The following is a 229999-nucleotide window of genomic DNA, read 5'->3' on the forward strand; positions in this document are numbered from 1 at the left end:
TTCTGTCTGTGCTGGGCGAACGAAAACTGGAGCCGCCGCTGGGATGGCCAGGAACACGAAGTACTGATGGCGCAATCGCACTCCATCGAGGACGATATTGCGGTCATCAACGACCTGATCCGGTACTTCAAGGATGAGCGATACATCCGTATCGACGGCAAGCCGCTGCTGGTGGTCTACCGCGTCACGCTGTTCCCGAACTTTGCGGAAACCGCGGCGCGCTGGCGTGCCGTCTGCCGCGAACAGGGCATTGGCGAAATCTACATTGCCATGGTCGAATCGTTCGAGCTGGTGCATTCGGACTCGCATCCATCGGAGTTTGGCTGCGATGCCAGCGTCGAATTCCCGCCGCAAGGCATGGCGGTACCCAAACCACCGAGCGGGGAAATCCTGCGTCCCGACTTTGCCGGCGGCGTTGCCGATTACCGCGAGATCGCGGTGCACTATGCTACCCGCGAAGCGCCCGGCTACACGCGTTTCAAGGGCGTGATGCCAGGCTGGGACAACACCGCCCGCCGCGGCGGCAACAGTTTCTGCTTCGAACATGCCACGCCAGGCGCATTCCAGGCCTGGCTGGAAGAGTCGATCGAGGAAACCCGCAAGCAGAATTACGGCGACGAGCGCCTGGTCTTCGTCAACGCCTGGAACGAGTGGGCCGAGGGCGCCTACCTGGAACCGGACCGCCGCTTCGGCCATACCTACCTCGAGGCAGTGCGCAACGCGCTCGATGCCGGCCGTTTGCTGTCGAAATAATAAGCAATGAATATGACTACATCCAAACAAAACGAGGTATGCCTGGTCGGGCACCCTTACACGCCGATCGGCATGGGCGAGCATTTGCGCGCCAGTTTCCGTTCCTTCCGCGCAGCGGGGGAAGCGCCGCGCCTGCTCGACGTCTATAAGTTGACGCCGCCATCGGAGGCCGACAAGGCGGAGTTTGGGCCGTCGATGCAGAATTCATTGGGGCCGATCAACGTCTTCCACATTAACGGCGACGAGATCAAGCAGGCGTGGAAACACCTGGGCCACGCCGAACAAGTGCCTGGGTATAACGTCATTTACCCGTTGTGGGAACTGCCACGCTATCCGGAAGAATGGGCAAGCCAGCTCGATCGCTTTGACGAAATCTGGGCGCCATCGCGCTTCATCATGGAGAGCCTGGAGAAGGTGTGTTCCAAGCCGATCTACCACATGCCTTTGTCGTGCCAGGTTTCCCTGAGCGGCTTCATGGGGCGGCGCTACTTCGGCATTCCCGAAGCAGACTACACCTTCCTGTTCTTCTATGATTTGCGCTCTTTCTCGACGCGCAAGAATCCGGCCGGCGTACTGCGCGCCTTCCGCAGCCTGCTGGCCAAGCGCCCGTACTCCAAGGCGCACCTGGTCATCAAGGTAAACGGCGTCGAGACCAACCCGGCCGCGTTTGCCGCGTTGCAGAAGGAAGTGGCCAACCTGCATAACGGTGTCACCCTGATCCAGCGCGTGATGACCGGCAATGAAATCAAGAACCTGGTGCGCTGCTGCGATTGCTTCCTGTCGCTGCATCGCTCCGAAGGCTATGGCTTCGGCTGTGCCGAGGCGATGGCGCTGGGCCGGCCAGTCATCGCCACCGCTTACTCCGGCAATATGGATTTCATGGCGCCGGACGCATCGCTCGGCGTGGATTACAAGCTGATTCCGGTGCTGGAAGGCGAATATCCGCACCACGAAAACCAGGTCTGGGCCGATCCCGATTACGACCAGGCGGTCAGCTTCATGATCGACATGCTGGACTCGCCGGAGAAGGGCCGTGCGCTGGGAGCGGTGGCGCGCCGGCATATGCAGAACCGTTTCGCTTATCGTCCGACCGGACTGAATTACGTTAATCGTTTAGACGCCATTCGCCGCAGCCTGGGCAAATGAATGCCTCCGGCGGCCACACCAGGCCGCTGGCCGACATCCCAATAAAAGAAGAAAAGATGATCAGCTACAGTCGATTCACCCTGTCGATACCAACTGTAATACTCGTTGCATTCGCCTGCTTCGTGATATTCGCCGCCGGTGTGGGTGGACCGATTTTCGGGTCCGATGAATACGTGTATTTCATCAGCGGTAAATTCAATCACCAGCTCGAAACCTTGTACCAGCTCGATCCGGGCTTGCAGCGGGTTTCGAACTTCCTGTACTTCTCGCTGGTGCATGCTTGCACCGCGCTGGTTGGCGAGCATTTCCTGACTGTCTACCGCATCGTCCACGCCATTGAATTCGTGGCTGCGGTATGCCTGGTGTGCAGCGCGGTGCGTCCGCTGCTGGGTCAGCGGCGCATGCTGTTGAGCGTGGTTTGCTGCCTGATGTTCCCCGCGCACATCTATCTCTACGCGGTCATGCCGGAAGTGGACCTGATGCTGCTGGCTGCCATCCTGGGCTTTAGCCTGGTGCGCATCTATCCCGCACGATCGCTTTGCGCCAGCGCGTTCGCCGGCGCGGCGCTCGGTGCGGCCATCCTGATCAAACCGCATGCGATAGCACTGTTGCTCGCTGCTGTGGCGGCGCAAGGCCTGATGTGGATGACCGGTGTCGGACCGCGCCGGCTGTCGGCCGTGGTGGGCAACTGCCTGCTCATGCTGGCTTCGACCTATGTCACGCTGATTGTCCTTGCCTTTGCAGCCACCGGAAACTGGTCGCTCGACCCGACCGTGGCGCTGGGCTTGAAATTCTATGGCAAGTACCTGGATAATTCGGCAGTCCAAGTCTCGCTGCTTAGCAAAGTCATCAGCGCCTTGCACTATTTGCTCGCTAACCTGGTCGTGGTCGCCCTGGTTTTCGCGCCGGCGCTGGCATGGTCCGCCGGCCATTTGCTGCGACACCTGCGTGAAAGGCACAGCGATGCGCCGCTGGAAACGGCATTGGCGAGCTTCGTCCTCGCCATGCTGGCTTCCCACCTTGCCATGACCGCCTGGTTTACTGCCGGCGCCGCCGCAATCAACGAGGGCGAGGCCATGCGCTTGCACGGCCGCTACCTCAGCGCCGCGCTGATCTGGCTGCCGCCCGTGTATCTCTTCGCGCTGACGCAATGGTCGCCGCGCTTGCGGAAACTGTGCAACGCTGTGCTGGCCGGAGCAGTATTGCTGCTGTTGTTGCTGGTGGTGCCAAAATTCAAGATCTACCCCTGGGATCACCCCTTGCTGATGGCGTTCTTCAATCCGAAGAACTGGTATCAATGGACGCACGGTGGCGCGCTGCCATATCTCGGCATGGTAGTGACTGCCGCCGTGATCGCCGGTTTGCTGTTGTCGGTCTATAAGCGCGAGTGGCAATCCCGGATCCTGATCGCGCAGCTGCTGCTGATCCTGGGGGCGGGCCTCCTGCAGAATTACTCCTGGCTGTGGGTCCACCTGTCCGGTACCCGGGAAGCCAGCCAGGGCGGTCAGACCCTGGGCATGCTGTTGGGCGATAAGCAAATGGGCCGCGGCGTGCTGGTGACCGAAGAGCGTTATGGCCGTGCTTCCTATCTGTTGTTTGGGCTGGCTAATGCGCCTAAAGTCATTGCGCGTCCCGCGGGGGAGGTCGTGACTTCGCAGGATGTTGCCGGTGCCAATTGGGTCATCATCGACGGCAACTACAAGCTTCAGTTTGACTACAAGGCGTCGATGACGTTCAAGCAGCTGCGCCTGATTACGCTGCGCGGCTCTCCGGTGGCGGTCGTGCCGCACGCTGTCGAAGCAGCGCGTCTCGCTGCACCGAAGACGGTCATGGCCGAAGGCGAGGCATTGAGCCTGACACTAACCCAGTCCCCTGATAATGGCGTGCTGCTGACTGGCTTTAACGAACAGGAGGATTGGGGCGCGTGGACCAGCGAGCCCAAGGCGGAGGTTGTCTTGCCGCGCCTGCTCGAAGGTAAACTGCGCCTCACCCTGTTCGGCTGGAGCCTCCCGGAAAACCTGGGCGCGCCAATGCAATTGAAGGCTGGCGACAAGACCTACCCCTTGGCCCTGACAGGCGCCCCCCAGGACATCGTCCTGGAGGTCAGCCTAGCCAAGCCAACTGATCGTTTGGCCTTTGAATCCGGTGTGTTCAAGCCAGCCAATTCGGCCCGCACCCTCGGCGTAGCAATTGGCAGGATCAATATCGAACGGCTGAAGAAGTGACTTTTGTCGAAGAAAACTATGAAACGAATGTTTAGCGAGTCCAAACAAATCGCAGTGGTGATCCCTTGCTACAAGGTGACCAATCACGTCTTGGGAGTGATCGCCGCGATCGGTCCCGAGGTATGGCGTATATATGCGGTGGACGACAAATGCCCTGACGGCTCGGGCGACTTCATCGAGAAGAACAATGTCGATCCGCGCGTCGTGGTGCTGCGCAATGAAGTCAACCAGGGCGTGGGCGGCGCGGTGATGCACGGCTACCGCCAGGCGATTGCCGATGGCGCTGGCGTGATCGTCAAGATCGACGGTGATGGCCAGATGGATCCGTCCCTGGTCCCGGATTTCGTGGGTCCGATCCTGCGCGGCGAAGCCGACTACACCAAGGGCAATCGCTTCTACGATCTCGAGGAAATCCGCTCGATGCCGGCGATCCGGCTGTTCGGCAATGCCGTGCTGTCGTTCATGACCAAGATTTCGTCGGGTTATTGGGATCTGTTCGATCCGACCAACGGCTATACCGCAATCCACGTGGATGTGGCCAGCCACCTGCCATTCGAGAAGATCAGCAAACGCTATTTCTTCGAGACCGACATCCTGTTCCGCCTGAATACCTTGCGTGCGGTGGTGCAGGACGTGCCAATGGATGCCAGCTATGGCGATGAGGTCAGCAACCTGAAGATCTCCAAGATCGTTGGCGAGTTCCTGGCCAAGCATATCCGCAACTTCAGCAAACGCATTTTCTACAATTACTATTTGCGCGACCTGTCGATCGCTTCGGTCGAGTTGCCGCTCGGTTTGTTGCTGCTGGGCTTTGGCTCCATATATGGCTTGAGCCACTGGCTGTCCTCGGCGCGCGAAGGCACGCTGACCCCGGCCGGCACCGTCATGCTGTCGGCCTTGCCGGTCCTGATGGGCGTGCAACTGATCCTGGCCTTCCTGGCCTTTGACATCAGCTCGGTGCCGAAAACGCCGTGGCACCGTCGCGGCCGCGGCGCTGCGCTGAAACGAGACAAGACATGAATATGACCATGGCGCGCCTGCGCCATTTCTCCGTCTACGTCGGTGGCGGCGTGCTGTCGGCGGTGGTCGACATTGGCGTGCTGAAAGCCTTGCTGGTGGCTGGCTGTACTGCGGCGCTGGCTGTTGCGGGCGGCTTCATGGCAGGCCTGATGGTGAACTACCTATTCCATCAGAACCTGACGTTCAGATCGACGCCATCGCTGTGGAAGATGAGTCGTTTCCTGATTGTGGTAGCCATTAATTACCTGTTCACCATGGCCTGCATCTATGTTTCGGATAACATCATGGGGTTTGGCGTGATTTGGGGTAAGATTTTTTCCCTGCCACTGATTGCCGTCAACGGCTTCCTTCTCAGTAAATATTGGGTTTTCAAATGATTGCGCCGGCCGGAATGGGGGAATTCCGGTCACCGATGAAGGAAGTAAATTGTGTTCAGGCTGCCGATGATTCCCACCGTTGCTTGAGAATCATAATGGTATTGTAGGCTATAACGATGAGAAATAATTCAATAACCGCCATTGAGCACTTAGTGTACCGGCCATCGATAGATGGTTTGCGGGCGGTTGCTGTAGTAGCGGTATTGATTTCACATATCTTCCCCAAATATTTGCGCGGAGGCTTTGTAGGGGTCGATATTTTCTTCGTCATTTCCGGCTTTTTGATCGGGAAGATCATCTTTGACAAGCTCGAACGCGGTAATTTCAGCTTCTTCGACTTTTATTCACGCCGGGTCCGCCGCATCTTTCCGGTGTTGATCATCGTTCTGGCCTGCACCTATCTCGCGGGTTGGCAAGTGCTGCTGCCAGTGGAATTCGCCACGCTTGGCAAGCATATTGCTGGCGGATCATTGTTTGCATCAAACGTTGTTCTTTGGACTGAGGCCGGCTATTTCAGCACTGCGTCCGAATTTAAACCATTACTGCATTTGTGGTCGCTTGGGATTGAAGAGCAATTCTATCTGGTCTGGCCGCTGCTATTGTGGATGTTTTGGCGCAAGAAGAATTTCGTATTAGTCTCCCTGCTGCTGCTGGTTACAGCATCGTTTGCCTATAACGTCTATCTTGTCAAGAATAACCCGGTGACCGCATTCTTCCTTCCGCTGCCCCGCTTCTGGGAGCTGGGCTTGGGCAGCTTGATTGCTTTCGCATCGTCGGGGAATCGGTTTGCCGTTTTCAGTGACAACATTGGCATCGGTAGCGTGATCAGGAAACATAAGACGACTATCTTGCAGCTGACTGCGGCGGCCGGCCTGACTTTGATCCTGTGCGCGATTTTCCTGACCGACCCGGGGAAAAGATTCCCTGGTTATTGGGCCTTATTGCCGACAGCTGGCGCGGCATGCATCATCATTGGCGGCGAAAATACACTAATCAACAGTAAGATTTTCGCCAGCCGACCGTTTGTGTTGGTCGGCCTGATCAGTTACCCCCTGTATCTCTGGCATTGGCCAATCATCTCGTATTACAACATTGTTCATCCGTCCGTTTCGCCAGCAAGTGATCTCATGATCCGAGTGGGAATCATAGGGGCCAGCATCGCCTTGGCGTGGTTGAGCTACAGCGCTATCGAAAAGAAGCTGAAGGGTTTCACGCGGGAAGTACTGAAGTTTTGGATCTTGCTCTCTGCGATGTGCGTGCTGGGCGTGGTTGGCGCAACCACCTTGTACAAAGGCGGTTTTGTTTCTCGCTTCCCTGCTCAAGTTTCTGATCTGCTTCAAGTGCGGAACGTTTATGAACACTTCCACTTCGCAGAAATCATTCGGGACGGGCAATGCCATAGTAATCCGGTGGAAGTATCGATCGAGACGAGGATCAAGAATTGTGGGGGCGCGGCGCGACCATTGGTCTTTATCTGGGGCGACTCCTACGCGGCCTCCCTGTACCCAGGCTTGGCCAAACTGGCAGCGACCAAGCCGTTCGGCATTGCACAATTTACTGCGGGCAACGCACCGCCGTTCTTCTTGAGCGACAAGATTGCGGCGAACAATAAGAGCCTGGAAGCGGCGAACTCCGAAGCACTCGAGGCAGCAAGGATTCTGCAACCCGAAGTCATCGTCATCAGCTGGATGACTGGCGGCATGAACGCCTACGACACGCCACAAAAATCTATGGCTGGATTGGGTGAAACCGTTCGCAGGATTCGCAGCGCCACACCGAAGTCACGCATCGTGGTAGTGGGCCCTCTTCCCGAATGGAACAGGACCCTGCTTAACAGCATGATCGGCTACTCCCAAACGGCGCCAATGCATGCGCTGGCGCCTGAATATATGAGTTTTGGTTTACGCACTGAAACGCCCAAATGGGATGAGCATTTCAAGACTGAGATGCCCAAGATTGGAGTCAGCTACATTTCGGCGCTGGATGTCATGTGCAATACGCAAGGATGCTTGACGCAGGTCGGCCCTACTACGAATGACCTGACGGCTGTTGATTCGGGACACCTTACCAAGCCGAGTTCTGAATATTTTGTGGACCGGATCGGTGCCAGAATATTTTCAGACTAAGGCGAGCTAAGGCGGATAATTTTTATAGTATTTATTGGATATATTAAGATGAACAACGTTGATAAGAAGGCCTTGATCACTGGAATTACCGGCCAGGACGGCGCCTATCTGGCGCAGCTGCTGCTGGAAAAAGGCTATGAAGTAACCGGCACCTACCGCCGTACCAGCTCGGTGAATTTCTGGCGTATCGCGGAACTGGGCATCGAAAGCCATCCGAAACTGAAGCTGGTTGAATACGATCTGACCGACCTGGGTTCCAGCATCCGCCTGCTGCAAGCCGGCAATTTCGACGAGATCTACAACCTGGCGGCGCAAAGCTTCGTGGGCGTGTCCTTCGACCAGCCGGTCACGACTGCCGGCATCACCGGCATTGGCCCAGTGCACCTGCTGGAAGCGATCCGCATCGTGAACCCGAAAATCCGCTTCTACCAGGCGTCGACTTCGGAAATGTTCGGCAAGGTGCAGGCTATCCCGCAGGTTGAAGACACCCCGTTTTACCCGCGCAGCCCATACGGCGTTGCCAAGCTGTACGCGCACTGGATGACCGTGAACTATCGCGAGTCGTATGGCATCTTCGGTTCCAGCGGCATCCTGTTCAACCACGAGTCGCCGCTGCGCGGCCGTGAGTTTGTCACCCGCAAGATCACCGACTCGGTCGCCAAGATCAAGCTGGGCCAGCTGAATGTGCTCGAGCTGGGCAATATGGACGCCAAGCGCGACTGGGGCTTCGCCAAGGAATACGTGGAAGGCATGTGGCGCATGTTGCAGGCCAGCCAGCCAGACACCTTCGTGCTGGCGACCAACCGCACCGAAACCGTACGCGATTTCGTTTCTCTGGCGTTCAAGGCGATCGATGTGCAGATCGAATGGAAGGGCGAGGCCGAGAACGAAGTTGGTCGTTGCTCCGCCACCGGCAAAGAACTGGTGCGCGTCAACCCGCGCTTCTACCGTCCCGCCGAAGTCGAGCTGCTGATCGGCGACCCTGCCAAGGCGACCCGCGAACTGGGCTGGAAACCGCAGACTACGCTGGAAGAGCTGTGCCAGATGATGGTCGAGGCAGACCTGCGCCGCAACGCCACTGGCTTCTCGTTCTGAGTTGAACGGCATGAAACGCGCACTGATTACGGGCATTCACGGATTTACCGGCCACTATCTCGCGCAATCATTGCGCGCCGCAGGCTACCGCGTGTTCGGTACCGCCTTGTCGCCAAGCCCTGAAGAGCAGGACGTGATTGCGGTCGATCTCGGCGACCGCGAGGCGGTGCTGCGCATGGTCGAAAATGTACAGCCGGATGTCGTGCTGCACCTGGCAGCGATTGCGTTTGTCGCGCATTCGGACATCGAGGCGATGTATCGCGTCAACCTGATGGGTACCCGCAACTTGCTGGAGGCATTGGCTGGGCTGGCCAACAAGCCTTCAGCCGTGCTGCTGGCTTCGAGCGCCAATATCTACGGCAATACCGATGTGGAGCCGATCAGCGAAGCGGTGGCGCCGGCGCCCGCGAATGATTACGCGGTCAGCAAATTGTCGATGGAATACATGGCACGCCTGTGGATGGATCGCTTACCGATTACGATCGTGCGGCCGTTCAACTATACCGGTGTTGGGCAGCATGAGAATTTCCTGTTGCCGAAAATCGTCTCGCACTTCAGGCGTGGCGCGCGCGATATCGAACTTGGCAACCTGCATGTGTGGCGCGATTTCTCGGACGTGCGCATGGTGGTGGACAGTTACTCCAAGCTGGTGGAAGCAGGCAGCCAGATTGCTGGCGAGACCTATAACGTTTGTTCTGGAGTTGGACATTCGCTAGGCGAAGTGCTCGATATGATGGCGGAGATAGCCGGCTATCGAATCAATGTTTCTGTCAATCCGGCCTTCGTACGCAGCAACGAAGTCACCCGGCTGGTGGGGAGCAATCTCAAATTGCAGGCGGCGATTGGACCACTGGCGCAACGGCCACTGGCAGAGACTTTGCGCTGGATGTACGAAGGCTGAGGCGCTGATACTGAAAATACGGGGCAGCCGAGGCTCGGCGGCTGTCCATGAAGGGCTGGTGCCCCGCTTGCAATTCCGCTTCCGGCCTCGAACTCACATAAAAAATGACAGCACCAAATGTTCACCCTAAATATCGGCCTGATATTGATGGGCTACGCGCTCTTGCGATTATTTCCGTAGTTGTATTCCATGCAGTGCCAGGCTGGGCGTCAGGGGGCTTTGTCGGGGTGGATGTTTTCTTTGTTATCTCCGGATATCTTATATCGTTGATCGTTTTTAAGAGTCTGGAAAACAATGAGTTCTCGCTTGCCGAATTTTACTCGCACCGGGTAAGGCGGATTTTTCCGGCGCTCGTGCTGGTTGTGAGTACGGCCTATGCCGCCGGCTGGTTTATCTTATTGTCTGAAGAATTCAAGCAGCTCGGAAAACATATTGCGGCAGGCATGGGGTTTGCCGAGAACCTCATACTGTGGAAAGAAGCTGGCTATTTCGACGTTAAAACTGAACTGAAGCCGCTCATGCATTTGTGGTCGCTGGCAGTTGAGGAGCAGTTTTACCTTATTTATCCTTTTCTGGTCTGGATCTTATGGAAGATCAGGTTTAACGTGCTGGTCAGCATTGTGTTGCTTGGAATTGTCTCTTTTGGCCTGAATGCCAAAGGGGTGCATGAAGATGCAGTAAAGACATTCTTCGCGCCACACATGCGCTTCTGGGAACTGATGGTGGGTGCGGCGATTGCCTATGTAAATGGCTTCAAGGTGCAATGGCGGTCATTTGCCAACCGGCCATTAGTGGCCGACGTGTTGGCCGCCGCCGGACTGTTACTGGTGGGCGTTTCCATTGCTGCCTATGACCGAACGGTGCCATATCCAGGTGTGCATGCCCTCGCTCCAGTGTTTGGCGCCGCACTTCTCATCTTTGCTGGCCCACAAGCCTGGCTGAATCGCAATGTATTATCGTCCCGCGTCCTGGTCTGGGTTGGGCTGATCAGTTATCCCCTCTATCTGTGGCACTGGGTTCTGCTCGCGTTTCTTCGCATTATCCAGGGCGAGGAGGCGAGTCAGGCGGCACGCCTGGCAGCGGTCGCTTTATCGATACTGCTGTCATGGTTGACCTACCAGATCATCGAACGTCCCCTCAGATTTGGCGGGCAGCGCAGGGCGAAGACCGCTGTGCTGTTAATGCTTGCGCTTGTACTGGGATTAATCGGTTACGGGACTTACCTGAAAGATGGCTTAACTTTCAGGAGGGACGCCCAATTCCAGAACAGTCGGGACGGAGATACCGGACACCTGGAGTACCACAAATATATTGCGGAAAAGTACTTCCTGTGCACTCCCGGCGAGGTTGCGGCTGAAGCCCTCAAATGGGATATTTATACCCGCTGCATGCAATCCAAACCTGCCGATAAGATTGATGTTGCTCTTATCGGCGACAGTCATGCGGAACATCTCTTCATCGGTATGGCTGAGGCTTTGCCCGAGAAGAATGTCGTCTTTTATATCAAGGGCAGCCTTCCTTTCCTGGGGAATCCGGAGTTCAAGAACATTTATCGGACCGTTATTGAAAGCCCCAGCATCAAGACTGTCATACTGACGATGCACTGGGTGGCCAGATATTCAGAGGTTCCTAAAGAATCAGCATTGGACGTGGAACTGATCAAGGCGGTGGACGCACTCTCGGCTGCAGGTAAGACTGTCTATATTACGGACGATGTGCCGGTATTCCCATTTGATCCGGAAAAGTGTAAAGGAAGCCGTCGTTTCTCGAATAACAGTATCTGTAAGATGCCGCGGGCGACTGCAAAATCCCAAGAAGACGTATATTACGCTGCCCTGAGGAAGGTCGTCGGCGCTCGACCCGCTGTAAAGATTTTGCCGCTAGCCAAATACATTTGCGATGAGGCGAATTGCAGCATGACAAAAGACGACTCTGTTTTATATCGCGATCACAATCATCTCAATATTATTGGATCTACTTTGGTTGGCCGGAAGCTCGTGGAGGACAATTTCCAATTATTCAAGGTACCTGTAACTGAAACGCCAGGTGGGCGGTGACATCCGGACAAGCCAGCCCCTCGCCGCAAACGTTGCGCTCAATGCCGGTGTTGTGAAAAATGCGAAACGAAGGCGGCGAGCTGCCAAACCTGGGGGCAGCGTTTACCTGCTGTCTCTTAGACGATACAATAGTTTCGTTTATGGCATCAATCGTCGAGTGATGCTGCAAGGTTGCGATATCACGAGTGTTTCAATACCAAATTACTATAAATCACCAAATGAATTTATTTAGAAGTAAGCTAACATTTCTGTTTCTAATCCTTTTATCTATTTCATTTGGGATCTGCCTTTATCCTGAGAATCCAGCGCGACTGCTCACCAAACTTGACCCGACCACCTTGCTGGGCAGCGAAAAAAGCAAAGTTGCTGTTACAGATGTAGCGCATCAGCTTCGACAGCTCCGGCAATCCGTAACGGGTCCCGAAGCGTATTTCTACCGCAATTGGACGCCGGAAGCAGGAATGGGGCCGTTGAAGATACAGTCCAGTGTTTTCATTCCATCCAAGTACATGTCTGTGATTGTCACAGGCTCGACACGAACGGTACAAGGACTTGTGCGAACCTATATCCAGTGTGAAAGAAATGGGGCTCGCTTAGAGGTTTTCAATGGCAGCGTGAACTCGAATATCTCGGAAGCGATTGTTTCGACTCCCAAAAGCTGGTGTTCCGAAGGTGCCCGGTTAATATTGGAAACTTCTGAAACGCTGTCGTATGTAGGGATTGGAAGTGTTTATAAGATTTCCCCAATTTCTTACTGGAAATTGAGTTTTCTGGGGCAGTTTCCGTATTATTTTACCACACTGCTTGTTCTTTCATTTTTGATGTTTGCGGGTGCCGCCGCTGCCCTTCGTTATCGTGGGGGGGATGACCCATTGCCCGTAGCATTTGTTTCGTTGGGTATTGCATCATTGGGGGTGTTTTACCTGCCAATGATTCTCAGTGAGGAATTGCGGCGGTTCAGTCCGATTCTGGTCATTTCCTTCTTCATTTTCCTGTTTATGGTCGCCGGCGCTCAAGCCAGGAAAGCGGCCGCTGAAAGGCTTCTGCCTTACTTTAAAGTCTGGTCATTGATTAGCTTGGTTTGTTTTGCAATTTTATGCCTTGCTTATAATGGACTCGGACATTGGGAGCCAAATTATCGCTTTTGGCCTGCAGCATGGTCATCTGATGCGGAACTGCCTTGGCTGTTTGCCGAAGCAATTCGAAATGAGTGGAATTTGCGTGAGCTTTTTGGCGGGCAATGGATGCCTACCGACAGGCCGCCACTTATGACCGGAGCGTTGTTGTTGTTGGCTGATGTCTTTGGGCAGCTTCAGCTCAATAATGACGGCAACTACCTTCGAGGCACTGCCTTCAACGTGGCCTCAGTAGCGCTCAACACTTTGTGGGCACCGGCCATCTGGTGGTTGCTGAGCAAGTTGGCAGCCTTCTTGAATAAGAAGCAATTTGCTGGAGTATTGTTGTTTATTGCGTGTACTCCATTTGTCCTGTTCAATTCTGTCTACGGCTGGCCAAAGGCGTTTGGTGCTGCATTTGCAATGGTGGCATTCGGTTTGGTTTGGCAATTGCGTCCAGCCACATCAATCAAAATGACTAAGGATTCAGCCCTGATCCTGTTCCCGATTGTCTGTGCACTGTCGATGCTGGCACATATGTCTGGTGCCATATTCATCGCGCCTTTAGGCGTTCTCTATTTGCTATGGTGTATCCGGGGCGAAAATCTCAAGAAAATCGCCATCGGCGGCAGCATTGCACTGTCATTACTGGCAAGCTGGAGTATTTACAAATACCTCATACTGCCAAGCTCTGACCCGGTGACGAAATACGCCTTGACGGGGAGTTTCGGGTTCGGAAGCCAGTCTTCTACCTGGGACATGTTGCTCAATTGTTATCGAGCAATTAATATTCAGCAATGGCTTGAAGTTAAAAAGATCATGTTTGCACAAGCGTTTTATCCGGTCGATCATATGATCACCAACGTCCTTGTGAATGCTGATTATGGCGCAAATTCGATCGACAAACTAAGGGCATTGGATTTCATGTTTCTGTCGGTGGGCAATTCTGGAATTCTGGTCTGTTGTGCCGCGTCTGTTATTTGGCTGGTAATCAGCAGGACTCGGCGTGGCCGGGATGACGCTGTGGAACACCTGAAACCATTTTCTGCATTACTGCTTACATCGATACTGACCTGGCTGGTAATCGTAATGCTGTTCATTGCACCTACAATCCTGCATCACTGGCCACAGGCCGCCGTGTTCGGGCTGGCATTGGGGGGCAGCGTAATAACCCAATATCGTTTCCCGAAGTTTTACAAAGCTTTATTGCTGGTATTGCTTACTTACGCGGGAACAGTCTGGATTATTTCTCCACTGCAGCACGCATTGACTATTGATATGAGCGCCGCCATTTTCCTGATTATGCTTTTAGGTGCGGCTTTCATTTATCGGGAAGGCCCCCAGCCTTCCGAAGGACACGCCGATTCAAACGCGGATGTCGACGCTGAGCGTGGGCGCAAAGCCCAAGGCCTGCGTGCAGTGGCGGGCTTGACTAGCCGGCGTTGACCTGATGCCGAGCGGCCAATTGGGCACCGGGTTCGTTCACGAACCTGGTGCATCGTAGAGGGTGTTATTTAACTGCGGCTGTAGACGTCTTCAAGGCGGACGATATCGTCCTCGCCAAGATAGCTGCCGGATTGAACCTCAATCAGGTGCAAAGGCAGCTTGCCAGGATTCTCGAGGCGATGGACCATGCCAATCGGGATGTAAGTCGATTCGTTTTCAGTCAGCAGAATCTCCTTATCGCCGCAGGTCACCAGTGCGGTACCGGATACCACCACCCAGTGCTCGGCGCGGTGGTGGTGCATCTGCAGGGACAGCTTGCCGCCAGGGTTGACGGTAATGCGTTTGACCTGGAAGCGCTCGCCGATATCGATGCCTTCGTAGTAGCCCCATGGGCGGTACATCTTGGTATGGTGCAGGTGTTCGGTGCGGCCCTTGGTTTTCAGGTGATCGACAACCTGCTTCACGCGCTGGACTTGGTCCTTGTGCGCCACCAGCACTGCGTCGGCCGTTTCCACGATGACGAGATCCTGGACGCCGATAGCCGCAACGATGCGCCCTTCGGCGCGCACCAGGCAGTTGCTGACATCGTCGAGGTAGACGTCGCCACGCGTGACGTTGCGGTTGGCATCGGACTGCTGCACGTCGGCTAGGGCAGTCCATGAACCGACATCGTCCCAGCCGATGGACGCCGGTACCACCACGGCGCGCGTAGTCCGCTCCATGACGGCATAGTCGATCGAATCGGAAGGGCAGGCGGTAAAGGCCGCTTCATCCAGGCGGCAGAAGTCCAGGTCGCGGTAGCCCTTGGCCACTGCCTGTTCGCTGGACTCGGCCATGGCAGGCTGGAAGTGCGCCAGCTCCTTCAGGTAGGCGTCGGCGCGGAACAGGAACATGCCGCTATTCCAGAAGAAGTTGCCGGCATCGACAAAGCCCTGCGCGGTTTCGCGGTTCGGCTTTTCGACGAAGCGGGCGACCTTGAAGCATCCATCCGTCATCAAGGGCTCGCCGCTCTGGATATAGCCGTAGCCGGTTTCAGGCGCGTTTGGCACGATGCCGAAGGTGGCCAATGCGCCGCTTGCGACCTGGGTGGCGGCGCGCTGGACTGCGGCATGAAAGGCATCCACATCCTTGATCACGTGGTCGGCCGGCAGTACCAGCATGACCGCTTCGGGGTCGATCGCTGCCAGGTAATGGGCGGCCGCCGCCACGGCGGGCGCCGTGTTGCGTCCGACCGGTTCCAGCAGGATGCCCAGCGGATTAACGCCGATTTCGCGCAACTGCTCGGCAACCAGGAAACGGTGCTCATTGCCGCAAACCACCAGCGGCGCCATCATGCCGTCGCGGCCCGTCAGGCGCAGTGCGGTCTCCTGCAACATTGTCTTATCCGTCACCAAGGGCAGCAATTGCTTGGGCAATGCCGCGCGCGACAAGGGCCATAAGCGGGTACCGGCGCCGCCGGACAAGATGATCGGATAAATTTTCATGCTAATCGTTCTCGGTTGAAGACTAAGCTGCGGAGTTTACAACATTTTCCAGCGGGCGGAAGCGCCCGCCGCGCCGGCCGGCGGCCTGTGCCGGAGGTCCGGCTGCGCATATTGGTATGTTAGAATGTTCATTTAATTGCAAGCAAAAGTCCGTCTGCCTGATGGTGCTGGCCGCATGGATAATTCACGGTCGGCGCCCCTGCGTTGAGCGGGGCCCGCACATGCGAATTGCCCGGCGGTTCCGACGCCCCTGATTCTGCTCCCGCGCGGTGTTACGGAATAAAGGCAGTCCCAAACCAATTCTTTGTAAGCTGGAGAGCGCATGTCCACGCCATATTGGATGCCGCGACCATGAATTCGTTGCCGCTGATTATCGATCTCGATGGCACCCTGATTCACACCGACATGCTGCACGAGTCAGCGATCAGGACTTTCCGCGACAAGCCCGCGGAAGTATTGCGCATTCCGTTCTTGCTTGCCCGTGGGAAAGCGGTGCTGAAGCGCCGCCTGGCCCAGCATGGTGGATTTGACGCTACCTCGTTGCCCTACAACACGGCACTGCTGGACTGGCTGCGCCAGCAGCGCAGCGATGGCCGCAAGCTGATCCTGTGCACCGCTTCCGACCAGTCCATCGCCAACGCCATTGCTGCCCACCTGGGCGTGTTCGACGAGGTAATGGCCAGCGACGGCGTGGTTAACCTGGCCGGGAAGAATAAGGCCGCCGCGCTGGTCGAGCGCTTTGGCCAGGCCGGTTACGACTATGCGGGCAATTCGCAGGCTGACCTGCCGGTGTGGCGCAGCGCGCGCCGCGCCGTGGTGGTCAACGCGCCGCCCGACCTTGCCCGGCGCGCAGCGGACTGCTGCGAGGTGGAGCGTTCCTTCGCGGCGCCCGGCGCCGGCTTCAGTGCCTGGCGCCGTGTGCTGCGCGTGCACCAGTGGCTGAAGAACCTGCTGCTGTTCGTGCCCTTGTTAGCGGCGCATGAGTTCACCGACCCGGCGCACTGGTTGCCGCTGGTGCTGGCCTTTATTGCGTTCAGCCTGTGCGCCTCCTCGGTGTATATCGCCAACGACCTGCTGGATCTGGAAAGCGACCGCCAGCATCCGCGCAAGCGCCACCGCCCGTTTGCCAGCGGGCAGGTGCCGGCCTGGCAGGGCGTGCTTTGTGCCCCATTGCTGCTGCTAGCGAGCGCGCTCGTCGCCTGGCAGGTGGGCGGCAGTTTCTTCTTCTGGCTGGCAGGATATTTCCTGGTGACCTGTGCCTACTCCTGGCTCCTTAAACGCCTGATGCTGGTCGACTGCCTGGCGCTGGCGATGCTGTACACGCTGCGCATTGTGGCTGGCGCGGCAGCGCTGGCCATGCCGCTGTCGTTCTGGCTGCTGGCGTTCTCGGTCTTCCTGTTCCTCTCGCTGGCCTTCGTCAAACGCTACGCCGAATTGCAGGTGCAAATCCTGAACGGCAAGAAAAAGGCGCATGGCCGCGGCTATTACACGACGGACGCACCGCTGATCCAGATGCTGGGCATCAGTTCGGGCTATGCGGCGGTGGTGGTGCTGGCCTTGTACCTGAACAGTGAGTCCGTGCTGATGTTGTACAGCTCGCCGGAGTTCATGTGGGGCGCCGTGCCAGTCATGCTGTTCTGGGTCAGCTGGATGTGGATGCAGGCGCACCGCGGCAATATGCACGACGACCCGCTGGTGTATGCGGTGAAGGATAAGGCCAGTTTGTTTGCCGGTGCCTGCTTCGCGCTGGTGCTGGCGGCAGGCTCGGCGGGATGGCCGTGGTAATGGTGTCCTCCTGGGGACGGCTGGGCCAGTGGGAGCACCAGGTGCGGGCCCTGGCCGGGCGCGCGCAGCTGGGGCGCCAGCTGCAGTGCGCGGTGCCAGGGCTGGCGCACGGCATGGGGCGCAGCTACGGCGACGTCTGCCTCAATCCCGGCGGCGTGCTGTGGCGCACCAGCGGCCTCGACCACTTCATCAGCTTTGACCACGATAGCGGCTTGCTGCATTGCGAAGCCGGCGTCCTCCTGCGCGATATCCAGCGCCTGGCGATTCCGCGCGGCTGGATGTTGCCGGTCACACCCGGTACCCAGATGGTGACGGTTGGCGGCGCCATCGCCAACGACGTGCACGGCAAAAACCATCACGCGCTGGGCTCCTTCGGCGACCATGTGCGCCGTATCGAATTATGGCGCACCGATGGCAGCCGCATTGCGTGCGGGCCGGACGAAAACCAGTCCTGGTTTGCCGCCACGGTCGGCGGCCTCGGCCTGACCGGCGTGATCGGCACTGCCGAGATCCAGTTGCGCCGGGTAGCCGGCCCCTGGCTGGAAACGGAAACCCTGCCGTATTCCAGCCTCGACGAATTCTTCCGGCTGGCCGATGCTTCCGAGGCCGGCTGGGAGCACACGGTGTCGTGGATCGACTGCCTGTCCGGCAACGGACGCGGCATCTTCCTGCGCGCTAACCACTGCGCCATCGAAGACCGCGCTGCGCCGCGTGCGCGTACCCGCACCATGCCGTTCGTGCCGCCGGTGTCGCTGGTCAACGGTCTGTCGCTGGCACCGTTCAACTTTGCCTATTTCAACCTGCAAAAGAGCCGCGCTGGCAAAGGCGTGGCGCATTACGAGAGCTATTTCTATCCTCTCGATAATTTGCAGGAGTGGAACCGCATGTATGGCCCTAAGGGCTTTTACCAATACCAGAGCGTGGTGCCGCGCGCTGCCGGACGGGCTGCGGTGCAGGCCATGCTGCAGGCGATCGGCGACAGCGGCGAGGGCTCCTTCCTGGCCGTGCTGAAGACCTTTGGCGAACGCCAGGCGCTTGGCATGTTGAGCTTTCCGCAGCCGGGCGTGACCCTGGCGCTGGATTTCCCGAACCGCGGCGAGCGTACGCTGCGCCTGTTTGAGCGGCTCGATGCCATCGTCGCCGAAGCCGGCGGCCGCATTTACATGGCCAAGGATGCCCGCATGCCGCGCGCACTGTTCGAGGCCGGTTATCCGCGCCTCGCCGAATTTTTGCAATTCCGCGACCCGGGCATCAGTTCCGCGATGTCGCGCCGCTTGATGGGGAATTAAGTGTCTGAAAATAGAAAGAGCATCGTAATCGTTGGCGCCACCTCGGCGATGGCCGAGCATTGCGCCCGCCTGTGGCTGGCTGGCCAGGCGCTTGACCTGACCCTGGTTGGCCGCAACCGTGAGAAAACGGAAGCCGTGGCGGCCGACCTGCGCGTACGCAGCCCGCAATCCGCCATCAAGGTCGTGGAAGCGAACTTCAGCGATCCGCAACAGATTCGCGCCACGGTGGATAGCATCGCAGCGGGCGGCCTGCCGGACATTGTGCTGATTGCGCACGGCTCGCTGCCTGACCAGCAGGCCTGCCAGGACGACCTGGCGCTGGCAGCTGAGGCGATGCAAGTGAACGGTATTTCGCCGGCCCTGTTTGCCGAAGCATTCGCCGGTCACATGCAGCGCGCCAAGCGCGGCACCCTGACCATCATCGGTTCGGTGGCGGGGGAACGCGGGCGCAAATCGAACTACGTCTACGGCGCCGCCAAGGGGCTGGTGACGCGCTACGCGGAAGGCTTGCAGCACCGCCTGGCGGGCAGCGGGGTCAAGGTGGTGCTGGTCAAGCCTGGGCCGACCGCCACGCCGATGACGGCGCACATGCCGCAACGGGGCATGGCCAGCGTGGAATCGGTTGCGGCGCAGATCGTTGCGGCCACGGCCAAGGGCCAGCCGGTCCTGTATACGCCAGGAAAATGGGCACTGATCATGCTGGTGATTGCCAATTTGCCGCGCGCTATTTTCAACCGGATGGATATATGAGCAGCAGCGCCGCGCCGCTGCGCACCACCGCGCCGCGCCAGTTCTTCGCATGCGTGGCGGCGCTGATGGTCGCGCTGGCGCTGTTCGGGGCGTCCCGCAATTACTCGCCGGTGCCGTTCTGGGACATGTGGGGGCCCTACCTGCAGCTGCTGGACATGGCAGCCGGCGGCGATTGGCATGTCTGGTGGGCGCAGCACAATGAACACCGCATCGTGCTGGCACGCCTGCTGTTCTGGGCCGACCTGCGCTGGTTCGACGGCGCCGGCTGGTTCCTGATCGCAGCCAATTGCACCTTGGTGCTGATGGCCGGTCTGCTGTTCTGGCGTATCCTGTGCGAGGTCGAGGTGGCGCCCGAGCGGGCCGCCGACAAGCAGGCGCTGGCCCTGTTCATTGCCGGCGCGCTGTGCTTCTGGAGCCAGCAGGAGAACCTGACCTGGGGCTTCCAGAGCCAGTTCATCCTCGCCCAGCTGGTGCCGCTCGCCGCCCTGTACGCGCTATACCGCTCGATCCAGGACGGGGCAGGGACATTCGTCCTGGCCTGCCTGCTGGGCATCCTGAGCGCCGGCACGATGGCGAACGGCGTGCTGGCCCTGCCGCTGATGACTGGCTACGCCGTGCTGACGCGCCAAGGCTGGCGGCGTGCCGGGAGCCTCGCGCTGCTCACTGCGCTGGTGCTGTTTGCCTACTTCCACGATTATTCAACGCCGGCCGGGCATAGCTCCCCGTTGCAGTCGCTGCGCGAGCATCCGCTGCAACTTACCCGTTACGTGCTCTATTACCTGGGCAGTCCTTTCCATTTTGCGTTCGGCAACAAAGGCTTGGGCCGCGTTGCGGCCACGCTGGGCGGGCTGTTCCTGATTGCCAGCGCGCTCCGCTTCGCCTGCCAATCCTGGCGCCAGCCGCGCCAATTCGCCCTGCCGCTGGCGCTGCTGTTCTTCATCGCCTACATCGTTGGCACGGCATGCGGCACGGCCGGCGGGCGCCTGATTTTCGGCCTGAGCCAGGCGCTGTCGCAGCGTTACACCACGCCAGCTTTGATGGCCTGGGCCGCCTTGCTGGTATTGTATGCGCCTGCGCTGCTGGCGCTGCAAGAGCGGCGCCGTCGCCGCGCCTGGGGCGGGCTGGTCGTGCTGGCCTTGCTGATGATGGTGTACCAGGTGCGCGCGCTGCGGCCCGATGCCGACGAACTGTTTGGCCGCACGGTTGCCGCACTGGCCGTTGAATTGCGCATCAAGGACCAGGCGGAAATCGGCCGGGTAGCGCCGAATACCGATATCGTTGCTTCCTCCGCGCTGGCGGCTGACAGGCAGCGCTCGGTGTTCGGACTGTATCCTTATCGTGGTGCACGGGCCAGCATGGGCAAGCAATTTGCGCCGATGGCGCTGCCGGCATGCAGGGGTGGCATCGAACTGGCTGAAACGGTCAAGGGCGACGAAGGCTTCCTGCGCGTGAGCGGCTGGCTGTACGAGCCCCTTGGCGATACGGTGCCCCAGGTGGTCCGCTTCCTGGATGCCGATGGCAGGCAGGTTGGCTATGCCTTGGGCGGCTGGGCCTGGAATGACGCGGCGGCTGCGCTGCACAAGGCGGCGCGCCAGTCCGGCTACCGCGGCTACCTGTCGGCCGGCCAGGCGGGACGCCTGACCTTGCGCGGCGAGGGGCCGGCCGGAGCGGCCTGTGAATTACACGTAAGTGCGCCGGCGACGCGGCCGGGCAAGATTATTGAGAAAGACAAGACATGACCAAGAAAATTCTGCTCCCGGGCGGGGCCGGGCTGGTTGGCCAGAACCTGGTGGCACGCCTGAAGGCGAAGGGCTACACGGATATCGTGGTGCTGGACAAGCACCGTCCCAACCTGGAAGTGCTGAAGCAGGTGCAACCGGACATCACGGTCGAATATGCCGACCTGGCCAGGCCGGGCGAGTGGCAGCGCCACTTCGCCGGTGCCGACGTGGTGGTGATGCTGCAAGCCCAGATCGGCGGCATCGATTACCAGGAATTCGTCGACAACAACGTCACCACCACGCGCCTGATCCTGGACGCGGTCAAGGCCAACAATGTGCCGCAGCTGGTGCATATCAGTTCCTCGGTGGTGATGTCGGTGGCCGACGATTTCTACACCAACTCCAAGAAGGAGCAGGAGAAGATGGTGCTGGAAAGCGGCATTCCATGCCCAATCCTGCGCCCGACCCTGATGTTCGGCTGGTTCGACCGCAAGCACCTGGGCTGGCTGTCGCGCTTCATGAAGAAAGTGCCGGTGTTCCCGATCCCGGGCCATGGCCGCTACATGCGCCAGCCGCTGTATGTGGGCGACTTCTGCAATGTGATCATCAGCTGCATCGAGAACAAGATCGACCACGGTATCTACAATATTTCCGGCCACGAGGAAGTCGATTACATCGATATCATCCGCCAGATCAAACGCACCACCGGCGCGCGCGCCATCATCGCCAAGATCCCGTACAAGCTGTTCTACGCCCTGATCTGGACCTGGAGCCTGTTCGACAAGAATCCACCGTTTACCACGCAGCAGCTGGCGGCCCTGAGCGCCAAGGATTCGTTCGAGGTGATCGACTGGCCGGGCATGTTCGGTGTGCCGTGCACGCCGTTTGCGAAGGCCATCGACGAGACGTTCAATCATCCGCAATACAGCAAAGTGATTCTGGAGTTTTAACACATGGGACAACGCATTGCAGTGCTGGGCGCCGGGCCAATGGGATTGGCGGTCGCCTACCAGCTGGCGCGCGACGGCCACCATCCAGTCGTGTTCGAGGCCGACGACCGGGTCGGCGGCATGGCCGCCGCCTTCGATTTCTCCGGGCTGTCGATTGAGCGCTACTACCATTTCCACTGTATTTCCGATACCGCGTTCCTGCGGGTGCTGGACGAGCTGGGCCTGCAGTCGAAAATGCACTGGGTCGCCACCAGGATGGGCTACTGGTACCAGAATCGCCTGCAGCCATGGGGCAATCCGGTCGCGCTGCTGAAGTTCCGCGGCCTGAGCTTGACCGCCAAATTCCGTTATGGCCTGCACGCCTTCCTGTCCACCAGGCGCAAGCGTGAGGACTGGCGGCCGCTCGATCACGTGGAAGCGACCGGATGGATTCGCCGCTGGGTCGGGGAAGAAGCCTGGGAAGTGCTGTGGCGCCGCCTGTTCGACTACAAATTCTACGATTACAGCAGCAACCTGTCGGCAGCCTGGATCTGGAGCCGCATCCGCCGCATCGGCACTTCGCGCGCCAGCCTGTTCGAGGAAAAGCTGGGCTATCTCGATGGCGGATCCGAAACCCTGCTCAACGCCATGCGCGACGATATCGTCAAGCACGGCGGCGAAGTGCGCCTGGGTACTCCGGCCAGCAGGGTCGTCATGGAACAGGACCAGGTGCGCGGCATTGAAGCCGGCGGCCGGTTCGAAGCCTTCGACAAGGTGGTCAGCACGATCCCGTTGCCTTACGTGCCGCGCGTGATGCCTGACTTGCCGCCTGCGCTGCTGGAAAAGTTCAAGGCGGTCAAGAACATCGCCGTCGTATGCGTGATCGCCAAGCTGCGCAAGGCCGTCACGGAGAACTTCTGGCTCAATACCAACGACCCGGACATGGATATCCCGGGCCTGGTCGAATACTCCAACCTGCGCCCGCTCGACGAGCACATCACCTATGTGCCGTTTTACATGCCGGGCGAACATCCGAAGTTTGCCGACCCGGACCAGGTATTCCTCGACAAGGTGCGCGGCTACCTGAAGAAGATCAATCCTGCGCTGCGTGACGAAGACTTCCTCGACATGCGCGCCAGCCGCTACCGCTACGCACAGCCGATCTGCGACCCGGGCTACCTGGACAAGCTGCCACCCGTGGCGCTGCCGGTGAAGGGCTTGTGGGTAGCCGACACCTCTTACTACTACCCCGAGGATCGCGGCATCTCCGAAAGTATCGACTTTGGCCGGAATATGGCGAAAATGGCGGCCCATGCTGAATAAGGAATTCCTGCGCTTTCTCATGGCCGGCGGCATCGCTGCCGGAGCCAATTTTGGCTCGCGTTTTGTGTTCAGCACCTTCCTGGACTACGCGCCGGCGGTTTTCTTTGCCTACCTGGTCGGCATGCTGGTCGCCTTTATCCTGATGCGCGGCCATGTGTTCAACGCGCAGGGCGGAGCGCTCGCTTCCCAGGCCGGCAAGTTCGTCGGCGTGAACGTGCTGGCAGTGCTCCAGACGCTGGCCATCAGTTTGTTGCTGGCCCGCTGGCTGCTGCCTTCGCTTGGCATCATCGCGCATGCGGAGGCGCTGGCGCACCTGGCTGGCGTGCTCGTGCCAGTGGTGACCAGCTATTTTGGCCATAAGTTCCTGACTTTCCGATGAGCGGGGCTGTAGCGCGCATCCGCTCCGCCCTGGGTGATCCCCGCATCATCCGGGCTGTCGTGCTGTTTGTCAGCGCCGGGGTGCTGCTCTACCTGAGCGCGATATTCTGGTTCGGCTGGCAAGATACTGCCACGGCACTGGCATCCCTGGGCCTGAACGTCTTGCTGCTGGGTGCAGTGCTGTCGTCGTCTTCTTACCTGTGGCGTTTTGGGCGCTGGGAATCTGCGCTGCGTTGCTTCGGCTACCGGGTGCCTGCATGGCGCCACCTCGCCATCTACCTGTCGGGACTCGGGTTGACCGCAACGCCGGGCAAGACGGGGGAGACTTTCCGTTCCGCCCTGTTGCTGCAGCAGGGCGTAAGGATTGCACACAGCCTTGCCGCCTTTATCGTTGACCGCGCCAGCGATGTCCTGGGGATGTGTTTGCTGGGCTTCGTGGCCGCCGGGGTGCTGGGACATGCGCTGGCCTGGGCATGGCTGCTGGCGTTTGCAGTGCTGCTGTCGGGCAGCTGCGTATTCGCCTGGTTCCTGCGGCATCCCCGCGCCGGTGCATGGTGGGGCTGGCTGGGCCGCGCCTGGCAACGCCTGCCGGTCAAGGGCGGGCAGGCGATCCTGGAGCACTGGGCCAGCGTGTGGAAGTTGCCGCGCGTTACGGCGTATTCCACCTTGGCGACGGTGGCGTATGGGACGCAGGCGCTGGTGTTTGCCTGGTTCTGCGATGCGGCAGGGACCGGGGTGCCGGTAGCCGCCTGCGTCCTGATCTTTGTGCAGGCGACCTTGTTCGGCGCAGCCAGCATGTCGCCGGGCGGGCTAGGCGCTATGGAGGCGGCCCTGGTGATTCAATTGACCGAGCACAGCGTAGACGGCAGTGTTGCCGTGTCGATTGCGATTGCCATTCGCCTGGTGACGCTCTGGCTGGGCATGGCGATTGGCGCCATGTGCCTGCTCATTTCCTCGCGTAAGGCGGCTGCCTAGCGCAGAAACAAAAACGCCACCCGAGGGTGGCGTTTTCACTTCTTATTCTTGGTGGCCCGGGGCGGAATCGAACCACCGACACAAGGATTTTCAGTCCTCTGCTCTACCAACTGAGCTACCAGGCCAAGGCGCGCAATTATAGCAGACCGGATTTCCTTTTGCCAAGCCCTCGGCCGAGCTTACAGCTTGAGCTGTTCCGGCGTATAAATATAGCGGGTGTATTTGCCGTCTCCCAGGTCACATACGCCTGCAGCCCACAAGCTGCCATCAAGCTTCTTGATAAATGAGCAGGAGCTGCCGGCCCAGGCGCCGGCAATTCCGGTAGCGACCTGGCGGAAGGAACCTCCGCTGGAACTGCCATCCCCGAACTGGCCTTGGCTGTTGCTGCCGCCTGCCCATAAAGTGCCGTCGGACTTCAGGGCCATTGCGTGATACATGCCTGCCGAAATACTGACAAAGCCGTCCCCGACCTTGGCGGGCGCACTGGCAGTCGGGGCGACGTTTCCTGACCATTGGGGTGCATTCCGCCCCCAGTTCCAAAGAGAGCCGTCTGACTTCAGTCCATACGCGGCATCGTAACTGGTGGCGATCGCGACATAGCCTTCTGCGATCTTGACCGGTTCAAAGGGATGATCCGAGATATTGCGGTTCCAGGTCCACAGCGAGCCGTCGCTCTTGAGTCCAAAGGAAGACCCTCCCGAGCCGCGCGCAATATCGGAAAACCCGGTGCTGATCCAGTGCGGCGTCGCTTCGGGGCCATAGGCGTTTGGCTGCAATTGGCTGCGCGCGCCCCAGACCCATATGCTGCCGTCCTTCTTCAGTGCTTCCGCGCTTTCGCCGCCGGTTGTGTACTCTCCTTTGACGACCACTTTGGCGAAGCCGGTGCCGATCTGTTTGGGTTCGGTATTCGGAACGAAGTTGCTGCTACCCAGGATGCCTTCGGAGTTCAACACGCCCCAGCTCCACAGCGTGCCGTCCTTCTTGATGGCCAGGGTGGCAAACGTGCTCACGGCAACATCCATGAAGTCATCGCCCACCTTGACCGGCGCGGGTTGCTGCGGGTTCCAGGTCCAGAGCGAACCATCCGATTTGATGGCAACGTAGCGCCAGGAGACATTGGCGACAAACGTTACAACTGCCTCCTGGTAGTCAACCGGGAAGCTGAGAAGTGGGGACTGGCTGCCAGCAGGCGCGTACACCGCTCCCTGCCGCAATCCAGGCTTGCCGGAAGGGGTGCAACTGAATTGCCGCTGCGTGCCGTCGCCGTTCGAAAGTTCGGTGATGTCGGCGCAGTCGGGTAGCGCGAACCTCATACCGCTCACCAGGTTCTTGCCGGTAACGCTGAAGGTGCTTGCCTTGCCGATGAAGGCACTTGCAGGCGAAACCGCGCTGACCACCGGTGCGGGAACTGCCGGCGCCGGTGGCGGGGATGGTGGCACCGGGGTGGTACCGCCACCGCCGCCACAAGCGCTCAGGGCCAGGATTGCACAGAGTGCAGCAGCGTGTTGAAATTGGCGCATTTTCGGAGGGAAAATTGCCAATAATAACAATTAATTGCATAAGGTGCAATCGCCCGCCCGGGTGTGGATGGCGTCAAGCGGACTTCGCTTGCGGCTGGGCTGGTAGGGTCATCACGGCGCGCGCTGGCGCGACTTCAGCGTGGTGCCGCTGGCGTCGAACAGCAGCACATGCTCGCCCATGCGCGGGCGGCCGTCGGCGCCGGGTGCCAGATGGGCTGGCGCTGTCGACTGGTACAGCCAGACCTCAGGTCCGCTGTCGAAGCGCCTGCTGAGCTGGGGCGGCCCGAGTGTTGCCAGTGCCGCCGAGCGGTCGCGCGGTGCGGCCGGGCTGGCCGGCGGCGGGTCGTCCATGTATTCGAAGCTCAGCAGGGTGTCGTCCGGCCACGAGCGGTCCCACACCGGCGCAAAGTAGCTGCGGTCCAATAACACCTGGCAATCGCAATAGGGCATTTCGGCCGCTGGCGGGTTGCCGGCATACAGCGCGTGGAAGGGCAGGGTAGCGCGCCGTTCGCCGGACTGGAGCGTGATGGCGAACAACGGCTTTTCGGTGAAGAACAAATAATTGCCGTGCGGGTCGTTGCATACCTTATCCGGACTGCGCAGGAATTCGTCGAGCCAGGCGAACAGGTGGGCATTGTTCGATACCAGCCCGGCCTCCATCCCGACCAGGCATTCCAGGCGCAGGTCGCCCAGGCGCCGCATGCCCTCCGGCACGCCGGGGCTGCGCACCTCGGCGCGCCATGTCATGGACAAGGTCTTGCGGTTGGCCAGCACGGCGGCATCTTCGCGCCACAGCAGTTCGTTGTAATCCAGCGTGAAGCTGTTGTCGGGGCCGGTCGCTACCGCCATGCTGCTGGTATCGCCCACCACCTTCAGCTTGATGCCTTGCATCTTGGTGCCCGGCTGGCGCGGCAAGAGGCGAAAGCGCAAGGAGGCCTGCGGCGCCAGCGCGTGCTCGCGCTTGAAGCGTTCCGCGCCCTGCAGCATCTTGCGGTAGGATTTGTCCACCGGCGAGCGGATATTGGGAACTTCCACCGTGGGCACCGACAAGGCCAGGGCCAGCAACAAAGTCGTTTTCCACATAATTGCAGATTGTGGCATTCTCCTGAGATCCTCGCACAATGAATGCGCGCAGCAGTGCGCCCCAGCTACTAATGATCAATGAAGCCCCAGCGCTTGAGAGTCTGTCAACCAGGTATCAACTTCTGGTTTCCAGCATCAGCGACTACGCGATCTACATGATGGATACCGAGGGCCGCGTCAGCAGCTGGAACGCGGGCGCGCAGCGCTTCAACGGTTTCAGCGAAAAGGAGATATTGGGCACGCACTTCTCGCGGTTTCATACGGCCGAAGACCAGCAGGCCGGGTTGGCCAAGCGTGCGCTTTCCACGGCCCTGAAAGACGGGCGCTTCGAATGCGAGGGCTGGCGCATGCGCAAGGACGGCTCGCTGTTCTGGGCCAGTGTCGTGATCGATCCGATCTACACGCCGGAAGGCGAGCATGTCGGCTTCGCCAACGTCACGCGCGACATCACGGAGCGCAAGCGCGTCATGGAAGCGCTGCGCGAGAGCGAGCAGAGTTTCCGCCTGCTGGTGCAAGGGGTGATCGACTATGCGATTTACATGCTGTCGCCGCAAGGCCTGATCACCAACTGGAACCAGGGCGGCCAGCGCATCAAGGGCTATGCGCCAGAGGAGGTGCTCGGCACCCACTACCGCCGCTTCTTCACGGAAGACGACAAAGCAGCCGGCGTACCGGAACGGGCGCTGGAAGTTGCTGCGCGCGAGGGACGCTATGAAAGCGAGGGCTGGCGGGTACGCAAGGATGGCACGCGATTCTGGGCCCACGCTGTCATCGATGCGCTGTATGACGACGATGGCGAACTGCTGGGTTTTGCCAAAGTCACGCGCGACAACACCGAGCAGCGCCAGGCGCAGGAATCGCTGGAACAGGCGCAGGCAGCCCTGTTCCAGGCGCAGAAAATGGAATCGATCGGGCAACTGACCGGCGGCGTGGCGCACGACTTCAACAACCTGCTGGCCGTGGTCTCGAACGGCATCGACATCCTGCGTACGGCGCCGCCGGAAGGCGCCAGCGTGCGCGTGCTGGACAGCATGCGCCGTGCCGTCGACCGTGGCGCCGCGCTGACGCAGCAATTGCTGGCCTTTGCACGCCAGCAGCCGCTGGAGCCCAGCGTGCAGCAATTGAACCGGCTGGTGCTTGGCTTTGAAGGGGTGCTGCGGCGTGCCGCCGGACCGCTGATGCGTTTCGAGATGGACCTCGATCCAAAATTGCGCCAGGCCTCGATCGATGAGGCGCGCTTCGAGGCTGCCTTGCTCAACCTGGTGGTGAACGCGCGCGATGCCATGCCGGAAGGAGGCACACTGGAAGTCACCACGCGCAACGTCAGGCTCGAAGCCAATCAGGCCGGCGCGCTGCCTGCCGGCGACTATGTGCGCGTGAGCGTTGCCGACACCGGCACCGGCATGAGCGAAGAAGTGCGCCGGCGCGCCTTCGAACCGTTCTACACCACCAAGGAGGTCGGCAAGGGTTCCGGCCTGGGCTTGAGCCAGGTGTACGGCTTTATCGTGCAATCGGGCGGCGGCGTGTCCATCGATACCGAAGAAGGAAAAGGCACCGCCATCAACCTCTTCCTGCCAGCCCTGGAGGAATCGGTGCCGGAGGAGCCGCCAACGCGCCCGGCGCGCGAGGAACGCGTGCTCATCGTGGAAGACGATCCGCTGGTAATGGAATCGGCGCGCGAGCTGTTCCAGGCCATGGGCTATGCCACCTTGCATGCCAGCGATGCGGCGGCCGCCTTGCGCGCGCTGCAGCGCGATAGCGAAGTCGATGTCCTGTTCAGCGACGTGATGATGCCGAACGGGATGACAGGTCTCGAACTGGCGCGCGAGGTACGCCAGCGCTACCCGCGCGTCAAGATCATCCTGGCGTCCGGTTTCCCGCAGTCGGACCAGGAGTTTTCCATCATCGGCAAGCCATACCGCCTGGCCGACCTGGCCCGCCAGCTGCGCACGGGCTGAGTTACACTCTACGACTTTGGCACAAGCCGTAGAGGAGATGATGAAAAAAATCGTACTAGGAGGACTGGCCATGCTGATGGCAGGCAGCGCCATGGCGGCGTCGGTGCAGGACGTGGCGGAGCGTTACCGCAAGCTGGTGCTGGCCATCGGCCAGCATGACGCCAGTTATGTGGATGCCTACTACGGCCCGCCGGAGCTGGAGCAGCAGGCCGCCAGGGAAAAGCAAAGTCTGGCATCGATCAAGGCCGGCGTGGTGGCCGCCCAGCGCGACATCGCGCAGCAGAAGGCCGGCGGCGCCGACGAGGCGCTGCGCATTGAATTCCTGTCCAAGCAGCTCAGGGCCATGCAGGCCCGCGTTGAAATGATGGAAGGCCGCAAGTTCACGTTCGACGAAGAGACCGCGCTACTGTACGACGCCGTGACCCCGCATCACGAGCGCGCTTACTACATGGCACTGGTGGCCCAGGTCGACAAGCTGCTGCCGGGCGAAGGCACCCTGCCGGAACGCCTGAAAGCCTTCCGCGCCAGGTTCGCGATCCCGAAGGACAAGCTCAAGCCCGTGTTCGATGCTGCCATTGCCGCCTGCCGCGAGCGCACCGCCGCCTTCATGGCGTTGCCGCAAAAGGAAAGCTTTGTGCTGGAATTCGTCAGCAACAAGCCCTGGTCCGGCTATAACTGGTACAAGGGCAATGCGCATAGCCTGATCCAGATTAATACCGAATTCCCGATCTACATCGAGCGCGCTGTCGACCTGGGCTGCCATGAAGGTTACCCGGGCCACCACGTCTACAACGCCATGCTGGAGCAGTCGCTGGTCAAGCAGCGCAACTGGGTCGAGTTCAGCGTCTATCCGCTGTATTCGCCGATGTCGCTGATTGCCGAGGGCAGCGCCAACTACGGCATCGAAATGGCGTTCACCGATGAAGAGCGCCTGGCGTTCGAGCAGAAGGTGCTCTACCCATTGGCGGGCCTGGAGCCGGCATTAGCGCCGCAATACGCCAAACTGATGAAGCTGCTGGGCAAGCTGAGCTACGCCGACAACGATGCAGCCCAGGCTTACCTGGAAGGGAAGTGGACGCGCGAGCAGACCATTGAGTGGCTGGTGAATGTGGCCCTGTACCCGCCGGAGAAATCGGCGCAGCGCCTGGCCTTCTATGACGCCAACCGCGGCTACGTCATCAACTACAACCTGGGCAAGGACATGGTCAAAGCCTGGGTGGAAAAGCACGTGACGGCCACCGATCCGCTCGCCGCCCGCAAACAGCGCTGGGAAGCGTTCAAGACATTGCTCTCGTCGCCACGCCTGGCCAGCGGCCTGCGCTGATCAGGCAGCCTTTTTCGAGCTCAGGCATTCTTTCATGAATGCCTTGCGCTCGTCGCCTTTCTTGCCGGCTGCGTCCGCGTTGCAGGCCTTCATCTTGTCCTGCTGCGTTACCGGCGCGGCAGGCTTCGCGCTCAGGCATTCCTTCATGAAGGCCTTGCGTTCGTCGCCCTTCTTGCCCTCGGCTTCCTTGTTGCAGGTCGTCATTTTGGATTGTTGGGCGTTCTTTGCCGGCGCCGGGTCCGCGGCGAATGCGGCGGAACAAGACAGGGCCAGGGCGGCAATGATCAGTTTTTTCATGGGGCTTCCTTCTAACAGTTGAGTTGGTCTTGCGGTAATAACTATACATAGATTTTTTGTCGATGTGGCCTATTCTCAAAGGACGCCGATGAGTTCAAACGGTGGTTTCTACTGGGGGTGAACATGGACAATAAGATGGTTTTCAGATCCGGGACTGCCTATGCCGGCCTGGCGCTGTTGCTCTTGACCGCCTGTGCGGGCACGGATCCCAAACTGGGTGGTGCGCCGACCATGGCTACCGGTTCCGCGGGCGGTGCCACGGCATCGAATGCCAACACGCAGTTGGAAAAATGTGACAAGCCGCTAGGCACGCTCGGTGTGGTGGAAGATACGGCCGCACCGTGGTACCACCGTCTGTCGCAATACAAGCTCGGCTCGACTGTACCTGTGCTGCGCATGATGATCCAGCAATCGAATTGCTTTGTCGTGGTTGAGCGTGGTGCGGCAATGGGCAAGCTGATGCAGGAGCGTGCCCTGGCTGCGTCAGGCGAAATGCGATCCGGCAGCAATTACGGCAAGGGCCAGATGGTGGCTGCCGATTACACCATGAGCCCGAGCATTACGTTCAGCCAGAAAGGGACGCAAGGCGTGGGCGGTGCCCTGGGTGGCTTGGGCTTGCTGGGCAGTGTGGCCGGGGTTGTTGCCGGCGGGCTGAAGGCGAATGAGGCTTCCACCACCTTGCTGATGGTGGATAACCGCTCCGGCATTCAGTTGGCTGCCGCGGAAGGCAGCGCCAAGAATTATGACTTCAATGTTGGCGGTGCATTGTTCGGCGGTGGCGGCTTCGGCGCGGCGGGCGGTTATTCCAATACGCCGGAAGGCAAGATCCTGATTGCCTCCTTCATGGATTCGTATAACCAGCTGGTGAAGGCGGTGCGGAATTACAAGGCGCAGGAGGTAGCCGGCGGCATGGGCACCGGCGGCGCGCTGGGCGTGCAGGGTGGTTCGACGCCGGCCTCCAAAGAGCTCGAGAAGAAGCCGGCCAAGAAGAAAAACTGATCCATGGCAGCGCAGGGAAGCGCCGGCGGGGCTTCCCGCTACGGCGTCCGGGCGGCTGCCCGGGCCTGCGCCAGGCTGTCGCGCGCGCTGTCCGATTGCGGGAACAGGCGCGTGTTCAGTTCGAAGAGCTTGACGGCTGCGCTGTTGCCGCGCGTTTCCAGCATCGCATAAGCGGTTTCATCGATACGCCGTTCCAGGCTTGCGCCATCGCGCGCCGCCAGCGCTTGCCACTGCTGCTGCAGCGCCTGGGCCTGGGCCGGCGTTGCCGCCGGCCGGCTGGCGTAATCGATCAACTGCTCCGATACCGCCTCCATGGCAAAGCGGGCCGGGTCGGTTGCCGCCATCAGGCTCTCGACCAGGGTGCGCGACCAGACGTTGTGCGCGCTGCCATTGGTGAGGTAGATGATGGTATAGCTGTCGCCACCTTGGCCGCCGTTGCGGTCGGGCCAAAGCAAACGCACGCGCGTCTTGGCGCCGCCGTCGTGCCCGACGAATTCATGGCCGCCGCTGCGGCCGAATTCCCAGCCTGAGGCGAACCTGCCATCTTGCCCGTTGGCCAGTTTCTGCGGCTGCCACAGCTTGCGCAGCGCTTCCTTGCCGACCAGTCCGCCGCCTGCCACGGCCTGGAGGAAGGCCGCCAGGTCGTCCACCGTGGTGAACAGCTCGGCATGGACATGGGCATAGTCCGGCCACTGGACCATAGCTTCGGGCTGCAACGTGCCGCCCTTGCCGATAAAGCTGCGCACGATGCGATGGCCGCTGGCGACGGCGCTGGCGCGGCCAAGATAAGTGTGCTGCAAACCCAGCTTGCCGATGATGCGTTCGTTGGCGATTTGCGTGTACGGCTTGCCGTAGCGCGCTTCCAGCAGGGCGGCAAGGAGCAGGAAATTGGTCTGGGTGTAACGCATGTTGCTGCCGGGCTCGAATGCCAGCGGCTGGTCGGCAATTGCGGCAAAGGCCGCCTGCAGGGTGGGCGCGAAGGCCGGCCCGGATGGGCTGCTGAGGTCGAAGTATTCCGGCAGACCCGAGCTATGGTTCAGGAAGTGGCGCAGTGGAATCTGCTGCCAGCGCAGGGGCAGGGTGGGAAGGTAGGCGCCGGCGGGCTTGTCCAGGTCCAGCTGGCCTGTTTCCACCAATTGCATCACCAGCACGCTGGCCAGCAGCTTGCTGATCGAGTACACGGGAAACAGCTCGTCGCGCCGGGCGCCGGCGACGTTGCGGAAAACGGTCTCGCCGTTGCGCGCCACCAGCACCGCCTGGCTGGCGATCACATAGCGCTGGGCATTGGCGGCCATCTTTTGTTCCAGCGCGCGCTCGAGCGGCGCCGCCTGGAGATTGCTTGCGAACAGGACACAGGCCAGGACCGTTGAGCGTAACAGCATCGCGCCTCCATGCTTGTTTAACAGGCAGGCAATGTAGCATGGAATTGCCGGCCAAACGGCCTATAGTGTAAGTAGCTCTTCGGAAGGGAGGTCGCCATGACCCGCAAATATATCGACTGCCGCGAATTTCCCAGCGATGCGCAATGCAGCGTCGCCATTTCGGCAGACAGCGAAGACGAGCTGCTGGAAGTCGCCGTCCAGCACGCCGTCTCGGTCCACAAGCACACGGATAGCCCTGAACTGCGCAGTGCCATTCGCGGCCTGATCCATGAGGGCATGCCGCCTGAACATGCCATGCCGCCAGGCGCCAGCACCGGCGCAGCCGAGGGCATCAGGCCGCATTAGGCCGCTTGCGCAGCGGGCCGGGTTTCCAGGTAGCGCAGCAGGTCACGCCCCAGCACGCGCAGGCGCGCCGTGTCGACCTGGCGTTTCTTGTAGGCGTCGTGGCTGGCCGGACCTTCCAGCGTCCGGCCATGGCTGGCCTTGTCCATCAGCTGGATTTCGTACTCGAAGAAAAAGCCGACGTCGTAGTCGGGACCGCTGGCTGCCGGGTCGTCCGGCGGCAGGTGGATCATCTTGCGCACCGTGACCTGGATGCTGTTGAAGCCGGTACCGCTGTGCGGGTTGTCGGCCCGCGTCTGCGGCGCTGCAATCTCCATCAGCTGGGCGTCCATCTTTTCCAGCAAGGCGGCCGGATAGCCGTCGGCGGCTTCCAGCATGCAGCGGTACTGGGTGAACACTTCCTTTGCCGCCTCCATGTCGAGCAGGGTATTGCGCGTGCGCTGCGAGTCGACATTGGTGACGGAGATGAGGTGGGCGCGCTGCAGGGTGCGCAAGGCAAGCAGGCATTCGAAGCGGGTGTTGAAGACCAGGCGCACGCCGAGGTGGTCGAAGATGTCGGCTGCCAGGTAGGCCGCCTTTTGCAACAGCTTGAGCAGGATACTGCCTCGGCTTTTATTGTTCTTGCGGTCAAAGTGCAGCAAGGGCAGGCAAACTTCGCCATCGCTCAAATAGTACTGGCCATCCTCCTCGCGGATCACTTCATCCAGGCTGGCAAACACTTGCTGGCGGATGGTGTTGAAATAGCGCAGTTTGAGGTTGTTATCGATGTAGAAGATGCCATGCATGACTTTGAGCACGGCGCACGACCACATGCGGCGCAATTCGACCTGCTCATTGCCGTGCAGCGAAGCGAAGACCAGCAAGTCCAGCGGATCGTCGGGCAGGCGTACTTCGGGCGGGATCAGGGCTGCCTGGCCCGGCGTCAGGAAGCTGCTGCAGATGAAGTCGAGCGCTTCGCCGTGGGCGCGCGCGATCACGTCGCGGGCGTGCGGGTTGTCGATGTCGAAGCCGTACTCACGCACGAACTGGTGGGCATCGTGCTTGTTGCGCAGCGCCAGTCCGCCAAGGTCGATTGCCGACACGCCGGAGGCGATGGCATTCAGATAGGTCCAGTTCAGGGAAAACTTGCCCTGGCACTTGAGTGAGGGATGCATGGAGGTGTCTTGTCTATTGTGCAACCGTCCAGTCTTTAAAGAAAGTATCGCAGGCGCGGGGCCCAGCCGCAAGCCGGGTGTTGTATCGAAATCGGCCTTGTGCCTTAGTAAAAAAATAATGTAAGATTTTCTTGGTGGTAACTTTAATAACGAATCAATACCTTTTCAGGAGCAACCGTGAGTAATCCATATTCCATGCCGCAATCCAAGCTGACCGAACGGGTCAGCGACGATACCTATATGCCGAAGTTCCTTTCCCTCAACGGCCGAATTGGCCGTGTCCGCTATTTTGCCTACGGCTTCCTGGCCGGCTTGCTGATGTTGCCGGTAATGTTCCTGACCATCGGCATGGGCGCCTTGTCGGGCATGATGGCCGACGCCGGGGCTGGTGGCGGCATGCTGGGCATGGTGATCGGTTATGGCCTGTACTTTGCAGTCACCATTATCCTCGCGCGCCGCCGCTTGCATGACATGGGCAAGTCGGGCTGGCTGAGCATCCTGGCGATCATTCCGCTGGTCCAGATTATCGTTGGCCTGTGGCTGCTGTTTGGCCCTGGCGACGAGGGCGCCAACGAATACGGTCCGGCACCGGCCAAAAACACCACGGGCGTGCTGATCCTGGCCTGGTCCATGCCGGTGATCATTGTCGTGGGCGGTATCCTGGCGGCGATTTCGATCCCTGCATACAAGGATTACACCGAGCGGGCGCGCGCAGCGCAGATGCAGGACAGCCAGTAACGGATGCACAACCCCTACGCCGCGCCGCAGGCAGGACTGGAACTGCCGTTTTCCCCTGCTGAAGCGGTGCGGCTGTTTTGCTGGAATGGGCGCATCGGGCGCCTGCATTTCGTCGCGTACAGCATGCTGGGCATTCCCGCGGCAATCCTGTACGCCTTCGCCGTGGCCATGGCCTTCGGGATACCGAGGGTGCGCCAGTATATTCCTGCCGAATCCACGGCCAGCGATACGGTGATCTTTTCCATCCCCCTGGTTTGCGTGCTGGCGATCGTGCTTGCGACGCGCCGGCGGCTGCACGATATCGATGTCAGCAGCTGGTGGGCGCTATTGCTGCTGTTCCCCATCTTCCAGCTCATCTTCCTGATCTACCTGCTCGTTGCCCCCGGCACGCCGGAAGCCAACCGGTTCGGCGCATTGCCGGCGCCGGCCGGCCTTGGCGTGAAGCTTGGCGCCGCATCAGGCTGCGCCTTGCTGTCCGCTCTTACAGCGCTCCGCTTTCTTTGATATCGAGGTAGCGGTTGAGCAGGGCGCCGGCCAGCTGGTCCGGCGCCACATCGACCAGGTGGCCGGAGCGCAGGCCGAGGCGGCGGATGGCTTCCTGGCGCTGCTGCAGGTAGTGCTCGCTGGAGGCCAGCCGCAAGGCATCGTCGAAGCTTTGCACCGGCGCCGTGCTGGCAGCATCCAGCGCGCGTTCGCGCAGGCTGGCGCACATCACCAGGTGGCGTGAGGACAGCAGGTCGACAGCCTGGCGCAAGGCCACATCATCTTCATCGCGCACGTTCGTCACCAGCACCACGAAGGCGCGCCGGTTCAGGCGATTCAGCAGGTCGTTGGCTGCGCGCAGGTAGTCGGGGGCAGCTTCGCCCGGCTGCAGGTCGTACACCCCGGCCAGCATGCGGTCCAGGCCAATGCGGCCCTTGGCCGGCTGCAGCCAGCGGTTGTCCACGCCAAAACTCATCAAGCCAACCGCATCGCCCTGCTTGCCCGCCACGAAGGCCAGCGTCAGCACGGCGTACAGCGCATGGTCGAAGTGGCTGGTATCGTCGTCGCGCGCCAGCATGCGGCGGCCGGTATCGAGCAGGAATACCACCTGCTGGTCGCGTTCGAGCTGGTACTCGCGGCTGATCGGCTTGCGGTGGCGCGCGGTGGCCTTCCAGTCGATCGAGCGCAGGCTGTCGCCGCGGCGGTATTCGCGCAACTGACGGAAATCCGTGCCTTCGCCGCGCTGGCGCTTGACCAGGGAGCCGGCAGTCGGTGCCTGGCGATCGGTCGCGCGCAGGGCCTGGCCCAGCAGGCGCGCCACGTCGGGGAAGACCTTTGCCGTCTGTTGCGGGCCGACGCGGTGCGTCGCCTGCCACAGGCCGAGCGGACCGGCCACGCGCAACCATGGCGTACCGAAGTTGCCGTCGCCCCGTTCCAGCGGCCGCACGCGGTAAGTTACGCTGGCAAATGCGCCCGGCGCCAGCCGCGTTGCGTGCGGCATGCCTTCCAGCTCCCAGGCCGTGGGGTAATCGTCGAACACATCGAGCCGCAGCGCGGCCTTGCCTTCGTTGTGCAGGACCAGGCGCACCTCGTGCCAGGCGCCGACCGGCAGCACGCCGGCCATGCTGCGTTCCGCGCGCAGGGCAGGGCGGCGGCGCGCCAGCAGGGCGTCGGCGCCCGCGGCCAGCAGCAGGGCGCCGCCCAGCACCTGCCAGGGCGCCTGCAGCACCGGCCACACGCTGGCCGGCACCCCCAGCGCGGTCAGGCCCAGCAGGGCCTGGAACATGCGGCGGGTTGGCTTCATCAGTTGCGCGGCGCGGCGACGGAGTCGATCAGGGCGGCCAGCACATCGTCGGCGCCCAGGCCATCGAGTTCGCTTTCCGGCGACAGGGCGATGCGGTGGCGCAGCACCGGCAGGCTGGCCCGCTTGATGTCGTCCGGGGTGGCGTAGTCGCGGCCTGCCATCAAGGCCATGGCGCGCGCCAGGCGGATCAGGGCGATGCTGCCGCGCGGGCCTGCGCCGACCGCCACGCCGGGCCATTGGCGCGTTGCGCGCACCATGCGCACGGCATAGTTGGCGACGGCCTCGTCGACGCGGATGCGGGCCACCAGCTGTTGCAGCGTGACCAGGACTTCCGGCTTGATGAGGGTGCGCACCTGCGCCACTTCCAGCGCGTCGCCGACGCGGTCCTGTGTCACGGCCAGCAGCATCTCGGTTTCTTCCTTCTCGCTTGGATAGGCAATGCGCGCCTTGATCAGGAAGCGGTCAAGCTGCGCTTCCGGCAGCGGGTAGGTGCCTTCGCTTTCCAGCGGATTCTGTGTGGCCAGCACCATGAAGGGCGCTTCCAGCGTGTGCGCTTCGCCTTCGATGGTGACCTGGCGCTCCTGCATGGCTTCCAGCAGGGCGGACTGGGTCTTGGCTGGAGCGCGGTTGATTTCATCGGCCAGCAGCAGGTGGGTGAATACCGGGCCTTTGCGGATGCTGAAGGTTTGCTGGCGCTGGTCGAACACGGCGTGGCCCATCACGTCGGCCGGCATCAGGTCCGGCGTGAACTGGATGCGCGAGAATTCGCCGGCAAAGGTCTTGGCCAGCGCCTTGACCAGGAGCGTCTTGCCCAGGCCGGGTACGCCTTCCAGCAGCACGTGGCCGCCGGCCAGGCAGCAGGCCAGCACCTGTTCTACCACGGCTTGCTGGCCGACGATGGCGCGGCCGATTTCCTCGCGCAGGCGCTGCACGATGTCGATCGCCTGCGCCAGGCGGTCGGCCGGAATGGCGTTGTTGGTTGGGATGGGCATGCTATCGCTCATGATGGGTCCGCAATTGTTGGAGTATTGAAATCTGTCGTGTGAAATCAGCGGCGCGCCGGGCCGGCGCCCCAAGCAGGGCGTCGCTCACTTGCGCTTCCGGCAGCCCGGCCAGGCGCGCCAGGCGGCGCGCGCGCTGGGCGGGGTCCAGGGCATGCAATTCCGGCAGGCGGCGCAGCAGCTGTTTCTCCGTGCTCTTGCGCACGGCGTCCAGCAGCAAGGCGCGGCCCTGCGGCAAGCGCCACAGCCAGCGGCCGCTGGCCTCGATATGCTCGATCAGGGCGCGGCGCGCGGTGGCGGCTTCGGGCAGCATGGGGCCGAAGCGGCGCGAGGCGCTCCAGGTCCACAGCAGCAGCAGGGCGGCCAGGCCGATCACTACCAGGCGGCCATGCTGCCACAGCCAGGCGGCCCAGCTCACCGGTTCGCTGTGCTGCACCAGCATCACCGGCGCTTTCGGGCCGCTCTGGCCGGCCAGCAACAGCAGCAGTTCGCCGTGGTCGAACTGGCGCAGCGCCTCGTTGTCGAAATAGCTGTCGCCGGCGTCGACCGCCACCATCGCTACCTTGCCGCGGCCTTCGCCATACACCAGCACGGCCAGTCCATAGGTGTCGCCCCACAGCGGTGCCGCGCCCTTGCCCTCGATGCGTTGCAGGGTGTCGGAAGGGCGGGCCAGCTCGATGGTATTGGCGGCGCCGGGCGCATTCAGGCAGACCAGGCGGGGCGGGCCATCGGGCACGTTGCCATCTCCTTCGTCTTCCTCCTCGTCCTGTTGTTCCTGCCCGGACGCGCGCTTTTCGCGGCGCTTCGATTCCAGCGGGTCAATGCGGCAGGTGTCGTCCACGCGGGTGCTGCCCGACATGGCCACGCCAAAGTGCTTGCCCAGGGGATCGGTCGATTGTTCGAGGACGGCTTCTTCGCCGTCGCTGTCGTCGACCCAGTCCGGCGTCATGATCAGGGTGTTGCCGCGCCGGACCCAGTCCAGCAGCAGCCTGGCCTGGCGTTCGTCCGGCGGGCGCGCATAGCGCGACAGCAGCATGACGCCGTCCGGCAGTTGGTTCAGCAGCTGGTAGCTGAGCACCGGCTCGACGCGCACCTGGTGGCCGCGCGCTTCCAGCAGCCTCGTTGCCGCCAGCATCGGGTTCTTTGTCTGTGCTTCGGAGACGTGGTGCTGGCCGCGCCACACCTTGTGGAAGTACAGGTGCCACAGTTCATAGCCGGCGCCGGCCAGCAGCACGGCAACGATGGCGATCACGGCGAGGGTAAGGGAGTTGCGCTTCATGCTGCCTCGCGGTCGAAATGGGCTTGCCAGCGCGTGCACAGCGCTGCCACGTCTTCGCCGGCCGGCCAGCGTGCGCCATAGGCGGCATTCAGCCAAAGCGTGGTGGCCTGGTCGGCCAGCGCCAGGCTATTGCCATCGAGCGTGCCGGCGGCATTGGCGCTGCGCGCCTGGGCCAGGCATTCGCCTTCCGTGGCCCCGTGGTGCAGCTTGAGCGACTGGCGGCTGACCAGGCGCGACAGCGTGGCGCGATACAGCAGCGCAAGGGCGGCACGCTGCTGCCCTTGCTGCCACAGTGCGCGCACGGCGGCAGCGACGTCGGCCGGCAAGCTCTCCTCGCGGATATCGAGGCCGCCGACTTCGGTGGCCAGCCGCGGTTCAGGCGCTGCCGCAAAATTGAAGCGCAGCGGCGCGGCGTAGCGCCACAGCAGCCAGGCCACCAGCGCGATGGCGCCGCCGATCAGGGCCACCTTGAAGACGCCGGCCAGGATAGCCGCCATCCAGCGTGGCAGCAGCGGCGTGGCTTTCGGTTTTTCCTTTTCCTTTTCCTTTTCCGGCGGAATGCGCAGCTCCCACTGCTCGCCGCAGCGATAGCCGCGCAAATCTTCGTGCGCGAACACCTGGTCAAGCTGCTGGCGCAGTGCGGCCTGTTCGGCCGAACGGGCAGGTCCGCGGCCCGTGTCCTCTTTCTTGAGTCCTTCCGGCGGCTCGCACTCGGTGACTGCGGGCTTGGCGCCGGCCGCCTGCGTGGCGGCCTGCACCGGTTGCGGCATGCCTAGCAAGGCCATGGCCAGCAGCGGCGCAGCCATCAGCACGGCGGCAACGTGGCGTGCTGCCGCCGGCCGCGCCGGTGGACGCAGCTGGCGCAGCACGATTTCGATGTCCCACGCTTCCAGCGTGGCGCGGCGGTTCAGGTAGAGGGTGAAGGTGCAGGCAGTGTAGACCGGACCGATGACGGCGCAGGCCAGGCACCATGCGGCGGTGCACAGCGCCGCCTGCAAGGCATCCTGGCCGGTCAGGCCGAGCAGCGCAAAGGGATTGGGCGATTCTCCCGGCATGAACAGGCCGGCCAGGGCCAGCATGCCGAACATCAGCACGGCTTCGAAAGCGGCGCAGGTGTAGCCAAACAGCAGGGCCGCGCCGCCGGTGCCGTTGCGGGCGATGGTTGCGCGGCGCGCCGTGGCGATCTTGCCTCGAGCGCGTTCCAGTACCCATACCGGCTGGTGCAGGCCGCGCCCGGCCATGAAGGGACGCCACCAGGTCAGCATGCGGAACCAGCCGCCACCCAGCTCGCGCGGCCAGGCGCGCAAGGCATCGCGCCAGCTGGCCTGATCGCCGAACACCTGGCGCGCCAGGACGTGCAGCGGTGCGCGCTCCAGCAAAGGACGCAGCCACCAGGGCAGCAGCCAGCCCAGTGCCAGGTCGGGGTTGTACCAGCTGATCAGGACGGCCAGCGCCGACAGCGGCAGCCACAAGGCCAGCCAGGCCCGCCATACGTCGGCCCCGCCCGCATGCAGCAGGGCGAAACCAAGGTCCAGGCCTTGCGCATTGCTGCGCGGGCGCAAGTCAAGGCGCAGCTTATCGAGTTGCATGCTCGCCTTTCCCGCGCCCGGCGAAACCAAAGAACAGGAGCACGATGGCCCAGCATACGGCGCCCACGCCGTACTTGACGGCCGGCGCAAAGCCGCTGGCCGACCAGAAGGCTTCGAAGAATGCGGCCAGCACCGTCAGCAGGGCGGCGCCTGCCACCACCGGGTACATCTGGACGCTGGCCTCCTGCAGCGCACGCCGGCGGCGCAGGCGGCCCGGCTTGACCAGGGCCAGGCCGAGGCGCACGCCGGCTACACCGGACAGCACCAGGCCGGTCAGCTCAAAGCTGGAGTGGGTCACGACGAAGGACCAGAAATTCGTGCGGGTCGCCGGGTCGAGGCTGAGCCAGGCGGCCACCACGCCCATCTTCATGCCGTTGAACAGTACGCTCAGCAAGGCCGGCACGCCGCCGAAGATGCCGCTGGCAAAGGTACGGAAGCCGATCGAGACGTTGTTCCAGATATAGTGGCCGAACATCTGCAAGTCGCCTTCGCTGCCGCCGCGGCCAGTCTTGATGCTCGAGGGCGAATACATCTGGTGCATGCGCGTCAGCTCTTCCGGCGAGGCGAACATGAAAGCATTGTGCGAGTCGTGCCAGACCAGCGCGCCGATGGCAACGGCCGGCCCCAGCAGGCAAAGCAGCACCAGCAGCAACAACTTCCATTCGGCGCGCACGCGGCGCGGCAGGTCCAGGCGCAACCACTGCAGCAGCACGGTCGGGCGTTCGGCCGCCACGCCGTACAGGGCGTGGTGGCAGCGCGCCACCAGGCTGTGCAGGTAGGACACCAGTTGCGGCGAGTAACCGCGCTGGCTGGCCAGGGCCAGGCATTGGCACAGGCGGCGGTACTGTTCGGGCAGGGCTTCGCGGCCTTCGGCGCGCTTGGCCAGCAGGGTGTCGATCTCGTTCCACAGCGCCCCGTATGTCGCTTCGAATTGCGCCTGCTTCATCGCACCAGTCCTGCGGCCATGCCGCGCAAGCGCTCGAGCGAGGCGTCGCCGGCGCGGCCGGTCAATGGTTCGGCGATATCGGCCAGTTCCAGCATGCGCCCGTGCGGCAGCCGGCTTTCCCGCGCGAACAGGTCGGCCAGGGCGCGCTGCTGCTCCGGCGTCAGCGGGAAGGGCAATGGCAAGGGCGCCGCAGTGGGGACGTCGACGCGCTTGGGCGGCTTGTCGCGGTACACCACCTGGGTGCCGGCCACGATATCGCCCAGGCGGCGGAAGTGGCGGTCGCACAGCATGGCCAGCAGGCCGGAGGCATAACACAGCGGCAGGAAGTCGGCCACCATCAGCAGGTTGCGCAGCATCGATTCGCGCCAGCGCAGCGGCAGGCCGTCGGCGCGCAGCACTTGCAGGCCGACAATATGCTTGCCCAGCGTACGCCCGCCTGCGTAAACCTCGCACAACACCGGATAGGCCCAGTAGGCGAAGAAGAACAGCAGCGCCGTCATGCCGTTGAACAGCTTTTGGGAAGGGATGATTGCGCCAAGGAGCGAGATGAGGACGCTGGCGCCCATGCCCCAGGCGGCGAAATCGATGGCCCATGCGTAAGCGCGCACCACCGGACCGGCAGGAACAAGCTGCAAACGCACGCCTTCGGGGGTGGTCAGGGACAGGCGTCCATCGAGAAGGGAATTCATGCCATTTATTTAACCATAAAATTTCCTCAAAGGAAATATTAATGGAAATGTTTTATGCCTGCCGCCTCCTCGATTTGCCGGTAATCGCGCGACTGGCGCACGCTGCCGATGGCTTGCCAGATGGCTTCGATCCGCTGCGGATCGCGCTGGTAGACGCCGCGCGCCACCATCAGGTGCAGGTGGACGGTGGAATAGGGCCGCTCGGCCTCGCGGACTTTCCCCTTGAAGCGGGGATCTTCGTGCGCCAGCTTGCTCGCTTCCAGTCCCTGCAGGACGGCGACGTCGAAGCTGCCCTTGGTCAGCATGCGCAGCGCATCGGCCGCCGACTTCACGGTGTCATGGGGGATATAGCCCTTCTCGCGCAATTGCTGGCCCACCAGGTAGCCGGTCTGCACCACCACCACCTTGCCGGGCGCCCGCAATTCGTGGCCGTCCCAGCTGCCGTTGCCGCCCACGCGCAGGAATACCAGGGCCGCATCTTCAAATAAGGCGCGGCCGGGGTCTTCGCGCCCATCTGGCAATTGGGGAATGCGCGACCAGGCGCGGCGGTCAATTGCATCTGCCGCACCCACTATTCCATCCACCTGGCCAAGTTTTAATTCACTTAAGCAACGCTTCCAGGGTTTCGGGGAATAAATAAATTGTTCATTGAGGAGTAATTCAACTCTCTTCAATAATTCAAAATTGAGGCCTTTTCCATCCGGCGTGCTCCACGGTCGCTGGTCCACATCTTCAAAGCACAGGCGCAACGGGGGTTCTTTCGCGGCATGGGCAGCCATGCCGGTGAACAGGGCCAGCAGCACGCAGAGGCTTTTATAGCTCATGGCATAAAGATTATCACGAGGCATTTTATCTGCCGGGCGACTTCATAAAAAAGATCCATGCATGTTGTATTTACGCATGTATAACTGGAAATAATAGACGGATGAAAATGTTGCATATAAATTCTGCTTAGTCTTTTAAAAATCTGTATGGAAGAGAGAAATACATGAATAAACATTTTCCGATTGCAGCATTAATGTTGTCCGCCAGCCCCTTCGTGCTGCTGGGCCAGGCCCACGCACAGGATGCGGCTCCTATCCAGGCCCAGCAGCCTGCCGAGAGCACCACAGACGAGATCCAGAAGGTGGTCATCGTGTCGACCGGTAGCCGTGGGTCGCAGCGCACCATGGTCGATACCCCGGTCCCGGTTGACGTGCTGAGCTCGCGCGAACTGACCAAGACCGGCCAGGCCACCCTGGACAAGTCGATGCAGTTCCGCGTCCCATCCTTCAACACCGTGCAGACCCCGGTCAACGACGCCACCTCGCTGCTCGACCCATACGAAATCCGCAATATGGGCCCGAGCCGGGTGCTGATCCTGATCAACGGCAAGCGCAAGAACATGAGCTCGCTGGTCTATACCCAGACCTCGCCTGGCCGCGGTGAATCCGGTTCCGACATTTCCGCCATCCCTTCCGATGCGATCAAGCGCATCGAAGTGCTGCGCGACGGCGCTTCGGCGCAGTACGGTTCCGACGCGATTGCCGGCGTGGTCAACATCATCCTGAAGGACAATGCCGAAGGCGGTTCCGTGACCGCGCGCACCGGCATCACCCACAAGCACGATGGCGGCATGGGCGGCCTAAGTGTCAACCAGGGCTTCACGCTGGGCGGCGACCGCGGCTTCTTCAACTACACCATCGATGCTTCGCGCGTAAACCTGTCCAGCCGTTCCGGCGTGGTCAGCGCCGCTGGCGAAGCGAGCGACTTCGGCGCGTCGCTGGCGGACGTGCAGGCCTTCCTGTCCAAATATCCTGACGCGCGCAACATCAACGGCTCGCCCAAGACCAAGGCTTACAAGGGACTGTTCAATACCCGCTACGAGGTCGGCGAAGGCGTTGCGCTCTACGCCAACGCGGCTTACGTGAACAAGAAGATCAACTCCTACGCCAATTACCGTACCCCGTACTGGCGCCCGACCGACTACGGCCTGCTGCACCCGGCCGGCACGCCATATGAAGGCTACCAGCCGACCTTCGACGGCACGCTGGATGACTACAATGCCACCGGTGGCGTGAAGATGGACCTGGCCGGCTGGACCACCGACTTCAGCTTGACCTACGGCGGCAACAAGCAGAAGTACGATGTGGATCACTCCGTCAACCGAAGCATGGAAGACGATGTGCTGGCTGGGATCAGCACCGAGCGTTCGCCTACGCATTTCAATGCCGGTGGTGTGAAGTTCGAACATTATGTGTTCAATGGCGATATCTCCAAACAGCTTACCGACACCGTCAACTTCTATGCCGGCACCGAACTGCGCCACGAGAAATATGAAGTAATTGCAGGCGACCGCTTCTCCTGGCAGGGCACCGGCGCCGACTCTTTCGCCGGCAACCATCCGGACAATTCCTTCCCATCGTCGCGCTCCAACTACGGCCTGTACGCCGGGGCTACCTGGGACATCAGCAAGGAATGGCTGGTCGATGGCACTGGCCGCTGGGAAAAATATACCGACTTCGGCTCAGCGTTCGTATGGAAGCTCTCCACCCGTTGGAAGGCCAATGACTGGCTAACGTTGCGCGCGTCCGCGTCGAAGGGTTTCCGCGCGCCTTCGCTGGCGCAGATTTACACGCAAAAGGCGCAGTATTCCTTTGTGCCGGGTTCCGGCATCCAGGTCTCGGGCTTGGTGAACAACGTGTCGCCACAGGCGGCTGCCCTGGGCGTGCCAAAGCTCAAGGCTGAGAAATCCAACAATATCACCCTGGGCCTGGGCCTGAAGCCGGATGAAAACACCAGCATTACGCTGGACTACTACAATATCAAGGTCAAGGACCGTATCGTACTGGGCAAAGAAATCAAGCCGATCTGCGTACAGCCGACCGTTGAGCCGACCGATCCTGCTTATCCGGACCAGTTGGCCGCGTATAACACTTGCTTCAGCGCCAGCCAGCTGGACCAGGAACTGGCGAAGGCCAAGATCGTTTCGGTGAGCTTCTTCATCAACGCGATCACCAGCCGCACCGAAGGCTTGGATTACGTCCTGTCGCGCAAGAACATCCCGCTGGCTGACGGCAAGCTGACCCTGAACCTGTCCGGTAACTATACCCACAAGAACGAGCGCGATGGCGCGGTGAGCAATCCACCCCTGGTGGCCAATGCTGGCCAGTCCGTAATGGATGCCACCCAGGAAGCGCTGATGTTCACGTCGCGTCCGAAGTTCAAGACCATCCTCGGCGCGGACTGGGATTATAAGAAGCTGAACCTGTCGGTCAACAACACCGTATTCGGCCCGACCCGCTTCCGCCAGGCTGGCCTGGACAGCAACCTGGAGACCAAGTTCAAGACCAAGAACGTCACCGATTTCGCCATCAACTACAACCTGATGCCGAACATGACCCTGTCGTTCAACGTCAACAACGTGTTCAACACCACGCCCAAGTGGGAGTTCAAGGCTCTGAATGCCGACGGCCAGGCGATCATCGACGATCCAAACCTGAAGGCCATCCAGCGCAACCTGATCACCTTCAACGGCCGCTACGACATGGTGACCTACGACGGCTCCCATTTCAGCCAGCTTGGCCGCACCTACGCAGCGTCGCTGAACTACCGCTTCTGAACCGGTACCCGGATGCCGCGAAAACCGCCCCCTTGGGGCGGTTTTTTATTGTAAAGTGCATCATCAACCGATCAGGGGGAAACCATGCTCTCGATGCGGCGGGCCATCACCAGTGGCGCACAGCATGTACGGCCCGTTATTGACGATGCAGTACTTGCCCGCTACGTCGACATCGGCCTGGCGGTGCGCGAGGCGTTCCGTAGGCCGGAGCAGCGCGAAGTCTTTATCGAACGCCTGAAACCGCACAGGCGCCTGATTGCAGGCAGCGTACCGGCCGGCATCCAGCAGCATGGCATGCTGCCGGAGCAGGCTCCTTCGCGTGGATTGGCCGAGATCTCCGATGCGGAGCTGGCGCAATGGCTGGCCGACGATGGCCGCCTGATCTACGGCGAATTCACGCAGCAGGAACTCGATAACTACTTCGAAGCGGTGATGCCGTGGCTGCCCTTGCGCGGCCATTTCATTGATCTTGGCAGTGGCCTGGGCAAGGTTGTATTGAGCGCGGCAATAGCCTTGCCCGGCATGCGCTGCACAGGCGTTGAGCTGCTTGGCTATCGCAACGAGATGGCGCAGCTGCGGCTGGAGCAGATGCTGGCGGCCGGCGCGGCGGAAGAGCCTGCCGTTGCAGCTAGCGTCGCTGACCGGGTACGCCTGCTGCACCAGGACATGTTTGCCGCCGATGTCTCCGATGCCAGCATGGTCTATATCTACAGCACCTGTTTTGCGCCGATGATGGACCGGCTGGCCGAGAAGCTGGCAAGGGAGCTGCCGGAGGGCGCCTTGGTAACAACCGTCACCTTTCCCCTGCCGCATCCGGCCTTCGAACTGGTGAGGCAGTTCGCGCCGCCCAGCGTGGCCTGGACGACGGTTTTCCTGTATCGCCGGCGCAGCGCTCCGCAGGCGGCTACGCCGCCTGCGGCCAGCGCTCTTTACGAGCCGGATAGCGCTGCCTGGGAATCTTCCGTACGTGCGGCATTCACTGCCTATGATTCATCTATTGGAACCTGACATGGAAATTCGTGCGATGACACTGCCCGAGCTCGAAACGGTGCTCGATTGGGCTGCTGCGGAAGGATGGAATCCGGGCCTGCAGGATGCCGCCAGTTTTCACGCTGCCGACCCGGGCGGCTTCCTGCTCGGCACGATCGATGGCGAGCCGGTGGCCAGCATCTTCGCGGTGCGGTACGGCACCGGCTTCGGCTTCATCGGCGGCTATATCGTGCGGCGCGAGTTCCGCGGGAAAGGCCACGGCATGGCAATCTGGCGCGCTGGCATGGCGCGGCTGGAAGGACGCAACGTGGGACTGGATGGGGTGCCGGCCCAGCAGGCAAATTACGCCCGCTCGGGTTTCCTGCTGGCGCACCGCAACGTGCGCTTCGAAGGGCGGGGCAGCGACGTCCCGGCTGCCGACCGCGTGCTGCCCTTAGGCCCGCAGGATATCGGCGAGGTACTGCAGTATGATCGCGCCTTCTTCCCTGACGACCGCGGGCAATTCATGCGCTGCTGGTTGCAGCAGGATGGCAGCGTGGCACTCGGTGTGCGCGATACCAGTGGCGTGCTGCTTGGCTATGCGGTGTTGCGTCCGTGCCGCTCGGGCTTCAAGATTGGCCCGCTCTGCGCCGAGTTGCCCGAGGTGGCCGAAGAATTGTTGCAGGCCTTGCTTGGCCGCGTGCCGGCCGAAGTACCGGTGTACCTCGACGTGCCGGAACCGAATGCCGTTGCGCTGGCGCTGGCCGGGCGGCACGGCATGCGTGCCTGCTTCGAAACGGCGCGCATGTACACTGGCGCGGACCCTGGCTTGCCGCTGGCGCGGCAGTACGGCATCACAACTTTTGAACTGGGCTGAAAAATAGTGCTTGACCTTGACGCTGCGTCAACCTTGAGGATGGCTGCATGTACACCGTGAAACAGCTCTCCGACATGACCGGCGTCACCGGCCGCACGCTGCGCTACTACGACGGCATCGGCCTGCTCAAGCCTTCGCGCATTGGCGGCAACGGCTACCGCTATTACAACGAAGCGGACCTGCTGCGGTTGCAGCAAGTCCTGTTCTACCGGGAGATGGACGTGCCGCTGGCCGCTATCTGCGACATCATGTCGCGCCCCGGCTTCGACGTGCTGGCGGCGCTGCAAAGCCATATGCAGGCACTGGCCGGGCGGCTGCGGGAGCTGCAGGGACTGATTTCCACGGTGGACAAAACCATACTCCACCTGAAAGGAAACCAGACCATGAAAGCAGTTCAACTCTTCGACGGCCTGCGCGAGCGCCAGCACCAATACCAGCGGGACGCGGAACGGAAGTACGGCAAGGAAGTCGTGCAGGCATCGGCCCGGCAATGGCAGGGCTACAGCGCAGACAAGCAGCAAGGCTTGATCGACGAAGGCAACGCGCTTTACGCCGAACTGGCAGCAGCGATGGGACAGGGCGCCAGCAGCGCCGCCGTGCAGGCCATGGTCGCGCGCTGGCATGAACATATGCGGCACTTCTGGCCTGCCGAGCGCGAGCACCTGCCGCGCCTTGCCGCCACCTACCGCGACGACCCGCGCTTCCGCGCCACCTTCGACAATATCCACCCCGGCCTCGCGCCTTTCATGGTCGAAGCCGTCAGCGTCTACGCCGCCTGAACAATTCGTTTGCACCACCGCAAAACGCGCCGCCCCGTGCGGCGCTATTCTCCCTGTAACGCAGCCTGCCAGGGAGTGAATATGTCCAACTTCTACCAGTACTTCCGAGAAAATATGGAATCGCTTGGCCTGCCGGCTCCAGCGTCCCTATTTGGGAACCTGCAAATGGCGTTGGCGAACGCGGCGGTATTCATTGCACATGTCGATAAATTCGGGCAACGAATTACGGTAGGTGAAATGATCGGAGCGGGGCTGCGCGCGGAAAAACTCGGCACAGTAGCGACAATGGCTGCTGCATTTTATGTGGGCGCAGTGGTCGGGAGTATTGCTGTTGCGGCGGGGCGGACACTGAGCGCTGGCGTTTCCCTGGCCGACGTGATGTGGGACATCCGGTGCAATGGCTTATACCGGCCATGGCTGGCCGACACGATGCGTCGCCACCCGGTGATCTATGATAAAAGGATGATAGGTCGCAGCCTCTATCAGGCACGGATGATTCGATGATGAAAGACCAGATTCTTCTTCTCCTGTCTGCCACTGCATGTGCGCTTGGCGCGTGGGCGTTCTGGCGGTATCTGGATACTGATGCGGTAGTCGCGCTGATGATGCTGGCGCTGGTATCGGCTGTTGCTGACAACCTGCGTTTGCGCCGCAAGTTGCGCGAATCCAAGCGGCGCGGTTGACAGGGCCGCGCGGCGGCGCGGAGAATGGCTTCTTCACAACCCTGCTGGATAGGAGGACGCCATGAAGCTTCGTCGTGTCGCGCAGTACCTGGTTGTTGTTGCCGGATTTACCGTGGCCGGCGCTGCCGTAAGTGCCGCGCCGGAGAAGAAGAAGGCCGCCGCGCCGCCTGACGAGAAGGCGGCAATGGAGGCGATGAACAAGGCCGCCACGCCCAACGAGGCGCATAAGAAACTCGAAGCGCTGGCTGGCAAGTTCACGGTCAAGTCGAAGATGTGGATGGACCCGTCCAAGCCGCCTGAAGAAAGCGATGGTTCCGCCGAGCGCAAATGGATCATGGGCAACCGCTACCTGCAAGAAAGCTACCAGGGTAAGTTCATGGGCCAGCCTTTCGACGGCATGGGCGTCCAGGGATACGACAACGTCACGAAGAAGTACTTCGGCAGCTGGATCGATTCCTTCAGCACCGGCATGACGCTGGCGCGCGGCACCATGAACGGCAACACCATCAAATACAAGGGCATGATGTCCGACCCGATGATGGGCAAGGAAGTCCCTTATACGATGAGCATGGCCATCACCGACAACGATCACCACAAGCTGGAAATGTGGGGGCCGGGACCGAACGGCAAGGATATGAAGTGGATGGAAATGAACTACACCCGCGTCAAGTGATCGAGGGCACGCAAGACTGAACCGGCCCTGGTTCCCGACAGGACCGGTTCAGCACGGCATCAGCCGCGGCCAAGCCGTGGCGTGCGGCGCCCCGGCGCGGAGGATGAATTGTCGGCATCGACGCGGAACACGCCGACCGCCTGCAATAGCGCCGCCGACTGCTGCTGCATGCTGGCCGCGGCGGCGGCGGCCTGTTCGACCAGCGCGGCATTCTGCTGCGTTACCGCATCCATTTGCGAAATCGCCTCGTTGACCTGCGCGATGCCAGCGCTTTGTTCGTTGGAAGCCGTGCTGATCTCGTTGATGACCTGGCGCACGCGATGCACGCTCTCCACCACTTCCTGCATGGTGCTGCCGGCCTGCGCCACCAGCGAATTGCCGATGCCCACGGTTTCCACCGAAGCGCCGATCAGGTCCTTGATCTCCTTGGCCGCCGCCGCGCTGCGCTGTGCCAGGTTGCGCACTTCGGACGCCACCACCGCGAAGCCGCGCCCCTGTTCACCGGCACGCGCCGCTTCCACTGCCGCATTCAGCGCCAGGATATTGGTTTGGAACGCAATGCCGTCAATCACGCTGATGATGTCGACAATCTTGCGCGAAGAGCTGTCGATCGAGGCCATGGTCTCGACCACTTGCGACACCACGGCGCCGCCTTTCTGCGCCACTTCCGAGGCGTTGGCTGCCAGCTCGTTGGCGGTACGTGCGTTGTCGGCGTTCTGGCGTACGGTGGAAGTCAGTTCTTCCATCGATGCCGCTGTTTCTTCGAGCGAGCTGGCCTGGCTTTCGGTGCGTGCCGACAGGTCGCTATTGCCTGCTGCAATTTCGCTCGATGCGGTGGCGATGGTATCGGTGGCAGTGCGCACCGAGCTGACGATGCGCGCCAGGTCGTCGCGCATGCCCTTCAGGGCATTGACCATGCTGTTATTGTCGTCGCGCTTGACGTCGATCGGCACGGTCAGGTCGCCGCCGGCAATGCTGCGCGCAATCGAGGACGCGTAATCCGGCTCGCCGCCCAGTTGGCGCAGCATCCCGCGTGCGATGAACACGCCGATGCCAAGCAGCACCGCAGCCAGCAGGACTGCGCCGGCGGCAAAGGTGACAGCGCGGCCGCGCACGGTGGCATCGACGGTGTCGACGTAGACGCCGGAGCCGAGGATCCAGCCCCATGGCTCAAAGCCTTTGACGTAAGAAACTTTTTGCACCGGCTTGTCGCTGCCCGGTTTTGGCCACATGTAATCGACCGGGCCGGCGCCTGCTTTCTTGACCATGTTGACGAATTCGACAAACAGGAACTTGCCGGTCGGGTCCTTGTTGGTGCTGAGGTCTTTGTTGTCGAGTTCGGGCTTGATCGGATGCATGATCATCTTCGGCTGCATGTCGTTCAGCCAGAAATATTCGTTGTTGCCATATCGCAACACCTTGATCGCATCCATTGCTTTCTTCTGGGCTTCCGGGCGCGGCAGGGCGCCGCTGGCTTCCTGCTTCTGGTAGTAGTCAAGCACGCCATACGCCGTTTCAACGGCCTGCCGCACATTGCTGGTTCTTTCCTCAAGGATGAGGGTGCGTTCCGAGATAAGGAAGATGGCGGTAAGGATGATGATGCCGAGGATGGCGCCGGCATTCAGCACCGCGAGTTTCTTGGCAATGCTCATCGACTGCGTGAAGTTCATGGTTTGTCTCCAGCTGAAACGATCCTTTTTGTGAACCCAGCATGGCATGCCTCGCAAAAAAAGAAAAGGCCCTCTGTGGAGGGCCTTGAACTGGACTTGTGTTTTTATTTCGAACGTTTCGCTGCGCTTTGGTCACGAATCGTGCGGAACTCGGAGTCGCTCGACCAGTTCGGCCAATCCTTCAATTCAGCCAGGTCGCGGCCCAGGCTGTACAGAATGCCAAGGTCGCGCGCCATGCCGGTGAAGGGCCATTTGGCATCCCACTCGTCCGAAGGCTGATGGTAGTTGTTGGTGTTGTAGGCTTGCATCGCCGCTTTGCCTGCAGCCACGCCGCCTTCCTCCCAGTCTTCGCCGGAGTTGAGGGAGAAGGCAGGTACGCCACGCTTGGCCATCGGGAAGTGGTCGGAGCGGAAGAAGTAACCGGCTTCGGTGTGCGGGTCCGGCGTGAAGCTCACGTTGATGGCCTTGTACTTGGCCACCAGCATATCCAGCAGGTCCAGCTTGGCGCTGCCGGAGATGGTGAAATTGCGTGCCGGACCATATGGGCTCAGGGCGTCCATGTTGATCATGCCGACCGTGGTGGCCAGCGGGTACACCGGGTTGGCTGCGTAGAACTCGGAACCGAGCAGGCCCTTTTCTTCCGCCGTTACGGCCAGGAATACCACGCTGCGCCTAGGCGCAGGCGCCTTTGCGTAGGCGCGGCCCAGCTCCAGCAAGGCGGCGATGCCGGTGCCGTTGTCGATGGCGCCGTTGTAGATCTTGTCGCCTTTGGCGTCAGGCAGGCCGACGCCGAGGTGGTCCCAGTGGCCGCTGTAGATCACGGTTTCGTTCGGCGCCGCACTGCCTTCGCGCACGGCCACCACATTCTTCGACTTGATCACTTGCGCGTCCACCGCGTAGTGTGCCGACAGGCTCACGCCTTTCAGTTCCACCGGCTTGAACTCGCGCGCTTGCGCCTGCTTCTTGAGTGCGTCGAAGTCGAGGCCGGCGCGCTTGAACAGGTCAGCTGCCACGTCGCGCTGGATCCACGCTTCCATCGGCGCGTGCGACTTGCCTGGGTCCTTGCGCACGATGTCGTACATCACGTTGGTGTTGGAATTCTTCACCGTCGCCCAGCCGTAGGAGGCCGGTGCGGTCTCGTGCACGATCAAGGTGCCGATTGCGCCCTGGCGTGCCATCTCTTCGTACTTGTAGGTCCAGCGGCCGTAGTAGGTCATGGCCTTGCCGCCGAACTCACCCTGGCCGGTTTCGAAGTCCGGATCGTTGATCAGTACCACGGCCAGCTTGCCCTTCAGGTTGACGCCCTTGAAGTCGCTCCACTTGCGCTCCGGAGCGGTCACGCCGTAACCGACAAAGACCAGCGGAACCTTGTCGAAGTCGACGCGCTTGGCGCCATTCATCGCGGCGCGCACGGCCATCTGCTCGCCTTGTGCGAACGGAATATTGTCCTTGCCGGCGTGCGCGTTCAGCACCACCGGGCCTTTGATCTCGAAGCGGCCCAGCGGCACTTCCTGGTACCAGCTACGCTTGCCCTTCACCAGGTCACCGCCCGGCTTCAGGCCGGCTGCTTCGAACTGCTTGGCGATGAATTCAACGGTCTTTACTTCGCCGGCGGTGTTCGGGCCGCGGCCTTCGAATTCGTCGGATGCCAGAGTCTTGACGTCCTGCGACAGTCGTTGCGGGTCGATCTTCGGCACGTCCTGCGCTTGCGCTGCGGCTGCAGCCAGCAGCACGGTGGCCAGCATGGAATGTTTCACTGCTTACCTCCTGGTTGGGGTGAATGGATCTCAAACCCGGCAAGTATCGGGGTTGCCGGCCCCCAGGTCAAATGCCCGGCCCATATGTAACTTAATGTTGCCCGTTGCGCCCCTCGCAATTGAAAAGTCGGGGTCAGCTCCGGCAATCGGACACGGGCTCAGCCGCTAGCGGCTGAGCCCGTGTCCGATTGCCGGAGCTGACCCTGACCCTTCCCCTCATATTTCACTGACACGCACCATCGATATCAGTTCGACAAGTGCGTGTTTGAGATCTGTCAGGTGGATCGAAGGCGGCTGGGCCTCACTAATCCAATGCATCGCCAATGACAGGATTGACAGGGTGCTGGCGGCCTTCGCGCGACTGCCGTAGGCGACATTGAAACCTATCTTGCGAGCGGCGAGTCCGATAAGCCAGAGTGCGTACGCGAGCAACGCTCCCAGTAAAAGCAATACAGCCAGGCGTCGCAATGTGTAGGTTTGGCTAAAGCGTAGCCCCATACCCCACTGCGCGTTCTTGAGATCGCGGAAAGTCTGTTCAATCTGCATGCGGCCGGCATAGATGTTTGCCACTTGCTCGGCATTGAGGGAGGCGAGCTTGGGTGAAACGGCGAGCAACCATGGCTCGCGTTGTCCCTTACTATTCTTCTTGCTGCGGCAGCTGCGCGCCAGCTTGCCGATCTTGGTCAGCCGGTGCCGCCCCTTGGCCTGGCGTTTCAATAGGACGAGCCGACACAGGGCAGGATTGGCCCGCGTATAGAAGTATTGACCCAGGTCGCGCGCGTGGGCGCATGCCTGCGCATAGAGTGTTTTGCAGCCAGCCCAGTCAGAACTGTCGTGTGGGCGCACCATGTCCCGATTTCGGATTCTCCCTACCCAGGCAAATCCGAGCTGGTTAAGCAGCTTGAACCAACTGGCGCGAAAGCCGGCATCGGTGATGATGATAGCTCGGCTGCCAGGCGGCAGTATGCTACGCAACGATTGCATGAAGTTTCGGTGCACAATCGGTGAACCGAGCTTGGCACAGGGATGGACTTCTTCATATAACGTGAAAGCGCGGCCCTTGATGATGGCCGCTGCCCGCAGCAACTGAATACTGCTATCGTCGCGTACCGCCGACCAGTCCACAGCAATCTGCACGCCAGGGCGGCGAATCACGCGACGCGCCATCGCGCGGTACACCGCATGCTTTTCCTGCGCCAGATGGGGATTGCTCAAAAGTCGATCGCAGCATTTGATGCGATGACGCAATTGCGTCGCCGAGGCCAATTTCTTGCCCATGCGCACCAGGCTCAGGCCACCATGCAACGCCGCGATTGCCACCTTGGCCAGGCATGCTCGCCGCTTGGCATGCATGTTCGGACATTCCTGCTCCAATAACCCCTGTATGATTGCATGTGCATGCATGGCTTATTCCTTTCCCTCGCAGTTTGGACGCTACGAATGAAAGGGGTGACACAGCCATGCATGCGCCGTTTTTGGGATTGAAAGTTAACAGCTTCCTTAGACGTTTACAACAAAAATATGAGGGGAAGGGTCAGGAGCTGACCCCGACTTTTATCCTGCTACAGGTAGCGCGACAGCAATGCGCCGTCCAGCCCTTCATCGAGCTGGATGCGCACGATGTGACCGCTGCCTGGGGCAATCGTGATTTCGCTGCCATCGTCCGCCAGCATACGGGCGATGGTGATGTCACGGTTGCCGCCGGGGTGCATGACTTCGATCCTGTCGCCCACCGCGAAATGGTTTTTCACGTCGACGCGCGCCCAGCCGCCGTCGATCCCCAATACATCCCCCACGTACTGGCTGCGATCGGTTTCCGAGGCGCCGCGCATATAGTTCTGGTGCGCCTGCGTGTGGTGGCGCTGGTAGAAGCCGTCCGTGTAGCCGCGGTTGGCCAGACCTTGGAGCTGGCCGAGCAGGCTTTCGTCGAACGGACGGCCGGCCACCGCATCGTCGATGGCCTTGCGGTACACCTGGGCCGTGCGTGCCGCGTAATAAGCGGACTTGGTGCGGCCTTCCACCTTCAGCGAAGTGACGCCAATCTTCACCAGGCGCTCGACGTGCTCCACCGCACGCAAGTCTTTCGAATTCATGATGTAGGTGCCGTGTTCATCTTCGAAGATCGGCATCAGCTGGCCCGGCCGGCCGGCTTCTTCCAACAGGTAGGTCTGGTTGGCCAGCGGGTGGCGCGGCTGCTGGTGCAGCACCGAGATGTCGCCGGTGGCGTCCTGGCAGCCTTCGCCCACCTTGTAGTCCCAGCGGCAGGCATTGGTGCAGGTGCCCTGGTTGGCGTCGCGGTGGTTGAAGTAGCCTGACAGGAGGCAGCGGCCCGAATAGGCCATGCACAGCGCGCCGTGCACGAAGACTTCCAGCTCCATATCCGGGCAGCGCTGGCGGATTTCCTCGATTTCGTCGAGCGACAGTTCGCGCGACAGGATCACACGCGTGAGTCCCATGCGCTGCCAGAATTTCACATCGGCCCAGTTGACGGCGTTGGCCTGCACCGAAAGGTGGACCGGCATGTCCGGCCATTCTTCGCGCACCATCATGATCAGGCCCGGGTCGGCCATGATCAGCGCGTCGGGCTGCATGGCGATGACGGGCGCCATGTCGCGCAGGTAAGTCTTGAGCTTGGCGTTGTGGGCGAAGATATTGCTGGCGACGAAGAACTGCTTGCCGCGTGCGTGGGCGCCGTCGATACCTTCCTGCAGCGCCTGCAGAGTGGAAAAGTCGTTGTTGCGCACGCGCAGGCTGTAACGCGGCTGGCCGGCATAGACGGCGTCGGCGCCGTAGTCGAAAGCGGCATTCATCTTGGCCAGGGAGCCGGCGGGCAGGAGGAGTTCGGGGGCGGTCAGCATGGCAGGCAAAATTCGCCAGCGTAGCGCTGCCGCCGATGCCTGGCCATGACCTGGATCAAGTCTGGCGCATCAAGCCGGCTGCAGTTCGCCGTACAGTGCCAGGAATTCCTGGCTTAGCTTGTGGCTGCGGTCGAGGTGGATCATCGGCAGGTTGCGCTCATGGGATTCGCGGATGCGGATCGAACTTGAGAGCTTGTTCTCGAATACCGGCAAGCCTTCTTCCTTCAACTGGTCCACCATGCGCTGCGGCAGCAGGGCGCGCGGCTGGAACTGGTTGACCACGATGCCTTCGATCTGTAGGCCTGGATTATGGTCGGCCTTGATCTCCTTGACGTTGTTGACCAGGGTGTACAGGGCCTGGCGCGAGAAGTCGTCGCAGTCGAAGGGGATCAGGCAGCTATCGGCCGCGATCAGGGCCGACTGGGTGAAGAAGTTATAGGCCGGCGGCGTGTCGACGTAGATTTCGTCGTACTCCTTTTCCAGCTCGTTCAGCGTGTCGCGCAGCTTGTAGATTTTGTGGCGCGATTCCAGTTTCGATTGCAGGTCGCCGAGTTCGGGATGGGCGATCATGATGGACAGGTTGTCGAACGGCGTGGCGTGCACGTATTCGCCGGCCGGCCTGGCGAATATGCCGTAACTAAGCATTTGCTCGAAATAGGCGCCGAGGGTGGGCGCCAGTCCCGTTGTCGCCGCCCCGAGCAGGTAACGGCTGCTGTTGCACTGCGGGTCGATATCGATCAACAGCGTGCGTTTGCCATGGTGCGCCGCGATGGCCGCCAGGTTTACCGCAATGGTCGATTTACCGACGCCGCCCTTCTGGTTGAAGATTACGCGCTTCATTTGCTGGCCCCCGCTGTGGCTAAGATTGCAACGATTCTAGCATGATGCGGCGCAGCAAAAGCAAGCGTTTATGTCTTTATGCCTTCATGCAGGAATTCGAATCCATCAGGCCGCGCAGGTAGCCGCGGCGGACCTTGCCTGCCAGGATCGCGGTTTGGGCTTTCTTCGACTGGCGCTCTGCGCCGCTCAACTTGCGCAGCCAGCCGCGGAATGGGATGGCGCCTTCCACCGTACGTGCCAGGGCGCCGGTGGCCGCGTTGCCCAAGGCCTCTTTCGAAGCGTCCATATGACTGAGCTTTTCCTCGGGAACGTCCAGGTCCGGGCCCAGCTCCTCGTCGAGGTCCGCCACCTGTGCCAGCAAGGCCGGGCAGCTCCTGTCGGACGGCGCCTTGTAGGGATTGCCGATGGCGTCGCGCAGGACCTGGGGGATTTCAATTTTGGCGATATTCAGGTCCCGCAGCGGCGTGGCGCCGATCTCCTGGATGCGGTTTTGGTCCTTGGTGGCGCACGCGCTCAGGGCCAGCGCGGCAATGGCAAGTGTCAGTCGTTGCATAGTTCTTGTGCTTAAGAAAAATGCAAGTATAACTAAGCTGGCGACAATCGATCCAGAATTGTTTTGCGGTAGCGCCGGCTCATGCGCAGGCGCTGGCCTGCCTGCAGCACGACTTCATACTCGCCGTCCTCGCGCAATGCGAGCGCGCGCACCCGTTCCAGGTTGACGATGGCCGAGCGGTGGATGCGCTGGAAACCATGCGGTGTCAATTCCCCTTCAAGGTCGGACAGGCTGCGGCGCAGCATATGCGCCCGGCCGGCTGCATGCAGGGTGGCGTAGTAGTCGCTGGCCTCGACCCAGTCGATGTCCGCAAACTTCACCACCTCGAGCGCGCTGCCATTCCTGATGATGAAGCGGCGCGTTTCTTCCGGCAGGCGCAGGCGTTCTTTCACGCGTTCCAGCACACGCTCGAAACGCTGGCCGTCGAAGGGCTTGAGCAGGTAGTCGAGGGCGCCGACTTCGAAGGCGCGCAGGGCGAACTGGTGGTGGGCAGTGACGAAGACAATGGCAAAACGCGGCGCGGGACCGATGCGATCGAGCAGCTCGAAGCCGTCGCATTCCGGCATTTCAACGTCAAGGAAGACCAGGTCGGGCCGGGCTCCCGGCAGCAGCGTCAGCGCTTCTTCCGCCGAGCCGCATTGGCCGACCACGGACATTGCCGGGTCGCGTGCCAGCAGCAGGGCGATATTACTGCGCGCCAGCGGTTCATCGTCGACAATCAGCGCGCGCAGCATCACTGCTCCCGGTACGGCAGGGTGACCGTGGCCAGCACGCCGTGCGGCACGTCGCGCAACACCAGCGACTGGGCCTCGCCGTACAGTGCCTGCAGGCGCTGGCGGGTGTTGGCCAATCCGACGCCGTCCTGGGCGCCGTCCGCCAGCGCGGGACCCTCGTTGAAAATGCTGAACGTCAGCAGCTCGCCTTCGCGCGTGGCACCGATGCGCAATTCGCCGCCCTTGGTGCGCCTGGCGATGCCGTGCTTGACCGCGTTTTCCACCAGTGGCTGCAGGACGAAGTCCGGCACTTGGGCGCGCAGCAGGGCGGCCGGGATGTCGAGGCGGCAGCGCAGGCGTTCGGCGAAGCGCAGTTGCTGGATTTCCAAGTACTTGCGCAGGAAGTCCATTTCTTCCTCAAGCGTCACGTACTGGCGCTCCGAGCGGTTAGTCACGCGCCGCAGCAGGTCGCCCAGCGATGCAACGGCGGCAATGGCTTCCTCATCCCTTTGCTCCCGGATCAGGCCGGTGACTGCATTGAGGGCGTTGAAAATGAAATGCGGCTCGATCTGCAGCCGCAGCGCCGCCAGTTGCGCTTGCGCCAGCAATTCCCGCTGCTGCGACAGGCGGCGATGGCTGTCCAGGGCGATGCCGAATGAGGCCATGGTGCTGTACAGGATGACGCTGCCCACCAGGTTGTTCACCTGCCTGTTCTTCCACAATTGCAGGAAGGGATCCGGGCCGTGGGCGTAGGCGAAGGGATTGGTCGCGTGTTCAAGCAGCGCGGCCCAGAGTGCCCACACCGCGCTGATTGCCATGCATGCCGCGCCGTGCACCAGCCATGGGGTGGCTTTCCGAGCCGGCAGCGGAAAGCGCTGCAGCAGGGAGAGCGCGAAAGGCGTGGCGCCTGCCCATACGGCCCAGCCGGCAAGGGTGACGAAGAAAAGCGTCCACCAGGCATGCTGCATGCCCATTGCCTTCATGGAGACGACTACCTGCGTCGCCTCGAACAAGCCGATGGCCAGCCATGCGCCCGCAATATAGCGCCAGGGGTGTGTAGTGTCTGCTCTCATGGGTGGCAATCATAGGGGATTTCAGGGCGGCCGGCGACGCTTTGCAGCGAAACCACGCCAGGCTGCAGCCAGTCGCATCGCGTGGCAGGAATGGCAGTGGGAGACTGCAAGCAGCGCCACCAGCGTGGCTAACCACTGGGAGAAATCATGAAGAGAAGAGAGCTGTTCCGTATTTCCGCCGCCATGGGACTGGCTGCGGCGCTGCCGGCTTTGAGCCAGGCCAAGGCGCAAGCCGCGCTGGCCGGCCCGCTGCGGCCACCCGCCGCAGGTAAGATTCCGGTCGCTTTCCTGTTGTCCGACAATGCAGTCGTGATCGACTTTGCCGGCCCTTGGGAAGTGTTTTCCAATGCCTCGATCGCCGGCTGCAATTGCGATCCGGCGTTTGAGCTCTACACCGTCGCCGCGAGCGCGGCGCCGATCACGGCCAGTGGCGGCATGACCATTGTGCCGAACTATACGATCGCCAATGCACCTGCACCGAAAGTGATCGTGATCCCGGCACAGAGTACGCGCGACCCGGCGGTGCTGGACTGGATCCGCCAGGCCTCACGCAATGCCGACCTGACCATGTCCGTTTGTACCGGCGCAACCCTGCTGGCGAGCACCGGCCTCCTTGCCGGGAAATCGGCCACCACCCACCATGGCAGCTTCAACCAGTTCGCCATGGAATTCCCGGAAGTGAAGCTGAAGCGCGGCGCGCGCTTCGTGGAGGAGGGCAATCTGGCCAGCGCAGGCGGGCTGTCCTCCGGCATCGACCTGGCGCTGCGCGTGGTGGAGCGCTATTTCGGCCGCACGGTGGCGCTCAACACGGCCAACGCGCTGGAATACCAAGGCCAGGGCTGGCTCGACCCGATGTCCAACAATGTCTATGCGAAGCGCCGCGTCTCAACCGAAAAACAGCCGCTCTGCCCTGTATGCGACATGGACGTCGACAAGGCCAGCGCTGCATCGTCTGTCTACCGTAAGCGCACCTACTACTTCTGCATGGCCGGGCACAAACAGATGTTCGACGCGGCCCCGGCAAAATTCCTTGCCGCGCTCCCCTGAGCAGGCAGCCGGTTAAGGGCAGGGACTAAAGCGCCGTCACATCAAAGACGGCCTGCGCGAACTCGCGCGGTGCCTCTTGCGGCAGGTTATGCCCAATACCGCCCGTGAGCGTGCGATGCCGGTACTTGCCGGTGAACTTCCTGGCGTAGGCTGCAGGCGGCGCGTGCGGGGCGCCGTTGGCGTCGCCTTCCATGGTGATCGAAGGCACCCCGATCGCGGGGGCGCCAGCCAGCTTCGCTTCCAATGCGTCGTATCTGCGTTCGCCATCGGCCAGGCCGAGGCGCCAACGGTAGTTGTGGATCACGATGTCGACGTGGTCCGGGTTGTCGAAGGCCGCGGCGCTGCGGGCGAAGGTCGCTTCGTCGAAGGCCCATTTCGGCGAAGCGGTCTTCCAGATCAGGCGATTGAAATCCTTGCGGTTGGCTTCATATCCCAGCCGGCCACGCTCGGTGGCGAAGTAGTACTGGTACCACCACTCGTATTCGGCCTGCGGCGGCAGCGGTTTCCTGTTGCCGGCCGGCGTGCCGATCAGGTAGCCGCTGACCGAGACCAGTCCCTTGCAGCGTTCCGGGAACAGGGCGGCGATGATGCAGGCCGTGCGTGCTCCCCAGTCGAAGGCGCCGAGGATGGCGTTCTCGATGTTCAACGCATCCATCATGCCGACGATGTCGAGCGCCACGGCGGTCTGCTGGGCGTTGCGGAAGCTGTCTTTCGACAGGAAGCGCGTGTTGCCGTGGCCGCGCAGGTAAGGCATGAGCACCCGGTAGCCGGCGCCGGCCAGCAGCGGGGCAACCTCTTCGAAGCTGTGGATGTCGTAAGGCCAGCCGTGCAGCAGGATGACTGGCTGGCCGCTTGCCGGCCCCAGTTCTGCGTAGCCGATTTCCAGCTCGGCCGTGCGGACAGTACGGATCGTGCCGAGCGAACGGCCGGCACTGGCGGGCAAAGCGGCTGCCTGCGCCATGGGTGCCAGCGTGGCCAGGCCGGCCATTGCAAGCAATCCACCCAGCAGGGAACGGCGTTGCGTATCGATCGTTTTGTCCAAAGCTTCCTCCGCTGTGTTGTAGTTGGGCTCAGTATAGGAAGGAAACGTATCTGGATTGTGTCACGGTATATCATGTCTGTAGTTTCAAGAATTGGACTTCGCATGCTTATCGTGACTCACAGCGGCAAGTTCCACGCGGACGATGCGTGGGCAGTCGCTGTCCTGAATATTTTGTATCCCGGTGCCGGGATCGTCCGCACGCGCGACCAGGCCATCATCGACACGGCCGACTTTGCCGTCGATGTGGGTGGCGTGTGGGATCCGGCCGCCGGCCGCTTCGACCATCATCAGAAGGGCTTCGACGTTGCACGCCAGAGCGGCGTGCCATACGCCAGCGCGGGACTGGTCTGGCGCGAGTATGGCGCGCGCTGCGTGAGTGCCCTGGCACTGGCGCACACCGGGCACCAGCTCGCGGAAGGCCAGGCGCGCGAGATCGCCTACGGCATCGATGCCGACGTGGTGCAATATCTCGACCTGTCGGACGTTGGCGCGGCAAAGAGCGCACCGGGCGGCTATGGCCTGTCGGCGGTGATTTCCGGCTACAACACCAACTGGCTCGATGAGCAAAGGCTGGGTTACGGCGAGGCGGCGGACGCGTTCCGGCTATCGCAGTTCCGCCGCGCGATGGCCGTGCTGACCGATGTCATGGTGAATGCCGTCAAATACCGGGTCGGCGCCTTGCTGGCGGTGGAGCAAGTACGCCAGGCCGAAGTGCTGGAGGGCGGCAAGCTGCTATTCCTGAAAAACGGCGCGTTGCCGTGGAGCCAGGTGGTGCGCAAGGAAATGCCGAAAGTGCTGTTCGTGATCAGCTACAGCATTGCCGAGCAGCGCCACCTGCTGCACGCCGTCCCGGCCAGCCCCGACAGTTTCGATGCGCGGGCCGATTTGCCTGCGGCCTGGGCCGGCTTGCGCGATGCCGAACTGGCGGCAGTGACCGGCGTGCCGGACGCCGGCTTTTGCCACAACGGCAGGTTCATTGCCTCCGCCACGTCGTATGCGGGAATCCGGGCCATGGCATCCCTCGCGCTGAAAGACGTCGAGGGATAAGCCCGGGCGCGGTCAGCCGCGTTTAGTTGCCGCAGCCAAGATTGCGGATGCGCTCATACGCCGCCCTGGCCTGCACCAGGCCGTAACCGTAGTACGGGTCGCGGCCTGGCGCACCCAGGTCAAGCGCAGACTTGTTGAGCGAGCTGCGGATCTGGCTCGCGCTGCATTTCGGGAAGTAGCTCCACACCAGCGCTGCCACCGCCGATACGTGCGGCGTCGCCATCGAGGTGCCGTCGTACAGGGCGTAGTTGGTGGCGATCACCTTCAGGCTGGCTTGCTGGCCAAGTTGCGCCACCAGGCTGGCGCCATCGGTATCGGAGACGCCGACCGACGGGATATTCGTCACCATGCCGCCCAGCGTGCCGTTCAAGCCGCCCGCCACATTGTTGTAGACCACGGCACCCACGCCGCCGCTGGCCTGGCAGTTGGCGACCTTGGCGCCGAACGATATCGTGCCGCGCTGGATCAGGCAGATCTTGCCGGCCATGGCGTTGTCGGTTGCCGTGCCAAGGCCGAAGTCGGCCACTGGCGCGGTGACGGCGCCGGCCGGCGATCCATCCATCACGCGCGAAGCGTAGCGCGTTGCGCCCACCTTCAATTCGGTTTCGCGGCCGCCGCCCATGGGTACGGTCGACAGCACGCTGACACCCGGCGCCGACAGCTCGACTTTCGGCGTGAATTGCGAGAAGCCGGCAATCTTCATGTCCTGGTCCAGGGCGCCGATCGACATCACGCTGCTATAGCCGGCAGGATAGGACTGCGTATTGTTGCCGTCATTGCCGGCCGCCGCAATCGACAGCACGCCGCGTTTGGCCAGGCCGGCGAAGGCGCGCTCTTCCGCAATGCTGGGGTCCGCGCCGCCGAGCGACATGCTGATGACGTTGGCGCCCGCAGCGCCGCACTTGTTGGCTGCCGCGATCAGGGTCGAGGTGTAGGCCCAGCCATCGACGCCGAACACCTTGACGATGTGCAGCTTCAGCTGGCGGCCCGGATTGACGCCGACCACGCCGGTGCCGGCATTGTTGATGGCGGCAACCGTGCCTGCCACGTGGGTGCCGTGGTGGTTCTCGTCGGTGAACCAGTCGCCGGTGCCGGGATTGGTGTTGCCGGTGACGCGGTTGCCCTGCAAATCTTCATGCGCCAGGTCGATGCCGGAGTCGATGATGCAGAGCGTGCGGTTGCTGGCATAGCTGTCCGGCAGCTGGTCGGCCTGCACCATCGGAATGCCATAGGGTACTTGCTGGCCCAGCAGGTAGGGCGCGCCGGTGGACGGGGTGCTGCTGGCGAAGGGAACGCGCTTGCGGTCCTCTTCCACGAAGTCGATTTGTGCGTTGCCGCGCAGGGAGGCCACGGCATCGGCCGGGACTTCGGCGGCAGTGGCGTTAATATCGGGCATCTCCTGCACCACTTTACCGCGCGCTGCTGCGAGCGCAGCCTTGCCGTTGGCTGCGCCGCCGGCCTTGAAGCCGACAATCACGCGTACGGTGCCGTCTGCGGCACTGGCGATGGGAAAGTGGCTGCTGACGGCAGCGGCCAGCACGGTCATGGCGAATGTGATGCGGGTATTTCCGGTATGTTTTTTGAACATGATTAGTCCTGGGAATCGTGTGTGGATGAAAGGCCTTGGACACCAGAAGCGCGACAGCCGCGCGTAGCAGCTATCAAAACCGATGCTAGAGGGCTTCTGTCATTTTGGTCAATCGTGACGCTTAGTTAAGCTGATACGAGCGACCAGGAAACCACACATGTTCCGAGGTGCAATAAAAAACGCCACCCGCAGGTGGCGTTCCTTGTGGCCGCGGGGCTGGCTTAGAACTGGTTCATGGTGTTGTCTTTGCCGGCCGCCTTCAGCGCAGCTTCGCCGCTGAAGTATTCCTTGTGGTCGTCGCCGATATCGGAGCCGGACATGTTCTGGTGCTTGACGCAGGCGATGCCCTGGCGGATTTCCTTGCGCTGCACACCGGCCACGTAGCCCAGCATGCCCTGGTCGCCGAAGTATTCCTTGGCCAGGTTGTCGGTCGACAGGGCCGCGGTGTGGTAGGTCGGCAGGGTGATCAGGTGGTGGAAGATGCCGGCTTCGCGGGCTGCATCAGCCTGGAAGGTGCGGATCTTCTCGTCGGCCTCGATCGCCAGCGCGGTATTGTCGTACTCTGCGCTCATCAGTGCGGCGCGGTCGTAGGCCGACACGTCCTGGCCGGCTTCCTTCATGCGGTCGTAAGCTTGCTGGCGGAAGTTCAGGGTCCAGTTGAACGATGGGCTGTTGTTGTACACCAGCTTGGCGTTCGGGATGACCTTGCGGATTTCCTTGACCATGCCGCCGATCTGGCCGATGTGCGGCTTCTCGGTTTCGATCCACAGCAGGTCGGCGCCGTTCTGCAGCGAGGTGATGCAGTCCAGGACGCAGCGCGCTTCGCCGGTGCCGGAACGGAACTGGAACAGGTTGGAAGGCAGGCGCTTGGGACGCAGCAGCTTGCCGTCGCGCTTGATGATCACGTCGCCGTTGCCCAGTGCGTCGGCCGACACTTCGTCGCAATCGAGGAAAGAGTTGTACTGGTCGCCCAGGTCGCCTGGCTTGCTGGTGACGGCGATCTGCTTGGTCAGGCCGGCGCCCAGCGAGTCGGTACGGGCCACGATGATGCCGTCATCCACGCCCAGTTCCAGGAAGGCGTAGCGCACAGCGCGGATCTTGGCCAGGAAGTCTTCATGCGGCACGGTGACCTTGCCATCCTGGTGGCCGCACTGCTTCTCGTCGGATACCTGGTTCTCGATCTGGATGCAGCAGGCGCCGGCTTCGATGAACTGCTTGGCCAGCAGGTAGGTTGCTTCCGCATTGCCGAAACCGGCGTCGATGTCGGCGATGATCGGCACCACATGGGTCACGTGGTTGTCGATCTTTTCCTGGATGGCTTTCTTGGCGTCGCCGCTGGCGGCATCCAGTTGGCGGAACAGGCCGCCCAGCTCGCGTGCATCGGCCTGGCGCAGGAAGGTGTACAGCTCCTTGATCAGGGCCGACACGGCAGTCTTTTCGTGCATGGACTGGTCAGGCAGCGGGCCGAACTCGGAGCGCAGCGCAGCGACCATCCAGCCCGACAGGTAAAGGTAGCGGCGATCGGTGCTGTTGAAGTGCTTCTTGATCGAAATCATTTTTTGCTGGCCGATGAAACCGTGCCAGCAGCCCAGGGACTGGGTGTACTGGGACGGGTCGGCATCGTAGCGGGCCATGTCGGCGCGCATGATCTTGGCGGTGTAGCGGGCAATGTCCAGGCCGGTCTTGAACTTGTTCTGGGCGCGCATGCGGGCGGCCGCTTCAGGGCTGATGGCGTTCCAGGCGCTGCCGTTGCGTTCCTTCAAGGCTGCAATGGCTTGGATGTCGTCTTGATAGTGGGACATGGTCTATTCCTAGCAAAAAAGCGGATTAAAAAAGGCGAAGCACTGGAATAATGATAGGCCGTTCTTTTGCGATGCACCATGTCTTATATAAGACATATAAGCTATATTTTATTCTTTAAATTCAATGTGTTAATTTGCGCTTTCCATGATATAAAATGTCTTTTCGCGAAATGAACTGTTCGGTATGGTGCGGCGCCAAGCGATTTCCTGCGATGTGGAATCGAATTTCCGCAATGTGGAATAGCGCGAAAAGTGGTGTAGGCAAAAATAACGGAGCAGCCCGCCATGGCCGCCTTTGAAACCATGCGCGGGACTAAGGGCTTTACCGCAAGAGGCGTGCGATCCCGATGCGGGGCGCCCTGGATAAGCCGCAGAAGGAGCTGGTCGTTGACAGCAAGGCCGCGGCCAATTGACGCGGCGCGCCTGGCTAGGCTTATTGTGGCAGGACTGGCATGACGCCGCTTTGGCCGTCCTCGCTGTCGACGTTGCCGAAGTGGATTTCAAGGTCCTGTGTCGGACGGAAGTTCTGCAGGCGCACTTGGTAAGTGCGCGCGTCGATTTTCCTGAACGTGCCAGGGAAGCACAGGCTGATCAGCTCGTCCGGCTTGCGTTTGATGATGTTGAGCGTGAAGTCTTCGATGCCGCGCTTCCAGGTGTTCCCCGTGGTGAGGATATACGACACGTTGTGCGTGTTGACGTAACCGTTGTTGCGCGCTGCAACCTTGGCGCGTGCGTTCAGGTAGCTTTGGTCGGTGCAGTAGATTTTCGCGAAATCTTCGTGCATGCCCGATTCGCCAGGACCGCCGGCGACGAAGGGGCGGTAATCATGGTGAACGCGGACCACCTTGTTGGCGGGGAATTTCTGGCGCCAGACGTAATTGACTTCCACCATCCAGGTCGGCTCACGGGTTTCCTGATCCAGCAAGCCCAGTTCGATCATCTGCCGGGCTTGCTGTTCCTTGAAGGCGGCGACCTTGCCGGATTTGCTGGCGAAGGTGGGCGTGTAGGCGATCTCCCGGTTGCTGAAGCCGAGCTTTCGCAGTTGCGCAGTGACGTCCTTGCCTTCAGGCGAGCGGGCCACCAGCCTGCTCTGGAATGCAACCGGCTTGCCGTCTACCCGAATGGAAAAGCCGTCAGGCTGGCCATAGTAGGTGTCACTGTCCTGTTGCGCGGCCGGGTAGGGTGGCAGCGGGAACACGATGGTTTCCTCGACCTCGTTGGCTGACTCATTCAGGAATTCATAATCGACGCTGATCAGGTTGTGGCTGATGTTCAGCACTTCCTTTTTCATGGCAATGGCGTCGGTCTTGCCAAATACAATGCCGCCGACGCCAACTGCGGCAATACCGTCGTTGGCCAGGGCAGTGGTGGGGAGGGCGAGCGCCGCGATGGCGAGCTGCAGGAGTTTCTTCATGGCCAGAATTATATTGCCAACAATGGCATTGCTGCGCGCCCCGTGCTTGGCGATGGCGCTAGATTGGGGATTTCGACAGGGAGAGCGGCCATGACTATCAAAGGAAGTTGCCACTGCGGCGCCGTCGCATTCGAGATCGATGGCGAAATTCCCGCCCAGCTCACGCGCTGTACTTGCTCGTTCTGCGCCAAGCGCGGCGCCGTCACCGCCGCCTTCGCCCCGGAACGATTCCGCCTGGTGCCGCCGCCCAGCGGCGACAGCATTTATCGCTGGCAGACCCGTCAGGTGGCACATCATTTTTGCCCCATGTGCGGCTGCGCTACCTTTACCGATTCGCCGGCCTACCAGACCGACGGAAGCTGGGACGGGCACAGCCGGCGCATCGTGGTGAACGCGCGCCTGTTCGACGGTTTCGATGCCGCCACGGCGGCCGTCACCGTGATCGATGGAAAGCACCTCTGGTAAGCCGGGGATTGCAACAAAGAATTTTCACTGTGGCAAGTTCCTGGTTATATACTTGATAACCTCTATCTCTTTATAGGAACTACCAAGAGTGAAGCTAATTACCGCCATCATGCTCAGCGCAGGGATCCTGTCGCCAGCATTTGCCGCCGCGCCAGCCGTGCCGGCCAAGACCGCCCCTAGCAAGGCCCCGGCTACCAAGGCTGCCGCAGTCAAAGTTGCCTCGGTTGAAGGAATTACCGAATACCGCCTGGCCAACGGCCTGCGCGTGCTGCTGTTCCCGGACGCGAGCAAGCCGACCCTGACCACCAACATCGTCTACATGGTCGGTTCGCGCCACGAAAACTATGGCGAGACCGGCATGGCCCACTTGCTGGAACACTTGCTGTTCAAGCCGACCGCCAATTTCGGCATCAAGAAGGGCAGCAAGACGCCGGTGGAGGTGCTGAACCAGACCGGCGGCCGCTTCAACGGCACCACCTGGTATGACCGCACCAATTACTTCTCGACCTTCCCGGCCAACGACGACAACCTGAAGCTGATGCTGGAGCTGGAAGCGGACCGCATGGTCAATTCGCCGATCAGCCAGGACGACCTGTGGAACAACCAGACCCAGAAAGGGGAAATGACGGTCGTGCGCAACGAGTTCGAGCGGGGCGAGAGCGATCCTTTCCGCGTTACCCTCGAGCGCACGATGTCGGTCGCCTTCGACTGGCACAATTACGGCAAATCGACCATCGGCGCCCGCTCCGACATTGAAGGCGTGAGCATCGAGCGCCTGCGCGCGTTCTACCAGCGCTACTACCAGCCGGACAACGCGATCCTGATGGTCGCCGGCCGTTTCGACGAAGCCAGGGTGCTGGCCCAGATCAACGAACTGTTCGGCAAGATTCCAAAGCCGGCCCGCGTACTGGCCCCGACCTATACCGCGGAACCGACCCAGGACGGCGAACGTTCGGTCACCATCCGCCGCACCGGCGGCACCCAGATCGTGGCCGCCGGCTACCACGTGGCGCCGGCCAGCCATATCGATGCGTCAGCCTTGCAGGTGCTGGGCCGTATCCTGTCCGAAGCACCGGGTGGCCGCCTGCACAAGACCCTGGTCGATGCCAAGCTGGCGTCTTCCGTGATGGACCTGAATTTCAACCAGATGGAACCGGGCTACCACCTGTTCGCTGCAGTAGTGCCGAAAGACGGCCAGACCGCAGCCGTGGAAGAGGCGATGCTGAAGGCGCTGGAAGACATCAAGTCCCACCCGGTCACCGAAGCTGAAGTGGAGCGCGCCAAGGCTTCGATCGCCAAGGACATTGACCAGACCGTCAATGACACCGCCCGTTTCACCATCGCCCTGACATCGGCGCAAGCCGCCGGCGACTGGCGCCTGTTCTACCAGCGCCGCGACCAGGTCGAGAAAGTCGATGCGGCAGCAGTGCAGGCCGTGGCGCTGAAGTACCTGAAGCCGTCGAACCGCACGCTGGCGCGCTTCATCCCGACCGATGCAGCCGACCGTACCGAAGTGCCGAAAACGCCGGATGTCGCGGCAATGGTCAAGGACTATAAGGGCCGCGCAGCCATCGCCCAGGGCGAAGTGTTCGACCCGAGCCCCGACAATATCGAAAAGCGCACCCAGCGTTCGGTCCTGGCCAACGGCATGAAGCTCGCGCTGCTGTCAAAGAGCACCAAGGGCAACACGGTCAGCGCGTCGATTCAACTGCGCATGGGCACTGCCGAGAACCTGGCGGGCAAGGCCGTCATTGGCGACCTGACCGCCTCGTTGCTGTTGAGCGGCACGGAGCGCCTGTCGCGCCAGGAAGTCAAGGATGCACTCGACAAGCTGAAGGCAAGTGTTAACATCAACGGTGGCGCCGAAGGCGTGACGGTCAACGTCACCACCACGCGCGACAACCTGGCGGCAGTGCTGGACTTGCTGGGCGAATCGCTGACCAAACCGGCCTTCACGGCAAAGGACTTCTCCGAGCAGCAACGCGACATGATCTCGGGTACCGAGCAGCAACTGACCGAGCCGCAACCCCTGGCCAGCAATGCGATGCAGCGCCTGACCAATACTTTCCCGGCCGGCCATGTGCGCTACACCATGACCTTGCCGGAGCTCCTGGCGGAACAGAAAGCTGCGACCGTGGAACAAGTCAAGGCCTTCCACCAGGCCTACTATGGCGCCGGCGATGCCACCCTGTCCGTGGTGGGCGACTTCGACGCCGCCGCCGTGCAGGCGCAAGCGGCCAGGCTGTTCGGCAACTGGAAGGCGCAGCAGCCCTACGCCCGTATCGCCAGCGTCCTGAAGCCGGTCGCCGGCCAGAGCATTGCGCTGGAAACACCGGACAAGGCCAACTCGGTCCTGTTCGCGATCCAGCCGGTGCCGATGAAGGATGATGCGGCCGTCTACCCGGCCCTGTTGATGGGCAACTACATGCTCGGCGGCGGTGCATTACGCAGCCGGTTGGCCGACCGCATCCGCCAGAAAGAAGGCTTGTCCTACGGCGTGGGTTCGCAACTGTCGGTGCCAGCGCGCGACCCGGCCGGCTTGTGGCTGGCCTTTGCGATCAGCGCGCCGCAAAACACTGCCAAGGTGGAAGCTGCGCTGCGCGAAGAGCTGGGTAAGGCGCTCAAGGATGGCTTTACCGACGCTGAACTGGCCGATGCCAAGAAAGCCTGGCTGCAATCGCAGGAGGTGGGCCGTACCGGCGACGCGGGCCTGGCCGGCCGCCTGGCGGGCTACCTGAGCTTTGACCGCACCATGGCCTTCGACAAGGAGCTGGAAGCCAAAGTCAGCGCCCTGACGGTGGCCCAGGTCAACGAAGCATTGCGGGCCAACCTGAAGCCGGAAGCGGTTTCGGTGATCAAGGCCGGTGACTTCGCCAAGTCCGCTGCCGGCGCTGCCGGTGCGGCGCCGGCCTCGAGGCCGTAAGCGAGGCCTCCCCGCCGCCTGGCGCGGCGGGGCTTCTCCGCGGGTCCCGGCCCGAAAAAAAACGCCGATCGCAAGGATCGGCGTTTTCAGTTCAGGCCCAGCTTAAGACTTGCGTGGCTTGCGGCGCGCAACCGCGATGCCGGCCAGGCCCAGGGACAGCAGCAGCATGCTGGCCGGTTCCGGTACGTCGGAAGGCGTGGTGGTATTGGTGAAAGAGAAGCTCAGGTCGTTAAATTCGAAGGGACCGTTGTACAAGTCTTCAAAGCTTACCAAGGTGGTGTCGGGAAGCCAGTTGCCCTGTACTCGCGCGTGGAACGAGCCGTCCGGGTTGCGGCCGGCCAAGCCCGTGAAGTAGTCCGTATTGGTGTTGTTGACGTGCAGGCGGAAGACGAGTTCGGTACCAAGGGCAAAGCTGCCGAGGTCCACGGTCGCGCCAATGGCGGAGCTGTGGTTATTGAACAGGAAGATATCGTTACCCGCGATGCCATCGTTGGTAACCAGGTAAAGATCGTTGCTGTAGGCAGCGGAATTGCCCTCATAGCGCGCGACGATATTGGCGGTGCTGCCGACCAGCACCGGGTTGCCCTCGGTGCCGGCAGTAGCGATCGGGAAGGCCAAGGCGGACAGCGGGGCAAGCAGGGCAACGGCGGCCAGGAGCTGACGAACGGTTTTCATATTGAGTCCTAAAGAAAAAGAGACTCAGCAGCGTTAGCACAAATCATGCCATAGAAATAATATTGCCGGTTTTACTTGTAGTTACAAGTAGTTATGTATTGTTTTACTAGTGAAATTAATTGACTGAATGGCAATGTGTAAAAATTCCCGACAAAAACAAGAACGCCGATCGCAAGGATCGGCGTTCTCGCAAGCGGGGCGCGCTTAGAAGTAGAAGTTGCCCGAGACGCCGACGTGGTCGGCTTTCACTTCGCCCCAGCCGTATCCACGCTTGACTTCGAGCTTTTCGTTCACGTAGCGCACTTTGACGCTCAGTTGCGGCGTGAACAGGTACTCCGCTTCCACGACGCCGCTCAGGGTATTGTCGAACTTCACATCGTCGATTTCGCCAGCGCCGCTACCGCTCAGCTTGGCGCCGGTGACATAGCGCAGGCCGGTGCCGATCTTCCAGTTCTGGTTGATGTGGTAGAAGGCCAGGGCTTCGATCGGGAAGCGCTGGAACTTCATGCTGCCATTGCGCGCGGACTGGTCGTCCACATGGAAATTCACGCTGGTTTGTACGGAAAACTGTTCATCGATGCGGAAATCCACGCCGCCGGTGAAGTACACGCCGCCGCCGGCACGGATGTTGGCGGAGTCGCCATTGGTGTACTCGGCGGTGGCCAGCTTGTCGCCGCCGGCGGTGATGCCCAGGCCGACAAAGCCATGCACGGTTCTTGCCGGTTCGGCAGCGTTCTGGGCATAGGAGGAAGAGGCGATCGCCAGTGCCGCGAGGGCGAATACAGCTTTTTTCATGCTAATAACTTCTTGTTTAGAAAGTATTGAAAAGGACTTCACTTCGGAGGCTGCGGGGGCCGCAGCTGCGGCAGGGAAGGGGGAAGCGCGATAGTAGCATGTTGATACTTACTGAAAATGCGCTAATTCTCACAATCCAAAGACCAGCGCACAAACGAAAAACGCCGACCACAAAGATCGGCGTTTTCACTTTTTATTCTTGGTGGCCCGGGGCGGAATCGAACCACCGACACAAGGATTTTCAGTCCTCTGCTCTACCAACTGAGCTACCAGGCCAAGAGGCAGCATTATAGCAGGGAATCCTTGGTTTGCAATAGCCTTTTTTCATTGGGGGAAAGCTATAATGCGCGGATGAACAAGCCCACGCATCACCATATGCAGACTGCGGTCTGCATCGTTGGCAATGGCGCCATTGCCAAGACGGCAGCCCTCGCGTTTGCCCAGTCCGGATTGAGTGTGACCTTGCTGGGCCCGCCGCCGGCAGCCGCGCGCCCGGACGAGGCCAGCTGGGACGTCCGCGTGTTCGCCCTCAACCACACTGCCCACCGCTTGCTCGATTCCCTGAAGGTCTGGGGGGCCATGGACCAATCGCGCATTGCCCCGGTCGATGCCATGCTGGTCAACGGCGATGGCGCCAGGGCCGGTGCGCTGAACTTCGATGCTTACGGCGCCCACACAGGCAGCTTGTGCTGGATCGTGGAAGACCGCAACCTGAACCAGGCCCTGGATGCCGCGCTGCGCTTTGCCCAGAACGTGCATTTCGTGCACGGCAAGGCAGTCGCCCTGAAGCATGACGAACAAGGCGCCGTGATCACCATGGACGACGGTTCCCATCTCGGCGCAGCGCTGGTGGTGGGCGCCGATGGCGCCCAGTCCTGGGTACGCGGCCAGTGCGATATCGGGCTCGATTACCGCCCTTATAACCAGAGCGGAGTGGTGTCCAATTTTGCCTGCGAGTTGCCGCACCATGGTGTCGCGCACCAGTGGTTCACCGGCGAGCAGGGCATCGTGGCCCTGCTGCCGCTGCCGGGCGACCAGGTTTCGCTGGTGTGGTCGGCGCCGGACATGCTGGCCGATGCCCTGTGCCGCGAAGGCGCCGCTGCGCTGGCCGGGCGGCTGGCCGCCTTCGCCCAGGAAAAGCTGGGCAAGCTGAGCCCGCTGCAGCCGGAAGTGGTCAAGGCTTTCCCGCTGCGGCTGATGCGTCCCCATTCGATGGTGGCGCCGCGCGTGGCCCTGGTGGGTGATGCCGCCCATGTGGTGCACCCACTGGCCGGCCATGGCATGAACCTTGGCTTTGGCGATGTGCAGGAACTGGTGAAAGCCGTGGCGGAGCGGGAAGAGCACCGCTCCATCGGCGATGACCGCGTGCTGGCGCGCTATGCCCGCGCACGCAAGGAAGAAGTGAGCCTGATGCTGGCTGCTACGGATGGACTGGAGCGCCTGTTCGGCACCGATCTCGAACCGGTGCGCGCAGTGCGTAATTTCGGGCTAAACTTGCTGGACAAATTGCCGGGCGTAAAGCGCCGGCTGATTTCACATGCCCTCGGAAAGCTGTAAAGCGGAGACCCTATGAAGATGAGTAAGCTGGTATTGGCAATGGCTTCGGTCATGCTGATGTCCTGTGCGGATGCGCAGACTGCAAAAGAAGAAGCGCAACTGCGCAAAGCCCTGGCGGAACGCCTGAACGGCGTCAAGATCGACTCCGTCAGGAAGTCCCCGATCCCCGGGATGTATGAAGTCGCCATCGGCAACGAGGTGCGCTACGCCGACCCGACCGGCCGCTACCTGGTGGAAGGCCATATCCTGGACCTGCAGACCAGGACCGACCTGACCCAGGCCCGCATCGATGACCTGAACAAGATCAAGTTCGACGACCTGCCGCTTGAACTGGCGCTGAAGACCGTCAAGGGCAACGGCAAGCGCGTAATGGCCATTTTCGAAGATCCGAATTGCGGCTACTGCAAGCGCTTCCGCCAGACCACGCTGGCCGGCATTGACAACGTTACCGTGTACACCTTCATGTACAACATCCTGTCGCAGGATTCGTTCAGCAAGTCGCAGAATATCTGGTGCTCGGCCGACCGCAACAAGGCCTGGGACGACTGGATGTTGAACGGCAAGGCCGCACCGGCCGCGCCGAACGGTTGCACTTCGCCGAACGAAAAGGTACTGGCCCTGGGCCAGAAGATGAGCATCAATGGCACGCCGGCGATCTTCTTCGCCGACGGCAGCCGCATTGCAGGAGCCGTCGACCAGCGTACGCTGGAAGCAAAGTTCGCCACCATCAAATAGTCGTCATAACTAGGGAGCTGGCATGGTCACATTGAACATCAACGGGCGCGACGTGCAAGTCGACGCCGACCCTTCTACGCCCATACTGTGGGCCTTGCGCGACAACCTCAATATGACCGGCACCAAGTTTGGCTGCGGCATGGCGATGTGCGGTGCGTGCACGGTACACATGGAAGGGCAGGCAATCCGTTCCTGCGTGACGCCGATTTCGGCGGCGGTGGGCCAGAAGATCACCACCATCGAAGCCATGTCCTCGGACAAGGTGGGCAAGGCGGTGCAGGATGCCTGGGTCAAGCATGATGTTCCGCAATGTGGCTACTGCCAGAGTGGCCAGGTGATGAGCGCCACGGCCCTGCTGCGCACCAACAAGGCGCCGACCGACGCCGATATTGATAACGCCATGTCGGGCAATATCTGCCGCTGTGGTACCTATCAACGGATCCGCGCCGCCATCAAGGACGCCGCGAAATCCATCGCTTAGGGGAGGCCGCCATGCGCAAAGAATGGTTCATGGCAGCTCAAGCGGACGGCGTGGCAAGCGAAGGGGTGTCGCGCCGTACTTTCCTGAAGGCCGGCAGCGGCCTGATTCTCGGCTTCTATGTGGCCAGCGGCGGACGCTTTGCCCGCGCGCTGGCTGCCGACGCGCCGGCCAGGCCGCCGGTGGCGCCCAACGCCTTCCTGCATATCGCACCCGACAACACTGTGACCATCCAGGTCAACCGCCTCGAATTCGGCCAGGGCGTGCACACCGCCCTGCCGATGCTGATTGCAGAGGAGCTCGATGCGGACTGGTCGCAGGTGCGCTCCTCGCTGGCGCCCGCCGGCGAAGCATACAAAGACCCCAACTTCGGCATCCAGATGACGGGCGGCTCGACCGCCGTCAAGCACTCCTGGCAGCAGCACCGCGAAATCGGCGCCCGTGCGCGCGCCATGCTTGTCGCCGCCGCGGCGGAGCAGTGGAAGGTGCCAGTCTCGCAGGTGCGTGCTTCCAAGGGCATGCTGAGCGGCCCGTCCGGCCAGAGCGCGACTTACGGCGCCATGGCCGATGCGGCGATGAAGCAGCCGGTGCCGAAGGAAGTCAAACTGAAAGACCAGAAGGACTTCACCATAATCGGCAAGCCGACGCCGCGCCTTGACGCGCGTGCCAAGTCGACCGGCGCCCAGCAGTTCGGCATGGACTTCAAGCCGGAAGGCACCAAGGTGGCGCTGGTGGCGCGCCCGCCTGTTTTCGGTGGCAAGGTGAAGAAGTTCGATGCCTCAAGGGCCAAGGCGATTCCGGGCGTGATCGATGTCATCAAGGTCGATACCGACCGTGGCGGCAGCGGCCTGGCCGTGGTGGCGAACGGCTACTGGCCCGCCAAACAGGGCCGCGAGGCGCTGGCGGTCGAGTGGGATACCGACGGCCTGGAAAAGATCAGCAGCAAGAAGCAGATCGCCGAGTATAAGACATTGGCGAAAAAGGCCGGCAGGCCGGTGAAGAAGGCCGAAATCGCGGCCATCGCCAAGGCGCCGAAGAAGATCAGCGCCACCTATGAATTTCCTTACCTGGCGCATGCGCCGATGGAGCCGCTGAACTGCGTGGTGGATTTGAAGGGCGATTCCTGCACCATCTGGGCGGGCAGCCAGTTCCAGACCCTGGATGCCGCCGCTGCCGCCAAGGCGGCCGGCCTGACGCCGGACAAGGTCACCCTGCACACCATGATGGCAGGCGGCGGTTTCGGCCGCCGCGCGGTGCCGACTTCCGACTACATTGTGGAAGCGGTGAACGTGGCCAGGGCATGGGGCAAGGGCCCGCTCAAGCTGGTCTGGAGCCGCGAAGACGATATCAGGGGCGGCTACTACCGTCCGTCCCATGTGCACCAGGCCGATATCGGCTTCGATGCCAAGGGCAATATCGTTGGCTGGAACCACGTGATCGTTGGCCAGTCCATCATCACCGGTACGCCGTTCGAGCCAATGATGGTGAAGGAAGGCGTGGACGCGACCATGGTCGAGGGCATGGGCGATCCGTATTCGGTGCCGATGAACCTGAGCGTGCATAACGTGAAGGCCAATGTGCCGGTGCTGTGGTGGCGCTCGGTGGGCTCGACCCACACCGCCTTCGTAATGGAGACCCTGATCGATGAAGCGGCGCATGTCGCCAAAATGGATCCGGTGGAATACCGCCGCAAGCTGATCGATCCAAAGCATGCACGCCAGTTGGCGGCGCTGAACCTGGCGGTGGAAAAGTCGGGCTATGGCAAGACCAGGCTGCCCAAAGGCCAGGCTTGGGGCGTGGCGCTGCACGAATCGTTTGAAACTTCGGTAGCGTACGTGGTGGTGGCATCCATGAAGAATGGCCAGCCCAAGCTGCATAGGGTGACTGCCGGCGTGCACTGCAACCTGGCGGTGAACCCGATGACCATCGAAGCGCAGGTGCAGGGCGCTGCGTTGATGGGTCTGGGCACGACCTTGCCCGGCGCTGCGATCACGCTCAAGGACGGCGTGGTCGAGCAGTCGAACTTCAGCGACTACACGGTGGCGCGCATGACGGACATGCCTGTGGTGGAGGTGTTTACCGTGGCCTCGACCGACAATCCGACCGGCATGGGCGAGCCTGGCTTGCCGCCGCTGGCGCCGGCCCTTGCCAACGCAGTGTTCAGACTGACCGGCAAGCGTATGCGCAAGCTGCCGTTCGACCTGGCCAAGGCGTAAGGCGGGCTTCGCACGTGGCCGCCTCTGCCGCTGTCCTCGCATCCGCCGCCGCCATGGGCGCAGGCGCTGCTGATGGCGTCGTCGTGGGCGTCTTGCTGGCTGCGGGGCGCGGCAGCCGCTTCGACCCGACCGGCGAGCGCTATAAGCTGCTGCAGGCGCTGCCGCATGGCGAGCCGGTCGCCGTGGCCAGTGCCCGCGCCTTGCTGGCCGCCGTGCCGCGCGTCGTTGCGGTGGTTCGCGCGGAAGACGCGGCCACGGCGAGCCTGTTGCGCGGCCTGGGCTGCGACGTTGTCGTCTGCGCAAATGCAGGGGAGGGCATGGCCGCCTCGCTGGTGTGCGGCGTACAGCATGCGCAGGATGCGGGCGGCTGGCTTATATCGCTGGCCGATATGCCCTATGTACGTCCGGCCACCATGGCCGCGTTGGCGCGTGCGGTGCGGCCGGGCGACGGTGGCGCGCCCGGCGCGGCGATCGCGGCGCCGGTGCACGAGGGCCAGCGCGGCAACCCGGTCGCCTTTGGCCGCGTTCACCTGCATGCCCTGCTGGCGCTGGTCGGCGACCAGGGCGCCCGCAGCATTTTGAAGAACAACCCGGTTAACGAACTGACGGTGGACGATCCCGGCATCCTGCTGGACATCGACACGCCGTCTGACATCCAATGAAAAACAGGAAAATCAGCTACACCATCGCCGCCCAGGACCCGGCAACCCATATGTTCCAGGTCACGATGACCATTGAAGCGCCGGCCCCGGAAGGCCAGGTCCTGGTGCTGCCGGCCTGGATCCCGGGCAGCTACATGATCCGCGAATTCTCGCGCAACATCGTGCAGATCCGCGCCGAGTCGGGCGGCCAGGCGGTCGAACTGGCCAAGCTCGACAAGCACTCCTGGCAAGCCGCTCCGTGCAAAGGCAAGCTTACCGTGCACTACGAAGTCTATGCCTGGGACCTGTCGGTGCGCGCTGCCCACCTCGACCAGACCCACGGCTTCTTCAACGGTACCAGCGTCTTCCTGCGCGCCGTCGGCCTGGAAGACGAGCCGCACGTGGTCGATATCCAGCGCCCGGCGCTTGAGGCAGCGGCCAGGTGGCGCGTCGCCACGTCCCTGAAGGAACTGAAGGCCAGGCGCTACGGCTTCGGCACCTATATCGCGCAGGATTACGATGAGCTGATCGACAGCCCGGTCGAAATGGGCACGTTCGAAATGGCCAGCTTCAAGGCGCTTGGCGTGCAGCACGACGTGGTGTTCACCGGCCGCGTGCCCAACCTCGATATCGCCCGCGTTTGCGCCGACCTGAAACAGATCTGTGAGGCGCAAATCGCCTTCTTCGAGCCGCGCACGAAAAAAGCCCCGATGGAGCGCTACGTGTTCATGACGATGGTGGTGGGCGACGGCTACGGCGGCCTGGAACACCGCGCCTCCACGGCCCTGTTCTGCTCCCGCGCCGACTTGCCGACCACCGCGCACAAAGGCAAGGAAGCGAGCGAAGGCTATATGAAGTTCCTCGGGCTGTGCAGCCATGAGTACTTCCATACCTGGAACGTCAAACGCATCAAGCCGGCGGTGTTCGCGCCGTATGACTACCAGGTGGAGAACTACACCCCGCTGCTGTGGCTGTTCGAAGGCTTCACCAGCTATTACGACGACCTGATGCTGGTGCGCGCCGGCCTGCTGTCGGAAGAGGGCTACTTCAAGATGCTGGGCAAGACCGTCGGCGCCGTATTGCGCGGCAGCGGCCGCACCAAGCAGAGTGTGGCCGACTCCAGCTTCGACGCCTGGGGCAAGTACTACCGCCAGGACGAGAACTCGCCGAACGCCATCGTCAGCTATTACGCCAAGGGCTCGCTGATCGGCCTGGGCCTGGACTTGAGCATTCGCGCCAAGACCGGCGGCAAGCGCTCGCTGGACGACATCATGCGCGCGCTGTGGCAAAAATTCGGCCGCGATTTCTACAACGGCAAGCCGCGCGGCGTGACGCCGGAGGAAGTGGAAGCGCTGTTCGACAGCGTGGCCGGCTTCACGCTGAAACCCTTCTTCGACAAATACATCCGCGGCACCGACGATGTGCCACTGGCCAAGCTGCTGCCGCAGTTCGGCGTGAGCTACAAGGACGAACGCAAATCATCCAAGCCTGGCCTGGACGTCAACCTTGGCCGCGACGGCGCCGATTGCAAGCTGGGCGCCGTGCATGATGGCGGGGCCGCGCAAAAGGCCGGCTTGTCGGCCAACGACCTGCTGGTGGCAATCGACGGCCTGCGCGTCAGCGGCAACCCGTCCAATGTGGAAGCCCTGCTGTCGCGCTACAAGGTTGGCGACACGGTGCAGGTGCATGCCTTCCGGCGCGACGAGCTGATGGCCTTCGACGTGGTCCTGCAAGGCGACCGCGTGCCGGGGATCAGCATCGCAGTGGAACAGCAGAAGACCAGCTTGCGCCGCCCGACTGCTTGAGAAGCGCCCCCGCTATTGTGTGAATGGCAATGACGGGGCCGGCTCCCGCCCGCCGACGTTGCAGCCCTACACCTTTCGCGAGCGGGATGGCGCCGCGTTGGTGGCTGTCGTTTTCATGCTGCAAAGACTATTAATTTGCCCGCCGGTAATTTACCATCAGCCATTACGAGTTTGGCTACGTTTAATTTATGACTTATCTACTGCACATCGTCGCGCGCGAAGTTCCCGCCAACGATGCGGAAGTGCTCCCATTCCTGGAACAGATTGCCGGCGCCACCATCAGCATTGCGCCATCCCAGCAGTTGAAGAGTTTTCGCGATGCCATCCTGCAGCTGTTCCCCTGCCTGAGCAGTTATGCCGCCGGGGATCGTGGCATTGATCACTGCCCGTGGGCGGATGGCCCCCTGGCCGAGAACTTCAAGGGCGGTTACGGCAGTGTAGCAATCGCGCGCCGCCACGACGAAGTGATTCCTCACGTACTGCGCATCGCCAGCGACCTTGGGGTGACGGTGGTGGATGAGCAAAATGGCGCTGTGCATCGCCCGCAGGCATACCAGGTGGTGCTGGAGGGGCCGCTGGAAGGCGTGCAAGTCGATGTCGCCGCGACGCAGCTGGCGGAACTGATGAACCAGCCGCTGCCGCAGATGGTGCTGTTGCTGCATTCGCGCCGCCGCACCCTGGTCAAGAAGGGCCTGACGCGCGCACAGGCTGAAGTCTATGTCACGGCCTTGCGCGACCGCGCCAGCTGCCGTGCCTCGGTCTCGCCCGAACCGCGCAAAGCGACCGGCAAGAACCAGCCGAAGGCGCCGGGCGCGCCGGCGCCGGCGCCGGTTCGCATGGCGCAGGCGCAGGCCGCAACCGGCTTCGACCAGCCGGAAATTGTTGGCATCGTGGCTGACGAGCGGATGTTCAAGGCTGCCGAGGCGCAGCGCATGGCTTTCGCTGCGAGCGCGGTCAGCTTTGCACTGCTTTTGCTGCTGGTGGTGCTTCGGATCAAGTCGCCGTTCATGGTGTCGATCGCGCTTGCTGCGAACCTGCTGGGCGCTGTAGCTGTCATCCGCTTTGGCCAGGCCATGGGGTCCGGCCGGCTGCACACCTTGATGTTTGCGCTGCTGGCCGTGATTCCGTGGCTGGGCAACCTGCTTGTGGCCTGGACCTATTTCCGCGCAGCCGGCGTCTTGCGGGCGAACGGCCTTACCACGGGCAACGCCTTGCTGGACGCCGACGAAGTGCGGGAACTGGGTGGCCGGGCGGGGATGCTGCCGTCGACCATAATCGTGCTGGCGCTGCTGGTTCTCGGGGCAATCGGCGGTTACTTGCTGCCCCCAATGGGGCTGCTCAGGTAATTTTTGTTGTAATCATGCAATCTAAGTTTAATTATTTGCATGGTTTCAATTAGAATGATGGGATGACCTACCAGCTTCAACTGGCCGCAGTGGCCGCTCCCGAGTCCGATCTCGACGTTTTTCCCTTCATGAACAAGCTGCGGCAGGAGGCCGGCGACAAGCCGCCTTCTGCCCTGCTGCAGCGCTTCCACCAGGCGCTTGCCACGCTGTTCCCCGATTCTCCCTGGTCTGAAAGCCATTACTGCGGCGATGCCGGCCGCCTGACATTGGCCCGGCGCAGCAAGGAAGTCGTACCGCATGTGCTGTTTCTGGCCAGCGAACTTGGGCTGACCGTGGTGGATAACCAGTCCGGCGAAGTACATCGCCCGCCGCGCTACCAGGTTGTGCTGGAAGGCCCGGCGCCCGGTGTGGAGCTGGGTGATGCCGCCAGCCGCCTGGCGGCCCTGATGCGCAAGCCGGTGACCGAAATGCTGGCGCTGTTGTCTGGCGGCCGCCGGACGGTGGTCAAGAAAGGCGTGCTGCGCGCGCAGGCCCGGCAGTATGTCGCGGCACTGAAAGAGCACGCTGGCTGCCACGCTACGCTGGCGCTGGAAGCGGGACAGGCCGAGCGCCCCGCGCCGCCGCCGCCCACGCCGGCCGCTGCACCTGCCCCCTTGTCGCTGCAAAAGCCGGCCGCCGCGAAAGCCGCGCCCGCCGCCGCCGGTTTGGCGCTGGAACCAGTTGCTGCCGCGCCGGCTGCCGGCAGTGCCGCCGCCAGTCCGGCCATGGCGCCATTTTCCCGCCGTGAGCCGGACGCCGCGACGGTGGACCCCGGCGCCGACCCGCGGCTCTTCATGCTGGCCGACAGCCTGCGCCTGGCGGTGTATGCGACCGTGCTTTACCTGGTCACAGCCTACGTGTTCCGCCAGATGGCGGGTTGGCCGAAGGGCATCCTCGCATTGGGCGTTACCGCATTGGCCATGGCAGCCGTCTACCGCGTAGCGAAGGGGGCGGGTTCCAACATCGTGATGCGTATCCTGGCGATGGCCTGCATCATCATCCCGCTGATCAATGTCGTGGTGCTGTTCCTCATGATCCGCCGCGGCAAGGTGGCGCTGCGCGAGAATGCAGTAGGTGCCGGCTGGTTCGGCCCGTCGGAGGACGATATTGTCCGGCTGCGCGGCGGCAAAACCGGCCTGCTTCCGTCGACCATCATCGGCTGGGTTGCGGCGCTCAGCGTGTTTGGGCTTTTCAGCGCTGGCAAGCGGATGGGGGATCAAACCATCGACGCTGTGCTCGGCGGCCACCCGCAGCCTTGCGCCATTGTCGGCGTCTGGTCATCCAGCAAACTCGGCCCGGATGGCAAGGTGCTGATGCAAGATGACGGCACTTACTTTGTCGTGCCACTGGAAGGCAAGGAGGACAAGGTGAAGCAGGAGCAGGGCGAATGGGCGGTGCGCAACAGCAACTTCGTCTGGCAGGTGCCGCTGCCAGACCGGCCATGGATCATGGCTGAACACATCGAGACCTTCAAGCTTAGTCTCGACGGCCGAAGCATCACCATGTTTGACCGGCGGGCGGCGGGTCTGTTTACCGAATGGCGCCGGGTCGGCAACCTGAAGTCGGACCGTTGCCGGATCAACTAAACAGCTTGCGCAGCTCGGCCCCCGGGTCGGGGGCGCGCATGAAGGCTTCGCCGACGAGGAAGGCGTTTACGTCGCGTTCGCGCATGCGCTGCACGTCGGCCGGGCCCATGATGCCGGACTCGGTGATCACCATGCGCTCCGGCGGAATGCGCGACAGCAGGTCCAGCGTGGTGTCCAGTGTGACGTCGAAGGTGCGCAGGTTGCGGTTGTTGATGCCGATCAGGCGGCTCTTCAGCTTCAGCGCGGCGCCCAGCTCGTCGCCATCATGCGATTCGATCAGCACGTCCATGCCCAGTTCGTGGGCGCAGGCTTCCATTTCCGCCATCAGGCCGTGGTCCAGGGCGGACACGATCAGCAGGATGCAGTCGGCGCCCATCGCGCGGGCTTCGTAGATCTGGTAGATGTCGATCATGAAGTCCTTGCGCAGCACGGGTATGTCGCATGCGGCGCGCGCCTGCTGCAGGTATTCGTTGCAACCCTGGAAGAAGTTCACATCGGTCAGCACCGACAGGCAGGCGGCGCCGGCTTCGGCGTAGCTCTCGGCGATTTCAGCCGGGCGGAAGTCAGCACGCAGCACGCCTTTCGATGGCGAGGCTTTCTTCACTTCGGCGATCACGCCGGCATGGCCGGCCTCGATCTTCTTGCGCAGGCTTGCTTCAAAGCCGCGCAGGCCGGCGCGCAGCTCCTTGTCGCCTTCCACTTCGTCGCGCAGGGATTGCAGGCTGCGGTGCTTCCTGGCAGCGGCGACTTCATCGGCCTTCACGGCCAGGATTTTGTTCAGGATGTCGGACATGATGAATAGTTTTTGCGATGCTTAATGTTGTTCGGCCAGGGCCAGGCGTGCGCCGAGCGCGATGAACAGGCCGCCGGTCACGCGGTTCAGCCAAAGCGCCACCAGCGGTTTGACCTTCAGCTTTGCACTCGCGAAGGCAGTGAAGATGGCAAGGCCGTTACACCACAGCATGCCGTTGAAATTGAAAATGCAGCCAAGGATCAGGAAGGCCAGCGGCTTGTTGACCGCGTCGGCGTCGATGAACTGCGGCACGAAAGCCAGGAAGAACAGCGCGACTTTCGGGTTCAGCACATTGGTCAGGAAGCCTTGGGCGAAAATTTTGCGGTGGTGCAGTTTCGCCTGCGGCGCAAACCGGTAGGGAAGTGTCTGCCCCATTGGGTCAGGCACGGGTTTGCCGGTTTCACTGGCCGTAAGCCGCGCTCGCAGCATGCCGATGCCGCACCAGACGATATATGCCGCGCCGACCCATTTCACCACCGTGAAAGCGGTGGCGGAGGTGGCCAGTACCGCCGACAGGCCAAGGGCAGCCGCGCCGATATGCAGCATGGTCCCGGCGCCAATCCCGAGCGCCGCCGCGCAACCGGCGCGCCAGCCCTGGGTGGCGCTACGCGCCATGATCAGCAACGAGTCCGGTCCCGGCATGATGTTCAGCAGCAGACCGGAGATCACAAACAGCGTCAGGTCATGGATGCCGAACATCGCTTAGCCCTCCCGGCCGAGTTCCTGGGTCACGCGTACGAATTGTTCCAGCTTGGCGACGGCAGCGCCGGACGCCACAGCCGCCCGTGCCCGCGCCAGCCCGTCCTCGATGGACGATGCCACGCCGGCCGCATACAGGGCGGTGCCCGCGTTCAGTGCCACGATGTCAGACGCCGGTCCCGGCTCGCCGCGCAGCGATTCCATCACGCGCGCCTTCGATTCCACCGCATCGGCCACCTTGAGGTTGCGCGAAGCGATCATCGACAGGCCGAAATCTTCCGGGTGGATCTCGTACTCGCGGATCTCGCCGTTGACCAGTTCACCTACCATGGTGCCCGCGCCCAGCGACACTTCATCCATATTGTCGCGGCCATAGACCACCACCGCATGCTGCGCGCCCAGGCGCTGCAGCACGCGCACCTGGATACCGACCAGGTCCTGGTGGAATACGCCCATCAGGATATTCGGCGCGCCGGCCGGATTGGTCAGCGGGCCAAGGATATTGAAGATCGAACGCACGCCCAGCTCACGGCGCACCGGCGCCACGTGCTTCATCGCAGCGTGATGGTTCGGTGCGAACATGAAGCCGATGCCGGTCTGCGCGATCGATTGCGCGATTTGTTCAGGCTTCAGGTTGATATTGGCGCCCAGCGATTCGATCAGGTCCGCGCTGCCCGAAGAAGAGGACACGGAACGTCCGCCATGCTTGGCTACGCGCGCACCAGCGGCGGCGGCGACAAACATCGAGGCCGAAGAAATATTGAAGGTGTGGGCGCCATCGCCGCCGGTGCCGACGATATCCACCAGGTTGGTGGTGTCGGCCATCGGTACCTTGGTCGAGAATTCGCGCATGACTTGTGCCGCCGCGGTGATCTCGCCGATGGTTTCCTTTTTGACGCGCAGGCCCATGGTCAGGGCCGCCATCATCACAGGCGACATTTCGCCGGACATGATCTGGCGGAACAGGTGCAGCATCTCGTCGTGGAAAATCTCGCGGTGTTCGATGCAGCGAACCAGTGCTTCTTGATGCGTGATAGGCATGATGCTTCCTTCTCTTATTTGCGATCGAGGAAATTCTTCAGCAAGGCGTGGCCGTGCTCGGACAGGATGGACTCAGGGTGGAACTGCACACCCTCGATGTCGTATTCCTTGTGCCGCACGCCCATGATTTCGCCGTCGTCGGTCCAGGCTGTGACTTCCAGGCAGGAAGGCAGCGAGGATCGCTCGATTGCCAAAGAGTGGTAGCGGATTACCGTGAACGGGCTGGGTAAGCCCAGGAACACGCCGACACCCGTATGCGCGATAAGAGAAGTTTTGCCATGCATGACTTGCTTGGCTCGGATAACTTTGCCGCCAAAGGCTTCGCCGATGGCCTGGTGTCCCAGGCAGACGCCCAGGATAGGCTTCCTGCCCGCGAAGTGCTTCAGCACTTCCAGTGAGATGCCCGCCTGCGACGGGTCTTTCGGGCCCGGCGAGATGCAGATGCGGTCAGGATTCAATGCTTCGATTTCGGCGATGGTGATTTCATCGTTGCGGTGCACGCGCACGTCTTCGCCCAGTTCACCGAAATACTGCACGATGTTGTAGGTGAAGGAGTCGTAGTTGTCGATCATCAGCAGCATTTCAGAACTCCCCATCCAGGCCATCTTGCACTTGCTCGGCCGCGCGCAGCACGGCGCGCGCCTTGTTTTCAGTTTCCTGCCATTCCATTTCCGGTATCGAGTCGGCGACGATGCCGGCGGCGGCCTGCACGTACAGCATGCCGTTCTTGATCACGCCGGTGCGAATCGCAATAGCGACGTCCATTTCGCCGCCGAACGACAGGTAGCCGCAGGCGCCGCCGTAGATGCCGCGCTTGCTGATTTCCAGTTCGTCGATGATTTCCATGGCGCGCACTTTCGGTGCCCCGGTCAGTGTGCCGGCAGGGAAGGTGGCCCGCAGCACGTCCAGGTTGGACATGCCTTTCTTCAGCTTGCCCTCCACGTTGGAGACGATATGCTGTACGTGCGAGTATTTCTCGATCACCATCTTGTCGGTCAGCTTCACGCTGCCGGTCTCGGAAATGCGGCCCAGGTCATTGCGCGCCAGGTCGATCAGCATCACGTGTTCGGCGATCTCTTTCGGATCGTTCAGCAGTTCTTCGGCCAGTGCCGCATCGCGTTCAGGCGTATTGCCGCGCGGACGGGTGCCGGCGATCGGGCGCAGCGTGACTTTTTTCTCGCCGTCCGGCAGGGTCTCGTTGCGCACCAGGATTTCCGGCGACGCGCCTACGATCTGCATGTCGCCGAAATTGTAGAAGTACATGTACGGCGAAGGATTCAGCGAGCGCAGGGAACGATACAGCATGAGCGGCGAATCCACGTAAGGCTTGCGGATGCGCTGGCCGATCTGGACCTGCATCAGGTCCCCGGCCAGGATGTATTCGTGCGCTTTGGCGACCGCCTTCAGGTAATCCTCTTTGGCGAAGTCGCGGATGGTTTCAGTGCGTACGGAAGGCGTGGTCACGGGCGCATCGACGCCGCGGCGCAACAGGGCGCGCAGGTCTTTCAGGCGCTGGCGCGCTTTGGAGTACGCTTCCGCCTGTGTCGGATCGGTGTAGACGATCAGGTACAACTTGCCGGACAGGTTGTCGATCACGGCCAGTTCTTCGGTCACCATCAGCTGGATTTCAGGCAAGCCAAGGTCGTCCTTCGGCTGCGTCCTGGCCAGGGTCTTTTCAATATGGCGTACGGCGTCGTAGCCGAAGTAGCCGGCCAGGCCGCCGCAGAAACGCGGCATGCCGGGACGCACGGCTACCTTGAAGCGCGCCTGGTATTGCTCGATGAATTCGAGGGGATTGCCTTCGTGGGTCTCGATCACCTCGCCGTTCCTGACGATCTCGGTCAGCTTGCCGGTGCTGCGCAGGATGGTATTGGCCGGCAGGCCGATGAAGGAGTAGCGTCCGAAGCGCTCGCCGCCCACCACCGACTCCAGCAGGAAAGTGTTCTTGCCGTAGTTCTGGGTCTGGGCCAGCTTGAGGTACAGGGTGAGCGGGGTTTCCAGGTCGGCGAAAGCTTCCGCGATCAGGGGGATACGGTTGTAGCCTTCCGCGGCCAGGGATTTGAATTCGAGTTCGGTCATGTGTCTCTCCGTTCCGCCGTGGATGTGGTGGTGGCGGGTAGGTTACAAAAAACCTGCCGGAACACATGTGCGTGAGCCGACAGCAATCAGGACTAGGTCAGGATTGCCAGCGTCGCCACAGCCAGGCCTCAATCGAGCCCCGGTGGGTTACATTGTGTCTTTTGTTGAGAAACATTTGTCTAGTTTGCGCCTGAAATTAGTTCAGCTGCATGAAGAAGCGTGTCAACTATACCATCGGAATCTGTTTCGTGTATACCCACTCCGTGGTTATATCCATATGGCACGGTGAGCACAGGGCAGCCGGCCGCGCGGGCAGCTTCCGCATCGTTTGAAGAATCGCCTATCGCCACTACCTGCGCGGGAGGCAGGGCGAAAAATTCGCAGGCCTTCTGCAGCGGCATGGGGTGGGGTTTCTTCTTCTCGAAAGAGTCGCCGCCGAACAGCACCTCAAAATAGCCGTCCAGGCCTTTCAGTGCGAGCAGCGGTCTGGCGAAAGCGACCGGCTTGTTGGTGACGCAAGCCAGGCGCAAGCCATTGGACTTCATTGCCTGCAGTCCCGCCACCACGTCGGCATACACTTCGCTGTGGCGGCCGTTGATGGCCAGGTAATGGCGCTGGTAGGCTTCCATCGCCTGGGCGAACAGGCGTTCAACGCCTTCTTCATCGTAGTCCAGTGCGAGCACACGCCGCACCAGATTCTCGGAGCCTTTGCCAACCATCAGCTCGATCTGTGCCACCCCGATAGGGGCCAGGCCCAGTTCCTCGCGCATCAGGTTGATGGCCACCTCGAAATCCGGCATCGTGTCGAGCATGGTGCCGTCAAGGTCAATGATGGCGGCCCTTACGCCGCGCAGGACCGCCGCCATTCTTACAGCGAAGCCAGTTGAGCGCGCATGGCGTCGATCACGGCCTTGTAGTCAGGCTGGCCGAAGATCGCGGAACCTGCGACAAAGGTGTCGGCGCCGGCTTCCGCTGCCGCCTTGATGTTGTCGATCTTGATGCCGCCATCGACCTCCAGCATGATGTCGCGGCCGGATTCGTCGATGCGGCGGCGCGCTTCGGCAATCTTTTTCAGCGCCTGCGGGATGAAGGACTGGCCACCGAAGCCCGGGTTCACCGACATGATCAGGATCATGTCGATCTTGTCCATCACGTGATCCAGGTAGCTCAGTGGCGTGGCAGGATTGAATACCAGGCCGGCCTTGCAGCCGTTGTCGCGGATCAGTTGCAGCGAACGGTCGACGTGGTCGGATGCTTCCGGGTGGAAGGTGATGATATTGGCGCCCGCCTTGGCGAAATCGGGGATGATGCGGTCGACCGGCTTGACCATCAGGTGCACGTCGATCGGTACCTGCACGTGCGGGCGGATCGCCTGGCATACCAGCGGGCCGACGGTCAGGTTCGGCACATAGTGGTTGTCCATGACATCGAAGTGGATGATGTCTGCGCCTGCGGCAACAACGTTGCGAACCTCTTCACCCAGGCGGGCGAAGTCGGCGGACAGGATGCTCGGAGCGATACGGAAAGTGGTCATGGCTGGTCGGCTGTAAAAAAGATGCGTTATTTTACGCTGCCGTGCGGACGCTGTCCGATTGCTTGGACTAGAATTGCCCAATTGTTACGAAGGAAACCCTTATGGCCCAGTATGAGTTTGCGGTCGAGGTACGCACCCAGTACCTGCCGGAACAGTCCAATCCGGACCGCACCAATTTCGTGTTTACTTACACGATCACCATCAAGAACACCGGCACGGTGCCGGCCCAGCTGATTTCCCGCCACTGGGTGATCACCGATGCGAACAACCATATCGAAGAAGTGCGCGGCCTGGGCGTCGTCGGCCACCAGCCATTGCTGGCGCCAGGTGAAGTCTTCGAGTACACCAGCGGCACACAACTGCGCACGCCGCAGGGCTCGATGTATGGCGAATATTTCTGCGTCGCCGAGGACGGCCACCAGTTTGAGACTAAAATCCCGGAATTCGTGCTGTCGCTGCCGCGAACCCTGCACTGATTACCGATCGCCGTCCTTCTTCTTTTTCTTGGATGGCAGTGTCCACCAGACGATGAATACCAGAAGGAAGAGCGCCACCAGCGCTTCAAGCATCAGATACCACATAGATAACACCTCATGTTTTTGACACGCCGTAGTTTACCCGTTTGCGCTGCCGCCGTCGCGTTGGCGCTGTCAGGTTGCGTCACCCCGCCACCGCCGCCCGCAAAACCGGCGCAGCCCGCGCCAGTCACGCCAACCGTGCCCGCCACGCCGGTCCAGCCGCCGGCGCAGCCCGCTGTTCCGGCAGCTCCGACGCCGCCTGCCAAGGCCGAATTCATCCCAGCCCGCTTCTCCGACTTGCCGGGTTGGGAGCGCGACGACCTGCGCGCCGCATGGCCAGCCTTCATGCTGTCATGCTCCAAGCTGACAGGGGCGGACTGGAAAGAACCCTGCGCCATTGCCAGGACGGTGGATGCCAACAGCCAGGCTGCGATCCGCCTGTTCTTCGAGTCCTTCTTCGACCCGCACCAGGTGGTCGCGCCGGACGGCAGCACCACCGGCCTGATTACCGGGTATTACGAGCCGCTGCTGCGCGGCGCCCGCAAGAAGGGCGGACCTTACCAGACGCCCTTGTACAAGGTGCCGGACGATATGGTCATCATCGACGTCGGCTCCGTCTACCCCGAGTTGGCCAACAAACGCGTGCGCGGCCGCCTGAAAGGCAAGCGCGTTGTGCCTTATCCGGCGCGCGAAGAAATTGCCCGCAATGGCTTGCCGGGCAATGAGCTGCTGTGGGTTGACGACTCGGTTGAGGCCTTCTTCCTGGAAGTGCAGGGTTCCGGCCGCGTGCAACTGCCAGACGGGGACACTGTCAGGGTCGCCTACGCCGACCAGAATGGCCGTCCTTACCAGTCGATCGGGAAATGGCTGGTGCAGAAAGGCGAACTGACCCTGGAACAGGCCACCGCGCAAGGCATCAAGGCCTGGATCGATGGCCACCCGACGCGCCAGCAGGAACTGTTCAACGTCAATCCGAGCTATGTCTTCTTCAAGGAAGAAAAGCTGCCGGACCCAAAAGTCGGGCCGAAAGGCACATTGAACGTGCCATTGACGCCGCAACGCTCCGTGGCGATCGACCGCAGCCAGCTTCCACTGGGTGCGCCGATCTACCTGGATACCACTCTGCCTGGCGCTGACGGGATGCCTCTGCATAGGCTGATGCTGGCGCAGGATACCGGCGGCGCCATCAAGGGCGCCATCCGCCTCGACCTGTTCTTCGGTTTCGGCTCGGAAGCGGCAGATTTTGCCGGCCGCATGAAGCAGCGCGGCAATATCTGGGTGCTGCTGCCTAAACTGGCCCGTTAGCGCTTGCCTTGCCCGTCGGGCACGCCCAGCGCGCGCATGATCTTGCCGATATCCGCGGCATACATGCGCGTACCGGGCTGGTAAACCTCACGGCATGGCACTGCCAGCACTGAACCATCCTTGAGGCCCAGAACCACTTCCCGCCGCGCCGTGCATGCCTGTGTCATGGCAGGCAGCGCCTGCCTGCCGCCAAACAACGGCAAGCCTTCCACCTGCACCACCTCCACGTCCTTGCGCAGCGTCGCGCAGGAAGGCAGCGTATCGACCAGCACGCTGGCGCCGGCTGGCGTCATGCTGCGCCTGCCCTGGCAGTCTGCGCGTACCAGCTTGGTCAGCGCGCGCAGCATCATTGCATCTGTATGGCGCTGCGTCGGCGCGATTGGTTTCGCCAGTGCGGTGTCTTCCAATGCACTTGCCCACTCCTCGCGCATGGGCCGGCCTCCCTCCAGCACCGCTGGCAGTACCTTCGGTTTGCACGGCTGGCCGCCGCATTCCATCGCCTGCGCAAGATCGGGCTTGCCTCCCTTGCGAAGCTGGCGATAGAAGTCGTCGATGCGTGCAACGGAATCCCCTTTTCCCTGGCGTGCAGCCATGGCGTAAACGAACGCGGGAAGTCCGCATTCATATTCCAGGCGGTTGCCGCCAATCTCCGCCGCCGGGATGGCGCGCCAGCGCCGGTCGTCGGTGATGAGCATGCAGGCGGCAAGCGCATCGTCCAACTCGCCCGCTGCATCCTGCGGCGTCAGCCAGCCTTCATGCAGGGATACCAGCCAGCGCAGGAACTCTCCGATACCTTCGTTTATCAGGCGCGAATCGTCGTAGATGTCCACCGCGTCGCGGATCTGGAACCGGTGGCTCATTTCGTGCGCCACCAGCTTGTTGGCGAGGCGGGACACTTCCGGCGATGGTTCGGCGGGCCAGTTGAAAAGTGCGAGGTGGAGCATATCGCCGGCGCTGCCGCCAATATTCGGACCACCGGATTCTTTTGCCATGGTGGCAGCGATGATCGGTCTTTTGAACTGTGCACCAGGCATGCGGTTTTGCAGCCAGCTGGCGGTGCGTTCGGCGCGTTCCCGCAACTGGGCTACCGTGGCAGGCGGCAGCGCCGGATCGTAGTAATCGAGGCTGGTGCCGCCTTTCGGCAAGCGGGCGGGGAACAGCAAGGCCGGAGCGTCCGCATGGGCGGGCGCAGTGTCTTCATGCCGTGCCAAGCCGGTCAGGATGCTGCCCGGGCCTGCAAATTTGTAACTGGTTGGGCCGCAATCTTCGCCTACCGCATAGTTCGACATATGCGCGTAAATGCCTTGGCCAGTCGGGAAGGAGCCTGGGTAACCCTCGACCTTATTGCTGGTAGCCGGCACGCGGAAGGCGAGCACTTTGCAGCTTTTTGCGCCGCGCACCAGCGCCTCGCCGCTGGCTTTGCCGCAGGCGTCGACGGGGCGCCAGTGCGAACGAATCTCGGCTGGGCCGGCGCCGTTCTTGAGGAAAGCGATCCGGGTGCAAGTGGGTGGCAGGGCGTAGCTGACCTCCAGCGCATCGGGCGCCGCCAGGCGAACGGTGACATGGACTTTCTCGGCGGCGGCGCTCGACATTGCGAGCGCCAATCCGGCCAGCAGGGTAAAACGCTGCATAAGCTTCCTCGGCCAAGTTGTGAATTCGATAAATATTACCAAATTCACAACCAAGGTCCGCTAGCGCAGCACGAGTACCGGCAGATGTGTATGCGCGAGGACTTTCTGCGTTTCGCTACCAAGGAAGAGCTTATTCAATCCCGTGCGGCCATGGGAGGCCATCAGGATGATGTCGCAATGGCGTTCTTCCGCCGTCTTGACGATCACTTCGTATGGACTCATTGCTTCGCCCAGTACCGCCTCGCATTCGACGCCTGCCGCGCTGGCGGCGGCCAGCACCTTATCCAGGCCGGCCTGCACATTGCGCCGCACTTCGCGGTCGAACGCGCCGGCATCAGGCAGCACCGCCGCATCCGCCAGCGGCACGAAGGGCAGGGGCTGTACTACTGACACCGCAGTAATGCGGGCACCGTGGATCCTGGCAAACTCGATCGCAGTCTGGGTAGCCCGTTCGGAAAGTTGCGAGCCGTCGGTGGGCAGCAAAATCGATTTGAACATGGCAGTTCTCCTGACAATTTCTCCAGTCCAGTGTAGGTCCGCCCCTGATTCATTGGCGCGCGCTTGTGCACAACAGCTACAATTGCCCGATAGTTAACCGACTGGAGGAGAACAAATGGAATACCAGGACCTGCTCGTAGAGGTGCACGGCAAAGTGGCGCTGATCCGCCTGAACCGCCCTAAGGCGTTGAATGCCCTGAACGACAATATGATGAATGAACTGGGCGAAGCGTTCGCCAAGTTCGAGAAAGACCCTGCAATCCACGTTATCGTGCTGACCGGCAGCGAAAAAGCGTTTGCGGCCGGCGCCGACATCGCTGCAATGAAGGATTACACCTACCAGGACACCCACCGCGACAACTATATTGGCCGCAACTGGGAGCACATCCTGAAAGTTCGCAAGCCGGTGATCGGTGCCGTGGCCGGTTTCGCGTTGGGCGGCGGCTGTGAACTGGCGATGATGTGCGATTTCCTTGTCGCTGCGGATACAGCCAAGTTCGGCCAGCCGGAGATCAAGGTAGGCGTAACCCCGGGCGCCGGCGGCACCCAGCGCCTGCCGCGCACCATCGGCAAGGCCAAGGCGATGGATATGCTGCTGACCACCCGAATGATTGACGCGGCCGAAGCCGAGCGTATTGGCCTGGTGTCGCGTATCGTCCCGGCTGACAAGCTGATTGAATCCGTCCTGGAGATTGCGCAAGGTATCGCACAGATGCCGGTTTCCGTCGCCATGCAGATCAAGGATTGCGTGAACCGCGCTTTCGAAACGACGCTTTCGGAAGGCGTAAATTACGAGCGCCGCCTGTTCCACGCAGGCTTTGGCACGCCGGCCCAGCGCGAAGGCATGTATGCCTTCCTCGAAAAACGCTTGCCAAACTTCGAGGGTCTTTGATATAGTTCTGTCCCTCGCAACGCAGCGTGCATAACGCAACGAAGCGAGGGAAGAAAAAGAAGGGGTTGACGAGTTGCACGCTGTACCGCATAATCTCGCTTCTCTGCTGCTGACGAACACAACGCTTCGTCGAACAAACAAGCAGCGATCTTTAAAAATCAACAGTCGATAAGTGTGGGCGTTTGACGATATGCCCGGACCTTCGGGTCCGATGCTCAAAATATACGTTATAACGCTCGCACAAAATTAAACGTAAATCTCGAAAGAGATTTCGTCAGTATTTTGAGTGAGTGACCTCGGTAGTAATACCGAAAAACAGAGATTGAACTGAAGAGTTTGATCCTGGCTCAGATTGAACGCTGGCGGCATGCTTTACACATGCAAGTCGAACGGCAGCGCGGGCTTCGGCCTGGCGGCGAGTGGCGAACGGGTGAGTAATATATCGGAACGTACCCAAGAGTGGGGGATAACGTAGCGAAAGTTACGCTAATACCGCATACGATCTAAGGATGAAAGCAGGGGATCGCAAGACCTTGTGCTCCTGGAGCGGCCGATATCTGATTAGCTAGTTGGTGAGGTAAAGGCTCACCAAGGCAACGATCAGTAGCTGGTCTGAGAGGACGACCAGCCACACTGGAACTGAGACACGGTCCAGACTCCTACGGGAGGCAGCAGTGGGGAATTTTGGACAATGGGGGCAACCCTGATCCAGCAATGCCGCGTGAGTGAAGAAGGCCTTCGGGTTGTAAAGCTCTTTTGTCAGGGAAGAAAAGGTCGTGGCTAATATCCACGACTGCTGACGGTACCTGAAGAATAAGCACCGGCTAACTACGTGCCAGCAGCCGCGGTAATACGTAGGGTGCAAGCGTTAATCGGAATTACTGGGCGTAAAGCGTGCGCAGGCGGTTTCGTAAGTCTGTCGTGAAATCCCCGGGCTTAACCTGGGAATGGCGATGGAGACTGCGAGGCTAGAGTTTGGCAGAGGGGGGTAGAATTCCACGTGTAGCAGTGAAATGCGTAGAGATGTGGAGGAACACCGATGGCGAAGGCAGCCCCCTGGGTCAAAACTGACGCTCATGCACGAAAGCGTGGGGAGCAAACAGGATTAGATACCCTGGTAGTCCACGCCCTAAACGATGTCTACTAGTTGTTGGGTCTTAATTGACTTAGTAACGCAGCTAACGCGTGAAGTAGACCGCCTGGGGAGTACGGTCGCAAGATTAAAACTCAAAGGAATTGACGGGGACCCGCACAAGCGGTGGATGATGTGGATTAATTCGATGCAACGCGAAAAACCTTACCTACCCTTGACATGGCAGGAATCCTGGAGAGATCTGGGAGTGCTCGAAAGAGAACCTGCACACAGGTGCTGCATGGCTGTCGTCAGCTCGTGTCGTGAGATGTTGGGTTAAGTCCCGCAACGAGCGCAACCCTTGTCATTAGTTGCTACGCAAGAGCACTCTAATGAGACTGCCGGTGACAAACCGGAGGAAGGTGGGGATGACGTCAAGTCCTCATGGCCCTTATGGGTAGGGCTTCACACGTCATACAATGGTACATACAGAGGGCCGCCAACCCGCGAGGGGGAGCTAATCCCAGAAAGTGTATCGTAGTCCGGATTGTAGTCTGCAACTCGACTACATGAAGTTGGAATCGCTAGTAATCGCGGATCAGCATGTCGCGGTGAATACGTTCCCGGGTCTTGTACACACCGCCCGTCACACCATGGGAGCGGGTTTTACCAGAAGTAGGTAGCTTAACCGTAAGGAGGGCGCTTACCACGGTAGGATTCGTGACTGGGGTGAAGTCGTAACAAGGTAGCCGTATCGGAAGGTGCGGCTGGATCACCTCCTTTCTAGAGTCGGCATCAGACTCAAACGTTCACACTTATCGGCTGTTGGAACAAGATTTCAAACGTAAGCGGCCGCGCTTAGGTTTGAACTTTATGTTCATCGTTCTTTAACAATCTGGAAGAAGTAAAAGTTTTATTAAGCGATATCGAAAGATATTACTTAGGGTAGTAGTAAAACTCATCAAACACAGTAGTAAGTGCTTGAACTTATAGCCGTCAAGGTTATAGGGACAAGTGAATAAGTGCACATGGCGGATGCCTTGGCGATTACAGGCGATGAAGGACGTAGAAGTCTGCGATAAGCTTCGGGGAGCTGACAAACAAGCTTTGATCCGAAGATTTCCGAATGGGGAAACCCGGCCTTTTAGGTCATCACTCACTGAATACATAGGTGTGTGAAGCGAACGCGGCGAACTGAAACATCTAAGTAGCTGCAGGAAAAGAAATCAACCGAGATTCCCAAAGTAGTGGCGAGCGAAATGGGAAGAGCCTGTACGTGATAGTCGTTTGGATAGTGGAAGCCTCTGGAAATAGGCGCCATAGCGGGTGATAGCCCCGTACACGAAATCCAAGCGGTGGTACTAAGCGTACGACAAGTAGGGCGGGACACGAGAAATCCTGTCTGAACATGGGGGGACCATCCTCCAAGGCTAAATACTCGTAATCGACCGATAGTGAACCAGTACCGTGAGGGAAAGGCGAAAAGAACCCCGGGAGGGGAGTGAAATAGATCCTGAAACCGTGTGCATACAAACAGTCGGAGCCTCGTAAGGGGTGACGGCGTACCTTTTGTATAATGGGTCAGCGACTTACATTCAGTGGCGAGGTTAACCAGATAGGGGAGCCGTAGAGAAATCGAGTCCGAACAGGGCGCCAGTCGCTGGGTGTAGACCCGAAACCAAGTGATCTATCCATGGCCAGGTTGAAGGTGCGGTAACACGCACTGGAGGACCGAACCCACTAATGTTGAAAAATTAGGGGATGAGCTGTGGATAGGGGTGAAAGGCTAAACAAACTTGGAAATAGCTGGTTCTCTCCGAAAACTATTTAGGTAGTGCCTCAAGTATCACCGACGGGGGTAGAGCACTGTTATGGCTAGGGGGTCATCGCGACTTACCAAACCATTGCAAACTCCGAATACCGTTGAGTGCGAGCTTGGGAGACAGACATCGGGTGCTAACGTCCGGTGTCAAGAGGGAAACAACCCAGACCGCCAGCTAAGGTCCCAAAGATTGGCTAAGTGGAAAACGAAGTGGGAAGGCTAAAACAGTCAGGATGTTGGCTTAGAAGCAGCCATCATTTAAAGAAAGCGTAATAGCTCACTGATCGAGTCGTCCTGCGCGGAAGATGTAACGGGGCTAAGCCAGTCACCGAAGCTGCGGATATCCGCAAGGATATGGTAGGAGAGCGTTCTGTAAGCCTGCGAAGGTGTCTTGTAAAGGATGCTGGAGGTATCAGAAGTGCGAATGCTGACATGAGTAGCGATAATGCGGGTGAAAAGCCCGCACGCCGTAAGCCCAAGGTTTCCTGTTCAACGTTCATCGGAGCAGGGTGAGTCGGCCCCTAAGGCGAGGCAGAGATGCGTAGCTGATGGGAAGCAGGTTAATATTCCTGCACCGTCGTATGATGCGATGGGGGGACGGATCGCGGAAGGTTGTCTGCCTGTTGGAATAGGCAGTTCCTGGTTCATAGAAGGCGCTTAGGCAAATCCGGGCGCGTAATTCAAGGGACTGGGACGAGCGGGCTTGCCCGTGAAGCAATCGGAAGTGGTTCCAAGAAAAGCCTCTAAGCTTCAGTCATACGAGACCGTACCGCAAACCGACACAGGTGGGCGAGATGAGTATTCTAAGGCGCTTGAGAGAACTCGGGAGAAGGAACTCGGCAAATTGGTACCGTAACTTCGGGATAAGGTACGCCTCGGTAGCTTGACCACTTTACTGTGGAAGGGCGAAAAGGTTGCAATAAACTGGTGGCTGCGACTGTTTAATAAAAACACAGCACTCTGCAAACACGAAAGTGGACGTATAGGGTGTGACGCCTGCCCGGTGCTGGAAGATTAAATGATGGGGTGCAAGCTCTTGATTGAAGTCCCAGTAAACGGCGGCCGTAACTATAACGGTCCTAAGGTAGCGAAATTCCTTGTCGGGTAAGTTCCGACCTGCACGAATGGCGTAACGATGGCCACACTGTCTCCTCCCGAGACTCAGCGAAGTTGAAGTGTTTGTGATGATGCAATCTACCCGCGGCTAGACGGAAAGACCCCATGAACCTTTACTGTAGCTTTGCATTGGACTTTGAACCAATCTGTGTAGGATAGGTGGGAGGCTTTGAAGTGAGGACGCCAGTTCTCATGGAGCCATCCTTGAAATACCACCCTGGTTTGTTTGAGGTTCTAACCTTGGTCCGTGATCCGGATCGGGGACAGTGCATGGTAGGCAGTTTGACTGGGGCGGTCTCCTCCCAAACGGTAACGGAGGAGTTCGAAGGTACGCTAGGTACGGTCGGACATCGTGCTAATAGTGCAATGGCATAAGCGTGCTTAACTGCGAGACCGACAAGTCGAGCAGGTACGAAAGTAGGACATAGTGATCCGGTGGTTCTGTATGGAAGGGCCATCGCTCAACGGATAAAAGGTACTCTGGGGATAACAGGCTGATTCCTCCCAAGAGTTCATATCGACGGGGGAGTTTGGCACCTCGATGTCGGCTCATCACATCCTGGGGCTGTAGCCGGTCCCAAGGGTATGGCTGTTCGCCATTTAAAGTGGTACGTGAGCTGGGTTTAAAACGTCGTGAGACAGTTTGGTCCCTATCTGCCGTGGGCGTTGGAAATTTGAAGGGGGCTGCTCCTAGTACGAGAGGACCGGAGTGGACGAACCTCTGGTGTACCGGTTGTCACGCCAGTGGCATTGCCGGGTAGCTAAGTTCGGAAGAGATAACCGCTGAAAGCATCTAAGCGGGAAACTTGCCTTAAGATGAGATTTCCCGGAGCCTTGAGCTCCTTGAAGGGTCGTTCGAGACCAGGACGTTGATAGGTCAGGTGTGGAAGTGCAGTAATGCATTAAGCTAACTGATACTAATTGCCCGTACGGCTTGTCCCTATAACCTTGACGGTTATATAGCACTTACCGTGTTTGAGAACACTACCCACTTTACTTCTTCCCGATTGTTGACAAGTCATGCCTGATGACCATAGCAAGTCGGTCCCACCCCTTCCCATCCCGAACAGGACCGTGAAACGACTCTGCGCCGATGATAGTGCTGCAACCAGTGTGAAAGTAGGTTATCGTCAGGCTCTTATTAGAAAAGCCCGCCAGGCATGAATGCCGGCGGGCTTTTTGCTTTATATTTCTGGCATGCCGACATTAGCCCATGCCTACCACTACGCCTTCGCGTCCGAATTAACGGACGCAGGCCGTCCCCACCTGACTCTCGCGACTTCGAATGCCGGCCAAAGGCCGCATTTCTTCGAAGGCCGTTTGCTGCAACCGCGCCTCGCTTCAGAATTGCTGACAGCCGTGCACCTGATAGTCGGCTCGCGCTTCTTCCTGCCCGCGAACTCGCTGGCGAAGGTGCTGCGCCTGGCCGACCCGGTGGTGACATGCGGCGAGGGGGCACTCAGGTTTGAGGGATTCTCTGGATGCTGCAGCACCTATATCCGCGCCGACTTCCTGCCTGGTGCATATGAAGGCGACATACTCGGCAAAGGCACCACCAATGTAGACTTCAACGCGCCGATGCGCGCTGCATTGGCGCGCGTGCGCGATAGCGACGGAATGGACCTGTCGGTGGGGGCGGACGGCGTGACCATCAATTCCGTGACGGAATCCAAAGTGGAACTGCCGCTGCGTTGGCTGCGCGGCATGCTGGAAGTGCAGGCCTACCAGGCCGGCATGCACTTGCGGCACACCATGAATGGCATGGAAGCGTTTCGATTCCTGCGTGCCTTGCCACGCAATGCCAATGGCCGCACACCTTTGTGGATTGTCGCCGGGCCGATGGGCCTGCGCGTCACGGCGCAGCCATCTCAGGAGGGTGTGCGCATGACCGACAGTTCGCGCCTGCGGGTATTGGAAACGCTGGCGCCCAAGGCAAAAACCGTCGCGCTCTACGCGGACGACGCCCAGCAATCCAGTGCCTGGGTGCTGGATTTCGGACCAGCGCGGCTGACATTGGCCCTGAGTGCAGAGACATGGCGCGGGTTCTCCGGGGAGGGCCAGTCCCTGCGCGCGTTATTGCGCGCTTCCGGTTCGCCTGCATTGTCATCTGTCCGGGCGCAGCTCAACTGGCAGGCAGCACTGGATCCGTCTACGATCGCGTCGGCGCTGGCACTGCCGGAGGGCGAGGTTTCCGATGCGCTGCGTGTGCTTGGCGCGACCGGGCTGGTTGGCTTCGACGTGGCTGCAAACAGCTATTTCCATCGAGTGCTGCCATTCGACCTGGCATTGGTGGACGATTTGAATCCCCGCCTTGCGGCGGCACGTGAACTGGTGGAACAACAGGCAGTGAAAATCGTCGGTGACAATCCGATTGAGGCGCAAGTGGGAGATCATCGCGTGCGCGAAGCCGGGCAGGAAATGCAGTGTACCTGTCCATGGTTTGCCAAATACCAGGGCGCACGCGGGCCATGCAAACATGTATTGGCGGTGGAGGCGACGCGATGAGCTTCAAACCTGCCAACGAACTGGAAGCGTTGATTTACGCCGGCGATGGCGACGCAGTGCTGGCCCACCTGGAAAGCATGGCAGCGGCCGAGCGTTCAGCGCTGGCGGATCCGCTCGCGGTGGTAGCCGACTTAATGCGCTACCAGTGGTGGAATCGCGAAGTCGTCCACGACACCTGGGGCATGCGCGCTACGGACGGACAGCGCGATGCCATCGCTGTCGCGGCGCTGGCCTGCATGCCTGCGGGGCAGGCGTGCCGCTTCCGCCTGCCGGCAAAGCGCGTGGTGGAGGTAGTGCAACGCATTCCCCTGGCAGGAATCGCCAGCCTTGCCCGCGACTTTGCTGCGAATGGCCACATTGCAGCGGCATTGCAGCTCGCTGCGGAAGGGCTGTCCCCATACGCGATCAGTGAAGAGGACGTGACGCGGCTGATCGCAATGCCACGCTGGAACCACTATACGCGCGAATACCTGGTGGAGAACCGGGAAGCGCTGCGTCCAGTCTTGCTGAAGATACTTGAGGTGGAAGGCAACAGCGAAGATAACCTGGCCGGAATCGACAAGTACTGCAAGTCCGACCGGACCTGGGCCTGGCACCTGTTGCAGCTTTGTGAGGATGGATGGTATTCCCGCGCCGAGCTGCTGGCGTGTTGCCTCGGCACGCTGGAGCGTGATTGGCCGCAGTTCCGCGCAGGATGGTTCTCGCGCTTTCACGAGCAGCTCGCGCCGACACTGGAGGAAATGACACCCCATGCGGCGCGCTACCTCGGCATGCTGCATAGCCGTATTCCACCCACTGTCACCCTGGCCCTGAAGGCCTGTGCCAGGCTGTTCGACAAGAAGCTGTTGACGCAAGCAGCGTTGCTGGAGGCATTGCCGCCTGTGCTGTTGTCTGCAGTGAAAGCCCAGATCACTGCGGCCCTCAAGATGCTTGACTCCATGGTCAAGCGCGATCCCGCAAGTGCGCACGCAGCGGCGCTGGTGGCCATCGGCGGCCTGCAGCATACGGACCCGGATGTGCAGCAAGCAATCGTGGAGCGCATTGCGAAATGGGGCATGGGCGCCGATGCAAGCGAAGCGCTGCAAGGTATGGCGCCCTACATCGCGGCAAGCATCAAGCCGAAGCTGGATGCGTTGCTCGTGAACCAGCAGCCAGCTCCTGCGGCTGCAGGCTGGCGGGACATAGTCCTGCCTCCGCGTGCCCGGCCGATGTCGCCACTCGACCCGTCCCGCACCTTGCACGTTCCGGCGACATTGGATGATCTGGTAGCCATGTGCGCGCGGCTGGTCGAAGACGAGAGCGATCTCGATATGTTCGAGGCGGCCTTTGGCGCCCTGTTGCGCGCGGCGCCATTTTCGGACGATGATCGCGCACGCTTCGCACCGGTGATCAAGCGTGCGCGCAAAGTGAAGATGGATGCCTACGAAATGAAGGCTTGCGTCTCGGCTGAATTCGCGCGCCTGTTATTGCGCCTTGTAGCGGGCGAGCAGCGGGAACGTGCGCATAATCGCGCAGGTGTGCTGGGCGTGCTGGCCGAGCGCGTCGAGGATGCCAGCACGTTCGACCTGGCGACGCATCGTGGTGGTTTCATCGATCCTGCGGTGCTGGTGGAGCGCGCGAGAGAGCTCGGGCCCGGCATCGTGCAGTTGCCGCTGCGTGTGCAGGTACGGGCGTTGCTGCGCCTGGCGCCATCGAGCGACGCGGCGATCCTGGCGGCCGCAAAAGGTTTGCATGCAACGCCTTTCAGCCAGGCCTTGTGTTACGCGCTGGGCGGGGAATGGCCGGTGCAGCCGGACGAGGCGTTATGCCTCGCGGCCGCCCGCATCCGCCACCCAGGTTCGGACGATCCATTGGCTTTACTGGCGTTCGGGGCAGGGCTGCCCGATGGTGCGGTGGCGGCGCAAGTTGACCTATGCAATGAGTTGGTGAAATGGGAGCACGGTGATTTTTTCCAGCCCCGTGCAACCGTACCAGAACCCCAGCCGCCGGTGGAGGGCATCTTGCTCGCACCATACCGCTACCAGGGTTTCTGGAACGATTCGGAGGCGCTGATCCTGTTTGGCGCCTCGCTCTTCCCGTCCAGCCACGAAGCCGTGTATGCGGAGGCCTTGCCAGGGCTGGCGCAAAACCTGCAGTACGCCGACGCGCAATGGCACCATGGCGCCTGGGTGCGCCTGCTTGGGGAGCCGGTAACGGACATGACGCCCGCAGCGACCAAGACGCTGGCACTGGCCCTGATGGGCAAGGATCCCGGCCGCCTCGCGCGGGCGGTCGATGCCTTCGTCGCGGCCAGCCTGGATGGACGCCTGGACGCGGATGCGCTGGGACAAGCCCTGCTCGAGCTGATAGCGCTGGAATACTTCATGGGAGCGCGGCTTGCTACCAGCCTGGCGATGGCCGCGGCGGCCGATCCCGGCATGCCGCCCGTGGTGCTATCCGTGCTGGGGCGGCTGTGCGCCGTGCCGGCAGCGCAAGTGCCGCGCGACATGGCGAAGCTTCTGCAACTGATGCAGGAACTGGCGCTGCAGTACAGTTTGCGGCCAGCGGCGGCGGCACTCGCTTCCCTCGAGGCGCTTCCGCTGACCGGCAAGGCGCAGTCTGTCAGGAGGTCGTTGCTTGGCGCGGTGGCGGCGGCGGCAGGCGGCTAGGCCTTACGCGCCTGCATGCAGCGTCAGCGTGAACTCGACACCGCCGGCCACGTTGCGTACCGCCACGGTACCGCCCATCTTGGCCATATAGGTTTTCACAACGAACAAGCCCTGGCCGCGGTTGGCTCCTTCGTCCTGGCCTGATACACCGTACTCGAACACCTTGTCGAGCAGCTCCGCCGCAATGGATTCGCCCTGGTTGCGGATTGCGAGGCTGGCGGTCCGCCCGTCCGACGCGAGCGCCATCACGATCGGCGTGCCGGGCGTGCGGTGCCGGTTGGCGTTGTTCAGGATATGGGTCACGACGTCTTCCAGCGAGTAGGGATCGGCGCGCACCATGGCCGGTGTACCGCCTTCGTAGCGCACGTCTGCGATACCGACGCAGGGAGCATTGGCCGCCACGTCGCGCAGGAAGGCATCCAGGTCCAGCGTTTCCAGCTGCAGTGTGGTGGACTGGAAGGCTTCGCTCGGCGAGGCCTGGCCGTACAGTACGCGCACCGCTTGCTGCATGCGGTGGATATAGCGCGCGCTTGGGTCGTGTTCGCCGCCGTGCAGCGCCATCAGCGACTGCAGCGGCGACATGATTTCGTGGCCGACCGCGTGCCACATATCGCGTTCCTGTTCCGCGCGGATTGCTTCCTTTTCCACATCTTCGCGCACCCGGCGCAGCAGGTCGTGCAGGCAGTTCGCCAGCACGCCCAGTTCGTCCCGCCCGCGCAGGTCCGACAGGTCGAATTCATCGAGTGCACCAGCCGTCTTGACTGACTTTGCCACCTTGTCGGCGCGCCTGGTCAGGATGCTGATCGGGCGGATGATGCCAGCCTCCACCACCAGCCATGCGACCAGCAGCGCGCCCAGGATGGCCCCCACGAACCATGACACGCGAGTGGCTACCACGCTCAGTGTGTCGCTGACGCTGCGCGCATCGCCGCTCAACTCGATATCAAAGTTGCCGAGTGGCGTGGGCACACTGGTCCGGGTCTGCAGCGCCTTGACGGTGGTGTCGACCGGCAAGTGGCGCACCAGGGTAAGCAGGGCATGCCAGCTTCGTTGGCTGTCGCTGCTTGGCCCGGAGAGCGACAGCACTTCCTTGCCTTGGGCTGTGCGGATGCGCAGGGTTTCGCCCGGCAGCAGCAGCGACTGCAGGTCGCGCAACGAAAACAGGGGCGTGGCCTGGTCGCGTGCGCTGTCCAGCAGGGCGGGACCATCGCCCGGTGGCAATACCGCCACGCTGACCTCGATGCTGGACAGGTCTTGCGGCGGCCAGGCCGGCCGCGTTTTCGAGAACAGGGCGTCCTGCAGCACGCCCACCGGCAGGCGCACGGAGAAAAAGGCGCTGTGCGAGCAGCCTGGCACACCTTCCGGCGCACATACGGGGCTTTGCCAGATCCAGCCGCGGAAATCCCTGACCGGCCGGGCGCGCGGCTGGCCTGCATCGGCGGCGGTGTAGCCGGTCAGGCGCCCGCGAATACCGCCGTGGGCCGGGTCGCCGGTCTGCTCGAAGGGGGCGATCCAGTGGTATTCCTGGCCGCGCAGGCTGACCTTCACCGCAACGCGGTGCGCCTGGTCGATCGACACTTCGCGCAACGGATGTGCAGCGAGGGGCGGGCCGTTGAAAGTCCCCGCCACGTAGATAAAACCGCCGGCCCAGGGATTGCTGCCGATGCCGGCGCACAGCGTGCCCTTGTCGCCGTATTGCGCGGCGCAGCCGGCCATGGCAACGGCTTGCTGCACCTTGGCCTGGTCATCGAAGTCCAGCGCGGGGTACGGCAGCAGGACCGGATGCAGCCCGGGACTCCGCCCGGCGGCGGGATTCAACAGCGCCAGCTGGCCGGTCGGGTGGCGCAAGGTGGCTGCTATTTGCTCGCGCGTCTTGTAGAACGAATGTTCGTAGGCCTGGTAGCTGAGCTGCTTCTCCTGCTGCAGCACGGATACTGCCAGGCCTATCGTGGCCACGCCCAGCAGCGGAAAGGCCATGCGCAAAACGATGCGCAGGCGGTAAGGCGTCAGCAGCGCGAATGGGTTCATTCCTGGTCGGTCCAGCGGAAGCCGCGCATCGGGATGTTCTCGATGCACTCGAAGCCTGGATCGATTTCGCGGAAAGCGTCGCGGATGGTGCTCACATGCTTGCGGATGTTGTCGCGGTTGCGGCCGCTCTTTACCACTTCGAACAGGTCTTCATAGGAGACCACGTGTCCGCGCCGCTCGAACAGGGCCGCCAGGATGCGTTGCGCCGTCAGCGGCAGGTTGATGCGCTGGCCGCGCCAGGTCGGCGTGCGCTGGCGCAGCGGGTCCATGGTCAGTTCGCTGGCCGGGGCGGTCGGCTTGCTGTCCTTGGCCGCCCGCAGGATCTCCAGGAAGGTGTCGATGAAGTCCGCTTCCTCGAAAGTGGTCTTTTGCAGGTAATCCCAGGCATCCAGCGCTTTCATGATCGAGCGGTAGATGGCTGCCGGCATGGCCGATACCACCAGCACCGGCGTCGCATGGCGCTTGTTGATGGCGTTGATGATGGCGACGCCGGCATGGCGTTCGCGGCCCAGTTCAATGTCCAGCACCACCAGGTCGTAGCGTTCGCGGGCGATGGCTGCCTCGGCTTCATCGCGGTTGAACCACTGGTCGACCTGGATGCCGGGGCGGGCCGCGGCGATCCAGCCGGCGAGCTGGTTGCTGGTGGGAAGGTCGTCTTCAATGATGGCTACGCGGGTCATGCGTGAAGTATTACCCAAAAGCCCAGTCGCCGGCGTGAATTTTTCTTCACAGGCCGGAAGGGAGTGGGCTGGGGGCAGCATTGAATGCTCGCGGCAGGTGGCGCGAAGATTGCTGTACCGGCGCTGTGCCGGGCCAACCAGACCAGAAAGGCAATCATCATGAACAACCGGATCAGTACGATGCTGCAGGCGATTCGCTCGACGCTCGGCCGTGCTGCCAGCAGCATTCATCTTCCTTCCGGCGCCCGTCAAGGCGCCGTGCTGCTCGCCGTGACCGGCGCCGTCGCTTACGGCTTGTACCAGTTCACTCCAATGCGTACGGTTGGCCGTGGCGAAGTGGCAGTGCGCACCAACCACCTGACCGGGGACACTTCGATCGTACGGGAAGGCCTGGCCCTGGACCTGCCGGGCATCCATGAACTGCGCCTGCTGTCGCTGCGCGATCAGACCTACCGCCCGGCTGCTCCAGGCGAAACGCCATTCCAGTCCGGCGAGGGGCTGTCGCTGGGCCTGGATATGTCGATACGCTTCGGCCTCGACCAGTCGCGCCTGGCCCAGGTGGCGCCCAGGCTGCCGGCCGATATTTCCCGCGATGTCGTGGCGCCGGCCGTGGAAGGCGTGATCTACAAGGTGCTGGCACGTTACACGGTACGCGAAATCTTCTCCTCCAAGCGCGCTGAGATACAGCAGGCCATCGAGGCCGAGCTGAAACCCAAGCTGGCGGTGGACGGCATCGTGCTGCGCAACGTCACCATCGGCAAGGTGCTGTTGCCGGACGACTTCAAGGCCGGCATGGAAAAACTGCTGGCCGAAGAGCTGGCGTCGGAGAAGATGCGCTACACGCTGGAACTGAAGGAGAAACAGGTGCGCCAGACTGCGCTGGAAGCCGAGGCCGAGAAAGTGGCGCGCGAGAAGGCTGCCGAAGCGGCTGCCTCCGAGCAGGTGATTGCCGCCAAAGCGCAGGAGGAAGCCATGCGCCATGTGTTGCCATTCAAGGAGAAACAGGTGAAGCAGCGCGAACTGGAAGCGGAGGCCGAAAAGACCGCCCGCATCAAGAATTCGGAAGGCAATGCCCAGGCCCGGATCATCGAGGCCGCCGGCGAGGCGGATTCGCGCCGCAAACTGGCCGACGCCGAAGCCTATCGCCAGGAGCTGGTGGGCAAGATCGCCAGCGCCCAGATGGAGCGCGACGGCGAGCTGTTGAGCAAGCACCCACTGCTGATCCAGAAGACCATGGCCGACAAGCTGTCGGACAAGGTGTCGGTCATCATCGCGCCGCCGCCGGCGGACGGCGGTTTCATCGGCTCGACCCTGGTGGGCGGCCCGAAGGCCGTGCACACCGAGCGCATCGCCGTCACTCCAGGAGAGTAAGCATGGCCATCTCGATGCTTGCCGCCAGCGTAGCCTTGGCCATCGTCACCCAGGACCAGTTGCCGCTGCGCGCAGCGCCGCGCGAATCGGCCCAGGCCCAGGCCGTACTCTGGCAGGGCGACGCGCTGGAAGTGCGCGGAACGCGCGGCGACTTCCTTCAAGTGTACGACCATCGCCGCGAGCGGGCCGGCTATGTGCGCGCGGCGCGCGTGCGCCAGGTCGATTTGCAGCCGGCCGCCGCGCCGGAGCTGCTGGCGGTGGTGCGTTTCCTGCGCGACACGCCGGGCGCCGAGGCGCTGGGCATCGGCTACGGCGCGGCCTACCTGAAGGCCGCAGCTGCGCAAGCGATCGATGCCGAGCCGTTCGACGCGATCGGCAGCATGGCGGAACGGCTGGCGGCACGGGCTTCTTCGAAACTGGCGCCGCAAGCCGAGACCGCGCTGGCTGCGCACCTGGAAGTGGTGGCCAGCTACGGCGTGGCGATGCGCAGCTATGAAAATGAAGGCAAGATGCGGGTTTGCTACGACGGCGACGCCTTCCGCCGCGTGCTGGCCGTAGCTGCAAGCGCCGAGCAGCGCTCCCGCGCCGCGCTGGCCTTGAGCAACGGCGCCTGCATCGATCCTGCGCTGGGCGTGGTCCAGCGTGCCGAGCATGACCGCTGGCGCGCCGAACTGCTCGACAGCGTGGACATGGCGCGCCTGCCTGAGCATATGAAGAACCGCATCCACATGCGGCGCGCGGCAGTGTGGTCCAGCGTGGCCTTCCAGCGTGCGCGCAAGGGGGAGGATGCGGCGCAGGCAGCCGGCCGCGCCGAGCAGGCGCTGGCGGCGGTCAACAAGGCGGAGCTGGCCGACGAGGACAAGGCTGCCTATGCGGAAGCCGGCGTGCGCTTCGGCGCGGTGCGCTGGGCGCTGGAGCCGCTGCCGGCTGCAGCGCCGGTGCAGGGCCAGGCGGCGCCGCAACTGGCGGTCGCCGCGGCAGCGGGCCGGCCGGGCGAAACCTGCGTCAGCCTGCTGGGCGGCGGCAAGCAGCTCATTAGCCGCTGTACCTGGGGCGTGGCTTGGCTGGCCTCGGCGCGCGTGCATCCGCAAGGGACGGCGCTGACGCTGGCGGTGCAGCCGCTGGACGGCTGGCGTGAAATGTGGCTGTTCCGGCGCGAGGGGGAGGGCTGGACGGTGGACGTGCTGCCGCCGGCGTCCAGCGATCCGGACATCGGCTATGCGGAGTTTGCCGGCTGGGTGCCCGGTAGCGCCAGGATGCTGGCGGCCCGGGAAGTGCGCGCCGACGGCAGGTTCCGGCGCAGCTTCGAATTGCTGGACATGGCCACGCTGGCGACCGAACGCGGCGCCGACAGGCCGGAATCGCTGTCCGCCTTTTACAAGTGGCAGGACCCGGCCTGGAAGCGGCAGACGGTCAGCTTGCGCTGATCACTGCGGCTTGTAGGTCACCTTCAGGTTATAGCTCCCGGCGCTATAACCGTTCAGCATGACGTAGACATCTCCGTTGGCCGTGACACTGGTGCTGCAGGTCTCGGTTGCGGTGGAGCCGTCCGACTTGCAGCTATAGCTGCTGGTGGTCGGAATCGCGCCCTTGCGGACGTACAGGTCGATGTCGCCGGTGCCGGTGGTTTCTGCCTTGAAGGTACCGACGCCGGCCTTGAACGGGCCGAAGGTTCTCTTCTGGTTCAGGGTCAGGCTGCCGCTGAAGGTTTCCACGGTATCCGGCTTGACGATGACCGGACCGTCGCTCCCCAGCTCCAACGCGTACGCGGCGGCCAGTTGCGCAAATTTCAGCGCGTGGTTGGCCTGGGTGTCGGAGTTGGCCAACGTATCGTTGGCGGTATGGATGTACGGGTTGTCCTGGCCCATCTGTGCTTCGAACGGGAACGACGCGAAGAAGCCCTGGTTATGCCAGGGCGCGTGGTCCGAGCACCCGTAGCCGCAAGAACTGTAGCCCACGGTGGCCGAAGGCATATAGGCTGACAGCAGGGAAGTCAGGAAGGTGTTCTGCTGGTTGTCCGTATAGTCGGTGTAGATCCAGACGTCCTTGGAGGAGCCGCGATAGTTGGTCATGTCCAGCTGCAGCACGCCGACGACCTTGACGTTGTTAGCCTTGAAATTGGACGCGATATCCTTCGAACCGAGCAGGCCGGCCTCCTCCGCCGCATAGCCAATGATCTTGATGGTGCGGCGCGGCTTGTAGCCGGAGGCGATCATGGCCCGTGCCGCTTCGGTCAGGCTGGCAACGCCGGATGCGTCGTCGTCGGCGCCTGGCGAACGCGAAGTCTCGCCGTTGCCGCTCATATTGATCGAGTCCAGGTGGCCGCCCATGACCACCACTTCAGAACCATTGTCGGTGCCGTTGATGGTCATGATGACGGACTTCTGGTTGTAGCCCGAGTGCGTGAACTGGGTCACGCTGATGTCGCTGCGGCCGGCCGCCATGGCGGTCCACTTCTGCGCCAGCCAGTTGGCTGCATTGGCGCCATTGGTGGTGCGGTAGTAACGGTTCGCGAAGTTCGACAGGTCGGTTATGGTCTGCGCGATATTGGACGACTGCAAGGTCGGCAAGATGCCGTTGACGGTCGACTGGTTGTCGATCGTGTAGCTGGGACGGACTGCGGCCAGGGCCTGCGGCTGCACGGCATTGGCCTTGGCCAGCGCCTGCCGGCCTTCCTCTTCGCTTGCATGCGCGATGAAGCCGCCGCAGCGTTTCAGTTCCTTATGGATGGCGGCCGACAGCTTCAGCATGGTTGCTTCGTCGACCTGCACGAGGTGGACTTTCTCCTTGCCCTGGCCTTGCTTGCTGGCCTTTGCGACGGCATGCGGGGCGGCGGCTTGCAACTTGGCGTAAGCGGCGTCGCCGAGTGTGATCCAGGTGGTGGGGGCGGCATTTGTTGCGCTGGCTGCAAAGAGTCCTGCGGCCAGTACGACTGGGGTGAATCTCTTCATGTCTGCTCCTTTGCGCAAAAAAAAATGCACCCGGGGCGGGTGCATTTGTCAAAAATCTTAGCAGATTATTGGTTTCGCACGATTGTGTACCGATTTGATTTGTCTCAACTGTCGCGGAAATGCCGCGCCCATCATGGAAGTGTGCACTTTTGTTACGGGGAGGTAGACCATGAAAGCGCAACTGCTGGCCGCATGTGCGGCCATATTCCTCACTGCCTGCAGCGGCAAGGGCAGTAATGGCGGCACGCCAGCTCCGCAATTTGCCGCCGAGCTCACCCGCACCAGCTACGGTGTGGCGCATATCCAGGCCAGGGACTTTGCCGGGGTCGGCTACGGCCTGGCCTATTCCTTCGCCGAAGACAATATCTGCATGCTGGCCGACAGCTTCCTGACGGTGCGCGGCGAACGCTCGCGCTACTTTGGCCCGGATGCCCGCGCCACCCGCCCCCGCAACGGCGAATATGGCGCCGCCCTCGACTTCATGGATTTGCGCAACGAGGATAGCGACTTCTTTTTCAAAGGTTACCTGGACATCGAGAAGCTGCGCGCCGGCTATGCCGCCGGCTCCAGCGAGATCCGGCAACTGCTGCGCGGCTATGCTGCCGGCTATAACCGCTACCTGCGCGACCATGGCGCGCGCCTGCCCGAGGCGTGCCGGAACGCGGCCTGGGTCAAGCCGATCAGCTTCGACGACGTGATGCTGCTGATCGCGGAGAAGATGCTGCATGCCACCGGCGAAGTGTTTGCCGCTGAAATCGTGGCGGCCGCGCGCGAGGTGAGCGGCAACGTTAGCCTGGCCCTGCGGGAAGGACCGGTCGCCGCGCCGCCGTCCAGCACACCGTTCGTCATGCCGGCCCAGGGGGCGATGGCCAGCAACGCACTGGCAATCGGCAAGGAAGCCAGCAGCAATGGCCGCGGCATCCTGCTGGGCAATCCGCATTATCCCTGGACCAGCACCGACCGCTTTTACCAGCTGCACATCACGGTACCGGGCAGCTACGATGCCATGGGCGTCAGCCTGGGCGGCTTGCCGCTGGTGGTGATCGGCTTCAATAAAGACCTGGCCTGGACCCACACGGTGACCAAGGCGGTGCACTTCACCACCTTCCGCCTGCAGCGCGACGCAGCCGATCCGATGTGCTATATGGTCGACGGCGAACCGCTATGGCTGGAAACCCGTACGGCGACGATCGATGTGCTGCAGCCGGATGGCAGCCTGCGGCAAAAGAGCAAAGCCTTCTACTTCAGCAAGCTTGGCGCGGTCATGGCAATCCCGGGCAGCCCGCAAGGACCTGGCGGCCTGCTGGTGCTGGGCGACCCCAATCGCAACAATACGCGGTCGATGGAGCAATGGCTTGCCATCGGACGTTCGGGCAGCGTGCAGGAACTGAAGAAGGAGCTGGGGCGCCTGGTCGGCCTGCCCTGGGTGAATACGGTGGCGGCGGACCGCAACGGCGGGGCGTTCTACGCCGATTCCAGTGTCGTACCGCACCAGGGCGCCGATAAGTTCGGCGGCGACTGCCTGCTGCTGGCGGCACTGCTGATGTTCGATGGCGCGCGCTCGTCCTGCGCCTGGGGCCGCGATGACGACGGCACGCCGGATGGCATTTTCGGCGGCGCCAATGCTCCCAGCATGCTGCGCACGGACTACGTGGCAAATTCCAACGACGGCTACTGGGTTACCAATGCGCGGCAACTGCTGGTTGGACCAGCGCCGCTCGGCTATTCGCCCCTGTATGGTCCGGTGGGCGTGGCGCAGCACCTGCGCACGCGCAGCGGCTTTATCGGGATCGAAGACATGCTGGCGCAGCGCGGCCGGGTGGGGCCACAGGACTTGCAGGCGCTGATGTTCGCCAATCGCGTGCTGGCCGCCGAACTGGTGCTGCCGGAGCTGCTTCCGGCCTGCATGGCCAGTAGCGATGCCTTGCTGCTGAAGGCTTGCACGGCGCTGGCGGATTGGGACCGCAAGGCGGAGCTGGATAGCCGTGGCGCCGTGTTGTTCCGCGAATTCTGGAACAGCGCCGCCAAGCTGCCCGGAATATGGTCGCTGGTATTCGATGCCGCCGATCCCCTGCATTCGCCGCGCGGGGTGGCGCCGGCGGCGCTGCCGGCCATGCTGGCGGCACTGAAGGAGGCGGCGCTGCGGCTGCAGCAGCTGGACGTACCGTTCGACGGGCGCCTGGCCGATTTCCAGGTGGAGCCGCGCAACGGCCAGCGCTTCCCCATCCATGGCGCAATCGGCGATATCGATGGCAGCTACAATTCCATCCATATGGCGGGCGTACTGGGATCCGCGGGCTACGAGCGGGTTACCTGGGGCACCAGCTATATCCACCTGGTCAGCTTCGACGACAAGGGACCGCGGGCGCGCGGCCTGCTGGTCTACGGCCAGTCCACCGATCCGCGCTCGGCGCATTATGCCGACCAGCTGCCGCTGTACGCCGAAAAACGCCTGCCGGAACTGCCGTTCAACGCAGCGGCCATCGCAGCCGACCCCGCGCGCCGCACCCGGCACTTGCGCGAATAATGACGTAGTGCAACTCCGTACGCCGGGCTTGCCAGTCACCGGGCATGGGCATACGATTGGCGCATGAGCTCACAGCGCACCCAGCCGCCGGCGCTGCTCTTCATTGAAGGCGACCTGACGATCCGGCGCGTGCAGGAACTGAAAGACGTGCTCCTGGCGCGTCTGGCCCAGGCGCAGGCGCTGGAAGTGGACCTGGCGGGCGTCACCGAGATCGATACCGCCGGCGCCCAGCTCCTGCTGATGGCGCGCCGCGCGGCGCAGGCGAGCCGCAAGGAGTTGCGGCTGGTCGCGTACAGCCCGGCCGTTGCGGCGCTGTTCGAGCTGCTGCGCATCCACTAGGAAGGCATTGCCCATGGACCTGGACGAAGGCTTGCAGGCGTTTGTCACCGAGGCCGGGGAATTGCTGGCCGAGATGGAGGCCGGTTTGTTGAACCTTGGCGATCCCGCCGCGCGCGCGGAAGCGCTCAACGCCGTCTTCCGCGCGGCCCACACCATCAAGGGCACGGCTGGCCTGTTCGGCCTGGATTACATTGTGCTGTTCACCCACGCTGTAGAAAGCGTGCTGGAAGAGGTGCGCAACGGAGCGCAGCCGCTCGATGAGACGCTGGTGGCGCTGCTGCTGGAATGCGCAGACCAGGTAAATGCGATGGTGCGCGATGTCGAGCGCGGCGGCCGGGGCGACCTGGGCGAACGGTGCCGCCCGCAACTGGATGCGCTGCACGCCTACCTGGTCCCGGCGCCAGCGCTGGCGCCGCTGCCTGCGGCACGTGCTAGCGATGCCGAAGCCGATGCCGCCGGTCGCTGGCTGGTCTCGCTGGAATTTGGCCGCGAGGTCTTCCGGCAGGGCATGGACCCGGCATCGTTCATCGCCTACCTTGGCCGGCTGGGCCGGATTGTGGCGCTGGCCACGGTGGAGGACGGCTTGCCGCCGCCCGGGCAGATGGACCCGCAAAGCTGCTACCTCGGCTTCGAGATCGTCCTGGAGACCGTGGCCAATGCCGAGGAAATCAGCAAGGTATTCGAATTCCTGCACGAGGAATGTACTTTGCGCCTGCTGCCGCCGGGCAGCAGCGATGAGGACTTCCAGCGCCTGGCCAATGCATTGCCGCTGCATGGCGCGGCCATCGCAGAAGTCCTGCAGGCCAGTGCACTCGCGACGGTGGCGCCGCCGTCTGCCGCAACGCCGCCGGCGGAGCCGGCCGGCAAGCACCCGGCAGCGGCGCGACCGCCGGAAAGCCGCACCGTTCGCGTCGACGCCGAACGGCTGGGCCAGCTGATTGCGCTGGTGGGTGAGCTGATCATCGCCAGCGCACGCACCCAGATGATCGGCGGCCGCTTCAAGGATGCCGAGCTGCAGGACAGCACGTCCGCCCTGGCCGGCCTGGTGGAGCAAGTGCGCGACAGCGCCCTGCAACTGCGCATGGTGAAGATCGGCGCCACGTTCAAGCGCTTCCAGCGCGTGGTGCACGATGTGGCACGCGAAATCGGCAAGGACATCCGCCTGGTCCTGAGCGGCGAAGAGGTGGAGCTGGACAAGACCTTGGTGGAACGCATCGGCGACCCCCTGACCCACCTGGTGCGCAATGCCATCGACCATGGTATCGAAGCCCCCGAAGTGCGGCGCCAGCGCGGCAAGCCCGTGCAGGGCACCGTGTCCCTGAATGCCTTCCACGACTCGGGCAGCATCGTGATTGAAGTCGGTGACGACGGCGGCGGCCTGCAGCGCGAGCGCATCATTGCCAGGGCCATCGAGCGCGGCCTGCTGGAGCCGGAGTACAAGCCGAGCGACGGCGAAGTGTTCGCGCTGCTATTCGCGCCGGGGTTTTCCACCGCCCGCGAGGTGACCAGCCTGTCGGGGCGCGGCGTCGGCATGGACGTGGTCAAGCGCAATATCGAGGCGCTGCGCGGCAGCATCACCATCGATAGCGAGGCAGGGCGCGGCACCACGGTGCGTGTGCGCCTGCCGCTGACGCTGGCCATCATGGATTGCATGCTGGTGACCGCCGGCAGCTCGCGCTTCGCCATTCCGCTCGGCACGATTGAAGAATGCGTGGAGTACGTGCGCGAAGGGCCGAGAGGGTTTGTCGACTTGCGCGGCGAAGTGCTGCCAACGGCGGCCCTGCGCGAGCTGTTCCGCCTGCACGGCGCCGCGCCGCGCCGCGAGAGCGTGCTGGTGGTCCGGCATGCCGGCCAGCGCGCCGGCCTGGTGGTGGATAGCCTGCAGGGGCAATGCCAGGCGGTGATCAAGCCGCTCAGCCCCGTCTTCAGCGGCATTTCCTGCCTGAGCGGCTCGACTGTGCTGGGCAGCGGCGACGTGGCATTGATCCTGGACGTACCGGCCCTGCTCAAGCAACTCCAGGCAAGGCAGGCCGGAAACCTGGCAGCATAGGAGCGAAACGATGGGGCGAAGACTGACGGTTGGAATGCGCCTTGGCCTGCTGGTCGGCGTGCTGGTGCTGATGATGGCCGGCATCGGCTATGCCGGCATGCGCGGCATGGAATTCAGCAATGCGCGCCTGGAAACCACCTACGAAGACAGGACGCTCGCCTTGATCTACCTCGGCAAGGCCAACGAGTACACGCTGCGCACCCGGCACCGCATGGTGATGACCGCCGCTGCCGCCAGCCTGGCGGAGGTCGAGGCGGCCCAGCAAGGCGATGCCTCGCACCAGGAGCTGATCCGCAAGAACTGGAACGCCTACATGGCGACTGCCCTGACCCAGGAAGAACAGCAGCTGGCCGCGCAATACACGGTGGCGTGGAATGGCTGGCAGGATGTACGCAGTGCCATTATCCGGAAGGCGCGTGCCGGCAAGCACAAGGAAGCGCTGGAAGATGCGCGCTCCGCCGATGTACAGTTCCGGATCGTCCTGGCGGCCATGGGCAAGCTGATCGAATTGCAGGAGCGGGTGGCGCGCGAGGAGTACGAGTCGGCCGTGGCCCAGACCGCGGCCACCATGCGCACCAATGCCATGCTGCTGGGCGGCGGCCTGGCGGCTGGCATCGTGCTGTCGGTGTGGATGATACGTGGGCTGTTGCGCCAACTGGGTGGCGAACCGGATTACGCTGCCCACGTCGTGCAGGAGGTCGCGCAGGGCAACCTGGCCGTGCAAATCAAGCTGAGGAAAGGGGACCAGCGCAGCCTGCTGGCATCGATGAAACAGATGGTGGATAAGCTATCCGGCGTCGCTTCGGAGGTCAGCAACGGCGCGCTGGCGCTGGCGGCTGCCTCGGAGGAGGTCAGCGCCACAGCGCAATCGCTGTCGCAGGCGGCCAGCCAGCAGGCGGCCAGCGTCGAGGAAACCAGCGCTTCGGTGGAAGAGATGAGCGCCTCGATCGCCCAGAACACGGATAACGCTCGCTTGACCGACACCACCGCCTCCAGGGCGGCGGGCGAGGCGGGGGAGAGCGGCGAGGCGGTGCGCAGCACTGTGAGCGCCATGCGCGATATCGCCAAACGCATCGTGATTATCGACGACATCGCCTACCAGACCAATTTGCTGGCGCTGAATGCCGCCATTGAAGCGGCGCGCGCGGGCGAACATGGGCGCGGCTTTGCCGTGGTGGCGGCGGAGGTGCGCAAGCTGGCAGAGCGCAGCCAGGTGGCAGCGCAGGAGATCGGCGACCTGGCCGGCGGCAGCGTACAGGTGGCGGAACGGGCGGGCAGCTTGCTCGAGGCCATGGTGCCTGCGATCCAGCAGACTTCGCGCCTGGTGCAGGAAATTGCTGCTGCCTCGTCGGAACAGGCGTCCGGCGTGAGCCAGATCAATTTGGCAATGGGACAGTTGAGCCAGACCACGCAGCAGAATGCCGCCGGCGCGGAGGAGCTGGCATCCACTGCCGAGGAAATGAGCAGCCAGGCGGAGGAGCTGCAGCAACTGCTACGCTTCTTCCGCGTCGCCCAGGACGAAGCGCCGCGCCGCAATGCGGAGACCAGGCCTGCGGCCGGCCAGCGTGCCGCGCCGCGCCGCCTGTCGCGGATGCCGCCGCTGGATGAAAACAACTTCACGCGGTTCTGAGGAAGAACATGGAAGCAGAACACCAGTACCTGAGTTTCCGCCTTGACCAGGAAACGTTCGGGCTGGGCATCCTTGCCGTGCGCGAGATCATCGAGTACGGTGGCGTGACCGATGTGCCGATGATGCCGCCCTGCGTGCGCGGCGTGATCAACCTGCGCGGCGCGGTGGTGCCGGTGCTGGACCTGGCCGCACGCTTCGGGCGCGCGCCCGGTACGATAGGGCGGCGCAGCTGCATTATCATCGTGGAAAGCGGGGTTGCACCGGAGCAGCAAGTGCTGGGCTTGCTGGTCGATGCGGTGAATGCGGTGCTCGACATCGACGCAGGAAAGATCGAGCCGCCGCCTGGCTTCGGTGCCGGGCTGCGCAATGACTTCATTACCGGCATCGGCAAGGTCAACGGAAAATTCGTCATCCTGGTCAACCTTGCGGCAGTATTGAACGTGCCGGAAATCGCCGCCATGGCGGGAGAATTGAATTGATGCAGCCAGTTGCGCCCCTGACGGACTGCGAGTTCGTGCAATTCCAGCGCTTTATTCACGAGGCGGCAGGGATATCGCTGTCGGACGCCAAGAAGCCCCTGGTGTCGGGACGACTGGCCAGGCGCCTGCACCAGCTGCAGTTCAAAAACTACGGCAGCTATTTCCAGCTGATCGCCAGCGGCACTGCGCCGGAAGAGACCCAGATCGCCATCGACCTGTTGACTACCAACGAAACATACTTCTTCCGCGAAGCCCGCCATTTCGAAGATCTACGCTCAGTGCTGAAAGAGCGCAGGCAGGCTGGCGTGCCGTTCCGGGTCTGGAGCGCGGCCTGCTCCACAGGGGAGGAAGCGTACTCGGTCGCCATGGTGCTGGCGGACCTGCTGCCGCCCCAAGGCTGGGAGGTGCTGGCCTCAGACATCAGTGCGCGCGTGCTGGAAACGGCGCGCCAGGGCCACTACCCGATGGCGCGCGCCGCCCATGTGCCGCCGGAATACCTGCGCCGCTTTTGCCTGAAGGGCATCGATGTCGAAGACGGCACGCTCCTGATGTCGCGCGTGTTGCGCGAGTGGGTGGAGTTTGCCCAGCTCAACCTGAATGCTGCGCGCCTGCCGCCGCTGGGAAAGTTTGACGTGATTTTCCTGCGCAATGTCCTGATCTACTTCGACGCCGAAACCAAACGCCGTGTGGCGCGGCGGGTACTGGACTACCTGCGGCCGGGAGGCTACCTGTATATCGGCCATTCGGAAAGCTTGCACGATATGGGACTGCCGCTGCGCAGCCTTGCGCCGGCAATCTATCGCAAGGAGTGACATGGAGTCCGGCGCTGCTTTCGAAGTCTACCTGCTGCCCGGTGAATACTTTGTCGGCGACGCGCGCTATCGCATCCGTACTGTATTGGGTTCCTGCGTTTCGATCACGCTGTGGCATCGGCGCATGCGCATCGGGGCCATGTCGCACTTCCTGCTGTCGGAGCGCGAACCGGGCTCGGATGCAGAACCGGCAGCGGAGCTGAGCGGCCGCTATGGCAAGGATGCGATGGAATTGATGGTGGCGCAACTGCGCGAACGCGGGGTGCCGCTGCGTGATTGTGAAGCGAAGGTGTTTGGGGGCGGCACCATGTTTCCTTCGATCGAAGCCGGGCGCCACCCGGGCATCGGGCATCGCAACGGCATGGCGGCGGAAAAGCTGTTGGCGGACTACGGCATCCCCATAGTGTCGGAAAGCCTGTTTGGCACCGGTCACCGGCATATCCTGTTTGATGTGGCGAGCGGTGACGTCTGGGTGCGCCAGGGCGAGCTGGCGGAGAAGGGCGGCACATGAAGCGGATCAAAGTCATGGTGGTGGACGATTCGGCCGTGGTGCGGCAAGTGCTGAGCGGCCTGCTCGGACGTGAGCCGGATATGCAAGTCACCTATGCCGTGGCCGACCCGATCCTGGCAGGCGAGCGCATGCGCCTGCAATGGCCGGACGTGTTGGTGCTGGATGTCGAGATGCCGCGCATGGATGGCATTACTTTCCTGCGCAAGATCATGGCCGAACGGCCCACTCCCGTGGTGATCTGCACCTCGCTGACGGAAAGAAGCACCCGTACCTCGATGGAGGCATTGGCCGCAGGTGCCGTTGCCGTGGTCGGCAAGCCCAGGCTGGACCTGCGTCAATCGCTGCACGATGGCTGCGACGAGCTGGTGGCCGCCGTACGCAGCGCGGCCCAGGCACGCTTGCAGCCGCTCACGGGCGGCCGCCCGCCGGCGCCGCCCGTGTTGCCGTCGGCCAAGCTGAGCGCGGACGCCATCCTGGCGCCGATGGGGGAAGGCGCGCTGCCCGCGCGCGGAAACGGCCGCATCGTGGCCCTGGGTACATCGACCGGCGGCACGCAAGCGCTGGAGCGGGTATTGACCGAGCTGACGCCGGCTTCGCCAGGCATTGTCATCGTGCAGCACATGCCGGGGCAGTTCACCGCGGCTTTCGCGGAACGCTTGAATAGCCTGTGCCAGATCGAAGTCAGGGAGGCGCGCAATAGCGATCCGGTGCGGCCGGGGCAAGCCCTGATTGCTCCCGGCGGCCGCCATATGCTGTTGCGGCGTGGGCCGTCCCAGTATTTCGTGGAAGTGGTCGATGGGCCGCTGGTCAACCGGCACCGCCCTTCGGTCGACGTCCTGTTCCGGTCGGTTGCCAAATGTGCCGGCGCCAGTGCGCTCGGCATTATCATGACCGGCATGGGCGACGACGGCGCAGCCGGTCTCCTGGAAATGCGACAGGCCGGGGCCCGCACGCTGGCACAGGACGAGCAGAGTTGCGTGGTGTACGGCATGCCTCGGGAAGCTGTCAAACGGGGAGCCGCGGAGCGCAGCGTGGCACTGGATGCAATCAGCCGCGAAATCCTGCAATATGGCGGTGTGGAACGGAGGGCGAATGAAGGACTTTAGCGCGAGTACAGCCTTGATCGTTGAAGACAGCGCCGTGCAGCGCGAGCACGTTGCGGCGTTGCTGCGCCAGATAGGCTTCGGCACCGTCCTGATCGCGAACGATGGGATCAACGCGCTGCGCACGCTCGAGCAGCGCGCCGCGCCGGTGGACCTGGTGTTGACCGACCTTGATATGCCGGGTATGGATGGTGTGGAGCTGATCCAGCAACTGGCCAAGCGGCGCTGGGCGGCCAACCTGATTGCCGCATCCGCCAACCAGCCGCGCTTGCAGGAAGCGGCCGGCAGCCTGCCGCAGGGTAGTGCGATGCGCTTGCTGTCGACCATGCCCAAGCCGGTACGGCTGGAAGCGCTGCAAGGCCTGTTGCACGATGCATCGATGCTGGCGCTGGCCGAACTCGGACGCGACGCTGCGCCGGAAACGCCCAGCATTTTCGAGATTGAGGCTGGACTGGCAGCCCGCGAGTTCATACCCCTGTATGCGCCGCGCGTCGCCCTTGATAGCGGCCGGATGGTGGGCATCGCGGTGCAGGGCAGATGGCGCCGCCCGGGCCGCAACCCAATAGACGTCGCCAGCCTGCTGCCTTCCCTGGCCGGCGACAGTGAAGTAGTAGGCAGTATTTTGCTGGAGCTTGCAAGCCAGGCTGCGTCCGACCTTCACGCTTGGCAGGAAATGGGGCTGTCGGCGCTCAAGCTGTCGCTCCCGCTGCCGGCGGAATTGCTGGGGGACCTGGGGGAGCTGGGTGGCCTGGTAGCAGGCATCCAGGCGCAGGACGTTAAGCCAGGCAGCGTGTGCTGGGAAATAAGCGAAGCGGTGGTTGCCGCCTGCGAACCGGAGTCGCTGCACAATATCGGCCGGCTTAGCTTGCGTGGCTACGGCATCAGCGCAGTCAACTGCGGGCGTTACGAGGCAAAGACGCGCGATTTCGCCTGTTTCCCCCTGGCGGACATTTCGATCGATCCCCTGTTCGTGCACGAGGCGTCGCAGCGCAGCCATCGCAGGCCGCTGCTCGAAGGCCTGCTGGCCATGGCCGGCAGGCTTGGCGTGCCGGTTTGCGCCGATGGGCTGGAAAATGTCGAAGACTGGGCACTGATGCGCGAAATGGGATGCAGCACAGGTCAGGGGCCGCTGGTTGCCGCCCCCATGGAGGGGGCGGGATTCGTCGAGTGGTATAAGGACAGCCGCCAGCGCCTGCGCAATTGTGCTGGCCACCGCCTCAGTGACGCGGCGCCTCCAGCGGCAGGGACAGTGTAAAGCAGGTCCCGCTGCCCTCCTCGCTGCGCACCGTAATGCGGCCACCCAGGATGTCGGACACGATGCTATGCACGATATGCAGGCCGAGCCCTGAACCGCCCACGCCCATCTTGGTGGTAAAGAAGGGATCGAAGATGCGTTCCTGGTTGCTGGCGCTGATCCCATTGCCGTTGTCGCGCACATGCAGCACGATCCAGTCAGGCTTCTCGTACTCCGCCACCAGTTCCACCTTGCCTTCGCTGCGGCCGTCAAAGGCATGCATGATGGCGTTGTTGACCAGGTTGGCGATGACCTGGCCAAGCGGGCCGGGGTAGCTGTCCATCATCAGCTCGTCCGGCACCGATTGCACCACCTCGTAGGGCGTACGCCTGATCGAAGGCAGCAGGGTCAATACATTGCCCGATACGACCTCCGCCAGCAGGAAGGTGCGGCGCTGGGTGCTGGTCTGGTCCACCGCTACCTGTTTGAAGTTGGTGACGAGGTCGGCGGCCCGCTGCAGGTTGCGCATCAGGATTTCGGTCGTCGTGCAGGCATTATCCAGGTAGCCGACCAGTTCCGAGCGGCGCATATTCTCGCCGCTGGTGAAGTGTTCGCGAATCTCGCCGGTTTGCGCCTCGAAGGTGCTCGCCACCATCAGGCTATTGCCGATCGGCGTATTCAGTTCGTGGGCAATGCCGGCCACCAGCGAGCCGAGAGCTGCCAGCTTCTCCTGGTGAACCAGGTCTTCCTGGGCACGGGCCAGCGACTGGTAGGCCTGTTTCAGCTCATTGTTCGCCCGGCGCAGGGCGATGTGGGTATTAATGCGGGCCAGTACTTCCTCGACCTGGAACGGCTTGGTGATGTAATCGACGCCGCCAACGGCAAAACCGCTGACGATCTGTTTGGCGTCGCTCAGGCCTGTCATGAATATGACCGGCACATCGCGGGTATCGGCATCGGCCTTCAGGCGGCGGCAAGCCTCGAAACCATCCAGGCCGGGCATCACAATATCCAGGAGGATCAGGTCCGGCTCGGCCAGTGCCGCGCGCATCATGCCCTCCCGCGCATCGTGTGCCAGCACGACCAGGAAGCCGTGGTGACTCAGGTGATCGAGCAGGGCAAGCAGCAAGGTCGGCGAATCGTCGACGACCAGGACAGTCGGCGGGCGTGCTTGAACTTGTTTAGATGGCATTCCAAACCTTTTTCACGTGTGGCCCTTGTCAGAGTGAATCTGGCTTGCTATAGTTCTGTCCCTCGCAACGCAGCGCTGACAAATCAGCGAAGCGAAACGAGAAAAAGATGGGGTTGACGAGTCGCACGCTGTACCGCATAATCTCGCTTCTCTGCTGCTGACAAACACAACGCTTTGTCAACGATAAGGCAGCGATCTTTAAAAATCAACAGTCGATAAGTGTGGGCGTTTGACGATATGCCAGGACCTTCGGGTCCGATGCTCAAAATATACGTTATAACGCTCGCACAAAATAAACGTAAATCTCGAAAGAGATTTCGTCAGTATTTTGAGTGAGTGACCTCGGCAGTAATGCCGAAAAACAGAGATTGAACTGAAGAGTTTGATCCTGGCTCAGATTGAACGCTGGCGGCATGCTTTACACATGCAAGTCGAACGGCAGCGCGGGCTTCGGCCTGGCGGCGAGTGGCGAACGGGTGAGTAATATATCGGAACGTACCCAAGAGTGGGGGATAACGTAGCGAAAGTTACGCTAATACCGCATACGATCTAAGGATGAAAGCAGGGGATCGCAAGACCTTGTGCTCCTGGAGCGGCCGATATCTGATTAGCTAGTTGGTGAGGTAAAGGCTCACCAAGGCAACGATCAGTAGCTGGTCTGAGAGGACGACCAGCCACACTGGAACTGAGACACGGTCCAGACTCCTACGGGAGGCAGCAGTGGGGAATTTTGGACAATGGGGGCAACCCTGATCCAGCAATGCCGCGTGAGTGAAGAAGGCCTTCGGGTTGTAAAGCTCTTTTGTCAGGGAAGAAAAGGTCGTGGCTAATATCCACGACTGCTGACGGTACCTGAAGAATAAGCACCGGCTAACTACGTGCCAGCAGCCGCGGTAATACGTAGGGTGCAAGCGTTAATCGGAATTACTGGGCGTAAAGCGTGCGCAGGCGGTTTCGTAAGTCTGTCGTGAAATCCCCGGGCTTAACCTGGGAATGGCGATGGAGACTGCGAGGCTAGAGTTTGGCAGAGGGGGGTAGAATTCCACGTGTAGCAGTGAAATGCGTAGAGATGTGGAGGAACACCGATGGCGAAGGCAGCCCCCTGGGTCAAAACTGACGCTCATGCACGAAAGCGTGGGGAGCAAACAGGATTAGATACCCTGGTAGTCCACGCCCTAAACGATGTCTACTAGTTGTTGGGTCTTAATTGACTTAGTAACGCAGCTAACGCGTGAAGTAGACCGCCTGGGGAGTACGGTCGCAAGATTAAAACTCAAAGGAATTGACGGGGACCCGCACAAGCGGTGGATGATGTGGATTAATTCGATGCAACGCGAAAAACCTTACCTACCCTTGACATGGCAGGAATCCTGGAGAGATCTGGGAGTGCTCGAAAGAGAACCTGCACACAGGTGCTGCATGGCTGTCGTCAGCTCGTGTCGTGAGATGTTGGGTTAAGTCCCGCAACGAGCGCAACCCTTGTCATTAGTTGCTACGCAAGAGCACTCTAATGAGACTGCCGGTGACAAACCGGAGGAAGGTGGGGATGACGTCAAGTCCTCATGGCCCTTATGGGTAGGGCTTCACACGTCATACAATGGTACATACAGAGGGCCGCCAACCCGCGAGGGGGAGCTAATCCCAGAAAGTGTATCGTAGTCCGGATTGTAGTCTGCAACTCGACTACATGAAGTTGGAATCGCTAGTAATCGCGGATCAGCATGTCGCGGTGAATACGTTCCCGGGTCTTGTACACACCGCCCGTCACACCATGGGAGCGGGTTTTACCAGAAGTAGGTAGCTTAACCGTAAGGAGGGCGCTTACCACGGTAGGATTCGTGACTGGGGTGAAGTCGTAACAAGGTAGCCGTATCGGAAGGTGCGGCTGGATCACCTCCTTTCTAGAGTCGGCATCAGACTCAAACGTTCACACTTATCGGCTGTTGGCATATAAAGAACAGCAATGTTGGGGCTGTAGCTCAGCTGGTTAGAGCACCGTGTTGATAACGCGGGGGTCGTTGGTTCGAGCCCAACCAGCCCTACCAAATGGGGGATTAGCTCAGCTGGGAGAGCACCTGCTTTGCAAGCAGGGGGTCGTCGGTTCGATCCCGTCATCCTCCACCAATTACTGTTCAAACGTAAGCGAATAGACGTTTAGGTTTGAGTAGTACCGTTCTTTAACAATCTGGAAGAAGTAAAAGTTTTATTAAGCGATATCGAAAGATATTACTTAGGGTAGTAGTAAAACTCATCAAACACAGTAGTAAGTGCTTGAACTTATAGCCGTCAAGGTTATAGGGACAAGTGAATAAGTGCACATGGCGGATGCCTTGGCGATTACAGGCGATGAAGGACGTAGAAGTCTGCGATAAGCTTCGGGGAGCTGACAAACAAGCTTTGATCCGAAGATTTCCGAATGGGGAAACCCGGCCTTTTAGGTCATCACTCACTGAATACATAGGTGTGTGAAGCGAACGCGGCGAACTGAAACATCTAAGTAGCTGCAGGAAAAGAAATCAACCGAGATTCCCAAAGTAGTGGCGAGCGAAATGGGAAGAGCCTGTACGTGATAGTCGTTTGGATAGTGGAAGCCTCTGGAAATAGGCGCCATAGCGGGTGATAGCCCCGTACACGAAATCCAAGCGGTGGTACTAAGCGTACGACAAGTAGGGCGGGACACGAGAAATCCTGTCTGAACATGGGGGGACCATCCTCCAAGGCTAAATACTCGTAATCGACCGATAGTGAACCAGTACCGTGAGGGAAAGGCGAAAAGAACCCCGGGAGGGGAGTGAAATAGATCCTGAAACCGTGTGCATACAAACAGTCGGAGCCTCGTAAGGGGTGACGGCGTACCTTTTGTATAATGGGTCAGCGACTTACATTCAGTGGCGAGGTTAACCAGATAGGGGAGCCGTAGAGAAATCGAGTCCGAACAGGGCGCCAGTCGCTGGGTGTAGACCCGAAACCAAGTGATCTATCCATGGCCAGGTTGAAGGTGCGGTAACACGCACTGGAGGACCGAACCCACTAATGTTGAAAAATTAGGGGATGAGCTGTGGATAGGGGTGAAAGGCTAAACAAACTTGGAAATAGCTGGTTCTCTCCGAAAACTATTTAGGTAGTGCCTCAAGTATCACCGACGGGGGTAGAGCACTGTTATGGCTAGGGGGTCATCGCGACTTACCAAACCATTGCAAACTCCGAATACCGTTGAGTGCGAGCTTGGGAGACAGACATCGGGTGCTAACGTCCGGTGTCAAGAGGGAAACAACCCAGACCGCCAGCTAAGGTCCCAAAGATTGGCTAAGTGGAAAACGAAGTGGGAAGGCTAAAACAGTCAGGATGTTGGCTTAGAAGCAGCCATCATTTAAAGAAAGCGTAATAGCTCACTGATCGAGTCGTCCTGCGCGGAAGATGTAACGGGGCTAAGCCAGTCACCGAAGCTGCGGATATCCGCAAGGATATGGTAGGAGAGCGTTCTGTAAGCCTGCGAAGGTGTCTTGTAAAGGATGCTGGAGGTATCAGAAGTGCGAATGCTGACATGAGTAGCGATAATGCGGGTGAAAAGCCCGCACGCCGTAAGCCCAAGGTTTCCTGTTCAACGTTCATCGGAGCAGGGTGAGTCGGCCCCTAAGGCGAGGCAGAGATGCGTAGCTGATGGGAAGCAGGTTAATATTCCTGCACCGTCGTATGATGCGATGGGGGGACGGATCGCGGAAGGTTGTCTGCCTGTTGGAATAGGCAGTTCCTGGTTCATAGAAGGCGCTTAGGCAAATCCGGGCGCGTAATTCAAGGGACTGGGACGAGCGGGCTTGCCCGTGAAGCAATCGGAAGTGGTTCCAAGAAAAGCCTCTAAGCTTCAGTCATACGAGACCGTACCGCAAACCGACACAGGTGGGCGAGATGAGTATTCTAAGGCGCTTGAGAGAACTCGGGAGAAGGAACTCGGCAAATTGGTACCGTAACTTCGGGATAAGGTACGCCTCGGTAGCTTGACCACTTTACTGTGGAAGGGCGAAAAGGTTGCAATAAACTGGTGGCTGCGACTGTTTAATAAAAACACAGCACTCTGCAAACACGAAAGTGGACGTATAGGGTGTGACGCCTGCCCGGTGCTGGAAGATTAAATGATGGGGTGCAAGCTCTTGATTGAAGTCCCAGTAAACGGCGGCCGTAACTATAACGGTCCTAAGGTAGCGAAATTCCTTGTCGGGTAAGTTCCGACCTGCACGAATGGCGTAACGATGGCCACACTGTCTCCTCCCGAGACTCAGCGAAGTTGAAGTGTTTGTGATGATGCAATCTACCCGCGGCTAGACGGAAAGACCCCATGAACCTTTACTGTAGCTTTGCATTGGACTTTGAACCAATCTGTGTAGGATAGGTGGGAGGCTTTGAAGTGAGGACGCCAGTTCTCATGGAGCCATCCTTGAAATACCACCCTGGTTTGTTTGAGGTTCTAACCTTGGTCCGTGATCCGGATCGGGGACAGTGCATGGTAGGCAGTTTGACTGGGGCGGTCTCCTCCCAAACGGTAACGGAGGAGTTCGAAGGTACGCTAGGTACGGTCGGACATCGTGCTAATAGTGCAATGGCATAAGCGTGCTTAACTGCGAGACCGACAAGTCGAGCAGGTACGAAAGTAGGACATAGTGATCCGGTGGTTCTGTATGGAAGGGCCATCGCTCAACGGATAAAAGGTACTCTGGGGATAACAGGCTGATTCCTCCCAAGAGTTCATATCGACGGGGGAGTTTGGCACCTCGATGTCGGCTCATCACATCCTGGGGCTGTAGCCGGTCCCAAGGGTATGGCTGTTCGCCATTTAAAGTGGTACGTGAGCTGGGTTTAAAACGTCGTGAGACAGTTTGGTCCCTATCTGCCGTGGGCGTTGGAAATTTGAAGGGGGCTGCTCCTAGTACGAGAGGACCGGAGTGGACGAACCTCTGGTGTACCGGTTGTCACGCCAGTGGCATTGCCGGGTAGCTAAGTTCGGAAGAGATAACCGCTGAAAGCATCTAAGCGGGAAACTTGCCTTAAGATGAGATTTCCCGGAGCCTTGAGCTCCTTGAAGGGTCGTTCGAGACCAGGACGTTGATAGGTCAGGTGTGGAAGTGCAGTAATGCATTAAGCTAACTGATACTAATTGCCCGTACGGCTTGTCCCTATAACCTTGACGGTTATATAGCACTTACCGTGTTTGAGAACACTACCCACTTTACTTCTTCCCGATTGTTGACAAGTCATGCCTGATGACCATAGCAAGTCGGTCCCACCCCTTCCCATCCCGAACAGGACCGTGAAACGACTCTGCGCCGATGATAGTGCTGCAACCAGTGTGAAAGTAGGTTATCGTCAGGCTCTTATTAGAAAAGCCCGCTAGGCATGTGCCAGCGGGCTTTTTGCATTATGATACGGCACGCATTTCTTTATAAAGGAATAACGATGCCGATCACGAAACTCCTCAGTGGCCTTACCCTGGCCCTGCTGTCCCTGCATGTCTCCGCGGCGACCGAGCCGGCCTGGGTCACCAAGAGCAATGAGAACGCCAAGCTGCTGCTGAACCTGCAAGCCAAGTACTCGCCTGAAAGTGCGAGCAGCCTGGGCGTCGATGGCTATGACGAGCAGATCACCGACATGTCGCGCGATCTGTTCGACGCAACCGCGAAGGACACGCGCGCCGTCATCGCCGAGCTGCAGAAGCGGCTGAAGGCGGAGAAGGACCAGAAGGTCAGGCAAGACCTGGAGATCCTGATTGGCGCGGCAGAGGACCAGTTGCGTTCGGCAAGCGTCAACCGCAAGCATATGCTGCCCTTCCTCGACCTGACCCAGCTCATGTTTGGCGTGATGCGCCAGACGCTGGACCCGCGCATCCCGAAAGAGCGGCAAAAAACGCTGCTGGTGCGCATGGAAAAATACGCCGGCATCACCAAAGGCTACCGCCCGATTACCGAGCTGGCCTATGAGCGCTATCTGGAACGCCAGAAAGCCGACAAGAACCTGCTCGGCCCTTACAAGGGGGAAGTGGAACAGGCATTGAGTGCGGCTCCAGCCATGATCAAGGGCATGAAGGACTTGCTCAGCAAGAGTGAGCTGAAAGGCTGGGAACCGGCATTTGCCGCGATCGAAACCCAACTGACCGCATATACCGCCAAGATCAAGGACCAGATCCTGCCCAAGGCGCGTGCCGACCATCGTTTGCCGGCGGAAGTCTATGCCGATAACCTGCGCCAGTTCGGCGTGGATATCACTCCGAAAGAGTTGATTGCGAAGGCATTGACCTCGTTTGCGGAAATCCGCAACCAGATGGCCATCACCGCCAGCCTGATTGCCAAGGAGCGCAAGCTGCCGGATCCGGATTATCGCGCCGTGATGCGCGAGCTGAAGAAGCAGCAGATTCCGGCTGACCAGGTCATGCCGCTGTACGGCGAGCGCCTGGCGCAAATCGAATCCGCGGTGCGCCAGCAAGGCATTGTTACCCTGCCGGACCGCAAGGCTGTCATCCGCCTGGCAAGCGAGGCCGAGAACGCGCAGCAGCCTGCGCCGCACATGAGCCCTCCGCGACTGATCGGCAACACCGGCGAGTACGGCGAATTCGTGCTGACCACCGGCATGCCGCCCGATGCGAGCGGCAAGAAGCTGGTCTTCGACGACTTTACTCACCAGGCCGGCAGCTGGACCCTGACTGCGCACGACGCACGTCCGGGGCACGAGCTGCAGTTTGCGAAGATGATCGAGATGGGCGTGTCGACTGCGCGCGGGGTATTTGCGTTCAACAGCGTCAATGTCGAAGGCTGGGCCCTGTATGCTGAAGCGGAAATGCAGCCATTCGAGCCGCTCGATGGCCAGTTGTTCGCTTTGCAGGCACGTATGCAGCGCGCCGCCCGCGCTTTCCTCGACCCGATGGTGAACCTGGGTGAGATCAGCCCGGAAGGCGTGAAATCCTTCCTGATGGACGAAGTTGGTCTGTCCGAGGGCATGGCAACCCAGGAAATGCAGCGCTACACCTTCCGCGCACCAGGCCAAGCGACTTCCTACTTCTACGGCTACCAGCGCCTGATGGAAACCCGCCAGGCAGCGGAAGTGGCCTTGCGCCAGAAGTTCAACCGCAAAGCCTTCAATGACTTCGTGCTGGCACAAGGCATGCTGCCGCCTGCGCTGCTGCGCAAGGCGGTCATGGAGGAGTTTGTGGGAGGGCAGCGCTAAGCATGCCGCATGGCCTGCCGGCAGGTGCGGCGGGCCATGCTTCCTTATTGATTCGCCAGCTGGATGACGGCCAGGCGCCCGCCGGGTTCTTTCGACAGCAGCAATTGCTTGCCGTCTTCCAGCGCGACGTGGGTGCCGACGGGAATGGCCGCTTTCTGCTTCACATCGGTCAAATCCGGCATCCGCTCATTGACCAGGTACCAGACGCCGTTGTGAAAGACGAAGTAGCCGACGCGCCGCTTCTGCTCGTCGGTCAGGCGTTCGTTCGGGAACAGGTCGCGATTAATATGCCATTGGAACAGCGACTGGTTGCTGTACACCATGAGGCGCTGGTTATCCGGCTTGAAGCTGCCATCCATCCGCGCTGAGTAGAAATTGAAAACCGGCAGCGGCCCGGAAAACGGTGTCGTGCAAAACGGGCAGCATGGCCGGCTCTTGTTGTCGAACACATACCATTTCTGTTCGCACGAGGGATTGGCGCAGGGCTGCACCAGGTCGATGGTCTGGACCAAGGCGCGCTCCCATTCGTCGGCAGTAGGCCGCGCGGCAGGATTGTGCAAGCCCTCGGTAAAGCTGCGGCTGAACAATTCGCTGAGGTATGGACCGGTGATCTGGTAGGGAAGCCGGGCCGTGTCTTTCCACGGCAATTCGCTTGGCCTCACATTCTCCAGCCCGATGCGGTTGGAGGCATCGCTGGCATGCTCGATGAAGAGGGCCTGCTCCCCCATTCCCAGTTCTTCGTCGCGTTGCGAATCTTCGCTGTCGTGCACCTTGTCGCCGCGCAGCGGGTGGCGGCACAGCAGGTACATATAGATCAGGACCGCGAGGGCGTGCCGGTCGGTGGCGATCGATGGCAGCTTGCGTTGCGGATCGCCTTTGGGCAGGTTGAGCGTGGCGACGCATTCCGGTGCAATGAAGTCGGGCGTGCCCACCACATCGGGCGGGTATTTGCCCGGCACCACCAGGCCGTCGAGGTCGATCAGGCAGGCGCGGCCCGTCGTCGGGTCGATCAGCACGTTCTTGTAGCTAAGGTCCGAGTGCGCCAGGCCGGCCGCATGCATGCGCCGCACGGCGCGCGCCACCATCAGGCAGATCTTCAGGTACATCAGCCAGTCGCCCAGCTCCCGCCTGTCCAGGAAGCGGTTGCGGTTGGATGGCGAGGCGAACCATTTGCCTTCCTTTTCCTTTCCCTTGATGCCCAGTTGGTCGTTATCGCGCGAGCCGAACTGGAAGAAGAAAGCCGGGTCGTAGAAGGGCACGACCACGCCGATACGGCCGCGATGTTCGACCGTGGCGGTCGGCCAGCAGAACAGCTTGCGCCAGTAATCGCCACCGGCCTGGCTGAAGATGCGTTCGCGGTACAGGCCGGTAATGTCGGCCAGGCGTTCACGCGTGGCCGGGTCGGCATCGGCCCGGAAGAATGCGACGACATAAGTCCGGTCGGGCGAAAAGTAGACGTCTTTCATACCGCCCGACGCTTTGACTTCTTCCTCGAACTGGATATTCGAACCGTCCGAGGCAGTGAGGAAAATGAGCTTGTTAATCGGCATGACAGCTAGTAGATGATGACAATGGTGCGGTCGTCGTGATGTCCGGTCGACCAGAAGTCCAGCCAGGACAGCAGCTTCCGTTCGCTGGCATCGGCATCGGACAGTCCGGCTTCCTGTTCCAGCGTGTGCCAGAAGGCATGCCAGGATTCATTGCTGGCCAGGGCGGAGTCGCTGTCGAACAGCGGTTCCGAGACGCCGTCGGTCATGAGCAGCAGGGCGGTAAAGTCTTCCGCCAGCGTGAACCTGACGCGCGCTGCGAGGGCCGGCGGGCTGAGCGCATCTTCACCCAGGAAGCGCGTTTCCCCGGCATACTCGCCCGCATCGGCCGCGCCCAGCAAGGTAACGCCCCCGGCCGCGCTATAGGCGGCGACGGCGCCGTCGCCCACCTGGAAAGCGGCGCACAGGGTGCCGGACGGGAAGCGCCGGCACAGTGCGATCATTGCCGTGCTGGCGAAGTCCTTGTTCTCGGCCGGCAGCGGCCCGTGGCTGCATTCATCCTGGATGGCTGAATAAGCCTGCCGCGCAGCATCGCCGAGCGCCTCGAGCAGCGCCTGCCGCAAGGCAGGGCTGTCGGATTGCCCGCCGTACAGGCTGGACACGCCTTGCTCGATGCGCCGGCCGATAGCGCCGGCCAGCGATTGTTGCAGGGCGGCCGCGGCTGATGTGCAGATGAGCTCCGCGCCGCGCCGTGAGTAGCGGGCGCTGCCGGCGCCATCGGCCACGACGGCGATGTGCCAGCCAGCCTGCTCCAGGTGTACCGTCCGGAAATCGTCGTCGCGGAATTGTCCGGCATGCGCATGTGAGCGGCCGCGTTTGCTGGCCCCGATGGTGCGCAGGCCGGCGCCGTGCACGGCGCTGCCTTGTTCGTCCGGCTTCCAGAACGGGGCGCTGGTATCGGATGGCAGGTTCTTCCACATTGCCTTCGGATTGGCCACGACGACCAGGGCGACGCTGGCGCGGTGGCGGACTGCGGCCTGGGCGGCGAAATGATAGTGGACGGTGAGCTGGTACTGGCCGGGTGCGCCGGGCGTGCCATGGATCAGCCCGCTCGCCGGGTCAGCAGCCAGGCCGAGTCCCGGATCGATGTCGATCCGCTCGAAGACGACGGCGCGGCCGGCGTCCGGTTCCGCCTGCAGGCACTGGGCATAGGTCTCGCCGCTGCGTGCGTTCTGCAGCCGGAAGCCGATGCCGCCCGGGAGGCGCGTCGTGCTGTGCGGCACGGCGCGTTCAGCCGCGTGAGCGTGAAACTTCGAAGCCATCGCCGTCCGAACTGCCGAAATAGCCCTCGTGCTGGCAGCTCGGGCAAATGGCGGGACCGTCGCCGCGCACGCACATGACCTGGCCGCAGCGGCACATGGCAAAGCCGTACGGATTGCCGCAATGCGGGCAGCCGGGCGAGCCGATCAGGGAGTCGGTGTTGACGGTGCGGGCCAGGGCGCGCTCGTCGGACAGTTCGAAGTAATCCTTTTCCAGCGCGTGCACGCCGACCAGGTTGTACAGGCCGACCTTCATGCCGATGCCCGGGTTGACGAATTCCGGCAGCCGCTCGTATTTCAGGATGTAGGGCAGCCGGTTGTTTTGGCAGCGTCCGGTCAGCACCACCAGGTCTTCATCGACCACCGCCGCCTTGCTGATGTCGGTGATCTTTTTCATGATGGAGTCGTCGAGCTTGGCCAGGTTCACCGCGCCCTTGCCGGTGTCGGCCACGCTGCGGCTTTGCGCCACCACCGACTGCGTGACCCAGTCGACGAACTTGCGGTAGTCCTCTTCCGTGTGGACGTCCAGTTGCAGTACATTGCTGGTCAGTTGCTGCAGCGTGTCCAGCGAGGCATGCTGGCCGATGCCGATGGCCACCAGCGTGACGCGGTTGGCGTAGTGCTCGCGCCAACGCTGCAGCGCCTCGGAGACATCGTCGGTCGGCTTGCCGTCGGTCATCAGGTACACCACCGGCCGCCAGTCGCCCTTGCGCTGCGGCGTGGTCTTGGTCACGCCGCGGTCGATTTCGTTCATCAGGTGGTCCAGCGCGACGCCCAGCGAAGTGCCGGAACCGGCGGGCAGGCGCGGCGGGTAGAACATCGCCAGTTCGGTCAGCGGCGTCAGCGTGCGCGCTTTGCCGGCGAATACAATGGTCGACAGGTAAACGGTTTCCAGTGCGTGCGGGTCGGTGCGCAGCTTGGTGACCAGGCGGTCGAGGCCCTCCTGCAGTTGCCGCAGGTTGTCGCCAACCATCGATTCAGAAACGTCCAGCAGGAAAAAGACAGGCAGGCGGCGCATGATGACCTCGAACGGAATGAATTCAGAATACCACGTGGACTTCCGCCGGCGGCGGCGGCAAGTCGGGAGCGGCATTGCCGCCGCCATTGGCGGCAACCGCGGCGCCGACCCACTGGAAGAAGCTGGAGAAACTGGCGCTGTCCATGGTGTCGAGGCTCACCACCTTGTCGGTCAGCTGCTTGAGCTGGTCCGGCACCGCCTTCGGGCCGGCAGCGCAGGCCACCACCGAGGCGAAATGCGTGGCCTTGACCACGGCGATGCTCTCGTTGAACACCATGGTGTCGGATGGCTTGCCGTCAGTCATGATGAACAGCAGCGGCCGCCAGTCGGCCGTCTGTGCCGCCTCGGCCGTGCGCACTTCGCGCTGCGCCTTCTCGCAAACGTACATCAGGGCCTCGCCGAGGAAGGTCGGACCGGATTCGGGGCAGGTGATCTGGGGCAGCGCCACCTGGGGCAGGGGCGTCAGCGGCAGCACTTCGTTGATTTTCGCGTCGAAGGTGATAATGGACAGGTGTACGCTCTCAAGCGCGATCGGGTTTTGCCGCATCGAGGCCAGCATCGATTGCAGACCCACGTTGACAGCCTGGATCGGTTCGCCGCGCATGGAGCCTGAAGTGTCGAGCGCGATATATACGTTAAGGCGGGAAGACGTCATAATTGTCCTTCTTGCATTTTATGCATGGCGGAATGCTAGTTTCTTTGGCCAACATCATATAGTAATATTGCAACGTTGAGTACTCGATCTCGGGTCGCAAACCCTTAAAGGACGCTATATGAAGCATTTCCGTTTTTCCTTCCTGGTCACAGCATTGTGCCTGGGCCTGGCCGCCTGGTGGGGCTATATGCATGGCGGCATCGCCGGCGCACTGACCGCCGGCAGCATCGCTGCGATCCTGGGCGTCATGGAAGTCTCGCTCTCGTTTGACAATGCGGTGGTCAACGCCTCCGTCCTGAAGACCTGGGACGCGTTCTGGCAGCGCATCTTCCTGACCGTCGGTATCCTGATTGCCGTGTTCGGCATGCGCCTGGTCTTCCCCCTGGTGATCGTGGCGGCTGCCGCCGACCTGGGCGTGGCCGAGGTCTGGAACCTGGCGCTGGACAATCCGAAGGAATTCTCTGGCCACCTGACCGCCCACCACGCGGAAGTGGCAGCCTTTGGCGGCGTGTTCCTGCTGCTGGTGTTCCTGGACTTCCTGCTGGACGAAGACAAGGAATTGCACTGGCTGGGCCATGTGGAAGAGAAGCTGGCGACCTTCGGCAAGGTCGGCTCGATTTCCGTGATGGTGGCGCTGGGCGTGATCGTGGCCAGCCTGTCGCTGGTGGATGAATCGAAAAAATTCGCCGTGCTGATTGCCGGCGTGTGGGGCGTGCTGACCTATGTCGGCGTCGACTTCATCAGCAGCCTGCTGGAAAAAGAGGAAGAGACCGACGTCAATATCGGCGCGGCCGTGAAGAGCGGCGGCATCGGCGGCTTCCTGTACCTGGAAGTGCTGGACGCCTCCTTCTCCTTTGACGGCGTGATCGGCGCCTTCGCCATCACCAACGACGTGGTCATCATCATGTTGGGCCTGGCCATCGGCGCCATGTTCGTGCGCTCGATGACGGTCTACCTGGTGCGCCAGGGCACGCTGGAAGAATTCGTCTACCTCGAACATGGCGCCCATTACGCGATCGGCATCCTGGCGCTGATCATGTTCGCGAGCATGAAGTTCCATATTCCGGAGATCTTCACCGGCCTGGTCGGCGTTGCCTTCATCGTGGCATCGCTGTGGTCGTCGATCAAGCACAAGAAGGTTATGGCAAGCAATGAGGCTGGCGATGCGCCGGCTGCACACTAAGGAGAATTAAGATGGCATTGAGTTTGACCAAAGGCGGCAACATCAGCTTGTCGAAGACCGACCCCGCGCTGCAGAATGTGCTGATCGGCCTGGGTTGGGACGTGCGCAGCACCGACGGCGCCGCCTTTGACCTGGACGCGAGCCTGTTCATGCTGAAGCAGGATGGTAAAGTGCGTGGCGATCACGACTTCATTTTCTATAATCAACTGAAGTCGAGCTGCGGCTCGGTCGAGCACACCGGCGACAACAAGACCGGCGCCGGCGATGGCGACGATGAAGCGCTGAAGGTCAAGCTGGCGGCGGTGCCGGAAGAGGTGCAGCGCCTGGTGGTGGCCGTGACGATCCATGACGCGGTCGACCGCAAGCAGAATTTCGGCATGGTGAAGGACGCTTTCATGCGCATCGTCAACAGCGATACCGGCGCCGAGATCGCCCGCTTCGACCTGTCGGAAGACTATTCGACCGAAACGGCGATGGTGTTCGGCGAGATCTACCGCCATAACGGCGAATGGAAATTCAAGGCAGTCGGCCAGGGTTATGCCGGCGGCCTGGGTGCGCTGGCAACGACCCACGGTGTGAACGTCGGCTAAGTGCCGGCACCCCCACCACTTGTAGTGAAATAAACATTTAAGGAGTCATAGATGGCAATCAGTCTGCAAAAAGGCGGCAACGTCAACCTGAGCAAAGAAGCTCCCGGCCTGAAGAAGGTCATCATCGGCCTGGGCTGGGATCCACGCGTGACCGACGGCTCGGCATTCGACCTGGACGGCAGCGCTTTCCTCCTGAAAGCCGATGGCAAGGCGCGCAACGACAGCGACTTCATCTTCTATAACCAGCTGAAATCGCCCGAGGGTTCGGTCGTGCACGCCGGCGACAACACCACCGGCGCCGGCGATGGCGACGACGAGAAGATCACGATCGACCTGACCCTGGTTCCAGCCGAAATCGACAAGGTTTCGTTCTGCGCCACCATCCACGAAGCCGAGTCGCGCCGCCAGAACTTCGGCATGGTCGGCAAGGCCTATATCCGTTGCATGAATGGCGACGGCGGCGCCGAGATCGCCCGTTACGACCTGTCGGAAGACGGTTCGACCGAAACCGCGATGATCTTCGGCGAGCTGTACCGCCATGGCGCGGAGTGGAAGTTCAAGGCGCGCGGCGAAGGCTTCAAGGGCGGCCTCGGCCCCCTGGCACGCTCGTTCGGCATCAACGCCTGATTGACCGCCCAGCACATTCCCGGTCGGAGGAACACATGCAGCAACTAGCAAAGGGGCAGCGTTTGCCCCTGGCCGGCGAAGTGCCGGGCGGAAGTTTCCAGCTTGGCCTGTCGGTCCAGGGCCTGGCGCTGGACTTTGCCAGCTTCGGGCTGGACGCCAATGGCAAGCTGTCCGATGAACGTTACATGACGTTCTTCAACCAGCCGCAGTCGCCGTGCGGCGGCATCGCCGTCAGTCCGGTGGCCGGCGACGTGGCCGGTTTCGGCTTCGACGTCAACCGCATCCCGCAGTCGATCGAGCGCGTGGTGATCACGGCCAGCGTCGACGGCGAAGGCGTGATGTCGCAGGCCGCGGCGGGCCACCTGCGCCTGCTGCATGATGGCCGCGAGTTTGCCCGCTTCGCCTACACCGGCGCCGATTTCGCGTCGGAAAAGGCGGTCATGCTGGGCGAGTTGTACCGCAAGGATGGCCAATGGCGCTTCATGGCCGTGGGCCAGGGTTTCAACGGCGGCCTGGATGCCCTGGTGCGCCATTTCGGCGGCGCTGTCGCCGAGCCGGCGGGCGCGCCGCAGGCTGCTCCCAGCGCAGCCCGCGTCAACCTGGAAAAGCGCATCGAGCGCGAGGCGCCGCAACTGGTTTCGCTGGTCAAGAAGGCCGGCGTTTCGCTGGAAAAGGCCGGCCTGTCCACGCACCGCGCCAAGGTCTGCCTGGTGCTCGACATCTCCGGCTCGATGAGCGCCTTGTATGCCAAGGGCCTGGTGCAGCGCTTTGCCGAACGCATCCTGGCGCTGGGCTGCAAGTTCGACGACGACGGCGAAATCGACGTTTTCCTGTTCGGGCGCGAGGTGCACCAGCCGCAGCCGATGGGGCTGTCCAATTGCGCCAGCTACATCGCCCAGGCCCTGGCCGCCCACCCGCTGGAGGGCGACACCCGCTACGGCGTGGCGATGGAGGCTGTGCGCCGCCATTACTTCCCCGATTCCAACGGCAGGGAACGCAGCGTTCCGCTCAAGCGCGACCTGCCGGTCTACGTCATGTTCGTCACCGATGGTTCGACCAGCGACAAACCGCTGACGGAAAAACAGTTGCGCTGGGCCAGCCGCGAGCCGATCTTCTGGCAGTTCATGGGCATCGGCAAGGGCCGCAAGTCCAGGAGCAAGCTGCTGGCGGCATTTGCCGACTCCGATTTCCCCTTCCTGGAGAAACTGGACGACCTCGATGGACGCCTGGTGGATAATGCCGACTTTTTCTGCGTCAGCTCGCCGGACGAGCACGACGATACCGCCCTTTACGATATGTTGATGGCGGAGTATCCAGGCTGGCTGAAACTGGCGCGCCAGAATGGCCTCTTGAATTAAGCCGTTCCCTAACCCATATACAGACTTATGCCGAATTTCACAGTCACGGGCGAGATCGACCCTTTCCTGCACGTTAGCCTGAGCAAGGGCGAGAAGATTTTCTGCGAATCCGATGCCATGGTGATGATGGAACAGAACCTCGACCTGCGCGGCAAGATGCAGGGCGGGGTCATGCAATCGATCATGCGCCGCATGGCCAATGGCGAATCGTTCTTCCAGCAAAACATCGAAGCCGTGCGCGGCGACGGCGACTGCCTGTTGTCGCCGACCCTGCCGGGCGCGATGCAGATCATCGACGTCGGTCCGCGCCAGTACAAGCTGAACGACGGCGCCTTCGTCGCCGGCACGTCCGGCATCGAAATGAAGACCGTAACCCAGAACCTGGGCAATGCCCTGTTCGCCCAGTCCGGTGGCTTCTTCCTGATGGAGACTTCCGGCCAGGGCCGCATCGTGGTGTCGGGCTTCGGTTCGATGTTCGAACTGGAGGTGGCGCCCGGCAAGGACGTGGTCATCGATAACTCGCACGTCGTATGCTGGGACAACACCCTGCGCTATGAAGTCTCCGTCACCACCGGCGGCGGCAGTGGCGGTGGCGGCGGCATCGGCGGCTTCTTCGGCAACATCGTCAACAGCGTGACCAGCGGCGAAGGCATCGTGCTGCGCTTTTCCGGCGCCGGCAAGGTGTACATCTGCTCGCGCAACCGCGACGCCTACCTGAATTACCTGCGCCAGAAACTGGCGCCAAACCGCTAAGCGGCCTTAGTAGTCCAATCTTTTAAAAATCAAGGAGTTGATAATGGGTGTTAATCTGACCAAGGGCCAGAAAATCTCGCTGGAAAAAGAAGCTGGTACCTCGCTGAGCAAGGTCGTCATGGGCCTGGGCTGGGACCCGGTGAAGAAGAAAGGCCTGTTCGGCTTCGGCGGCGGCAGTGTCGAAGTCGACCTGGATGCATCCTGCCTGCTGTTCGATGAACAGGGCCAGCCGGTCGACGTGGTCTGGTTCCGCCAGCTGCAGTCGCGCGACGGTTCGATCAACCATACCGGCGATAACCGCACCGGCGAAGGCGACGGCGACGACGAACAGATCATCGTCGACCTGAGCCGCGTTCCGGCCACCGTCAAGAGCCTGGTCTTCACCGTCAACAGCTTCACCGGCCAGGACTTCTCGCAAGTGGACAACGCGACCTGCCGCCTGCTGAACGGCAGCAATGGCCAGGAAATCGCCCGCTTCAACCTGACCACGCTGGGCAACCACTCGGCGCAGATCATGGCCAAGCTGTACCGCCACAGCGGCGAATGGAAGATGCACGCGATCGGCGAAGTAGGCCGTGGCCGTACTTTCCAGGAACTGCTGCCGCAAATCGTTCCGCACCTGTAATCCTGCCGGCTTTTATGCGCGTCTGGTTCAACAGGACGTATTCGTCAGTGCACGCCGCCATCAGCCTCATTCGCGAGGCCGATGCGGCGGACGAGTATCACATCATCTACAGCAATCCCAATCCGCACGCCGCTGCCGGCCGCGCAGCGCACAGCTTTTTCGTCGAGCCTACCGGGCTCGATGGCGAGGAATACCTGGCCTGGTGCCTGGCCTTCTGCCGCGAGCATGCGGTCGACATTTTCATTCCCGGCCGCGCCGCCGCGGAAATCAGCGGTGCGCGCCAGCGCTTCCTGGCGCAGGGCACGCGCGTATTGAGCGCTGCCAGCCAGGACATGCTGGAACTGCTGCACGACAAGGAAGCGTTCTACAACACGGTGCAATTGCCGGACGCGCCGCCGCCGGTCACCATTGCCTTCCGCGACAGCGCCGAATTCGACGCTGCCCACGCCAGTCTGCGGCCACGCTTCGACAAGCTGTGCATCAAGCCGGCCAAGGGCGTGTACGGCATCGGCTTCAGCGTGCTGGATGAACAGCGCAACGGCGCCCAGCTGCTGATGGCTGGCGCCCAGTATCATGTCAGCCTGGCCGAACTGCGGCAAGGGCTGGCGCAGCTCGAGGACTTCCGTCCCATGCTGCTGATGGAATACCTGGACGGCGTCGAATACAGCGTCGACTGCGTCGGCGACAACGGCCGCCTGGTGTGCGCCGTGCCGCGCCGCAAGGCGCAGCAGGCCGGCCATGGCCAGGTCATCGACACCTCCGCCGCCATCCTGGAGGCGACGCGCCAGCTGGCCGCCGCCTATGGCTTGAACGGCGTCTTCAACGTGCAGTACCGCGAGCACCAAGGTAAGCTGCGCCTGCTGGAGATCAACCCGCGCATGTCGGGCGGCATCGGCATGGCGTGCGTGGCCGGCCCCAACCTGCCATACCTGGCCCTGCGCGGTTTCCACCGCGGCTTCGAGGCGGTCAGCGTGCCGCCGGTACGCGCCAATATCCGCGTAGCGGAATTGAACCGGGCCGTGGAAATCGTATGAACACACCGTATATGGACGGCGGCCACGGCACCGTGATTGGCGTCGAGCTGCCGACCGGCAGCCTGACGCTGGACGTCAAGCGCAGCCAGTTGCCGGTCGACGAGCTGGTGGGGTTTGCCGCGCGCGCCAACGCCAAGCGCGGCTTCCTGTTCGTCAGCAAGGTGCTGGGCAAGCATTGGCCGGTCAAGCCCTCGCTGATGGCCGATATCCACCAGCGCATGGCGCGCCAGGTGCCGGCCATGCCGGACGGGCCGATTGTGTTCATCGCCATGGCGGAGACCGCGATCGGGCTGGGGCAGGGCATGTTCGAAGCCTACCTGCGCCAGCATCCCGGGCGCGAAGTGCTGTTCCTGCACACCACACGCTACCAGGTCGGCGAGCTGCCGCTGATCGAGTTCGAAGAAGCCCACAGCCACGCGCCGCGCCAGTTCCTGCATTTGCCGCAAGGCGAGCAGGCGCGCCGCTTGTTCCTTGCCGCGCGTTCGCTGGTGCTGGTGGACGACGAAGCGAGTACCGGCAACACCTTCGTCAACCTGGCAGCGGCGGTCCGTGCGCTCAACCCGGCCATCCAGGCCATCCACCTGGCAACCATCACCAATTTCATGGGCGACGCCGCCAGCGCGGCGCTGCCCGGCCGCTTTGGCTGCGCCGTCAGCCATGGCGCCATCCTGGAAGGCGGCTTCCAGTTTGCCGTAGGCCAGTTGCGCGACGCCGGCACTCCCGCGCAGCGGTTCCAGCCGCAAGCCGAGCGCGGCGCGGCCGCCGGCTTTGGCCGCCTGGGCCTGAGCTCCGCGCTTGACCTGCCGGCCGGCCTGGTGGCGCGCCTGGCGGCACGCGTGGCGCCGACGCAGAAGGTGCTGGTGCTGGGCACCGGAGAATTCATGCACCCGGCCTTTATGCTTGGCCGGGCCTTGCAGGAGCAGGGCATCGATGTGGTGGTGCAGTCGACGACCCGTTCGCCCATCCTGACCTGGGGCGCTATCGGCCATGCCCTGACCTTCCCCGACAATTACGGGGAAGGCATCGCCAATTTTGTTTATAACGTTGCGCCCGGCATGTACGACCACGTGTTCATCTGCCACGAAACGCCTGCCAACCCGGCATTGACCGAAACGGCCGCCCTGCTGGGGGCGCAACTGCTGCACTTTAAGTCGGAACACCACGTTGAAGAACATCCTATTTGTTGACCTGGACGACACGCTGTTCAACTCGCGCGAGAAGTGCGAGCCGGGCGTGGCGCTGGAGCCGGCCGCCTACCTGAAGGACGGCTCGCCGATCTCGTTTACCTCGCCGCGCCAGCGCGCTTTCCTGTCCTATGCGCAGTCCGGCATGCTGATGGTGCCGACCACGGCGCGCAACCACGACGCGTTGCGCCGGGTGGCGATCGACTGGACCAGCTATGCGATCCTGAATTACGGCGGCGTGGTGCTGGAGCCTGGTGGCGCGCTCGACCGGGGCTGGCTGGAACAGCGCCGCAGCGACGCGCATGCGGCGCTGCCCGGGCTGCAGCAGGCCGTCGCGCTGCTGGACGAGTATGCGGCACGCAATGCAGGCGGCAGCGCCCGCATCGTGGAAGACTTCTCGGTGCCGTTCTATGTCGTCATCAAGGACCCCAACAAGGACGGCAGCCGCCTGGCGCAGATGGAGCAGGACGTGCTGCTGCCATGGCTGGCGACGGACGGCCGCGATTATTATGTGCACCGCAACGGCAACAACCTGGCGGTGCTGCCGCACACGTTGAACAAGGCGCACGGGGTGCACCATGTGCTGGCCCGCCTGCAGGAGGAATTCGGGCCGCTGGTCAGCTTCGGCATGGGCGACAGCAAGAGCGATGCGCGCTTCATGTCGGCCTGCGACTATGCGATCGTGCCGCGCGGCACCCAGCTCTCATCGATGACGCTGGAGGCGCTGTGAATTTCAGCGGCAGCTACCACCCGGACGACGTCCGCTTCCTGCTCAAGCCCCTGCCGCTGCAGGGTTTTGTGCAGGTCTCGGAAAAGGAGCGCCTGATCCAGTCGGGCCAGCGCCACTACAGCGAAATGCTGTCGCCGGAGGCGCTGCCGTCGGAACGCTACCTGCAGGTCTACCAGCAGGCTTACGCCGCCAACCGCGTTCAGATGGCGCGCGACTGCCTGGTGCTGGCCGGACTGATCGCAGAACGGCGCAGCGGCGATATCACACTGGTGTCGCTGGCACGCGCCGGCACGCCGGTCGGGGTGATCCTGAAACGCCTGCTGGCCGGGCAGTTCGGGCGCACCGTGCACCACTATTCGGTATCGATCGTGCGCGACCGCGGCATCGATGCCGTGGCGCTGCGCCATATCCTGGCACGCGGCCACGCCCCTGAAAGCATCGTGTTTGTCGACGGCTGGACCGGCAAGGGCGTTATTTCGCGCGAACTGGACAAGTTTGTCGGCGAATTCAACGCGCTGCACGGCAGCAGCATCGACCGCGGCCTGTTCGTGCTGGCCGACCTGGCCGGCACGGCTGCCTGCGCCGCCTCCTGCGCCGACTACCTGATCCCGTCGAGCATCCTGAATGCGACGGTGTCCGGCCTGGTCAGCCGCTCGGTGCTGAACGAGGCGATCGGCGCCGACGATTTCCATGGCTGCGTGTACTACGGCCAGTTCGAGGCGCACGACCAGTCGCGCGACTTCGTCGAAGGCATCGTGGCCACCGCCGCCGAACAGGTGCGCGAACAAGGCCTGCCGGCGGCGCTGCCGGTGGACCGCGAGCTTGCGGCCCGGGTATCGGCTGACTACCTCGCGCAAGCGATGGACGAATACGGCATCGGCGACGTCAACCTGGTCAAGCCTGGCATTGGCGAGGCGACACGCGTGCTGCTGCGGCGCGTGCCGCGCCTGCTGGTGCTGCGCGACCCGGCTGCGGCGGACGTGCAGCACCTGGTGCTGCTGGCCCGGGAAAAGGGCGTGCCGACGGTCGTGAAGGGCGATTTACCGTATCAAGCTGTATCCCTGATTAGGAGCGGACTGGATGGCTAACCACATGGCAATGGGCGCATCGCTGTATGTCCCGGCGAACCATAAGGACTTGCTGGCGATTGCCAACGGCGAGAAGCTGGCCGGAACCCGCTCGCTGATCTTCTGCACGGAAGATGCGGTGGCCGACCGCGACCTGCACTACGCACTGTTCAACCTGTCGATCACCTTGCAGAACATGGTCGACGAGGTCAAGGCACTGCGTTTCGTGCGCGTGCGCGACCCGGAGGTGCTGCAGAAGGTATTGGCCATGCCGGGCGCCGACAAGCTGGCCGGCTTCGTGATCCCGAAGGTCACGCGGCATAACTTCAACCAGTATTTCAAGCTGGTCAAGCACACCTCGCATCTGCTGATGCCGACGCTGGAAACGGCCGAAGTGTTCGACGAGACCGAGATGCGCAAATTGCGCAAGGTGCTGGAAGCGCCGGGCGTGCGTGCGCGCATCCTGGCGCTGCGCATCGGCGGCAACGACCTGCTGGCGCTGCTCGGCCTGCGCCGCCCGCGCAATATGACGATCTACAAGACGCCGCTGGGCGCCGTGATCTCGCGCCTGGTGACCTGTTTCCGTCCCTACGGTTTCATGCTGACGGCGCCGGTATTCGAACATCTCGACGCGCCTGAGCTGCTGGACGAGGAAGTCGCCGAAGACCTGGCGCACGGCATGGTCGGCAAGACCGCCATCCATCCGGAGCAGGTGACCCTGATCGAGCGGCACTACCAGGTCAAGCCGCACGATATCGAAGCGGCGCGCGCTATCCTCGACGCCAGCAGCCCGGCAGTGTTCCGGTTGCACGATTCGATGTGTGAAATAGCCACGCACCGCGCCTGGGCGCAGCGTACGATTGAGCAAGCCAGTATTTTCGGACAACGCCATGCCGGCGGCCAGATGGCCTGAATCCGCCGTTTTGACGCCACTACATTAACAGAGGAGCGAACCATGCAAGTGACCACCTATCTCGACAAAGCAACCACCAAACTGCGCAGCATCGGCATCTCCTTCCAGGCCGACGCGCAAGCTCCCGTACTGCCGCTGCTGGAAAAGGTCGCCAAATACGACAACGCGCGCATCGCGGTGATCGCCAACACGTTGCAGCAGTCGTCCACCTTCAACGCTGCCGTGCGCGACCAGATCCAGGGCATGGAAATTTCGACGCGCTACGCCGATATCACCAACAGCTTCAACTCCATCCGCGACGACGCCCAGTCGATGGCCAAGTGGATGGAGGACGGCAAGCTGGATATGGGCGAGCGTATCCAGGCCGGCTGGATGAAGCTGCGCCGCGGTTCGATTCCCGACCGCTTCAACGATATCCGCAAGACCTACCTGAAGGTGGCCGAGTCGGCCAACGACCAGATCCAGCGCGAGAACACCATCCTGGAAGCCTACCGCGACTTCCGCATGGCCCTGAAAGCTGCCGAAAGCGAAGCGCAGGAAGTGCTGAAAACTGCAACCGGCGAGCTGGCCGCGCGCAAGGCTGACCTGGAGAAGTCGAACGCGATCGTGGAAGCCTATACCGGCGACGACCAGGCGGAACGCAGCCGCATTGAACTGGCGCGCGACGAGCACCTGCGTGCGGTGCAGGATGAGGACAAGGCCTACCAGATCGTCAAGGACCTGGCCGACGACATCAAGACTTCGTACAACACCGCCGAACTGGTGTTCGCCCGCCTGCAGCAGACCCATACCGTCAAGGAGCGCCTGTACCAGCGCGCGGTGACCTTCTTTGCCACCAACGAAACCGTGTTCACAGGCCTGGCGGCGTCCTTCACGTCCATGGCCGGCCTGTCCGAAGCCACCAACACCATGGAAGCGATGAAGGAAGGCATGAACAAGAGCCTGGAATATCTGGCGCAGTCCGGCACCCAGGCGCTGCAGGCCGGCATGCGTGCCGGTTACGGCTCGACCCTGCAGGTCAGCTCGGTCAAGGCCCTGGCCGATGCAGTGGTGGAGTTCCAGGCCAGCAGCCTGAAACTGGTGGAAGAGCTGCGCCAGGAATCGACCCGCAGCGCCCAGGAAATCGAGGCCGCCAGCGAAGACAGCAAGCGCCGCTTCGTGGCGCTGGTCAACAAGGGCGTATAAGATGACGCGCGTGGCCCTCACCGACCAGTTGGGCGCGATCCGCCTGATTGACGAATTGCGCCATCGCCAGCTGATGGTGAAGGACCACCTCGACCTGCCTGCGCGCCGCAACGAAGTCGCGCAGCGGGTGCGCGACTACTACCTGCAGCAGAATGTGGTGGTCGACGACGAGGCGGTGGAGTGGGCAGTGCGCGAACATTTCGACAAACGCCTGACGTTCGAAGCGCCGGCTGTCGTCGGCTGGCAGGCCAGGCTGGCGCTGGCCTACGTCGAACGGCGCAAGCTGGTGCTGCCGGTGATGGCCGGTGCGGCCACGGTGCTGGCCGGGCTGGTGTTCCTGATCCTGCTCTAGCACGGGGCGGCATATGATGAGTATTTGCAGGGAGAGCTGGCAGTCATGCGCGGCAGTCTGATTTTCGAAACGGTCAAGGAAAACACGCGCAAGTACGAGCAGGCTTTGCGCGAAGCGGAAATGCGCAGCGCGCAGGCCAGCAGCGAGGCCCTGCAGGTCGGGCACGAACTGGTGCAGAACCTGGCGCGCCTGGCCGACATCCAGATTGCCCACCATCCCGACCTGGGCGAAAGCGCGATCCGCCAGATGGAGTTGCGCCGCGATGAGCTGAAGCAGTTGCAAGGGCAGCGCACCGCCATCGAACAGGAGATCGCCACACTGACGCAGCAGTCGCAGGTGAACCTGGCGGAAATCTTCCGCGCCGAATACAAGGAACAGCAGTTCCTGCAGGCAGACCGCGTGTACCAGGCGACACGCGCGGAGCACGCCGAGCTGTTGATGGCGCATCGCGCGATGGAAGCCAACCACGAAGACGTACGTGCGGAAGTCGCGCGCAAGCTTCCCCAGTTCGAACAGCACCCTGTGTACCTGGCGTTGCGTGCCCGCCAATACGGTACGGACGCCTACCAGCTGAAGGGCATGGCGCGCGCCGTGGACAATTGGCTGGCGGTGCGCTGCAACTACCGCATGAACCGGCAGAACGAACTGACCTTGCGCGCCATGCAGAAGGAAATGGACGAAGGCGCGCAAGCGCGGGAAGAGAAACTGGCGCGCCTGAAGCGCGATATGGAGCCGATGCTGAAGGCGGCCAACCACCAGGCCGGCCTGCCGAGGCTGCGCGCGGCGCAGGAACAGATCGAAGCAAGCATCGCCAAGGCCCAGGAGCGCGAGGATGCGATCACCGAACGCCTTGCCGAATTCGATGAGAACCGCGACCTGCGCTACAAGCGCATCCGGGAATCGATGCATGAATTCCTCGACAAGCAAAGCGCGGAAGAATTGCTGGCGCGCACCCGCCGCACCGCGACCGGCGAAGACGATGAAGTGGCGCACCGCGTCAACAACCTGCGCCACGAGCTGAAGGTGGTCGAGGACTCGCTGCCGCTGCTGCAGGAAGAATGCGCGCGCGCGCGTAGCGAATACCAGCGCGCCAAAGGGCTGGAGGAGATCGTCAAGGACGACCAGTTCTCTGCCGACCGTTACGACTACCCGCACGGTCCCGATATGCAGGTGCTGATCCAGGGCTATATGGCGGGGCGCATGAACAACGTCAGCGTGATGGACTTGCTGCGCTCGCACCGCCGGACCTGGCAGGAAGCCTGAGAGCGGCAATGAGCGCCCTGGCCACCCCTTTTCCGGCGCGCGTGTTCGGCCCCGGCATCGGCAGCGACGGCAAGCAGGCCACCTGCCGCTGGCAGGCCGGCGGCCTGCTCATCCTGGAAGCGGGCGGCCCCGATCTGATCGCGCAAGGCGAGGCCCAGGTCTCGCCAGCCGGTTTTACCGCCCAACAGGCATGGCTCACTGTGAAAGGACGGGAGGCCGAGTTTTCCGTCTTCGTCGAAAACGCCGCCGCCAGGCTGGCGATGCTGGCCGATGCGCCCGCCCACATCCGCAGCCAGGCCGAAGCCTTGCAGCGCAAGGAGCGCGCCAACGGGCGGCTGATCCGCGCCGTGGTGGTGGGAGCCGGCTTCCTGCTGGTGCTGCCGGTGCTCCTGCTGCTGGTTTTCCTGCTGAATATCGGTAACCTGTCCGGCTGGCTGGCCGCGCAAGTGCCCCTGCACTACGAAACGCAGATCGGCGAACTGGTGCTGGCGCGCAGCCGGGCCGAGTCCACCCTGATCGAGAAAGGCCCGGCCTACGAAGCCGTGAGAGCCATCGGCGCGCGCCTGACCACCGGCAGCCGCTTCCAGTACCGCTGGTTCGTGGCCGATAACAAGCAAGTCAACGCCTTCGCGGCGCCTGGCGGCGTGGTGGTGGTGAATACCGGCCTGATTGCGCTGGCATCGACGCCTGAGGAACTGGCTGGAGTGCTCGCGCATGAAGTGGCCCACGTGGAACGCCGCCACAGCCTGTCGCAGATGATCGAGAACGTGGGCACAGTCGCCGCGCTCGGCATGCTGCTCGGCGACTGGAGCGACACCATTGCCGGCAGCATGGCGACCCAGTTACTGAGCCTGAAATACTCGCGCAATGCGGAGCTGGATGCGGACAGCTACGGCATGCAGCGCATGATCGCCGCCGGGATCGACCCGGCCAGCATGGCGGCTTTCTTCGACAAGCTTTCGGACAAGGACAAGGGGTCGGCGGCGGCGGCCATCCTCTCCAGCCACCCGGCATCGAAAGAGCGCGCACGCGCGCTGCGCGAGCAGCTGGCCGGCCAGCCGGCCAGGCAGTATGAACCGCTGCCGATCGACTGGGCCCGGGTACAGGCGGCGCGCCAGGCCGGCGCGGGCGGTTAGGCTAGACGCCCCACACGATGTCGTGGCCGCCGGTCTGGGCGGCACGCAGCATTTCCAGGAGCGGGAAGGCGCGCTGGGCAAATCCTACCTTCTGGGTCTCGGCGAAATCGGTGTCGCCGTCATCGTCCGGCAGCCCATGGCTGGGCATATGGGCGGCATGCTCGGAATCGACTTCCGGATGGAGTTTGCTTAAAGCAACTTCCTTTTCCAGCAGTTGCAGCGCCTGGGAAGCTTCCGCTGCCGTAATGACGCCGCGGGTGGGGCTTTTCTTCAGCAGGTCCATGATGCGTTCGACGTGCTCGTGAGCCATCATGACTTCCGGCGACGAAATGGATTTAAATTTGATCAACATGGCGCGCTTCCCGTAGTTTGTTGATGTGCTCACGATAGCACGACTGCAGTCGCGCGAACCGTGCTTCTTAATACAATTTAAACGAACTCAAGAATGTATCAACCGTATCCGCATCAAAATGTTTCTGGTTACCCAGAATGACGACCTGATACACGCGCTTATCCTTCGCCAGGAAGCGGCCATGCATGGCCAGCGGGGCGCCATTTGGCGCGGCGCCGCGTGCTTCCACCTCAAACGCACCGTCTTTGGTGCTTTCCTTGGTAATAGTACCGCCGATATTGCGCACCATGGCAAGCTTCATCGCTTGCAGGGCCAGGGCAGCCTTGGCCGCGTCCGGTAGCTCAGCAGTACCGACGGCAAACATGGTGCCGTCCACTTCCGCCGCGGACATGGTCATCTTCACTTCCTGGCCATCGAGGTTGACGGTGCGGGTGTGGGTGGCGGCTTTGCCGGGCAACATGACGGTGTAGGGGGCGTCGCTGCTGCGGAAATCGCGCCAGTCGAATTTGGGGCTGCAGCCAGCCAGTGCGCCGGCCGTGGCGAGCACAGCGCAGGCTGATTTCAGGGAAAGTTTTTTCATATCCCGCATGGTAGCACCTTGGGCATGCTCAATAGCCGCCCGGCCCCATGCCAGGGCCCATGCCGCCACCCGGCGGCGGGCCCATACCGGGGCCACGCATGCCGCCAGGACCGCGTTCCTCGCCGCCTTCGCGGCGTGTGCCGGTCGCGCTGCCGAAGCGGTAGGACAGGCCGACATAAATAATGCGGCCGTCGAACTCGCGCAGCGAACGTTCGCGCAGGGCATAGGTGTCGGTAATAGTCGACATCTTGTTGCTGTTGAAAACGTCGGTGGCGTTAACCATCAGGGCCAGTTGCGGCGTGATGGCATGGCGCCAGGTCAGGTTCAGCGTCGTATTCGGTTCGCGGTAACCCTGGCCGGTCAGCATCTTGCCTTGCGCCTGGATGGCGGCCTGCAGCATGTCGGTGCTGGTGGCTTGCCAGTTCAGGCGCAGGCGGCCGCTCAGGGAGGAAGCTGTGCGCCTGGTCCGGTCGCCATTCATTTCGAGCACGCTCTGCTCGAAGCGGGCGACGTTTCCGCTCAGGTTCAGTGATAGCGTCGGCAGCAGCTTGCCGGTCAGAGAGAACTCCATACCGCCGGAACGCGTGCTGCCGGCATTCTCGCGTGTGGTCAGCAGCACGGTGTCGCTGAGGAAGTATTTGCGGTCGAGGATGGAGTCGGTCTCGTCGCGGTAGTAGCCGCGCAGGTTGGTCTCCAGGCCGAACAGGCGCGTTTCGTAACCGACTTCGAAGGAGTCGGTCTGCGCTGGCTTCAACTTCGGGTTGCCGGAAGAGACATTGAGCTCATCGCGATAGACCACGAAAGGATTCAGGTCCTGTGCATTCGGGCGGCGCAGGCGATGCGCGTAGGCGAAACGCATCTGCGAGTTCTCGCTCATTTTGTAAGTGGCGAAGAAGCTCGGAATCAGGTTGGTGTAGCTGTTGCCGGCGCTGACCTGGCTGGTGAGCTGGTCGATCTCCATTTCGGTATGTTCGGCGCGCAGGCCGGCCATCAGGCCCCATTGCTCGTTGAGGCGCATCTGGTAGGAACCATAGGCTGCGTAAATGGTTTCCTTCATGTCGAAGGCATTGCTGCGCAAGGCGTTGGGCGAGCCCTCCAGCGTGACTGGATCGATGTTGGTGTAATCGATGCTCGAATCGTTGCGGTTCTGGACGATCTTGTAGCCAAGCTTGGTCACGCCGCCGAACAGGTTGGCCTCGTAATCGCCGGTGAAATCGATGACCTCGTTCTTGTTGCGGTTCTTCTGCGCGCTGTCGGTCTGGCTGCCGACCGGCGGACGCACCACATAGCTGTTGCGGTAGTTGCTGTCGGAATCATTGGTGGCGGTGGAAACGCGCAAATCCATCTTGAAGCTTTCGCCCTGCGCATCGCCCTTGTGGTCCCAGCGGGCGTTCCACGAGTAGTTCTTGCTTTCGCCTTCGCGCACGGTGCTGCGCAGGTAGTTATCGGTGACGACGCCGTCAGGGGCGGTCGACAAGTAGTTGTCGGTCGCCCGCGCATCGTTGCTGCGCTGTGAGTAGGCGACTTGCGCGCCCAGCGTATCGTTGACGCCCAGGTTGTAGGTAACGCCGCCGTTCAGGCCCGCATTGTCGTTCAGGCCGTTCGATTGCGATTGCTGTTCGCTGTGCGACAGCGCGCCGCTGCGAGGATCGATGCGGTCGCGCACTGTTTCGCCAACGGAGTTGCGGCCGTCATGGCGCACGTTGACGCCGCCCTGAAAACCCCACAGTCCTTCGTTGTACGTGCCGGACAGCGCGCTGTTGTAGCGGCCCGCCGTTCCGTAATTGGCATTGGCGACGCCAAAGCCGCCCGGCTTGCGCGAACGCTTCATCACCAGGTTGATGATCGGCCCCCCGCCCCCTTCATTGCCGAACTGCGCGCCGGGATTGTTGATCACTTCCACCGATTCCAGGTCTTCGGCCGGAATCGACTGCAGCGCCGGGCCGCGGTTATCGCCCTGCAGCATGGCCGACGGCTTGCCGTCGACATAGACCTGGACATTGCTGCTGCCGCGCAGGGTCAGCGAGCCGTCCGGATCGACGTTCACGGAAGGGACGTTGTTCAGCGCATCGGCGGCGGAGCCGTTGCTGCTGGAAGTGTCGGATTTCACATCGTAGACCTGGCGGTCGATACGGTTGGTAGGGCGCTCGGCGGCCACCGTTACGCTGGTGATAGTGCCGGTTTCAGGCGGGACTTCCTTTTTTACGGTTGCTGGCGTGGAGTCGGCCTTGGCTGGCTGGGCGGTCTGGGTTTGGGCGGCGGCGCTGCCGCAGCACAGAAGAATCAGGAAAGGGCCGGCGCAGTAGCGCGAGTAACGGTAATGGGTAGTCATGGTGGCGGCAATTCTAGCGAAGAAAGCGCCCCCGGGATGGTGGATTTACGTGGACTTACATTTGAAACTTAGAGTTGCCGAAGGGCGCGGCGCAAGTTGATCGCTTCGGATACGTGTTTGCCACCGATCTGCTTCTGGCCGTCCAGGTCGGCCACGGTGCGGGCCACCCGCAGCACGCGGTGATAGGCGCGTGCCGACCAGTGCAGCTTATGCATGGCCGCCCGCAGCACGTCCTGGCCGCTGGCATCCGGCTTGCAGAACCGGTCGATTTCGCGTGGTGTGAGCTGCTGGTTGGTTTTGCCCTGGCGGGCGATCTGGCGTTCGAAGGCTGTGTGCACGCGGGCGGCAATCGTCTCGGATGGTTCTCCTACCGCATCCGCTTGCAGAATGTCGGGTGGTACCGGGCCGACCTCGATTTGCATGTCGATGCGATCGAGCAGCGGGCCCGATACGCGGCTCTGGTAGCGCAGGATCTGGTCGGGCGTGCACTGGCAGAGGCCTGCCGGGTGGCCAAGGTAGCCGCAGGGACATGGATTCATTGCCGCGATCAGCTGGAAGCGGGCCGGGAAGTCGGCATGCCGTGTGGCGCGGGCGATGGTTACCCGGCCCGACTCGAGCGGTTCGCGCAGGACTTCCAGCACGCGGCGGTCGAACTCGGGCAGCTCGTCGAGGAACAGCACGCCGCAGTGCGCGAGGGAGATTTCGCCAGGGCGTGGCACACTGCCGCCGCCGACCAGTGCGGCGCCGGACGAAGTGTGATGCGGTGCGCGAAAAGGCCGCACCTTCCAGCCGTCAACGGTGAAGCCGCTGATCAGGGACTGCACGGCGGCTGCCTCGAGCGCTTCGTCGTCCGTCATTAAAGGCAGCAGGCCGGCGAAGCGCGTTGCCAGCATCGTCTTGCCGGCGCCGGGCGGGCCAACCAGCAATACTGAGTGCCGCCCGGCGGCTGCGACTTCCATTGCCCGCTTGGCGAAGACCTGGCCTTTGACATCGGCGAAATCGGGAATCGAAGGTGGCAGGGGCAGAGGCTGGGCTACGTGGCGGGGAAGGGCGAAACTGCCATCGGGATCCAGGCCAAAGTGGGCGCAAACCTGCAGCAGCGTGGCGGCAGGGTATATGCGGGCGCCGGCAACCAGCGCGGCTTCGTCGGCGTTGGCCATGGGCAGGATGAAGCCGCGGCCGGATCCGCCAGCGGAGCGCTGCATAGCGTATGTCATCGCCAGGGCGCCGCGGATCGGGCGCAGCTCGCCGGTCAGCGACAGTTCGCCGGCGAATTCGAATCGATCAAGCGAGGAGGAAGGAATTTGGCTGGACGCGGCCAGGATGCCGATCGCAATCGGAAGATCGAATCGACCGGATTCCTTGGGCAGGTCGGCAGGCGCCAGGTTAACCGTGATGCGGTGCTGGGGAAGTTCGAAGCCCGCGTTGGTGATGGCGGCGCGTACCCGGTCGCGCGATTCTTTGACTTCGGTATCGGCCAAGCCGACGATCGCGAAGGCGGGCAAGCCATTGCCCAGGTGGACTTCGACACTGACTTCCGGCGCCTGCATGCCCGCCAGTGCGCGGCTCTTGATGACTGCGATGCTCATGGTGGCCTCCCGGTCTACAACTGAACATCGTAGGCCTGGGGCGCCGCCACCCGTTTGAGCTAGCGCAAGGGGGCAAGTTATGTGACGTTGGTTTCAAACGACGTCATGTCATACGCTAACAATTTGTTCGACTTCATCTTCGAACTTGAGCATCAATCTGAGCGGATGCAAGAAACGCGGCCGCCCAGACTTATCTTCTCAACTTGCATGCACTCTCAAGGCCAAGGCAATCGCAGCGTCAAGATTGCCCATCGTTCATCCGCCCCATTTCATATTTTTCACGATCGATTTGATCGCCGGACAAAATGGCTTCGTTGTACAAGCGATTATCATGAGGTACGGGTTCGGGACGCTCGTCTTCGCCGTAAAATCGAACGTATACCTTCTTCGCCACGTGATCCCAGCGATACATCACTTTCTCAAATGAATAGTCGATGAAGACATCATTTTCCGCAAAGACCTGACCTTTATTAATTCCCATTTGCGCTCCTGATTTTGTCATAGTAGGCACGACTTTGACCCGCTATTGTCGATGCTTCGCTACTGTCCGGCGGCAATGCACGCCATTTTTCGTACAAACTATGGCCGCCGCCGCCAACTTCGCCTGACTGCTTGGATATCTCATCATAGAGGCTGTCGCCCAATAGCGTTCGCGCCAGCGTTTCCGGCTCTTTTGCATAGATCATCGCCGGCGAATTGACTTGAATTTCTCCACTAATGCCAGCCTTAGTCGTCAAGACTGAATTAACGCCGCTATAACCCAGCGGATCTTTCGTACCGTCGACCACTTTCACATTGGCGCCCTTTGCCCGTAATTGCTCAGTGACCGATTTAATATTCTTCTCGTCAACGATGATCGTATTTCTCGCCAGATCTTTGATACGCGTAGGATCGCCGCCGTAATCATTATTGATTTTCTCCAGGGCGCGCTCCCTTGACTTGATCGGAGCCTTAGCGACAGACCCCCCGAACTGTTGCGCAATCTCGTCAGCAATCTTATCAATTTCTGCTTTTGCCGCGGGTGCCTTCGCGTAAACATCTTCAAAGCCTTTGACTTCCTTGGCGTGTGCCGGCGCCACCTCCTTGCTGGCATTTGCAGCGCTAGTCGTCTCAGGCCCTTGGGTCGAAGATAGTTGCCTTCTCAGTGAGGATTCTACCGTGGAGTTCGCGCCGCGGACGACGGTGGGCGACGTCGAACGCGGAGGCGGTTGACTAGAAGATGAGACCGACGGTGGCACGGTGGCCGAGTCATTATGCGCCGGTCTGATTGGGGTGCTATGTGTTGGAGGTTGGATGTTCATAGGGTCCCAGGACAAGTGGAAGGTGTCTTGGTGAGTTACACCGACGGCGCATTAGTTCCATCCGCTGCAAGGCGTGCACAATGGCTGACCAATCGGCTGCTGCATATGCAAGCAAACATATGCGAAGCTATTCCTTCCAGGGCCGCGATGTTTCGCCAGAGGAGATGGCGAAGACTGTCTTGGAGCAGATGGAGCTGCATTCGTGGTTTGACGACATGCCGCCGCCATCGCAAGATGGCTCTCTCGGGTTTAACGATGAAGACATCAACGCTTTGCGAGAGGCTCGCCTTGTTGTAAATGACGACCTTTCATATTGGAATTGCAGGCTTGGACGCGCATCCGCAGACGAAGGCGTCCTGAAGACCACATATCTCGCACTGCAGGCGGAGTTGGCGCGCCTAAACAAACTTGAGCCAGCCTTGCGCACCATCGGTGCCGTTACTGATCAATTGTCCGCCGCCGGCGCGCCTCAGTGGGCTCTCCGCCTGCGAACTGTGCCGGCCAAAGAGGACTACGACGCACAAATTCCGGCTAACTGGCGGGACGCTTGGAACTGGCGCCTTGCGGTGCAGTTTCTCGACACGATTGACGGACACGCACGCCTGCGGCAACTATTCGATGAACGTCGTGTCTTGACGAGTAAGTTGAGTCGCACATACCAAGAACTGGTTGCCGAGAAGACCTGGTTAGGTGTCTTCAATAATTCACCAACAAGCGTACGCCAAGCATTGCAGGCGTACCTCAATGCCATTCAAGCGATGGGTGCGGGTACTGGTGTGCGCGCGGTTCGTCATAGAAAAAATGCACGAGACGCCATGCTGCGGGCGTATCAAGCTGTTCCATGCTGGGTGCTACCGCAATGGCGAGTCTCGGAGACGATTCCCGCGGAGGTCGGGCTATTTGACCTGGTCGTCATCGACGAAGCGTCTCAGTCCGACATTTGGGCATTGCCCGCGCTATTGCGCGGTAAGAAGCTTCTTGTGGTAGGCGATCACAAGCAGGTATCCCCATCTGCTGTTGGTACGGCCGAAACAAAAATTCAGGAGCTCTCTGCCAGATTCCTGCGGGATCAACCGCACGGTTCGGAGATGACTCCCGACAAGTCGATCTACGACTTAGCACGCGTCGTTTTTGCTGGCAACTCAGTTATGTTGCGAGAGCATTTCCGATGTGTCCCTGCAATCATCGAGTTCTCGAACCGCGAATTCTATGAAGGAGATATCAAGCCGCTGCGCGTGCCCAAGGCTAACGAACGTTTGGACCCACCTCTGGTGGATGTGATGGTCAAGGGAGGCTTCCGTAAAGGCGATGTCAATGATCCTGAAGCTAAAGCCATCGTGGAAGAGCTGAAATCGATTCTCGACGATGACTTATTGAAGGGGCGAAGCATCGGCGTGGTGACTTTGCTTGGCAACGCCCAAGCAGCGCTAATCCACGACCTGGTTCACAAGCAGATTTCGCCGGCCGACATCGTTGCGCGCAAAATTGCGGTAGGTCCTCCGCCAGTGTTCCAGGGACGCGAGCGTGACATCATGTTGATATCGATGGTCTCCGGTCCTGGTGACCGTGACATTGCTAATCGAGCTGACATGCACCAGCGCTTTAACGTGGCCTTGTCCCGCGCACGTGACCGAATGTATTTGTTCAGGTCGAAGACAGAAGCCGAAATGAAGGAAGACTCGCTGAATGGCCGTGTATTGCGGCATTTCCGCCAGCCCTTCACGCAAGATGCTAAAAGGGTCGAAGTGCTTCGTGAGCGATGCGAATCTGGATTTGAGCTGGAGATGTTTGATGAGCTGGTGAAGCGCGGATACCGGATCGAACCACAAGTCCCATGTGGAGGGTATCGCATTGACTTCGTCGTCGAGGGGGCTGAGGGTCGCCGGTTAGCGATAGAGTGTGATGGCGATAGATTCCACGATCCAGGCCAATGGCAAGATGATATGGCTCGTCAACGAGTATTGGAACGGGCCGGCTGGACATTTTGGCGCTGCTTTGCATCGACGTTCGTTCGGCGCCGACAGGAGGTACTGGCCGATCTGGTGACGACTCTTGGTGAATTAGGTATTGAGCCGCTCGGAGCCGAGTCCGTAGACAATACAATTTGGGTTCATTCGAAAGAAGTGGACCCTTATGGTGTCGCCGACGCTGAGTTGCAGGAGCTGATATGACCGCCGCTAGCCGACCTCTGATGCAGCGAACAATTGGTGATCTCGAAATAATGTTCGCGAACTCGCCAGAAGATACGCATGTTCTCGCTCAACTCGCAGCCGAACGGGCGCAGTGGATTGATCGCGGCGATGAGGTGCCGTTGGCGATGCAGTGCGAGCTGGCAGCCGTGCCGCGCTCCACGGTCTACCGGCGACTGGAAGCGGCAGCGCGCCAGCCATTGGTGGACGAGGAGGATGGCCAGCTGCGGGCGCTGATCGACGAGGAGTACACCAATCGGCCGTTCTACGGTAGTCGGCGTATGGTGGTGTTTCTGCGCGGGCGAGGCCATTGCGTCAACCGTAAGCGCGTGCAGCGCCTGATGCGGGAGATGGGCCTGGCCGGCATGGCGCCGGGACCCAACACGAGCAAGGCGCAGCCAGGGCACAAGGTCTATCCTTACCTGCTGCGCGGTGTGGCGGTAACGCGGCCAAACCAGGTGTGGTCGACGGATCTCACCTACATCCGACTGGCGAAGGGTTTCGCCTATCTGGTGGCGATCATCGACTGGTACAGCCGCAAGGTGCTGGCCTGGCGCCTCAGCAACAGCATGGACGCCGCGTTCTGCGTGGACTGCCTGGAAGACGCTATACGTCACCATGGCAAGCCCGAGGTTTTCAATAGCGACCAAGGCTCGCAGTTCACCAGCAGCGCCTTCACCGGTGTACTCAAACGCGAAGGCGTGGCGATCAGCATGGATGGGCGCGGACGAGCTTTGGACAACATCTTCGTGGAGCGCCTGTGGCGCAACGTGAAGTACGAGGACGTGTATTTGAAGGGCTATGCCAACATGGCCGAGTTGACGGTGGGGCTGGCGCAATACTTCGCGTTCTACAACGCCGGGCGCCCACATCAGGCATTGGGCTACGAGACGCCAGATCGGGTCTACAGCGCGGGCATCGGCGGCGGTGCGATGATCGTTGACAAATTCGGCGACGCAGATCAGGGGCAGGAAGAAGTGAGCAATACGGGGCAGCGCCGGGCAGCTGCAGAAGTGGAAACGGGCACAGCTTAAATTAACCGGCTAAGTGTCTTGACTGACGGGTCCACTTTAATCGTCGTGGACGGTAAGCTCCGAAAGCTGAAATGCAGGTAGGAGAACTTTGTGTTTTGACTCGTCCTCTTTCATTTAGCGCTTGCTCCCCAATTAGAAATGAGCCCTCTGCAATACTGTAACGCAGTTTTATCTTGCGCTGCATAGGAATCAGGGAGTGGCGTTGCATCGCTTCATCTGAGTGGTCTTCACTCGACGACCCAGTCCATCTTGGGGAAACTTAGCTGTTAGTGGTATCCACAACAAACTTGCATGTACGGTGCTGCAGCAGTTCGAAACCGGCATCGGTGATGGCGGCGCGCCTGCGGTCGCGCGCCCCTTTTACTTCGGTGTCGGCCAGGCCAACGATCGCGAAGGCGGGCAAGTCGTTGGCCAGTGAACTTGAAGATTGACTTCCGGCGCCAGCATGCCGGCCAGGGCACGGCTTTTGATGACGGCAATGCCCATGGTGGCTTCCCGGGTCCCCAGCCGAACCTTCGTAGACCGCGGGCGCCACCGCCCGTTCAAGCTAGCGCAAGGGGATTACTTGTCGGCCAGCTTGGCTTCCAGCTCGGCCAGGCGCGATTCCATCAGCTCCAGCTTGGCGCGGGCTTTGGCCAACATCTGGGCCTGGATGTCGAATTCCTCGCGGGTTACCAGGTCCAGCTTGGCAAAGCCCTGGGTCATCATCGCCTTGACGTTCTTTTCAATATCTTTCGCCGGCGAGTTTTCGATGACCTGGTTGACCTTCTGTTGCAAGTCATTGAAGAAGGCGTTCATGTCCATGTTTTTCATTCCTGTTGTGTGAGTTTGTGCACCACAACGGTGCGGCTTTGGCTTTAAATGGTGCGGAAAGCTGTCCTTAAATCAACTAGCGCACGAATTTTGCCTGGCACGCAATCTGCTAATAAGCAAGAAAGCTGTTATTTCAGACTGAATTTTAAACCGCAATAAAAGTTCACTCAAAAGGAAATCGCCATGATTCATAAGAGCAAGAAGCTGGGACTCACCGCTGCAGTCGCACTGGCAATGGCAACGATGGGAGCCGGCCAGGCCCACGCGGCCGATGCCGCACCCGGGGCGAAGCCTGATAATGAGTTCAGCTATAACGCGGCCCTGACCAGCGACTACCGCTACCGTGGTATCTCGCAAACCCGCCTGAAACCGGCGCTGCAAGGCGGCGCTGACTGGGTCAACAATCCGACCGGTTTCTATGCAGGTGCCTGGGGCTCCACCATCAAGTGGATCAAGGATGCCGGCGGTGATGCTGACGTTGAACTGGACCTGTACGGCGGCAAGCGCGGTGAAATCGCGCCTGGCGTCAGCTACGACGTGGGCTTCCTGGCCTACATTTATCCTTCCAACGACCTGCATCCAAGCCCGAACACCCGCGAATTGTACGCCCAGCTTGGCTATGGCCCGGCAACCCTCAAATATTCGCATTCGCTGAGCAACCTGTTCGGCTTTGCGGACAGCAAGCACAGCACCTACATCGACGCTTCCTTCAACCAGGAAGTGTATGAGGGCATCATCCTGAACCTGCACGTTGGCCGCCAGAAAGTGAAGAACAATGGCTTCTTCAGCTATACCGACTGGAAGGTCGGCGCGACCAAGGACTTCGGCGTGGCTTCCGTCGCGTTGGCTTATATCAAGACCAATAGCGACGCTTATATCGCGCCGACCAATGGCAAAAACCTGGGCAAGGGCGGCCTGGTGCTGACCGTGTCCAAAACCTTCTGAAGAGGCATCGTATGAAAATGATTACCGCCATTATCAAGCCGTTCAAGCTCGACGAGGTGCGTGAAGCCCTGTCGGCGATCAACGTGCAAGGTATTACGGTGACCGAAGTCAAAGGCTTTGGCCGCCAGAAAGGCCATACCGAGCTGTATCGCGGCGCGGAATATGTGGTCGATTTCCTGCCAAAGACCAAGATCGAGGCCGCGGTTGACGATGCCATCGTTGACCAGGCTATCGAGGCGATCGAGAATGCCGCCCGCACCGGCAAGATCGGCGACGGCAAGATTTTCGTCTCGTCGCTGGAGCAAGTAATCCGTATCCGTACCGGCGAAACCGGCAACGAAGCACTGTAAGGGGAACCGTGATGCACAAGACCATTAAAAAATGGCTGGCGGGGGTGACTGTCCTGTTGGCCTTCAGCGCAGCACTGCCTGTGCTGGCCCAAGATGCCAAGCCGGTCGAAGCGCCGGCTGCCGCAGCAACTGCCGCCGCGCCTGCCGCTGCTCCGGCCGCGCCTGTCGCCGCTGATGCTGCTGCTGCACCGGCGGCCGCGGCTGCTCCAGCCGATCCGGCTGCTGCGCCGGCCGCGCCGGTAGCGCAAAAGGGCGATACCGCCTGGATGTTTGTGGCGACCCTGCTCGTGATCATGATGACCATCCCGGGCCTGGCCCTGTTCTACGGTGGCCTGGTGCGTTCGAAGAACATGCTGTCCGTGCTGTTGCAGGTGTTCTTCGTGTTCGCCATGATCATCGTGCTGTGGTGCCTGTATGGCTATTCGATTGCTTTCACTGAAGGGAATGCTTTCTTCGGTGGCTTTGGCCGCACGCTGCTTGACGATATTTACGATCCGGCCAAGGGCTTCGCCATGGCTGCGACCTTCAGCAAGGGCGTCGTAATTCCTGAATTCATCTTCGTTGCATTCCAGGGTACCTTCGCAGCGATTACCTGCGGCCTGATCGTCGGCGCGTTTGCGGAGCGCGTGCGTTTCTCCGCTGTGCTGGCCTTCATGGTGCTGTGGTTCACTTTCAGCTACCTGCCGATCGCCCACATGGTCTGGTTCTGGACCGGCCCTGACGCGATCACCAGCGCCGAGACCCTGGCGACCGAAACCGCCAAGGCGGGCTGGATCTTCCAGCAGGGCGCGCTGGACTTCGCCGGCGGCACCGTGGTGCACATCAATGCCGCTATCGCCGGCCTGGTGGGCGCGATCCTGATCGGCAAGCGCGTTGGCTACGGCCGCGATTCCATGGCGCCGCATTCGCTGACCATGACCATGATTGGCGCTTCGCTGCTGTGGGTGGGCTGGTTCGGCTTCAACGCCGGCTCGGCGCTGGAGGCGGGCGACATCGCTGCACTGGCCTTCGTCAACACCTTGCTGGCAACCGCCTGCGCAACCGTGTCGTGGGTGTTCGGTGAGTGGGTCTTCAAGGGCAAGCCTTCCATGCTGGGCGGCGCGTCCGGTGCGGTGGCCGGCCTGGTGGCGATCACCCCGGCTTGCGGCTTCGTCGGCCCGATGGGCGCACTGGCGATCGGCCTGCTGGCCGGCATCATCTGCCTGTGGGGTGTGAATGGCCTGAAGCGCTTGATTGGCGCGGATGACTCGCTGGATGTGTTCGGCGTGCACGGCGTGGGCGGTATCCTGGGGGCGATTCTGACCGGCGTGTTCGCTGCCCCATCTTTGGGCGGCCAGGGTGTATTTGACTACGTTGCCAACAAGGCAAGCGCGGATTACTCGATTGGCGGCCAGGTGATCACCCAGGCAACTGCCGTGGGCGTGACCATTGTGTGGTCGGCTGTTGTTGCCTTCGTGGCATTCAAGCTGGTTGACATCGTGATTGGCCTGCGTGTGCCGGAAGAGGAAGAGCGCGAAGGCCTGGATATCACCAGCCACGGCGAATCGGCTTACCACGCTTGAGTTTGCAAGTCCGGCTCAGGCACCCAACAAAACATGCTGCGCCATGTCTTGTCAGGTGCCTGCCCCCTGACGCCCCCATCCGGGGGCTTTTTTTTGTTCCAAAGTATCTTTTAATTGGGGTTTTTGCCCCAAAATGGAGAGTCTGCAAATACCAACCCGCAAGGAAGTCACATGGTTCCCCATCTCGTCACGGCCCTGACCGGGCCGTTACTGGATCTTGAAGAAAAGATCATTGCCGCGACCCCAGCCATTGAACGGTGGTTCCGCCTCGAATGGCAGGAGCATACGCCGCCGTTCTATGCTTCGGTGGATTTGCGCAATGCCGGCTACAAACTGGCCCCGGTGGATACCAACCTGTTCCCGGGCGGCTTCCACTTCCTGGCCAACGAAATGCTCCCCCTTTCGGTGCAGGCGGCCATGGCGGCGATCGACAAGTATTGCCCGGATGCGCGCAACCTGCTGCTGATCCCGGAAATCAAACCGCGCCATCCGACCTATTTCCAGGGCGTGGCGCGCCTGATGCAGATCTTCCGCCAGACCGGCCTGAGCGTGCGCTTTGGAACGCTGGACCCTGCCATCACCCAACCTACGCCGCTGGCGCTGCCTGACGGCAATATGCTGGTGGTGGAACCGCTGGTGCGCTCGCCGAACGGCCGCCGCCTGGGGCTGAAGGATTTCGATCCTTGCACCATCTTGTTGAATAACGACCTGTCGGCCGGCATTCCGGACGTCCTGACCAATCTGCATGAGCAGAGTTTGTTGCCGCCTTTGCATGCCGGCTGGGCAATTCGCCGCAAGTCCAACCATTTCAATGCCTATGACGAGGTAGCCAAGAAGTTCGGCAAGCTGATCGGTGTCGATCCTTGGATGGTCAATCCTTTCCATGCCAAATGCGGTGCGGTGGACCTGGCGACCGGCGAGGGCCAGGAAAGCCTGGCGGCGTCGGTCGATGCGGTACTGGCCAAGATTCGTAAGAAGTACAAGGAGTACGGCATCAAGGAGAAACCTTTCGTCATCATCAAGCCCGATGCCGGTACTTACGGCAAGGGCGTCATCACGATCCGCGATGCGGCCGAGCTGAAAGAGTTGTCGGAAGAGCAGCGCAAGCGCATGACGGTGATCAAGGATGGCAAGGCGGTGACCGACCTGAACATTCAGGAAGGCGTGCCGACTTTTGAGAGCATCAAGGAGGCGTTTGCCGAGCCGGTGGTGTATATGATCGACCGCTATGTGGTGGGCGGCTTCTACCGCGTGCATGGCGAAAAGGGGCCGGACCAGAATTTGAACGCGCCGGGCTCGCAGTTCGTGCCGCTGGCGTTTGCGCAGCAGCATGCGGTGCCGGATGTGAAGGCCAAGCCGGGGACTGCGGTGCCGAACCGGTTTTATGTGTATGGGGTGGTGGCGCGGTTGGCGCTGCTGGCGGCTTCGCTGGAGATGGAGCGCACGGATCCGGATCCGGAGGTCTACTAAAACCGGTAAACCAGTGTCAGACCCGCAGGGGCTGACACTGATGACGCGGCGGCTGCGGGCACGGGTTTATCGGTTTTCGGCTAGAATCAGTCGTTACATTTTTGGACTAATCCATGAAAATCGCCTTCCTCGCCGACCCGCTGTCCAGCTTCAAGATCTACAAGGACTCCACCTTTGCCATGATGGCCGAGGCGGCGCGCCGGGGGCATGAGGTGTATGCCTTCCAGCAGCGCCACATGGCGCTCAGGGAAGGCAAGGTCACGGCCCATGTTTCGCGCATCGAGCTGACCGGCGATGCCCACGCGTGGTACAAGGCCGCGCCGTCGGAGGATTCCAGCCTGGCTGCCTTTGACGCGGTGATCCAGCGCAAGGACCCGCCGTTCGACATGGAGTACGTCTACGGCACTTACCTGCTGCAACTGGCGGAGCAACAGGGCGCGAAGGTCTTCAACAAGCCTTCCGCCATCCGCGACCATAATGAAAAGCTGTCGATCGCGCAGTTCTCGCAGTTCACCGCGCCAACCCTGGTGACCAGCGACGAAACCCGCCTGCGCGATTTCCAGGCCGAACACGGCGAGGTGATCCTGAAACCGCTGGACGGCATGGGCGGCGCCGGCATCTTCCGCGTCAAGGCCGATGGATTGAACCTGGGTTCCATCATCGAGACCCTGACCCAGCTCGGCAGCCGCACCATCATGGCGCAGCGCTACATTCCCGACATCGTGAAAGGCGACAAGCGCATCCTGCTGATCGACGGCAAACCGGTGCCTTACTGCCTGGCGCGCATCCCGCAGGCGGGCGAAGTGCGCGGCAACCTGGCCGCCGGCGGTACCGGTGTGGCCCAGCCGCTGTCCCAGCGCGACCGCGAAATCGCCGAGGCCCTGGGTCCGGAATTGGCTGCGCGCGGCCTCTTGCTGGTAGGATTAGACGTGATCGGCGATTACCTCACCGAGGTAAACGTCACCAGCCCGACCTGCTTCCAGGAGATCACCCAGCAGACTGGCTTCCAGGTTGCGTCCATGTTCATCGACGCGGTGGAAGCCCGGGCAGGCAAGCAAGGATAGACATGGTAGGGATTTTATTGATGACACATGCGCCGCTGGGCCAGGCTTTCCTGGCTGCCGCGGCCCATGTGTTCCGCGCCCCGGTGGAAAAACTGGAGGCGATCGACGTGGTGGCAGACCAGGACCTGAACGAAGTGCAGCAGTTGGCGCGCGAAGCCATCAAGCGCCTTGATACCGGTTCCGGCGTGCTGGTCATGACCGATATCAAAGGCGGCACGCCCGCCAATTGTTGTAACAAGCTGGCCAATGCCGGCCAGGTCGAGGTGGTCGCGGGCATCAGCCTTCCCATGCTGCTGCGCGCCATCACCTACCGTACCGATACGCTGGACGTAGTAGTGGAAATGGCCCTGGCCGGCGCGCAGAATGGCGCGGTCAAGGTCGATAACCGCATCCGAGTCAATTAACGAGTCAACCAAGCAAAACTAAAACATGATTCAGCAAGAACTTGAAATCATCAACAAGCTCGGATTGCATGCACGTGCTTCTGCAAAATTCACCCAACTGGCAGCCAAGTTCCAGAGCGACGTCTGGCTGTCGCGTAATGGCCGCCGCATCAACGCCAAGTCCATCATGGGCGTGATGATGCTGGCTGCTGGCAAGGGCGCCAAAGTCCTGCTGGAAGCGGACGGTGCCGATGAACAGGATTGCATCAACGCCCTGACCGCACTGGTCAACGACAAGTTCGGCGAAGGCGAGTAAATGCGGGACGGCAGCCCGATGGCATCGTTCTCCCTCCACGGAATTCCGGTTTCGCGTGGCATCGCGATCGGCCGCGCGCATATCCTTGCGCCGGCGGCGCTCGATGTGAAGCACTACCTGATCTCCGAGGAAAACGTGGAAGCGGAAGTGAAGCGCCTGCAACAGGCGCTGGCTGCCGTGCACCGCGAGCTGCAGACGTTGTGGAATGAGCTGCCGAAGGATGCCCCGACAGAGCTGGGCGCCTTCATCGACGTGCATGCGCTGATCCTGTCGGACCCCATGATTTCCGAGGCGCCGCTGGATATCATCCGCAGCCGCCATTACAACGCCGAGTGGGCGTTGCTGACCCAGATCGACGAGCTGTCGGCGCAGTTCGACGAAATCGAAGATCCTTACCTGCGCGAGCGCAAGGCCGATATCCAGCAGGTCGCCGAGCGGGTGCTGAAAGTGCTGATGGGCAGCGAACCGCTGCTGCCGAAACAGGCCGAACTCGAAGGCGATGAATTCCTGGCCCAGATGATCGTGGTGGCCCACGATATCTCGCCGGCCGACATGCTGAAGTTCCGCGACCGTTCCTTCATCGGTTTCGTGACCGATGTGGGCGGCCAGAACTCGCACACCGCCATTGTGGCGCGTTCGCTCGACATTCCGGCAGCAGTCGGCATGTCGCAAGCCTCGACCCTGATCCAGCAGGACGACTGGGTGATCATCGACGGCGATGCCGGCGTCGTCATCGTCACCCCAAGTGCGCAGGTACTGGAGCAGTACCGCGAACGCCAACTGGCGGCAATGCGCGCCCGCAAGAAGCTGGGAAAACTGAGAAAGACGCCGGCCATCACCAGGGACGGCACGCAGATCGCCCTGATGGCGAACATCGAACTGCCGGAAGATTGCGAGCATGCGATGGAGTCGGGCGCCAATGGCGTCGGCCTGTTCCGCTCCGAATTCCTGTTCATGGGCCGCGACGGCGACATGCCCTCCGAGGACGAACAGTACGAGCAGTACACCAAGGCCGTGATGGCCATGAAGGGCCGTCCGGTGACGATCCGCACCCTCGATATCGGTGCCGACAAGCCGCTGGACCAGATGGAGCACACCGCGCTCAATCCGGCACTGGGCTTGCGCGCTATCCGCTATTGCCTGGCGGAGCCGCAGATCTTCCTGACCCAGTTGCGCGCCATCCTGCGCGCCTCGGTGCACGGCAAGGTGCGCATCCTGATCCCGATGATGGCGCACGCCTTCGAGATCGAGCAGTCACTGGCCATGATCAAGCGCGCCAAGGCGCAGCTCGACGAAAGAGGGGAGAAGTACGCCCCCGAGGTGCCGGTCGGCGCCATGATCGAGATCCCGGCCGCCGCGTTGGCGCTGCCGATGTTCGTCAAGAAGATGGACTTTCTTTCCATCGGCACCAATGACCTGATCCAGTACACGCTGGCGATCGACCGCGTCGATTACGAAGTGGCGCACCTGTACGACCCGCTGCACCCGGCCATCCTGCAGCTGATTACGATGACCATCGCCGCCGGCCGCAAAGCCGGTATCGAAGTCGCCGTATGCGGCGAAATGGCGGGCGATGCCAAGATGACTCGCCTGCTGCTGGGCATGGGCCTGCGCGAATTCTCGATGCATCCGTCGCAGCTGCTGGCGGTCAAGCAGGAAATCCTGAACAGCGACCTGGAACAGATTGCGCCGCAGATGCGCAAGATCATGCGCAGCATGGACCCTGAGACCATTGCCGACGCTGTCAACGCCCTGCAAGCCCTGTAACACTTTTTCTTCAGATTATTCACATGCCTTCGATTGGAATCGTCTCGCCGCAGACAATGCACTTTGCGGAACCCCTTCAGCTGCAGAGCGGAGCATCCCTGCGCGACTACATGCTGATGTACGAGACCTATGGCACGCTGAATGCGGACAAGTCCAATGCGGTGCTGGTGTGCCACGCGCTGAACGCCTCGCACCACGTGGCGGGCTACTACGCCGACAATCCGAAGAACGTGGGCTGGTGGGACAATATGGTCGGGCCGGGCAAGGCGCTCGATACCGACAAGTTCTTCGTCATCGGGATCAACAACCTGGGATCCTGCTTCGGCTCGACCGGCCCGATGCACGTCAATCCGGAAACCGGCAAGCCGTATGGCGCCGCATTCCCCGTAGTGACGGTGGAGGACTGGGTGACCGCGCAGGCGCGCCTGGCCGACCAGTTGGGCATCCGCCAATTTGCCGCCGTCATGGGCGGTTCGCTGGGCGGCATGCAAGCCCTGGCCTGGTCCATCATGTATCCCGAGCGCCTGCGCCATTGCCTGGTGATCGCTTCCACGCCGAAACTGTCGGCGCAGAATATCGCCTTCAACGACGTGGCGCGCCAGGCCATCCTGTCCGACCCGGATTACCACGGCGGCGACTTCTACGAACACAGCGTGGTGCCGAAAAACGGCCTGAAAGTGGCGCGCATGATTGGCCACATCACCTACCTGTCGGACGACGACATGGCCGAAAAGTTCGGCCGCAAGCTGCGTGATATGGCAGCCAGTGGCGACTACAAATTCGGCTTCGGCATCGATTTCGAGATCGAATCCTACCTGCGCTACCAGGGCGACAAGTTCGCGGAGTACTTCGATGCCAACACCTACCTCCTGATCACCAAGGCGCTCGACTACTTCGACCCGGCGCGCAAGTTCGACGGCGACCTGACCCGGACCCTGGCCGGCACCAAGGCCAAGTTCTTCCTTGCTTCCTTCACCACGGACTGGCGCTTCTCGCCGGAGCGCAGCCGCGAGATCGTGCAAGCGCTGCTGGCCAACCGCCGTGAGGTGACTTACGCCGAGATCGACGCGCCGCACGGCCACGACGCCTTTCTGCTCGAGGATTCGCGCTACATGAACATGGTGCGCGCGTACTACGGGCAAGTATGGAAAGAAACGAACAAGGAACAAGCAGCATGACTTTCGATGACCTGAGCAGCGCGCGTCCCGATCTGGCCTTCATCGCGCACTGGGTGCGCGAAGGCGCCCACGTGCTCGACGTGGGCTGCGGCGACGGCGTGATGATGGATTACCTGCAGACCGGCAAGGGCTGCACCGGCTACGGCCTGGAGCTGGCGGACGAGCAGGTGCTGGCCTCGACCCAGCGCGGCGTGCGCGTGATCCAGCAGGACTTCGAGAACGGCCTGGGCATTTTCGGCGACAACTCTTTCGATACCGTGTTGTGCCTGTCCTCGCTGCAGATGATGAAACACGTGGAAGACCTGCTGCGCGACATCGTGCGCGTGGGCCGCGAAGCCATCGTGTCTTTCCCTAATTTCGCTTACTGGCCGCACCGCGTAGCGCTGCTCAAAGGGCGCATGCCGGTCTCCAAGTCGCTGCCATACCAATGGCACGACACGCCGAACGTGCGCTGCGCCACCATCTACGACTTCCAGGAACTGGCGGAAGAGGTGGGGCTGGAAGTGATCGAATGCGTGGCGCTGGCGGAGGGCAAGACCGTCTCCGTGCTGCCTAACCTGCGCGGCGACCTCGCCGTGTTCCGCCTACGGAAAAAGCAATCCAGTTAAGCTGTGTTATCTTAAAGCCATGAAGAAGTTCAAGCTCACCCTTATTGCGCTGGCGCTGGCCGCCGGCACCGTGTCGGCGCAGCCAGCTGCGCCGATGAATCCCAAAGCTGACGGCATTCCCGTCACCAAGCTGTCGCGCCTGCGCGTCTTTGCCGATGAGCAGCAAATGGACCAGCAGTCCAAGCTGCAGTACACCCAACTGCTGAATGAAGCCAGGCAGAAGGAAGCGCTGGTGCCGGAATCCGACCCGCAGGTCAAGCGCCTGCGCGCCATTGCGTCCCGCATCGTGCCGTATGCCCAGCGCTGGAACCCGTCCGCCGCCAACTGGCAATGGGAGGTCAACCTGCTCAATTCCGACCAGGTCAATGCTTTCTGCATGCCGGGCGGCCGCATCGCCTTCTTTACCGGCATCCTGACGAAGCTGAACCTGACCGACGATGAAGTGGCGATGGTGATGGGGCATGAAATCGCCCACGCCTTGCGGGAACATGCCCGCAAGCGCGCCGTGCAATCGACCGCCGTGTCGCTGGCCAGCAAGCTGGGTGGCGCTGTACTGTCGTCTTACCTCGGCATTGATCCGCGCATCACCGATGCCGGCGCCAATGTGGCCGGCCAACTGACCGTGATGAAGTTCTCGCGCGGCGATGAAACGGAATCCGACCTGGTTGGCATCGACCTGGCGGCCCGCGCCGGCTTTGATCCGCGTGCCGGCATCGCGTTGTGGCAGAAGATGAGCGCCGTCAATGCGCAGCAGCCGATGGAATTCCTGTCCACCCACCCGAGCGGCAATTCGCGCATCCAGGACATGCAGAAGCAGATGCCGCTGGTGTTGCCGGTGTATGCCCGCGTGCGCGGGCTGGACGTGAACAAGCTGCCGCCTTACCAGACTTCGCCGCTGCCCAAGTCCTGAAATGTCGCGCCCGAAGCAAGCCCCGGGCGCACCGCCATTGCCGATGCGCGATGGCGTCACGCCCAGCTACCTGTGGCTGCCGGAGGGCAACTGGCCGGACATGATCACCTTCATGTCCGCCAACTATCCCGCCGTATCGGAAGCCCAGTGGCGTGAGCGCATGGCGCGCGGCGACGTGGTGGACGGCAAAGGCGTGCCGGTGCAGCCCGGATCGCGCTATGTGCGCGGCGCCCGCATCTGGTACTACCGCGAGCTGGAATACGAGTTTCCGATTCCGTTTGAAGAAGAGGTGCTGCACCAGGACGAGCATATCGTGGTGGTCGACAAGCCGCACTTCCTGCCGACGATTCCGTCAGGGCGCTTCGTCAAGGAGACCTTGCTGGTGCGCGTGCGCCGCAAGCTGGGCATCGAAGACCTGGTGCCGATCCACCGCCTCGACCGCGAGACGGCAGGGCTGGTGATCTTTTCCTGCAATGCGGCCAGCCGCGGCGATTACCAGTCGCTGTTCCAGAAGCGGCTGGTGCAAAAGGAGTATGAGGCGCTGGCCGGCCCGCTGCCGGGGCGCGACTTCCCCTTCGTCTATCGCAGCCGCATGGTGGAGGGCGACAAGTTCTTCACCATGAAGGAAGAACCGGGCGAGCCGAATTCGGAAACCATGATCGACGTGATCGGGCCGCGCGGCGAGCATGTGCTGTACCGCTTATGGCCGCACACCGGCCGCCAGCACCAGTTGCGCGTGCACCTGTCGTCGCTCGGCATCCCGATCGTCAACGACGTGTTCTACCCTGTTGCTCTGCCGTGCAAGCAGGACGACGTATCGTCGCCACTCAAGCTGCTGGCCAAGTCCATCGGCTTCCCCGATCCGCTGACGGGTGAGTGGCGCTACTTCGAGAGCAGGCGCACTCTTTGAGCCAGTTCCTTGCCTTCCTTCGACAGGAAGGGGGATAGGCTGGCGTAGCCGATCTCTATGCTTTCGTTGCAGTCGCGGTGGAAGTGCGGATAATCGAGATCGAATCTCATCCCCTTGGCGGTTGGCAGCGATGGAGAAATGGACGGCTCCAGCCTGTCGCATGCGGTGGCCTTTTTCATGATCAGCTTACGCAGCGGTTCTTCGATTGCGCTCTCGGCCAGCCAATTGGCCGGTTCGACTTTTTCACCGGTGCGCAGGTCAAAGACCAGTGCAGAGTGCGCGGACGTGGTGTGCGGCCCCCCGCAATAAACGTCAGGCACGTCGTCGCTCACCAGCAGGTAACCGGCCAGCACTGCGTTGGCGGTCAAGCTGCTTTCCCATCCCCCGCCGCCATTGCGCTCACAGAAATTGGCCTGGGCAACGCGCTCCGCCTCCCAGCGCCCCACATAGTCGTTGATTTTGCGAAGCGCATCGCTGCTGCCCACCAGCACAAAGCTTGCTCCCAGCGGCGACCGGGCGATGCGCAGCGTCAGGTTGCCGATTTTCGCCTTGCTGTAGCGGGGTTTGTCGGCCGCGGCGATCGGTGCGTAAAAAGCCGGGCCGCAGTCTCCGCCCTGTGCCAGTCCGGAAAGCCGGGTCAACCGGATGGCTAGCCTGTTGGCGTTGCCGGGGCCGATCCACTCGCCTGTCAACTGCGTATCCGTGACGCCGGCTATCTGCCATTTGCCGGTGGCCTTGCCTTTCGCTTCCTCGTTCCAGGAGCCTGGCTCGCCTTCAACATGTTCGAGGGGGATGCCGTGCAGGTGCTTCAGGTAGAAGTAGTGCGAATCGGTCGCGGTAAAGCAGGCGTTGATACGGCTGTTGCCGATCTTGCCGGTCCAGGTGCCATGGATGGCCTGGATGTCGCCCGCATGAGCGGTGCCGGCGACAGCGAGGGCCAGGGCAGCCAAACTTTGCATGCAGGTGTCAGCCGAACATGTAGCGGACCAGCATGCCGATGGGGAACCACATGCCGAACTGGACTGCGAGAGCGATGTACAAGGCCTGGTTCTCCGGACGCAGGCCGCCATCGGCGGCTTCCGAAATCGTGCGCGTCATCGCCTCATGCGCCACTTCGCGCAGTGTCATGCCGGTGGTTGCGACCTCGGTGATGGTTTCGGCCAGCGGGATGCGGGAGGTCAGGGTGCCGAGCAGCCATGGCAGTGGCTTGGGCAAGCCGGATTGCACGTTCAGGAAGGTGCGCCAGCTGCCGAGGAATTTTTCCGCCATCGGGCTGCCCGGTTCGTACTTCACGCTGCGCAGGAAGGTTTCCAGGATGCCGGCTCCCAGTTTGGTGATCAGGCCCGACTGGCTTTCCACCACGCGCGCCAGGATGCCCTGCAGGCCAAGTTTATAGGCCATCATGCCTGTCAGGCCGACGCCAATGATGAAGGGGGCGGCGACAAAGGCCGCGTAAATCATGGCCGAGCCGTGTCCGCCCCCCAGGTCGCTGTGGAACAGGAACGTAACGCCCAGTGCATTGACAACTATCGCTGCCAGCACCGCCAGTACGGTGCGCACGATGCCGGCACCGGCGCCGCGGGTGACATCGCTTGCCAGCTGTTTGGCGAGGGCGATCTTGTCGATGCTGCTGTTTTCTTCGTTTGACGGTGTCAGGGCTTGATTCATGGCCAGCGCAATAGTTGTTTAAACTTTGGCATTTTAAACAACTAGCGCATGAATGGGCGTTTTTAATTGCTTCAGTGCGCCGGGGCGGACTTGGGACTGTAGCTCGAGCCTGGAGGCGCCCAGAACAGCGGGCCTTTCGGGGAGATCTGCAGGTTGTCGCTCAAGCCCTGTTTTTTCAGTTCGCGCCGCAGGCCTTCCACACCGTCGTCGCTCTCGATGATGAAGGCCTCGTCGATCACGTCGCCGTAGTGGCGGTTGGTGGTTTCGATCGCCAGCTCGACCAGGTCGCCGTCGGCTTCAATACTCCACAGGTGCACATCCTCGTCTTCGGCGAAGGTCTTGAAGCGCCAGGTGCCTTTTTCGGTCTGTACGAACTGGATCGTGTCGAACTGCTCGTCGCTGGCTTCGGATTCTTCGTCGTTGATAAAGCTGCTCTTGATGGTCAGCAGGAAAAGCACTAGTACAGATTTCATTTTCATTTCCGGGCGATTTTTATCCCGCTATTATAGGCGTCGACGCCCTGCACCGGCTGGCTCGCACCCATGATGCAGAGCCATAGGCAGATGCTGATCTCGCCAAGCGAGGCCGGAATCGACAACAGGTCGGCACCCGGCAGAGAATTGAATTCGGGCAGCAGGATGTAGCCAAAGGCTTCGATTGCATAGCCGGCGCTACCGGCCATCAGCAGGATGCCAAGCAACTTGGGCAGGATGGCCGATTTGTAGACCAGGTAGCCGAATGGCGCTAGCCATAGGCTCCAGAGCACCTGGTTCAGGACCATACCCCTGCTGTAAGCCTTGAGCGACAACATCGCTTGCTGCGCCAGGACATCTGGCGCAATTCCGCGCAGGTACCCGGCGCCGCTGATCAGGTTCAGTACTTCCAGGCTGTGGCCGACATTGGCGAAGGATAGCGGCACGCTGGCGACGGCCAATGTCACCATCACTGCGGCGGAGGTGCGGCCATAAGGGCTGAGAAGTTTGTAGAGCGCTAATGGCAGCAGCAGGAAGGCAAGGTAGCACACCAAGCTCGCGGCGATTCCGCTGCGGAACAGGCCCTCGTGTGAGCGGATGCTGGCGAAGGCTACGGCGGGATCGTTGCCGATCTTGAGCTGGGCCGGCACATACATCAAGGCAAAGATGCCGGTGACGACGACGACCAGGTACAACAGGCCTGCAGTGCGCGCGAGGCGCTTGGTGGGCGTACTCTGTTGCATGTTCTTTCCTTGTTTTTTTGAAAAGAACACGCAGGATGGCATAAGCACCGGCGGCCAGCAAGCCGCGCGTTGCTCAGCAGCCGCAGGCGGGCTGGCTGCCGTGGGTGTGAGCGACCTTGCGCAGTAACGTGCCTTCGGCCGCGCCGGAAGAAAGGTACAGCCGTTCGTCGTAGGCGCAGCTTTCGTCGGGAATTCCCAGCAGCAGATCGAGCTTGCCATCGCCGTCCATGTCGCCCGCCCAATAGACCACTGGCGTGGTTTCGCCGCCGTATTCGCCCGTTGCGCTGACTGCGAACAGGAACTGTTTGATGGTGCCGTCGGTGAGATGGTAACGTTTGCGTTCTTCCGCTGTCTTGACCCAGGAAAGCGTCAGCGGCTGGGGCCCCCACGGCATATTCCATTTGCCCAGCTTGCGCAGCTTCTCGAATTGCGGGCTGCCAAAGTACTGGGCGTCGTTCATGGCGTGCCAGGTGACGACTTTGCCGGGTTTGAGCGGCAGGTTGGCAAAGACGGCGCGCGGCTTGCCATCGATAAAGACGCTGTCCAGCTCCACCTCCGAATCCATGATGTCCTTGGCGGTATCGATGGAAATATCGACGGCGACCGGGCGCAATTCGCAGTCCAGCTTCTGGCAGAACAGGCCGAGCCAGGCCGCGTTGCGCGGCATGGAGTTCGGCATCAGCTGGCGCGAGCTGTCGATGATGACGGCGGTGTCGGCGGCGCAGGCGACACCGGCGGTGGCGAGCAGCAAGGCTGCGAGTGCGCGCCGCATCAGGCGTGGTACTCGATGATCAGGGGAGCGTGGTCGGAGAACTTCTCGTCCTTGTAGACCGACACGGTATGCGCCTTGGATGCGATGCCTGGGGTGGCGACGTGGTAGTCGATGCGCCAGCCCACGTTCTTGGCGTAGGCCTGGCCGCGGTTCGACCACCAGGTGTACTGCTCCGGGCGCTGGTCCAGGCCGCGGTGCACGTCCACGTAGCCGACTTCGTCGAACAGTCTGGTCATCCAGGCGCGTTCTTCCGGCAGGAATCCGGAGTTCTTCAGGTTGCCCTTCCAGTTTTTCAGGTCGATCTCTTTGTGGGCAATGTTCCAGTCGCCGCAGATGACGAACTCGCGGCCTTCGGCGCGCAGTTGCTGCAGGTGCGGCAGGAACAATTCCATGAAGCGGAATTTGGCGAGCTGGCGTTCTTCCGAGGAGGAGCCGGAAGGGCAGTACACGGAGATCACGGTCAGGTTGCCGAAATCGGCGCGCACGTAGCGGCCTTCGGCGTCGAATTCGGGGCTGCCAAAGCCGATCAGCACGCGGTCAGGCGCCACCTTGCTGTAGATGCCGGTGCCGGAATAGCCTTTCTTCTCCGCGTAGTGGAAGTGGCCGTGATAGCCGTGCGGATTGAGGAATTCCTCGGTCATGTCCGGTGCCTGCGCCTTCAGTTCCTGTACGCAGATGATGTCGGCGTCGATGGTCCCCATCCAGTTGAAAAAGCCCTTCTTGGCGGCGGAGCGGATACCGTTCAGGTTTGCGGAAATGATTTTTGGCATAGGTGTTCCGGTTAAAATATCGGCACTTTGAACAGAGATGGGTGCACTATGAGCAATTTGAGGCAAGAGTTTATCGCGTTTTCCGTACAGGCGGGAGTGCTGAAATTCGGCGAGTTTACGACCAAAGCAGGGCGCCAATCGCCCTATTTCTTCAACGCCGGCCTGTTCCATGATGGCGCGACGTTGGCCCGGCTTGCGGACTTTTATGCCCAGACCCTGCTGGACTCCGGTGTCGAATTCGACATGCTGTTTGGCCCGGCCTACAAGGGCATCACGCTGGCCTCCGCGACCTCGATGGCGCTGGCCGGCAAAGGCCGCAATACCTCCTTCGCCTACAACCGCAAGGAAGCCAAGGACCACGGCGAAGGCGGCACCCTGGTAGGCGCCAAGCTCGCTGGCAAAGTTGTCATTATTGACGACGTGATCTCGGCCGGCACTTCGGTGCGCGAATCGGTGGAAATGATCCGCAACGCCGGCGCCGAGCCTTGCGCCGTGCTGATCGCGCTGGACCGCATGGAACGCGGCGGCAAGGATGGCCAGATGTCCGAGCTGTCGGCAGTGCAGGAAGTGAGCAAGAACTACGGCATTCCGGTGATCTCGATCGGCAACCTGTCCGACCTGTTCACCTTCCTGTCGGCCGACCCGTCGCTTGCACGGTACAAGGACGCGGTGGCCGCTTACCGCAGCAAATACGGCGTGGAATAAGCCGCGCTGGCGCCGGCTGGGCGTTGTGCTAGACTGTGATTGCTTCCTTACAACATTAAAATCGAGGAAAGTAATGAACATCGCAACGCTCAAGGTGTACGGCGACGAATCCGCAGTTGCGGATGTGCGGGACGGGCTCCCCAGCGAGCCCGATAGCGACTGGAAGAAGGGCGACACCAGCCCGACCGGGCGCACCCGCCTTGATCACGGCTTCTACGCTTCGCTGGGCACGGCCCCCGATCCGGACGCCTTGATGCGCCAGGTAAGGGCCTACCTTCATGAGTGCCAGGCGCGCGGCATCACTTTCGATGTGGCGCCGATCCAGGCTGAATTGCGCCTTGCTTTCGCTCCTGCCGCGCCCAACCAGGGCGCATCCACCCTCGATTTCACGCTGGCCGATCTCTCGCTGTTGCTGGAGATGGGCATTGCGCTGAGCATTTCCTCGTGACCGCATGAACCGATTCTCCGAAGACCGCTTCGCCACTTTCAAGGGGCGCAATGGCGCCGAGCGCAAGATCCACATCTGGGAGCCTGAGAAGCCTGCGGCCGGTGTGCTGCTGGCCATCCATGGCGGGCTGGCCCATGCGGGCGACTATGTGACGCCGGCGCTGTATTTCAGGCAGCATCGCTTTGCTACGGTGGCGTTTGACCTGTGCGGACATGAGAATGCGCGCCGCGTGGACATTCCGGATTTCGGCGTTTTCCTTGAAGAGGTGGAGCTGTTCCTGCATTGGACCAAGCAGCACTTTCCGGGTGTGCCGGTGTTCATCATGGGGCATTCGATGGGGGCGCTGATTGCGACCCGCTTCGGGCTTGAGGTGCTCGAGCGCGATCCGCTGGTGAAGGGTTTTGTGTTGTCCTCGCCGTATTACGTGAATGCGATCAAGGTGCCGGTGGTGCTGGAGAAGTTGTCCGGCGTGCTGGCGGCGCTGGCGCCGACCATGAAGGTGCCGATGGCGTCGCTGACCGATGTGCTGACGCACGATCCCAAGATCACCGCGCGCCATCATGCCGACGAGGCTGACAATGTCCGAGCGAGTGAATGCACGGTGCGGTTTGGTGTTGCGCTGCAGGGCGCGCAAAAAGGGTTGGCGGAGAAGATGCCGACCTGGCGCTGGCCTTTATATGCGGTGGTCGCGGGGGATGATAAGCTGGCCGATCCGAAGGCTACTTTGGACCTGCTGGCGATGATCGATCCCAAGCTGCTGGAGTGCCATGTGCAGCATGAGAATTATCACGAGAACTTCAATGAGGTGAACCGTGAGGAGATCTTCGCGGATATATTGCGGTGGATGTGCGGGCGGCTCTCGAAACCGGTAAGCCAGGGTCAGGCACAAGTACCTGACCCAGTATGATCTCGCGGCGGCGCACAACCGCAACCCCAGTGCCTGGCACAGGCGGGTCTGACCCTATGGGTCAGACCCGGGTTTACCGGTTTTAAGCAGCCAGCTTCTTCTTCAGCAGTTCGGTCAACTGTGCCGGATTAGCCTTACCTTTCGAAGCCTTCATCGCCTGGCCGATCAGGGCGTTGATAGCCGCTTCCTTGCCGGCGCGGTACTGCTCAACAGACTTCTCGTTGTTGGCGATGACCTCGTTGACGATCGCTTCCAGTGCGCCAGTGTCGGAGATCTGGCCGCCACCTTTTTTCGCGATGATGGCATCGGCGATTTTCTCGTCATCGGATTTAGCTGCCCACATATCGGCAAACACTTCCTTCGCCATCTTGTTCGAGATGGTGCCGTCAGCGATGCGCTTCAGCATAAAGGCCAGTTGTGCGGCCGATACTGGCGATGCGGTGATTTCCACACCTTCGCGGTTCAGGGTCGACGACACGTCACCCATCAGCCAGTTGGCGGCGGCCTTGGCGTTTTCCTTGCCCGCTGCGGCAACCACGGCTTCGAAGTAGGTGGCCATGCCCTTGGAGGCGGTCAGGATCAGCGAATCGTATTCCGGCAGCTTGTATTCGTTGACGAAGCGCTCGCGCATCACAGCCGGCAGCTCCGGCATCGATGCCTTCACGCGCTCGATCCAATCGGCGCCGATGGTCAGCGGCGGCAGGTCCGGGTCAGGGAAGTAGCGGTAATCCTGCGCGTCTTCCTTCTCGCGCATCAGGCGGGTCTCCTTCTTGTCAGGATCGTACAGGCGGGTCGCCTGCACCACGCTGCCACCGTCTTCGAGCAGCTCGATCTGGCGCGCCACTTCGACATGCACGGCTTCCTCGATGAAGCGGAACGAATTAAGGTTTTTGAGCTCGCAGCGGGTGCCGAATTCCTTCTGGCCTTTCGGGCGCACCGACACGTTGATATCGCAGCGGAAGGAGCCTTCCTGCATATTACCGTCGCAAATGCCCAGCCACATCACCAGGCCGTGCAGGGCCTTGCAGTAGGCCACTGCCTCGGCGGCGCTGCGCATCTCAGGCTCGGACACGATTTCCAGCAGGGGCGTGCCGGCGCGGTTCAGGTCGATGCCAGACATGCCGTGGTAGTCCTCGTGCAGCGACTTGCCTGCGTCCTCCTCGAGGTGGGCGCGGGTCAGGTTCACGGTCTTGGTGACGAACTTGCCGTCCTTCTCGTAGCCGAAGGTCAGCTGGCCGCCTTGCACCACCGGATCTTCGAACTGCGAAATCTGGTAGCCCTTCGGCAGGTCGGGGTAGAAGTAGTTCTTGCGGGCGAAGATAGACTGTGGCGCGACCTTGCCGCCGACGGCCAGGCCGAAGCGGATCGCGCGGTCGACGGCAGCCTTGTTCATTACCGGAAGCACGCCCGGCAGCGCCAGGTCGACCGGGCTGGCCTGGGTGTTTGGTTCGGCGCCGAATCTGGTCGGCGAGCCGCTGAAAATTTTGGAGTCGGTAGTGAGCTGCACGTGGTTCTCAATACCAATGACGACTTCCCATTCCATAATGTTCTCACTTTGCAAATGTCCACCTTGGGGTCAGACCTCAAAGTGGACAGGGTAGTTCTCTGTCCACTTTGAGGCCTGACCCCAAGGTGGACATTTGCGGAACTGTCCCGGATTAAATTCCCGAAGGGCTGCGCTTGTGCCAGTCGGTCGCCTGCTGGAACTGGTGTGCCACATTCAGCAGCTTCGCCTCAGCGAAGTAGTTGCCGATGATTTGCAGGCCCACCGGGCGGTTGGCGTTCTTTTCGCCTTCGCCGAAACCGCAAGGGATGGACATGCCAGGCAAGCCGGCCAGGCTGGTGGACAGGGTGAAGATGTCGGCCAGGTAGTTCGCTACCGGATCATCTGCCTTCGAGCCCAGGTCCCAGGCCACGGTCGGCGCCACAGGGCCCATGATCACGTCGCACTGGCTGCCCAGCACATTGGCGAAATCCTGCGTGATCTTGCGGCGGATCTTCTGCGCTTTCAGGTAGTAGGCGTCGTAGTAGCCGTGGCACAGGATGTAGGTGCCGACCATGATGCGGCGCTGTACCTCAGGACCGAAGCCTTCGGCGCGGCTCTTCTTGTACATGTCTTGCAGGTCCTGGTAGCCCTCGGCGCGGTGGCCGTAGCGCACGCCGTCAAAGCGCGACAGGTTGGACGAAGCTTCGGCCGGGGCGATCATGTAGTAGGCGGGAATCGACAGCGCGGTGTTCGGCAGCGAGATGTCGACCAGGGTCGCGCCCAGTTCCACGAATTTGGCCAGTGCGGCGCGCACGGCTTTTTCCACGTCGGCAGCCAGGCCTTCGCCGAAGTATTCCTTTGGCACGCCGATGCGCAGGCCGGTCAGCGGCTTGTTCAGCTCGCGCGTGTAGTCTTCGGCTGCGTTGCCTTGTTCGGCGCTCAGGCTGGTCGAATCGCGTTCGTCGAAACCGGTCATGGTGGACAGCAGCAGTGCGCAGTCTTCCGCGGTTTGCGCCATCGGGCCAGCCTGGTCCAGCGAGGAGGCGAAGGCGATCATGCCGAAGCGCGAGGCGCGGCCGTAAGTTGGCTTGATGCCGGTGATGCCGCAGAAGGCAGCCGGCTGGCGGATCGAGCCGCCGGTGTCGGTGCCGGTCACGCCCGGGGCCAGGCGGGCGGCGACTGCCGCCGCCGAGCCGCCGGAGGAGCCGCCCGGAACGGCAGCCTTGTCCCATGGGTTTTTCACGGCGCCGAAAGCCGAGTTCTCGTTGGAGGAACCCATGGCGAATTCGTCGCAATTCAGCTTGCCCAGGGTGACCATGCCGGCGTCCAGCATCTTCTGCACCACGGTGGCGTCGAACGGGCTGACGTAGTTGGCCAGCATCTTCGAGCCGGCGGTCGAGCGCCAGCCCCTGGTCACGAAAATGTCCTTGTGCGCGATCGGCACCCCGGTCAGCGGGGTGGCGGTGCCGTTGGCGATGCGCTTGTCCGCTTCTTCGGCCTGGGCCAGCGTCAGCGCGCGGTCCACGTGCAGGAAGGCGTTCAGGTCGCTTTTCTCAATTCGGTCCAGGAAGTGGGTTGCCAGTTGGACGGCGCTGACTTCCTTTTTTTGCAGGAGCTCGGAGAGCTCTTTGATTGTTTTGGTGTGCATTCGTTTTCCTTTTTAAACCGGTAAACCGGTGTCCGACCCGCAGGGTCAGACACCTCGACACGCGGCAGCCGCGTAATGGTGTCAGACCCTGTGGGTCTGACACCGCTTTACCGGTCTTATTCGATCACCTTCGGCACCAGATACAGGCCATCTTCGGTCTTCGGCGCCACTTGCTGGTAGTCCTCGCGGCGATTGGGCTCGGTTGCCACGTCTTCGCGAAGGCGCAGCGCGACCTGCATGGCATTGGCCAGCGGGTGGGACAGCGGGGCAACGCCCTCGGTGTCGACGGCCTGCATCTGCTCGGCCAGCGCGAAAATGCCATTCAGCTTGTCCAGCATATTGGCCGAATGGGCTTCATCCATCTCCAACTGGGCCAGATTGGCGATGCGTTTAACGTCGTTCAGTGTCAGGGACATGGAAAATTGTCAGAATGTAATTTATTGGATCGGTTGCCTATTACCAGTTAAATCGCGGCGATCGCCGCATAAATCAACGGTTGCGTGCTCGCACAATAGAGTGGATTTAGGGCAAATAACCTGTAGATTATAAGGTACAATCGCGGGTTAATGCGCTGCTGGTGCTGAACACCCGCCTGGCCGCATTGGACCGGATACCTCATATAACGAATTTTGCGCATTGCGCCCTACAGGACACTCATGTTTGGTTTTTTACGTCGCTATATTTCGTCTGACCTGGCCATCGACCTGGGTACGGCGAACACCCTGATCTACGTACGCGGTTCCGGCATCGTGCTGGACGAGCCTTCGGTCGTGGCGATCCGCCAGGAAGGTGGCCCAAACGGCAAGAAAACGATCCAGGCCGTTGGTAAAGAAGCAAAACAGATGCTGGGCAAGGTACCTGGCAACATCGAGGCGATCCGCCCGATGAAGGACGGCGTGATTGCCGACTTCACCGTCACCGAGCAGATGCTGAAGCAGTTCATCCGCATGGTGCACGACTCCAAATTCTTCCGCCCGTCGCCGCGCATCATCATTTGCGTGCCCTGCGGCTCGACCCAGGTGGAGCGCCGTGCGATCCGTGAATCGGCGCTGGGCGCCGGTGCATCGCAGGTGTACCTGATCGAAGAACCAATGGCAGCGGCAATCGGCGCCGGCCTGCCGGTGTCCGACGCGACCGGCTCCATGGTGGTCGACATTGGCGGCGGCACCACCGAGGTCGGCATCATCTCGCTGGGCGGCATGGTGTACAAGGGCTCGGTGCGCGTGGGCGGCGACAAGTTCGACGAAGCGATCGTCAACTACATCCGCCGCAACTACGGCATGCTGATCGGCGAACAGACCGCGGAAGCGATCAAGAAGGCCATCGGCTCCGCTTTCCCGGGTTCCGAAGTCAAGGAAATGGAAGTCAAGGGCCGCAACCTGTCGGAAGGCATCCCGCGCTCCTTCACCATCTCGTCCAACGAGATCCTGGAAGCCCTGACCGACCCGCTGAACAATATCGTCTCCGCCGTCAAGAACGCGCTGGAACAGACCCCGCCGGAACTGGGCGCCGACATCGCCGAAAAAGGCATGATGCTGACCGGCGGCGGCGCGCTGCTGCGCGACCTGGACCGCCTGCTGATGGAAGAAACCGGCCTGCCGGTACTGGTGGCGGAAGACCCGCTGACCTGCGTGGTGCGCGGCTCCGGCCTGGCGCTGGAGCGCATGGACCAGCTGGGATCCATCTTCTCCTACGAGTAAGAGTGAGTAAAAAGGGCAGCGGAAGCTGCCCTTCTTAATTGGAAGACATGGAATACAGTCCACCGCCACTGTTCAAGCAAGGCGCGTCCGCCCGTTTCAAGATGATGGTGTTCGCGTGCATTTCGATTGCGCTGCTGCTGGCCGATTCGCGCGTGAATGCGCTGACGGCAGTCCGGCAGGGCGTCGGCTTTGTCCTCTATCCCTTGCAGAAGATCGCATTGCTGCCGCGCGATGCCGTTTACGGCATGGGCGACTACTTCTCCACGCTGTCGAAGCTGGAGAAACAGGTCAGTGTATTGCAGCAGCAGCAGATCGCCGCCTCGCAGGCCCTGCAGCAGGCGCAGCTCTACCAGGCCGAGAACAACCAGCTGCGCAAGCTGCTCGACGCGCAGCAGCGCGTGCCGGGCAAATCGCAGCTGGCTGAAATCCTTTACGAAGCGCGCGATGTGTTCACGCGCAAGGTGATCCTGAACCGCGGCACCCAGCATGGCGTGTCGGCCGGGCTGCCGGTGATCGACAACCAGGGCGTGGTGGGGCAGGTGACGCGGGTGTTCCCGTTCACTTCCGAAGTCACGCTGCTGACCGACAAGGAGCAGGCGATTCCGGTGCAGATCCTGCGCAATGGCCTGCGCTCGGTGGCGGTGGGCCGCGGCCAGTCGGGCAACCTGGACTTGCGCTTCATGGCGCCCACCGCCGACGTGGTGGTCGGGGACATCCTCATTACGTCCGGTATCGACGGCGTCTACCCGGCCGGACTGGCCGTGGCGCGGGTGGTGCAGGTGGAGAGCAATGCCAGCGGCGCCTTTGGCCGCGTGGTGTGCGCACCGCTGGCCGGGACCGAGCGCAATACCGCGCTGCTGATCCTGATGTCGCTGCCGGAACTGCCGCCGCGCCCGCCGGAGGAAGAGCCGGTCACCAAGCCATCGAAGAAGAAGGATAAGGAGAAGGAGAAGGCCCGGGCGGAACCCGCCGCAACGCCGGCTCCAGCTGCTGCGCAAGCACCGAAAGAGGCGACCCGATGAACCGTCCACAATACATCCTGCTGCCGGTCAGCCCGCTGTTCATTTTCTTCAGCCTGTTCTGCGCGGTGCTGCTCAATATGCTGCCCTGGGGCCGCTTCTTCGCGGCGCCGGACTTCGTGGCGCTGACCCTGGTGTTCTGGGGCGTGCACCAGCCGCGCAAGGTCGGCATCGGCACCGCGTTCTGCCTCGGCCTGCTGATGGACGTGCACGACGCTTCGCTGCTGGGCGAAAACGCGCTGGCCTATACCTTGCTGTCCTACTTCGCCATCATGCTGCATCGTCGCATACTGTGGTTCCGCGTGACGACGCAGATCCTGCACGTGCTGCCGCTGCTGCTGGTGGCGCAGACGGTGCAGATGGTGGTGCGCTTCATCGTTGCCGGCAAGTTCCCCGGCTGGTTCTTCTTCATCGAAAGCGTGGTGGCGGCGCTGTTGTGGCCACTGGCCACCATGCTGCTGCTCGCGCCGCAGCGCCGCGCAGTGGATAAAGACCATACCCGTCCGATCTGAGCATGACCGAGTTTAAGAATACAGAGCAAGACCTTCACCGCTTCCGGGTGCGGCTATCCGTATTAGGCGGCCTGGTGTTCGTCTGCTTCTCGCTGCTGCTGGCACGCTTCATCTGGCTGCAGGTCATCAAGCATAGCGACTATATCGCCAAGGCCGAGGACAACCGTATTGCGGTGGTGCCGATCGTGCCGAACCGCGGCCTGATCCTGGACCGCAACGGGGTGGTGCTGGCGCGTAATTACTCGGCCTTCACGCTGGAGATCACGCCGTCCAAGCTGCGCGTGCCGCTGGAAGAGATGATCGACGAACTGGCCAAGGTGGTCGAAGTGACGCCGAAGGACCGCCGCCGCTTCCGAAAGCTGCTGGAAGAATCGAAGAACTTCGCCAGCGTGCCGCTGCGCACCCGCCTGAGTGAGGAAGAAGTGGCCCGCTTCACGGCCAACCGTTTCCGTTATCCCGGCGTGGAGATCCAGGCGCGCCTGTTCCGCCAGTATCCGCTGGGCGAAGTCGCGTCCCACGTGGTGGGCTATATCGGCCGCATCAACCAGGCCGAATCGAAGGCGCTGGAGGGAACCGAGTACGCCGCCAATTACAACGGCACCGAGCATATCGGCAAGGAAGGCCTGGAAAAGAGCTACGAGCGCCAGCTGCACGGCGTCACCGGCTACGAGGAGGTGGAAGTGACGGCCGGCGGCCGTGCCATCCGCACCCTGTCGCGCACGCCGGCCACGGCGGGCTCCAACCTGATCCTGTCGATCGATATCGAGCTGCAGAAGATCGCCGAGGAGGCTTTCGGCCAGCGCCGCGGCGCCCTGGTGGCGATCGAGCCAAGCACCGGCGATGTGCTGGCCTTCGTGTCGCGCCCCGGCTACGACCCCAACCTGTTCGTGGACGGCATCGATTCGCAAAGCTGGAACGAGCTCAATACCTCGCTCGACCGGCCGCTGATGAACCGTCCGCTGTCGGGCACGTACGCTCCCGGCTCCACCTTCAAGCCGTTCATGGCCCTGGCCGCGCTGGAGACGGGCAAGCGCACCACCAGCCAGGCCATCGCCGACCCGGGCTACTTCTATCTCGGCACGCACAAGTTCCGCGACGACGTGGTGGGCGGGCATGGCATGGTCGACATGCGCAAGTCCATCATCGTGTCCTGCAACACCTACTATTACATCCTGGGCCGCGACATGGGGATCGACCTGATCCACGATTTCATGAAGCCCTTCGGTTTCGGCCAGTTGACCGGCATCGACCTGGAGAATGAAAAGAAGGGCGTGCTGCCCTCGCAGGAATGGAAACGCAGCCGCTACAAGAAGAACCCGCAGGCCGGCAAGTGGGTGGGCGGCGATACGATCTCGGTGTCCAACGGTTCCGGCTATAACAACTACACGCCGCTGCAGGTGGCGCACGCGGTGGCCAACCTGACCAACAACGGCGTTGTGATGAAGCCGCACCTGGTCAAGATCATCGAAGACGGCGGCACGCGCAAGCGCACGCTGACGGTGCCCAAGGAAAGCTACCGCATTCCGCTCAAGCAGGCGAACATCGACTTCATCAAGAATGCGATGGTGGGCGTGACCAGCGAAGGCGGCGGCACCGCCACGCGCGCCTTTGCCGGCGCCGAATATGCCGTAGGCGGCAAGACCGGTACGGCGCAGGTGGTGGCCATCAAGGCCAACGAGAAATACAACGCGGCGCGCCTGGACGAACGGCTGCGCGATAATGCATGGTTTACCGCCTTCGCCCCGGCCGAAAAACCGAAGATCGCGCTGGCGCTGATCGTGGAAAACGCCGGCTTTGGCGGCGCCGAGGCGGCCCCGATCGCGCGCAAGGTGCTCGACTACTGGCTGCTCGGCAAGCGGCCCAAGGAAAAAGACACGACGCCGGTGCCGAAAGAGGACGCGGTGACCGTTCCGGTGGAAGACCTGCCGGCGGCGGACGTGGATGCGGCTGCGGAGCGCCGCGCGCAGCAGCAACAGCTGCAAGGCGAGGCGGGCGGACAGGCGGCAGTTCCTGCGCCGCAGGCGCCTGTGCCGGCCCCGGCGGAGCAGAAGCCGCCGGCCGGCCCGCCGCGCAAGAGAGATTAAGGAGGCAGCATGCCTATCAATGAGAGGCGTTCACTTTGGCGGCGCATGCGCCCCTACGTTACGGTGTTCGACGGTCCGCTGATGACGGTGATCGTGCTGTTGCTGGCGACCAGTCTGGTCGCACTGTATTCGGCCAGTATCGGCATTCCCGGCAAGATCGAAGACCAGTTGCGCAACATCACCATGTCCTTCCTGGTGATGTGGTTCGTGGCGAATATCTCGCCGCAGAACATGATGCGCATTGCGCTGCCGGTCTATGTGGTGACGGTGTCGCTGCTGGTGGCGGTGGCGCTGTTCGGCACCATCAAGCTGGGCGCCCGGCGCTGGCTCAACCTCGGTTTCGCGCAGATCCAGCCTTCGGAATTCGCCAAGATCGCGGTGCCGCTGATGCTGGCCTGGTATTTCCAGCAGCGCCACGGGCATTTGCGCTGGCATGCCTATGCGCTGGGCGCGCTGCTGTTGCTGGTGCCGGTGTTCCTGATCGCACGCCAGCCCGACCTGGGCACGGCCTTGCTGGTGGTGGCGGCCGGCGCCTGCGTGATCTTCCTGGCCGGCCTGGCATGGAAGGCAATTGTTGCGCTGGCCGTCATGGGCGCGGCCTGCCTGCCGGTGGCATGGTCGATGATGCACGACTACCAGCGCGAACGGGTCATGACGCTGATCGACCCGACTTCCGATCCGCTGGGCAAAGGCTTCCACATCCTGCAGTCGACCATTGCGATCGGCTCCGGCGGCCTGACCGGCAAAGGCTGGACGCAGGGCACCCAGGCGCACCTGGAGTTCATCCCCGAGCGCACCACCGACTTCATTTTCGCCGTGTATTCGGAGGAGTTCGGACTGATCGGCAACCTGTTCCTGATGTTCCTTTACCTGCTGCTGATCGGCCGCGGGCTAATGATCGCGTCGGGCGCGCCGAACCTGTTCACGCGCCTGCTGGCGGGCGCAATCACGATGATTTTCTTTACCTATGCCTTCGTCAACATGGGCATGGTGAGCGGTATCCTTCCGGTAGTGGGCGTGCCACTGCCGTTCATGAGCTATGGCGGCACTGCGCTGCTGACACTCGGATTGGCATCGGGCATCCTGATGTCGATCCAGCGACATAGAAAGCTGGTGCAAACTTGAAGAAGCACGCAATTCGACTCTTGCCGCTTGCGGCAGCCGCACTGCTGGCCGCTTGCGGTACCACGCAGACCGAATCCCCCTCGCGCAAACCGCCTGCGCCGGTAACGGCCAAGCCGCAGCCGGGCATTCCGGTGCTGCCGGCAGCCGGCTCCGGACGCGGCGGCTATTACCAGGACGATGGCCCGGGCGCCAATCCGCCGGCAGGCCTGCTCGAGACGCCGGATGCGGAAGTGCGCAACGATCCGCTGGTGAAGTACTCCAACCGTCCGTATGTTGTGTTCGGCAAGACCTACAAGCCGCTCCCGCTTGGTACCGAATACAGGCAGCGCGGGCAGGGCACCTGGTACGGCAAGAAGTTCCATGGGCAGCGCACCTCGTCCGGCGAGATCTACGATATGTACAAGATGACGGCGGCGCACCCGACGCTGCCGATTCCTTCCTATGCGCGCGTGACCAATATTGCGAACGGCAAGTCCGTCGTCGTGCGCATCAATGACCGCGGTCCGTTCCATTCGAAGCGCATCATCGACGTTTCATACACGGCGGCGCTGAAGCTTGGCCTGCTGGTCAATGGCACCACCCAGCTTGAGGTGGAGCACCTGCCGCCGGCCGAAATCGAGCGCATGATCGCGGCCCGCAAAGCCGGGGACAGCGCGCCAGAGGTGGCATCCGTGGCGCCGCCCCAGGCTCCGCAAAGCATGCCGAAGGCTGCGCCCATGCTGGCATCCTCCGATGGCAGCGAGGCCAGGCCGGTCTTGCTGGGCGGGGCGGGCGAGCAGGGCTTCTACCTGCAACTGGGTTCCTATGCGCGGGCCGATGGCGCGGATGGCCTGCGCAAGCGCCTGGAGGCGAGCGACACCGGCCTGAAACTGGACGTGGAGCAGGCGGGAAAGTTCTATCGCCTGTTTGCCGGCCCTTATGCCAGCCGTGAAGACGCCCTGGCGGCCGGCAAAGCGCTGCCCCCAAGCCTGAAGCTACGGCCTATCGTTATCGAGCGCTAGAGCAGGAACGGGTTTCCTGTTCCGGGAACCTGGCTGCGACCTTGGCGATGCGCGCCTTGGCGTCTTCGCTGATGCCGCGGAACTGGAAATACACCTGCTTGCTGCTGGTGTAGCGCGGTGTCACACGGGCAGTTTGCACGCCTTGCTTGACCAGGGCAGCCAGTTGCGCCTGCGCGGCCGCTTCGGTGCGGAACACGCCCAGCGAAATCCCCCATTTCAGCGGCGAGCTGTCGTTCAGGATGAAGAAATTGGTGACACCTAGCTCGCGCAATTCGTCGGCCTTCTTTTCCGCGGCGGCGCGGCTCGCTTGCGGCGGGATGTGCACGATGTAGCTCGAGACTTCCTGCTCGGACACGTTGCGGCGCTGCTGGCGGTCGCCCAGTTCCAGCGGCGCCAGGCGGTTTTCAAACTTGCGCGCGTCGTCCAGCACGAAGTTGCCCACTTCCAGGCAGGCGACGGTGGCTGGCTCGTCGCGCGTCACGGGCTCCGGCGGCGGCGGGGCGACTGCCGCGACGGCACTCTCGGCCTCGGTGGCGCTGATCAAGTGGAGCTTGTCGGCGTTCTGCTGCTTCTGCAGGCGACCGGGTTCGTGCTCGTTGCCGCTGAACTGGCCGAGGTAGCCTTGGCCGTACGCATACAGCGCGGCGTTGGCGACTAGCAGCAAGGCAAATATCAGTTTCAGCACGGGCACTCCATACGGTCAGGCGCTGCGCAGGGCAGCGTGCAGTCCTATCATCACGATGTTCTCGACATGGCGGTGCGGCACGGGGACCGCAGGCGCGACATACGGCGCGGCGCCGCCGGAAATAATACATTCTACGGCCTGGTGCAGCTCAAATGCGCGTTCAATCGCACCGGCCTGTGCGGCCAGGCAGCCGGACAGGATGGCGTCGTCGGTGTTGTCGGCAAAGCCTTCGGGCAGTTTGCCTGGTTTGATCTGTGGCAGCTGGGCGGTGTTTTTGGCCAGCGAGGTGGCCATCAGGCCCAGGCCAGGCAGGATCATGCCGCCCAGGAACGTGCCGTCCGCCGTGAGCGCGTCGATGGTGGTCGCGGTGCCGCAGTTGGCCACCACGACCGCCTTGCCAGGGCACAGTGCATGGGCGCCGATGGCGGCGGCAAAACGGTCGCAGCCCAGTTGAGCAGGATTGCGGTAGGCATTGCGCACGCCCGCGCGCTCAGGGCGGGAGGCGAACCATTCGATGGCTTGCGGCGGGACCCCTAACTGCGGTGCTGCCAGCCAGCTTGCCAGCATGTCGCGCACGGCCTGGCCGGCGACGTTGGCGACCAGCACCCGGCCAATGCCGGGCGCGCGGCCCGCACCGGCGGGCGGCAGGCCGGCGTTCACCGGCGCCGCCGCAGCGAGGGCGGCGGCCAGGGCAAGCGGGAAGCCGGCGGCGTCCGCGTGCATGTGCGCCCCTTGTGCCAGCCAGTCGCCAGGCGCTGCACCGGGCGCGGCGAGCGCCCACTTGATGCGGGTATTGCCGGCGTCGATCAGCAGGTCGTAAGTCATTGCGCGAGCCTCAGCGAAACATCGCCCGAGAGCACGGCGACGCGGCCGCAAGGGGTGTCGAGCAGCAGGCGGCCCTGGTCATCCACGCCGGCAGCCAGGCCTTCCTGCTGGACTTCGCCCTGGTCGAGCAGGCGCACCGGCTGCCCGCGCCAGGCCTGCAGCGCGTTCCAGCGCTCGGTGAATGCGGCAAAGCCGGTATCGTCGAATTCGGCCAGCACCGCGCACAAGCGGCTGAGCAATTGCGCCAGCAGGGCATTGCGGTCCATCTGCGCCAGCCACGGCGCGCAGGAGACTTCGCGGCCGATGGCCGCTTCCATTTCGTCCGGCATCAGCAGGTTCATGCCGCAGCCGATGACGGCCCAGATGGTGCCGTCCGGCGCCGCCTGGGTTTCAACCAGGATGCCGGCCAGCTTGGCGCCATCCTTCAGCATATCGTTCGGCCACTTGAGCTGGACCGGCACGCCCAGCCCGTTGACGGTTTCGGCCAGCGCCACGCCGACGGCCAGCGGCAGGCCCACCATGCGGTGCAGCGGCGCGCGGAACGGCCAGGCGACCGAGAAAGTCAGCGATGCGCCAGGCGCGGAGAGCCAGCTGCGGCCGGCGCGGCCGCGGCCGGCGGTCTGGCGTTCGGCCACGCGCAGCACGGGGCCGCGCAGGGGCTCGGGCGCCTGGGCCGGGGCAGGCACGCGCGCCAGCAAGTCGGCATTGGTGGAACCGGTTTCGCCCACCACTTCAATGGCGACGTGCGATGCGCTGTCGGCAACCAGCGCGCGGATTGCCGCTGCGGCGAGAGGGGTTGCGTTCATATTGAGCCCTTGCGCGCCTTGTGCGGCGCCTTGGCGAAAGCCCGGTCGAACAGCCAGTCCGGCAGCGCACGCAGCAAGCGTGCAATCATGCTTGCACCGAATGGGATGACGCGGTAGCTGTCGCCCCGCGCGATGCTGCGCGCTGCTGCAGCCGCGAAGTCGGCAGGCTGCATCAGGAACGGCATCGGGTATTTGTTCTGCTGCGTCATAGGCGTATCGATATAGCCCGGCGCAATGGTGACCACCTTGATCCCGCTGCCGCGCAATTCAACCCGCAGCGCTTCGCAATACACCCGCACCGCAGCCTTGGAGGCGCTGTAGGCGCCCCCGCCCGGCAGGCCGCGCACGCCGGCAACGCTGCCGATGCCGACCAGGCGCGCCGGCGATCCCTGCGCGCGCATCGCTGCAATGAAAGGAGAGAACGTCGCCACGGTGGCCGTAACGTTGGTGGCGACGATCGATTCGAAAACCGGCAAGTCTTCCGGCAGTTCGGTGATGGTGCCGTGCGAAATTCCCGCGCTGGCGATGACGATATCGCAGCCGCCGGCATGGGCGAGGAATGCTTCGGCAGCGCTGCGCAGCGCCGCATGGTCGGTTACGTCGGCCGCATAGCAGCGGTGGCGTTCCGGATTGGGCAGCTTGGCGGCAAGCGCCTGCAGCGCGCTCGCGCGGCGTCCCAGCAGGCCGATGGTGCAGCCTTGGGCGGCGTAATGCGCCGCCAGTGCTGCGCCGATGCCGCTGGAGGCGCCGGTGATGAAAACGCGCTTCAAGGCTTTACTTCTTCTCCGCCTTCGCCTTGGATACCAGGAAGTCCAGCACAGTCAGTGCGTTGGCGTGCTGCTGGGCCTCGTTCGGTACCGGCTTGATGTTCTTGTTTGCCTCGGCAGGGGAGGTCATGTACTTGCCATCGACCACGATCATTGGCCAGTAATCGACGCGGTAATCGCCCATCATGCGCTCGGTACGGCGCACTTTGGCCGAGACGCCGAAGCTGTTATACGCTTCCGTGAATTTGGTCCTGTCGATGCCGTTGCTGGCAGCCCAGTCGATCACCGCAGCATCGTTGCGCAGGGAATTTCCCTGCTCGTGCATGGCGTTGAACACTTTCGTGTGGTTCTGTTCGAGCAGGCCCATGGCTTCCAGCGCGTAGTACAGCTTCTGCTGCGGCAGAACGGACGGGCCGCGGCTCACGTGCACGCGTTTGAAGGCCACGTTGTCGCCCTGTTTCTTGACCCAGGCCGCCATGGCCGGTTCGAGTGCGTTGCAGTGGGGGCAGTAATAGGCGAAGAATTCAATGACTTCAACCTTCTTGCCGGTATCGACCGTTTGGGGTTCGGGCAGCACCACGTAATCGGTACCGGCAAGCGGGGCGGCCGGCGAAGCAACGGCGCCAAAGGCTAAGCCGCACAGGACCACGGCCAGGATCTGCTTGAACAGTTTCATCGCTCAGGTTTCCCTTATTTTTGATTACGGACGACGGCAACATCGATGCCGTTTTCAGACAGTTTGGCGCGCACCTTGTTCATGGCTTCCACCTGGGTGAAAGGACCCATGCGCACGCGGTGCAGGACCCCGGCATCGGTGGCACGGTCGGAAACCGTGGCCTCGAAGCCCAGCAGGGCCAGCTTGGCGCGGGTGTTCTCGGCGTCGCCGGCTTCGCGGAAGGCGCCAGCCTGCAGGTAGTACACGAACTTGTCTTCGCCTGGCAGGGCAGGCGCCGGGGCCGCTGCCTGTGCCGGCGGCGCTGCGCTGTTGACCGGCGGCGGGGCTGCAGGCGAGGTGGCTGCTGGCGCAGGCGCCGGGGCGGGAGCGGCAGGAGCCTTGGCCGGGGCCTGGCCCTGCGCCTGGATGTTGTCCACTACCTTTTGCAGTTCGTCGGCCGGCGCTTTTTTCGGCGCTTCGCGCTCGAACTCGCTGTTGGCCTTCTTCACGGCGTCCTTGCTGCCGTACATCGGCTTGTTCGGATCGGCGATCTGGCCGGATGCCTCATCCGTCGGCTTGCCGTTTTTCGCCCCCTTGTCGGTAAACGGCGACTGGCCCTTGGTGATGCTCAGTGCCACGACGACGGCGATGACCAGGCCGATGACCAGGCCGATGATGAAGCCAACTAAGGTATTACCTTCTTGCTGACGCGGAGAGAAGCGCAGGGAACGAAAAGCCATGTGGACCTTACATTTGGTTAGGAGCGGAAACGCCAATCAGTGCCAGACCATTGCGCAGCACCTGGCGGGTGGCAACCATCAGGGCCACGCGGGCCAGCTTGGTTGCTTCGTCTTCCACCAGCACTTTTTCGGCGAAGTAGAACGAGTGCAGGGCGGCAGCGAGGTCGCGCAGGTAGAACGCTACCTGGTGCGGGCCCAACTCTGCCTGGGCGCGCGCCAGCACCTCGGGGTACTGGGCCAGTGCGGCCAGCAGGGTTGCTTCGGTCGGCGCAGTCAGCGGCGACAGGTCGACGTTGGCCACGGAGGCTTGGTCGCCGCCCCAGTTTTCCAGCATGCGGCAGATACGCGCATGGGCGTATTGCACGTAGTAGACCGGGTTCTCGTCGGAAGTCTTCAGCGCGACGTCGACGTCGAACACGAATTCGGTGTCGGCTTTACGCGAGATCAGGAAGAAGCGCACGGCATCGCGGCCCTTGGTGATATCGCCGCCGCCGGACCATTCGATCAGGTCGCGCACGGTCACGTAGGAGCCGGCGCGCTTGGAGATTTTCACCTCGGCACCGTCCTTCATCACGGTGACCATCTTGTGCAGCACGTAGTCAGGGAAGCCTTGCGGGATGCCCAGGCCTACCGCCTGCAGGCCGGCGCGCACGCGGGCGATGGTGCCGTGGTGGTCGGAGCCCTGCACGTTGATGGCCTGGGTGAAGCCGCGCTGGAACTTGACGATGTGGTAGGCGACGTCCGGCACGAAATAGGTGTAGCCGCCGTCGGTCTTGCGCATCACGCGGTCCTTGTCGTCGCCGTAGTCGGTGGTGCGCAGCCACAGCGCGCCGCCGTCTTCGTAAGTGTGGCCGTTGGCGACCAGGGCTTCAACAGCCTTTTCCACCTTGCCGTCGGAGTACAGCGACGATTCCAGGTAGTAGTTGTCGAACTTCACGCCGAAGGCTTGCAGGTCGATGTCCTGCTCGTTGCGCAGGTAGGTGACCGCAAAGGCGCGGATGTTTTCGATGTCTTCCACGTCGCCCGAGCCGGTCACCGGCTGGCCGTCGGAGGCGGAAACGGTCTTTTTTGCCAGGAAGTCGGCGGCGATGTCGGCGATATAGTCGCCGTTGTATGCCGATTCAGGCCATGCCGCGTCGCCCGGCTTGAAGCCCTTGGCGCGGCACTGGACCGAAGTGGCCAGGGTCTGGATCTGCACGCCGGCGTCGTTGTAATAGAACTCGCGGGTGACCTTGGCGCCTTGCGCTTCAAACAGCGAGGACAGGGCGTCGCCCAGGGCCGCCTGGCGGCCGTGGCCCACGTGCAGCGGGCCGGTCGGGTTGGCGGAGACGAATTCGATGATGACGTTCTTGCCTGCCAGCGCTTCGCTCTGGCCGAAGGCTGCGCCTTGCTGCAGCACGGTTTTGACCACGGACTGCTTGGCGGCGTCGGTCACGCGCAGGTTGATGAAGCCTGGGCCGGCGATTTCGGCCGAAGCGACCAACTGTTTGCCGGCCGCGTCTTCCTGCAGCGCGGTGACGATCTTTTGCGCCAGTTCGCGCGGGTTCATCTTGAGCTGCTTGGCCAACTGCATGGCGATATTGCAGGCGACATCGCCGTGCGAAGCGTCGCGCGGGCGCTCCAGTACCACGTTGGCTGTAACGTCGGAACCTTCCAGGATCGGCGCGAGGGCGGCCTGGAACAGGGAAATGATCTCTTGCTTTTGTTGGGCGAGCATGTGAATAGCCGGGAACGTCTGAAAGAGGGACATTATACTTGTTTGCAAGAACGGGTAAATCCGGGGGAAACAAGGGGTTACGAGCCTTATCCCGGGTACAATCCTGGTTTTCACAGATTTACCGCGATGAATACGGCCTCCCGGGCCGTGCCGCCGGCTGGCGGGCGCGATGACAGGATTGCAATGACTAAGAAAGAGCGCCCAACCTTATCCCTCAAACCACAGGCAAAACCGGCTGCGCCGGCGGCCAAGGCGCCTCGCGCGCAGGGGGATGGCGGACAGCGCTCCGCTGGATCGGACCGCCCTCGCGCCGCCGGTTCGCGCCCAGCCGGCCAATCCCGTGCTGAATCCGCCCCACGCGCCAACGCGCCGCGCCCGGGCGGCGCGGGCGCCCAGCGCCCCTTCGGCCCGCGTCCGGACCGCGAAACCCGCGGCGAAGGACGCGACGACCGCGGCCAGCGCAGCTCAGCCCCGCGTGCCGGCGGCGAAAACCGCAGCGAAGGACGTGGCCAGGGAACCCAGCGCGGCTTCGGTCCTCGTCCGGAGCGCGAAAACCGTGGCGAAGGACGCGACGACGGCCAGCGCGGTTTCGGCCGGCGCGAAGGCGCCGACTTCCGCAACGATTCGCGTGCCGAGGGCAACCAGCGCGGTTTCGCCCGTGCCGGGGGCGGGGCGGGCGCTGATTCCGGCTCGCCCTGGGCGGCCCGCAAGCCTGCGGCCCGCGGCGCCGACACGCAGGCGCCGCACACCCCCAGTAAGCCAGCCATCCGCGAAAGCCACCACCGCGACCTGAAGCCGCGCGTACAGACCGACTTCCAGTCCGAACTGAAACAGGATTCGCTGGCCTTCGCGATCCTGGGCGCCGCAACGGCCGCAGTGCAAGTGCAGCAGGGCACGGCATTGCCCCAGGCGCTGGCAGCGGTATTTGCAAGCAATAACGCCAGCCCGCAAGCCCGCGGCGCAATTCAGGACATCGCCTACCGCGCCATGCGCCAGCTGGCCCTGAGTGAAATCCTGATCGGCCTGATGGCGCCGAAAGCCCCCGATCCGCTGGTCCAGGCCCTGCTTTCCGTCGCCCTGCCGCTGATGCACCCGGCCGACGGCAGCCCGGCCCCGTACGAAGCCTTCACGGTTGTCGACCAGGCCGTTACGGCCGCCGGCTCCCATCCGGACACCGCGCGCGCGAAAAACATGGTCAACGCCCTGTTGCGCCGCTTCCTGCGCGAGAAGGAGGAGCTGCTGGAAGAAGCCCTGCAGCAGCCGGAAGCCAAATATAACTACCCGCAATGGTGGATCGACGCGGTCATTACCGCCTACCCGAAAAACTGGGAACAGGTGCTGGCCGCCGGTAACAAGGCCCCGCCGCTGACGCTGCGCGTGAACGCCCGCCGCACCACGCTGACAGAGTACCTGTCGCGCCTGGCGGCGGAAGGCATCGAAGCTACGCCGGTCGGCGACTTCGCCGTGCGCCTGGGCAGACCGGTGCCGGTGCACCAGATCCCGGGCTTCGACCAGGGCGACGTTTCGGTGCAGGACGCCGGTGCCCAACTGGCCGCGCCATTGCTGGATGTGCAACCCGGCATGCGCGTGCTGGACGCCTGCGCGGCCCCGGGCGGCAAGACTTGCCACATCCTCGAACTGGCTGATGTCAATTTGACAGCATTGGACGCCGATCCGAAGCGCCTGCAGCGCGTGCAGGAGAACCTCGACCGCCTGCAACTGGCAGCGCAACTGCAGCCGGCCGAGGCCCAGACCGACGCCTGGTGGGATGGCCGGCAGTTCGACCGCATCCTGGCCGACGTGCCGTGCACCGCCTCCGGCATCGTGCGCCGCCACCCGGATATCCGCTGGTTGCGCCGCAAGAGCGACACCCGTCAACTTGCAACACTTTCGTCGCAAATTCTCGACAACCTTTGGAAAATGCTCGCCCCCAATGGTAAATTGCTGTTCGTGACATGTTCGTTGTGGCCGCAGGAGTCCGAGGCGCAGGCGGCCGCTTTCGCGGTGCGCAACCGCGCCACACGCCTCGATGCGCCCGGCCAGTTGCTGCCCCTGGGCGGCGCCGAGCAGGATCACGATGGTTTGTTCTACGCATTGTTCCAGAAAGATGCGTAACCTTTTAACGAGCACCAGGCAAGTGATCCAAAGATTTCTTCGACTCCTTTGCTGGCAGTTGCTGTTGACGCTTGCGTGTGCGTTACCGCACGCTGCCCACGCCTCCGATGAGACGGTGGAGATCACGCGCGCCTATATCGAGGCGGCGGAAGAGGGCTATCGCCTGCGTGCCGACTATGCCTTCGAGTTGAGCCACGGCCTGGAAGACGCCGTGCAATCGGGCGTATCGCTGCACTTCACCACCGAAATCAGCTTCACCCGCCCGCGCTGGTACTGGTTCGACGAGAAAGCCGTCACCGCCAAGCGCACCCACAAGCTGTGGTACGACGTGCTGACGCGCCAGTACCACGTCAAGATCATCGGCTCCGTCGCCCAGCCATTCCAGTCGCTGGACGAGGCCCTGTTTTTCATCCGCCGGCCTACCCGCTGGGTAGTCGCTCCGCGCGGCGCCCTGAAGGTGGGCGAAACGTATAACGTGACCCTGCGCATGGGCATGGACAAGGATTACCTGCCCAAGCCGATCCAGGTCAACGCCTTCAACAACAGCGAGTGGCGACTCTCGTCCAACAAGAAAACCTTCCAATACAGGGCTGAGTAAGTGACATCGGCCCTCAGGTATTTGTTCGTCGTCGCGGGAGCGATCTGCAGCATATTGCTGTTCCTGCTCGCATCTGCCTCCGACAACTCCGGCTTCTTTGACCGTTATTACGGCTGGCTGCTGGGCCTGAACGCCTCCGTCGCGGTGGCGCTGGTGCTGCTGGTCGGCGTATCCCTGTTCCGCCTCTATTCGCGCTACAAGAGCGGCAAGTTCGGCTCGCGCCTGATGACCAGGCTGGTGGTGCTGTTTGCCGCCATCGGGGTATTGCCCGGGCTGGTGATCTTCCTGGTATCGGTGCAGTTCGTGTCGCACTCCATCGATTCCTGGTTCAACGTGCGCGTGGAAGAAGCGCTGGACGCGGGCCTGGACCTGGGCCGCTCCGCCCTGGACGAATCGCTGGCCGAACTGGAGGCGCAGGCGCGCGGCACTGTGCGCCAACTGGCCGAAGACCCGTTCCACGCGGCGCCGGCCACGCTGGCGCGCTTCGTGCGCCGCCACCCCGGCACCCAGAGCGCCATCATTGTCGACGCCGACGGCGGCCTGATCGTGTCCGCCATGGGCGAGCGCCGCATCAACCTGTCGGCCGACCTGCCGAGCGCGCTCATGCTGAACAAGGCCAAGGAAGAGCCGTCCTATGCCGCCTATGAAGGCGGCGGCGAACTGCGCGACGACCGCATCGGCGCGCCCCAGCCGGCGCCGCTGGACGCCAACAGCGTGCTGCGCCTGCGCGTGCTGATGGCCATTCCCGATCCGGTGCAGCCGTCCGGCGCCCACCTGGCGCCGCGCTACCTGCAGATCATCCAGGCGGTACCGCAGAAGCTGGCCAGCAACGGCGAAATGCTGCGTACCGCCTTCTCCGAGTACAAAGAGCGCTTCGTCGCCCGTGTCGGCCTGCGCAAGATGTATATCGAGACGCTGACCCTGACGCTGCTGCTGGCGGTGTTCGGCGCCATCGCCGCCGCCTTCCTGATCGCGAACGACCTGGCGCAGCCATTGCTGCTGCTGGCCGAAGGCACTCGCGCCGTGGCCGAGGGCGACCTGTCGCCGCGACCGATCGTGGCCAGCTCGGACGAACTGGGCACGCTGACCCAGTCCTTCAACACCATGACGCGCCAATTGTCCGAAGCGCGCAGCGCCGTCGAACGCAACCGGATCGCGCTGCAGAACGCCAAGGCCCACCTGGAATCGGTGCTGGCCAATATGTCGGCAGGGGTGATGGTGCTGGACTCCGAGTTCCGCCTGGTCACCTGCAACGATTCGGTCGAACGCATCCTGCAGCATGCAGGCGTGACCCTGATCGGCCAGCCGCTGGCCGAGGTCGACGGCATGCAGGAATTCGCCGCCGCCATCATCAACGCCTTCTCGGCGCAGTCGGCGCAGACCGCCGCCGGGCGCAACCTGCAGCGCCTGCACTGGCAGCGCCAGATCGAGATCCCGCGCCCGCCCGGCAGCGCTGAAGAACATGAACTGATCCTGCTGACGCGCGGCTCGCGCCTGCCGCTGGAAACCGGCAGCGGCTATATCGTCGTGTTCGACGATATCACCGACGTGATCTCGGCACAGCGCTCGATCGCCTGGGGCGAAGTGGCGCGCCGCCTGGCGCACGAAATCAAGAATCCGCTGACGCCTATCCAGTTGTCGGCCGAACGCCTGCAGATGAAGCTGGAATCGAAGCTGGCGGGCCCCGATGTGGAGTTGCTCAACAAAGCCTCCACCACCATCGTCAACCAGGTCGCAGCCATGAAACGCATGGTCGACGACTTCCGCGATTACGCCCGCACTCCGCCTGCCGTGCTGGAGCCGCTCGACCTGAATACCCTGGTCGAAGACATCCTGCACCTGTACGTGAGCGGCGAGGGCAACGACATCATCCACGCCAACCTGGCGCCGGCCCTGCCCATGATCCTGGGCGACGACACACAGTTGCGCCAGGTGATCCACAACCTGCTGCAAAATGCGCAGGACGCGCTGCAGGAGCATCCACCTGCGGACGCCGCGCCGCGCATCGACGTGGTCACGGAGGGCATCATCTACCAGAGTGCGGACGGCGGCACGCGTATTGCAGTGCGCCTCTCAATCTCGGACAATGGCCCCGGCTTCATGCCGAAGATCCTGGCCAACGCCTTCGAACCATACGTGACGTCGAAGGCCAAGGGCACCGGTTTGGGGCTGGCGATGGTGAAAAAAATTATCGAGGAACACGGCGGGCGGATCGATATCCAGAACCGTGACGATAGTAGTGGTGCGTCGGTGCTGATTTTGCTGTTAAAGTTGGCGTCGGTGTAGTTGGCATAATATTGTTGGACTAATAAAATCATTGTCGCGCCGACAGGTATAGAATGCCTGCGTAGAGAGCGATAAAAATGAGGGAAGGGGCAAGGGATACATGGCAAACATTCTCGTAGTTGATGATGAAATGGGCATTCGGGAGCTGCTCTCGGAAATCCTGGGCGACGAAGGTCATGCGGTCACGCTGGCGGAGAACGCCCAGCAGGCGCGCCAGGCCCGCGCTGCCGGGGCGCCCGACCTGGTCTTGCTCGACATCTGGATGCCGGACACGGATGGCGTCACGCTGCTCAAGGAGTGGCAGCGCGATGGCTTGCTGACCATGCCGGTCATCATGATGTCCGGTCACGCGACCATTGATACCGCGGTGGAGGCAACACGCATCGGCGCCATGAACTTCCTGGAAAAGCCGATTGCGATGCAAAAGCTGCTCAAGGCCGTGCAGGCTGGCCTGAGCCGGGCGCAGGAAGCCGTGCGGGCGCCGGTCATGGCGAGCCGCCCGGTGATGCCGGCGCCCGTCGAGGAAACCAGCTTTGGCCAGGCGCAGGTGACGCAGCAGCCGGTGACCCACAATATGGGCATGGCGCGTGCCGTCAATGGCGACAACCCGATCTTCAACCTGTCGTTCGACCTGCCGCTGCGCGAAGCACGCGACGCCTTCGAACGCATGTACTTCGAACACCACCTGGGCCGCGAAGGCGGCAGCATGACCCGCGTGGCCGAGAAGACCGGGCTGGAACGTACCCACCTGTACCGCAAGCTGAAGCAACTGGGCGTCGAGCCCGGCAAGCTGTCCAAAAAGAACCAGGCTTGATTCCGACGACCCTCGTCACAGGCCCGACGGCCGCAGCGCGTGAGAACGCGATTGCGGCCGTTTTGTTGCCTGGCACACCAACGGCCATCCTCCTCGAAGGTTTGGCCGACGGTAATTCTCCTTTGGTGTATGATGAAAGTGACCCGACGGTATGGCAGCCGCAGGTACACCGTATTGCCCCCGGCTGCCTATGCTGCGCCGGTAATCTTGTCTTACGTGTTACATTGAATCGACTCTTGCGCCGTCCCCCGGCGCAGCTCTTTATCAGCCTGGCTGATGCCACCCATGTGGACAGCCTGCGCGCCATGCTTGTCACGGCCCCTTACGACGCCTTGCTGCGCCTGGAGCCGGTACTGAACGCTTGAAAATGGCCAGGACAGCCCCATCTCGGTTTGGAAACGAAACGTGAAGGAAGCCATATGAACCTCATTTACAACAGCGAGCAATACAGTGTTGTCGAATTTGGCGCGGACCGCAGCCTGGAAGCCTTGCGCTTCGGCGGCTACGAGATCGTGGATAAAGGCGGCAAGCGCGAAATCTTCATTGCCGGGGTCATGGCGCAGAACTTCCGCCGCGACGTTAACGAATTGATTGCCAGTGAGCCCACGATGGAGGAGATCGATGATTTCCTGGGCAATTATGAAGCACTGATGAGCCAACCAGTGCTGCTGCATTAAGTTCTTTGCATCCTTCCGTGGAGCGTTCCCTTGCTCCGCCATGGGCAGCCATGCCAGCGCTGCCCGTTTCCCCTGCCCCGCCGGTGATAGAATTTGGCAGAACGCTAATGCGAGTCGCCATTGGATCCGACCGAACACAGGAATCGATCTTCCAGCCACGACGACGCGGCCCCTGGCTGGGACGCTACGCGCCAGACCATGTGCTCGCGTAAAAAACATTAAAACTATGGATAATTTCGACAAGCTGCACCAGACAGAGCACATGCTCAAATGGCTCGATGACGAACCCTATGAGTCCATCCGCAGCGAAGTGGAAGACATGTTGCAGCAACAGGTTGCGGGGTCAGCGCTCAACTCCTTCCGTGTTGTGTCCGATCCGCAGTGGCTTACCGGTGCGCGCAAACCCGAGGACGGTGGTAGCAAGGTGATCCTGGTCAGGGTAGGTGTTGCCTTTGAATTTGAGCTATCAGTTGATGGCAATGGCCGGACGCATGAGCTCAATGGCGTATTCACCTGGGCCGGCTTCAGCCTCGATGATCCGGCCAACAGGCGCCGGCAAGTCTGGCTGGATATTGACGGAGACCTTGAGACGTTCGGCTCCGAGGGCGAGCTTGTTACGCGCATCTATTCTGCATAAACTCGCAAGAGTCCTGGTCGGGAGGTCAAATGCCAGTTATAGGCTTTGGTCATTACAATCTACGCGCGTCGCGCGCATTGCTCGATGAGCTGCGTGATTTCTATTGCGACGTGGTCGGGTTGACTGTCGGCGATCGGCCGCCCTTTCGCAGCTTTGGCTATTGGCTCTACGCAGGTGAGAACGCAGTGCTGCACCTGTCCGAGGCAGGACCGGAGGAAGATCGGCCAGCGCAACCAGCAGGAACGTTTGACCATGCAGCCTTTCGCTGTACGGACCGCGCGGCGTATGAACGCAAGCTCACCTCGCAAGGTATCCAGTACCGCGTCGCCATTGTTCCGGCAACGCAGCAGCTTCAGATTTTTCTCACCGACCCAGCGGGGAACGGTGTCGAAATGAATTTCGCCAATCAGGAAACCTGATCTTCTCGTCGAAATGGCCAACAACCCGGAAATCATTCTAATTGGCGCGGCTGCTCCGGCTCCGTCGCCGTCGAGGCGGTGCTTACGCTGCTGGCATTCCGTTCCAGTTGATCGAGGGAGAAACCTGGTCGTCCGAGGCCGCCCGCGAAAGCGTGGGCGGGAAAAATGGGATGAGGCAAATTCCCCCCCCTGGTTTTGCCGGACGGGGACGTCAGGAGGGTAAGGAGGAACGATGAAGCGAACCTGGACTATCATCGGCGCAAGGGCGCGCAGCCTCGTGGAAAAGCTTGAGGAAGAGCCAGGTGTGAACCCCGGCACCGGCACCAGGGAGTTCGCGCTTCGCGACCCGGATGGCAACTACGTCATGGTGAGCGCATGGGACTGAAAACAAGGCTGACAGAAAAGCTCGGGATCGAGCATCCGATTCTTCTTGCGCCGATGGGCGTCATGGCCGGCGGCAGGCTTGCGGCTGCGGTGAGCGAGGCCGGCGGCTTGGGCATCATCGGCGCCGGCTACGGCGATGCCGAGTGGATCGAAAAACAGTTCGCTGCGGCGGGCCAGGCACGCGTTGGCTGTGGCTTTATTACCTGGTCGATGGCGCGTGATCCACGGCTGCTCGAGCAGGTGCTTGCCAAACGGCCGGCCGCGTTGATGCTTTCCTTCGGCGAGCTGGAGCCGCATGCGTCGGTCATCAAGGCGCAAGGCATTCCGCTGATCTGCCAGGTGCAGGGCATGCAGTACCTGCGCGAAGCAGTCGATGCCGGTGCCGATATCATCGTCGCCGAAGGTTGCGAGGCAGGCGGCCATAGCGGCCATCGCGGCCTGTTCACGCTGGTGCCGGAAGCGGCCGATTACCTGGCGAAGCATGCACCCGGTACCGTGCTGGTTGCGGCTGGCGGAGTGGGCGACGGCCGCGGGCTTGCGGCGGCACTGATGCTGGGCGCGGACGGCGTGCTGGTCGGAACACGCTTTATCGCGGCGGCCGAATCGGAAGCGCCGGAAGGCTTCCGGCAAGCGATCATCAACGCCGACGGCGACGCCACCGTGAAATCCAATTCCGTCGACGTGGTGCGCAAGCGCTATTGGCCGAACGCCGAATTCGTCGTGCGGGTGCTGAAGAACGACTTTGTCGCCGCTTGGCATGGGCGAGAGAACGAACTGGAAAAGTCGATCGAAGTCGAATACGAGCGTTTCTGGAACGCGTTCAAGGCGGGTGACGCGGATAACTGCGGAGTGCTGATGGGGGAGGTCTCAGGCATCATCCAGGATGCGCCGCCGGCTGCAGAGATTATTAATAATATGGTTCAGCAGGCTGTCCTCTTACTGGATAGGAGTACTGCTGGCTACTATTTTGTTGGCCGCTAATCAATGTTTTTGTTTAAGTGCACATCGGAAGTTCAAAAAGCTCTTCGAGCAAATGCCGAGCAACTAATCGATGTCGAAGATAGCGATCTCCCGCTCGGTCACTGGTATGTCAACCAGTTCGTTGCGGATCGACGGAAGTTATTCATTTTCATGAGCGAATCGACATTGCTTTCATTCGTCCTGCATAAGGGGAAGAAACCAATTGCGCGCGATTCGCTGCAGGACGCTTTTCAATCGGGTCTTGAGCATTTGCTTGCAATGCGCGGCTTTCCAATGGAAGTTGTCGATAAGGCGCTCGCACGCTACAGTCATGGGGTAATCGCAAAGACCGATAGCCGTAGTAGCTTGGGCTCCATGAATGACTTGGTTCACATCTATCGGCGCATGATTGAGTACGATGGATGGCAGGGCGATGCGGGCTTGACCAGGATTATGATGAAGGTCAACGATATGCCGCAGCGAAGATTGGACTGGTCGGTTTCATGGCGCGCCGTCCAAACCATACTCGCGCATTGCGACGCGGAGGTAAGATGAAGACCAGTAACGACAAGATTGATGACGCCGTGCTGGCGCTGCTCCAGCTTGGGCTCCATGAAGGAAACCGCAGCTAGAAGACCTTTGACTGGGAAGTATTCGCGGAATCCTAGGCCATTGCTTCGCCCCGGCAACCTGTTAAAGTTGAGGGATGTGCCAATTACTAGCAATGAATTGCAATGTCCCGACGGACATTGTGTTCAGTTTTACCGGCTTTGCCCTGCGCGGCGGGCAGACCGATACCCACCATGACGGCTGGGGCATCGCCTTTTTCGAAGGCGCCGGCGTGCGCCATTTCGTTGACCACCAGGCCGCGATCCATTCGCCGATTGCGGAACTGATCAAAAATTATCCGATCAAGTCGAAGAACGTGATCGCGCATATCCGCAAGGCTACGCAAGGCGAGGTCATGTTGGAGAACTGCCATCCCTTTGTGCGCGAGTTGTGGGGCCGCTACTGGGTGTTCGCCCACAACGGTGACCTGAAGGAATTCACTCCAGTACTGCACGGTCCTTTCCGCCCGGTCGGCACTACCGACAGCGAACGGGCCTTTTGCCTGATCCTGCAAGAGTTGAGCGAGCGATTCGGCGATACCTGCCCGCCGCTGCCGATGCTGCGTGCGCAGATCGAGAGGACTGTGCGCGGCATTGCTGCCCATGGCACTTTCAACATGATGCTTTCCGACGGCCGCGCGATGTTCGCGCATTGCTCGACCCACCTGCATTACATCGTGCGACAGTACCCTTTCGATACGGCCAAGCTGTCGGACGAAGATGTGAGTGTGGACTTTTCGCAGGTCACCACGCCGAACGACCGGGTGGCGGTGATCGTCACCCAGCCACTAACTACTAATGAGCAATGGACCGCCTTCATGCCGGGCGAGATGAAATGCTTTGTGGATGGCCTGCCGCAGAAGCGGGACTTCGAGAAAATTTAACAGACACCGGCAGGATTTGATGCCAAAATGGCAGGACACGTCAGGAATTTCCCTATGATCGACCTTTCCAGCAACGATGCGGCCTCCCAGAGCCTGAAAGTTCGCGAATTTTATCTGGGCCGGCAGCCGATCTTGGACCGGAACCAGGCCCTGTTCGGTTACGAGTTGCTTTTTCGCAACGCTCCGGTTGGGCCAGCCAATATCAATACGTCAGCCCTGTCCGCCACTGCCGCGGTCATCGCGCACGCCGCACAGCTGGGCATGGAACGCACAATTGGCGACGCCATCGGCTTTGTCAACGTCGATGCGGACGCGATCCTGAGCGATATCTTCGGCTTCCTGCCGCGCGAAAAACTGGTGCTGGAAGTTAGCGCTGCCAATTCCCTGGCGCCTGCCGTGCTGTCGCGCATGTCGGAGCTGGTCGGCCAGGGTTTCCGTTTCTCTCTGGACGACATCAATCCCGATTCGCCGCAGTTGCCGGCGCTGATGCCCATGGTGGAGTACGTCAAGCTGTCGATGCGCGATACGCCGCTCGATGGCCTGGCCAGGCTGGCGCCGCGCATCAAGCAGGATGGCAAGAAGCTGGTGGCCTGCAAGGTCGAAAGCCGCGACGAATTCAAGAATTGCCTGGACCTGGGTTGCGATTACTTCCAGGGGTATTACTTCGCCAAGCCGGTGATCATGAGCGGCAAGAAGCTGTCGCCGTCGCAAATGGCGGTGATGGAACTGATGACGCTCGTGACCTCGGAAGCGGACAACGCCGAGATCGAACGTGCCATCAAGAAGGATGTGTCGCTGGCGCTGAACCTGCTGCGCCTGGTGAACACGCCGGCCGTGGGCGCGCGCCAGCGCATCGATTCGCTGAGCCAGGCAGTGCATATCCTGGGCCGCCGCCAGCTTCAGCGCTGGCTGCAGATCATGCTGTATGCCGAGCCGGGCAAGCGTGGTCATTCAATGACGCCTTTGCTGATGCTGGCCACCACACGCGGCCGCCTGCTGGAGCTGCTGGCCACGAAATTGCGTCCGGCGCACCGCCACGTGGCCGATATCGCATTTACCGTCGGCATCATGTCGCTGATGGATACGCTGTTCGGCATTCCGATGCAGGAAATCCTGGCCCAGATCCCGTTGGGCGATGAAGTCGGCGAAGCCTTGATGTTCCGCGGCGGCTTCTTCGGCGACCTGCTCAAGCTGGCCGAGTGCATCGAACGGCTGGAAGACATGGACACGCGCATCCTGCCGGCGCTGGCCGACCTTGCCATTTCGACCGAGGAACTGGTGGAGCTGGAAATGTCGGCATTCGAATGGAGTGACAACGTGGTGCGATACGCCCTGTAGAGATGTACGCACCGATAACGGCGCCGCAAAAGCGGCGCCGTTTTTTTTACTGGAGGACGAAGCGTGTTAAGTGTCAGCGGGTTGAGCAAGTCTTTCGGCGAGCGGCGTGCGGTCGATGGCGTTTCGTTCCAGGTGCAGCGCGGGCAGACCGTGGGATTATTGGGGCCGAATGGTGCTGGAAAGTCGACAACGGTCAGCATGATTTGCGGCTTGATCCGGGCGGATGCGGGCAGCGTCATCCTGGATGGCGAGCCGGTGCGGCAGGGCGCCAGCGCGGCCAAACGGAAACTGGGCCTGGTGCCGCAAGACCTGGCCTTGTATGAAGAACTGCCGGCGATTGAAAACCTCAAGCTGTTCGGCGCGCTGTACGGCATGAAAGGCGCGGCCTTGGCCATGCGCGCGGAGGAAGTGCTGGCGCTGGTGGGCCTGTCCGACCGGGCGAAAGAGAAACCTTCCACTTTCTCGGGCGGCATGAAGCGCCGGCTGAATATCGCCGCGGCGCTCCTGCATGATCCCCAACTGCTGGTCCTGGACGAGCCGACAGTGGGCGTTGACCCGCAAAGCCGCAACGCCATCTTCGATACGCTGGAAGCATTGAAGGCGCAGGGGCGCGCCCTGATCTATACCAGCCACTATATGGAAGAAGTTGAACGGCTGGCGGACCATATCGTGATTATTGATCACGGCAAGGTGCTGGCGGATGCGCCGCCGGCGGAGCTGTACCGCCGCCTGCCCGCGCAGGCTGCCTTGCAGGTGGAACTGGCGGGGACCGATATCCTGCCGGCGGAAATGCTGGTCGCTTCGCTCGCTGGCCTGCCGGGTGTGGCGGGCGTGCGCCGAGATGGCGTATCGCTGGACATCAGGCTGCACGGCGCGGCACACGCTGCGCCCGTCCTGCGCTGGCTCGACGAGCAGGGGCACACATTGGCCCACTTCGCCACCGCCCGCACCAAGCTGGAAGATATCTTCCTTTCCCTGACCGGCCGTACCTTGCGCGACTAAGGAAACCCAATGACAGCGATTATTGCACTGATCCGCAAGGACCTGATCCTGTACCTGAACGACAAGCGCGCGTTGATGCTTAACCTGCTGATGCCGATCGTGCTGGCGGCGTTCTTTGGCTCGCTGTTCGGCGGCGCCGGCAGCAGCAATACCAGCAAGATCGAGATCGGGCTGGTGCAGCAGGACAGCAGCGCGATCGGCCGCAAGGTCGGCGATGCCTTGAAGGCCGATGCCAATTTGGCGGTCGTGGAACTAAGCCTGCAGGAAGCGCAGGAAAAGGTCCGGGCAGGCAAACTCATGGTGGCCGTGGTCATCCCGCCAGGTTTTGGCGATGCGGCCGGCAAGTCGTTGTTCGAACCTGGCAGTAAGCCGGAGCTGCCGGTTTACTACGATCCTTCGCAGTCGACCGTGCTGGCGATGGTGAAGGGCTTGCTGACGCAGCATGTCATGCAGGGCGTGACGGGCGAGGTGATGGGCGGCGGGGCTTCGGGCGCCAAGTTCACTGACGACAGCCTGAAAAAACTGGAGGATTCCCCTGCCAGCGAGGATAAGGAGACTTTGGTCGGCTTGCTTGGCAGCTTGAAGAAGTTCCAGGAACACGAGGCTGCGAAGCCGTCGAAAGAGTCGAGCGGTGGCGTTGGCATGAGCGTGCCGTTCACCACCAAGGATGAAGCCCTCAGCTCGGGGCCGAAGTACAACGGCTATGCGCATTCGTTTGCGGGCATGGGCGTCCAGTTCATCCTGTTCATGGGGATCGACCTGGGCATCGGCATTTTGCTGGCGCGCCGCATGGGGATCTGGAGTCGCTTGCTGGCGGCGCCGATTACGATGTCGCAGCTGCTGCTGTCGCGTGCACTGTCCGGCGCGATGATCGCGGCGGGGCTGATGGTGGCGATTTTCTTTGCTGCGATGCTGATGTTTAAGGTGGAAATCACCAATGTAGCGGGTTTCGTATTGGTCGTGGTGGCGTTTGCGCTGATGACAGCCTCGTTCGGCTTGCTGATCGCGGCGTTTGGGAAGACGCCGGATGCGGCGCGGGGGCTGGCGGTGTTTGCTACCTTGATTCTGGTGATGCTGGGCGGGGCTTGGGTGCCGACCTTTGTTTTCCCGGCGTGGATGCAGCAGCTGACCGTCGTGGTGCCGACGCGCTGGGCGGTGGATGGACTGGATGCCATGACCTGGCGGGGCTTGGGGATGGATGTGGCGCTGCAGACTGCCGGTGCGCAGCTTGCCTTTGCTTTGGTGTTTGGAGCGCTGGCGATCTGGCGCTTCCGCGCCCAAACCCGGTAAAGCAGGATCTGCCCCAGAAGCAGCAGCCCAGTGATTTGCGCCCAATGGGTTGGATACTTGGGGCATACTAGGCTGGTAGACTAGACTCACCTGGCACTGTCAGTGCTTATACTGCTGCTCCGGGTGTTTTCGGCCATAAGTGGCCTTTGCCAACAACGTTAATCGGATGAGGTATGAGTCTTGAGCAGATGACTGCTGAACAAATGGATGCGTATGAGCGCCTGTGGACCCGCATGATGCTTGTGTCCGGAGCGTCGCTGATAGTCGCGCTTATCCTGGTGTACGTCTACTGGGGCGACATGACAAACATGCTTGCTTGTGGCACTGTTTCAGTCGCGTCTATAGTCGCTCTATCAATTGCGGCCACCAAGCTGCGTGAGCTCGAACGTGGATTGACTGAATCAGATCGCGAAGGACGCAGCGACATGCACTCGGCACTACAGGGGTTGGATGATTAATGTCAGTAACGGCCAAGGGAGCGGACGAGCGGTCGGCCACTATTTCATTGCGCGATGTCGAAACTCCCTTTTTTTGAACGATTCTTTGGCGTTACCCGGACTGACAAGAAGTTGAACTCTCAGGAGGCTCGACGCCTCGTCGACCTTGTCGTTCAGGCACAAAATCTCGATGCCGCCATTGCCGCAGCAGAAACGGCGTTTTCATTTTTGCTTGGTCAATTACACATTCTTGGCGATAGCGCGAATGGCTACCCGAGAAACCCCATTGACGCCCATGTTTGGGCCGAAGGATACAGCCTAGCGAATGCATGCGATTGCTTTGCAGATGCGGTCGCCCGTTGGGATCAGCGACGGGGTGAGGAGCAGGCGACACGTCTCGCCGCTACGATGGCCTTGCAAATTGTGGCTCACTACCCCGAAAAAATATTTGGCGGTCCGGCAAGCAAGAGGAATCGCTCACGCGGCAGGAGATTCTGGCCTCTACTATATTTTCGATGCCATTGACGACGAACTTCGTCTTGCTGAAACTCAGACGTATGGGACGATTGCCGCATGCAGAGACGACTTCGACAAGGCGTTGAATGATCATGGAATGCCCCCGTTCTCTCTTCGTGAGATTTAGTGGAGGTCCGTTCACGGGCGAAAGCTGGCCCCGACTGGCAGCCGTCGTCGCGCCACGCCTGAGCTTTGGCATTTAAAGGTTCGGCGCCAGCCAGCGCTCAAGCTGGTCCTTGGCCACGCCACGGCGAGCCGCCATATCGACTACCTGGTCCTCATTGATTTTCCCGACGGTGAAGTACTTCGACTCCGGGTGCGCAAAGTAGAAGCCAGACACCGCAGCGCCCGGGAACATCGCAAACGATTCGGTCAGCTCCATCCCGATCTCATTCGCATTCAGCACACGGAACACATCCGCCTTCACAGTATGTTCAGGGCAGGCCGGGTAGCCCGGCGCCGGGCGAATACCCTTGTACTCTTCCTTGATCAGTTGCTCGTTGCTCAGGACCTCGTCGGCAGCATAGCCCCACAGGTCCTTGCGCACACGCTCGTGCAGGTATTCCGCGAACGCCTCCGCCAGGCGGTCCGCCAGCGCCTTCAGCATGATCGACGAATAATCGTCATGCGCATCTTCAAAGCGCTTCTCATACTTCTCGATGCCCAGGCCCGCAGTCACCGCAAACATGCCGATGTAATCCTGCTTGCCCGAATCCTTCGGTGCGATAAAGTCCGACAGGCACTGGTTCGGACGCTGCACGCCATCGATCACCGGCTTCAGGCCCTGCTGGCGCAGGCCGTAGTAAGTGAACGCCACTTCCGAGCGCGACTCGTCGGTGTAGATTTCGATGTCGTCTTCGTTGACCGTATTTGCAGGCAGCAGCGCGATCACGCCGTTGGCAGTCAGCCAGCGGCCTTCGATGATCTTCTTCAGCAGCGCCTTGCCTTCCTCGAACACCTTGGAAGCTGCCTCGCCAACTACTTCATCGGTCAGGATGGCAGGGAAGGGGCCGGCCAGGTCCCAGGTCTGGAAGAACGGGCCCCAGTCGATGTACTCGGCAATCGCCGCCAGGTCGACATTCTTGAACACGCGGCGGCCGACGAATTTCGGGCGCACCGGTGCAAATTCAAGCTTGGCCTTGTTGACGCGTGCCGCTTCCAGCGACACGGTCGGCAGCGCCTTCTTGTTGGCGTGCTGTTCGCGGATGCGGGCATAGTCGTGGTCCAGCTCTTCTACGAACTTGCCGCGCTGCTCGTCGGTCAGCAGCGACTGCGCCACCGAAACTGAACGCGAAGCATCCGGCACGTACACCACCGGACCCTCGTAGTTGTGGGCGATTTTCACGGCGGTGTGAGCGCGGCTGGTGGTGGCGCCGCCGATCAGCAGCGGGATCTTCAGCATGCGGAAGTGCTCGTCGCGCTGCATCTCTTTCGCGACGTGGGCCATTTCTTCCAATGATGGCGTGATCAGGCCGGACAGGCCGATGATGTCCGCGTTCTCGGCCTTGGCTTTTGCCAGGATCTCGGAAGCAGGCACCATCACGCCCATGTTCACCACTTCAAAGTTGTTGCACTGCAGGACAACGGACACGATGTTCTTGCCGATATCGTGCACATCGCCCTTCACGGTCGCGATCACGATCTTGCCTTTCGGCTTGGCGACGATGCCGGTGCGGGCTTCTTCCGCTTTCTTCTCTTCCTCGATGTAAGGAATCAGGTGGGCCACGGCCTGCTTCATCACGCGTGCAGACTTGACCACCTGCGGCAGGAACATCTTGCCCTGGCCGAACAGGTCGCCAACGATGTTCATGCCGTCCATCAGCGGGCCTTCGATCACATTGATCGGACGGCCGCCGGAGTTGAACACCTGCTGGCGCATTTCTTCCGTGTCTTCAGTGATGAACTGGGTGATGCCATGCACCAGCGCGTGCGCCAAGCGCTTCTCGACCGGCGCGTTGCGCCATTCCAGGTTGGCCGCTTCCTGCTTGGCGCCGCCTTTCAGCGTCGCAGCGAACTCGATCATGCGCTCAGTGGCGTCTTCGCGGCGGTTCAGCACCACGTCTTCGACGCGCTCGCGCAGTTCGGCCGGCAGGTCGTCGTAGACGCCGATCATGCCGGCGTTGACGATGCCCATGGTCATGCCGGCCTTGATGGCGTGGTAAAGGAATACGGTGTGGATCGCTTCACGCGCCGGGTCGTTGCCACGGAAGGAGAACGACACGTTCGACACGCCGCCGGAAATCTTCGCGTGCGGCAGGTTGTTCTTGATCCAGCGCGTTGCTTCGATGAAGTCCACCGCGTAGTTGTTGTGCTCTTCGATGCCCGTGGCTACCGCGAAGATGTTCGGGTCGAAGATGATGTCTTCCGGTGGGAAGCCGACCTTCTCGGTCAGCACCTTGTAGGCGCGGGCGCAGATCTCGATCTTGCGTGCGTAGGTGTCGGCCTGGCCGGTCTCGTCGAAGGCCATCACGATCACGGCGGCGCCGTAGCGGCGGCACAATTTCGCCTGGCGGACAAATTCCTCCTCGCCTTCCTTGAGCGAGATCGAATTTACCACGGCCTTGCCCTGCACGCACTTCAGGCCTGCTTCAATGACCGACCACTTGGAGGAGTCGATCATGATCGGTACGCGCGAGATGTCCGGTTCGGAAGCGATCAGGTTCAGGAAGCGGGTCATGGCGGCCTGGGAATCGAGCATCGCCTCGTCCATGTTGATGTCGATGACCTGGGCGCCGTTTTCCACCTGCTGGCGAGCGACGGACAGCGCCTCGTCGTACTGTTCGTTCAGGATCATGCGCGCGAAGGCCTTGGAGCCGGTCACGTTGGTGCGCTCGCCGACGTTGACGAACAGGGAGTCGTCGTCGATGGTGAACGGCTCCAGGCCGGACAGGCGCTGCGCCACCGGCACATGCGGCAGCTTGCGCGGCGTGGCGCTCGACAGCAGCCTGGCAACAGCGGCAATATGGTCGGGCGTGGTGCCGCAGCAGCCGCCGGCTACGTTGATGAAGCCGGCATCGGCGAACTCGCGCAGCAGGCGCGAAGTGTCTTCCGGCAGTTCGTCAAAGCCGGTGTCGCTCATCGGGTTGGGCAGCCCGGCGTTCGGGTAGATGCAGACGAAGGTATCGGCGATCTGCGACAGCTCTTCGGCGTATGGGCGCATCAGTGTCGCGCCCAGCGCGCAGTTCAGGCCAATGGTCAGCGGCCTGGCGTGGCGCACCGAGTTCCAGAAAGCCGGCACGGTCTGGCCGGACAGGATGCGGCCGGAGGCGTCGGTCACGGTACCGGAAATCATCAGCGGCAGGCGCTCGATTTCAGGACGCTCGTCGAAGTATTGGTCGATCGCGAACAGTGCCGCCTTGCAGTTCAGGGTGTCGAAGATGGTCTCAACCAGCAGCACGTCGGCGCCGCCATCGACCAGGCCGCGCACCTGCTCATAGTAGGCGGCGACCAGTTGGTCGAAGGTCACGTTGCGCGCCGCAGGATCGTTCACGTCGGGCGAAATCGAAGCGGTCTTCGGCGTCGGGCCGAGGGCGCCGCAGACAAAGCGCGGCTTGTCGGCGGTGGAGTACTTGGCAGTGGCAGCTTTGGCCAGCCTGGCCGCTTCCACGTTCATTTCATAGGCCAGGTGAGCCATGAAATAGTCGTCCTGCGCGATGGAAGTGGCGCCGAAGGTATTGGTTTCGATCAGGTCGGCGCCCGCAGCCAGGTAACGCTCGTGGATTTCCTGAATGACGTGGGGCTGGGTCAGCGTCAGCAGCTCGTTATTGCCTTTGACGAACAGCTCGCGATGGCCACTTCCTTCCGGCGCAGCGAAATCGGCGAAACGCTCGCCGCGATATGCTTTTTCGTCCAGCTTGTATTGCTGGATGATGGTGCCCATCGCGCCATCCAGGAACATGATGCGCTGCGCAAGGATCTCGCGCAGCTGGGCTTCGGTCTTGGAGGTTGGACGGGTCGTGTTGGTCATTTTGGGATCGCGGATTGGGCAACGTGAACCTGAAATTATACGGCAAAGCAGCATTTCTCCCCGGCCACCACCTGCGCCGGCCGATACATATTCGGCATTTGCTTATTCGGAATGTCCACTTTGGTTCCTGACCCCAAAGTGGACATTTGTGCTGGAAATGAACAAATCATGTGTTGCCAGAGTGCTACCAATGCGCCGGCCATCCGCCTAAGATGGCTTCATCAACCAACCAACTTGAAGGAGCCTCAAATGCCCATCCTGAATATCACCGTCAGCGCCACTGCGGAGCAAGTGCCAGCTAAAAAAGTCACCAGTATCCTGATGAAGCACACCAGCGAGATCCTGCATAAGGCACCGGCGCTGACTGCCATCGCGGTGCACTACACGCCGCGCGAACATTGGTTTGTCGGCGGCGAGTCGCTGGTGGAGTTGGGCAAGTCGAGCTTTTTCTTCGATATCAAGGTGACCGACGAGACCAATACCGCCAACGAGAAGGCCGCCTATATCGCCGCGGTATACCGGGACTTGCAGGCGCTGCTCGGCGAGCTGCACGAGGTGAGCTATATCCACATCGACGATGCGCGCCCGGCAGCCTGGGGCTGGGGCGGCCTTACGCAGCAGTTCCGCGCAGTTCAGAAGATGTTGATGTAAACGCTGGCCGCATAGTCGACAAAGGCGCGCACTTTGGGCGACAGGTGGCGGTTCTGCGGGTAGAGCGCGTACAGCTCGCGCGGCCTGGGCGTGTAGCCGGGCAGGACTTCCACCAGCGCGCCGCGTTCCAGCTCTTCGCGCACGATGAAGGCGGCGGCGTTGGCAATGCCGACGCCGGCCACCGCCGCTGCGCGCAGTGCGACATTGGTGTTGGCCTGCAGCGTGCCGCGCACGGAGACGGAATGTTCCGAACCGTCTTTTGCAAGCAGCAGCCATTCGTTGGCGCGCGCCGCTGCTGAGTAGACCAGGCAGTTGTGCCGTGCCAGGTCGTCCGGCACGGCAGGTGCGCCGTGCGCGCGCAGGTAATCGGGACTGGCTACCAGCAGCACTTTGCTGGTGGCGAGGCGGCGCGCCACCAGCGTCGAATCCGGCAGTTCGCGCGCCAGGCGCAGCGCGACATCGAACCCGTCCTCGATCAGGTCTACCATGCGGTCGTTGCAGACCAGGTCGAGCTGCAGCCTGGGGTAGCGGGCCATGAAGCCGGGCAGCCATTGCGCCACCTCGATGGTGCCGAACGCCATCGGTGCGTTGATGCGCAGGGTGCCGGTCGGTTCGGCCTGGTGGCGGCCGGCGTTGCGGTCGGCGTCGTCCAGCAGGTCGAGCACTTCACAGGTGGATTCGTAGTAATCGCGGCCGGCGTCGGTCAGGGCGAAGCGGCGCGTGGTGCGGTTCAGGAGCTGGGCGCCGAGGTGTTCCTCAAGCTGGCGCACCTGGCGCGAAACGATGGTGTGGGAAATGCCAAGGGCATCGGCGGCAGCCGTAAAGCTGCCCAGTTCAACAACGCGGCGGAGCGCACGCAGCGCCGCGAGTTGATCCATTTACTGGAAGCGCTGCCCGTCGAGCGGGAAGCCTTTGATGAATTCAGCGGCCGGCAAGCGCTTGCCGCCCGGTTTTTGCAACTGCGTCAGCCGCAGCGTCCCTTCGCCGCATGCGACCACGATGCCATGCTGGGCGTCGGCTGCAATCACCTGCCCCGGGGCGGCGCTGCTGTCTTCGTCCAGCGCTTCCGCGCCCCACAGCTTGATCACCGTGCCATTGACTTCGCCATGGGCGCCGGGGAAGGGGTTGAAGGCGCGGATCTTGCGGCCGATTTCGCGCGCGGGCTGGGTAAAGTCGAGCGCCGCTTCTTCTTTCAGGATCTTGTTGGCGTAAGTGACGCCTTGCTCCGGCTGGGGCACGGCTTCCATGACGCCCTGTTCCATCTTGCGCAGTACCTTGACCATCATCTGGGCGCCCATGGCCGCCAGCTTGTCGTGCAGGGTGGCGGTGGTGTCCTGCGGGGTGATCGGGGTGCGCTCGATCAGCAGCATCGGGCCGGTGTCCAGGCCTTCTTCCATTTGCATGATGGTGACGCCGGTCTCCGCATCGCCCGCTTCGATCGCGCGGTGGATCGGCGCGGCGCCGCGCCAGCGCGGCAGCAGGGAACCGTGGATGTTCAGGCAAGGCTTGATGTCGAGGGTGGAGCGCGGCAGGATCAGCCCATAGGCGGCCACCACCATCACATCGTAGTCGGTAGCCAGCAGGCGTTCATGGGCGGCTTTGGCTTCCGCCGCGCGCTGCGGATCTTTCGCATCCATGCGCAGCGACAATGGTTGCAGCACTTCGATGCCATGCCTGACTGCGTATTGCTTGACTGCCGACGGCTGCAGCTGCATGCCGCGGCCGGCCGGCCGGTCGGGCTGGGTCAGCACCAGGGGAATCTCGAAACCTGCTTCGTGCAGGGCCTGGAGGGCTACGGCCGCAAATTCAGGCGTGCCCGCGAAGATCACTTTCATGCTCCCCCCGCTGCTGTCAGTAACGGCGACCCGAGGCGCGCAGCGCTTCTTCGCGCTGCATGCCACGCTCTTCTTTTTGCAGTTTGGTCTTGATACGATTGCGTTTCAAGGGGGACAGGTATTCGACGAATACCTTGCCTTTCAGGTGATCCATCTCGTGCTGGATGCAGACCGCCAGCAGGCCGTCGGCTTCCACTTCGAAAGCTTCGCCTTTGACGTTGAAGGCGCGCACCTTCACTGCGGAAGGGCGTTCCACGCCGTCATAGATGCCGGGCACGGACAGGCAGCCTTCGTCGTAAACCTGTTTTTCTTCGCTCGACCACAGGATTTCCGGGTTGATGAAGGCGGTCAGGCCGGTTTTGTCTTCCGTGATGTCGATGACGATTACCTGCTCGTGCACGTCGACCTGGGTGGCAGCCAGGCCGATGCCCGGTGCGTCGTACATGGTTTCCGCCATGTCTTCCACCAGTTTGGCCAGGCGCTCGTCGAACACGGCAACGGGTTTTGCAATTTTGTGCAGACGAGGGTCTGGATAGCGCAGAATATTCAGTTTCACGGGAGAATCTTAGTTAAACGACAATGAATGTGCGGTAAACGGCGCATATTATGCGTGCACGATTGCTTCTGTGACACGAATTCCTTGCTTGATCAGGGTAATATGGGCAGAATTTGATTTCAGTGAGGCAAGCCTTTGTGGCCTTCCGTCATTGCCGCACCTAACGGATATATCAATGAAAAATTTTAGCACAAGCAGCAGCCGCCTGTTGGCCGCAGCACTGTTTTGCGGTGTGACGGCCGTTCCGGCCCACGCCAAGACCATCGTCTGTGAATTCAAGCCGAACGCACCGGATAGCCATACCGTTGTCAAGGGAGATACCCTGTGGGATATCTCCGGAACCTTCCTCGACAAGCCCTGGTGCTGGCCGCAGGTTTGGGGCATGAATAAAGAAGAAATCGCCAATCCGCACTGGATCTATCCAGGGCAGATCGTCTGGTTCGACCGCGAGGCCGGGCGCCTGCGCCTTGGTACCAAGGTGGGCGGCAACGGCGGCGCCGGCGATATGCGTCTCGGTCCGCAATTGCGGACCGAAGGCCTGGGCAAGGACGCCGTCCAGTCGATCCCGTCCGGCGTGATCGAACCGTTCCTGACCCAACCGCTGATCATCGAAGAAGATGAGCTCAAGAACGCGCCGCGCATCATTGCGACGCGTGGCGCCCGCGTATTCATCGGCAAGGACGACAAGGCCTATGTACGTGGCGACCTGAAAGGCAATACCTCGTTCCAGGTATTCCGTCCAGGCAAACCGCTGAAAGACCCGGTCACCAAGAAGACCGTGGCGCTGGAAGCGTTCTACCTTGGCACCCTGAAGCTGGAAGCCCAGGCCGAAGCGGGCAGCGACGTGCATACCTTCGTCGTTGCCAGCGCCAAGGAAGAAATGGGCAAGGGCGACCTGCTGATGGCAATGCCGCCGATGCCGATGCAGAACTATGTTCCGCATCCGCCGGATGTCGAAATCAATGCCCACGTGCTGGCTGTCTACAACGGCGTCACGCACGCCGGCCAGAACCAGGTTGTCAGCATTAATCGCGGAAAGCTTGACGGACTCGATATCGGATCCGTGCTGCAGCTATACCATAAGGGTGAAGTGGTGAGCGATCCGGGCGCGTCGAAAGGCATGCTCAATCTGCGCAAGCCGACGGTCAAGCTGCCGGATGAACGCGTGGGCAGTTTGTTTATCTTCCGTGTGTTCAAGCATGTGTCGTATGGCTTGATCATGCAGGTGACTGAACCAATCGTTGTGGGGGATGTCGCCAAGACAGCGGAGTAAATCCCATGGCCGTGCAAGTCACGGATAGCCCCAACCCCGCGCGCCAGGACTTCGAGTGCCTGGCGATGTGGCTGCGCCTGGCAAACACGCCAGGCGTCGGCCGCCACGGAGCCAGCAAGCTGCTCCAGCATTACCTCTCTCCCCAAGCTGTTTTCAACGCCGCCAATGCCCGTCTCGCTGCGCCACCGGCACAGGACGATGCCGCGCCGCCGCCATTGCGCATGCTGACGCGTGCCGATGCCGGCATCGTGCGGCCAGGGCGCCGGCAGGCCGGGCCGGGCGACGGCGAAGACCGGATCTCGCTGGAGGCAGCCCGTTGCCTTGCCGGTCCCATGCCGGAGCGGATCTGCGCCCTGGCGCATGCCTCGCTGGAGTGGGCCGGTCAGGCCGGCAACCACCTGGTCCTGTTTGGCGACGCGGAATATCCGCCGACCTTGCGGCATATCGCCGATCCACCGCTGCTGCTGTACGCCAAAGGGAACCTGGCACTGCTCCAGCGCGAGGCCGTGGCGGTAGTGGGCGCTCGCAACGCCACCGTGCAAGGCAAGGCCAATGCGCGCCGCTTTGCCAAGGTGCTTTCCGACGCCGGCATGCTGGTGGTGTCCGGGCTGGCGCTTGGCATCGATGCCGCAGCCCACGAGGGCGGCCTGGGCGGACCCGGCGGCACGCTGGCGGTCATCGGCACCGGTATCGACCGCATCTACCCGCGCCGCAACGCCGCGCTGGCGCGCCGCATTGCGGAGGAGGGTTGCCTGCTCAGCGAATTTGCGCTGGGCACGCCGGCGCAAGCGGAACATTTCCCGATCCGCAACCGCATCATTGCCGGCATGACCCGTGCCACGCTGGTGATCGAAGCGGCTGCGCGCTCCGGCTCGCTGATCACGGCGCATGCCGCAGCGACCGCCGGCCGGGAAGTGTTCGTGCTGCCCGGTTCCGTGCTGTCGCCGCAGTCGGTCGGCTGCCACGCGCTGATCAGGGAGGGCGCGCGGCTGGTCGCCACGCCGGAGCACCTGCTGGAAGACCTCGGCCTGCCGGCGCCCGGCAGCCAGGCGGTGCAGATGGATCAGGCCGCCGGCTGGCTGTTGGCGGCTCTTGGCCATGATCCGGTGGGCGCCGATGAGCTTGCAACAAGGTTGCAACTTCCGCCCAGTGATATGCAGGCAAGCTTGCTTGCCCTGGAACTTGCGGGTGTGGTGGAAAGGCTGCCGGGCGGCGCTTTCCAGCGCCTGAAAGGTCCCTGAACCGCCGTTATGCTTGTGCCCGCCTCACAGATGCTGCTAAAGTAGCGCCATGTTTGACATCCTGGTTTACCTGTACGAGACCTATTACCGCCCTGATGCCTGCCCTGAACCCGCAGCATTGGCAAAGAAACTCTCCGCAGTCGGTTTCGACGACGTAGAGATTTCCGAGGCGCTGGTCTGGCTGAATGACCTCGCCGCCATGGCTGGCGTCGAGCAGTCGCTGACGGCCGCATCTTCTGGCACGCGCTTCTACGTGCGCCAGGAGCTGGATGTACTGGGCGCTCCCGCCGTCGGCTTTATCCAGTTCCTGGAAAGCGCCGGCCTGCTGTCCCCGCTGCAACGTGAAATCGTCATCGAACGCGCCCTGGCGCTGGACGAGGCCCCGGTGTCGCTGGGCAAGCTGAAGATCATTGTGCTGATGCTGCTGTGGAGCCAGGGCAAGGAACCGGACGCCTTGATGTTCGACGACCTGTTCGGCGCCGAAGAGGACCAGGCGCCGCGCCTGTTGCACTAAGAGTCTCGACGCGCACTCTTGCCGGCGTTGCCCAATGCCGGCCGTTTCCGTAATAATATTTGCAGCATTGTGGCTTTCATACGCAGCCGCAAGCCAGCGCTTACTTGCGAATGTTGTATTATGCGCGCTGCCGCATACACCGACGAGAACTATAAATATGAGTAAAGCCCTCATCATCGCTGAGAAACCTTCTGTCGCGAACGACATCGCGAAAGCCCTTGGCGGCTTCAGCAAGCACGATGAGTATTTCGAATCCGACGACTACGTGCTGTCTTCCGCAGTGGGTCACTTGCTGGAAATCGCCGTGCCTGAAGAGCACGACGTCAAGCGCGGCAAATGGACTTTCACCCATTTGCCGATGATCCCGCCGTACTTCGCGCTGAACCCGATCGCCAAGACCGAATCGCGCCTTAAGGTGCTGAACAAGCTGATCAAGCGCAAGGATGTCACCACACTGATTAATGCATGCGACGCGGGACGCGAAGGTGAACTGATCTTCCGCCTGATCGCGCAGAATGCAAAAGCCAAGCAACCGGTCAAGCGCCTGTGGCTGCAGTCGATGACGCCGACCGCGATCCGCGACGGCTTCACCCACCTGCGCAGCGACGACGAAATGCTGCCGCTGGCCGACGCCGCGCGCTGCCGCTCGGAAGCGGACTGGCTGATCGGCATCAACGGCACCCGCGCCATGACCGCCTTCAACTCGAAGGAGGGCGGCTTTTACCTGACCACGGTAGGCCGCGTGCAAACGCCGACCCTGTCGATCGTGGTCGAGCGCGAAGAGAAGATCAAGAATTTCGTCTCGCGCGACTATTGGGAAGTGCGCGCCGAATTCGTGTGCGCCGCCGGCATCTATGAAGGCCGCTGGCTCGACACCGGCTTCAAAAAGGACGAAAACGATCCGGAAAAGAAGGCCGAACGCCTGTGGAGCAAGGCAGCCGCCGATTCGATCGCGCTGGCTTGCAAGGGCAAGCAGGGCAACGTCACCGAGGAGTCGAAACCGACCACCTCGATGTCGCCCGGCCTGTTCGACCTGACCTCGCTGCAGCGTGAAGCCAACTCGCGCTTCGGTTTCTCGGCCAAGAACACCCTGGGCCTGGCGCAGGCCCTGTACGAGAAGCACAAGGTGCTGACCTACCCGCGTACCGATTCGCGCCACCTGCCGGAAGACTATCTGCCGACCGTCAAGGACACGCTGGAAGTCCTGAAGGACAACCACAACTACAACCAGTTCGCCAAGCAGATCCTGGACAAGGGCTGGGTCAAGCCGAACAAGCGCATCTTCGACAACACCAAGATCAGCGACCACTTCGCGATCATCCCGACCGGCATCCAGCCCAAGGGCCTGTCGGAGCCGGAGCAGAAGCTGTACGACCTGGTCACCCGCCGCTTCATGGCGGTGTTCTTCCCGGCCGCGGAGTTCCTGGTCACCACCCGCTTCACCGAAGTGGCCGGACACCAGTTCAAGACCGAAGGCAAGGTGATGACCAACCCTGGCTGGATGGCAATCTACGGCAAGGATGCTGCCGGCGACGACGACAAGGAAGGCAGCGGCGGCAACCTGGTGCCGGTGGCGAAGGGCGAGAAAGTGCTGACCGAGAAAGTCACGCCGAACGGCCTGGTCACCAAACCGCCTGCACGCTATACCGAAGCGACGCTGTTATCGGCAATGGAAGGCGCGGGCAAGCTGGTCGACTCCGACGAACTGCGCGATGCCATGGCCGGCAAGGGACTGGGTACGCCAGCCACGCGTGCTGCCATTATCGAGGGCTTGCTGGGCGAGAAGTACCTGCTGCGCGAAGGCCGCGAGCTGATGCCGACTGCGAAAGCTTTCCAGCTCATGACGCTGCTGCGCGGCCTGGGCGTGAGCGAGCTGACCGCGCCGGAGCTGACCGGCGAGTGGGAATACAAGCTGTCGCAGATGGAGAAGGGCAAGATCTCGCGTGAAGAATTCATGCGCGAGATCGCCCAGATGACCCAGATCATCGTCAAGCGCGCCAAGGAATACGACAACGACACCATCCCGGGCGATTATGCGACGCTGAAGACGCCATGCCCGAACTGCAGCGGCGTGGTCAAGGAAAACTACCGCCGTTTCGCCTGCACCAAGTGTGAATTCTCCATGACCAAGGTGCCTGGCGGGCGCCAGTTCGAAATCGAGGAAGTGGAACAGCTGCTGCGCGACCGCACCATCGGCCCGCTGCAAGGCTTCCGCTCCAAGATGGGCCGTCCGTTCGCGGCAATCCTGCGCATCGTGCGCGACGAAGAGATCAAGAACTTCAAGCTGGAGTTCGACTTTGGCCAGAATGATGAAGAAGGCGAAGACGGCGAGGGTGTCGACTTCAGCGGCCAGACGCCGCTTGGCCCTTGCCCGAAATGCGCCGCCGGCGTGTACGAGATGGGCCTGGCCTATACCTGCGAAAACCAGGTAGCAAAGCCAAAGACCTGCGACTTCCGTTCCAGCCGCATCATCTTGCAACAGGAGATCCTGCCGGAGCAGATGGCCAAGCTGCTCAACGACGGCAAGACCGACCTGCTGCCGGGCTTTATCTCGCAGCGTACCCGCCGGCCGTTCAAGGCCTTCCTGGTACGCGGCAAGGACGGCAAGATCAGCTTCGAGTTCGAAGAGCGCAAGGGCAAGCCGGCAGCGGCCAAGAAGACGGCAGCCAAGGGCGACGGCGCGGAAGGGGCCGCCGAGGCGGCACCAGCCGCCAAGCCTGCCGCCAAGAAAGCCGCCGCGAAAAAGGCTCCAGCCAAAAAAGCTGCAGCCAAGAAGCCGGCAGCGAAAAAGGCAGCCGCCAAGAAAACCGCGGCAGCGGAATAAACCAACGGGACCCGCGCGGTCCCGTTTTACTTTGTTCGGATACATGAAGAAATCCCGCCGGGCGGCGATTGCTGCCACCATGCTTGTAGCCGGCGCATCGCAGGCCGCCGTCGAGCGCATCGAAATCACCGAGCGCGTGCCATTCGCGCCGGGCGTCAAGTTCGGCGAGGCGGGCGAGTATGAAAAGCTGCGCGGCATTGCTCATTTCTCGCTCAATCCCAAGGCCACTGCCAACCTGCCCATCGTCGACCTGAAACGCGCTCCGCGCGACAAGCGCGGCATGGTGCGCTTCTCCAGCGAATTCGTGCTGCTGCGCCCCGTGAGCGGCAAGACCGGCACCCTGGTGTATGACGTCAACAACCGCGGCAACATCGTCGTGCTGGGCCAGCTCAATGGCAAGGTGCCGAAGAACAACGACCCGGCGACGGCGGAAGATGCCGGCGACGGCTTCATGATGCGGCACGGCTTCAGCATGCTGTTCTCGGCATGGACCTGGGATGTGGCGCCATCGCCCGCCGGCGTGCGGACGCTGGTGTTCAAGGCGCCTGTGGTGAAAGGCCCGCGCGGCATGACGGCCAATGAATTCATCGTCGAAGCCCCGCTGGAGGTGGCAAGCTACGCCGGCCTGCGCGGCATTGGCTACGAGCCCGCCACGCCGAACGACCCTGAAGCCGTGCTCACCGAACGTACGCGCCAGGGCGATATCCGCCGCCCCATCGAGCGCAGCCGCTGGGAGTTCGTGGCGCCGGAGCAGCCGGGCGGCCCGGGCCGTATCAAGCTGCAGGGCGGTTTCCAGCCCGGCACCATCTATGAAGTGCGCTACGAAGCGAAAGACCCGCGCGTGAGCGGGGCCGGACTGGCCGGCATCCGCGACCTGCTGGCCTACTTCCGCGATAACCAGGTGGAAGGCGGCTCCCTGCCAAAATCTGTGCTGATGTTCGGCTACAGCCAGTCGGCTCGGCTGATCGGACGCATGCTGCACGATGGCCTGAATCTCGATGAGCAGGGCCGCATGGTGTTCGATGGCGCCCTGCTGGAAGTGCCTGGCGCCGGCGGTTCGGGCGGCTTCAACAGCCGTTTCGTCCAGGTCACGCGCCACCCGTCGATGCTGGAAGAGCATGACTACCCGACCGATTCCTTCCCGTTCACCAGCACGCCGACGCGCGATCCGGTGACCGGCCGCGTGGCTTCCACCCTGGACCGCGCGAAGGACAAGCACGGCCGCGTGCCCAAGCTCCTGATCGCCAACACCTCGGCGGAATTCTGGAACCGCGGCGCCTCGCTGCTGACCACCGCCCCGGATGGCGTTGGCGACGTTGCCCCGGCCGCCAATGTGCGCGTGTATGGCCTGATGGGTGCGCAGCATTACGTTGGCCGCTCGCACACGCGCGCCCCGTTCACTGCCTGCGTCTCTACCACCAACTACTACCTGCCGTTGCGCGCCCTGATGCTGGCGCTGGACGGCTGGACCAGCAAAGGCACGCCACCGCCCGCCAGCGCCTACCCGCGCCTGGAGGACGGCACCCTGGTTTCGGTCGAGGCTTACCGCAAGGCTTTTCCCGCCGTGCCGGGACTGACCCCGCCGGAACAGAACCTGCGCGAGCCGCGCCTGGACCACGGCGCGCGCTTCCTGTCGCAAGGCATTGCCGACCTGGTGCCGCCGGCGCAGAAGATGGCTTTCGAGACCCGCGTCCCGGCGCCGGACGCCGATGGCAACGACCGCGGTGGCGTGCGCCTGGTGGAGCTGCAAGCCCCGCTCGGCACCCACACCGGCTGGAACCTGCGCGCTCCGGAAACCGGCTTCGCCTGGGCCACCTCGCGCTACGACGGCAGCTTCGTCCCGTTCGCCCGTACGGAGGCCGAGCGCAAGGCCGCCAACGACCCGCGTCCCAGCCTGCAGGCGCGCTACGCCACGCGCGACGCCTTCATCGCCGCCACCCGCGCCGCCGCATCGCGTCAGGTCGCCGCCCGCCTCCTGCTGCAGGAAGACGTCGAGCGTACCGTCACCGAGCGCGCCGGCCTGTACGACCGCATCATGGCCCGCGATCCTGCCGACCGAGGCTGCAACTACCTGTATCCTCATCAATGATGAAGCTCAAGCTCCCGAACACCTTTGTCCTGCTGTTCATCATCCTGGCGCTGATCGCGCTGGCGACCTGGCTGGTCCCGGGCGGCAAGTACGACACCCACCTGGTCAACGGCAAACAGCTGGTCGACCCGGCCAGCTTCCACTACATCGAAAGCAAGCCGCAGGGATTGACCGCGCTGCTGATGGCGCCGATCAAGGGTTTCGCCGAAGCGGGGCTGATCATCGGCTTCATCCTGCTGACAGGCGGCGCCTTCAACGTGCTGCACAAGACCCAGGCGATCGACGCCATGATCAAGTCCATCGCCAAGGCGCATTCGCGCTCGAAGCTGGTACGCGTGGCCCTGATCCCGGTGTTCGTGACGCTGTTCTCCATCGGCGGCGCGACCTTCGGCATGAACGAGGAAGCGATCCCCTTCATCCTGATCTTCGTGCCGCTGGCGCTGGCGCTCGGCTACGACACCATCACCGGCGTGTCGATCCCCTTCCTGGGCTCGCAGGTAGGGTTTTGCGCCGCCTTCCTGAACCCCTTTAACGTCGGCATCGCGCAAGGCATCGCCGGCGTGCCGCTGTTTTCCGGCATTGGCTACCGCATGATCGTCTGGTTCATCGCCACCGCCGTCACCATCGCCTTCCTGATGTGGTATGCCGCCCGCATCAAGCGCCATCCCGAAAAGAGCCCAACCCATTTGCTGGACATCGAAAAGCGCGCCGAAGGCGTCGTCGATTTCAGCGGCTTCGCAGGCATGACGCGGCGCCACCGGCTGGTGCTGTGGATTTTTGCCGGCACGCTGGGCGGCATGGTGTTCGGCGTAGTCAAGTACGGCTGGTTCATCGAAGAGATCGGAGCCCTGTTCCTGGCCATGACCGTGGTGGTGGCGCTGGTCGGCCGCCTGGATTCCGATGAGGCGGTGGCAGCGTTCGTGCAGGGCGCCAGGGACCTGGTCGGCACTGCCCTGGTCGTGGCGCTGGCACGTGCCACCATGGTGCTGGCGCGCGACGCCAACATCATCGACACCATGCTGCACGGCCTGATGCCGCTGGTGGCGTCGTCGTCTCCGATCTTCTCTGCGCAGAAGATGTTCCTGATCCAGACGGTGATCAACTTCTTCATCCACTCCGGCAGCGGCCAGGCGGCGCTGACCATGCCCATCATGGCGCCGCTGGCCGACCTGGTCGGGGTGTCGCGCCAGACCGCCATCCTGGCCTTCCAGTTCGGCGAATTCACCACGCCGATGATCCCGACCTCGGGCATCACGGTCGGGGTGCTGGCGCTGGCGCGCATCCCGTGGCTGACCTGGGCGCGCTGGATGGTGCCGCTGCAGCTGATTTACCTCGTCCTGGCACTGGTCTTGCTGGTGCCGCCCTGCCTCATGAACTGGTAGGATGGCAGACATGGAAACCATCAAGCACCCACTGTCCGCGCCGTATGGCACGGCGTATTACGAACTGACCAGCTATCACTTCGGCAAGCCAGGCGGCACCAAGGCCTATATCCAGGCCGCGCTCCATGCCGATGAGGTGCCAGCCATGCTGGTGGCGCACGAGCTGCGCAAGCGCTTGCAGGCGCTGGAAGCGGCGGGCAAGGTGAAGGGTGAAGTGATCCTGGTGCCGGCGGCCAATCCGATCGGCCTGGCGCAAGTGATCAACGAGCGGCCGTTCGGGCGCTTTGACCTGAGCAACGGGATCAATTTCAACCGCGGCTATCCGCATTATTTCGAACAGCTCAAATCCAGGCTGGCGGGCCAACTGGGCAGCGATGCGGACGCCAACGTGCGCACCATCCGCCGCCAGCTGCGTGAACTGGTCGCGCAGTGGCAGCCGAATTCGGACGCCACCACGCTCAAGAAGTCCCTGCTTGAAATGGCAATCGACGCCGATATCGTGCTCGACCTGCATTGCGAGAACGAGGGCGAACTGCACTTGTACGTCGGCACTTCCTTATGCGAGATTGCCCAGCCCCTGGCCAACCTGATGGGCGCCTGTGCCGTGCTGCACACGACCGGCGCCGGCGGCGAGCCGTTCGATGAGGCTTGCAGCCGGCTGTGGTGGGACCTGGCAGAACACTTTGGCCCGGACTATCCGATTCCATCCGCCTGCATGGCCGCCACGGTCGAACTGCGCGGTGAAGTGTCGGTCAGCTACGAGCTGGCGGCGCGCGATGCGGAAGCCATTGTCGGCTACCTCCACGTGCGCGGCATCGTCGACGCGGGCAAGGTCACGGTGCCGGAGCAGGGCTGCGCAGCGACGCCGCTGGAAGGCACTCAGCGCCTCGACGCACCGCATGCCGGCATGCTGGTCTACCTGAAGGAAGTTGGCGATACGGTGCGCGCCGGCGATGTGATCGCCGACCTGGTCGATCCGGTCAGCGGCGACACCACGCATTTGACGGCGGAGGTCGACGGCGTGCTGTTTACCCGCCTTTCACACCGTTACATCATCCGCGGCATGAACGTGGCCAAGATCGCCGGCAACAAGCCGTTCCGCAGCGGCAGCCTGCTGAGCCTTTAAGGCGCTGCGACAATCACGTTTTCGCGTGCGGGCGTGGTGGATGCGATCACGCGCCACAGTCCGGCCGGCGTGCAGCGCCAGACCGTGATGTCGGCCGCCTTGTGCGGCTTGCCCGTTGCGCGGGCGAGGAACTCGCCGCAGGCGATCTCGTACTGGATGCGGCCATCGTCCAGCGTGACGCGGCTGGCGGTCACGGGCCCGCCGGCTTCGCGCCACCAGTCTTCCTCGTAGCTGCCATCCACGCCTGCCTCGTGCAGCGCATGCTCGCTGTCGAAGCGCATCAAGCCCGCGTCCAGTTCGGGACTGAGGAAAGGATAGGCGATTTCGGGGCGCCACTCGCAGCGCTCGCCCTCCACCACGGTCGTTCCTGCAAAGCCGGTCGTGGCCTTGCGGTCGACCGGAATGCGCAGGTCGATATGGAAGTCGGCGGCCTGGAACCACCAGGCCGGCGTCACCAGGTCGCTGCTGCCGTCGGTGCGCCAGATGCCTTTGCGGCGCCACAGCCCTTCATATGCCTGCGGAACGCTCATTTCAGGTCGCCGGTTTCGAAGTAGATGGTGCCGCCAATGGCTGCCATATTGGCTTTCAGCGCCATGGCCAGCGCGTCGTTGCCGGGTGCCTTGATACCCCATTTGCGCACCTGGACCGGGGTGGTCGGTGCGCCGGGCGCGGCACGGTAAGACACGATATGGTCGAAGTCGGGGCGGCTGTCGATTTCCTTGACGAGGAAGCGCTGCGTGCCGCTACCGACCTGCAGGTAGCGCGCCGTGCCGGCTTGGTGCGGCTTGTCATCCAGTTGGCGGAATACCAGTACCTTGTCGATGACTACCGTGGCGCCCTTGTACTGCGTGCTGCCGCCGCGCTCGAAATGGCCCTGGACCAGGTCGGCCCTGAATTGCTTGCGCGGCGCGCTGGCATGCGGCGCCAGTGCACTCAGCTCGAATTTTTCCGGGTCGATGGTCCACAAGGCATCCTTGCCGTCGAGGCGCTTGCGCAGGGCGGCGTCAGTGGCCGGGTCGGCGATATGGACCTGCAGGATGACCTGGAAATCGTGCGGGGCATGGAACATCGGCAGGTGGGAGGCAAACAAGCCCTCCGGCCCGCCGAACAGGGCCATGCCATGGGTGCCGTAGGTCTTGTCCGCCGCGTGTACGAGCGGCAGGATGCAGGATGCCAGTAAGGCGCCGGCAAGCGCGCGTCGGATGGGGTTCATCCATCCATTTTAACCCTTCAGCTCGGCGGGCACCTTGCCGCCGTTTTCCTCCAGCTTGTGCATCACTTGCTTGTGCAGCCAGATGTTCATGGCAGCGGAATCGCCGGTGTCGCCGGTGTAGTGCAGTTCCTGCGCCAGCTCCTTGCGCGCCTGCAGGCTGGAATCGATGTCCAGCAGCTTGAGCAGGTCGACAATCGAGGTGCGCCAGTTCAGCGGCTGGCCCGCCTGCGCGGCCTTGGCATTGAGGATGGCTTCGACGTCGACCGGGGCCGCGGCCGCTGGTGCCGGCGCAGGCTGGGTCGGGATGGGGGCCGGCGTTGCGGCGGGGCCGCTTGGGGCGGTAGAGGGCGCACCAGAGGCCGGCGTTGGGGCGGCCTCTTGATGCGACGACGGGAAAATCTTGTGGAAAATCTTGCTTAGAATGCCCATGTTTGCCTCGCTTTCATTTGCGGGACAGCTTAACAAGCATGGGCCGGGCGCAAAGTGCGTTGCCTAACGCTTAGCGCGCCGTGATTTCCACATTCCCCAGGTTATCGTCCGGCTTTCGGTCGATCAGTTTATTGTCGGGGTCAATGCCGGCCTTGGCCGGGCGGCCGTTGACGACCAGCTTGAAGGTCGATGCGTTGCGCTCGACCAGCTTGCGTTCACGCAGCAGGGCATTGCCGTCCTTGTCGTCGACGCCGATTTCGATCAGGTCATGCAGCGGAACTTCCTTTTCCGCGCCCAGTTCGTCGGAGCGCAGCTTGGCGGCATGTACGGTCAGTGTCACGTCGTACCTGCCGTCCGCCCGCTTCTCGGCGGTGGCGGCAACCATGCGGTTGTCGAACAGCACGATCGAGTTGAACAGGTCATCCACCAGGTAAGCCTGCTCCGGCGGCACGATGCGGCGCAGGCCATCCACCAGCACCGTCACGCTCGGGTAGGGATCGCCGTGGTAGGAGTACTTGCGCAGCAGTTCAGCCAGCAGTTCGTTGACCTTGGCTTCGCCCACGATATCGGCCAGCAGGTACATGGCCAGGCTGCCCTTGTGGTAATGGATGTAGCCCTGGTCTTCGTTGTCTGCCAGCGGTAACTCCTTCTTGTTCTCCGTGGCGCGGCCGAACAGGTATTTGTTCAGGTCATAGCGCAGGAAGCGGCGCATGCGCTGCGGGCCGAAGCTTTTCTTCATCACCATCAGCGCCGAGTACTCGGCCAGGGTTTCACTCAGGACCGTGGCGCCGCGCGTATTGCCGCCTACGAGCTGGTGCGCCCACCACTGGTGGGCTACCTCGTGTGCGGTGACGTAGGTCGGGTAGTCGATGTCCTTCGGGTTCTTGTCGTCGACCCTGGCGATGAAGCCCACTGCTTCCGAGTACGGGATGGTATTCGGGAACGACTGCGCATAGCGCGCATAGCGCGGGAATTCCACGATGCGCACGATCTTGTGCTGGTAAGGGCTGAAGTTGCGCGTGTAGTAGTCGAGCGAATCCTTGACGCCCTTGACCATGCGGTCCAGGTTGTATTCGTGGCCCGGGTGGTAGTAGATCTCGATGCCGATGTCCTGCCACCAGTCGTGCCTGACCGCATAGCGCGCCGACTGGAAAGCGAAGAAGTTCAGGATCGGCCGCTCCATCTTGTAATGGAAGTAGCGGCGACCGTTCTTGCGCCATTCCTTCACCAGGGCGCCCGGTGCCACGGCGGTCTGGTCGCCGGCGGTGCCCAGCGTCGCCTCGAAACTGACCCAGTCGGCATCGCCGCCAATGTAGTTGCTGGACAGGCCCTTCGGATCGTCGCGCGGCAGCTTGCGCTCCTGTGCCGGCAAACCATGCTTCTTGCGGTCGCGCGGATCGGTCAGTTCGGCGTGGCGCTGGTAGCCGATGTGCGGCAGCACCGTGTTGTTGAAGAAGGTGCCGTTGTTCATCACCGGCGTCGTCTTGCCGAGGTTGAAGATGCCTTTAGGCTCGTAGCCCAGAACAAAGTCCAGCGTGATTTTTTCGCCCGGCTGCAGCGGCTGTTCCAGGCGATAGCTGTAGAAACCGAGTTCCGTATCGTTCAGCACGCGGAAGGCCTTGCGCCCGAACTGCAAGGGCTGCAGGTCGGCATCGGTATCCTGCTGCACGTAAATGGTGCTGATTGGCTGCTGTGTCTTGTTCTCGAGCTGGTACCAGCCCTTTACTTTCAGCGTGCGCTGCTCCGGGTACATGTCCAGACCCAGGCGCACATCGGTGATGCGCGGCTGCGCCGCTTCCAGCACCTGCTTGTATTTGCGCTCATAATCGGCGCGCAGCGCGTCGCGGCCGAACTGGGTCTTGAAGTTGCTGACGCAAAGGTTATAGGACAGCACGGCGCCGGCGCCGAGGAACAGCGCCAGGCCAAAGCCGAAGGCGCCCAGCACCGGCAGCGTCAAGGCGTGGCGTGCCAGGCTGACGCGCTGTTTCCATTCCTCGTTGGTGCCGCGCGGCCAGAACACCACGGCCAGCACCATCAGGATGACGGCGGCGCCGGCCCAGTAAAGGTCGAACCAGCGCTCGCGCGCCATGAAATGGCCGAAGCCGTTCATGTCGGAGTAGGGCAGTTCCGGCGTGACGCCGTACATCAGGAGCGGATGGTCGAGCCCCAGGGTGGCAAAGGTGATCGTCGCCACGTAGTAGACGATCATCACGAAGTAGGCCACGTATTTGTGGTTCACCAGTACCTGGGTGGCAATCGCCAGCACGGCGATCAGTGCGCAGGCGGGCAGTTGCACGGTGAACAGCCATTCGAAGTACAGGCCGGGCTGCAGGTGGAAGTAGCCCCGGAACAGCTGGATCGACATGCCGACCAGCATGACGATGAACAGCAAGAGCGCCTGCACGCCGATCAGCCCAAACAGCTTTGACAGGATGGGCAGCCAGCTTGGCACCGGCAGCGCATCGAGCATCTGCGACATGCGGTGTTCGCGCTCGCGCCACACCATTTCGCCGGCGTAGAAGGTGGTCACCACCAGCATGAACAAGGAGAAGGTGTTGGTCACCATTTCCAGCACCAGGTAGGTGACCGGATAGGTGCCGGTGCCGTACATCGAACCCATGTCCAGCGAGCCGGCATACATGGTCAGCACACCGGCCAGCACGATCACGAAGAAGTAGATGTTTTTGGTGGTTTCGCGCAGGTTCAGGTAGCTGAAGCGCAGCAGCAACAGGCCAAGATTGCGGGCCTTGAAGTCCGGCTTCTCGCTGGTCGAAGCGGCGGCCTGGGTCAGGCTGGCCGGGACGTCGCTATCGGTGCGCGCCGCGGCGCCGCTGTCGACCGTGCTGACGAAATGGAAGCGCCAGTAGCCAAGCAGCAGCGCCACCAGGGCGAAGGACGACCAGATCGCGCGATTCAGCAGGAACACGCCCTCGGGCAGCACCAGGCGCACATTGCGTTCGGCGATGGGCCAGTATTCGGTGAGCCGGATCACGGCGGTGGTGCCGAAGGGATCGATCAGCGCGGCCAGCGTCTTGTAGTCCAGGTCGC

General features: G+C 61.9%; 199 protein-coding genes, 4 tRNA genes and 6 rRNA genes (2 of these 209 only partly in view). 131 read left to right on the plus strand and 78 right to left on the minus strand.

Going from position 1 to position 229999, the window contains the following annotated elements:
• From ACWBU6_RS05230 to ACWBU6_RS05275, 10 genes are all read left to right on the plus strand, one after another.
• Nucleotides 1-753, plus strand: the end of a protein-coding gene (locus tag ACWBU6_RS05230) for a glycoside hydrolase family 99-like domain-containing protein (RefSeq protein ID WP_452647783.1). Its footprint begins 1965 nt before the window's first position; 753 of the gene's 2718 nt are visible here — the last part of the coding sequence; its start codon lies off the left edge, out of view; the stop codon is at nt 751-753.
• 12 nt (nt 754-765) lie between these two features.
• Nucleotides 766-1899 (plus strand): glycosyltransferase family 4 protein, encoded by a 1134-nt coding sequence (locus tag ACWBU6_RS05235; protein ID WP_452647784.1) that lies wholly within the window; start codon nt 766-768, stop codon nt 1897-1899.
• Nucleotides 1896-4124: a hypothetical protein gene (locus ACWBU6_RS05240; RefSeq protein WP_452647785.1), complete on the plus strand. Its 2229-nt coding sequence runs from the start codon at nt 1896-1898 to the stop codon at nt 4122-4124. Before ACWBU6_RS05235 ends, ACWBU6_RS05240 begins: the two co-directional genes overlap by 4 nt.
• Nucleotides 4125-4142: 18 nt before the next feature.
• The gene (locus ACWBU6_RS05245) at nt 4143-5144 is read left to right on the plus strand and encodes a glycosyltransferase family 2 protein (RefSeq protein WP_452647786.1); all 1002 of its coding nucleotides are present in this window, start codon (nt 4143-4145) and stop codon (nt 5142-5144) included.
• Complete coding sequence (locus ACWBU6_RS05250) at nt 5141-5521, plus strand: GtrA family protein (protein WP_452647787.1); 381 nt, start codon at nt 5141-5143, stop codon at nt 5519-5521. The genes ACWBU6_RS05245 and ACWBU6_RS05250 overlap by 4 nt, the downstream gene beginning before the upstream one ends.
• Nucleotides 5522-5637: 116 nt before the next feature.
• On the plus strand, nt 5638-7647 hold the full coding sequence (locus ACWBU6_RS05255; protein ID WP_452647788.1) for an acyltransferase family protein: 2010 nt from the start codon (nt 5638-5640) through the stop codon (nt 7645-7647).
• A 48-nt stretch (nt 7648-7695) separates the two neighbouring features.
• A complete protein-coding gene (gmd, locus tag ACWBU6_RS05260) occupies nt 7696-8742 on the plus strand; it encodes a GDP-mannose 4,6-dehydratase (RefSeq protein WP_452647789.1) in 1047 nt (348 codons plus the stop codon).
• Between the two features lie 10 nt (nt 8743-8752).
• Nucleotides 8753-9643: a GDP-mannose 4,6-dehydratase gene (locus ACWBU6_RS05265; RefSeq protein ID WP_452647790.1), complete on the plus strand. Its 891-nt coding sequence runs from the start codon at nt 8753-8755 to the stop codon at nt 9641-9643.
• A 104-nt stretch (nt 9644-9747) separates the two neighbouring features.
• Entirely contained in the window at nt 9748-11700 is a 1953-nt protein-coding gene (locus ACWBU6_RS05270; protein WP_452647791.1) for an acyltransferase family protein, read from the plus strand.
• 218 nt (nt 11701-11918) lie between these two features.
• Nucleotides 11919-14261 carry a hypothetical protein gene (locus ACWBU6_RS05275; protein ID WP_452647792.1) on the plus strand — a complete coding sequence of 781 codons (2343 nt, stop codon included), beginning with the start codon at nt 11919-11921 and terminating at the stop codon, nt 14259-14261.
• Nucleotides 14262-14329: 68 nt separating this feature from the next.
• Here ACWBU6_RS05275 and ACWBU6_RS05280 read toward each other — a convergent pair whose 3' ends face one another.
• Nucleotides 14330-15745 carry a mannose-1-phosphate guanylyltransferase/mannose-6-phosphate isomerase gene (locus ACWBU6_RS05280; protein ID WP_452647793.1) on the minus strand — a complete coding sequence of 472 codons (1416 nt, stop codon included), beginning with the start codon at nt 15743-15745 and terminating at the stop codon, nt 14330-14332.
• 351 nt (nt 15746-16096) lie between these two features.
• Between ACWBU6_RS05280 and ACWBU6_RS05285 the strand changes: the two genes are divergently transcribed.
• From ACWBU6_RS05285 to ACWBU6_RS05320, 8 genes are read left to right on the plus strand one after another with little or no spacing between them, the layout of a single operon-like run.
• On the plus strand, nt 16097-17530 hold the full coding sequence (locus tag ACWBU6_RS05285) for a UbiA family prenyltransferase (RefSeq protein ID WP_452647794.1): 1434 nt from the start codon (nt 16097-16099) through the stop codon (nt 17528-17530).
• On the plus strand, nt 17524-18819 hold the full coding sequence (locus ACWBU6_RS05290) for an FAD-binding oxidoreductase (protein ID WP_452649529.1): 1296 nt from the start codon (nt 17524-17526) through the stop codon (nt 18817-18819). The genes ACWBU6_RS05285 and ACWBU6_RS05290 overlap by 7 nt, the downstream gene beginning before the upstream one ends.
• Entirely contained in the window at nt 18820-19569 is a 750-nt protein-coding gene (locus tag ACWBU6_RS05295) for an SDR family NAD(P)-dependent oxidoreductase (protein WP_452647795.1), read from the plus strand.
• Nucleotides 19566-21308 (plus strand): hypothetical protein, encoded by a 1743-nt coding sequence (locus ACWBU6_RS05300; protein WP_452647796.1) that lies wholly within the window; start codon nt 19566-19568, stop codon nt 21306-21308. Before ACWBU6_RS05295 ends, ACWBU6_RS05300 begins: the two co-directional genes overlap by 4 nt.
• Nucleotides 21305-22240 carry an NAD-dependent epimerase/dehydratase family protein gene (locus ACWBU6_RS05305; protein WP_452647797.1) on the plus strand — a complete coding sequence of 312 codons (936 nt, stop codon included), beginning with the start codon at nt 21305-21307 and terminating at the stop codon, nt 22238-22240. The genes ACWBU6_RS05300 and ACWBU6_RS05305 overlap by 4 nt, the downstream gene beginning before the upstream one ends.
• A 3-nt stretch (nt 22241-22243) precedes the next feature.
• Complete coding sequence (locus ACWBU6_RS05310) at nt 22244-23542, plus strand: NAD(P)/FAD-dependent oxidoreductase (protein WP_452647798.1); 1299 nt, start codon at nt 22244-22246, stop codon at nt 23540-23542.
• On the plus strand, nt 23532-23921 hold the full coding sequence (locus tag ACWBU6_RS05315) for a GtrA family protein (RefSeq protein ID WP_452647799.1): 390 nt from the start codon (nt 23532-23534) through the stop codon (nt 23919-23921). Before ACWBU6_RS05310 ends, ACWBU6_RS05315 begins: the two co-directional genes overlap by 11 nt.
• Nucleotides 23918-24895, plus strand: a complete 978-nt coding sequence (locus tag ACWBU6_RS05320) for a lysylphosphatidylglycerol synthase transmembrane domain-containing protein (RefSeq protein WP_452647800.1) — start codon at nt 23918-23920, stop codon at nt 24893-24895. Before ACWBU6_RS05315 ends, ACWBU6_RS05320 begins: the two co-directional genes overlap by 4 nt.
• Before the next feature lie 49 nt (nt 24896-24944).
• On the opposite strand, the gene ACWBU6_RS05325 is transcribed toward ACWBU6_RS05320, so the two are convergent.
• The 3 genes from ACWBU6_RS05325 to ACWBU6_RS05335 form a co-directional block, all read right to left on the minus strand.
• Nucleotides 24945-25020, minus strand: a tRNA-Phe gene (locus tag ACWBU6_RS05325).
• 54 nt (nt 25021-25074) lie between these two features.
• On the minus strand, nt 25075-26415 hold the full coding sequence (locus ACWBU6_RS05330) for an RCC1 domain-containing protein (RefSeq protein WP_452647801.1): 1341 nt from the start codon (nt 26413-26415) through the stop codon (nt 25075-25077).
• A gap of 111 nt (nt 26416-26526) precedes the next feature.
• On the minus strand, nt 26527-27516 hold the full coding sequence (locus tag ACWBU6_RS05335) for a hypothetical protein (RefSeq protein WP_452647802.1): 990 nt from the start codon (nt 27514-27516) through the stop codon (nt 26527-26529).
• A 53-nt stretch (nt 27517-27569) separates the two neighbouring features.
• On the opposite strand from ACWBU6_RS05335, the gene ACWBU6_RS05340 reads away from it, so the two are divergent.
• Complete coding sequence (locus ACWBU6_RS05340) at nt 27570-29456, plus strand: PAS domain S-box protein (RefSeq protein ID WP_452647803.1); 1887 nt, start codon at nt 27570-27572, stop codon at nt 29454-29456.
• Between the two features lie 37 nt (nt 29457-29493).
• Nucleotides 29494-30780: a hypothetical protein gene (locus tag ACWBU6_RS05345; protein ID WP_452647804.1), complete on the plus strand. Its 1287-nt coding sequence runs from the start codon at nt 29494-29496 to the stop codon at nt 30778-30780.
• On the opposite strand, the gene ACWBU6_RS05350 is transcribed toward ACWBU6_RS05345, so the two are convergent.
• Nucleotides 30781-31077, minus strand: coding sequence for a PsiF family protein (locus tag ACWBU6_RS05350; RefSeq protein ID WP_452647805.1), 297 nt, complete (start codon nt 31075-31077; stop codon nt 30781-30783).
• Nucleotides 31078-31212: 135 nt separating this feature from the next.
• Between ACWBU6_RS05350 and ACWBU6_RS05355 the strand changes: the two genes are divergently transcribed.
• A complete protein-coding gene (locus ACWBU6_RS05355; RefSeq protein ID WP_452647806.1) occupies nt 31213-32076 on the plus strand; it encodes a CsgG/HfaB family protein in 864 nt (287 codons plus the stop codon).
• Between the two features lie 38 nt (nt 32077-32114).
• On the opposite strand, the gene ACWBU6_RS05360 is transcribed toward ACWBU6_RS05355, so the two are convergent.
• Entirely contained in the window at nt 32115-33458 is a 1344-nt protein-coding gene (locus tag ACWBU6_RS05360; protein WP_452647807.1) for a serine hydrolase domain-containing protein, read from the minus strand.
• A 96-nt stretch (nt 33459-33554) separates the two neighbouring features.
• Here ACWBU6_RS05360 and ACWBU6_RS05365 point away from each other — a divergent pair, with 96 nt between their 5' ends.
• Nucleotides 33555-33803, plus strand: a complete 249-nt coding sequence (locus tag ACWBU6_RS05365; protein WP_452647808.1) for a DUF1059 domain-containing protein — start codon at nt 33555-33557, stop codon at nt 33801-33803.
• On the opposite strand, the gene ACWBU6_RS05370 is transcribed toward ACWBU6_RS05365, so the two are convergent.
• The gene (locus tag ACWBU6_RS05370) at nt 33800-34954 is read right to left on the minus strand and encodes a TIGR04552 family protein (RefSeq protein ID WP_452647809.1); all 1155 of its coding nucleotides are present in this window, start codon (nt 34952-34954) and stop codon (nt 33800-33802) included. The two genes, ACWBU6_RS05365 and ACWBU6_RS05370, sit on opposite strands and share 4 nt — an antisense overlap.
• A gap of 177 nt (nt 34955-35131) precedes the next feature.
• On the opposite strand from ACWBU6_RS05370, the gene ACWBU6_RS05375 reads away from it, so the two are divergent.
• On the plus strand, nt 35132-35692 hold the full coding sequence (locus tag ACWBU6_RS05375) for a DUF805 domain-containing protein (protein WP_452647810.1): 561 nt from the start codon (nt 35132-35134) through the stop codon (nt 35690-35692).
• A gap of 3 nt (nt 35693-35695) precedes the next feature.
• Complete coding sequence (locus ACWBU6_RS05380) at nt 35696-36196, plus strand: DUF805 domain-containing protein (protein ID WP_452647811.1); 501 nt, start codon at nt 35696-35698, stop codon at nt 36194-36196.
• Here ACWBU6_RS05380 and ACWBU6_RS05385 read toward each other — a convergent pair.
• Genes ACWBU6_RS05385 through ACWBU6_RS05415 form a run of 7 tightly spaced genes read right to left on the minus strand, consistent with a single transcriptional unit; the run spans nt 36174 to nt 43554 of the window.
• Nucleotides 36174-37478 carry a DUF58 domain-containing protein gene (locus ACWBU6_RS05385; RefSeq protein ID WP_452647812.1) on the minus strand — a complete coding sequence of 435 codons (1305 nt, stop codon included), beginning with the start codon at nt 37476-37478 and terminating at the stop codon, nt 36174-36176. The genes ACWBU6_RS05380 and ACWBU6_RS05385 overlap by 23 nt on opposite strands.
• Nucleotides 37478-38470 carry an AAA family ATPase gene (locus ACWBU6_RS05390; RefSeq protein WP_452647813.1) on the minus strand — a complete coding sequence of 331 codons (993 nt, stop codon included), beginning with the start codon at nt 38468-38470 and terminating at the stop codon, nt 37478-37480. The genes ACWBU6_RS05385 and ACWBU6_RS05390 overlap by 1 nt, the downstream gene beginning before the upstream one ends.
• A 1-nt stretch (nt 38471) precedes the next feature.
• Entirely contained in the window at nt 38472-39758 is a 1287-nt protein-coding gene (locus tag ACWBU6_RS05395; RefSeq protein ID WP_452647814.1) for a DUF4350 domain-containing protein, read from the minus strand.
• Entirely contained in the window at nt 39755-41347 is a 1593-nt protein-coding gene (locus tag ACWBU6_RS05400; RefSeq protein WP_452647815.1) for a hypothetical protein, read from the minus strand. Before ACWBU6_RS05400 ends, ACWBU6_RS05395 begins: the two co-directional genes overlap by 4 nt.
• Nucleotides 41334-42293 carry a stage II sporulation protein M gene (locus tag ACWBU6_RS05405; RefSeq protein ID WP_452647816.1) on the minus strand — a complete coding sequence of 320 codons (960 nt, stop codon included), beginning with the start codon at nt 42291-42293 and terminating at the stop codon, nt 41334-41336. Before ACWBU6_RS05405 ends, ACWBU6_RS05400 begins: the two co-directional genes overlap by 14 nt.
• Nucleotides 42290-42982, minus strand: coding sequence for an RDD family protein (locus tag ACWBU6_RS05410; protein ID WP_452647817.1), 693 nt, complete (start codon nt 42980-42982; stop codon nt 42290-42292). The genes ACWBU6_RS05405 and ACWBU6_RS05410 overlap by 4 nt, the downstream gene beginning before the upstream one ends.
• Nucleotides 42983-43020: 38 nt before the next feature.
• Nucleotides 43021-43554, minus strand: coding sequence for a hypothetical protein (locus ACWBU6_RS05415; protein WP_452647818.1), 534 nt, complete (start codon nt 43552-43554; stop codon nt 43021-43023).
• Between the two features lie 416 nt (nt 43555-43970).
• Here ACWBU6_RS05415 and ACWBU6_RS05420 point away from each other — a divergent pair, with 416 nt between their 5' ends.
• The 7 genes from ACWBU6_RS05420 to ACWBU6_RS05450 all read left to right on the plus strand — a co-directional run bounded on the left by ACWBU6_RS05420 (nt 43971) and on the right by ACWBU6_RS05450 (nt 50564).
• Complete coding sequence (locus tag ACWBU6_RS05420; protein WP_452647819.1) at nt 43971-46583, plus strand: TonB-dependent receptor plug domain-containing protein; 2613 nt, start codon at nt 43971-43973, stop codon at nt 46581-46583.
• A gap of 84 nt (nt 46584-46667) precedes the next feature.
• Complete coding sequence (locus ACWBU6_RS05425) at nt 46668-47591, plus strand: histone methylation protein DOT1-like protein (protein WP_452647820.1); 924 nt, start codon at nt 46668-46670, stop codon at nt 47589-47591.
• A gap of 1 nt (nt 47592) precedes the next feature.
• Nucleotides 47593-48429: a GNAT family N-acetyltransferase gene (locus ACWBU6_RS05430; protein ID WP_452647821.1), complete on the plus strand. Its 837-nt coding sequence runs from the start codon at nt 47593-47595 to the stop codon at nt 48427-48429.
• Between the two features lie 47 nt (nt 48430-48476).
• Nucleotides 48477-49208 (plus strand): MerR family transcriptional regulator, encoded by a 732-nt coding sequence (locus ACWBU6_RS05435; RefSeq protein WP_452647822.1) that lies wholly within the window; start codon nt 48477-48479, stop codon nt 49206-49208.
• A gap of 81 nt (nt 49209-49289) precedes the next feature.
• The gene (locus tag ACWBU6_RS05440) at nt 49290-49712 is read left to right on the plus strand and encodes a hypothetical protein (RefSeq protein WP_452647823.1); all 423 of its coding nucleotides are present in this window, start codon (nt 49290-49292) and stop codon (nt 49710-49712) included.
• A complete protein-coding gene (locus tag ACWBU6_RS05445; RefSeq protein WP_452647824.1) occupies nt 49709-49891 on the plus strand; it encodes a hypothetical protein in 183 nt (60 codons plus the stop codon). Before ACWBU6_RS05440 ends, ACWBU6_RS05445 begins: the two co-directional genes overlap by 4 nt.
• Nucleotides 49892-49952: 61 nt before the next feature.
• Nucleotides 49953-50564: a DUF1579 domain-containing protein gene (locus tag ACWBU6_RS05450; protein ID WP_452647825.1), complete on the plus strand. Its 612-nt coding sequence runs from the start codon at nt 49953-49955 to the stop codon at nt 50562-50564.
• Nucleotides 50565-50623: 59 nt separating this feature from the next.
• Here ACWBU6_RS05450 and ACWBU6_RS05455 read toward each other — a convergent pair whose 3' ends face one another.
• The 8 genes from ACWBU6_RS05455 to ACWBU6_RS05490 all read right to left on the minus strand — a co-directional run bounded on the left by ACWBU6_RS05455 (nt 50624) and on the right by ACWBU6_RS05490 (nt 60028).
• On the minus strand, nt 50624-52234 hold the full coding sequence (locus ACWBU6_RS05455) for a methyl-accepting chemotaxis protein (protein ID WP_452647826.1): 1611 nt from the start codon (nt 52232-52234) through the stop codon (nt 50624-50626).
• A 104-nt stretch (nt 52235-52338) separates the two neighbouring features.
• The gene (locus tag ACWBU6_RS05460) at nt 52339-53991 is read right to left on the minus strand and encodes a M28 family metallopeptidase (RefSeq protein WP_452647827.1); all 1653 of its coding nucleotides are present in this window, start codon (nt 53989-53991) and stop codon (nt 52339-52341) included.
• A 216-nt stretch (nt 53992-54207) separates the two neighbouring features.
• Entirely contained in the window at nt 54208-55395 is a 1188-nt protein-coding gene (locus ACWBU6_RS05465) for an IS4 family transposase (RefSeq protein ID WP_452644560.1), read from the minus strand.
• Nucleotides 55396-55553: 158 nt separating this feature from the next.
• Complete coding sequence (gene trhP / locus ACWBU6_RS05470; RefSeq protein ID WP_452647828.1) at nt 55554-56849, minus strand: prephenate-dependent tRNA uridine(34) hydroxylase TrhP; 1296 nt, start codon at nt 56847-56849, stop codon at nt 55554-55556.
• A 69-nt stretch (nt 56850-56918) separates the two neighbouring features.
• Entirely contained in the window at nt 56919-57689 is a 771-nt protein-coding gene (locus tag ACWBU6_RS05475; RefSeq protein ID WP_452647829.1) for a ParA family protein, read from the minus strand.
• Nucleotides 57690-57765: 76 nt separating this feature from the next.
• Nucleotides 57766-58242: a hypothetical protein gene (locus tag ACWBU6_RS05480; protein WP_452647830.1), complete on the minus strand. Its 477-nt coding sequence runs from the start codon at nt 58240-58242 to the stop codon at nt 57766-57768.
• A 32-nt stretch (nt 58243-58274) separates the two neighbouring features.
• Nucleotides 58275-58976, minus strand: coding sequence for a LytR/AlgR family response regulator transcription factor (locus tag ACWBU6_RS05485; protein ID WP_452647831.1), 702 nt, complete (start codon nt 58974-58976; stop codon nt 58275-58277).
• Entirely contained in the window at nt 58976-60028 is a 1053-nt protein-coding gene (locus ACWBU6_RS05490) for a sensor histidine kinase (RefSeq protein WP_452647832.1), read from the minus strand. Before ACWBU6_RS05490 ends, ACWBU6_RS05485 begins: the two co-directional genes overlap by 1 nt.
• Before the next feature lie 147 nt (nt 60029-60175).
• Here ACWBU6_RS05490 and ACWBU6_RS05495 point away from each other — a divergent pair, with 147 nt between their 5' ends.
• A complete protein-coding gene (locus ACWBU6_RS05495) occupies nt 60176-61075 on the plus strand; it encodes a DJ-1/PfpI family protein (RefSeq protein ID WP_452647833.1) in 900 nt (299 codons plus the stop codon).
• 25 nt (nt 61076-61100) lie between these two features.
• On the opposite strand, the gene ACWBU6_RS05500 is transcribed toward ACWBU6_RS05495, so the two are convergent.
• A complete protein-coding gene (locus ACWBU6_RS05500) occupies nt 61101-62117 on the minus strand; it encodes an alpha/beta fold hydrolase (RefSeq protein WP_452647834.1) in 1017 nt (338 codons plus the stop codon).
• Nucleotides 62118-62219: 102 nt separating this feature from the next.
• Between ACWBU6_RS05500 and ACWBU6_RS05505 the strand changes: the two genes are divergently transcribed.
• Nucleotides 62220-63164 (plus strand): MYG1 family protein, encoded by a 945-nt coding sequence (locus ACWBU6_RS05505; protein ID WP_452647835.1) that lies wholly within the window; start codon nt 62220-62222, stop codon nt 63162-63164.
• 22 nt (nt 63165-63186) lie between these two features.
• Here ACWBU6_RS05505 and ACWBU6_RS05510 read toward each other — a convergent pair whose 3' ends face one another.
• From ACWBU6_RS05510 to ACWBU6_RS05520, 3 genes are all read right to left on the minus strand, one after another.
• The gene (locus tag ACWBU6_RS05510; RefSeq protein WP_452647836.1) at nt 63187-64752 is read right to left on the minus strand and encodes a S8 family serine peptidase; all 1566 of its coding nucleotides are present in this window, start codon (nt 64750-64752) and stop codon (nt 63187-63189) included.
• Between the two features lie 221 nt (nt 64753-64973).
• Entirely contained in the window at nt 64974-66554 is a 1581-nt protein-coding gene (locus ACWBU6_RS05515) for an isocitrate lyase (protein ID WP_452647837.1), read from the minus strand.
• A 433-nt stretch (nt 66555-66987) separates the two neighbouring features.
• Entirely contained in the window at nt 66988-67968 is a 981-nt protein-coding gene (locus ACWBU6_RS05520; RefSeq protein ID WP_452647838.1) for a DUF4424 family protein, read from the minus strand.
• Nucleotides 67969-68058: 90 nt separating this feature from the next.
• Between ACWBU6_RS05520 and ACWBU6_RS05525 the strand changes: the two genes are divergently transcribed.
• On the plus strand, nt 68059-68433 hold the full coding sequence (locus tag ACWBU6_RS05525) for a GFA family protein (RefSeq protein ID WP_452647839.1): 375 nt from the start codon (nt 68059-68061) through the stop codon (nt 68431-68433).
• Nucleotides 68434-68521: 88 nt separating this feature from the next.
• On the plus strand, nt 68522-71356 hold the full coding sequence (locus ACWBU6_RS05530; protein WP_452647840.1) for a M16 family metallopeptidase: 2835 nt from the start codon (nt 68522-68524) through the stop codon (nt 71354-71356).
• A 102-nt stretch (nt 71357-71458) separates the two neighbouring features.
• On the opposite strand, the gene ACWBU6_RS05535 is transcribed toward ACWBU6_RS05530, so the two are convergent.
• The 3 genes from ACWBU6_RS05535 to ACWBU6_RS05545 form a co-directional block, all read right to left on the minus strand.
• On the minus strand, nt 71459-72031 hold the full coding sequence (locus ACWBU6_RS05535; protein WP_452647841.1) for a PEP-CTERM sorting domain-containing protein: 573 nt from the start codon (nt 72029-72031) through the stop codon (nt 71459-71461).
• Nucleotides 72032-72235: 204 nt separating this feature from the next.
• Complete coding sequence (locus ACWBU6_RS05540) at nt 72236-72826, minus strand: outer membrane beta-barrel protein (protein WP_452647842.1); 591 nt, start codon at nt 72824-72826, stop codon at nt 72236-72238.
• Between the two features lie 200 nt (nt 72827-73026).
• Nucleotides 73027-73102: transfer RNA gene (locus ACWBU6_RS05545), tRNA-Phe, on the minus strand.
• 75 nt (nt 73103-73177) lie between these two features.
• On the opposite strand from ACWBU6_RS05545, the gene ACWBU6_RS05550 reads away from it, so the two are divergent.
• The 8 genes from ACWBU6_RS05550 (at nt 73178) to ACWBU6_RS05585 (ending at nt 83229) form a co-directional block, all read left to right on the plus strand.
• On the plus strand, nt 73178-74383 hold the full coding sequence (locus ACWBU6_RS05550; protein WP_452647843.1) for an FAD-dependent monooxygenase: 1206 nt from the start codon (nt 73178-73180) through the stop codon (nt 74381-74383).
• Between the two features lie 12 nt (nt 74384-74395).
• Entirely contained in the window at nt 74396-75118 is a 723-nt protein-coding gene (locus tag ACWBU6_RS05555; RefSeq protein WP_452647844.1) for a DsbC family protein, read from the plus strand.
• A gap of 22 nt (nt 75119-75140) precedes the next feature.
• A complete protein-coding gene (locus ACWBU6_RS05560; protein ID WP_452647845.1) occupies nt 75141-75599 on the plus strand; it encodes a (2Fe-2S)-binding protein in 459 nt (152 codons plus the stop codon).
• An 11-nt stretch (nt 75600-75610) separates the two neighbouring features.
• Nucleotides 75611-77812 carry a molybdopterin cofactor-binding domain-containing protein gene (locus tag ACWBU6_RS05565; RefSeq protein ID WP_452647846.1) on the plus strand — a complete coding sequence of 734 codons (2202 nt, stop codon included), beginning with the start codon at nt 75611-75613 and terminating at the stop codon, nt 77810-77812.
• Nucleotides 77813-77826: 14 nt separating this feature from the next.
• Nucleotides 77827-78474: a nucleotidyltransferase family protein gene (locus ACWBU6_RS05570; protein ID WP_452647847.1), complete on the plus strand. Its 648-nt coding sequence runs from the start codon at nt 77827-77829 to the stop codon at nt 78472-78474.
• Nucleotides 78471-80258, plus strand: a complete 1788-nt coding sequence (locus ACWBU6_RS05575) for a M61 family metallopeptidase (protein ID WP_452647848.1) — start codon at nt 78471-78473, stop codon at nt 80256-80258. Before ACWBU6_RS05570 ends, ACWBU6_RS05575 begins: the two co-directional genes overlap by 4 nt.
• 188 nt (nt 80259-80446) lie before the next feature.
• Nucleotides 80447-81604, plus strand: a complete 1158-nt coding sequence (locus ACWBU6_RS05580; protein WP_452647849.1) for a hypothetical protein — start codon at nt 80447-80449, stop codon at nt 81602-81604.
• A 62-nt stretch (nt 81605-81666) separates the two neighbouring features.
• Entirely contained in the window at nt 81667-83229 is a 1563-nt protein-coding gene (locus tag ACWBU6_RS05585) for a hypothetical protein (protein ID WP_452647850.1), read from the plus strand.
• Here ACWBU6_RS05585 and trpC read toward each other — a convergent pair.
• The 7 genes from trpC to rpe form a co-directional block, all read right to left on the minus strand.
• A complete protein-coding gene (gene trpC, locus ACWBU6_RS05590; RefSeq protein WP_452647851.1) occupies nt 83222-84022 on the minus strand; it encodes an indole-3-glycerol phosphate synthase TrpC in 801 nt (266 codons plus the stop codon). The genes ACWBU6_RS05585 and trpC overlap by 8 nt on opposite strands.
• Nucleotides 84023-84043: 21 nt before the next feature.
• Entirely contained in the window at nt 84044-84721 is a 678-nt protein-coding gene (locus ACWBU6_RS05595; RefSeq protein ID WP_452647852.1) for a LysE family translocator, read from the minus strand.
• Between the two features lie 3 nt (nt 84722-84724).
• The gene (gene trpD / locus ACWBU6_RS05600) at nt 84725-85762 is read right to left on the minus strand and encodes an anthranilate phosphoribosyltransferase (protein WP_452647853.1); all 1038 of its coding nucleotides are present in this window, start codon (nt 85760-85762) and stop codon (nt 84725-84727) included.
• Between the two features lie 14 nt (nt 85763-85776).
• Nucleotides 85777-86343, minus strand: coding sequence for an anthranilate synthase component II (locus tag ACWBU6_RS05605; protein WP_452647854.1), 567 nt, complete (start codon nt 86341-86343; stop codon nt 85777-85779).
• Between the two features lies 1 nt (nt 86344).
• Nucleotides 86345-87841 (minus strand): anthranilate synthase component I, encoded by a 1497-nt coding sequence (gene trpE, locus ACWBU6_RS05610; protein WP_452647855.1) that lies wholly within the window; start codon nt 87839-87841, stop codon nt 86345-86347.
• A gap of 179 nt (nt 87842-88020) precedes the next feature.
• Complete coding sequence (locus tag ACWBU6_RS05615) at nt 88021-88707, minus strand: phosphoglycolate phosphatase (RefSeq protein WP_452647856.1); 687 nt, start codon at nt 88705-88707, stop codon at nt 88021-88023.
• A 2-nt stretch (nt 88708-88709) separates the two neighbouring features.
• A complete protein-coding gene (gene rpe, locus ACWBU6_RS05620) occupies nt 88710-89375 on the minus strand; it encodes a ribulose-phosphate 3-epimerase (RefSeq protein WP_452647857.1) in 666 nt (221 codons plus the stop codon).
• Nucleotides 89376-89476: 101 nt separating this feature from the next.
• On the opposite strand from rpe, the gene apaG reads away from it, so the two are divergent.
• Together apaG and mltA are read left to right on the plus strand one after the other, a co-directional pair.
• Nucleotides 89477-89851: a Co2+/Mg2+ efflux protein ApaG gene (gene apaG / locus ACWBU6_RS05625; RefSeq protein ID WP_342115459.1), complete on the plus strand. Its 375-nt coding sequence runs from the start codon at nt 89477-89479 to the stop codon at nt 89849-89851.
• Between the two features lie 117 nt (nt 89852-89968).
• The gene (gene mltA, locus ACWBU6_RS05630) at nt 89969-91198 is read left to right on the plus strand and encodes a murein transglycosylase A (RefSeq protein WP_452647858.1); all 1230 of its coding nucleotides are present in this window, start codon (nt 89969-89971) and stop codon (nt 91196-91198) included.
• Here mltA and ACWBU6_RS05635 read toward each other — a convergent pair.
• Together ACWBU6_RS05635 and ACWBU6_RS05640 are read right to left on the minus strand one after the other, a co-directional pair.
• The gene (locus ACWBU6_RS05635; RefSeq protein ID WP_452647859.1) at nt 91195-92829 is read right to left on the minus strand and encodes a hypothetical protein; all 1635 of its coding nucleotides are present in this window, start codon (nt 92827-92829) and stop codon (nt 91195-91197) included. The two genes, mltA and ACWBU6_RS05635, sit on opposite strands and share 4 nt — an antisense overlap.
• 60 nt (nt 92830-92889) lie before the next feature.
• Nucleotides 92890-93327 (minus strand): universal stress protein, encoded by a 438-nt coding sequence (locus ACWBU6_RS05640; RefSeq protein WP_452647860.1) that lies wholly within the window; start codon nt 93325-93327, stop codon nt 92890-92892.
• A gap of 115 nt (nt 93328-93442) precedes the next feature.
• Here ACWBU6_RS05640 and ACWBU6_RS05645 point away from each other — a divergent pair, with 115 nt between their 5' ends.
• From ACWBU6_RS05645 to ACWBU6_RS05670, 6 genes are all read left to right on the plus strand, one after another.
• The gene (locus ACWBU6_RS05645) at nt 93443-94219 is read left to right on the plus strand and encodes an enoyl-CoA hydratase (RefSeq protein WP_452647861.1); all 777 of its coding nucleotides are present in this window, start codon (nt 93443-93445) and stop codon (nt 94217-94219) included.
• A gap of 324 nt (nt 94220-94543) precedes the next feature.
• Nucleotides 94544-96074, plus strand: a 16S ribosomal RNA gene (locus ACWBU6_RS05650).
• Nucleotides 96075-96299: 225 nt separating this feature from the next.
• Nucleotides 96300-99171, plus strand: a 23S ribosomal RNA gene (locus ACWBU6_RS05655).
• An 81-nt stretch (nt 99172-99252) separates the two neighbouring features.
• Nucleotides 99253-99365: ribosomal RNA gene (gene rrf / locus ACWBU6_RS05660) — 5S ribosomal RNA — on the plus strand.
• The 16S, 23S and 5S rRNA genes sit together here, the layout of an rRNA operon.
• Nucleotides 99366-99426: 61 nt before the next feature.
• Entirely contained in the window at nt 99427-100734 is a 1308-nt protein-coding gene (locus ACWBU6_RS05665) for an SWIM zinc finger family protein (RefSeq protein ID WP_452647862.1), read from the plus strand.
• Entirely contained in the window at nt 100731-103382 is a 2652-nt protein-coding gene (locus ACWBU6_RS05670) for a DUF6493 family protein (protein WP_452647863.1), read from the plus strand. The genes ACWBU6_RS05665 and ACWBU6_RS05670 overlap by 4 nt, the downstream gene beginning before the upstream one ends.
• 3 nt (nt 103383-103385) lie before the next feature.
• On the opposite strand, the gene ACWBU6_RS05675 is transcribed toward ACWBU6_RS05670, so the two are convergent.
• Together ACWBU6_RS05675 and ACWBU6_RS05680 are read right to left on the minus strand one after the other, a co-directional pair.
• Nucleotides 103386-105410, minus strand: a complete 2025-nt coding sequence (locus tag ACWBU6_RS05675) for a sensor histidine kinase (RefSeq protein WP_452647864.1) — start codon at nt 105408-105410, stop codon at nt 103386-103388.
• Nucleotides 105407-106090, minus strand: coding sequence for a response regulator transcription factor (locus tag ACWBU6_RS05680; RefSeq protein ID WP_452647865.1), 684 nt, complete (start codon nt 106088-106090; stop codon nt 105407-105409). The genes ACWBU6_RS05675 and ACWBU6_RS05680 overlap by 4 nt, the downstream gene beginning before the upstream one ends.
• A 159-nt stretch (nt 106091-106249) precedes the next feature.
• Here ACWBU6_RS05680 and ACWBU6_RS05685 point away from each other — a divergent pair, with 159 nt between their 5' ends.
• Together ACWBU6_RS05685 and ACWBU6_RS05690 are read left to right on the plus strand one after the other, a co-directional pair.
• Nucleotides 106250-107461, plus strand: a complete 1212-nt coding sequence (locus tag ACWBU6_RS05685; protein WP_452647866.1) for an SPFH domain-containing protein — start codon at nt 106250-106252, stop codon at nt 107459-107461.
• Between the two features lie 2 nt (nt 107462-107463).
• The gene (locus tag ACWBU6_RS05690; RefSeq protein WP_452647867.1) at nt 107464-108888 is read left to right on the plus strand and encodes a hypothetical protein; all 1425 of its coding nucleotides are present in this window, start codon (nt 107464-107466) and stop codon (nt 108886-108888) included.
• Here the strand turns inward: ACWBU6_RS05690 and ACWBU6_RS05695 are convergent, their stop codons facing one another.
• On the minus strand, nt 108889-110412 hold the full coding sequence (locus tag ACWBU6_RS05695; protein ID WP_452647868.1) for a M20/M25/M40 family metallo-hydrolase: 1524 nt from the start codon (nt 110410-110412) through the stop codon (nt 108889-108891).
• A gap of 169 nt (nt 110413-110581) precedes the next feature.
• Between ACWBU6_RS05695 and ACWBU6_RS05700 the strand changes: the two genes are divergently transcribed.
• The 9 genes from ACWBU6_RS05700 (at nt 110582) to ACWBU6_RS05740 (ending at nt 121118) form a co-directional block, all read left to right on the plus strand.
• Entirely contained in the window at nt 110582-112939 is a 2358-nt protein-coding gene (locus tag ACWBU6_RS05700; protein ID WP_452647869.1) for a penicillin acylase family protein, read from the plus strand.
• A gap of 63 nt (nt 112940-113002) precedes the next feature.
• A complete protein-coding gene (locus ACWBU6_RS05705) occupies nt 113003-113278 on the plus strand; it encodes an STAS domain-containing protein (protein ID WP_452647870.1) in 276 nt (91 codons plus the stop codon).
• Nucleotides 113279-113291: 13 nt separating this feature from the next.
• The gene (locus ACWBU6_RS05710; RefSeq protein ID WP_452647871.1) at nt 113292-115328 is read left to right on the plus strand and encodes a chemotaxis protein CheA; all 2037 of its coding nucleotides are present in this window, start codon (nt 113292-113294) and stop codon (nt 115326-115328) included.
• 10 nt (nt 115329-115338) lie between these two features.
• Complete coding sequence (locus ACWBU6_RS05715; protein ID WP_452647872.1) at nt 115339-116958, plus strand: methyl-accepting chemotaxis protein; 1620 nt, start codon at nt 115339-115341, stop codon at nt 116956-116958.
• Between the two features lie 8 nt (nt 116959-116966).
• Nucleotides 116967-117437: a chemotaxis protein CheW gene (locus ACWBU6_RS05720; protein ID WP_452647873.1), complete on the plus strand. Its 471-nt coding sequence runs from the start codon at nt 116967-116969 to the stop codon at nt 117435-117437.
• Nucleotides 117437-118249 carry a CheR family methyltransferase gene (locus ACWBU6_RS05725; protein WP_452649530.1) on the plus strand — a complete coding sequence of 271 codons (813 nt, stop codon included), beginning with the start codon at nt 117437-117439 and terminating at the stop codon, nt 118247-118249. Before ACWBU6_RS05720 ends, ACWBU6_RS05725 begins: the two co-directional genes overlap by 1 nt.
• A 1-nt stretch (nt 118250) precedes the next feature.
• Nucleotides 118251-118760 (plus strand): chemotaxis protein CheD, encoded by a 510-nt coding sequence (locus ACWBU6_RS05730; protein ID WP_452647874.1) that lies wholly within the window; start codon nt 118251-118253, stop codon nt 118758-118760.
• Complete coding sequence (locus ACWBU6_RS05735; RefSeq protein WP_452647875.1) at nt 118757-119866, plus strand: protein-glutamate methylesterase/protein-glutamine glutaminase; 1110 nt, start codon at nt 118757-118759, stop codon at nt 119864-119866. Before ACWBU6_RS05730 ends, ACWBU6_RS05735 begins: the two co-directional genes overlap by 4 nt.
• Nucleotides 119853-121118 (plus strand): EAL domain-containing protein, encoded by a 1266-nt coding sequence (locus ACWBU6_RS05740; protein ID WP_452647876.1) that lies wholly within the window; start codon nt 119853-119855, stop codon nt 121116-121118. The genes ACWBU6_RS05735 and ACWBU6_RS05740 overlap by 14 nt, the downstream gene beginning before the upstream one ends.
• Here ACWBU6_RS05740 and ACWBU6_RS05745 read toward each other — a convergent pair.
• Nucleotides 121081-122289 carry a hybrid sensor histidine kinase/response regulator gene (locus tag ACWBU6_RS05745; protein WP_452647877.1) on the minus strand — a complete coding sequence of 403 codons (1209 nt, stop codon included), beginning with the start codon at nt 122287-122289 and terminating at the stop codon, nt 121081-121083. The two genes, ACWBU6_RS05740 and ACWBU6_RS05745, sit on opposite strands and share 38 nt — an antisense overlap.
• A 370-nt stretch (nt 122290-122659) precedes the next feature.
• Here ACWBU6_RS05745 and ACWBU6_RS05750 point away from each other — a divergent pair.
• The 6 genes from ACWBU6_RS05750 (at nt 122660) to ACWBU6_RS05775 (ending at nt 129498) form a co-directional block, all read left to right on the plus strand.
• Nucleotides 122660-124190: ribosomal RNA gene (locus ACWBU6_RS05750) — 16S ribosomal RNA — on the plus strand.
• A 67-nt stretch (nt 124191-124257) separates the two neighbouring features.
• Nucleotides 124258-124334, plus strand: a tRNA-Ile gene (locus tag ACWBU6_RS05755).
• A gap of 3 nt (nt 124335-124337) precedes the next feature.
• A tRNA-Ala gene (locus ACWBU6_RS05760) sits at nt 124338-124413 on the plus strand.
• 174 nt (nt 124414-124587) lie between these two features.
• Nucleotides 124588-127459, plus strand: a 23S ribosomal RNA gene (locus ACWBU6_RS05765).
• 81 nt (nt 127460-127540) lie between these two features.
• Nucleotides 127541-127653: ribosomal RNA gene (rrf, locus tag ACWBU6_RS05770) — 5S ribosomal RNA — on the plus strand.
• 84 nt (nt 127654-127737) lie between these two features.
• Entirely contained in the window at nt 127738-129498 is a 1761-nt protein-coding gene (locus ACWBU6_RS05775; protein WP_452647878.1) for a DUF885 domain-containing protein, read from the plus strand.
• 44 nt (nt 129499-129542) lie between these two features.
• On the opposite strand, the gene ACWBU6_RS05780 is transcribed toward ACWBU6_RS05775, so the two are convergent.
• The 4 genes from ACWBU6_RS05780 to ACWBU6_RS05795 are packed head-to-tail and all read right to left on the minus strand — an operon-like array spanning nt 129543 to nt 133977.
• A complete protein-coding gene (locus ACWBU6_RS05780; RefSeq protein WP_452647879.1) occupies nt 129543-131048 on the minus strand; it encodes a protein kinase domain-containing protein in 1506 nt (501 codons plus the stop codon).
• Nucleotides 131049-131053: 5 nt separating this feature from the next.
• On the minus strand, nt 131054-132307 hold the full coding sequence (locus tag ACWBU6_RS05785; RefSeq protein WP_452647880.1) for a PP2C family serine/threonine-protein phosphatase: 1254 nt from the start codon (nt 132305-132307) through the stop codon (nt 131054-131056).
• The gene (locus tag ACWBU6_RS05790) at nt 132276-133322 is read right to left on the minus strand and encodes a TerY-C metal binding domain-containing protein (RefSeq protein WP_452647881.1); all 1047 of its coding nucleotides are present in this window, start codon (nt 133320-133322) and stop codon (nt 132276-132278) included. Before ACWBU6_RS05790 ends, ACWBU6_RS05785 begins: the two co-directional genes overlap by 32 nt.
• 22 nt (nt 133323-133344) lie before the next feature.
• Nucleotides 133345-133977, minus strand: coding sequence for a vWA domain-containing protein (locus ACWBU6_RS05795; RefSeq protein ID WP_452647882.1), 633 nt, complete (start codon nt 133975-133977; stop codon nt 133345-133347).
• Nucleotides 133978-134095: 118 nt separating this feature from the next.
• Here ACWBU6_RS05795 and ACWBU6_RS05800 point away from each other — a divergent pair, with 118 nt between their 5' ends.
• Genes ACWBU6_RS05800 through ACWBU6_RS05870 form a run of 15 tightly spaced genes read left to right on the plus strand, consistent with a single transcriptional unit; the run spans nt 134096 to nt 147977 of the window.
• Nucleotides 134096-135160 carry a DUF475 domain-containing protein gene (locus ACWBU6_RS05800; protein WP_452647883.1) on the plus strand — a complete coding sequence of 355 codons (1065 nt, stop codon included), beginning with the start codon at nt 134096-134098 and terminating at the stop codon, nt 135158-135160.
• A gap of 11 nt (nt 135161-135171) precedes the next feature.
• Nucleotides 135172-135750, plus strand: coding sequence for a TerD family protein (locus tag ACWBU6_RS05805; protein WP_452647884.1), 579 nt, complete (start codon nt 135172-135174; stop codon nt 135748-135750).
• A 51-nt stretch (nt 135751-135801) separates the two neighbouring features.
• Entirely contained in the window at nt 135802-136377 is a 576-nt protein-coding gene (locus tag ACWBU6_RS05810) for a TerD family protein (RefSeq protein ID WP_452647885.1), read from the plus strand.
• Nucleotides 136378-136412: 35 nt separating this feature from the next.
• Nucleotides 136413-137735 (plus strand): VWA domain-containing protein, encoded by a 1323-nt coding sequence (locus ACWBU6_RS05815; RefSeq protein WP_452647886.1) that lies wholly within the window; start codon nt 136413-136415, stop codon nt 137733-137735.
• A 27-nt stretch (nt 137736-137762) separates the two neighbouring features.
• Nucleotides 137763-138488: a TIGR00266 family protein gene (locus tag ACWBU6_RS05820; RefSeq protein ID WP_452647887.1), complete on the plus strand. Its 726-nt coding sequence runs from the start codon at nt 137763-137765 to the stop codon at nt 138486-138488.
• A 43-nt stretch (nt 138489-138531) separates the two neighbouring features.
• Nucleotides 138532-139113 carry a TerD family protein gene (locus ACWBU6_RS05825; RefSeq protein WP_452647888.1) on the plus strand — a complete coding sequence of 194 codons (582 nt, stop codon included), beginning with the start codon at nt 138532-138534 and terminating at the stop codon, nt 139111-139113.
• A 14-nt stretch (nt 139114-139127) separates the two neighbouring features.
• Nucleotides 139128-140147 carry an ATP-grasp domain-containing protein gene (locus ACWBU6_RS05830; RefSeq protein WP_452647889.1) on the plus strand — a complete coding sequence of 340 codons (1020 nt, stop codon included), beginning with the start codon at nt 139128-139130 and terminating at the stop codon, nt 140145-140147.
• Nucleotides 140144-141334, plus strand: a complete 1191-nt coding sequence (locus ACWBU6_RS05835; protein WP_452647890.1) for a phosphoribosyltransferase domain-containing protein — start codon at nt 140144-140146, stop codon at nt 141332-141334. Before ACWBU6_RS05830 ends, ACWBU6_RS05835 begins: the two co-directional genes overlap by 4 nt.
• The gene (locus ACWBU6_RS05840) at nt 141312-142061 is read left to right on the plus strand and encodes a hypothetical protein (protein ID WP_452647891.1); all 750 of its coding nucleotides are present in this window, start codon (nt 141312-141314) and stop codon (nt 142059-142061) included. Before ACWBU6_RS05835 ends, ACWBU6_RS05840 begins: the two co-directional genes overlap by 23 nt.
• The gene (locus tag ACWBU6_RS05845) at nt 142058-143149 is read left to right on the plus strand and encodes a cysteine protease StiP family protein (protein WP_452647892.1); all 1092 of its coding nucleotides are present in this window, start codon (nt 142058-142060) and stop codon (nt 143147-143149) included. The genes ACWBU6_RS05840 and ACWBU6_RS05845 overlap by 4 nt, the downstream gene beginning before the upstream one ends.
• Nucleotides 143142-144041 (plus strand): HpcH/HpaI aldolase/citrate lyase family protein, encoded by a 900-nt coding sequence (locus ACWBU6_RS05850; protein ID WP_452647893.1) that lies wholly within the window; start codon nt 143142-143144, stop codon nt 144039-144041. The genes ACWBU6_RS05845 and ACWBU6_RS05850 overlap by 8 nt, the downstream gene beginning before the upstream one ends.
• A gap of 42 nt (nt 144042-144083) precedes the next feature.
• Nucleotides 144084-145226: a merozoite surface protein 3b gene (locus tag ACWBU6_RS05855; protein WP_452647894.1), complete on the plus strand. Its 1143-nt coding sequence runs from the start codon at nt 144084-144086 to the stop codon at nt 145224-145226.
• A gap of 1 nt (nt 145227) precedes the next feature.
• The gene (locus ACWBU6_RS05860; protein WP_452647895.1) at nt 145228-145578 is read left to right on the plus strand and encodes a DUF6384 family protein; all 351 of its coding nucleotides are present in this window, start codon (nt 145228-145230) and stop codon (nt 145576-145578) included.
• Nucleotides 145579-145623: 45 nt separating this feature from the next.
• Complete coding sequence (locus tag ACWBU6_RS05865) at nt 145624-146841, plus strand: hypothetical protein (protein ID WP_452647896.1); 1218 nt, start codon at nt 145624-145626, stop codon at nt 146839-146841.
• Nucleotides 146842-146849: 8 nt separating this feature from the next.
• Nucleotides 146850-147977: a M48 family metallopeptidase gene (locus ACWBU6_RS05870; RefSeq protein WP_452647897.1), complete on the plus strand. Its 1128-nt coding sequence runs from the start codon at nt 146850-146852 to the stop codon at nt 147975-147977.
• A 1-nt stretch (nt 147978) separates the two neighbouring features.
• Here the strand turns inward: ACWBU6_RS05870 and ACWBU6_RS05875 are convergent, their stop codons facing one another.
• The 6 genes from ACWBU6_RS05875 to ACWBU6_RS05900 all read right to left on the minus strand — a co-directional run bounded on the left by ACWBU6_RS05875 (nt 147979) and on the right by ACWBU6_RS05900 (nt 153909).
• Nucleotides 147979-148329, minus strand: a complete 351-nt coding sequence (locus ACWBU6_RS05875) for a DUF1840 domain-containing protein (RefSeq protein ID WP_452647898.1) — start codon at nt 148327-148329, stop codon at nt 147979-147981.
• Nucleotides 148330-148396: 67 nt separating this feature from the next.
• Nucleotides 148397-148918, minus strand: a complete 522-nt coding sequence (locus ACWBU6_RS05880) for a hypothetical protein (RefSeq protein ID WP_452647899.1) — start codon at nt 148916-148918, stop codon at nt 148397-148399.
• 19 nt (nt 148919-148937) lie between these two features.
• A complete protein-coding gene (locus ACWBU6_RS05885) occupies nt 148938-151241 on the minus strand; it encodes a TonB-dependent receptor domain-containing protein (RefSeq protein ID WP_452647900.1) in 2304 nt (767 codons plus the stop codon).
• Nucleotides 151242-151309: 68 nt separating this feature from the next.
• Entirely contained in the window at nt 151310-152830 is a 1521-nt protein-coding gene (locus ACWBU6_RS05890) for a YifB family Mg chelatase-like AAA ATPase (protein ID WP_452647901.1), read from the minus strand.
• A gap of 238 nt (nt 152831-153068) precedes the next feature.
• Nucleotides 153069-153311 carry a hypothetical protein gene (locus ACWBU6_RS05895; protein ID WP_452647902.1) on the minus strand — a complete coding sequence of 81 codons (243 nt, stop codon included), beginning with the start codon at nt 153309-153311 and terminating at the stop codon, nt 153069-153071.
• Nucleotides 153301-153909: a hypothetical protein gene (locus ACWBU6_RS05900; protein WP_452647903.1), complete on the minus strand. Its 609-nt coding sequence runs from the start codon at nt 153907-153909 to the stop codon at nt 153301-153303. Before ACWBU6_RS05900 ends, ACWBU6_RS05895 begins: the two co-directional genes overlap by 11 nt.
• A 302-nt stretch (nt 153910-154211) precedes the next feature.
• Between ACWBU6_RS05900 and ACWBU6_RS05905 the strand changes: the two genes are divergently transcribed.
• The gene (locus tag ACWBU6_RS05905; RefSeq protein WP_452647904.1) at nt 154212-156302 is read left to right on the plus strand and encodes an AAA domain-containing protein; all 2091 of its coding nucleotides are present in this window, start codon (nt 154212-154214) and stop codon (nt 156300-156302) included.
• Between the two features lie 50 nt (nt 156303-156352).
• Nucleotides 156353-157354: an IS3 family transposase gene (locus ACWBU6_RS05910; RefSeq protein ID WP_452649531.1), complete on the plus strand. Its 1002-nt coding sequence runs from the start codon at nt 156353-156355 to the stop codon at nt 157352-157354.
• A gap of 259 nt (nt 157355-157613) precedes the next feature.
• Here ACWBU6_RS05910 and ACWBU6_RS05915 read toward each other — a convergent pair whose 3' ends face one another.
• Nucleotides 157614-157757, minus strand: a complete 144-nt coding sequence (locus ACWBU6_RS05915) for a magnesium chelatase domain-containing protein (RefSeq protein ID WP_452647905.1) — start codon at nt 157755-157757, stop codon at nt 157614-157616.
• 158 nt (nt 157758-157915) lie between these two features.
• On the minus strand, nt 157916-158158 hold the full coding sequence (locus tag ACWBU6_RS05920) for an accessory factor UbiK family protein (RefSeq protein WP_155455213.1): 243 nt from the start codon (nt 158156-158158) through the stop codon (nt 157916-157918).
• A gap of 192 nt (nt 158159-158350) precedes the next feature.
• Here ACWBU6_RS05920 and ACWBU6_RS05925 point away from each other — a divergent pair, with 192 nt between their 5' ends.
• The 12 genes from ACWBU6_RS05925 to ACWBU6_RS05980 all read left to right on the plus strand — a co-directional run bounded on the left by ACWBU6_RS05925 (nt 158351) and on the right by ACWBU6_RS05980 (nt 169630).
• Nucleotides 158351-159112, plus strand: a complete 762-nt coding sequence (locus ACWBU6_RS05925; protein WP_452647906.1) for a TorF family putative porin — start codon at nt 158351-158353, stop codon at nt 159110-159112.
• A gap of 11 nt (nt 159113-159123) precedes the next feature.
• The gene (locus ACWBU6_RS05930) at nt 159124-159462 is read left to right on the plus strand and encodes a P-II family nitrogen regulator (RefSeq protein ID WP_028102386.1); all 339 of its coding nucleotides are present in this window, start codon (nt 159124-159126) and stop codon (nt 159460-159462) included.
• 11 nt (nt 159463-159473) lie between these two features.
• Nucleotides 159474-161024, plus strand: a complete 1551-nt coding sequence (locus ACWBU6_RS05935; RefSeq protein ID WP_452647907.1) for an ammonium transporter — start codon at nt 159474-159476, stop codon at nt 161022-161024.
• 171 nt (nt 161025-161195) lie between these two features.
• Nucleotides 161196-162494 (plus strand): glutamate--cysteine ligase, encoded by a 1299-nt coding sequence (gene gshA / locus ACWBU6_RS05940; protein WP_452647908.1) that lies wholly within the window; start codon nt 161196-161198, stop codon nt 162492-162494.
• A gap of 113 nt (nt 162495-162607) precedes the next feature.
• Nucleotides 162608-163558, plus strand: a complete 951-nt coding sequence (gene gshB / locus ACWBU6_RS05945; protein WP_452647909.1) for a glutathione synthase — start codon at nt 162608-162610, stop codon at nt 163556-163558.
• 2 nt (nt 163559-163560) lie between these two features.
• A complete protein-coding gene (locus tag ACWBU6_RS05950; protein ID WP_452647910.1) occupies nt 163561-163962 on the plus strand; it encodes a PTS sugar transporter subunit IIA in 402 nt (133 codons plus the stop codon).
• 25 nt (nt 163963-163987) lie between these two features.
• A complete protein-coding gene (locus ACWBU6_RS05955; protein ID WP_426341306.1) occupies nt 163988-164257 on the plus strand; it encodes an HPr family phosphocarrier protein in 270 nt (89 codons plus the stop codon).
• An 18-nt stretch (nt 164258-164275) separates the two neighbouring features.
• On the plus strand, nt 164276-166024 hold the full coding sequence (gene ptsP, locus ACWBU6_RS05960; RefSeq protein ID WP_452649532.1) for a phosphoenolpyruvate--protein phosphotransferase: 1749 nt from the start codon (nt 164276-164278) through the stop codon (nt 166022-166024).
• 23 nt (nt 166025-166047) lie between these two features.
• Nucleotides 166048-167202: a homoserine O-succinyltransferase MetX gene (gene metX, locus ACWBU6_RS05965; protein ID WP_452647911.1), complete on the plus strand. Its 1155-nt coding sequence runs from the start codon at nt 166048-166050 to the stop codon at nt 167200-167202.
• Nucleotides 167199-167810, plus strand: coding sequence for a methionine biosynthesis protein MetW (metW, locus tag ACWBU6_RS05970; protein ID WP_452647912.1), 612 nt, complete (start codon nt 167199-167201; stop codon nt 167808-167810). The genes metX and metW overlap by 4 nt, the downstream gene beginning before the upstream one ends.
• A 19-nt stretch (nt 167811-167829) precedes the next feature.
• Nucleotides 167830-168720, plus strand: coding sequence for a M48 family metallopeptidase (locus tag ACWBU6_RS05975; protein WP_452647913.1), 891 nt, complete (start codon nt 167830-167832; stop codon nt 168718-168720).
• 1 nt (nt 168721) lies between these two features.
• Nucleotides 168722-169630: a pseudouridine synthase gene (locus tag ACWBU6_RS05980; RefSeq protein WP_452647914.1), complete on the plus strand. Its 909-nt coding sequence runs from the start codon at nt 168722-168724 to the stop codon at nt 169628-169630.
• Here ACWBU6_RS05980 and ACWBU6_RS05985 read toward each other — a convergent pair.
• The 6 genes from ACWBU6_RS05985 to ACWBU6_RS06010 all read right to left on the minus strand — a co-directional run bounded on the left by ACWBU6_RS05985 (nt 169603) and on the right by ACWBU6_RS06010 (nt 174056).
• Entirely contained in the window at nt 169603-170580 is a 978-nt protein-coding gene (locus ACWBU6_RS05985; protein WP_452647915.1) for a hypothetical protein, read from the minus strand. The genes ACWBU6_RS05980 and ACWBU6_RS05985 overlap by 28 nt on opposite strands.
• A 16-nt stretch (nt 170581-170596) precedes the next feature.
• Nucleotides 170597-171298: a hypothetical protein gene (locus tag ACWBU6_RS05990; protein WP_452647916.1), complete on the minus strand. Its 702-nt coding sequence runs from the start codon at nt 171296-171298 to the stop codon at nt 170597-170599.
• A 71-nt stretch (nt 171299-171369) separates the two neighbouring features.
• On the minus strand, nt 171370-171771 hold the full coding sequence (locus ACWBU6_RS05995; protein WP_452647917.1) for a hypothetical protein: 402 nt from the start codon (nt 171769-171771) through the stop codon (nt 171370-171372).
• Between the two features lie 2 nt (nt 171772-171773).
• A complete protein-coding gene (locus ACWBU6_RS06000; RefSeq protein ID WP_452647918.1) occupies nt 171774-172514 on the minus strand; it encodes a DUF4386 domain-containing protein in 741 nt (246 codons plus the stop codon).
• Nucleotides 172515-172587: 73 nt separating this feature from the next.
• On the minus strand, nt 172588-173286 hold the full coding sequence (locus ACWBU6_RS06005; protein WP_452647919.1) for an FG-GAP repeat protein: 699 nt from the start codon (nt 173284-173286) through the stop codon (nt 172588-172590).
• Nucleotides 173286-174056, minus strand: a complete 771-nt coding sequence (locus tag ACWBU6_RS06010) for an exodeoxyribonuclease III (protein ID WP_452647920.1) — start codon at nt 174054-174056, stop codon at nt 173286-173288. The genes ACWBU6_RS06005 and ACWBU6_RS06010 overlap by 1 nt, the downstream gene beginning before the upstream one ends.
• A gap of 48 nt (nt 174057-174104) precedes the next feature.
• On the opposite strand from ACWBU6_RS06010, the gene pyrE reads away from it, so the two are divergent.
• The 3 genes from pyrE (at nt 174105) to ACWBU6_RS06025 (ending at nt 176116) form a co-directional block, all read left to right on the plus strand.
• Nucleotides 174105-174761, plus strand: coding sequence for an orotate phosphoribosyltransferase (gene pyrE / locus ACWBU6_RS06015; RefSeq protein WP_452647921.1), 657 nt, complete (start codon nt 174105-174107; stop codon nt 174759-174761).
• 73 nt (nt 174762-174834) lie between these two features.
• Nucleotides 174835-175209, plus strand: coding sequence for a hypothetical protein (locus tag ACWBU6_RS06020; protein ID WP_452647922.1), 375 nt, complete (start codon nt 174835-174837; stop codon nt 175207-175209).
• Nucleotides 175210-175213: 4 nt separating this feature from the next.
• A complete protein-coding gene (locus ACWBU6_RS06025) occupies nt 175214-176116 on the plus strand; it encodes an alpha/beta fold hydrolase (protein WP_452647923.1) in 903 nt (300 codons plus the stop codon).
• An 82-nt stretch (nt 176117-176198) separates the two neighbouring features.
• Here the strand turns inward: ACWBU6_RS06025 and gatB are convergent, their stop codons facing one another.
• The 3 genes from gatB to gatC all read right to left on the minus strand — a co-directional run bounded on the left by gatB (nt 176199) and on the right by gatC (nt 179666).
• Nucleotides 176199-177659 carry an Asp-tRNA(Asn)/Glu-tRNA(Gln) amidotransferase subunit GatB gene (gene gatB / locus ACWBU6_RS06030; RefSeq protein WP_452647924.1) on the minus strand — a complete coding sequence of 487 codons (1461 nt, stop codon included), beginning with the start codon at nt 177657-177659 and terminating at the stop codon, nt 176199-176201.
• A gap of 115 nt (nt 177660-177774) precedes the next feature.
• Nucleotides 177775-179250: an Asp-tRNA(Asn)/Glu-tRNA(Gln) amidotransferase subunit GatA gene (gatA, locus tag ACWBU6_RS06035; RefSeq protein WP_452647925.1), complete on the minus strand. Its 1476-nt coding sequence runs from the start codon at nt 179248-179250 to the stop codon at nt 177775-177777.
• 116 nt (nt 179251-179366) lie between these two features.
• Nucleotides 179367-179666, minus strand: coding sequence for an Asp-tRNA(Asn)/Glu-tRNA(Gln) amidotransferase subunit GatC (gene gatC, locus ACWBU6_RS06040; protein WP_452647926.1), 300 nt, complete (start codon nt 179664-179666; stop codon nt 179367-179369).
• Between the two features lie 240 nt (nt 179667-179906).
• Here gatC and ACWBU6_RS06045 point away from each other — a divergent pair, with 240 nt between their 5' ends.
• The 6 genes from ACWBU6_RS06045 to ACWBU6_RS06070 are packed head-to-tail and all read left to right on the plus strand — an operon-like array spanning nt 179907 to nt 186691.
• Nucleotides 179907-180950, plus strand: a complete 1044-nt coding sequence (locus tag ACWBU6_RS06045) for a rod shape-determining protein (RefSeq protein ID WP_028102363.1) — start codon at nt 179907-179909, stop codon at nt 180948-180950.
• Between the two features lie 47 nt (nt 180951-180997).
• Nucleotides 180998-181972 carry a rod shape-determining protein MreC gene (gene mreC / locus ACWBU6_RS06050; RefSeq protein WP_452647927.1) on the plus strand — a complete coding sequence of 325 codons (975 nt, stop codon included), beginning with the start codon at nt 180998-181000 and terminating at the stop codon, nt 181970-181972.
• A complete protein-coding gene (gene mreD / locus ACWBU6_RS06055) occupies nt 181969-182481 on the plus strand; it encodes a rod shape-determining protein MreD (RefSeq protein ID WP_452647928.1) in 513 nt (170 codons plus the stop codon). The genes mreC and mreD overlap by 4 nt, the downstream gene beginning before the upstream one ends.
• 2 nt (nt 182482-182483) lie before the next feature.
• Complete coding sequence (mrdA, locus tag ACWBU6_RS06060) at nt 182484-184565, plus strand: penicillin-binding protein 2 (RefSeq protein WP_452647929.1); 2082 nt, start codon at nt 182484-182486, stop codon at nt 184563-184565.
• A gap of 9 nt (nt 184566-184574) precedes the next feature.
• Entirely contained in the window at nt 184575-185690 is a 1116-nt protein-coding gene (gene rodA, locus ACWBU6_RS06065) for a rod shape-determining protein RodA (RefSeq protein WP_452647930.1), read from the plus strand.
• Complete coding sequence (locus ACWBU6_RS06070) at nt 185687-186691, plus strand: septal ring lytic transglycosylase RlpA family protein (protein WP_452647931.1); 1005 nt, start codon at nt 185687-185689, stop codon at nt 186689-186691. Before rodA ends, ACWBU6_RS06070 begins: the two co-directional genes overlap by 4 nt.
• On the opposite strand, the gene ACWBU6_RS06075 is transcribed toward ACWBU6_RS06070, so the two are convergent.
• The 7 genes from ACWBU6_RS06075 to argS are packed head-to-tail and all read right to left on the minus strand — an operon-like array spanning nt 186678 to nt 192886.
• On the minus strand, nt 186678-187376 hold the full coding sequence (locus ACWBU6_RS06075) for an SPOR domain-containing protein (RefSeq protein WP_452647932.1): 699 nt from the start codon (nt 187374-187376) through the stop codon (nt 186678-186680). The two genes, ACWBU6_RS06070 and ACWBU6_RS06075, sit on opposite strands and share 14 nt — an antisense overlap.
• Nucleotides 187377-187391: 15 nt before the next feature.
• Nucleotides 187392-188201, minus strand: a complete 810-nt coding sequence (locus ACWBU6_RS06080) for a type III pantothenate kinase (RefSeq protein WP_452647933.1) — start codon at nt 188199-188201, stop codon at nt 187392-187394.
• On the minus strand, nt 188198-189007 hold the full coding sequence (locus ACWBU6_RS06085) for a biotin--[acetyl-CoA-carboxylase] ligase (protein ID WP_452647934.1): 810 nt from the start codon (nt 189005-189007) through the stop codon (nt 188198-188200). The genes ACWBU6_RS06080 and ACWBU6_RS06085 overlap by 4 nt, the downstream gene beginning before the upstream one ends.
• The gene (locus tag ACWBU6_RS06090; protein ID WP_452647935.1) at nt 189004-189777 is read right to left on the minus strand and encodes an SDR family oxidoreductase; all 774 of its coding nucleotides are present in this window, start codon (nt 189775-189777) and stop codon (nt 189004-189006) included. The genes ACWBU6_RS06085 and ACWBU6_RS06090 overlap by 4 nt, the downstream gene beginning before the upstream one ends.
• A 4-nt stretch (nt 189778-189781) precedes the next feature.
• A complete protein-coding gene (locus tag ACWBU6_RS06095; protein WP_452647936.1) occupies nt 189782-190450 on the minus strand; it encodes a thiol:disulfide interchange protein DsbA/DsbL in 669 nt (222 codons plus the stop codon).
• A 14-nt stretch (nt 190451-190464) separates the two neighbouring features.
• A complete protein-coding gene (locus ACWBU6_RS06100; protein ID WP_452647937.1) occupies nt 190465-191169 on the minus strand; it encodes an SPOR domain-containing protein in 705 nt (234 codons plus the stop codon).
• A 7-nt stretch (nt 191170-191176) separates the two neighbouring features.
• Entirely contained in the window at nt 191177-192886 is a 1710-nt protein-coding gene (argS, locus tag ACWBU6_RS06105) for an arginine--tRNA ligase (RefSeq protein ID WP_452647938.1), read from the minus strand.
• Nucleotides 192887-193651: 765 nt separating this feature from the next.
• On the opposite strand from argS, the gene rsmB reads away from it, so the two are divergent.
• From rsmB to ACWBU6_RS06190, 17 genes are all read left to right on the plus strand, one after another.
• Nucleotides 193652-195001: a 16S rRNA (cytosine(967)-C(5))-methyltransferase RsmB gene (gene rsmB, locus ACWBU6_RS06110; protein WP_452649533.1), complete on the plus strand. Its 1350-nt coding sequence runs from the start codon at nt 193652-193654 to the stop codon at nt 194999-195001.
• A 64-nt stretch (nt 195002-195065) separates the two neighbouring features.
• Nucleotides 195066-195599, plus strand: a complete 534-nt coding sequence (locus ACWBU6_RS06115; RefSeq protein ID WP_452647939.1) for a DUF4390 domain-containing protein — start codon at nt 195066-195068, stop codon at nt 195597-195599.
• Nucleotides 195600-197885, plus strand: coding sequence for an ATP-binding protein (locus ACWBU6_RS06120; RefSeq protein WP_452647940.1), 2286 nt, complete (start codon nt 195600-195602; stop codon nt 197883-197885). It abuts the gene before it with no gap.
• Nucleotides 197886-197985: 100 nt separating this feature from the next.
• Nucleotides 197986-198699 carry a response regulator gene (locus ACWBU6_RS06125; RefSeq protein ID WP_452647941.1) on the plus strand — a complete coding sequence of 238 codons (714 nt, stop codon included), beginning with the start codon at nt 197986-197988 and terminating at the stop codon, nt 198697-198699.
• A gap of 224 nt (nt 198700-198923) precedes the next feature.
• A complete protein-coding gene (locus tag ACWBU6_RS06130; protein ID WP_452647942.1) occupies nt 198924-199064 on the plus strand; it encodes a hypothetical protein in 141 nt (46 codons plus the stop codon).
• Between the two features lie 54 nt (nt 199065-199118).
• A complete protein-coding gene (locus tag ACWBU6_RS06135) occupies nt 199119-199376 on the plus strand; it encodes a BTH_I0359 family protein (RefSeq protein WP_452647943.1) in 258 nt (85 codons plus the stop codon).
• 226 nt (nt 199377-199602) lie between these two features.
• Nucleotides 199603-200013, plus strand: a complete 411-nt coding sequence (locus ACWBU6_RS06140) for a hypothetical protein (RefSeq protein WP_452647944.1) — start codon at nt 199603-199605, stop codon at nt 200011-200013.
• Nucleotides 200014-200042: 29 nt separating this feature from the next.
• The gene (locus ACWBU6_RS06145) at nt 200043-200432 is read left to right on the plus strand and encodes a VOC family protein (protein ID WP_452647945.1); all 390 of its coding nucleotides are present in this window, start codon (nt 200043-200045) and stop codon (nt 200430-200432) included.
• A gap of 232 nt (nt 200433-200664) precedes the next feature.
• Nucleotides 200665-200817 (plus strand): hypothetical protein, encoded by a 153-nt coding sequence (locus ACWBU6_RS06150; RefSeq protein WP_452647946.1) that lies wholly within the window; start codon nt 200665-200667, stop codon nt 200815-200817.
• Nucleotides 200808-201797, plus strand: coding sequence for an NAD(P)H-dependent flavin oxidoreductase (locus tag ACWBU6_RS06155; protein ID WP_452647947.1), 990 nt, complete (start codon nt 200808-200810; stop codon nt 201795-201797). Before ACWBU6_RS06150 ends, ACWBU6_RS06155 begins: the two co-directional genes overlap by 10 nt.
• A gap of 3 nt (nt 201798-201800) precedes the next feature.
• Nucleotides 201801-202331, plus strand: a complete 531-nt coding sequence (locus tag ACWBU6_RS06160) for a DUF6933 domain-containing protein (protein WP_452647948.1) — start codon at nt 201801-201803, stop codon at nt 202329-202331.
• Nucleotides 202332-202482: 151 nt separating this feature from the next.
• Nucleotides 202483-203268: a class II glutamine amidotransferase gene (locus tag ACWBU6_RS06165; RefSeq protein ID WP_452647949.1), complete on the plus strand. Its 786-nt coding sequence runs from the start codon at nt 202483-202485 to the stop codon at nt 203266-203268.
• Between the two features lie 54 nt (nt 203269-203322).
• The gene (locus ACWBU6_RS06170) at nt 203323-204606 is read left to right on the plus strand and encodes an EAL and HDOD domain-containing protein (RefSeq protein ID WP_452647950.1); all 1284 of its coding nucleotides are present in this window, start codon (nt 203323-203325) and stop codon (nt 204604-204606) included.
• Between the two features lie 81 nt (nt 204607-204687).
• Entirely contained in the window at nt 204688-205608 is a 921-nt protein-coding gene (locus ACWBU6_RS06175) for an ABC transporter ATP-binding protein (protein WP_452647951.1), read from the plus strand.
• A 9-nt stretch (nt 205609-205617) separates the two neighbouring features.
• Nucleotides 205618-206898 (plus strand): ABC transporter permease, encoded by a 1281-nt coding sequence (locus ACWBU6_RS06180; RefSeq protein WP_452647952.1) that lies wholly within the window; start codon nt 205618-205620, stop codon nt 206896-206898.
• A 173-nt stretch (nt 206899-207071) separates the two neighbouring features.
• Nucleotides 207072-207356: a hypothetical protein gene (locus ACWBU6_RS06185; RefSeq protein ID WP_452647953.1), complete on the plus strand. Its 285-nt coding sequence runs from the start codon at nt 207072-207074 to the stop codon at nt 207354-207356.
• A gap of 54 nt (nt 207357-207410) precedes the next feature.
• Nucleotides 207411-207860, plus strand: coding sequence for a hypothetical protein (locus tag ACWBU6_RS06190; protein WP_452647954.1), 450 nt, complete (start codon nt 207411-207413; stop codon nt 207858-207860).
• 190 nt (nt 207861-208050) lie between these two features.
• Here ACWBU6_RS06190 and metH read toward each other — a convergent pair whose 3' ends face one another.
• On the minus strand, nt 208051-211818 hold the full coding sequence (gene metH / locus ACWBU6_RS06195) for a methionine synthase (protein ID WP_452647955.1): 3768 nt from the start codon (nt 211816-211818) through the stop codon (nt 208051-208053).
• Between the two features lie 249 nt (nt 211819-212067).
• Here metH and ACWBU6_RS06200 point away from each other — a divergent pair, with 249 nt between their 5' ends.
• A complete protein-coding gene (locus tag ACWBU6_RS06200; protein ID WP_452647956.1) occupies nt 212068-212469 on the plus strand; it encodes a tautomerase family protein in 402 nt (133 codons plus the stop codon).
• On the opposite strand, the gene ACWBU6_RS06205 is transcribed toward ACWBU6_RS06200, so the two are convergent.
• The 3 genes from ACWBU6_RS06205 to def are packed head-to-tail and all read right to left on the minus strand — an operon-like array spanning nt 212451 to nt 214860.
• A complete protein-coding gene (locus ACWBU6_RS06205) occupies nt 212451-213347 on the minus strand; it encodes a LysR family transcriptional regulator (protein WP_452647957.1) in 897 nt (298 codons plus the stop codon). The two genes, ACWBU6_RS06200 and ACWBU6_RS06205, sit on opposite strands and share 19 nt — an antisense overlap.
• On the minus strand, nt 213348-214304 hold the full coding sequence (gene fmt / locus ACWBU6_RS06210) for a methionyl-tRNA formyltransferase (protein ID WP_452647958.1): 957 nt from the start codon (nt 214302-214304) through the stop codon (nt 213348-213350).
• Nucleotides 214305-214320: 16 nt separating this feature from the next.
• On the minus strand, nt 214321-214860 hold the full coding sequence (def, locus tag ACWBU6_RS06215; protein ID WP_452647959.1) for a peptide deformylase: 540 nt from the start codon (nt 214858-214860) through the stop codon (nt 214321-214323).
• 175 nt (nt 214861-215035) lie between these two features.
• Here def and ACWBU6_RS06220 point away from each other — a divergent pair, with 175 nt between their 5' ends.
• From ACWBU6_RS06220 to ACWBU6_RS06250, 7 genes are all read left to right on the plus strand, one after another.
• The gene (locus ACWBU6_RS06220; RefSeq protein ID WP_452647960.1) at nt 215036-216133 is read left to right on the plus strand and encodes a LysM peptidoglycan-binding domain-containing protein; all 1098 of its coding nucleotides are present in this window, start codon (nt 215036-215038) and stop codon (nt 216131-216133) included.
• Between the two features lie 5 nt (nt 216134-216138).
• Complete coding sequence (gene dprA, locus ACWBU6_RS06225) at nt 216139-217374, plus strand: DNA-processing protein DprA (protein ID WP_452647961.1); 1236 nt, start codon at nt 216139-216141, stop codon at nt 217372-217374.
• 49 nt (nt 217375-217423) lie between these two features.
• Nucleotides 217424-217888 (plus strand): DUF494 family protein, encoded by a 465-nt coding sequence (locus ACWBU6_RS06230; RefSeq protein WP_057261121.1) that lies wholly within the window; start codon nt 217424-217426, stop codon nt 217886-217888.
• Nucleotides 217889-218045: 157 nt separating this feature from the next.
• Complete coding sequence (locus ACWBU6_RS06235; RefSeq protein WP_452647962.1) at nt 218046-220712, plus strand: DNA topoisomerase III; 2667 nt, start codon at nt 218046-218048, stop codon at nt 220710-220712.
• 43 nt (nt 220713-220755) lie between these two features.
• Nucleotides 220756-222801, plus strand: a complete 2046-nt coding sequence (locus ACWBU6_RS06240) for an alpha/beta hydrolase domain-containing protein (protein WP_452647963.1) — start codon at nt 220756-220758, stop codon at nt 222799-222801.
• On the plus strand, nt 222798-224183 hold the full coding sequence (locus ACWBU6_RS06245) for a YfcC family protein (RefSeq protein ID WP_452647964.1): 1386 nt from the start codon (nt 222798-222800) through the stop codon (nt 224181-224183). The genes ACWBU6_RS06240 and ACWBU6_RS06245 overlap by 4 nt, the downstream gene beginning before the upstream one ends.
• A gap of 10 nt (nt 224184-224193) precedes the next feature.
• The gene (locus tag ACWBU6_RS06250) at nt 224194-225309 is read left to right on the plus strand and encodes a succinylglutamate desuccinylase/aspartoacylase family protein (RefSeq protein ID WP_452647965.1); all 1116 of its coding nucleotides are present in this window, start codon (nt 224194-224196) and stop codon (nt 225307-225309) included.
• Here the strand turns inward: ACWBU6_RS06250 and ACWBU6_RS06255 are convergent.
• The 4 genes from ACWBU6_RS06255 to ACWBU6_RS06270 all read right to left on the minus strand — a co-directional run.
• The gene (locus ACWBU6_RS06255; protein ID WP_452647966.1) at nt 225306-225839 is read right to left on the minus strand and encodes a hypothetical protein; all 534 of its coding nucleotides are present in this window, start codon (nt 225837-225839) and stop codon (nt 225306-225308) included. The genes ACWBU6_RS06250 and ACWBU6_RS06255 overlap by 4 nt on opposite strands.
• Entirely contained in the window at nt 225836-226522 is a 687-nt protein-coding gene (locus ACWBU6_RS06260; protein WP_452647967.1) for a hypothetical protein, read from the minus strand. Before ACWBU6_RS06260 ends, ACWBU6_RS06255 begins: the two co-directional genes overlap by 4 nt.
• 9 nt (nt 226523-226531) lie before the next feature.
• On the minus strand, nt 226532-226951 hold the full coding sequence (locus ACWBU6_RS06265) for a DUF3597 domain-containing protein (RefSeq protein ID WP_452647968.1): 420 nt from the start codon (nt 226949-226951) through the stop codon (nt 226532-226534).
• A gap of 70 nt (nt 226952-227021) precedes the next feature.
• Nucleotides 227022-229999, minus strand: partial view of a M1 family aminopeptidase gene (locus ACWBU6_RS06270; RefSeq protein ID WP_452647969.1) — the 3' portion only. 598 nt of this gene lie beyond the right edge of the window; the window shows 2978 of its 3576 coding nt (coding positions 599-3576); the start codon falls outside the window, past its right edge; its stop codon occupies nt 227022-227024.

It is taken from the genome of Pseudoduganella sp. HUAS MS19 (assembly GCF_053615455.1).

Bases quoted from the DNA above. Each gene is read 5' to 3' on its own strand.
- ACWBU6_RS05505 (WP_452647835.1), top strand. From the start codon at position 62,220: ATGCTTATCGTGACTCACAGCGGCAAGTTCCACGCGGACGATGCGTGG.
- ACWBU6_RS05510 (WP_452647836.1), bottom strand. From the start codon at position 64,752: ATGTTCAAAAAACATACCGGAAATACCCGCATCACATTCGCCATGACC.
- ACWBU6_RS05565 (WP_452647846.1), top strand. From the start codon at position 75,611: ATGCGCAAAGAATGGTTCATGGCAGCTCAAGCGGACGGCGTGGCAAGC.
- ACWBU6_RS05370 (WP_452647809.1), bottom strand. From the start codon at position 34,954: ATGCATCCCTCACTCAAGTGCCAGGGCAAGTTTTCCCTGAACTGGACC.
- ACWBU6_RS06235 (WP_452647962.1), top strand. From the start codon at position 218,046: ATGAGTAAAGCCCTCATCATCGCTGAGAAACCTTCTGTCGCGAACGAC.
- ACWBU6_RS05895 (WP_452647902.1), bottom strand. From the start codon at position 153,311: ATGGGAATTAATAAAGGTCAGGTCTTTGCGGAAAATGATGTCTTCATC.
- ACWBU6_RS05340 (WP_452647803.1), top strand. From the start codon at position 27,570: ATGATCAATGAAGCCCCAGCGCTTGAGAGTCTGTCAACCAGGTATCAA.
- ACWBU6_RS05705 (WP_452647870.1), top strand. From the start codon at position 113,003: ATGAGCTCACAGCGCACCCAGCCGCCGGCGCTGCTCTTCATTGAAGGC.
- ACWBU6_RS05615 (WP_452647856.1), bottom strand. From the start codon at position 88,707: ATGGCGGCGGTCCTGCGCGGCGTAAGGGCCGCCATCATTGACCTTGAC.
- ACWBU6_RS05490 (WP_452647832.1), bottom strand. From the start codon at position 60,028: ATGAGAGCAGACACTACACACCCCTGGCGCTATATTGCGGGCGCATGG.
- ACWBU6_RS06190 (WP_452647954.1), top strand. From the start codon at position 207,411: ATGTCGAAACTCCCTTTTTTTGAACGATTCTTTGGCGTTACCCGGACT.
- ACWBU6_RS05695 (WP_452647868.1), bottom strand. From the start codon at position 110,412: ATGAAGAGATTCACCCCAGTCGTACTGGCCGCAGGACTCTTTGCAGCC.
- ACWBU6_RS05665 (WP_452647862.1), top strand. From the start codon at position 99,427: ATGCCGACATTAGCCCATGCCTACCACTACGCCTTCGCGTCCGAATTA.
- ACWBU6_RS05810 (WP_452647885.1), top strand. From the start codon at position 135,802: ATGGCAATCAGTCTGCAAAAAGGCGGCAACGTCAACCTGAGCAAAGAA.
- ACWBU6_RS06100 (WP_452647937.1), bottom strand. From the start codon at position 191,169: ATGGCTTTTCGTTCCCTGCGCTTCTCTCCGCGTCAGCAAGAAGGTAAT.
- ACWBU6_RS05585 (WP_452647850.1), top strand. From the start codon at position 81,667: ATGACCTACCAGCTTCAACTGGCCGCAGTGGCCGCTCCCGAGTCCGAT.
- ACWBU6_RS05315 (WP_452647799.1), top strand. From the start codon at position 23,532: ATGCTGAATAAGGAATTCCTGCGCTTTCTCATGGCCGGCGGCATCGCT.
- ACWBU6_RS06005 (WP_452647919.1), bottom strand. From the start codon at position 173,286: ATGCGGCGCGCACTCGCAGCCTTGCTGCTCGCCACCGCCGGTGTCGCC.
- ACWBU6_RS05885 (WP_452647900.1), bottom strand. From the start codon at position 151,241: ATGACTACCCATTACCGTTACTCGCGCTACTGCGCCGGCCCTTTCCTG.
- ACWBU6_RS05270 (WP_452647791.1), top strand. From the start codon at position 9,748: ATGACAGCACCAAATGTTCACCCTAAATATCGGCCTGATATTGATGGG.
- ACWBU6_RS06010 (WP_452647920.1), bottom strand. From the start codon at position 174,056: ATGCCAAAAATCATTTCCGCAAACCTGAACGGTATCCGCTCCGCCGCC.
- gatC (WP_452647926.1), bottom strand. From the start codon at position 179,666: ATGTCCCTGACACTGAACGACGTTAAACGCATCGCCAATCTGGCCCAG.
- ACWBU6_RS06145 (WP_452647945.1), top strand. From the start codon at position 200,043: ATGCCAGTTATAGGCTTTGGTCATTACAATCTACGCGCGTCGCGCGCA.
- ACWBU6_RS05780 (WP_452647879.1), bottom strand. From the start codon at position 131,048: ATGCCGATTAACAAGCTCATTTTCCTCACTGCCTCGGACGGTTCGAAT.
- ACWBU6_RS05800 (WP_452647883.1), top strand. From the start codon at position 134,096: ATGAAGCATTTCCGTTTTTCCTTCCTGGTCACAGCATTGTGCCTGGGC.
- trpD (WP_452647853.1), bottom strand. From the start codon at position 85,762: ATGCCTATCACGCATCAAGAAGCACTGGTTCGCTGCATCGAACACCGC.
- ACWBU6_RS06230 (WP_057261121.1), top strand. From the start codon at position 217,424: ATGTTTGACATCCTGGTTTACCTGTACGAGACCTATTACCGCCCTGAT.
- ACWBU6_RS05455 (WP_452647826.1), bottom strand. From the start codon at position 52,234: ATGAACTTCACGCAGTCGATGAGCATTGCCAAGAAACTCGCGGTGCTG.
- ACWBU6_RS06205 (WP_452647957.1), bottom strand. From the start codon at position 213,347: ATGGATCAACTCGCGGCGCTGCGTGCGCTCCGCCGCGTTGTTGAACTG.
- pyrE (WP_452647921.1), top strand. From the start codon at position 174,105: ATGAGCAATTTGAGGCAAGAGTTTATCGCGTTTTCCGTACAGGCGGGA.
- ACWBU6_RS06025 (WP_452647923.1), top strand. From the start codon at position 175,214: ATGAACCGATTCTCCGAAGACCGCTTCGCCACTTTCAAGGGGCGCAAT.
- ACWBU6_RS05715 (WP_452647872.1), top strand. From the start codon at position 115,339: ATGGGGCGAAGACTGACGGTTGGAATGCGCCTTGGCCTGCTGGTCGGC.
- ACWBU6_RS05790 (WP_452647881.1), bottom strand. From the start codon at position 133,322: ATGCGCCGCCTGCCTGTCTTTTTCCTGCTGGACGTTTCTGAATCGATG.
- ACWBU6_RS05640 (WP_452647860.1), bottom strand. From the start codon at position 93,327: ATGTTCAAATCGATTTTGCTGCCCACCGACGGCTCGCAACTTTCCGAA.
- ACWBU6_RS05680 (WP_452647865.1), bottom strand. From the start codon at position 106,090: ATGACCCGCGTAGCCATCATTGAAGACGACCTTCCCACCAGCAACCAG.
- gmd (WP_452647789.1), top strand. From the start codon at position 7,696: ATGAACAACGTTGATAAGAAGGCCTTGATCACTGGAATTACCGGCCAG.
- ACWBU6_RS05815 (WP_452647886.1), top strand. From the start codon at position 136,413: ATGCAGCAACTAGCAAAGGGGCAGCGTTTGCCCCTGGCCGGCGAAGTG.
- ACWBU6_RS05395 (WP_452647814.1), bottom strand. From the start codon at position 39,758: ATGAAGCGCAACTCCCTTACCCTCGCCGTGATCGCCATCGTTGCCGTG.
- ACWBU6_RS05540 (WP_452647842.1), bottom strand. From the start codon at position 72,826: ATGAAAAAAGCTGTATTCGCCCTCGCGGCACTGGCGATCGCCTCTTCC.
- ACWBU6_RS05595 (WP_452647852.1), bottom strand. From the start codon at position 84,721: ATGTTCGGCATCCATGACCTGACGCTGTTTGTGATCTCCGGTCTGCTG.
- metH (WP_452647955.1), bottom strand. From the start codon at position 211,818: ATGACCAACACGACCCGTCCAACCTCCAAGACCGAAGCCCAGCTGCGC.
- ACWBU6_RS06000 (WP_452647918.1), bottom strand. From the start codon at position 172,514: ATGCAACAGAGTACGCCCACCAAGCGCCTCGCGCGCACTGCAGGCCTG.
- ACWBU6_RS06140 (WP_452647944.1), top strand. From the start codon at position 199,603: ATGGATAATTTCGACAAGCTGCACCAGACAGAGCACATGCTCAAATGG.
- ACWBU6_RS05525 (WP_452647839.1), top strand. From the start codon at position 68,059: ATGACTATCAAAGGAAGTTGCCACTGCGGCGCCGTCGCATTCGAGATC.
- argS (WP_452647938.1), bottom strand. From the start codon at position 192,886: ATGCTCGCCCAACAAAAGCAAGAGATCATTTCCCTGTTCCAGGCCGCC.
- ACWBU6_RS05240 (WP_452647785.1), top strand. From the start codon at position 1,896: ATGAATGCCTCCGGCGGCCACACCAGGCCGCTGGCCGACATCCCAATA.
- ACWBU6_RS06250 (WP_452647965.1), top strand. From the start codon at position 224,194: ATGGAAACCATCAAGCACCCACTGTCCGCGCCGTATGGCACGGCGTAT.
- ACWBU6_RS06265 (WP_452647968.1), bottom strand. From the start codon at position 226,951: ATGGGCATTCTAAGCAAGATTTTCCACAAGATTTTCCCGTCGTCGCAT.
- ACWBU6_RS05435 (WP_452647822.1), top strand. From the start codon at position 48,477: ATGTACACCGTGAAACAGCTCTCCGACATGACCGGCGTCACCGGCCGC.
- ACWBU6_RS05905 (WP_452647904.1), top strand. From the start codon at position 154,212: ATGGCTGACCAATCGGCTGCTGCATATGCAAGCAAACATATGCGAAGC.
- mrdA (WP_452647929.1), top strand. From the start codon at position 182,484: ATGACCGAGTTTAAGAATACAGAGCAAGACCTTCACCGCTTCCGGGTG.
- ACWBU6_RS05445 (WP_452647824.1), top strand. From the start codon at position 49,709: ATGATGAAAGACCAGATTCTTCTTCTCCTGTCTGCCACTGCATGTGCG.
- ACWBU6_RS05405 (WP_452647816.1), bottom strand. From the start codon at position 42,293: ATGAAGCAGGCGCAATTCGAAGCGACATACGGGGCGCTGTGGAACGAG.
- fmt (WP_452647958.1), bottom strand. From the start codon at position 214,304: ATGAAAGTGATCTTCGCGGGCACGCCTGAATTTGCGGCCGTAGCCCTC.
- ACWBU6_RS05950 (WP_452647910.1), top strand. From the start codon at position 163,561: ATGGTAGGGATTTTATTGATGACACATGCGCCGCTGGGCCAGGCTTTC.
- ACWBU6_RS05910 (WP_452649531.1), top strand. From the start codon at position 156,353: ATGTTCGCGAACTCGCCAGAAGATACGCATGTTCTCGCTCAACTCGCA.
- ACWBU6_RS06170 (WP_452647950.1), top strand. From the start codon at position 203,323: ATGATCGACCTTTCCAGCAACGATGCGGCCTCCCAGAGCCTGAAAGTT.
- metX (WP_452647911.1), top strand. From the start codon at position 166,048: ATGCCTTCGATTGGAATCGTCTCGCCGCAGACAATGCACTTTGCGGAA.
- ACWBU6_RS06260 (WP_452647967.1), bottom strand. From the start codon at position 226,522: ATGAACCCCATCCGACGCGCGCTTGCCGGCGCCTTACTGGCATCCTGC.
- ACWBU6_RS05775 (WP_452647878.1), top strand. From the start codon at position 127,738: ATGCCGATCACGAAACTCCTCAGTGGCCTTACCCTGGCCCTGCTGTCC.
- ACWBU6_RS05745 (WP_452647877.1), bottom strand. From the start codon at position 122,289: ATGCCATCTAAACAAGTTCAAGCACGCCCGCCGACTGTCCTGGTCGTC.
- ACWBU6_RS06080 (WP_452647933.1), bottom strand. From the start codon at position 188,201: ATGACTTACGACCTGCTGATCGACGCCGGCAATACCCGCATCAAGTGG.
- ACWBU6_RS05995 (WP_452647917.1), bottom strand. From the start codon at position 171,771: ATGAAATCTGTACTAGTGCTTTTCCTGCTGACCATCAAGAGCAGCTTT.
- ACWBU6_RS05605 (WP_452647854.1), bottom strand. From the start codon at position 86,343: ATGCTGCTGATGATCGACAACTACGACTCCTTCACCTACAACATCGTG.
- ACWBU6_RS05710 (WP_452647871.1), top strand. From the start codon at position 113,292: ATGGACCTGGACGAAGGCTTGCAGGCGTTTGTCACCGAGGCCGGGGAA.
- ACWBU6_RS05280 (WP_452647793.1), bottom strand. From the start codon at position 15,745: ATGAAAATTTATCCGATCATCTTGTCCGGCGGCGCCGGTACCCGCTTA.
- ACWBU6_RS05870 (WP_452647897.1), top strand. From the start codon at position 146,850: ATGAGCGCCCTGGCCACCCCTTTTCCGGCGCGCGTGTTCGGCCCCGGC.
- ACWBU6_RS05360 (WP_452647807.1), bottom strand. From the start codon at position 33,458: ATGCTGTTACGCTCAACGGTCCTGGCCTGTGTCCTGTTCGCAAGCAAT.
- ACWBU6_RS05720 (WP_452647873.1), top strand. From the start codon at position 116,967: ATGGAAGCAGAACACCAGTACCTGAGTTTCCGCCTTGACCAGGAAACG.
- ACWBU6_RS05670 (WP_452647863.1), top strand. From the start codon at position 100,731: ATGAGCTTCAAACCTGCCAACGAACTGGAAGCGTTGATTTACGCCGGC.
- gatB (WP_452647924.1), bottom strand. From the start codon at position 177,659: ATGGAATGGGAAGTCGTCATTGGTATTGAGAACCACGTGCAGCTCACT.
- ACWBU6_RS06085 (WP_452647934.1), bottom strand. From the start codon at position 189,007: ATGAACGCAACCCCTCTCGCCGCAGCGGCAATCCGCGCGCTGGTTGCC.
- ACWBU6_RS06240 (WP_452647963.1), top strand. From the start codon at position 220,756: ATGAAGAAATCCCGCCGGGCGGCGATTGCTGCCACCATGCTTGTAGCC.
- ACWBU6_RS06245 (WP_452647964.1), top strand. From the start codon at position 222,798: ATGATGAAGCTCAAGCTCCCGAACACCTTTGTCCTGCTGTTCATCATC.
- ACWBU6_RS05400 (WP_452647815.1), bottom strand. From the start codon at position 41,347: ATGCAACTCGATAAGCTGCGCCTTGACTTGCGCCCGCGCAGCAATGCG.
- ACWBU6_RS05860 (WP_452647895.1), top strand. From the start codon at position 145,228: ATGACGCGCGTGGCCCTCACCGACCAGTTGGGCGCGATCCGCCTGATT.
- ACWBU6_RS05645 (WP_452647861.1), top strand. From the start codon at position 93,443: ATGGAATACCAGGACCTGCTCGTAGAGGTGCACGGCAAAGTGGCGCTG.
- ACWBU6_RS05675 (WP_452647864.1), bottom strand. From the start codon at position 105,410: ATGAACCCATTCGCGCTGCTGACGCCTTACCGCCTGCGCATCGTTTTG.
- ACWBU6_RS05465 (WP_452644560.1), bottom strand. From the start codon at position 55,395: ATGCATGCACATGCAATCATACAGGGGTTATTGGAGCAGGAATGTCCG.
- ACWBU6_RS06135 (WP_452647943.1), top strand. From the start codon at position 199,119: ATGAACCTCATTTACAACAGCGAGCAATACAGTGTTGTCGAATTTGGC.
- ptsP (WP_452649532.1), top strand. From the start codon at position 164,276: ATGGCATCGTTCTCCCTCCACGGAATTCCGGTTTCGCGTGGCATCGCG.
- apaG (WP_342115459.1), top strand. From the start codon at position 89,477: ATGGCCCAGTATGAGTTTGCGGTCGAGGTACGCACCCAGTACCTGCCG.
- ACWBU6_RS05850 (WP_452647893.1), top strand. From the start codon at position 143,142: ATGGCTAACCACATGGCAATGGGCGCATCGCTGTATGTCCCGGCGAAC.
- ACWBU6_RS05795 (WP_452647882.1), bottom strand. From the start codon at position 133,977: ATGACGTCTTCCCGCCTTAACGTATATATCGCGCTCGACACTTCAGGC.
- ACWBU6_RS05920 (WP_155455213.1), bottom strand. From the start codon at position 158,158: ATGGACATGAACGCCTTCTTCAATGACTTGCAACAGAAGGTCAACCAG.
- rodA (WP_452647930.1), top strand. From the start codon at position 184,575: ATGCCTATCAATGAGAGGCGTTCACTTTGGCGGCGCATGCGCCCCTAC.
- gshB (WP_452647909.1), top strand. From the start codon at position 162,608: ATGAAAATCGCCTTCCTCGCCGACCCGCTGTCCAGCTTCAAGATCTAC.
- ACWBU6_RS05475 (WP_452647829.1), bottom strand. From the start codon at position 57,689: ATGAAGCGCGTAATCTTCAACCAGAAGGGCGGCGTCGGTAAATCGACC.
- ACWBU6_RS05555 (WP_452647844.1), top strand. From the start codon at position 74,396: ATGAAGATGAGTAAGCTGGTATTGGCAATGGCTTCGGTCATGCTGATG.
- trpC (WP_452647851.1), bottom strand. From the start codon at position 84,022: ATGTCCGACATCCTGAACAAAATCCTGGCCGTGAAGGCCGATGAAGTC.
- ACWBU6_RS05365 (WP_452647808.1), top strand. From the start codon at position 33,555: ATGACCCGCAAATATATCGACTGCCGCGAATTTCCCAGCGATGCGCAA.
- ACWBU6_RS05700 (WP_452647869.1), top strand. From the start codon at position 110,582: ATGAAAGCGCAACTGCTGGCCGCATGTGCGGCCATATTCCTCACTGCC.
- ACWBU6_RS05385 (WP_452647812.1), bottom strand. From the start codon at position 37,478: ATGAAGCCAACCCGCCGCATGTTCCAGGCCCTGCTGGGCCTGACCGCG.
- ACWBU6_RS05430 (WP_452647821.1), top strand. From the start codon at position 47,593: ATGGAAATTCGTGCGATGACACTGCCCGAGCTCGAAACGGTGCTCGAT.
- trpE (WP_452647855.1), bottom strand. From the start codon at position 87,841: ATGACCGAACTCGAATTCAAATCCCTGGCCGCGGAAGGCTACAACCGT.
- ACWBU6_RS05855 (WP_452647894.1), top strand. From the start codon at position 144,084: ATGCAAGTGACCACCTATCTCGACAAAGCAACCACCAAACTGCGCAGC.
- ACWBU6_RS05515 (WP_452647837.1), bottom strand. From the start codon at position 66,554: ATGTCCCACTATCAAGACGACATCCAAGCCATTGCAGCCTTGAAGGAA.
- ACWBU6_RS06185 (WP_452647953.1), top strand. From the start codon at position 207,072: ATGAGTCTTGAGCAGATGACTGCTGAACAAATGGATGCGTATGAGCGC.
- ACWBU6_RS05390 (WP_452647813.1), bottom strand. From the start codon at position 38,470: ATGCCCATCCCAACCAACAACGCCATTCCGGCCGACCGCCTGGCGCAG.
- ACWBU6_RS05580 (WP_452647849.1), top strand. From the start codon at position 80,447: ATGACTTATCTACTGCACATCGTCGCGCGCGAAGTTCCCGCCAACGAT.
- ACWBU6_RS05835 (WP_452647890.1), top strand. From the start codon at position 140,144: ATGAACACACCGTATATGGACGGCGGCCACGGCACCGTGATTGGCGTC.
- ACWBU6_RS05975 (WP_452647913.1), top strand. From the start codon at position 167,830: ATGAAGAAGTTCAAGCTCACCCTTATTGCGCTGGCGCTGGCCGCCGGC.
- ACWBU6_RS06125 (WP_452647941.1), top strand. From the start codon at position 197,986: ATGGCAAACATTCTCGTAGTTGATGATGAAATGGGCATTCGGGAGCTG.
- mreD (WP_452647928.1), top strand. From the start codon at position 181,969: ATGAACCGTCCACAATACATCCTGCTGCCGGTCAGCCCGCTGTTCATT.
- ACWBU6_RS06180 (WP_452647952.1), top strand. From the start codon at position 205,618: ATGACAGCGATTATTGCACTGATCCGCAAGGACCTGATCCTGTACCTG.
- ACWBU6_RS05880 (WP_452647899.1), bottom strand. From the start codon at position 148,918: ATGCGGGATATGAAAAAACTTTCCCTGAAATCAGCCTGCGCTGTGCTC.
- ACWBU6_RS05830 (WP_452647889.1), top strand. From the start codon at position 139,128: ATGCGCGTCTGGTTCAACAGGACGTATTCGTCAGTGCACGCCGCCATC.
- ACWBU6_RS05550 (WP_452647843.1), top strand. From the start codon at position 73,178: ATGAACAAGCCCACGCATCACCATATGCAGACTGCGGTCTGCATCGTT.
- ACWBU6_RS05305 (WP_452647797.1), top strand. From the start codon at position 21,305: ATGACCAAGAAAATTCTGCTCCCGGGCGGGGCCGGGCTGGTTGGCCAG.
- ACWBU6_RS05410 (WP_452647817.1), bottom strand. From the start codon at position 42,982: ATGAATTCCCTTCTCGATGGACGCCTGTCCCTGACCACCCCCGAAGGC.
- ACWBU6_RS06155 (WP_452647947.1), top strand. From the start codon at position 200,808: ATGGGACTGAAAACAAGGCTGACAGAAAAGCTCGGGATCGAGCATCCG.
- ACWBU6_RS05265 (WP_452647790.1), top strand. From the start codon at position 8,753: ATGAAACGCGCACTGATTACGGGCATTCACGGATTTACCGGCCACTAT.
- ACWBU6_RS05575 (WP_452647848.1), top strand. From the start codon at position 78,471: ATGAAAAACAGGAAAATCAGCTACACCATCGCCGCCCAGGACCCGGCA.
- ACWBU6_RS05420 (WP_452647819.1), top strand. From the start codon at position 43,971: ATGAATAAACATTTTCCGATTGCAGCATTAATGTTGTCCGCCAGCCCC.
- ACWBU6_RS05890 (WP_452647901.1), bottom strand. From the start codon at position 152,830: ATGAGCATCGCAGTCATCAAGAGCCGCGCACTGGCGGGCATGCAGGCG.
- ACWBU6_RS05380 (WP_452647811.1), top strand. From the start codon at position 35,696: ATGCACAACCCCTACGCCGCGCCGCAGGCAGGACTGGAACTGCCGTTT.
- ACWBU6_RS05730 (WP_452647874.1), top strand. From the start codon at position 118,251: ATGGAGTCCGGCGCTGCTTTCGAAGTCTACCTGCTGCCCGGTGAATAC.
- ACWBU6_RS05825 (WP_452647888.1), top strand. From the start codon at position 138,532: ATGGGTGTTAATCTGACCAAGGGCCAGAAAATCTCGCTGGAAAAAGAA.
- ACWBU6_RS05440 (WP_452647823.1), top strand. From the start codon at position 49,290: ATGTCCAACTTCTACCAGTACTTCCGAGAAAATATGGAATCGCTTGGC.
- ACWBU6_RS05980 (WP_452647914.1), top strand. From the start codon at position 168,722: ATGTCGCGCCCGAAGCAAGCCCCGGGCGCACCGCCATTGCCGATGCGC.
- ACWBU6_RS05355 (WP_452647806.1), top strand. From the start codon at position 31,213: ATGGTTTTCAGATCCGGGACTGCCTATGCCGGCCTGGCGCTGTTGCTC.
- ACWBU6_RS06150 (WP_452647946.1), top strand. From the start codon at position 200,665: ATGAAGCGAACCTGGACTATCATCGGCGCAAGGGCGCGCAGCCTCGTG.
- rpe (WP_452647857.1), bottom strand. From the start codon at position 89,375: ATGACCACTTTCCGTATCGCTCCGAGCATCCTGTCCGCCGACTTCGCC.
- ACWBU6_RS05520 (WP_452647838.1), bottom strand. From the start codon at position 67,968: ATGAAGAAACTCCTGCAGCTCGCCATCGCGGCGCTCGCCCTCCCCACC.
- ACWBU6_RS05635 (WP_452647859.1), bottom strand. From the start codon at position 92,829: ATGCAGCGTTTTACCCTGCTGGCCGGATTGGCGCTCGCAATGTCGAGC.
- ACWBU6_RS05300 (WP_452647796.1), top strand. From the start codon at position 19,566: ATGAGCAGCAGCGCCGCGCCGCTGCGCACCACCGCGCCGCGCCAGTTC.
- ACWBU6_RS05560 (WP_452647845.1), top strand. From the start codon at position 75,141: ATGGTCACATTGAACATCAACGGGCGCGACGTGCAAGTCGACGCCGAC.
- ACWBU6_RS05250 (WP_452647787.1), top strand. From the start codon at position 5,141: ATGAATATGACCATGGCGCGCCTGCGCCATTTCTCCGTCTACGTCGGT.
- ACWBU6_RS05865 (WP_452647896.1), top strand. From the start codon at position 145,624: ATGCGCGGCAGTCTGATTTTCGAAACGGTCAAGGAAAACACGCGCAAG.
- ACWBU6_RS05725 (WP_452649530.1), top strand. From the start codon at position 117,437: ATGCAGCCAGTTGCGCCCCTGACGGACTGCGAGTTCGTGCAATTCCAG.
- ACWBU6_RS05820 (WP_452647887.1), top strand. From the start codon at position 137,763: ATGCCGAATTTCACAGTCACGGGCGAGATCGACCCTTTCCTGCACGTT.
- ACWBU6_RS05345 (WP_452647804.1), top strand. From the start codon at position 29,494: ATGATGAAAAAAATCGTACTAGGAGGACTGGCCATGCTGATGGCAGGC.
- ACWBU6_RS06200 (WP_452647956.1), top strand. From the start codon at position 212,068: ATGCCCATCCTGAATATCACCGTCAGCGCCACTGCGGAGCAAGTGCCA.
- ACWBU6_RS05235 (WP_452647784.1), top strand. From the start codon at position 766: ATGACTACATCCAAACAAAACGAGGTATGCCTGGTCGGGCACCCTTAC.
- ACWBU6_RS06095 (WP_452647936.1), bottom strand. From the start codon at position 190,450: ATGAAACTGTTCAAGCAGATCCTGGCCGTGGTCCTGTGCGGCTTAGCC.
- metW (WP_452647912.1), top strand. From the start codon at position 167,199: ATGACTTTCGATGACCTGAGCAGCGCGCGTCCCGATCTGGCCTTCATC.
- ACWBU6_RS05735 (WP_452647875.1), top strand. From the start codon at position 118,757: ATGAAGCGGATCAAAGTCATGGTGGTGGACGATTCGGCCGTGGTGCGG.
- ACWBU6_RS05930 (WP_028102386.1), top strand. From the start codon at position 159,124: ATGAAAATGATTACCGCCATTATCAAGCCGTTCAAGCTCGACGAGGTG.
- mltA (WP_452647858.1), top strand. From the start codon at position 89,969: ATGTTTTTGACACGCCGTAGTTTACCCGTTTGCGCTGCCGCCGTCGCG.
- ACWBU6_RS06045 (WP_028102363.1), top strand. From the start codon at position 179,907: ATGTTTGGTTTTTTACGTCGCTATATTTCGTCTGACCTGGCCATCGAC.
- gshA (WP_452647908.1), top strand. From the start codon at position 161,196: ATGGTTCCCCATCTCGTCACGGCCCTGACCGGGCCGTTACTGGATCTT.
- ACWBU6_RS05450 (WP_452647825.1), top strand. From the start codon at position 49,953: ATGAAGCTTCGTCGTGTCGCGCAGTACCTGGTTGTTGTTGCCGGATTT.
- ACWBU6_RS05310 (WP_452647798.1), top strand. From the start codon at position 22,244: ATGGGACAACGCATTGCAGTGCTGGGCGCCGGGCCAATGGGATTGGCG.
- ACWBU6_RS05245 (WP_452647786.1), top strand. From the start codon at position 4,143: ATGAAACGAATGTTTAGCGAGTCCAAACAAATCGCAGTGGTGATCCCT.
- ACWBU6_RS05740 (WP_452647876.1), top strand. From the start codon at position 119,853: ATGAAGGACTTTAGCGCGAGTACAGCCTTGATCGTTGAAGACAGCGCC.
- ACWBU6_RS06165 (WP_452647949.1), top strand. From the start codon at position 202,483: ATGTGCCAATTACTAGCAATGAATTGCAATGTCCCGACGGACATTGTG.
- ACWBU6_RS06220 (WP_452647960.1), top strand. From the start codon at position 215,036: ATGAAAAATTTTAGCACAAGCAGCAGCCGCCTGTTGGCCGCAGCACTG.
- ACWBU6_RS05685 (WP_452647866.1), top strand. From the start codon at position 106,250: ATGAACAACCGGATCAGTACGATGCTGCAGGCGATTCGCTCGACGCTC.
- gatA (WP_452647925.1), bottom strand. From the start codon at position 179,250: ATGCACACCAAAACAATCAAAGAGCTCTCCGAGCTCCTGCAAAAAAAG.
- ACWBU6_RS05480 (WP_452647830.1), bottom strand. From the start codon at position 58,242: ATGCAACGACTGACACTTGCCATTGCCGCGCTGGCCCTGAGCGCGTGC.
- ACWBU6_RS05925 (WP_452647906.1), top strand. From the start codon at position 158,351: ATGATTCATAAGAGCAAGAAGCTGGGACTCACCGCTGCAGTCGCACTG.
- mreC (WP_452647927.1), top strand. From the start codon at position 180,998: ATGGAATACAGTCCACCGCCACTGTTCAAGCAAGGCGCGTCCGCCCGT.
- ACWBU6_RS06160 (WP_452647948.1), top strand. From the start codon at position 201,801: ATGTTTTTGTTTAAGTGCACATCGGAAGTTCAAAAAGCTCTTCGAGCA.
- ACWBU6_RS05935 (WP_452647907.1), top strand. From the start codon at position 159,474: ATGCACAAGACCATTAAAAAATGGCTGGCGGGGGTGACTGTCCTGTTG.
- ACWBU6_RS05785 (WP_452647880.1), bottom strand. From the start codon at position 132,307: ATGGCTTCGAAGTTTCACGCTCACGCGGCTGAACGCGCCGTGCCGCAC.
- ACWBU6_RS06020 (WP_452647922.1), top strand. From the start codon at position 174,835: ATGAACATCGCAACGCTCAAGGTGTACGGCGACGAATCCGCAGTTGCG.
- ACWBU6_RS05690 (WP_452647867.1), top strand. From the start codon at position 107,464: ATGGCCATCTCGATGCTTGCCGCCAGCGTAGCCTTGGCCATCGTCACC.
- ACWBU6_RS05485 (WP_452647831.1), bottom strand. From the start codon at position 58,976: ATGCTGCGCGCGCTGATTGTCGACGATGAACCGCTGGCGCGCAGTAAT.
- ACWBU6_RS05320 (WP_452647800.1), top strand. From the start codon at position 23,918: ATGAGCGGGGCTGTAGCGCGCATCCGCTCCGCCCTGGGTGATCCCCGC.
- ACWBU6_RS06255 (WP_452647966.1), bottom strand. From the start codon at position 225,839: ATGAGCGTTCCGCAGGCATATGAAGGGCTGTGGCGCCGCAAAGGCATC.
- ACWBU6_RS05805 (WP_452647884.1), top strand. From the start codon at position 135,172: ATGGCATTGAGTTTGACCAAAGGCGGCAACATCAGCTTGTCGAAGACC.
- dprA (WP_452647961.1), top strand. From the start codon at position 216,139: ATGGCCGTGCAAGTCACGGATAGCCCCAACCCCGCGCGCCAGGACTTC.
- ACWBU6_RS05285 (WP_452647794.1), top strand. From the start codon at position 16,097: ATGAATTCGTTGCCGCTGATTATCGATCTCGATGGCACCCTGATTCAC.
- ACWBU6_RS05955 (WP_426341306.1), top strand. From the start codon at position 163,988: ATGATTCAGCAAGAACTTGAAATCATCAACAAGCTCGGATTGCATGCA.
- ACWBU6_RS05335 (WP_452647802.1), bottom strand. From the start codon at position 27,516: ATGCCACAATCTGCAATTATGTGGAAAACGACTTTGTTGCTGGCCCTG.
- ACWBU6_RS05875 (WP_452647898.1), bottom strand. From the start codon at position 148,329: ATGTTGATCAAATTTAAATCCATTTCGTCGCCGGAAGTCATGATGGCT.
- ACWBU6_RS05535 (WP_452647841.1), bottom strand. From the start codon at position 72,031: ATGAAAACCGTTCGTCAGCTCCTGGCCGCCGTTGCCCTGCTTGCCCCG.
- ACWBU6_RS05255 (WP_452647788.1), top strand. From the start codon at position 5,638: ATGAGAAATAATTCAATAACCGCCATTGAGCACTTAGTGTACCGGCCA.
- ACWBU6_RS05425 (WP_452647820.1), top strand. From the start codon at position 46,668: ATGCTCTCGATGCGGCGGGCCATCACCAGTGGCGCACAGCATGTACGG.
- ACWBU6_RS05990 (WP_452647916.1), bottom strand. From the start codon at position 171,298: ATGAATCAAGCCCTGACACCGTCAAACGAAGAAAACAGCAGCATCGAC.
- ACWBU6_RS05330 (WP_452647801.1), bottom strand. From the start codon at position 26,415: ATGCGCCAATTTCAACACGCTGCTGCACTCTGTGCAATCCTGGCCCTG.
- ACWBU6_RS05495 (WP_452647833.1), top strand. From the start codon at position 60,176: ATGAAGAGAAGAGAGCTGTTCCGTATTTCCGCCGCCATGGGACTGGCT.
- ACWBU6_RS05275 (WP_452647792.1), top strand. From the start codon at position 11,919: ATGAATTTATTTAGAAGTAAGCTAACATTTCTGTTTCTAATCCTTTTA.
- ACWBU6_RS05350 (WP_452647805.1), bottom strand. From the start codon at position 31,077: ATGAAAAAACTGATCATTGCCGCCCTGGCCCTGTCTTGTTCCGCCGCA.
- trhP (WP_452647828.1), bottom strand. From the start codon at position 56,849: ATGCTGACCGCCCCCGAACTCCTCCTGCCCGCCGGCTCCCTGGCCAAG.